This window comes from Enterococcus raffinosus, assembly GCF_019175485.1.
Lineage (GTDB): Bacteria > Bacillota > Bacilli > Lactobacillales > Enterococcaceae > Enterococcus_A > Enterococcus_A raffinosus.
In genome coordinates this window covers 2,364,215-2,594,900 of the sequence record NZ_CP072888.1, presented here as the reverse complement: position 1 = coordinate 2,594,900, position 230,686 = coordinate 2,364,215, and the positions used below count along the sequence as shown (strand labels likewise).

Here is a 230,686-nt window from a genome sequence, read left to right as displayed (position 1 = left end):
ACTATACTTGGAAAAGCAACAGCGTCGCAGTAGTGACAGATGGAACAGCTGTTTTGGGTTTAGGGGATATTGGACCAGAAGCGGCTTTGCCTGTAATGGAAGGAAAAGCGTTACTCTTCAAGGAATTTGCTGATATTGATGCGGTGCCGATTTGTCTGGATACGAAAGATCCACAGGAAATCATTCAAATTGTTAAAGCGATGGCACCGACATTTGGCGGAATCAATTTAGAAGATATCAGCGCTCCTCGTTGTGTGGAAATTGAACGTGCTTTGATTGACGCGCTAGACATTCCCGTCTTTCATGATGACCAGCATGGTACCGCTGTGGTAGTGACCGCAGCCTTGATTAATGCATTAAAGCTCGTTAAAAAAGACGCTAAGGATTTAAAGGTAGTGATTTCAGGAACAGGGGCGGCCGGTAGTGCGATCATTCATATGCTGGTTGATCTTGGTGTAAAACATATTATTGCCTTTAACAAGGATGGCGCCTTAAATGACCAAATGACCAATGCAACATTCGTTGAAAAAGAAATCTTAGAGCTGATTACGCAAAAAGATTTTACTGGCACGATGGCAGAAGCCTTTGTCGGTTCGGATGTCTTTATCGGTGTTTCCGCACCGAATCTAGTAACAAAAGAAATGGTTGCTTCGATGAATGATGGCAATATTGTCTTTCCTATGGCGAATCCTGAACCGGAAATTACGTATGCAGAAGCAATCGCTGGCGGTGCTTCTGTAGTGGGCACAGGACGCTCTGATTTTCCCAATCAAATCAATAATGTCTTAGCTTTTCCCGGCTTATTCCGTGGCACCTTTACTGCTGAAGCGAAAAGAATCACTCCACGTATGAAATTGGCTTGTGCTCATGCCATTGCTGATTCGATTCCGTATTCAGAATTAACGTCAGATTACATTATCCCATCTGCTTTTGATAAAAGTGTGGTGGATTTGATAACCATGAAGGTCGCGGAAGCTGCCAGAGAAGATGGTGTGACACGATAGTAAAATCCTTGCTCTATCAAGGGTGGAAAGAACTTTCTATCGACAATTTTCAATTGGTAGAGTAGTTTGGAAGCAATAAATCCAGCTATAGAAGGTGATCAAATGGAAATTGGCCAACGAATCAAAATAGAACGTCAAGCGGCTAAATGGACACAGGAGCAATTAGCCGATAAAATCCTAGTATCAAAACGGACCATCTCAAATTGGGAAACAGGTAGGACACTTCCTGATATAGAAAGTGTGCTGCATTTATCAAAAGTCTTTCAAGTTTCCTTGGCTGATCTATTAGTCGAAGATTCGGCTGTGGTAAATGAAATTCAACGAAAAGAAGAGCTTGCAAATATAGCGGGTCTTTACTATGTGGGGCCTGTGTTGACCGGAATCATTTTGATTCTGATGGTGTACCTGCCAGCAAAAATCGTTCATAGCGGCATACTATATTTTATCATAGCTGCTTCATTGACCAATTTGATAACGTTGTTTGCATTTAAATGGAAAATTGCCAGATTGAAAAACAAAGAGGACAAATTTTACAAAGAAATGAAACAAGTGAAAGTTGTGGGGATAGGGATGGTCGTGATTACCTGTATCTTTTTACTCGTATTATATTTTATATAGAAATGGGGACCACGAAATGAGTAAAGTATTCAAAATGAGCTTTTCCTCGATTTATCCAATGTATATCCAAAAGGTTGAGAAAAAAGGACGAAGCAAGGAAGAACTTGATCAGGTTATTTATTGGTTGACAGGCTATGATGAACAAGGATTACAGAAACAGATCGATAGCGGGGGTGATATGGAAACCTTTTTTGCGGAGGTTCCTCAACTGAATGAAAATGTTGGATTGATTAAAGGTGTAATTTGCGGCTATCGGGTGGAAGAGATTGAAGATCCATTAATGCAAAAAATCCGTTACCTTGATAAGCTGGTGGATGAACTGGCTAAGGGGAAAAAGATGGAGAAAATCTTACGTAAATAGAAGTGATAACGAGTCTAGTAGGCTCGTTTTTTTTATAACCTTCTTTATCTAATGTAGGGATGATAGAATAGAAAAACAAAAGTTAAAGTTAGGATGAAGGTAGAGTGGAAAGACAGATGTTTAAAACTACTAGTCGAATAGTTGTCATCGTATTTGGTTTCTTTATGTTCTTCATTTTTTATAGTAATTGGCAGATGGAGAAAGAATTTATTACAAGTGAAAAAGGGCGAACACTAGGAACTATCCATATTGAAAAAGGAGTACAGACGATCAACTTTCCAGAAAATAATTACGGTGTAGCATTTAAAGGTTCAAAACGAGAAGAAGGCGAACGAGTATATATTTATTTTCAAAAAAATAAACCTTATCGTATTTCAACCTCTAAAAATCATTATCAAACAAAAAAAGAATTATATGGCCCAATAGCTTCAGGAATCTTTTTGATTGGTTCGATGTTTTCTCCGAATGTTAAGTCATTAAGACAACAAAGTCGTATGAAAAATAGAGTTATAGGCTAAAAAAAACTGTCAAAACCTTGTTCTAACAGCATGATACGATACGTGTCGTAAAAAAAATTACTCGTGCTACATACAGTGGCTACCTTTTTCAACCATTTATCAGGATACTCGAAGTAGGAGGCGATACCAATTGAAAATCGGCGATAAGATTAAAGAGCAGCGATTAAAAAAAGAATGGACACAAGAGCAATTGGCTGAGCTCTTGAATGTTTCCCGTTCGGCAGTCTCCAGCTGGGAGGTTGGCAGAAATTATCCAGACTTAGATACGATTGTTGCAATTAGTGATTTGTTCGGTATCTCTCTTGATCAATTGCTGAGGGAGGACAAAGAAATGACAAAGAACGTTTCGAAAAAAATTAAAATGAACAAGATTTACAAAATTATCCTAGGGATTATTGCAGTACTAATGGTTGGTTATTTAGGCTACAATCAAAAGCTGCGCATGGATGAAAGCCGCTATCGAAGGAATCTCAGTGAAAATGGGTGGACGAACTCGTCAGAAAGTAACTATCGAATGGATCGTAATCAATATGAGTTAAAAGAAACAGATGTCTCATATTGGACTTATGTTATGCCTGTAGTGGTGCGGGGATTTCCTTTACGCGAGGACAAGATTAATGTAATTGCTCGAAAGAACAATATTGTTGTAGACGTGCAAGATGATAATTCTTACGAGACGGTTATTTCTGATTCATCAAATAATTTAACTGTGACAACGAAGATCGATAAAAATGGTCGGTTGTTAGAAAAAAATCCTAAATGGTCTCAAGCTAAAACGGATAAAGTTGAAACGTATCTTAAAGAGCATCAAAAGGACTATGAGACATTGATTGCTAAGACAATCGAGAAACGGAAGCAAATTATTCGTTAATTTTGAAAGACAGACAGCCCCCTCACAACTTTACTGTGAGGGGGCTACTGATTTGTCAATCATATAAGAATAATTAATTGGGTCGATTAGCAAAACAAAGAGGGACCCGTGAATTTATTTTTATAATTCGTTATAGTGGAGATAGGATGATTAATAAACGGCAAGAAGTAAATCAAGCTAAAAAAGGCATGCAGCAAAAATCAACTGAAAGGGAATTGGGTGAAGACATGTATGTAAAGAATGGTACCGGCAGATTAAAAAAAGTTCTTTTATCTAAACCTAAACATGTTAATAAAGCAGAGCAAATCAATGAAATTGCTAAAAAATGGGATTTAAAGCAAATCGATGAAACATTGATCCAACAAGAATTTCTCCGATTGCAAAAACTGTACGAGAAGCTTGGTATTGAGGTGACGGTTGTAGAGACAACAGGGGAGAAGCCTCATGCGATGTTTGCCCGGGATCTTGGCGGCTGTGTAAGAGAAGGCTATATATTGGGCAAGTTTAAGCACGCAATTCGAAAACAAGAAACCAGTTTCTTTCAAAAGTCTATGGAGACTGCTGGAGTCCCGATGATTGGACAAATCACTGGAGAGGGTACGTTTGAAGGTGGTGACTTTGCTTTTTTAAATGAAAAGACGATCGCTGTGGGCATAGCAGATCGGACAAATATGGGTGGGGTCATGCAAATTCGTGAATTATTAGAGCCACTAGGTTATTCCGTTCATGCCGTGCAAACGGAGCCCGCATACCTACATTTGGATATGTGCTTCAATTTGGTAACACCTGATATTGCTATCGGCTATAAAGAAGGGCTGCCAGCAGATTTTCTTGAACTGTTAGAAAAATTAGGGATAGAATTAATTTCTGGAGGAGAAGCAGAGATTTTCCACCACGGATACAATGTTCAAGCTATCGGTGACAAAAGAGTGGTCTCCTTAGCCCAAAATAAAGAATTAAATAAAGAAATGAGAAAAAGAGGGATCGAAGTATTTGAATTAGACATCACAGAGTCATTGAAATTAGGTGGTGGTATCCACTGCATGACCTTCCCCTTAAAACGAGAATAAGGAAACAGTGACAAGGTAATTTTTTTAAACTTATGGCAGTCCATCCCTACCGCAACTATGCTGGTGGGGATAGGCTGCCTTTTTGTTTATATAAAGAACGATTTAACAATAGTTGTGCCATTTTTTTGCAAGACAAATAAGCATCAAGCCGATGTCGTTTTTTCCATCGCCGATTGTAAAATTAAGCTAGACAACTAAAAAGTCACTTGTGCTACACTCAAAATAGTTCCGACCAAAGAATTATAAGGAGTGAGTACAAATGACCTATACCCATCTTACAACAGACGAACTGGTTTTGATAGAGTCTTATTTCAACATCGAGGAACCTGTCACCCTTGTCGCGCGACGATTAAATCGTTCAAGACAAACGATCTATAATGTTTATTCCTTTCTCAAACAAGGAAAGAATGCGCTCGATTATTACCGACAATACAAACAGAATAAATCCCGCTGTGGACGCCGTTCAACCGTTTTATCTGAGAAACAATCAAACTTTGTTCAAAAAATGGTGGCTCAAGGATGGACGCCTGATGTGATTGTTGGTCGCGGAGAGTTCCCTCTTGATTGCTCTGTTCGTACACTCTATAGAATGTTTAAAAACGGTGTTTTTGATGCCCAGTCCTTGCCCATGAAAGGAAAGCGTAAACCAAACGGTCATCGAGAAAGACGTGGAAAACAAGCTTTTCGCAGAACGATTCATGAACGAAACAGAATCTATCCACGCCTGTCCAAGGAATTTGGACACCTTGAAGGCGACACTATTGTGGGTGTTAAGCACAAGAGCGCTGTTATCACGTTAGTTGAATGTTTGTCAAAAGTAATCATCACTTTGAAACCTTCAGGCAGACGGGCAGAAGATATCGAAAACAGGTTAAATGATTGGTTCAAATCCCTACCTAAACATCTGTTTCAATCGCTGACGTTTGATTGTGGAAAAGAGTTTTCTAACTGGCAATCTATTAGTAATAAAAATGATATCGCCATCTTCTTTGCAGATCCAGGAACCCCTTCACAACGAGGGTTAAATGAGCACTCAAATGGCTTGCTACGAAGAGATGGCCTAACTAAAGCAATGGACTTCAGAGAAACAGATGAAGTCTTTATTCAATCGGTTGCTTCAAAGAGAAATCATATCCCAAGAAAATCATTAAACTATCGAACACCGCTGGAGGTATTCTTGAGCTGCATGAATGATGAGGTATTGTCTAGCTTAATTTGACAAATCAGACATTTAAAAAATTCCTCAGATCACTAACCGTGTATTATTTCCGCTTCTTTCGTTTCCTCGAATTCCTTTTCCCCTCTTTCGTCCGCTTCATCAATTCATCATTTTTTTCTCGTTTCTTTTGCTTCGCGCTTTTTGGTTTCTTATAGTTCATAGAAGGGGATTTTTCAGCTGAGAGAGCCATCGGCCTTGGCATCGAGGATTTCTTCTTGGCTGGTGGTTCCTTCACTGCTGCCTGGCTTGCTCCGTTAGCTTGGTCGTTGGTCGAGACTGCGGAACTTTCCGTATCTGGTGCACTATTCTCTTCTTTTTCCTGCTCTAACTGTGCCATTCGTGTGTCGGTTAAGACGATGCCTTCTGGTAAAAGCTGCTTCACGAATTCAAGTTTTTCCTGTTCTGACATCGTATTAACATCAACTTTTGTCAGCGCTGTCATTTCTGCTTTTGGTTGAGTCTCTGCTTCTATTTCCTTCAATACTTCGCCTTTTCTGATTTTAGGATAGCGGGTGCAGTTCATGATATCGGAGTTTTCCAGCTTTACAAACCGGCGAATCCCATCCTTTTCAAAGATCGTTAACGTAGACATTAGTTCCAAGACCGCATCGATCTTGATGGAAGAGGAATGTTTATCGGCATCCTGCAGACTCCATGTATGCAGCTTGCCAACAGCGTCTTCAAAGGTGGAGATGATTTTATATTGCTGCCCATCGGTCTCTTCTATCGGGGTTGTTTTACTAAAGATATATTTCTTGCAATCGCTCAGTCGGTTGTTGTAGCGATGGTATTCATTTCTATTTTTATATAAACGGCGAGTGACCTGTTCCCACTCTTTGCCGCTGCTGAAATAGCCACGGAACAAGGGACAAGCCTTCCGCAACATATCTGACGGCTCGGCCGAAAGAAAGATTTCTCGGACTAATTCACTGCAAAAATCTGAGAAATCACTGATGCACAAGCATTGGCGAATCAGCACGGCAATAAGGTATTGAATAACAGAATCCGCGTCCTGTGATTCATCATAAAATTTCACTATTCTCTTCTGAAGGTTCTCCCTGTGCATTTTGAAAAGTGCGATTTGGCTCAATGGTTTCGTTGGCATAAGTGTTCTCTCCTTTTGACTAAAAATATTGGTCAGTTTTCGATTGTTTCTTCTCTTCCATGATACACCTAAAACATGGCTAAAAATAACCAAAATTAATTTTATAAAAATTATAATTGGGTAAAGAAAAAGGAGATTTTTTGCGTATAGAAATGATAAAAGAACGATATTTAGGATATGTGTAACAGTGGATATTTTGCGTTTTACTTATCATTAAACTGGTTTGTGTTCGAGATGAAGGCTGTTTCCATATTTTTTTATAAAAAATTGATGTCAAACGGTTAGCGGATACTTTTCTGAAGTTTTGATAGATAAATAATTGACCAACAAGTAGCAATCCATTTATTAAAAGCTATTAGCTTTTGTGGTATACTACGTAGGAATCTATTTTTAAAGGAGGAGCCTCATGGCAGAGAAAGAAACATTTTATATTACTACGCCTATTTATTATCCAAGTGGCAAACTGCACATTGGGAATTCTTATACAACGATTGCCTGTGATGCGATTGCTCGCTACAAACGCATGATGGGCTTTGATGTGTTTTATTTGACTGGGGTCGATGAGCACGGACAAAAAATTGAAAAGAAAGCCGATGAACTTGGCGTAAATCCACAGGAATATGTGGACAAGATGGCGACGGACATCAAGAAATTATGGAAGACGTTGGATATCAGCTACGACAAATTTATTCGGACGACAGATGACTACCATCAAGCGGCGGTCAAAAAAATCTTTGATCAATTGTTGGAGCAAGGCGATATCTATCTTGGCGAATACGAGGGCTGGTATTCAGTATCTGATGAAGAGTATTTCACTGAAACTCAGCTGGAAGAAGTGTATCGCGACGAAGAAGGCAATGTAATTGGCGGGAAAGCGCCAAGCGGGCATGAAGTTGAATTGGTTCGCGAGGAATCTTATTTCTTCCGCATGAGCAAATACGCAGATCGTCTATTGGAATACTACGAAGAGCATCCTGAATTTATTCAACCGGAATCTCGTAAAAATGAAATGATCAATAACTTCATCAAGCCAGGTTTGGAAGATTTAGCGGTATCACGGACAACCTTCAAATGGGGAATCCCAGTCAACGCGAATCCTGAACACGTGGTTTATGTATGGATTGATGCCTTATCAAACTACATCACCGCCTTAGGTTATGGTTCTGATGATGACAGCCTATTCCAAAAATACTGGCCAGCAGATGTTCAAATGGTCGGTAAAGAAATCGTCCGTTTCCATACGATTTATTGGCCAATCATGCTGATGGCGTTAGAATTGCCATTACCAAAAAAAATCTATGGGCATGGCTGGTTGATGATGAAAGACGGAAAAATGTCTAAATCAAAAGGGAACGTCGTGTACCCTGAAATGTTAGTCGAACGTTATGGCTTGGATGCGGTTCGTTATTATCTATTAAGAGCGATCCCATTCGGTTCCGATGGCGTATTCACACCGGAGGATTTTGTTGCGCGAGTGAATTATGATCTAGCCAATGATTTAGGAAATCTGTTGAACCGGACAGTTGCCATGATCAACAAGTATTGTGATGGCGTTGTACCCGCGTATAAATCGCTAGTAACTGATTTTGACAGCGAGCTGTCAACGACAGCAGCGAATGTTGTTAGCCGTTACCGTGAATCAATGGACAAAATGGAGTTCAACAACGCGTTGGCAGAGGTTTGGACGTTGGTTTCTCGTGCGAATAAATACATCGATGAGACGGAGCCTTGGGTCTTAGCAAAAGACGAAGAACGCAAAGCAGAACTAGACAGTGTCATGGTTCACTTAGCGGAAAGTCTGCGAATCGTAGCTATTCTATTGCAGCCAATCATGACTCAAACACCAAAACGTATTTTTGAACAATTAGGCTTGAATGTGGACATGATGAATTTAGAAAACATTCATTTTGGCGAATTCCCAGAAAATACAAAGGTTACACCAAAAGGTAAACCAATCTTCCCTCGTTTAGACATGGAGGAAGAAGTGGCTTATATCAAAGAGAAAATGTCTGAAGGCAGCAAACCTGAAGAAGAAAAAATCAAATGGAATCCAGAAGAAACAGAGTTGGTTTCTGTGAAGGATAAAGAAATTAAATTTGATGTATTTGATAAAGTCGAGCTAAAAGTGGCAGAAGTCATGGAATGTAAAAAAGTCGAAGGCGCCGACAAGCTGTTACAGTTCCGTTTGGACGCAGGAGACAAACAAGACCGCCAAATTTTATCGGGAATTGCTGAATATTACGCAGATCCAGAGAGCTTGGTCGGCAAGAAACTGATCATTGTAGCCAATTTAAAACCACGTAAAATGCGTGGAGAAATCAGCCAAGGGATGATCCTTTCTGCTGAAGCCCCAGATGGTACCTTGAAAGTGGTAGAAGCACCCGCAGATATGCCGAATGGCGCGGTTGTTGGATAGAAAATAGAAGAAGGTCGAAACTCAGAAGGATGAGTTTCGACCTTTTTATGCGCTCAATTTTGTCAGAAATTTTCTAGTGAATAATGCAATCCAAAGGAAGCTGGTAAACACTCCTGCTAAGAAGGAAACGCCAAAAAGGTCTTCTCGTGTTAGTTGCCCTAACCAATAAGTTGGAAGAACCCCAAGGAACCAACGCCATGAATCAAAAATAAACCATGGAATTAGCAGCCCAATCATAGTTATTCCGGTGAGCTTGGAAATCGCCAAACCTTCTACTCGGTTCGCTGCAAAAGCGACAACCATCATAGCAACGGCGCAACTAAACAATGAAGCAATAAAGGAAATGGCAAAGAGTGAGAGAAAAGTAAGGGAGGAGAGAGTAAACACTATTCCTAAAAGAATACTGTTAATGAACCCCCAAAGAGCCGGTATCCCAATTCTCGCCATCAAATAATGCAGCCGACCAGAAGGAGTGACTTGATAATAGCCACTAATCCCCTCATCGCATTCTTCTAGCAGCAGGAAGGCACTGGATATAGTTAATAGCGTAGGTGCTAGTAGTAACATCAGCCCATCAGTTAGAGCATAATAGTTGTTAATGGCTATAGAGAACTGTTGAACTAGAAACTGATTCACTATTGGCAAGAAAAAGTGAAAGGTAGCTCCCACTAGAAAAGGAGCCGGAATCAATACCAGCATAATCGGGTCACGTAACATCACTCGAAAACCAATAAAAAAAACTTTAAGAGTGGCGCGCATAGCTATTCCTCCTTGAAGGATTGATCTTTGAGGTGACACGATGAACTACTAGTACAAATAAGACACCTGTCCAAATTGAGAGCCCAAAAATCTTGAAAAGAAACGGCTCATGGAACTTACCAAATAGGTACTGAATTAATTTTAAGACCATTGTTCCCGGTAAAAATTCCGCAAAAGGAAGAGCAATTCCGAACAATGAGGCTATTCCTGGAGTCAAAAGCAACAAGGCTGGTGGAACGCTAAGCATCAAATAACTGTTGACGGTTTTGGCGAAGGTAGCCAGTAGCAATCCCACCAATGTGAAAAAGCCGGAGGAAATAAACACAATTCCTGCTAAAGCAAAGGGATTGATCCAGGACATAGTGATTGCAGCAATGATTGTTGCAGAACAAGTAGAAACAAGTCCTAAAGAGAGCATCTTTCCTAATACATATTCATAGCCCTTTAAAGGAGAGATTGCCATATAACTGTGCAGGTCTTCTTCTTGTTCAAGCAGCCATATTCCACCAATAAAGAAGTACCCTAAGACAGCTGGATCACCGAGAATAATCAATGAGCCAGTCAAACTTCTCAGTACAGGATCATTGATTTGACTGAGTATAAGAACATAAAAAAGCGTAAGAATACCGTAGATAAAATAAAAACCATACCGCATTTGATACTGCATATCTTGTTTAGTAGTCAAAAGGAATCTCATTGCAGCCGCCTTCCTGTCAAAGAAATAAAAACATCCTCCAAACTTTGTTCGATGGAATGAACGCGGATCACTTTTTTTGCTTTGGACATTGCTTGAAAATGAGGGTCGGAATATAGCTCATTTACAGGTAGCGTCCGTTGTTCTTCATTATTTTGCTGATTAAGGAACGTATAACGGACCTTATTTTCCTGAACGGAGTGTCGAAAAGCTTTTGGTGAATCTAAGGCCCGAATTTCGCCATCAACGATGAAAGCAACGCGGTCGCAGAGTTCTTCAGCGTCGTGCATATTATGTGTGGTAAGGATGATCGTCTTTCCTGCTTCCTGTAGCTCTTTGATCATGTCTTTTAGGATTCGAGCATTTGACGGGTCTAAACCACTGGTCGGTTCATCTAAGAAGAGTAGATCAGGCTTGTGCAGCAAACAGCGAATAAATCCGAGACGCGTTTTCATTCCTTTGGAAAAACGTGCGACGGGCTTTCGAGCATCCTCCCATAAATTCATTCGACTTAGCAGCGGTTGAGGATCTAATGATTCTTGTTGATATAAAGAAGAAAAATAGGTTAGATTTTCTAAAGCAGTGAATTTACCATAAAAATTGGGGAACTCGAAGTCCACACCGATTTTGTTATAGTAATCTTCGGAAAGCCGCTTCAGTGAGCTATCCATGACAGTCACTTCCCCTCGATAATCAGTCAAGGTGCCGGTCAAAATTTTCTGCAAAGTACTTTTCCCAGCACCGGAAGGACCCAAAAATCCAAAAATTTCCCCTTTTTTGACATCGAAATTGATTTGCTTCAAGGTATCTTGATTATTCTTTGGATACTGATAAAAAAGATTTTTAACTCGGATCATAACTATTCCTCCACTAGTTCATTCACCAGACCGTTTATCATAACAGACAATACTTGCATTCGCAGCGCTTCTTTTTCCTCTTCTAACAGAACGATCACGCCATAAAGGGCTTGAAACGCCTTTGTAACAACCTCGATTGGTTGAGTGAAACGTACACCATAATTACTCAAAAGCTGTAATACTTCAGCATCTTCATTGGAATGATGTTCTATGACTTCTGGAGGGAGTTTTCGGAACAATATCGCCATAGTCTCGCTATCCGTTTTTTGAATCAAAGGGTATTGATTCATCAGTTCAAACAGAAACATCACTGTCTTTTTAACCAACTCTTTTGGCGATAAGGAGCGATTTTCTGATAGATAAGCATCTAATTGTCTCCACATGTCCTTTTGACAATTAACCAAAAGCTCGAAATAGAGTTCTTCTTTGCTGGGATAAAAGGTATAAAAAGAGCCTTTTGCGATTAGGGAAGCTTTGGCAATCTCTTCAATGGTTACTTTCTTAAGTCCATACTCACAAAAAAGTTTCTCAGCAACATGAAGCAATCTCTCGGTGATCGTTTGCTTTTCTTGAGAGCTAAATTTTGGCATACAGTTCTCCTATCTATTTATATGACTAAAAAAAATATATGGTCATATAAATATAGCTTGTCCTGTATCATCTGTCAATAAGTATTGGAGCAAGCAAGTTATTCTGTTGTAAAAATTCTTTGTGCTAAGCTTTTGATAGTAGAATAAAAATATGAAGATTAAGAAGAGGTGATTTTATGCCATTTATCGCAATTTTAATAGATACACTGACCCTAGGAGGCTATTTTCTACAATTGAACAATGGAGGTTCCATATTTTATTTGTTAGGGTTGATCTTTCAGGGAATAGTGACGGTTCTTCTACTTTTCATTACGATTGGTTATCACGGGAAAAAGCTGACGAGCTTTCGTCCAGCAGGATATCCCTATCTAACGATTCGTTATGCCGTCATTCTTCTTTCTTTTCTAATAAATGCTATCGTGCTGTTTCTATACGGATTAAATTATTTTGGTATCAATGATGTCGTTTTCTCTAATTTTTAGAAGAGCTATCCTTTGGCGATTGAATAAAGAAACTGCTGAGTGTCAAAATGGAGGGATACCGATAGCCATGGAGTTTCGAATGGTGGAGCTGCCACCGTTACAAGCAGCATTTTCTGGTGTAGATGCGAATGTTGATTTTTCCGAACAGGGTTGAGCTCAAATGGAAAATTTTATACCGATAAGATTATTAAATAATTGAAAAGAATTAGTTAGTATCCCCTTTGGCTATTTTTCATTCGTAAAAAAGTGTGTTATAGTAACTTAATACGAAAAATATTTTTATGCGACACTTTAACTCATTTTAATGAAATTTAATCAAACTGGCGTAACTATAGGGTTACAAGGATGTATTAGAAGGATTTGGGAATACATCGTTTAAACGAGAAATAGTTAATTTTTAGTAATAGTCAACACCCTCAACTTTAGAATAATAAATATTGATTAGTTAGATAGCCCGCTCTTGATTGAGCGGGCTATCGTTCATTTTAGAGGTCCTAACCCCTTACTACTTAAGTAATAAGGGGTTAGGACCTTTTTTGACCAATTAAATTATGGATTTGAAAAAATTTGGGAAAACTCTTCTTGCTAGAAAAGACAATCAAAAATTGGAAGAAAGCTTGATTTATAAGCCTTGCTTTCTTCTTCATTATTGATAGAAATCAATTCAGTGAAATTTTTTTACAGAAATTGATTTCAGCTATTAAAAATTTTTTATCTATAACGTTAAACAAAAATTATTCTTACATTGTATAGGGGAATAGGCTTTTTAAATTACACGAGTCCTCTCTTTAGTAGTGCGGTTTGTTATTATTGTGCTAATTTGATGAATATAAAGTTTATTGTTAGGATTTAGATAAGATGTATTTTGTTATATTTGGGCGATTTGGAATAATTATAATTAATTTTTAGCGATTTTTTTATAGTTTTTTAAATTTTTGGAGGGGGAGATGGAGAATATGCGAAAAGCAAGGTGGATGCCCAGTTTGATACTAGTAATCAGTTTACTTTTTAGTTTGATCCCAATAAATACGAGCAGTCGTGCTGAAAATGTAGAAGCCCATAGTGACATCGAGGTAGTAGATACAACTATTTTGGACGCAATGGGTGAATTGAACTCGCCGGACAATCGTATCAAAGAATTAGAAACAGTAACGATTGAACTTGCGTGGCAAATGATTAGTGTGGATCTGATTGAAGAAGGAGAAACGCGAGAATTGACATTACCGGAGGAACTGAGTTACATCGAGCAAAATGGGATTCTTTCGGACGGGATGGGAAGCTTTCAAGTCAGCAATGGCATCCTTCAATTTACCTTTGCTCAAAATTACCAAATGACTCCTGATGAAAGGTTGCCGGACTATCAATCTGTCAAACATTACCAAGGAAGTGTGACTATTCAAGCAGAAGTACCTAAGAAGGGAAATTCCGACGTAACCCTTGATTTTGGTAATCAGGTTATGGAATCACTATTTATTGAAACAGAAGTTGAGAATAAGAATGAAGCTCTTCGAGAGGCAGGGCGAGACTTAAATGCTTTAGGAACTTGGGTGCTCCGCAGTATGAAAGTAACGGATGGAAATGGTGAGAACTTTTCGGAGGAGAAGCCACCAACCAGAGACAATAATATCCAAGTCGATTTTGAGTGGCAGTTGGAAAATGAGGTAGAGATCCAATCAGGAGATTATTATACTTATCAGTTGCCAGATTATTTTGCTGTCCATCAGGTAATACAGAATGAACCTTTAAAAAATGAAACGTCAGGTGGTGAACCTTTAGGCAGCTTTGATTTGGACATCAACGGTTTATTAACAATCAAGTTTAATGACGAGGCCGCTGAAGTAAGTAATCGTAAGGGAACGATTCATCTTTCTACACAATTAGATGTGAAACAGCATATTGAAGAGATAGTTACTGAAGAGCAAATTAATGAGGATGGTAGTACCAGTGGTGAAGTGAAAATCAAGATTGCTAAAGCGGCGATTAAAAAAACCGGATCGATCGGTAATGACAACATCATCACATGGGAAATCAACATCAATGAAAACAGTCGAAAGCTAGCAAATGTCAAAGTGACGGATTATTTGCAAGCAAACCATAAATTTGTAAGTATTAAATGCGAGGTTCCTGATGAAGCAGGCGATTGGAAGGAGGTAGGATCAGAATTTTATCATTGTTTGCACTTTGAACCACCAAATGATCGTTCCTATTTTGAACTATCCTTTCCTAATTTAGATAAGCAAAAGCAGAAACTGACTCACCCGGTGAAATTCATTGTTCGCTCAAGAATCACAGATTCCGGCAGTGCGAATGCTTATCAGAATACCGCTGCGATCACAGGATCAAATTTCATTGAGAATGGTGTAGAAGCAACAGTTTCTTTGGTTGATATCCCCAGCTATAAATTCTTGATCGATTCCGAATTTGAAAATGGTATTTTTGATTGGCGTATGAAGGCGACGATCAAAAATGATGGTGGAGAAATCATTGATCAGATGTATAAAAATGATCATTGGTCAGAGGGGGCACTGCATTATTTTGATCCTTCAACGCTTGCAATTACAGATGAGAAAGGGCGTACGTTGCAGGAGGATCAATGGTCGTTCATCAGGGCGGAGGAAGTAACGAAGAAAGATAAAAATGATGCCGACCAAATCGTTCGATTCGGCATCAAATTTGCTAAAGCGGGAATCTATTATCTTAGCTACAAAACAAAGGCTTTTGAGATTCCCCCACCTTTAAACGAGGAATTCGTAAATTATCTTTGGGTCGAAGGGAAAAAATATAATGGGAGCAGCGGTATCGATGATGAGGATACGTTAGGAGTAACTAAATCTCATCAGGGAACCGATTATATGAAACGCGAATTAACTTGGTGGACCACCATCAACAAGAACAAAATCGTGATGAAAAATGCCAAAATTGAAGACAAATATAGCAGCGTTAACGGCAATAATAAATCCGCTTTACGCTTAAATGAGGACACGCTACACATTTATCCGTTAAAAAAGGAAGCTGCGAATGATAATGATATTGATGAATCTCGTGAACTTAGAAAAGGAAAAGATTTTATCTTAGAGTCTAAAGGTGAGAATTACAAAGACGGGTTCGTGATTAGGCTGATTGGAGACTATGCAAGTACCGATGAGACGCTGCAGATTCGCTACAACACGCATTTTATGATGGAATATCAAAGCCCCTCTGGGTCAAAGAAAAGTAATTACTTTGTGAATTCAGCAATCGTAACTTATCAATATGAAGGCGAAGAAAGACAAGGATACGATTCAGATGAAACGGAAGTATGGATCGATTCTCGGATGGGGCAGAATGGCTGGAAATACGGGACTTTTGTGGCAAAGGGGGAAGAATATAAAAATCAGGTCAGTCCCTTTGCAGGAGAGAAGCCAGCAGAGGATTCCGTTTATTGGACCGTTCCAATAAATTCTTGGGGAGTTAAATTAAACGCTGGAACAATCATTTGGGAAGATATTCATGAAGGACAATCGAATCCAGAGGTCAAAATCCACAAAGTGATTTATGACCGACCAGAGTATGGATTAACAGGATACGGTGATCAGCTTGAGGAAGATATCGATTACGAGATTATCTCAAATGGAACCAACTCTGAAAATTTTGGCATCAAACTTTTAAAAGAGATCACTGAACCTTTTGCTCTTTTCATTAAAGTGAAGGCTGATGAAGATACCTTCAAATACAAGAATAAAGCCGAGATGGATTTTGAGGGTGAAAAACTCGAAGTGGAAGCCTTTGTTGAAAAGAGCTACAAGACAGATTGGCTGACTAAAAATGGCAGTCAGGAAATGGAGGATTCAGAAGCCAAGCTGCAGGCAAACTATGAAATCATATTAAATAAAGACAGTCGAACAATCAATGACCCAATCATCACTGATACCATTACGATCAATGAGCAAACTTTTCAGCAGGAAAATGGCTCAGTAAAAGTGAAAGCTTATAAAGCAATCAAGAAGGGGAATCTGTACGTGAAAGGTGAGGGTGTTGATTTGAGTAAAGAAGGTCGTTCTGTACAACTTTCTAACGACATCGAAAAGGGTACACAAACACTGACGATCTCTTTAGGTGAATCTATATCAGAGCCTTATATCATCGAATATTCCACGAACATAGATCCGGCCCTCAAAAATGGTACACAGATATCAAATAAAGCATCGCTTTTTGGAAAGGGGCATCTAATCACTGAAACGGTGAAGCAAGTGGAAGTGAAGTCGACTCAAGGTTCAGGCACTTCTAGCGGAGTTGATGGGGCGTTAAGAATTAGAAAAATTGATGAAAAAGGAGAATTGATTGACGCTATTGCTGAATTTGCCCTTTTCCGTGTTGATAAAGATGGTAAATTACAGGAATTTCTGCCGAGTATTAAGGTGAAGAAGGACCGGATCGTCCAAATAGGAGAGGGCGAAAGTATTGACCTTGAAAAAATATCAAATCTCCGTTATGGAAAATATGCAATACAAGAAATAAAAGCCCCTGATGGGTACGAATTAGATGACACCGTTCATAAATTTATCATCGATGGTAATCTACCTGAGCACGAATATCTTCATGAACACAAGAACAATAAACTCAAACCATTTGAATTGGCAATCTTGAAGAAAAGTATGATGGACGAACGCGAATTGCAGGGGGGAGAATTCGCGTTAAGTGAGGCTGGAAATGAACAGACACTGGCAACAGCAACCACTGATAAAAGCGGGATCGGAAAGTTCCAAGATGCCGAAAAAAATCCGTATCCACTGCTATTAGGAAAAGACTACATCGTTAAGGAGACAAAAGCGCCAGACGGCTTTGTCAAATTGAAAGGAGCGTTTACAGTTTCGATCTCCAAGCAAGGAGATGTCACCGTGAGGTACGATGGCGATGAGCTAGATAAACAGGATATAAGCGTCAAAAAAGGTGAAGAAGGAGAGAATGCTCAAATTCAGTTTACAGCTAGAAATAATCCGCGCACCCCTTTGCCGAAGACTGGGGGAGCTGGTGGGGCATTGCTGATAACGCTAGGTCTTGTCGGTTTGCTGGTTGGATTATGGTATCACTTTTCGCTAAAAAAAGAGGAGGGATGGTCATGAAAAAGCTAGTTAGGCTGATAATGCTGCTTGTGGTTCTCCTTTCAACTGTCGTGGGAATAAGCGAGCGTGTCTCTGCAGCAGAGATAGACACGATAACCTTTACGTTACACAAACTCGTATTTCCAGAGAATGGAATGCCGGATGCTATTCAGAATGATGGCGACGAACGTTTGAAGGAGTACGATGGCTTAAATGGTGTAACTTTTGATGTGTATGATGTCACGGCAGATTTCTATCGTTTATTAGATGACTCTGAGGACAAAGACGTGAAAAAGGTTCAAGCGAAAATGCAGAACATGGATGTTTCCGATCGAAAATTCATCGCACGTCAAGTAACAGCGACGTTGGGAGATAAAGATGGTATAGCCACATTCATCTTGCCAAAGCTTTCTGAGGAGAGTGAGGCCGTGTATCTCTTTCGGGAAAGTGCGGCACCCAGCGACGTAAAAAGTAAAGGAGCAGATATGATCGTGGCATTACCTGTATTAGATGCTGCTGGAGAAATTCTTGAAGGACCAATCCATTTATACCCTAAAAATGAGATAACTCAGCCTCACTTTGAAAAAAAGATTCTTGACCAGCAAACGAGTTATCAGCTAGGCGATCCAATCCAGTACAGACTAACGACTCAACTGCCTTCTAATCTATCAATGTACAGCAAGTACCTCATCTCCGATCAAGCAGACGCAAGCCTATTATTAGAGGCTAAATCTATCAAAGTCCAAGTAGCGGATAAAGCTTACGAGGGGTATCAGTTAGAAAGCTCGGACCATGGCTTTAGCTTGGTTTTTGATCTAGCAAAATTGAAGGAGCATACTGGAAAAGCTGTATCCGTCTCCTACACTATGACTTTGCAGGACACAGCGAAGATTGATCATGAAATCATTAATCGTGCGGAGCTTGAGACAGATTTTGACAAGATCATTCGTGAAAGGCAGATAAAAACAGGCGGGAAAAAATTCATTAAGGTCGATGCACTAAAGAAAGACCAGACATTGGCAGGGGCAGTGTTTGTCGTTAAAAATGAGAAAGGGCAATATTTGCAGCGTGATGAAAAGGCGTACCGTTGGACAGACAAAAAGGAAGATGCTGGAGTAGTCAAATTGACCTCAAATAAAGAAGGCTTCTTCGAAATCAAAGGACTACGCTACGGCAGCTATTCATTAGAAGAAGTGAAGGCGCCTGCTGATTACCTTTTGAGTGAAAAGAATGTTCCTTTTGATATTTCGGCAAACAGTTATAGCTTCTCCAAAGGCATTCTGCAGGTGGTCAATCAAAAAACTTCTTCAACAAGTAAACAGCCAGACAAACCAGGTTCAGCTCAAACGAAGAAACAAGCGGCAGCTGGAGCGCTTGCGCAGTATCCCAAAATGAATGATAGGAAAAACGTCTGGTTTGTTCTCTTTGGCGGATGCCTAGTCGGAATTGTCCTAGTGACAGTAGTTTTACGTAAAACAAAAAGGAGTGAATGATCCAATGAAAATCAAAAAAAGTTTGATTCTGATGATCGGTTTATTAGCAGCGGTGTTAACTCAAGGTTTGTTTGGTTCGGCTAGGACAGCAGAGGCGAAAGAGCCGAGTGAACAAACAGTTGTGATCCATAATCTTAAATATGAGAAACTACCAAATGAGATTCAAAACACTGGGGATAAGATGAATGATTTCACTGGTGAACCACTAGAGGGCTCCATCTTCACCGCTTATGATGTGACGAACGTCTATTGGCAAGCATATGAAGCTGAGAGTGGCGATCATGCAGCGAAGGAAACGGCCGCAATCGAAGCAGCAAAAAAAGCAGATACATCCAGTATAACTGGAAAAGTATTTCCCAAGACAGGAGCTGATGGACTGGCAGAGCGGGCGCTATCAATAACATCGGGAACGGAAAATGCCATCTATTTGATCAAACAAACCACTATCCCAGCTGGGGTCGTTCCAGCCAAATCTGAACCATTCGTGATTGGTCTGCCTTCACGTGATGAGGCTGGAGTATTAAGAGAAAAGGTGCATGTTTATCCTAAAAATGAATTGCCGACAAACGATGTGAAATTTATCAAATACGGCATTGACTCTGCTGGAAAGAAAGAGGTTTTACAAGGCGCGAAATTCATTTTGAAGAAAAACGAAGGCAATTACTATAATTCCGCAACGAATCAGTTCGACATATCGGAAGCTGAAAAAGATACGGCCGAAGTCTTCACCTCCGATAAAGAAGGTATTGTGAAAGTGGAAGGACTGATACTGTCACCAGGAGTCTATGAGTTTCATGAAATCGAAAGTGATGTAGCGACCGCTGAAAAACAAAGTGAGAACTCAGAGAATAACTATAAATATCACTTTAAAATCAACCCAAAGGTTTCAGTCACAGTTTCAGATGAATGGAAAGTGGCTAAATACAACTACTATGATCAAAAGCTTCAACCGAAAGAACTTAATGAACCATTTGGAGGTAATCTAGCAGAAGCATATAACTTCAAGGTCCCGAATGTAGAAAAAGACGTGGATGATACAGAGGTGCGGAATGGTCAAGAGCTTACCTATACCATCTCGAAAAAGATTCCTGAAGATGTCGGAAATTATCAAACGTATAAACTGATTGATACCTTTGATAATCGATTAGAGCTTTGTTGCAGCAAGGAGAAAATCTTAAATAGCATTAAAGTCGATGGTGGTGAACCAACCGGCTTGTCTCCTCAATTTTCTATGACTCCGAATTCAAATGAATTCTCTATAACGTTCACGCCGGCAAATTTAGCGCAGCATGCGACGAAAACATTGTCTTTTGAAGCCACAATGAAGGTTAAAGCAGGAACAGATCTGAAAGAAATCGATAACGATGTTGTCTTCGAAAACTCATTCCGTGATTCAAAAGACAAACAACGTATACAAACCTATGGCAAACGTTTCGTCAAAGTGGATAGTGGTACAGATAAAAAGCTAAAGGATGCTGAGTTTGCGATAAAAAATAATGCCGGTGAATTTATGCAACTGACGAATGAAACTACTGGTGAATCCGTTGAATCAGTGACAGGTTGTGCCAAAAACTATGTTGTTAATTGGGTCGCTGATGAAAAAGTTGCCACAAAACTCATTTCGGACGAGAATGGAAACTTTGGTATTTACGGTCTTGGAACAAATGAAGCTGATTACTATACTCTGATTGAAACAAAAACTCCGGATGGCTATGTGAAGTTAAAAGATATGTCGTTTACAGCTGATGGGGCAGAAGATAATCAAATTTTACGTGTTGAAAACAAAGCCAAAGGGATCTTGCCAATGACTGGAGGCATGGGGCTCGCTGGTCTGATTGCCATCGGAATCATCGGGTTAGCAAGTGGAATCCTATACTTCAAAAAGCGTACGCAATTAGCTGAAAAGTAAAGAAATTGGTGGTTCGATGAAGAAAAAACGCAGATATTTGTTTATAGATATTCTGATGCTTATAATCATGCTTGGCGGGGCGGGGGCGTTACTGTACCCTTTAGTAGGCGATGCGTTGAATAATTTTTGGAATCAGCAGGTCATCAATTATTACCAGGAAAAATCGAATGCAGAAAATCGGGAAGCGATCCAGCAAGAAGAGAAGCGAATCAAAGAAGAAAACAAAAAAATTGCTAAGATGGGGGTACCAGGAAACGATCCTTTTACAAAAAAGAAACCAGAAAACACAACACTGGAAAAGGATTATTATCAAAAGCATACGATTGCCGTCATTCGTATTCCGAAAATCAACGTCACATTACCAGTGTTCGACCAGACCGACAATTTGTTTTTGAAACGAGGGGCTGCCTTACTGGAGGGCACCTCCTATCCTGATGGTGGGAAGGGTATCCATACAGTGATCACTTCTCATCGAGGATTAAAAGAAGCCCGATTATTTAGTGATCTACCAAAATTAAAGAAGGGCAATCACTTTTATTTGGAGTACAAGAATCAGACTTTTGCCTATAAGGTGGACAAAATCCAAACCATTGAACCGACAGAAGTCGAAACACTGAATATTGTTGAAGACAAAAACTACGCGACGTTAATGACCTGCACGCCTTATGGAGTTAACAGTCATCGTCTTTTAGTCCGAGGAACGCGGATTCCTTTTAGTGAAGGGATGAAAAAGACGCTTGCCAAAGCGGATCGAGTTCATCGAAATCGTTCTCTTGCCATTCTGATTTTCAGTCTGTTACTAATGATTGGGATAGGTAGCATTGTTTTCAAACGAATTAAATCCTTGAAGGGACGGAAAAGAAGCTAGTACTCCAAATGATAGCGTTAACATCGCTCTCAACATCTGCTAAAATAACTGGTAGATAAAAAATGGAGGGATAGCGCGTATGAAGTTTAAAAGAGTGTTAGTCTTTACAGTCAAGGAGTTCAATAAAAACAAAGAAAAGGACGGCTATCTGCCGCAAAATGGAACAGTTATCAATGCCTTCGTTGGTTCGAATGGACTGAACTGTCTTGCAGTTGGATATGTAGTCTAAACTAAAAACAGTCCATTAAGGGCTGTTTTTGTTTTGAACTTCAATAACGCGATTTCTGGTGGTAAACTAAGGGTGCAGGAAGAAATAGTTATAAAAAGTTGCGGATGAATCAAACACGTGTGTCAATGCTGTTGTTTGTTGTCGTTTTTCTTGAAAGCAGGTGATTGGTATGGATCGTTATATGCTGGAGCAAATTGGTTTTGGAGGCATCATAGTTACAGGACTTTTGCTGCTGATTGCGGTACTGCCAAAGTGGACGAAGGGGCTTTTTATCGCGAGGTTTCCTTGGGAGTTCAGGAAAGATAGAGAAGATCCGAGATTCGAGACAGAGCGAAGGATCGGAAAAATGTATAGTCAGTTCATTTTTAAGTATGTACCACCCTTTTTTATCGGTTTTCTGTTGATTTTGCTCCTGTCCTATCTTATTTTATAGAAAGAGATGAGAAAGAATGACGTCGTTACAGTTTTTGTCCCTTGGCTTTTGTGTGTTAGGTCTTTTTGGTAGTCTTTCGCTAGTAACGCCTCATTTGCTTTGGAATGATTTGACCTATTTCTTTCGGAAAGATCGGAAAGAATACCTCACGTTTTCCAATCGCTATCATAGAAAAATGTAACTTACCATAGAGTTAATTTCTCTCGTCCTTTTTTTAGTCAGCTGGGTCGTTAGAATGGCCGTCTCTTTATTTGTTGTATACTTTATCTATAGTGTTTGCTAGGTTTTGGCAGAGGCCCTAATCCAAATACATTGGCTTAGAAAAAGCAAAAAGGACTAGAAAAAAATCTAGTCCTTTTATCGTTAGAGATTACGCATGCAATACTTCGACAATTTTCTCATTAAAATCAGGAAGATCGTCGGGTGTTCGGCTAGTAACAAGTTTGTTATCGACTACCACCGGTTCATCCTTAACGATTGCCCCCGCATAGCCAACATCGGGACGTACTGTGTCATAGGCAGTCATTGTGCGGCCTTTTGTTAGTCCTGTTTGGATAAATAATTGAGGCCCATGGCAAATAGCGAATAATGGTTCATTCTTATCTAAGAAATACGTAACGAACGCGACAAAACGTGAATCACTCCGCAATTGATCGGGTGAAAATCCACCTGGAATCAATAAAGCATCGAAGTCTTCAGGCTTCACTTCATCGATTCCTTTATCACTTTTGAACTTGGTTCCTTTTTTACCAGTAATTTCTTGATCGGCTTCAAAGCTGATAATTGTCACTTCATTGCCGTCTTTTTCTAATGCTTCTTTTGGAGAGGATAGTTCAACATCCTCTACTAAATCTGTGACGATTGCTGCAATTTTCTTGGTCATTGACTGTCCATCCTTTCTTATTTTAACTACTCTTTAACCCTAAAGGATAATCAATGAGAATTCAATTAATCTGTTTGCAGCTTCGTGATTAGGGTCAAGCTGTCGGACTCAAATAGGAGGTTTTTAATGAAACTAATAGCCATGAATCAAGGATTAACAAAGCTTCCAGCTTTAACAACTTCTGCTAAAACCTATACAGAGATCAATCTTTTTAATAACCAATTTAAGGCTTTTCCAGCAGAAATTTTTCAGATGGAGAGGGTAGAAATATTCAATATTTCTGCCAATAAAATCACCGAGATTCCTGATGAAATTAGCAAGCTGTCTCAATTAAAAAACATCGATTTTGGACATAATAAGATAAAGGAAATACCTGAATCCTTTTTTGATCTTGTAAATTTAAAAGAGTATGTCTACTTACATAACAATAAATTGAAGCAATTGCCTGACCTATTCACGCAACTGCCAGCGATTGAATATCTAAATGTAAGTGGAAATGAGTTAGCTGAACTACCAGCAAGTATCGGTAGTTTAAATAACTTGATTGAACTGCGGGCGATGGAGAATGAATTACGAAATCTGCCACAATCAATCGGCGAACTCAAGCAGCTTCGTGAGCTTCACTTAAGAGATAATCAACTCACTAGCTTTGTTTTCCCAGCGAGTCATTGGGAGAAGCTGCGGGTTTTAGACCTAGAAAAAAATGCTCTCACTACGTTTAAAATAAATTTTTCTATTACAAAAAATCTTCAAAGAATCAATTTGCGTCACAATCAATTAACCTCGCTTCCGATGGAAATAGGGGAGGCCACTTCATTGATTGAACTTGATTTGCGCAGCAATCAATTACGTACATTGCCAAAATCATTGTTGGAATTAGAAAATTTACAAAGACTTGATTTACGCTGGAATCACGAACTAGTCATACCTAGCTGGATCGCTGATTTAGGGCGAAAAGGCTGCATTGTCTATTGCTAAGAGGTAGAAGGCGTCTGTTCACAAAATTTCTTGTGAAGAAAAGTTTTTTTGTAAAACTTGTTGACAGCGCTTTCTGGATTTGTTAAGCTAACTTTGAATTAAATAGACCAAATGATGGATAGTGATTGTTTAAATACAAGCTAAACCTGATGATGTGTACGATTTATTTGTCGTGCCCTCATTGGGTTTTTTTGTTGCTCAAAATTAGGAGGTGACTTTATAAAAAACAACAATCTTGGGTTTGACAACGATTACGAAGGTATCTATCATTTTAAGTGAACGAAGTCAGTGGAAATGATTTTAAGTAGCGAATGTCACAGAACGGAGGAGCATTGGATGCAGATTCAGAAGATTTTGAATAACAATGTAGTCATCACGACCGATCAAAAAAATAACGAGATCGTCGCGATGGGGCGTGGTCTAGCCTTTCAGAAAAAAATAGGGGATGAGATCACCGAGTCGGCGATCGACAAAACCTATCACCTTGCGAATAGTGATTTATTCAATAAGTTTCAGGAGTTACTAGTAGATGTTCCAATCACCTATGTAGAAATCGCCAATGACATCATTGATGAGGCGAAGGTCACATTGAAGAATCCGTTAAATGACTCGCTCTATATCTCCATCACGGATCATTTATATGCGGCAATCCAACGAGTCAAAGAAGGGGTTCGTGTTCGGAATTTATTATTGTGGGATGTCAAACGTTTATTTCCAGATGAGTTTTCCGTCGGTGTGAGTGCTGTGAAGAAGATCAAAGAGAAGTTCAACATTGATCTAGGAGAAGATGAGGCAGGAAACATTGCCTTGCATCTAGTAAATGCACAAACAGAAAGTGACAATGAAGACGCCTATATGATGGCGGAGTTGATGCAGGAGATTATACAAATAACCAGCTATTATTTTAAAGTTCAATTGGATGAAGAATCTGTCTACTTTTATCGTTTTACAACGCATTTACGTTTCTTTGCTTCTCGCATCATGAACAAGCGGCAGCTAACGGATGAAACAGACAACGAACTACTGTTGATCATTCAAAAGAAATATCAGAACGCGTATCAATGTGTAGAGAAAATCGCTGATTTTATTAGTAAAAAGTATGCTTATGAAATGTCAAATGATGAGAAATTGTATTTAACGATTCATATCGCTCGATTGGTTCAAAAGGTAAGTGAATAAATGTGGCGCCCAATGACTTCTCGTGTCATCCCGGGTTACCGAAGAGTGAAAGGGCATACATTTAAACGCTGTTAAAAAATGGATCAATGGATCAAAGAAATCAATGAATTTAGTGCAAACAAGGAGGAAAAATAGTGGGTAAATATCGGGAATTAGCAGAAAAAATTGTCGCAAATGTAGGCGGCAAAGAAAATATCAACAGCTTAACGCATTGTATCACACGTTTGCGTTTTAAATTAAAAGATGAAAGCAAAGCGAATGATGACGTGCTGAAAAACATGGATGGTGTCGTGACCATCATGCACAGTGCAGGACAATATCAAGTGGTTATCGGCAATCATGTCGGACAAGTTTATGAAGACGTGGTAGATATGACGGGGCTTGGCGGTGAAAGCAGCGCACCAGAAGAAGCTTCTGGGAATATTTTTAACCGATTAATCGATGTAATCAGTGGGATATTCCAACCTTTCCTAGGTGCTTTAAGTGCCGGTGGGATGATCAAGGGGTTAAACGCATTGCTTGTAGCAGCAGGTGTTTTAACAGCTGAGAGCGGGACCTATATTGTATTGAATGCCATTGGTGACGCTATCTTTATGTTCCTGCCGATTGCGGTAGCGGTAGCTGCGGCTAAGAAATTCGGTGTGAATCAGTATGTTGGGTTAGTCATCGGGGGAGCTCTATGTTATCCAGCTATCCAATTATCCACGCTGACTGCCGGCGGAGATGTCCAGCCGCTTTACACTTTATTCTCTGGCAGCATGTTCGAAAGCCCAGTATACATGACATTCATGGGCCTACCGTTCGTTGCCAATGATTATACGAGTAGTGTTATTCCTTCGATCTTAATTGTCTGGATGGCAAGTAAATTGCAACGTCCGTTACGTAAGATCATTCCAGAAGTTATTCAAAACTTTTTCGTGCCATTTTTCTTATTGCTAATCGCATTACCTATCGGTTTCCTAGTTATTGGTCCAGTTATTACCATCTTGACTAATATGTTAGCAACTGGTTTCGACGGATTGTTGAAATTCTCTCCTATCCTATTCGGTTTGATCGTAGGTTTCTTCTGGCAAGTATTAGTAATGTTCGGCCTGCATTGGAGTCTTATTCCAATCGCGATTCTGCAGCTGGGAACTATGGGCTACTCAACAGCTTTAACAGGGATGTTTGGTGCCAGCTTTGCTCAAACAGCAGCAGTAGCGGCAATGTATTTCCGTCTGAAGAATCCAAAAGAAAAAGCATTGGTTGTACCGGCAGTTATTTCTGGTATCTGTGGGGTAACAGAACCAGCAATCTATGGCTTGTCTCTTCCTAAGAAAAAACCGTTCATTTTCTCAATGGTTGGTGGTGCAATATCAGGGGCCTTCATGACAGCGATGGGTGTACGTTCATATGTAATGGGCGGTCTAGGTGTCTTCGGTATTCCAAGTTATATCAATCAACAAACAGGAGATTCATCAGGAGCGATCTATTCAGTTATTGCGATCGTGATTGCTTCAGTTATCGGATTTGCACTAACATTCTTCTTCTGGAAAGATGAAGAAGCAGTAGAAGTTGAAGAAGGACAAAAAGCGATGGAAGTTCGCAAAGAAATCGTCACTGCTCCAGTAACTGGCACAATGATGCCATTGTCAACAGCGAAAGATCAAGCCTTTGCACAAGGTGTTCTAGGAAAAGGGGTTGTGATCCATCCGACAGTCGGAGAAGTAGTTGCACCGTTTGATGGCACAGTCATGACGATGTTCCCAACAAAACACGCGATCGGCTTAGTTTCAGATAATGGGTTAGAGCTATTGATCCATATTGGTTTAGACACAGTACAATTAGATGGTAAATACTTCGAATCCCATGTGGAGCAAGGCGCAAAAGTCAAACGCGGCGACAAACTTGTGACTTTTGATATTCAAGCAATCGAAGCAGCAGGTTATAGTGTAGAAACCCCAGTGATCATCACGAATTCAGCAGATTATCTAGACATCATTGAATCCGACAAACAAGAAAATGTGTGTAATGATGATGAACTACTGACTGTTTTAGTTTAGTTTCTTAAAAGGAAAAAAGAAGTTCGGAGCAATTGCTCCGAACTTTAATTTGGTCGAAAAGACTCAGTAAACTGAATTAAGGATTCTGGTGATTCGGCCATGATAGCAGAACTGGTTTTTCGTTTATCGACTAGCTCACTGACCTCGATCAAGTGATTCAGATTCTTTTGGTAATCCTCTGCAAAAATGCAGCTGTAAAGAACGTCCAAAAGATAGCAGATCGAAGAATTGATCGTGAAGTTGCCGATCTTGGAATACAATCGCTCGCGGGTAGTCATACGTAAAACGGCCTGACTAAAGGAAGCCAAGGTATTTTCACCGATGCTTGTTAGAGCGATAATTGGAATATTTTGTTTTTGCAGGATTTTTGCAATCTGCATAATAAAACCATTTTCACCGGTATAAGAAATCAAAATGGCACATGTATCTTCTTGACTATTGAAGGCTTCGTAGGCATCTTCCCCCATGGTTTGACTCATAACGACATTCTTTTGAATACGGCGCATTTTTAAGGCAAAATCTTGAGAAATCAATAAATTCGCGTTACTACCAAAGATTTTTATTTGCTTTGCATTTAATAGAAGCTGCTTCGCCTTTTGCAGTTCGTCGTGATTCAACAGACTCAAGGTATCATCGATCGTCGTTCGTTCTAATGAAGCAATCTTGTTAGCGATCGTCATCAAGCCGTCATTTGTTTGAAAAGGGAAGTTGGCATCCACATCTTCAAAATAGGTTTGCAGATATGTTTGTTCAGCTAAAAATTCTTCCCGCAGCTCTAACCAGCCTTTATAGCCAAGCTTTTTAGCGACACGGATCAAAGTGGACGGATGCACATAATTTGCTTCTGCGATTTCTTTGATCGTCAACGGTTCAATGGCCGTTCCTTTGGCTAAAATGTATTCTACCAAGGCGCTTTCTGCGTTGGAAAAATCTGTTTGCTTCATTTTTTCTGACAATAGCATAGCGATTCCTCCTTTGATTTACATCCATTATAAATTATTTGTAAACATGAATGTACTCGAATGAGGAAAAAAGGAAAATAATTCCACCGATATTTACAAAATAAACCGTTTTCAACTGCTTATTTGTGAATTGGAATGGAATTACTTGTAAATGCATTGAATTAAAATTTTACGTAACAGATAATAAGGTTGTAAATAAAACAGAAGGAGTCGATTGAATGTCAGCAGGAGTAAAAATCGCCACAATTGGTGGAGGAAGCAGCTATACACCGGAATTAATGGAAGGATTTATCAAACGCTATGATGAGTTACCAGTTCGCGAGATCTGGTTAGTCGATATTGAGGCAGGTCGTGAAAAGGTTGAGATCGTAGGCGCAATGGCTCAACGGATGTGGGATGCTTCGCCATATGATGTAAAAGTTCATATCACGTTAGATCGTGAAGAAGCTTTGAAGGACGCAGACTTTGTTACTACTCAGTTTCGTGTGGGTCTATTGGAAGCGCGGATCAAAGACGAGCGTATTCCAGCGTATTACGGCATGCTAGGACAAGAAACCAATGGTGCTGGTGGGATGTTCAAGGCGTTCCGAACAGTGCCAATCATTTTAGACATCGTAGAAGATATGAAACGTTTATGTCCAGATGCATGGCTGATCAACTTTGCTAATCCAAGCGGGATGGTGACGGAAGCAGTCGTTCGTTATGGTAAATGGGACAAAGTGATCGGCTTATGTAATGTACCTGTCATGGCACAAATGATCGAACCAGAGATGTTAGGCAAACAACCAGATGAATTGATCTATAAATTCGCAGGCTTGAACCATTTCCACTGGCATAAAGTCACAGACAATCATGGCAAAGATGTCACTATGGAAATCATTAAGAAAATGTACGAAGGCGACGAAACAGGGATGCCGAAAAATATCCATGACATTCCATTCCCAAGAGAAATTTTGGAACAAATGCAAATGATCCCTTGCGGCTACCATCATTATTACTACCAAGAAGAAGAAACACTTGCACATGCCTTAGAAGAGTACAAAACGATCGGCACACGTGCGCAGCAAGTAAAACAAACAGAAACAGAATTGTTTGAATTATACAAAGATCCAAACTTGGATTACAAACCAGAACAATTAGGCCAACGTGGCGGCGCTTATTATTCTGATGCGGCTTGTGAATCAATCGCTTCTATTTATGCGAACAAGAATACGCAATTAGTTGTTTCTACTAAAAATGATGGTGCTGTACCAGATCTTCCAGCCGATTGTGTGGTTGAAGTTTCTGCTTATATCGGCGGACAAGGGGCTCGTAATGTCGCATTTGGCGAATTGCCAACAGCAGAACGTGGCTGGCTGCAAGTCATGAAAGCAATGGAATTATTGACCATCGAAGCAGCGGTAACGGGTGATTACAATACAGCGTTGCAAGCATTTACCATCAACCCAATGGTTCGCTCTGGGAAAACAGCGCAACGAATCATGGATGAATTATTTATTGCTCACAAAGATCACTTGCCAAACTTCAAGGAAACCATCGAACGTCTAGAAAAAGAAGGCATCGAAGTCCAAGATGAAGTGGCACGTGAATTAGATTTGGAAAAAGTATAGAACAAAGAAAGCAGGGAAATTATGGGATTTAGAAAAGACTTCTTATGGGGCGGCGCAACTGCTGCTAATCAATGTGAAGGCGGATATAACGAAGGCGGACGCGGCCTGGCAAATGTAGATTTAGCGCCAGTTGGCGAAGATCGCTTTGCGGTGATCGCAGGGAAAAAGAAAATGTTCGATTTTGATGATGAACATTTTTATCCAGCAAAAGAAGCCATCGACATGTACCATCATTGGAAAGAAGATATCGCGCTATTTGCAGAAATGGGCTTTAAAACCTATCGTCTATCCTTAGCATGGAGCCGGATCTTCCCTAAAGGTGACGAAAAAGAACCAAACGAAGAAGGCTTGAAATTCTACGAAGACATATTCAAAGAATGTAAAAAATTCGGGATCGAACCTTTAGTAACGATTACCCACTTTGACTGCCCGATGCACTTGGTTGAAAAATATGGCGCATGGCGCAGCCGTGAATTAGTCGGCTTCTACGAGAACTTATGTACCGTCATCTTCAACCGTTACAAAGGTTTAGTAAAATATTGGTTGACCTTCAACGAAATCAATATGATCTTGCACGCACCATTCATGGGCGCCGGTCTTTACTTTGAAAAAGGCGAAAACGAAGAACAAGTCAAATATCAAGCGGCACATCATGAATTGGTCGCATCTGCTATCGCCACCAAGATCGCACATGAAGTCGACCCAGAAAACCAAGTCGGCTGTATGCTAGCGGCAGGCTCTTATTATCCATACACACCAAAACCAGATGATGTCTGGGCAGGCCGTCAAGAAGAACGCCAAAACTATTTCTTCATCGATGTACAATCTCGTGGCGAATATCCAGCCTATGCCTTGAAGGAAATGGCACGTAAAGGGATTGATGTGAAAATGGAAGAAGGCGACGCAGAGCTGTTGAAGACTCATACCGTGGACTTCATCTCCTTCTCTTATTACTCTTCTCGTGTAGCGACGACAGATCCAGAATTATTGGAGCAAACGGCTGGAAATATCTTTGCTTCTGTGAAGAACCCGTATTTGGAATCCAGCGAATGGGGCTGGCAAATTGACCCATTAGGATTGCGTATTACAATGAATGATCTCTATGATCGCTACCAAAAACCATTGTTCATCGTTGAGAACGGACTAGGCGCGGTAGATACACCAGATGAAAACGGCTATGTAGAAGATGATTACCGCATCGACTACCTTGCGCAGCATATCCAAGCCATGAGAGACGCAGTGGATGAAGACGGCGTGGATCTATTAGGCTACACGACTTGGGGCTGTATCGATCTAGTATCTGCCGGAACAGGTGAAATGAAGAAACGTTACGGTTTCATTTATGTAGACCGTGACAATGAAGGCAATGGGACCTTGAAGCGCAGCAAGAAGAAATCATTTGATTGGTACAAAAAAGTTATCGAAACAAATGGTGAAGATTTAAGCAACGAATAAAAAATTATCGAAGTCTGCATTCGTGCAGGCTTCTTTTTTTTGCTGAAATTAGCTATAGAAATCTGAGCTGAAAAAAACAACAATAATTATCTTAGAATTGCAGAATGAAATGAAACAGCAATTATTTTCTATTTGGTAATTATTTTGTATTTATTGAAAGATTAATAGCTAAATAAGCGGATTTGAATAGAATAACTATATAAAAAATCGAATGGTTTATTCAAAATTTTGAAAATGAATACCAAAAATTTTAAAACTGTTTAAATGAAATGAACTCAATAACACTTTGAATGAAAGAAAACAAGAGGAAATCGCCGTTTTTTCGATTTTCGATAACTATAATAATTAAATGATTACAAAAAAATGAGTAATTATTTTCTGGTAGTATGTAAGTGCAAGAATAAGAGAGTATGGAGAATACTGTAAATTAATAATTGAAAATTAAGTGGAAAATCTCTAGATTGGCGAATACACATATTATTTTTGATAAAGAAAGTCTCATTGTAAATAGCAAAATTGGGTAGGAATCTTCTTATGTTTGAAGCGACTTTTAAAGGAGAAGGGTGATTCTTTAAAAAACAAACAATGATAATTCCATATTTTTGTTGTGATTGGTAGAGTACGAATGAAAAAAGGGGGATAAAAGAAATGAGGAAATCGAAATTTCTAGTATTGGTATTGCTGCTTTTTTCGATTGTCATAGAAATGGCGATGCCGCTTATTTCTGTTCAAGCGAAAACCAATGAAATAGAGCTTGTTGATGACGAATCTTTAAAGCTTTCATATACATACGAAGAGAAGAAAGAGACAACGAAGTGGCAATTAACGTTTGATCGTCAGAGTGAAAAGGGCTATCAACAACGCTTGAAATTCAAACTAACGGATGCTAAAGACAAGACGATCGATTATTCAACAGTGGATATGGATCATCTAATCGAAGAAGACGGCTGGCTGAAGGAAAAAAATTTTTCCGAGAGCATAAATGATCAGCTGTCTTGGGAATTATCTTCGTCAGTCAAAAAGCTGAATGTATACGTTCAGCTAGATCAGGAAAAGACGGCGACCGAGGATGGGAAAAAAGCCAGCAGCCTGCAGGAAAACATTTTGAAACGGGAAGAACCGTTCGTGCTGGAAACAAAAAGCACGACAGAAAGCCAAACCAAAACAACACAGTCGTCTGAAAAAACAGCGACCCAAGCAACCAAAACCACCTCAGAAGCTTTTATCGGTCCTCAAAAAGAAGGGGTAAACGCAGCACAAAGAGCAGCCACTGCGACGAACGGAATTTCTAGAATGTATGCCAATCACTATGATGCAAAAACGCCTACGTACTTAGATAATGGGGGCACTCATCCTGAAAATTCCTGGCAACCGACTGGTCAAACCAATGTTATTAACCATCAAGGTGGGCAGGAAGGACAAAACGGTTGGGATAATAATGCTGGCTGGGATGTCACTCAGGATAATCATACAAACTCCTATATTCATTATGGACAAGATTTAAATAATAGTAACGTCGCCTTGAGAAAACTGGCTCAGCAAACCGATAAGGAAGATGAGTTCAAGGTCAAACTGAATGTTCGAGGGAATACGACTTATAAACCAGGAGTGGATATTGTCTTTTTATTGGATAACTCTGGGTCAATGACGGATGGTCTTCCTGGGAAGCCAAATGGACGAAAAACCGATGCAATAGCAGCTATGACAAAAATTGTTGATGAATTGAAAAAGGTTTATGTACCTTCAGCGGAGAACATTCGAATCGGTGCTCATATCTTTTCGGACTATCAATATAGTGCTTGGGGCAACAAACCTGGTCAACAAAGAACATTCCCATTAACGAGTAATACAGCCGCTTGGAGTAACATGGTGACTGTATATTCAGGTGCAACTGCAACAGGAGCGACATTTACACAACGTGGACTAAAAGAAGCACAAGATATTTTTGATGATGCCGGAGACACAACTGGTCGTCAACAATTGCTATTTGTTTTAACTGATGGAGCACCAAACTATAGCTGGGATACTGATGATACTGGAACCCCCAATTTGGACATGTTCGTTGACTTACTGCATTTTAAAAATTTTAAAACCGGAACGAAAGGAAGTTACAAAGTTGGTACACCTTTAGGAACTAGTGGTTATAAGACAACGATCATTCCGGCTTATAACGGAGTAATCAATAGTCATATCACCACCACAAACTCAACGGCGATGGATATCAAAAATGCGGGGATTGAAATTCATACGATTGCTGTAGAATTAACTCTCAACGTCAATGAGCCAGAAAGTAAACGGGCAGAGCAACTGCGCGGATTATACAAAATGTCGACTAAGAAAGCCAATGCGACAAACGGTCCATTGAATGACGTAGCGTCAGATTTTCACTTCTATAATGTAGAAAACGCGGATGATTTAGTCGACACCTTTAAAGCTTGGTATGACACGGTTATTCGAACGGTTGATAGAGGAATTATCTCCGATCCATTGGGAGATATGGTCGAGCTTGTTGGTGATCCGACATGGCGACAAGTGGACTCCACAGGGAAGGCTATCGAAGCCGATGCTGAGCCGCAAATCTCGGTCTCTTCGGATCGGCGGAAAATCGAAGTCAATAATATTAATCTGACGGCGAATCAGGAAATAGAGGTCGAGTATACGGTTCGCCTGAAGACGTCCGATCCTACGTTTGCTTCTAGTACTTGGTACCCAGCGAATAAGACAACGACCTTGAAGCCTACACCAGAACGGACGGGAGACAGATTGGATTTTGGCGTTCCTTCTGTCCGATTAAAAACAGCTGATTTCGTTATTCCAGTCAAAAAGATCTGGTCTGATAAGCATCAAAATCAGGAGAACTATTGGGGGTTGAGACCAAACAAAGTAACTGCTACGCTTCAACGATTGGACGGGGCGACTTGGCAAGATGTGGAATCAATAGACTTGAAGTCAACTAATAACTGGGAAGGAAATTTTTCAGCGGTAGAAGGCGGCGAAGATAAAACCTATCGCGTGGTTGAAGGATCGCGAACCGCAGGCTATAAAGCTCCTGTCGTGAATCAGCAGAACTTCACCTCTGAGAATATTGCCAGCGGAGGCATCACGATCACCAATGAGCTTTTGCGTGGGAACCATCAGTTCTGGAAGTTCATGGAGGATGGCACAACCAAGTTTACAAGTGATCTGCCAAAGTTCAAGATAACACGCCGCGATGGAAAAGTATTAGCAGAGAATCTAACGCCAGACGCCACAGGAAAAGTTGCGATCAATGATTTTCCGATCGGCACTTATACTGTGGAAGAAACCTATGTGCCGGAAGGCTTCCAAAAGATGGCTGACTTTGAGATAGTCGTTACGGAAAATAATCCACCCACGTCCCTTGTATTTAAAGTGAATGGTCGTACTGACGATTATCATGCGATCAATCGATTGAAAGACTTTTCGGTAAAAGTGGAAAAGATTGACCCTAATGGTAACGCGTTGACTGGAGCAGTGTTCAAATTAACAGGGCCAAATGGATATGAGGAAACAATCAGCACCGGATCGACCTTTACTTTTACTGGTTTACGTCCGGGTATCTATTCTCTGAAAGAAGTTGATAATCCAGAAGGGTATCAGCGAATTCAAGAACCTATTGCGTTTGTCATCAATCAGGATGGAAGCTTCGATGTGAGCAGTCATCCGAATGTTAGTGATTCAAGCGGTGGGACTGGCTCCAATAATACGATCACTCTGAAAGTAACGAACAAAAAGGTGAAGCCGGGTACCTTACCGAGAACCGGTAATTCTGGGATCAAGGGATTTTTCTTAATCGCTGGAATGCTGGCGGTCACAGGAGGCACAGTAGGTGGGTTCTGCTTTTATAAAGTGAGAAAAGAACTCGCAAGAACAAGAGAGAAAATGAATGAGGAATAAAGGAAACAATAATTAAGTCAAATGATTGAGAGAGACAGCAAGTCTGAAAGCGGAAACCCTGCTTTCAGGCTGTTTTTTTGTAAATACAAAGGATAGTGGCTAGTCAACCATTGAAGATGTATAGTAATAAACTCATTCTGTCAATTTATTATTTCAAAAATGAGTAATAAATAAATTGAAAATATTTAAAAAAAAGGAATAAATAACGGTTTTAACAAGAGGATCTTTTTGTTTAAACTGCTTTTACAAATTTTAATAACGAAATATCTGGAATTTTTTTAAATAAAAGAGAAAAATAATTTCTGATATGATGTATTTATTAATAAAAGATGAAAAAACGGTGAGTAAAAGTTAGTGTAAAGACACACGAAACTAAAGCGCTATATATTTTTTCATCAGTAAAGGGTTAAAGGGGGAGATAAGATGAGGAAGGTAAATTTATTGCTGCTGCTAGTAGTAGTCTTGTCGCTTGTAGTGAAAGCAGCATTAGAAGTCATGCCTGTTTATGCTGAGGAACATGCGATTGAATTAATTGATAAGAAAAATTTAGACCTCCATTATATATATGAAGAGAAGGCAGAGGTGAATGCTTGGCAGCTCATTTTTAATCGCCAAAGTGAACGAGAAGAAGAACATCAGCTATTAAAGTTCAAAATCACTGATGAAAAGGACCATGTGATCGATTATCCAGAGTTTGAAAATATGGTCGAGAAAGATGGCTGGCTTGTTGAAAAGGATTTTTCTGTGAAGAGAGAAGATAAGCTATCTTTGCATTTATCGAAATCAATCAAGCGGCTAAATCTTTATGTACAGATGGATCAAAAAAGAAAAACATCAGATTCCAATGAAGTGAAGGAAGAAATTCAAGAGAATATTTTAGAGCGAAAAACACCTTATGTTCTAAATAGCAGTAAAAAAGAAACAACTTTCTCGACTACAGATGCTTCAGGAAAAGAGGAAGAGAAAGTAACTGTAAGTTCAGAGAAATTTATAGGCCCAAAAAAGGACATACAAAAAAATTCGTTGATCCAGACACAAGCAGCTAGAAATGTAAGCAGTCGAATGTACAGTCCTTTATATACGAATAAAGAAACAAAGTATAAAAACGATGCGGGAACTTATCCAGAATTTTCCTGGAAACCAACAGGTCAATCAAATGTGATCAACCATCAAGGAGGAAATTCAGGCCAAACTGGCTGGGATGGGGTGAACAGTTGGGATGTAGCGAATGACGACCATACACAGTCTTATATAAAATACGGAGATGATTCCTCCAATCCAAATATTCAATTACGAAAGTATGCGCAGCAAACCGATGAGCCAGATGAATTTAAGATAAAACTAAATGTCCGAGGGAATACGATCTACAAACCAGGGGTAGACATTGTTTTCTTATTAGATAATACAGGCTCGATGGCATCAAATAATAAGAAAACAAATAGCTTGAGTGCGTTAGAGAAAATTATTACAGAGTTGAAGAAAGAGGCTGATCCTACATCAAATGCGATTCGTGTTGGAGCGCATGTGTTTGCTAGTTATGATCCGGTAATTGAAGAACCACAATATGGCTGGAAAAGAGAAAATACACATTTCCAATTATCTAATGACCCAACAGATTGGGAGAAAATAAAGCCAGCTTATAAAAAAATTCTTGCTGAAGGCGGGACCTTTACACAACGTGGGCTACAAGAAGCAGCGGATATTATGAATGATCCATCAACAGATATAGGTGAGGAACGCTACAAATTATTATTTATGTTAACAGATGGTGCTCCAAACGCAAGCTGGGAACCATTGACAGCAGAATACAATAGTGCGATGTATTATGATCCAGTTTTGATTACCAGTTTTAACTCAGGGACATCTCCGAACTATTTACCAGGAAAAAGTTTAGGTGCAATTGGGATTAATACGAAGTTTGAAAGCAATCGCTATCTAACTGTTAACGGACAAATGATTCGAAGCCACTTAACGACAACCAACTCAACTGCCCAAATGTTAAAGGATCAAGGAATCGAAATGCACAGTATCGCTGTACAGATTACCTCACCGGGAAGTCCTGATCACTCGGCAGCAGAATTGCGAAAAGGATTGTATCGACTTTCTACCAAGAAGGCAACTGCTACAGGAGATGAGCCAGAAGATTATTTTTATTATCATGCGACAGATCCTACTGAGTTGACCGAACGGTTCAAGGATTGGTATCAAACAATCATTCGAACGGTGGATAAAGGGATCGTGACAGATCCATTAGGAGATATGGTCGAGCTAGTCACCGATAATGGAAAGGGACCGAAAGTAACGCAAGTAAGTAACGGTGCCCCTTTGATTGAGGATGGGGACAAACCCAATATCTCAATAGAAAATAGCAATCGTCAAATTAAAGTGGATAATATCAACTTAACACGTAATCAAGAGATTGAATTGGAATATACGGTTCGTCTAAAAGTCGACGATCCAACATTTGTATCTAATCAATGGTATCCAACCAATAACGAAACCATTTTGCGTCCAACACCAGAACGAACCAATGACCGGTTAGAATTTGGGCGGCCGTCTGTGAAATTTCAAAAAGCAGATTTTACCATTCCTGTAGAAAAAATATGGTCAGATACTCATAAAGGGAATGCGAACTATTGGAAACTGCGGTCTGATAAAGTTACCGTCACGCTACAAAAACAAAATGGATCGAATTGGCAGGATGTTGAATCCATCGATCTTGAGGCAGATAAGAATTGGAAGGGAAATTTTTCACCGGTTGAAGGTGGAGAAGCCAATACGTATCGAGTCATTGAACCAAACCGAACTGCTGGATATAAGCAGCCTTCCGTAAATCAAGCAAGTTTCACTTCTGAAACCATGATTTCAGGAGGAATAAAAATCACGAATGAACTTCTACGAGGGAATCATCAATTCTGGAAGTTCATGGAGGACGAATCGACGAAGTTTACGGATGATTTGCCGAAGTTTAGCGTGAAGCGAAGTGATGGAAAAATAGTAGTGGAGAATCTCTCACCAAACGGCGATGGAAAAGTTGCGCTGAACGATTTGCCGATTGGGGATTATATCGTTGAGGAAACATATGTACCAGTAGGCTTCCAGAAAATGGATGATTTACAGCTTGAGGTTCGCGAGAATAATCCGCCAACGTCACTGAACATCAAAGTAAATGGTCGTACAGATGATTATCACGCAATCAATCAACTGAAAGATTTTTCAGTAAAAGTAGAGAAAATTGATCCAATTGGGGACCCGCTTACTGGAGCGGTGTTCAAATTAACAGGGCCAAATGGGTATGAGGAAACAATCAGTACTGGATCAACCTTCAACTTTACTAGCTTACGCCCAGGAAGCTATACCCTAGAAGAAATTGATAATCCTGAAGGGTATCAACGAATTCAAGACCCTATTGTATTTGTCATCAATCAGGATGGTAGTTTTACCGTGAACAATCATCCTAACGTCAGTGATTCAAGCGGGGGTACTGAAGCTAGTAATACAATCAGTTTAAAAGTCACGAACCAAAAGGTAAAACCAGGTTCCTTGCCGAGAACGGGTAGCTCTGGGGTTAAGAGGTTCTTTATAGTCGCAGCGATGGTAACAATTACTGGTGTCACAGGAGGCAGTTTCTACTTTTATAGGATAAAAAAAGAGCTTGCGGAAACGAAAGAAAGAATGAACGGAAAATAGCGAGTATGAAGTAGCGACCGTATTTAAAATTGTCAACTTAGTCCATGAAGCAGCATGAAGTCGTATCGTTTACGATTTTGTGCTGTTTTTTTACACTACGTTTAAAAGTTATGAGCGAGTGACGGAAGCGTCCATTACAGATGGCCGGTGGGATTTATCGGCCATACTACGAGCCAAAAGTCGGGTCTTGTTGCCATTCATGATCTGTCTGCTGATGGGAACTATTTCCAATTAGTAGAAACAAAGGCACCAGTCGGATATATAAAATCTCAGGGGCAATGGCGATTGACGTTTGATGGAAATGGCTCTTTTGATTTGGCTAATTCGGTGGGATTGCAGGAGAATCAGATAATCTGTTACCTCCAGTATTTGAGCTGATCAATGAAGGGCAGTTTAGGGATTATTGTCGTCTGAAAAATAAACGCGCTCAAAGTCAATTACCCGAACCAGTCGGGGTTGGACGTCTATCAAAATTTTTCGTAAAAGCGATGACTTTCTGGTCATCAGGGTCAGTTCTTATCGGATTATATTACCTTAATCGCAGAATAAGATGACAAAAGAATGCACTTTTTCTAATGAAGTAAATGTTTATTGGGTTTCCTGCAAGCGAAATAACAGAAGAAACGGAAGAATTTCAGAAGAGAGAGCTCCTTTAGATAACTGTTGATCTTAAAAAATGAGCAAAACGTTATAAAATCATTAATCCGTACAGAAAACAATAATTGTTATCTGTTCCAAGATAATCAGGTGAACTGAAGATAGAATACTGAAAATCCGGTCATGTATAGGATAAGAATGGTTGTTAAACATGGACTTAAAGTATGAAAATTGCTTTAAGTCCTTTTTATTTCTTATCTTTTTTTTACTAATAACTTAAAAAATAAGAATTCAAATATTTTATTTAATATTTTCAAATTGAGTAACAATAATTTTTACACATTTTAAAGAAAAAGATTTAAATAACGATTTCTAATCGATAAATTAGATAATAATAGGGAAATAATGAGTTTTTAATAACTGATAAAAAATAAGTAATGAAAAAGCAAAAGGAAATAAGTTTGGTTATTATGAATATATAAAAGAAAATAGTAAAGAATTTGGGTCGTTACATTAAAAGAATAAAAAACAATAGACAAAATTGACTGTTTAAATTTAATCATTTTATTAAAAATTAAGTATATATGTTTTTAAAATATGACTACTTGATTTTTAGGTGCATCAATGTAAGAGTCAAAAACTACTTTATAAGAGATTGTGAGAGAGATAGCAAGTAACAAGCGACATCTTCAATGAGTATGTTATGCGGATAAGGGGATCCGCATTTCATAAATATGGTGAGTAACTGTTGGCAGAAAAATATTGAGAGAGTTGCATCTATGTGAAGAATTGGACGATCTCTTCATATAGAAGAAAAAGTTATTTGCTACGTTTTAAAAAGGGGAAGGACAAAGGGGATGAGGAAATGGATTTCAGAGAGGTTTTAGGAGCAAGTAGTTTAAGACGCTTACGTTTTGTTGAACTACTCTATGCAAGCCAGGTCGGTCTACCGAGTGACCAGCTGCTTGAAGAGCTAGAGTGTTCATTGCCTATCCTGTTGAAGGACGTCAAGATGATCAACGATGAGCAGGACGACTTTCACATTGAAAAATTCAAGGGACTGTATCAAATTCAAGTAAAGCCACACGTTAGTATCAATCGATTGTATGCGGATGTTCTTCAGCAATCACCAGAGTTTCAGATTATTGAAGAGCTGCTCTATGAGAAATGCTCAAGTATTAGTGACTTAGCCGATAAATTATATCTAAGTGCCTCAAATACGCAGCGTTATTTGAAGAAAATCGAATCGGCCTTTAAGAAGGCTGGGATCAAGCTGGATTATCGCCCTTTACGGATCGAAGGAAAGGAAAGCGTGATTCGTCATTTCTACTATCGTTACTTCTTAGAAAAGTCTGATCGGCTGGATTCTTTGTTTGCGGATCTAAAGGATTACCAGATCAAAGCAATTACCGATTTGGTGGATCAATTCATTCAAGTTAATCACTTAGAAAACCGCCATATCTTTAGGAAACGTCTAAGCTATAACATCTATATCAGTTTGTGGCGTATCAAAAATGGTCGTGCGTATCCAAAGGAAGAACTAGTCAGTCCGTTAAGCTTGCCGGATCAAGAGACACTAGATGCTTTTGAACGAATGGCATTAGAAGTTTTCCGTGTTCGTCTAACGGAGGAGGAGATCAAGGATTGTCTATGGCTTTCGTATGCGGACATGCTGATTTTCAGTGAAGATCAATGGAAATCAGCCATGAAGCAAAGTAGAAGTTACCGAGACCTTTATCAGAAGCACTATGAATTAGTCGAAGAATTCAATCGTCTATTGGGCCACTCGTTAGAAGAACTTGAGATGAGTGAGCTGACCATTGTTTTAGTGAACGACCAAAGGATGTACTCGCCTAAGGGACGCTACATTGATATCTTGTATCGACAACGGGGAATCTTTTTAGAAAAGATGATGGAGACCCACTATCAAGCGGTGAAAAAGGTATTGAAGATCGCGGAAACCTTCGTAAAACGAAACCGAATCTATCAAGAAAATGATTTTGCCTGGAACTATACCTATTTGCTTATAACGATGGTGCCTCAAAGCTTGAATCTATTGGCTAACGCGGATCATCCTCTGAAGATATTGCTGCTGTCTGAGCTTTCTCCAACAGAAGAAACCTTCTTGGCAGAGCAAATTGAAGAACGGGTCTACGGAAACTTTAAGATTCATTTTGTGGAGGAGCGTTCTCGAGATACACGGATCACTACCCATGAGTTGAAAAAGTATGATGCGTTAATCACTTCTAGCAGTGTAGAGGAAGTGCCTTACGATTACCCAACAGTGATCATTGATCCATTTTTGACCAGTCAAAATATCGTTCAATTACAGCAGTTAATCAGCGACCTTTCTGATTAACGACGAATAATTAAAGAATTCATTTCGGAAAAGGAGTTTCTATCCAAATGAATTCTTTTATTTAAAACAAATGAGTACTACAATTTGCAAAATAATTTAAAAAAAATGAATGGAATAACCATATTAACTGATAGAAACGTGAAAATAAGGCATAAAAAAGACGAATATAATAACTAAAAAACACCCAAAAACGAAAAAGCGCAAAAAAATAATATCGGGTACTATGGTGATGGATGAAGAAATAAGAAGAGAAAGTCGGAGGGGGGAGTAGCTGAAATGTGAATGTATTGGGAAATGCACACATATCAATGCTGATAGGTTATTTTGCTACTACATGTTCTATTTTGAAGGATGAAAATTCTTCATTACTTATCAGCAATTTACTCATTCCGTGACAGAAGGGGGGCTGGGAATGGGAAAAAGAATTTCCTTCATATTTTGTCTGCTTCTAGGAATTTGTTGTTTCGGTATGATGGGTTTTGCAGCAGATGGGCAAGAGGAGCAAGTGGAGTTATGGATCCACACATGGGGAGAAGATGGTAAAAAGGTAGAGGGAACCGACAAACTATTTTTTGATGTGTATGACTTGACTGCTTGGAGATATGAACACGGAGGGGATGAAAAGGAAGACAAAGAACACTTGTTGAACACGTATGCAACAAAAGAAGAGATGGAAAATTTTGTAAAAGAGGAACAATTAGAAAAATGGAATCAATCCGAGCTGGGTGTTGACGGCAGCGGAAATGTTTCATTCGATGTTCCACGATTTAGTAATGGAAAGGACGCGGCGTATCTGATTTTGGCAAGCGGGGAAACAGGAAATTATCATATGCTGCCGATCGTTTTATATTTACCGCAAAAGCATCCAGAGATAGACGAAGAAGCGAAACGTCTGCTGATCTATGGTAAATACCAAGATATCAGTACACCGCCACCCACCACCACGACATCAACGACTGAATCGAAGGAGGATACTCCCAGCGATAGTCCGAGGTCTTCCCCATTAAGCGGTTCAGACCGAACGGGGAAAAACTATCCTTCGACCAATGATTTGGTTCGGAATTTCACGGTATTGGGGTTATTACTAGTAGTTATTGGGCTTTTAGGTTTCAAAAAAATACAAAAGAAGAAATAGGGGGAAAAATAATGAAAGCAAGAGGGAAACTTGTTAGTTTATTAATGGCACTTGTTTGCTTACTGCCTTTAGGCGCGGGCTTACTTGGCTTCGGCGACAGTGCTTCAGCTGCTACGCCTCAAGATGTCAAAGTAACCTTACACAAGAAAAAAATGGATGATTTTCCAGTTGGAAAAGAAAACACAGGTGAAATTGATTCAGACTTTGATAAGTATGAAGGCTTAAAAGGCGTAGAATTTACACCATGGGATGTAACCGATACATTTTATGAAATGTTAAAGGCTGCAGGTGTAACTGGATCTGAAGATGAGGCAACTTATAAAGCAAAAGTTAAAGAAGTTATGGAGGGAGCCAAAAAAGAAGATTTTGATGGTCAAAATACAGAAGGTCAAGATAAGAAAAAACCAGTAAATGGAGTTGGACCAAAAACTACTGGAGACGATGGTACTGTTGACTTTACCTTACCTGATCGCAATACAGATGGGGTTTACAGAGTATATTGGTTTGAAGAAACAGAAAATCCAGACAATACACAATTTAGCCAACTAGTGCTTTTGGCTTTGCCAGTTATGAAACCAGGTACTAGTACTCCAAATCAGGACATCCACTTATATCCAAAAAACAAATTAGAGAATAAGCCTGTCAAAGAACTTTTGGATTCAGAGGAAAAACCAGAAGATCCAGCTTTAAAAGATCGTGTTTCGTATGACGTCGGTAAAGAAATCAAATACAAAGTAACTTATCAAATTCCTTTGCATATTGGAGACGTTATTACAAATGCTGATGGAACAAAACAAACTCGCTACAGTAAATTAGTTTTTAAAGATGAAGTGAGCCACTATGGCGTACGTTTCGATAGATTTGATTCCATTAAGGTTATCGGTGGATCCCCCGAAGATGTTAAAGGGGAAATTGATGCGGTAGCTAGTCCCGTTGCTGTAACTGAGAAGTTCAATCATGGAACTGATTATGCAGCAACAGGTAAATATGCTGGTTTCCAGATTGCATTTAAATTAGATGACGGAATGAACTCGTCTCAATCTCAAATAACTGCTGATTGGTTGAAAAAATATGCAGGTAAAAAAATAGAAATTGTTTATGTCGTAAAACTCACAAAGGATACTCCAGTTGACGAAGACATTAACAATGAATTCTTTGTAGGATTAGAACAATCAGGGAAAGATGACTATGAGGAACTAAAACCTGACGAAACGCCTCCTCCAATCACTACTGGTGGTAAGAAATTCTTGAAACACGACAATGCAGACGTTACCCAAACATTAAAAGGTGCGGAGTTCGTTATTACGAGAACATCTGGCGCCAATACTTATTATCTAAAAGGTGATTCTAATAACTACACTTGGGAAGAAGTAGTAGATGATGAATATGAGGGTGCATACAAAATCACATCCGGAGACGATGGAATTTTTGAAATCAAAGGACTTGCGTATGGCACTTATACACTAGTGGAAACTAAAGCACCTGATGGCTATAAGACGGGCGTTCCAATTAACTTTGAGGTAAATAAAGATTCTTATTCTGTAACAGAGGATTTACGTACAAAAGTACCTAACGTTTCAAGAGGCGGCTTCTTACCATCTACCGGGGGTATTGGTATCGTGATCTTCTTAGTAATTGGTGGATCATTGATGGCCTTCGCAGTTAATCGCTACCGTAAGCAACAACGCACAGCATAATCTGACGAACGATTCAAAAGTTCAAAAGTAGAAGAAAGATGAGGTAGATACTTTTTCCTCATCTTTTTTGTGCTTTTAAAGAGAAGTGATTACTATAGTAAGAAAAGAATAGCTCGCTGTTTAAATACATCAACTGATGATGGAAGAAACCATCTTATTCATAGTTGACTTTTTCTTGAACAAATAAGGAACTATTGTTGGATGAATCAATGGTTAAAAGTGAAATTACTCATTTTATTCCCATAATTCTCATATAGACCCCAGAAAAATCTATTTCTGGGGTCTTTTTTGTGTTCTTTTGATGATTAATTCAAAAGACGAATTTTTTTTGCGACATTCAAACTTTATTATTCTTTATTTCAAATTAAAAAATTGGATGGGATAACACTAAAAATCATAAAAAACAACAAAACAACTACAAAATATCCGATTTGAATAACAAAATATTGTAAAAAAACACAATAAGCGGAAGAAAATGATATCAGTTATCATATTGTTACGTGGAAGGGAGAGTGGGTGAAAAAAGGAATGAAGGGAGGAAAATATGAAATGAAAAAGAAGCACTTACTCATGTTAGTTGTTCTGTTGTTTTCTTTTATCACAGAAACGCTGCCATCATTCGTTACAGCACATGCTGAGACGACCAAAACAGAATTGATCGACGAAAAATTTTTGAATGTCTCCTACGACTATGAAACAAAAGAAGAATCGACTCGTTGGCGAATCACGTTTAGCAGGCAAAGCGAAGAAAGTGATAAAGAGCAACGCCTCAAATTGAAAGTAACCGATGAGAAAGGAAAGGTGATAACCTATCCAACTATTGATGACATGATCGAAAAAGATGAATGGTTAATTGAAAAAAACTATTCATCCTCAATGGAAGGGCAACTTGTTTTTGATCTGCCCAAATCAGTAAAAACACTCAATTTGGACGTTCAAATGGACGAGCAGACTCTTTCTGACAAGCAGGACACTAAGACGCAAGAAAATATTTTAGATGTCAAAGAGCCTTTTGTTCTAAAAGTGAACGATGCAAAAGAAGAAAAGGAAGAAATCGAAACTTCTGATAGTAAAGCTGCGGTCAAAACCAGCTCCGAAGATTTTATCGGACCGCCTGAACCAGAAGAAATCGTACCAGTGCCAGCGACAGCAGTCCCGAATAATGGTCTGCTTCGAATGGATCCACCGAAATATACCAACAAGGCACCTGTTTATACGAACAATAACGGCCTTTATCCTACATGCTACTGGACGCCAACTGGACAATCAAATGTGCGAAATCATCAAGGTGGCTATGAGAGAGAAAGTGGTTGGGATGGTCTAACGCAATGGAGTGTTACACCAGATAACTATACGAATTCTTATATCAAATATGGTGTTGAGAAATCAAAACCAAATATTTCACTACGTAAATATGCGAGTGAAACCTCTAAAGAAGATGAGTTCGATGTTCGCCTAAATGTTCGAGGAAGTACGATTGCTAAACCTGGGGTAGATGTTTGTTTTGTGTTGGATAATTCTTCTTCTATGATTCAATCAGAGGGGTATATTGGAGGAATATCAAGAAAGAAACTAGCTGTAGACTCGCTCCAAAAGTTGATTGATAAATTTAGGGCTGCTGAACCAGAGACGGATAGCCTTAGAATTGGGGGAGTGATTTATTCTTCTTCTGAAAACACTTCTTACTCTAATGCAACCGTAGCTATGTCTAGCAACGAATCCAATTGGCAAAATTTAGTAAATACTTATAACAGAATGACACCATATGGGAATACCTATACACAAAAAGCGTTAATGAATGCACAGACAATGCTAAATAATGCAAGTGGAACAAATCGACGAAAGGTGATATTTCTTTTAACTGACGGAGCACCTAACTTTAGCGCAAGACCTGTTTCAGCGGTTGCGGATTCTAATATTTATTATGATGGTTTACGAATTACAGAATACTCTTCAATAAATACAGGAGTTGATTTGCAGCCATATCAATATCCATATCCATCATATACTGTGAAAATTCCATCGGGTTACAGATTAACAGGAACTGGTCAACGAATATATAGTCACTTAACACCAGTCAATTCCACTGCGCAAAACATCAAGGATCAAGGAATGGAAATTAATTCGATCGCAATCAATATTAAAAAGAATCTCACTTATGAACAACATACAGATTCGGAATTAATCAGAGGATTGTATAAGATTGCTTCGAAGAAATCTAACGCTACTGGCGATACACAAAACGATTATCAATTCTATCATGCCAACACTACCGGCGATTTTGATATTTCCTTTGAGGATTGGTTTACATCAGTCATTCAAACAGTTGATAAAGGGGTCATCGAGGATCCAATCGGAGATATGTTTGAGCTAGTTGGAAAACCGACTGTTAAAGAAATCAAAAAGTCTGGTGTGCCAGCGATTGAAACGAGTAAGTTACCAAATGATCCGAAGGTCGTAAACAACAAGATCACGGTTGATAATATCAACTTATATGGAAATCAAGAGATTCAAATAGACTATAAACTTCGCTTGAAGACCGAACTAGATGAATACGAAGGCGGCAAGTGGTATCAGACAAATGGGAAGACGACGTTGCTACCGACACCGGAACAATCAGATGTGAAATTAGAATTTGGGGTACCTTCAGTCAAAGGAAAATCGAAAGAGTTCAAGGTTCCAGTTGAGAAGAAATGGTCAGATTCGTTTAAGAACACAGAGGATTATTGGGGACTTCGAGGAAACAGTGTCAAAGTTATTTTACAAAGAAAAAGTGGAAACTCATGGGTTGATGTTGAAACGAAGACGCTGAATGCAGCGAATAATTGGCGGGACGAGTTCACAGCGGAAGGCGGAAGCCATGTTTACAGGGTCGTTGAGGCTTCTCGAACAACAGGGTACGCGAAGCCGACTTCTAATGTGGATGAATTTACAGCCAAGACAGTACCGAGCAAAGGAGTTATTCTCACAAATAAATTGCTGACGGGGAAAGCAGTTATTTGTAAGTACAAGGAAGATGGGAAAACACCATTTACCAAAGATTTACCGAAGTTTACAGTAACACGCAAGTCAGATGGCAAAGTCTTAGCCGCTGATCTTGAGCCGGACGCGAATGGTCAAGTAACGATTACCGATATTCCGCTGGGTGACTTCATCGTGGAAGAGTCCTATGTACCTGATGGCTACAGCAAGATGGAAGACATAGAACTTAAAGCGGTGGAAAACAGTGCGGGAACAGGCTTGAACATTACATTGAACGGCAAATCATCGCCTTACAAAGTGACCAATAAGCTATCGAAGGACTTTGAGATTCCGGTGGAGAAACTCTGGTCGGATGAATTCAAAGGAACAGATAATTATTGGGGGCTGAGAACCAGCTATGTAAGGGTCACCTTGCAGAAACAAAGTGGCAGTACTTGGCAAGATGTGGAGACATTGACGCTGACACCGATCGACAATTGGAAAGGGGTATTCCAAGGCGTTGAAGGTGGCAATGCGACCTATCGAGTGGTGGAAGAATCACGGACGACAGGCTATGCCAAGCCAACCTACAATTATGGGACTAGCTTTACGGCGAAAACAATTCCGACAGGCGGCATTAAGTTGACCAATAAGCTGCTGACAGGAAAAGCCGTGATCTGCAAGTACGGCAATGATGGAAAGACACCATTTACGAAAGATAAACCGAAATTCTCTGTGACACGTAAGTCAGATGGCAAAGTCTTAGCGACCGATCTTGAACCAGATGCAAATGGTCAAGTGACGATCACGGATATTCCAATGGGTGACTTCATTGTAGAGGAAACCTATGTGCCAGCCGGGCATGAAAAAATGGCGGATATCGAACTAAGAGCGGTGGAAAATGCTGCTGGAACAGCTTTGACGATTACTTTGAATGGCAAGTCATCGCCATACAAAGTGACGAATAAATTGTCTGATTTCACATTGAAGATCAAAAAAGTAGATCAAGACGGCAATGAACTAAGAGGTGCCAGCTTTAGGTTGATCGGAACAAATTACGATGAAACCAAAGCAGGCGGACCAAACTTTGAATTTACCGGTTTGCGACCGGGTGAATACAGTCTATCTGAAACGGTCGTTCCGAATGGGTATCAAGGAATGAGCGGGACAGTCAGAGTCAGTATTTCGCAAACAGGGAATGTCACAATTCAGCCGAATTCAAGTGTCAGCGGATCAGGTGGGGTAGGAAATCCGAACCTTATTCAATTAACTGTCACCAATAGGAAGCGCGGACAAGGACCTTTGCCATCAACAGGTGGTTCAGGTACCGCAATGTTCTTCAAAGTAGCCATTGGCGTTATTTCAACAGCAGGTGGACTGCTAGGCAGCCTCTACTGGCTTCATACTAAGAGGAGGGGATCGTAATGAAAAAAATGATTCTTCTCTTGGGACTAATTCTGGGGATTTGTAACTTGGGGGTTACTGCTTTTGCAGAGGAAAGTCAGGTAGAAGTACAGATTAATACACGGGACGAAAAAGGCTTCGTGCATGAAGGCACTGAAAACATCGTATTAGATGTTTATGATCTGACTGAATGGCGGGTCAAACGGGCAAGTAATGAGAAGGTGGATAAGGAGTACATTTTAAACACGTATTCCACGAAAGAGAAGCTGGACAACTTTGTCAAAAGCGAGCAGATGAAAAAAATCACTGAATCCTCGCTTTTATTAGACGATACAGGCAGTGCGAAGATTACTCTGCCACGCTATCAAAATGAACAAAATGCAGCCTACCTGATTCTTTCTTCAGGGGAAACAGGGAAATATCACATGCTGCCAATCGTTGTCTATTTACCACAATTGCTGGAAGGCACAGAGATCGAATACACAAGTTTGCTCTTTAATTGCAAATATGATGAGATTCCGACGACGCCTACGACAACACCACCAACGACGACATCATCGTCTACTACTACGCCAACTAAATCGACAGAACCGCCGATAACAGATAGCTCAGAACCAAGGAAAGATTTACCAAAAACAATTGGAACACCAAGCGGAGGGGAGGGACCGAAAAGCTTTCCTTCTACTAATGAGTTGATACGTAATTATTGTTTTCTAGGGTTGTTGCTTATGTCTGTTGGTTTAATTGGGTTGAACAAAAACAAGGGGGAAAAAAATTATGAAAAATAAGAGAAAATGGGTTGCTTTATTGACCACGTTGCTCTGCATGATTCCACTATTAGCAGGGGTGCTAGGTGGAGGAGAAAGTGCGTTCGCAGCTGATTCTGCGAATGTAACGATTCACAAGAAAAAAATGGACGAGTTTCCGAATGCAAGCACTGAAAATACTGGGTTAGAAATGCCAGAATTCGATCGCTATGACGGTTTAGAAGGTGTTACTTTCAGAGCGTGGGATATTTCTGAAGATTTCTATGCAGACTTACGTTCGCGTTTGACTGGAAATGAAACAGATGATCAATACAATACAATTGCTAGACAAGTGATGGCTGATTTTAATTTAGCTACAGCAACAAATGCAACACAAGTTGGTGCGGATCAAACAACAGATGCAAATGGAGATACAACGTTTGCAAACTTACCAACAAAAAATGCTGATGGTACCTACAAAGTATACTTCTTTGAAGAAGAAGCTCAACCAGGAGTGGAAATCGGAGAATACAAATTAATCTTGATGTTACCACTTAAAGACGGCGGCAGAGAGCTTACAGATATTCACTTGTATCCGAAGAACAAAGTAGAAGGCGAAAATCCTGTGAAAGAATTAGTGGATGAAGATGGTAATCCATTACCACCACGCCCTGCAGGAGCTTACGACTTTGAAGTTGGACAACAAATCCACTACCGTGCGTCATTCCAAATTCCTAGCCAAATCGGTGATATTAAAACTGACGGTACACCACGTTACGAAAAATTGGATTTCCACGATGAAGTCGATCAAACAGGTGTGAAATTTGAAGGAATTGATCGAATCGTTGTGGATGGCAATACGGTCAATGCGAATGACTTTTTAGTTACACATGGTACTTATACGCCACTAAATGAGAATGCGCCTTGGGCTGACTATGCTGGCTTCAATCTTTCAATGAACTTGACTGGTGCAGCAGGTCCTGCAACAGCTGCTTTCTTAGGTCAATATGCTGGTCAAACAATTGAATTCTACTACACGGTGTCATTCACTGAAAATACACCAGTTGATTTAGACATCAACAACGAATTCACTGTAACAATGAGTCATGATGGCGGACAAGACGATGTGAAGACAAACGATCCAATTGATCCAATTATTACTGGTGGTAAGAAATTCTTCAAACACCAAGAAGGTGAATCAAATGGATTAGCAGGCGCAGAATTTGTTGTTATCAAACAAATCAATGGCGTGGATCATTACTTGACAGCTGGTCCAGATTCAATGACTTGGACAGCAGTTGGAGCAAACGAAGATTACGCTACTGCAACAAAATACATCTCCGATGCAAATGGTCAGTTTGAAGTAACAGGATTAGAATACGGCGACTATCAATTGCGAGAAATCAAAGCGCCGAACGGTTTCCAAAAATTAACAGACGATGTAGACTTCACTGTTGACAAAGGTTCTTATAACAATGCAACGGAACTACAAATTGCCAATACGTCTAAAGGCGGCACATTACCATCAACTGGTGGAATGGGTATCATTGCCTTTATCGTAATCGGTCTTGGTTTGATGGCAGCAGCAATCGTTCGCTACCGTCGCGTACAGTTTGAAGTTTAATTGAAATACGAAAATGAGCAAAAGGCTGAGGCCTTTTGCTCGTTTTTGTTTTGATAGCAGGTATGTTATGCACGCCTATCAAAGAGAATACAAAAAAATGATTGAAAATTACTCTTTAGGATGACCATGTTTTTTCCAAAATTTATCAAAGTCACTTCCTCTAATATCGCCACAAAGAATTTTCCGCTGTTTAATCCAGTCTTTATCGTAAATATAGATTGGATAGATAGCGGGTGCTCTATAAGTAAATTTTTCTCTAACCCCATACCTAACTTCAATATGAGAGAGAGAAAAAGTTTGCTTTCTAAAATTGCCAATTTTCCTTACAACCAATTTGTCATTTCTAACTTCTATTATAGTGAATTGCATCATAAGAGCGAATAAATAGAGACAAGAAATAGGCAGGACAGACAACCAAGAATCCATGTTTGTAAATCCTTCTTCTATGGCAACAGCCCATGCAGCAAATAGATAAATACTTAAAAATAAAAGGAAAGAAACATAACTCCAACTCCAAACGACAATTTTTTCCACGAAAGACTCCTATAAAATTTTTATTGACTATTTTTAGTTAATATATCAAAGATGCAAGCAAGAAAGAAAGGAAATTTTTAAGCGAGTTTCAACTAACTCAGCCAATTATAGAAAAGTATCTGTCAACAACAATTGAAAAAGCTGCTAAACATTATGGTGTTACAAAAAATCCGAGGTAGTTATGGTTATCAAGCAAATGGGACCTCCTAGTAGTGGAGGTAATTTCAATTTATATAAGAGAGGATAATTATAAAAGATCTCAAAAAATGATCATAGCTGCATTTCTGTTTTTATGTAAGTAGTGTGACATTATCCTTTTCGATATATTTCACACGTCCATATTGGTTGTTGTAAACATCTTTCGCCATATTTCCAGATCCTTTCTTAATTCGCATTATCGCCTTGAGCCGCAAAAGCGTACTAGGCTTATCATGTAAGGATAGAAAAACTTTTACCATCCCATTTAATACAAATAATATCGACATTTTTGATTTTAGGTTTTTTTCGCAACATTTCTTTTGAAAACAAAAACTGTAATGTTTTAATAGCAAAAGCATGAGTAACGATCAGGACGCTTGGATTATTCAAGTGAATAAAATGATCACCTGTATCTTTGAGAAAACTTTCCAATCTATCTGTAATCATATGAAACGGTTCAACCATTCCTGTTATGTCGGATTTATAAATAATCTCATGAACTTCTGGCAGACGGAAATTAAGTTCTGAAAAATCGTTTTGTATCTGTAATTCATTCATCATACTGGAAATAAACTTATTATTATTTTCTGCTTCCCAACTGCCCAAACACCACTCACGGAGCCTTTTATCCATAATAACTTGCAGTTCATTTTGCCCCTGTGCAGTTAATATGGTTTTTCCAGTCTCTAAAGCTCTGGATGTATCACTGGAAAATGCTGCCGAAAATTGGACATTTTTCAGTTGCAGTCCTAATTGTGTGGCCGTTTGGATTCCTCTTTCAGTTAATGGGGAATCCGCCCAACCTTGTGCTTTATGTAATTGATTAAGTAATGTTTCACCATGTCGAGTAACATAGAAAGTAACTGTTGAATTCATGTTTTATCCTCCAAAAAAATCCTATGTAATCGCTTCACCTTATCGGCAATAGTCGAACCAAGAAATTACTAGCAGTATAGCAGAACCACTTGTCCAAAACAACGCTGTAGGAGGAAGTGATGCTGACGAAAGAGGAGTTAAAAAAGAACTATAGGAAGTAAGCTCAAGAAAATTTTCCTACATTATAGAATAGCTATATAAAACAAATTTAGTGCGGTTGCAAGGAAACTTCATATGACAATCCCAAAAAAGCTTTTCCTTATGCGAGTAATACATAAAAAAGCGCAAAGCCCAAATTATTTTGTGCTTTACGCTCAACCATTATACGCAGTAAATACCCTGTCATCGTATAAGAAATTGATTTCTAAATAAGAGCTACTTATCCAACGAATGCAACACATAGGCCGGCACATCACTAGGTTTTACTTCTTCCCAGCCCATGACGCCTTTTTTATCATTCACATGTAAAACTAGATATGAATTTGGTTTTAATTCTTTATCCTTGGCGGAGTTAAAAGAGAGTGTTTTCTCATGATTATCTTTGGTATAACTTGGGAGATGATAACTGTATCGATACTGCTCCATTCCGCCACCGCTGCCAATATCCACGCGTTTGCCTTCCTGAACTATTTTTGTATAGTAATCCGTTGTCCCATAATTTTGATCGTACCAAAACCATGCACCGCCGCAGACTACGAATACGGGGATTAAAAAACCAATTATGCGTCTCACATCAATCATTCCTTTCAAAAGAAGGATACCTAATAGTGAAGGGTTAAAAATCAAACTAAAGTCCGAAATGAAACGAACATTTTTGTAAGGCTGAGCGAGATTTATTAAATGAAGGTAGTAGGGAGGATATTGATTGAAGATGGTTGTAAGAAGAAAAAAAAAGCTACTGAAAATCAGTAGTTGTCCTAAGAAGCGATGTTCAGTTTTTTGATGGCTTGCTCAATGGTAATGCCAATCGCAAATTCGTGGGGGATATTCTTATCGTAGACGAGGAATCGATTTAATTTGGTATTAAAGAGTACGCAAAGCTGTCGAATCTCTGGGGTAGTTTCTGTCATAGTAGCCGCCTCCTTTCTTTAACTATAGTATAGTCTCTGAATGTTGAGCAACGGTTAATTTAATGTAAAAAAAGGGTAGGGACTAGTTTATTCCTCTGTTCTCCCTACTAAGTAATCCAAAGAGACTTGATAAAGAATTGAAAGGTCAATCAATTCGAAAATAGTAGGTAACACTTCTCCTTCTTCATAATTTTCGTATTGTTCTAATGAAAGGTTTAGTTGGTTTGCGACGTGCTCTTTAGAGTAGTCTTTTTTTGTTCGCAGGAAGTTCAGCCTGCACCGCAACGTATCAAGTAGGATGGCTTCTTCAATAGACATAAAATACCTCGATTTCAAAAGGCAGCCAATCACTGGCCGCCTTCAACATTGATCACCACTAGTTTCCGCTAGATGGCTAGACAGGTTGATTTTAGCAAAAAAGGTCGTTGAGTCAACCGTGAACGGCTCAAATAGTTCGTGAATGAGAAAATATTATTTATAAAGAGAATTTTAAAATTGACGTGCTTGAGTTGATATTTAATCAAATAAAAATGCCTAACAATTTTTATTTTAAATTGTTAGGCATTTAATTATTCATTCATATCATAGGCTTCAATTGCAGCGGGCAACGCATTAATAACTTCATTTCCAACGGCAGGTAGGCCAACTAAAATAGCACTAATGACTTCCTCTTTTGTTGCTCCAGATTTTTTTGCCAACATAACATGAAAGGGAATGCCGCTTGTTTTCCCTGTCGCGGCGAGAACAGCTAGATAAGATAAATGATTGGTTTTATCATCCAAGGCACTAATATCACCCCAAGTTTGTACTAGCTGTCCAAAAGCTTGTTGATGTTCAGGCGCTTCTTTGGCAAATGTTTCAAATGAATTACTTAGCTTCATATAGGCAACCTCCACTTTTTGAGTAAGTATACCATGAAGAATTTCTTCTGTTAAAGAGTAAATAAAGCTAGCTAACGAATGTGGGGCTGTCAAATAGAAAGAGAACCTATGAAAGATTCTCTACATGAATGTCATTTTATTTTATTGGTACTAGCATTTCGCATCGTCCATCGTTGATTAAACTGTTTTTATACCTTTCTAAAATGGGTCTTGAAAAATCTATCGTATAAGAATCTCGACTTAATAAAGATGGAAAGGTGTTCCAAAAAGCTGAAACAGCGTTGCTAGTATGGTCGATTTGGAAAATTGCGTATTTTCCTGAATCCAATTCTCTTGAGTCCATGTTTGTTATGGCAGTATCCGACTCTACAGCAACATCATAACGACAATGTTCTGCAGAGACTCTATTTGGGTCATCTAATGCAATACCGTAGATAACTGTATTTCCTGAGAAGAGGTCTTTTTCTTTCAAAAGAGCCTTTATAGAGTCCATTAAAGCATAATTTTCGGGTCCATAAGCACCAACCCGACGTTTGTAAAATACTTTTTTTGATGGTAGTGATTCAACTGAATAATTCATATAGGTTCCTCCAAATATATTATTGGAAGATTGGCCAATCATTCCCTACATTCATTCTATAGTCATTTAAAATGTTTTTCATCAAAATTTTTAAAATTGATGAATAAGTCATACATTTAGGAGGGGAGGAGTATTTAAGTAGAAATGCTCTTGTAATTAGGGCAATTAAGAAGGTTTTCAAAGAAGATGATTAGTTTTGTCAGAAAGATTAATGGCGTGCAAAAATGAAGTTAAAGAAAATTTGATCGGTTATTGGGTGGGTATTAAGAGAACCACATAAAAACAAAGTAGCTACAGCTATCTTGTTTTCTGTGGTTCATACACTTATCTTTTTTGTTCATATTTAGCCCAGTAGCCTAAATCAGTGAAAGCAAAGGTTTTACTTTTTATTTTTCTTGAGATTGAAAAAGGTAAAAGAATCAGTCCAACGATAACAAAAGCTACCAAACCAATGCCGGCGAAGAATTGACTGATGGACAAGCCATTTTTAACTAACCAATCAATCCCGTAAACACTCATACTAAATAATACAGTGAAGGCAGTTGCATTTCCTGGAGCATAGATGGTTCGTTTTCCTTTTGTCCGATACTTCTTGTATATAGCAAGCCCATCTTTCGTGTGCATGAATGTTTCGCCAAGACCAAATAGAACCACAACTAAAACAGAGATAGCAGCTAGATCCTTCGCGAAGAATAATAGAAAGATAAAGTAAATTTCTGCACCTAAATTGGTGATCATATTTGTTAATCTATTTTGAGGATAAACCATAGGCGCATCCGAATGCTGTCCGATATTATTCATAAAGTAGAACCCACCAGGGTATGTGTTTTCTTCAAAAACGTGAAGCGGAACCATTATTGTCAGGAGTCCCATCAATCTTTGTGGAAGATCCCAATCATTCCAGTGAAGAAATAGGACGACTCCCATCCCTACGCCCAACATATAGAGAATCTGCAACCAAATACGGTCACACCATTTGGATAATAAACTTTCTTTATTCATTCTTCCCACCTCCAAAATAATTTGTATAAAAATTTCTGTAAGAATCATTATGAAGGATGAGGTGAATAATTAACAGCAACAAATATCGTTATTGTACATTTATACAGAAAGTGATCACTTATTCACATTTAATTGATGTTTGAGCCTCTTATTTTACTTTATCTAAATAATCTTGTGCTTCGTTTTTGTTTGATCAAAATACTTTAGTAAGTACAGATAATATATATGCTACTACAATTGGAGCTATTTCGTAGATTCTTCTATCGAAGTCTAAGAATCCCATCAATAATTAGGCTCATACTAATTAGGATATTGATAGTAAATCCTAGCTTATTGTTAGTATTTAGTCCATTGCCGAAGTTCACGTACTTGGGAACAAAAATTCTCTTATCAGAAGTGAAAAAAACACCATATTCTCGTTTGTTTTTTAGTAAATACGGAATTTTGGCTAGTGGCCAAACTAACAATAGAATACCTAGAATTAATTCAATCATTACAAGCCCTCCTAAATACGTATTTCAGAATTAATTCTATCTCTTTAATTTTGTATAGTAAAGGGAATAATTTTATTCCGCTAATGAAGATATCAAGTAAAAAAAGACTCATAATCATGAGTCTTTACGGGCTTTCTCTTTGTCTTTTAAGTTGTTCGTAATGGCGATTCCTGTGATCATTCCACAGCTGGCTATGGCGATCCACCAAATAGCTATGATAGGTAATAGTTGTCGTGCTTTCATTTTAATCACCCCTAATTTAAGTATGCAAGATCTGATACAGCCGAGCAAGTAAAATTGGTTTAAGAGTAAACGAATGTTTTATTAGCAGCGGAACAAAACTAGCGTACTGAAATTGCGAATATAGTAGATATAAAAGGAGAAAGAAGTGCCTCAAATAGAAATAAAATAAACAAGAATAATCAAGAGGGCATAGATGAGTAGGCCTAGTGGACTTCTAGGATTTATTGTTAAGCCGTAGCCTATAGGTCTAGATACAAATAATTTACTCTGTTCTTTTGGAGTTAGAATCAAAACAAGCAAAGCATTCATAATAAGAATCAAAGACATGATGATCCCAATGTAATTTATGTTTACGTTTGAGAGCACAGTATTTTTTAAAGTGTAGAGAAAGATGAGAATGATCGTAAATACTCCAAGTGAAGCACCTAAGACTTTATTCTTAGTCATTAAAAAATTACTATTTAACTATAAAAGTATCCAAAAATTCATATTAAAACAAGCTTTTAATACGAAAGCCAAATAAAGGAAAGTTCAGTAATCACGCCTATAAAAGAAGAAAGACAACTGATAGTAGGGATAATACAAGAGAAAATCTCCTTTTATTATCTTTCTTGATTAATAGCAAAATAATGATCAATACATGTCTTTATTCCTTCAAAATCTTTAGCCATAAATAATTTTGCAGGGACTTTGATGATTGGAAGGTTGTGTTCATTGTCAAAAGAGAAAAAAGGATTCGGCAGGACTAAATAATCCACCTGGTCTTTATCTCTAAGATAGTTGAAGGAAACATTATAATAGTGAGAGAAATATTCTTTCATATCAGAGTATTCCTCAAAGTTTACAGGTAGGGGCATCCTGCCATACCCTGCGCCCGAATTAACTGTAAAAACGAAACATAGCTTAATCATGAACTATCCTCCTCAATAATCTTAAGCATAAAAAGAGCTTTGGGTTGTCACTCATCTCAACAACCGAAGAAAATACCTGATCTGGGAAGACTTCTACTCAAGCTGGAAGCAAGTAATAATCTGATGACAAACTTCTTCCGGTGAGAGCCTAGTATTGTTGATTTTCAAATGGTGCACAGTTGGGAAAAGAGTCTCTAACTCGTGGTCGCGACTTTCTAATCGATTTCTTTTAGCTGATGTTAGCAGCTCTTTTCTTGAAAATTTAGTGTCTCGTTTGGAGGGCTTCATTTTTAGTCGCTCTTCGTGGACATTTCTCTTTAGTCGTTCTCTCAAGGTTGCAACTAATTCGATAAAGTAGATCTCCTGATTGGCAGCTAAAAAAATGTCAGCGATATCGTGCAAAAATTCAATGTCATAAGCCAGATCAAAATCAATCACCACAGTGAAGATAATCGTTTTAGTTGTATTGTTTTCCGTATTATTGACGAATGCCTTGAAGAGCTCTTTTCGTGTTTTATCAGAAAGCATGAAGGCGGATTTGCTGTAGCCTAGAAAGTTCGCGAAAAGATCCAATGTCTGATGGTTAAACAACAACTTTCCATCGATTCGGTTTTCCAGTTCTTTCCCAACGGTCATCTTGCCGACCGCTTGAGCGCCGAGCAATACGATTAAAGCCATCTTACTCACATCCATTCATTTTCTTACACTAATAAAAAGTCTTGAGCCTGAAAATTATCCTATCTCCAAAAAAAGCGTTTAATGATTTTTGTAATAAAGACCAAACACAAAAAGTACCATGCTAGGAAGCAAATAATCCAACAATCTATCAACAAGTCGTTCCATAGTAACAGTATGGTGAAGGATGAAAAGATCCAGGAATAGCCTAAAAATGAAAATCAACAATAAGACAAACGCAAGGATCAAAAAATACTTATAAAACTCTTTTTTCGTCTTTTTCAAAAGATCACCTCAAAAACCTTCTATTACTAATAGGAAAATACAAGAGAAATTCCTCTTGTATTAACCTTCTTGAATAGTAGCAAAATAATGATCAATACACGTCTTTATTCCCTCAAAATCTTTAGTCATAAATAATTTTGCAGGGACTTTGATAATTGGAAGGTTGTTTTTATTGTCAAAGGGAACAAACGGGTCAGGAATAACTAAATAATCCGCAGAATTGTTGTCGTCAAATTCATTAATCGAAACATCGTAATACTTGGAGAAATAATCTCTCAAATCATTATGGCCTCTAACAGCAGCTCCAGCAAAGATTGATCCGTAATTTATCCCAGTGCTGACAGTTAAGACAAAGCATAGTTTCTTCATGGTGAAACCTCCTAATAAGATATAAGAAATTCTATTTATTGATTAACAAGCTTATTGAGATGAATCCTTTAAGAAAAATGCTTAGCGCTAATTGAAAACTGCCAGTTTGATGCATTTTTGACAGCTTTAGTTGAACGAAACCCATAGAGTGAGTTAAAGCGATAATGCTCACTTTTTGATAGATGCTTGAATAAAGAGGGAAAGATAATTAGAAAGACAAAGGCTGGCAATGAACTAAAAATAAAAGGAAACATGGCTATACTTCTTGTTCTATTTTATCATCCACATTCCAGTTATTCCATATTAGGAGTACCCATGAATGATGGAAATAGTTCGAATCGGGATTTTCATGTGGAGACCATAAATAAGCTTTAGGAGGCATCATCAGATACATTGGTGCAAAAAAACTAGCAAACGGCTAGTCAGATGGTTTATTCTTATTTGCGTCTTGAATGCCATGTTTGACAGCTATTCGAATGACAAAGTATAAAAGTAGCAGCGCAGCTCCGTAGTAAAACAGACTAAATAATATGTCCGTGGGAATCCCTTCTTTTAGATTATTGTACCATAGAATACTGCTACAAATTTCAAGTGAACATTGCACTTGTTGTATCATAATTTATTCGATTCCATCAGTAAACGTATAATATAAAATGCAGGGAGTAATCTTGATTTTTAAGATTGCTCCCTGCTTGACTTACATTCAAAAGAGTCTGAGATTCCTCAATAGTACAGGCGAAAATGAAACTACTCCTCAAAATACTTCTGTGGTAAGGCCGCAATTTCTTCAAACCGATTAAGAAACTGTGCCGCATGATATCCATCACATACTGCATGATGGACCTGTAAGGATACCGGCAGAAAAAGTTTATTTTCACGAGGAATAAATTTTCCAGCGGTAACGATTGGCAAGAGGTAATTTCCGCCATTATTCACATTTAGATTAAAGCCAGTAAACGAAGTCCAAGGAATCATGGATAGGTTAATGACATTCTCAGGTATAGATTTTTGTGGAAATAGTTTTCCCGTATTGCTGAAGGCTGCTAAGTCAGCCAAGTAGCGTTGCTTAAAAGTTCCGAAATCGGGTGAATATTCTGTTGCTAATGTAGAAAATTGATGTGTTTCTTTGTCAAAAATTGTGTACAAGGGGGATAGCTTGTCCCAATACCCAAGCTGTCCCTGGCTATTGAAGCTCATTCTGAAATGGATTTCTTGATTGGCAATCGCAGTCATCAGGTAGATAAATCCTACATAAAAGGAATGCTCTTTCTTTTTTAGATAAACATGAAGTAGTGTGATATCTATTTCTTTTGTTAGGCTAAACGTAGTTTGCTGCGCCAAATAATGATGAAATACCTCAGCTCGATTCCATTTTTCTACATTGATGATGTTAAACATGTGATGAATCCCTCCTAATCATTATATTTAAATTGTTAGGAGGGGAAATCTTGTGCTTTTTTCATATGAAATCAGTCCTTTTTTAAGAGTACAATAAACGTCTGGTCTATTGGATCAGTCTGTTAAAAAGGATACAAAATGATAAACCAACAGCCATAAATGAACAGATCAACTAGTAAAGGCAAGAGAATCTTCTCTTCTGATTTTGATAGAAAAAAAGAATCAATCGCAAAAAACATAAGAAATAGAAAAATAATTATGCCGGCATTAGGACGAAGGAGCGCCAACGCGAGGAAGGTAGTTAGTAAACAAATCATATACGTGATATAAAAAGATTCATATTTTTTTGGTATGATTTTCAAGTTTGCGAACATAGCAATCAGCCTCCCTATAAATAAGTATAGCAACGAAAGGAAGCGCAAACAATCGAATTTCAAGTTTTCTCAAGAATGATAGAGAAACTGCCTGAATAAAGACGTTTTTCGTCAAGTTTTTCTATTTTCTTTATAAAACAAGCTGATTTTTTGAGCTTTCATTTTATCCATGTTACGGTGATCAATGTAGTAAACAGCAGGAAATCTATGATTAACACCGCTGTTTATCGTATTCGACCACTACCATACGTGATAAAATAGGAGGAATTAGACACATGGCAAAATATCAAGATTTACCAGCAGTCGAAACACGTCTCTATGTCAATGGCAAATGGGTGGAAGGCTCAGAAGGAACGAAACCAGTGACCAATCCTGCGACAGGAGAAACACTAGCAAACGTTCATGTCGGGGGCGAAAAAGAAGTCAAGGCAGCGATCAAAGCTGCGAATAAGGCTTTTCCAGAATGGTCGCGAAAATCAGCCTCTGAACGGGCAGAACTAATGAATAAAATGGCGGACTTAGTCGAAGAAGACACAGAACGCTTAGCAACAATTATGACGATGGAACAGGGCAAGCCTCTAACGCAAGCAAAAGGCGAGATTCAAACAAATGTTGAAAATCTGCGCTGGAATGCAGCAGAAGGTCAGCGTCTTTTAGGAGAGATTGTCCCTTCACCAGCAACAAACCAATGGCAGGTACGGAAGCAAGCTGTTGGAGTGGTGGGCGCCATCACGCCTTGGAATTTCCCGTCTAATATGATTATTCGGAAAATTTCTCCAGCGATTGCGGCAGGTTGTACCGTGATTTTGAAGCCATCGAAGGAAACACCGCTTTCTGCGTTAGCTTTGATGGAATTGTTTGATAAGGCGGGCTTTCCTGAAGGTGTAGTGAATATTGTCTTAGGAGATTCTTCAACAATCGGAACGATCTTGTCAGAATCTGACGATGTACAAAAAATCACCTTTACTGGTTCGACAGAAGTTGGTCAAAAATTAAACGAACAAGCAGCACCAACATTGAAAAATGTGTCCATGGAGCTTGGCGGACATGCGCCATACATTATTTTCCCAGATGCGGATATCGAACGAGCAGTGGATACCTTGATTCAAACGAAGTTCATTAATAATGGACAAGTCTGCACGTCGCCAAATCGGATTTTCATTCATAAGGACATTAAGGAAAAAGTAACGGATCGTATCGTGGAAGCAATCAAAGACGTCACAGTTGGAAATGGCTTGGATGATCCAACAACAGGACCGTTGATTAATCAATCGGGTGTCGAAAAAGTGATGGATCAGCTGAAGGACGCGACGGATAAAGGTGCGAAAATTTTAGCCGGCGGTCATAAGTTAGAGGATGGCGAATATGCCAACGGCAATTTCTTTGAACCGACTGTTTTAGACGGTGTGACGAAGGATATGGACATTTTCTATCAAGAAACCTTTGGTCCAGTGATTCCGTTGATCACCTTCGAGGATGAGGAAAAAGTCATTGAAGATGCAAATGATACAGCATTTGGATTGGCGTCTTATTTCTTCTCAACCAATATTCATACGGTGGAAAATGTAAGTAATAAATTGCAATACGGCATGGTAGGTGTCAATGATACCGAGATATCAAATTCTGCCACACCGTTTGGCGGAGTGAAGCATTCAGGCTTTGGCCGTGAAAATGGAACCTATGGCGTAGAAGAGTATGTTGAGGTGAAATTTGTCAATATTCGTACGGCAAAATAGCGGACAGCTGGCTCTACACAACTAAATAGAGAACGAAAACAGGATCACTTTTTTGATCCTGTTTTTTTCTTGTATAGAACAAAGAAAGTCAAGCTTGATCTGTATTTTCGAGTATCTTTTTTTTTGGAAATTTATTTAGATTTTGGATTTTTGTTCAGTGGGGTTTCCTTGTATTCTTTTAGTGAAAGAAGTTTTTTTAGCAGAAGGGAGGTCTCTTTATGGATTTTCGAGAGATTTTAGGAGCGAGTAAAAAACGGCGATTAGAATTATTAGAAATACTGTATTATCATCGAAAAGGCTATTCACAGAATCACTTGTTAAGTGAATTAAATTGCTCTTTACCTGTGTTGAAAAATGATATCAAAATCATCAATAGTAAAAACACATATTTTCAGATTGTAAAAAAAGAGGGATGGTATTCTCTTTCCCTTGATCGATCGGTCAGCTTAAGCAATTTGTATTCAGATATTTTACGTTTTATTCCAGAGTATCAAATCATTGAGGAACTTTTGTATGAAGAATGTAATAATATCACTGCATTATCTGAAAAACTACAGTTAAGTACATCGAACACACAACGCTGTATAAAGAAAATCGAAAAAACGTTGGAAAGTTCGAAGATGAAACTATGTTTTCGACCGTTAAGAATTGAAGGCAGTGAAAGTGAGATACGTCATTTTTATTTTCGGTTTTATATGGAGCGTCAAAGTACTATTGAAAACCTGCTGCCTAAGCTGACAGTACAGCAATATTTGACCATTGAAAAATATGTGGAAGAATTTGCGGTAGCCAATGACATTTGGCGGAAATATGTATTTGAAAAAAGGCTAAATTATAACTTCTATATTAGTTTGTGGCGAATAAAAAATAATCATGCGTATCCAAAGCACGAGTTAAGAAAATTAGGGTTGAAATTACCGCAAAAAGAATCATATAAGCAGTTAGAGAAAGTGGTATGGGAAATTGCTGGGATTCGACTGAGCCCCGATATATTGAGAGATTGTCTATGGCTTAGTTTCTCGGATGCCGTGGTTTTCAGCATCACTCATCGGGAATATGCATTGATCGATAATCCTCGGTATCAGTATTTGTATATGCTGCATTATGATTTAGTAAGAGAATTTGACGAACTGTTAGGCTGTCGCTTATCTAAAAAGGATAAAATCAATTTTACAACAGTTTTATGCAACGATGTCTATCTCTATGATACAGATAGTACCTTTCTTAATTTGCTGTGGGATAATCGTGTATTTTTTTTAAAAGAATCCGTCAGAATCTACAGTAATGGGATAAAAAAGATCCGGCAACTAGTAGAAGCTTTTGTCACAAGAAATGAGATTTATCAAGAAGAGGGATTTGTTCAAAATTATGTGTACCTACTATTGACTACAAAGGTTGAAAGTTTAAAATGGTTAGCAAAACAGGATCATCTGATAAAAATTTTATTGATTTCTGATCTGGCTCCGACGGAAGAAACCTTTCTCGCTCATCAGATTCAAGAGAGCATCTATGGAAATTTCATCATTAATCATTTTGAAAAATTGCCTGGGGGTACCGATCAATTAACTAATGAGATAAAGAAATATGATTGCTTGATTACTACACGGTTAATGACAGGCATTCCAGAAGAGTGTCCAGTTGTGGCGATTGAACCTTTTTTAACCTCGGACAACATTCAGGATATCCAGAAGTTAGTAACCTGTATTGCAGGAAAAAGAAATGAACCTTCTTTCTTATGACGCAAAATGTCAAATATTATTAAAAATTTATATTTATATGACTATTATTACTGATTATTCTCTAGTATACCCATCTCTCTATAGTAAAAAATAAATTTTTGGTTTTTTTCTGGAAGGTAGCTAAAACTCTATTCATTTTTATAACAGTCAAAAACTTTAATAAAGTTCAAATTATAAAATTGAATAACATATATATCTATAGAAACATTTTTTTAATGGGCTTTATACTTAATAAAAAAACGATGTTATTGCAGCTGTTTACAAAGCAGCTGTTTTCTTTTTGCTTTAAAATAATGTTGTAAGAAAAAGTGGAGGGGATGAAAGTGAATAGAAAAATTCAGATTGTGGCATTACTGCTGCTGCTATTATCATGTTTCTCTGGGATTTTCACAGAGGTGGTGAAGGCGAGCGAGCGAGAAGAGGAAATTATACTATATAAGCAAGACCATTTAGTGGTTTCCTATTTGTATCATATAGAAGAAGCCGAAAAGCAAAATATTTGGTACTTGAAGCTCAGTAGAATATCAGAAAAAGAAAACTATCATCAACGTTTTAAACTGAAAGTCATGGACGAAGATCAAAAAGTAATCAAGTATGGAACAATCGAAGGAATGGAGCAACAGGAGGATTGGCTGGTAGAAAAAGAATTTTCCACTTCTAATAAGAAGGAGCTGTCTTTTGAGCTGCCAAAAGAATTGAAGGATATCAGGTTAATCGTACAAATGGATGAAAAGAAATCAAAAGAAGAGGAGGAACAAGATGTCCAAGAGAACATTTTGCCAAATGATTTAGGCTGTCAGCTAAGTATTGAAAAAGAGAAGTCAAAAAAGATGAAGACAAAAGCCTCCAAAATCAACGAAAGGAATCAAGAAAAACAAAAGGAAAACAACAAACTGGCTGGTCCATCTTTAAAATCCAGTAATACACCTGCTTTGAGAGCCGGGGAAGGTGGATTAGCTTATAGCCTGCATAAGTATACGAACAAAGAACCTGAATATTCGGGTTCAACCAATCCTGATGGTATTTATCCGACGCCTTCTTGGAAACCTTTAGGGCAAGAAAATGTTTTGAATCATCAAGGCGGTGTCGAGACGGTTGCTGGTTGGGATGGGAATACTAGCTGGGACACCTCTAACCAAAATTTGAGAAATTCTTATATTCATTATGGGTACAATGCGGATGTAGCCGATAGAGCTAGTCTATCGATCCGTAAGATGGCAATGGCTACCGAAAAAGAAGATGAGTTTAATGTTCGGCTAAATGTTCGAGGACAGACGAATTATGAACCGGGTATTGATATTGTGCTTGTATTAGATAATTCGGCATCATTAAGGTTAGGTCCGAAAGAGATCGCTTTAAATATGGTAAAAAAATTGATTGATCAGCTTGCCCAACTAAAGAATGAGGGAAAAGCGAATATCAGGATTGGCTCTCACACCTTTTCGAGCTACGAAACGTCTAATCAAGTCGCACATTCGACTTTTCAAATCTCTGAGAATCCTGAAGATTGGAAAAAGATATACGGCAGCGAGGGATATGGTAAATGGCCGTGGGGACAAACTCATACGCAACGAGGCCTAGCAGAAGGATACGATTTGTTTGAAAAAGCAAAAGAAACCGATGAAGGAGCCGGAAAAACATACAATCGAAAGAAAATGATGCTAGTTTTTACCGATGGCGCACCTAACCAAAGCTGGACACCTATAACCACTATGTACGATTCTGACATGTTTTATGACAAAGTTCGAATTTTAAGAAATGATGATAAGAATAGCACTGCTAACTATAAAGTCGGAAGTTCATTAGGATCGACAGGTACCAGTGTCAAGTTCTCTAGAGGGATAAATTATGGCGGTTACACGATCAATAGTCATTTAACGACAACCAACTCAACAGCAAAGGATATCAAAGAACAAGGAGTTGAGATTCATACGATTGCCGTTGATATTACGAAAGTTAGTGCAGAGGGACACTCTGAGTCTGAGTTGATTGAAGGGCTGTTTCGAATGGCAAGTAGAAAAGCTAACGCTTCAGGCTCCGTGAGCAATAGAAATAATTACTTCTTCCAATATGGCAGTATCAGTGATTTAGAACAGTATATCAATGAATGGTATAGCGAGATATCCTACAGTATTTACAAAGGAAAGCTTGATGATCCATTAGGAGATATGGTAGATCTGGTTCCGAATTCGGTAAAGATTTCTAGAGCAGCGGGTGATCCATTCACACTTCCTCAAGTAGTCATGAAAGAAAATAATCGTCGGCTTACTGTTGATAATATCAATCTCTATAAAGGCCAGGAAATACAGATTGATTATAAGGTTAAGTTAAGAACCAATGATTCGGCTTTTGAGGAGGGGAAATGGTATCAAACGAACGGTAAAACGACCCTAGAGCCAACACCTGAACAAAGTCCTGACGTATTGGATTTTGCTGTTCCTTCTGTTCGGCTTCCAAGGGAAGAAGAAGTTGATATACCAGTCGAAAAGAAATGGGAAGATACCCGCAACAATGAAGAAGATTTTTGGGGATTACGGCCAGATAAAATTGTTGCGAGTTTACAGAAAAAAATAGGTGCAGAAGAGGTTCTGCAAACAGATGTCACGAAAAATACAAACTGGAAAGCAACCTTAACTACTGTGCTTGAAGAAGGCGAAGAATTCCAAGTTGTCGAAAAAGATCGAGTAAAAGGGTATGCGAAGGCTGTCTCTGCTCCAGCAAACTTTACTAAAGCTAGTCTAGGTTCTAACACGGTCACAATCACCAACAAACTACTGACCACAGATTATACCTTCAAAAAGGTTTCTCATGATGGTAAAACGCCATTTACTGGTACTGACAAGCCCAAATTTAAGGTGACACGGCAGGCAAAAAATGGACTCTCTGAACGGATCGTTTATACAGATATTGAACCAAAAACAGATGGATCAGTCACGATTGAGAAGCTTCCAATTGGCAGCTATACAGTAGAAGAAACAACTGTACCTATAGGGCATAACAAACTGTCCAATTTCACTATTGAGGTTGCAGAAAATAGTGCGGGAACAGCAGTTTTTGCGACTGTTGCTGGACAGGGGAGTCAGCTGGTCGTATCGAACAAGTTGAGAGATTTTACTTTAGAGGTATTCAAGGTTGATTCCGAAGACGACCCGCTGAATGGAGCCAGTTTTAAATTAACCGGACCGAACGGATACGATCGAACGCTTTTCAGCGGATCAACCTTTAATTTTACAGGATTGAAGCCAGGAAACTATGCATTGATTGAAATCACTGTTCCTGACGGGTATACAGGATTAAAGGGAGAATTCAAATTTAGAATAGAAAATGATGGGAGTATCACCTATGAAACAAACAATCCGTTAGTACGTGAGCGTTCATCTTTAGCAAACAATAAAATTGAACTGATTATTGAAAATAAACTCATAATCAGCACCGGTGCATTACCAAGCACAGGGAGTATAGGTGGAGCGCATACTAAAACAGCTTTTGTCTTCATTGGCATAGGAGTTTTATTAAGTTTCGGTTCATTGTATTTTAACTGGAAAAAAACGAATATTTAATGAAAATCATTTAAAAAATAACGTATCTATCTTTTTTTATAAATATAGATACGTTATTTATCTTAAAATATCATTTTGTTTAAAAAGTATTTCTAGTAACTACCTAGTTATTGTTTAAAGTTAAAAAATCAAATGGAACAAAAAAAATTTAACTATTAGTTTCTAAAAAAATTTATTTTAAATTTAAAAAGTGAATTAAATAACTAGAGTTTCGGTAACGGATGTCTTTATGGGAAGGCGAACGAAGGTTTTGATAACGCATTTTTATTTTTTATAGGCAGAAGCAAGGATAGTTTATATCAGTTACCATTATTATACAGTAGACAACGGATAAACCGGAGCAACAATCAGGTATACGTGTTTTGTTGCTTGGCTTTTTCTTTTGCCGTTTATGAAGGTAAGAAGGAGGGGACGCAGGCTATTTTATTTGATCAACTAAAATAAATGTTGGTATTCAATGCGTATGAGGCGAAAGGGGTTTTGTTTCATACGGGTATAGCGCACATAATGTGGCTATTTCATGATCAAAATTGTTAGTGGGGATAAGCATAGGAGTGAATGAAGAGGGTGAGAAGATGGATTTTAGAGAAATTTTAGGGGTGAGCAATCTGCGACATCTGCGGTTGATTGAACTGCTTTACGCATGTCGTACCGGATTATCAAGTGACCAATTATTAGAGGAGTTAGAATGTTCACTATCCGTTTTACTAAAGGATGTAAAACTGATCAATAGTCAACAGGATGCCTTTAGAGTTCAGAAATATAAAGGACTTTATCAGCTGAAGATCAAGTCGCATATCAGTATTAATCGTCTCTATGCGGACACGATCCAGCATTCACCGGAGTTTCAAATCATCGAAGAGCTGCTGTATGAAGAGTGCGAAAATATAATCGATCTATCGAAAAAGCTTTATTTGAGTCCCTCAAAGACTCAGCGAAATTTAAAAAAAATCGAGGGTGTTCTGTCGGAAACCGGTATTACTTTGCAGTATCGTCCGTTGCGTTTAGAGGGTAACGAGAGTGTCATTCGTCATATGTACTATCGCTATTTCATTGAGAAGTCGGATCGGCTTGGTTCTTTGTATCGAGAGTTAAAGGAGTTCCAAATAAAGGCGATCACGGAACTGGTGAATCAATTCATCCAATTGAATAAGTTGGAGGACAACTATATTTCCCGCAAACGCTTGGGGTATAACATGTACATTAGTTTATGGCGGATCAAAAACGGTCATTATTATCCGAAGTCGAAGCTCAACAGTGATTTGATGCTGCCGGAGAAGCAGCTGCTGGATGCCTTTAAGCGAATGGCGATGGAAGTTTTTCGAGTGAAGCTGTCTTCTGATAAGATTAAAGATTGCCTTTGGTTGTCTTATGGCGATGTAGTTGTGGCTAGTAAAAGTCAATTACAAAGCGCGTTAAGGAAAGAAGATGGGTACGCGGATTTCTATTATCGTCATTTAGAATTGGTGGAGGAGTTTGATAGTCTTTTGAATTTCTCTTTGGGGAATGATAAAAAGCAGGACTTGGCGATTGTTTTGATGAATGAGCATCAGATCTATGAACCCGAGGGACAGTATATCGACATTTTGTTCCGTCAACGAAAGATCTTTTTGGAAAAATTATCAGAGACACATGACCAAGCGGTTAAAAAGGTGAAGCGAATCGTTGATCAATTTGTTAATCGTTACCAAATCTATCAAGAAGAAGATTTCGTTTGGAATTATGTCTATCTCTTGATTACTATGGTTCCTCAAAGCCTGTCACTGTTAGCCAGCTGTGATCGACCATTGAAGCTGCTCTTGTTATCAGAGCTTTCTCCAACGGAAGAATTCTTTTTAGGCAGCCAAATTGAGAATCAAATTTATGGAAACTTTGAGGTTCACTATGTAGAGAAAAAGCTAAGCAATGTAAATATCCACCGTTCAGAGTTGGAAAAATATGATGCGCTGATCACTTCAAGCAGCGTGGAAGAAGTACCGGAGGAGTACCCAACTGTTGTGATTGATCCGTTTCTAACGAATCAAGATGTCCATCAGTTGCAACAGCTCGTTAGTAAGTTAGCCGGTTGAAAGGGACCGATTCCAACCCATAAAAGGGGCGGTAAAAATAGCCGCAAATCCCCTAAAGCAGAAGAGCAGTAAGAGACCTTTCGGTTTTCTTACTGCTCTTTGCTCACTTTATAACAAAAAAACGTTAAGGGAATATCTCCCTTAACGTACTTAGCGCTTTATTCTCGTTGATGGTACTGTAGTCCGAAAGGGTTTCTTGAAGCGCTTAGGTAATACGAGTGAGATCAATTCAAAGGGGGTAGCCAAAACGGTCCAAGCAACTTGACGGGCACTTGGGTGGAAGTAATATACCTGCATTAATACAAAGTGAAGCAATAACAATCCTGGTAATAATTCCAGTCCGATTTGCCAATGGGCATTCCACTGAGTGAAATAACGTAGAAGGCTTAATCCCAATGGGTACAAATAGAATAGCGACGTTACGAGATTCACACGCCAGCTTTTCGTCAATAAACGAAGATTAAGTATGAAGAATAGTGCTGAAAGTACCACTCCAATTGGTGGAAACAAGCTGACTAATAGTGAATAGAGCGCACCGAAAAGTAACAATCCTGGTCCTTTGATCAATGCGGCAATGAGGATCAGTAGTCCGATTAGCAATAATTGCTGCTTGATAGTCGCGATACATAAAATGGCAAATAAAGCGAGTGTTGCCCAGTGCCAGAAGCTGCTTAATGGCTCTTTATCAGGATAACGCTGCTTTAAATAGCGTGCAGTATTAGGAAATTCTCGTTGGAAATTAGGCATATAATCACCTCTTTCTAGAATAGTAGAGAGACGACTTGAAATATTCATCAATCCTTAACACCTAGTATAGAGAGAAAAACATTTTAGAACATCAGACTTTTGACGGATTTTCTAAAGAAGATTTTCTGACTAATGAAAATTTCTCTTGACCTGAAATGCGTCCTAGCGATTATGGTAGTCTTATATACATAAAGAAAGCGAAGGAGATGATGAAATGACTATTAAAATGATCGCAGTAGATATGGATGGAACGTTTTTAAATGAGGAGAAAACGTACAATCGTGAAAGATTTAAAATCATTTTTCAGCAGTTAAAGGAAAAGAAAATCAAGTTTGTGGTTGCCAGTGGCAATCAATACGATCAGCTAAAGAGCTTTTTCCCAGAGCTTCACAGAGAAATGTCCTTTGTTTCTGAAAATGGTGCGAATATTATCGTTGAAGGACAAGATTATTACAATGCGTCCTTACCAATTGAAAAGGTTCTGGCTGCCTTAAAAGGAATCAGCGCACTAGGACCATCAGCATTTGTCATATGTGGAAAAAAGAGCGCTTATGTTTCAAAGGAGATGCCAGAAGAGGTTTTCAATAGTGTTCGATTTTATTATCCTAGTATCAAAAAACTTGAGAAGCTAGCGGATATTACGAAAGAAAATGACGAGATCTTTAAGTTCGCCCTGACATTTTCACCCACGGAGGTTGAAGTGAAGCTGTCCTCTTTAACAGAACTATTGAACGGGGAGATGGTTCCTGTCTCGAGTGGACATGGGGATATTGATTTGATTATTCCAGGAGTTCACAAGGCACGTGGCTTAGCTCAGCTAGGCGAGAAATGTGGAATCGCTCCTGCTGAGATCGCGGCTTTTGGTGATAGCGGCAATGATATTGAAATGTTGAAGTATGCAGGAATGAGCTTTGCGATGGCGAATGCACAGGAGAAAGTAAAGCAAGCTGCTCAAACGATTATTGGTTCGAACAATCAAGAAAGTGTTTTAGAACAAATAGAATTATTACTGAAGGCTTAGGTTAACGAGAAAACATTAAGGCAGTAGATGCTTTAATGTTTTTTTGAGCATCTTAGTTTTTCGTGTGTTCGCGATCATTGTGTTAAAATAAGTTGAATTTAGCTGAGCTTGGAGGAGAACCCTTCAGGCGATATAATTAAAAGAAGAATTTTGATGTAGGAGGACTATGAATGATTTTTGATTCTCATACGCATTTGAATGCGGAACAATTTGAAAAAGAAATTCCCGAAACGGTCGAACGAGCGCGTGAACTTGGCGTGACAGAGATGGCGGTCGTTGGTTTTGATACGCCAACCATTGAAAAAAGTTTAGAACTAAACCAACAATACGAGGGGATTTATTCCATCATCGGCTGGCATCCTACAGAGGCTGGCAGCTATACGAAAGTGATCGAAGAAGACCTAATCAAAAAATTAACTTTGCCAAAAGTGGTGGCTTTAGGCGAAATCGGGCTGGATTATCATTGGATGGAAGATCCAAAAGAAGTTCAGGATAGTGTCTTTCGTCGTCAAATCGCGATTGCCAAGGAAATGAACTTACCCATCAGCATCCATACGCGTGAAGCAATGGAAGATACGTATAAGATTTTAAAAGAGGAAGACATTCGTGATATCGGCGGCATTATGCACAGCTTCAGCGGCAGCGGAGAATGGGCGAAGTATTTCTTAGATCTAGGGATGCATGTGTCCTTTTCTGGGGTGGTGACCTTCAAGAAAGCCTTGGATGTTCAAGAAGCCGCAACCATCGTTCCAATGGATAAACTGCTAGTAGAAACAGACGCGCCTTATTTAGCGCCGATGCCGTATCGTGGGAAGCGCAATGAACCGGGCTATACTCGCTATGTCGTCGAAAAAATTGCGGAATTGCGGAATTTACCAATGGAAGAAATCGCGCAGCAAACAACAGAGAATGCGCATCGTCTATTCAGGATCAATGCCCATGACTAAAGAGAAAATTGAAGAAATCATTGTTGTTGAGGGTAAAGACGATACGAAACGGTTGAAAGAGGTTTTTGATGTTGATACGATCGAAACACGAGGATCAGCCATCAACGAATCGATCCTAGAGCAGATCGAACATGCGCAAGAAACACGGGGCGTGATCGTGTTTACTGATCCAGATTTTTCTGGGGAGAAGATTCGCAAGACGATCATGGAGGCGATTCCTGATGCCCAGCATGCTTTTCTATCAAGACGAATGGCGGCACCGCAAAAACGTGGCAGCAGCCTAGGGGTTGAACATGCCAGCGATGAGGCGATCATAGAAGCCCTGCACAAAGTGGTGATGCCAGCCGAAGATGATGAGCCAAAAATAGCTAGACAAACGCTGCTGGATTATGGTTTAATAGCGGGAGCTCAAGCCCGTGAACGGCGCGAACGTTTGGGCGATGAATTGAAAATCGGCTATACGAATGCCAAACAATTAGAAAAACGCTTAACGATGTTTCGCATCAACGAAGCACAATTGCATGAGGCAATGAGGAAAGTAGAGGAAACTTTGTGAACAAAGATATAGCAACACCTTCCCGAACGCGAGAAATCCTGCAAAAACACGGATTCTCCTTTAAGAAGAGTCTCGGTCAGAATTTCTTGACTGAACCAAATATTTTACAAAAAATCGTCGCTACCGCTGAAATCGACAAACAAACGAACGTTATCGAAGTTGGACCGGGAATTGGCGCATTGACAGAACACTTAGCTCGAGCAGCACATCAGGTCTTGGCCTTTGAGATTGACGATCGATTAATCCCTGTCTTAGCGGATACTTTGAGTCCCTATGACAATATCAAAGTTGTTCATAACGACATTTTGAAGGTTGACTTAAAGAAGGAAACAGCCTTTTTCGATCAAGAAGGTCCAATCAAAGTGGTAGCGAATCTGCCTTATTACATCACGACACCGATCATGATGCACATTTTGGAATCGGAACTTGCGGTAGATGAAATGGTTGTGATGATGCAGCGAGAAGTCGCTGACCGCATTTCAGCAAAACCGGGAACAAAAGCCTATGGTTCTTTATCCATTGCGGTGCAATATTATATGGACGCATCCACTGCTTTTATCGTACCGAAGACGGTATTTATTCCGCAGCCCAATGTGGATTCTGCGATTTTGCGACTGGTTCGACGGGAAACACCAGCGGTAGAGGTCACCAATGAGACGGAATTTTTCAAACTAACGAAAGCTGCTTTCATTTTACGACGCAAAACTTTATGGAACAATTTATTAAATAGTTACGGGAAGGACGATGCGACAAAAGCTTGGCTAGAAACTAGCTTGCAGCAGGCCGAGATTGACCCTAAGCGTCGTGGTGAAACCTTATCACTAGAAGAATTTGCGCGTTTATCGAATGCGTTAGAGGCAAACAAATAAAAATAAAAAAGAGCTTCGGCTCTTTTTGTTTTTTCATTAAATCCCAACGAAATTTGTCATTTAAAAGCCAACTCCCCTATAATAGGAAGGAACATAAATTTTTTATTGGAGGACACAATGAAGAAATTCCTAATTGGATTACTGATAATCGCTGTACTAGGGACTGGCGGATATTATGCCTATACGACCTTTTTCAGCAAAGAAGAGACACCCAAACAAGAGACACGGAAAACAACCATAAAAAAAGTCAAGGAACCAGAAAAATCAGGGGAGACGATCAAAGCTAGTGACTATAGTGATTCCGATAATTGGTTAGCGAAGCCAAGCGAAATTACTAGTCAGGCAGATGTGTTCATGTTGTATCCTACTGCTTATGCACAAAAGGATAAGAATTCATCCCCTGTAGCAAAAATTGATGATGCCACCATGCGAGCAGGTGCTCAGGTGTTCTTAGCAACCCAAGGTTCAGCTTTTGATACTAGTGGTAACATCTATGCGCCGTATTATCGTCAATTAGACGCTAACTGGCTGTATTCAAAATCGAAAGCGGAACAGAATGAATACGTGGATGGTGTGCCAAAAGCCGATGTTTATGCGGCCTTTGATTACTATATCAAACATGAAAACAATAACCGTCCCTTTATCCTAGTGGGTCATTCTCAAGGCGCTCGTATGATTAAAGCCATCATGTATGATTACTTCAAAAACAACCCTGGTGTTAGTGATCGGATGATTGCGGCCTATGTATTGGGTCAATCAGTCACGCAGCAGGAAATGAATGACAATCCGCAGGTGAAGTTTGCGACCGGACCAGACGATACGGGTGTAGTTGTTTCTTACAATACAGTTTCTCCAGATTTCACAGGGGAACTGCCAACTTGGGATGAAGGGGCCCTAGCCATCAATCCGATCAACTGGAGAACGGATGGTACTCCTGCGACAGCGGCAGAAAACCTAGGATCCTATGTCCGAAATGACAATGGTGACTACACGAAGGTGATGAACCTTGCTGACGCGACAGTGGATGGAACAAGAGGCTTGGTGGTGTCTTCAACGGTTGACAAAGCTAAGTATGAAATGCCAGAAAGTACACGTAAACTGTACCCAGCAGGCTCATATCTAAACAATGACATTAGCTTCTATTACTACAATCTGCAACAAAATGCGGAGAATCGTGAAGCACAATATTTTGCGACGCATCCTCAGCAAACGACCGATACAGCTCAAACCGATCAACCAGTGACTGATCAAAATCAACAAACCGTACAATAGATTTGCATACTGCCTATCAAAAGCGATAGGCAGTTTTTGATAGGCAAAACGAGCACCTCCTCCTAGTGATAGATCACTAGAGGGGGTGCTTATTTGTCTATGAGATTAATCCAAACTTTTATCCAAGATCGATCGTAGGACCGTTTCTCTTAGTTCAATCGTATTCACATTGTTCTCAATTTCGTAACCTTGAACGAGTAAATCACACAAATAAAGCTGAGAAATTTTACCCGCCAATGAGGCGCCGTCTAAAAATTCTTCGATCGCCGTTTGTAAAACGATATCAGCCAATTGAGCAATGGGTGAGAGCTGATAATTCGTAATAGCGATAATTTTCGCTTGATTTTTTTTAGCAATGCTCAATGAATCATGCGTGTCTTTCGTTCTGCCCGACAATGAAAAGCCGATAACCAGATCCTCTTCTGTTAATAAAGAGGCAATCTGTGATTGAAAGTGGGGATCGACCACCGAATGAGATTGCACCCCGACCCGCAGCAGCATCGCCTCTAAGTCATTTCCGCTATTCCCGCTAGAGCCCACACCAAAAATATAAATTTGTTTGGCTGCAGTGATTAATTGAACGGCTTGCTTGATTTTCTCATTATCTAAGCGTTGGTTTGTTGCTTTTAATGCGGTATTGATCGTCTTGATGCGCTTTGCAAATAGATCAGATTCCTGCGTATCCTCCTGCTGTTTGCTGAAGTCCTCTTTAGCGATGGCGATTTTCAGATCAGAAAAACCGGAAAAGCCGATCTTCTGACAGAAACGAATAATCGTTCCATCGCCAACCTTGGTCGCCTCTCGGATATCACTCATCGTGCTGTGCACAATTTTTTCACCGCTGGACAAAATATAGTCGGCAATTTTTTTTTCTGATTTAGTCAGTGTTGGGTAATTTTCCTGAATCGTATACGTAATGGTCATTGGTTCTCCTTTAATCTTTCCGTTGTCAAAATAAATTATACGTCAAATCAACTTTTTTTTCATTTGCTATTTACATTTTTGAAAGCGCATGCTATATTTTTGGAGTAATAATCCAAATAAATTTAAAAACGGAGTGAAAATGGAGCGTGAAAAAAAAAGAATTTTTAGATGTGATTAAAGGTGGCTTGATTGTTTCCTGCCAAGCGTTACCAGGAGAGCCCTTGTATACCGAAGAAGGTGGCGTGATGCCGTTAATAGCGCTGGCGGCAAAGGAAGCCGGAGCTGTCGGAATTCGAGCAAATACTGTGAGAGACATCCTTCAAATCAAAGAAAAAGTAGACCTGCCCATCATTGGCATTATTAAACAAACGTATTCGGGGTCGGATGTATTTATTACGCCAACGATGAAAGAGGTGGATGCTTTAGTCGCAACTGGAGTAGAAGTCATTGCTTTAGATTGTACCTTGCGACAACGGCCAGATAATCAGACGATCAATCAATTCATCAAACAAATTAAAGAAAAGTATCCTGAGCAGTTGCTGATGGCGGACATTGCTACTTATGAAGAAGGACTTAATGCTTGGCAAGCTGGCATGGATTTTGTAGGGACAACACTTAGAGGCTATACAGAGGCGGAAGCATTATCAAATGAAGCGTTAGTGAAGTCACTAGTTGAGGAAGGAATATCAGTAATCGCTGAAGGTCAAATCCATACCCCAGAGGAGGCGAAAAAAATTCAAGCATTGGGGGCAGACGGAATCGTTGTTGGCGGTGCGATTACTCGGCCGAAAGAGATTGCTGCTCGTTTTATCCAAGCTTTAACGAATTAAAGAGAAGTGATGCTATAGGAAATAACTATACGTGTAGTCAAACATAAGGAGGAGAATAAAATATGTTTAAAAAGTTTTCACAGTTAGGACGGGCGTTTATGCTGCCGATCGCCATCTTGCCGGCAGCTGGTTTGCTGTTGGGATTAGGCGGTGCGTTGACAAATGAGAGTGCGGTAGCAGCTTATCCATTTTTAAATCAGCCGTGGCTGCAAGCCATTCTTAGTGTAATGAGTTTTGCTGGAAATGCGGTTTTTGCCAATTTAGCTTTGATTTTTGCGATTGGGATTGCTGTTGGACTAGCGAAAGGAGATAAAGGGACAGCCGGATTAGCTGGTGGCGTAGCGTTTTTAGTTTATACAGCGACAATCAGCGGATTATTGGAATTATTTTCAGCCAAGGATGCCAGCATTGATACCGGAGTAGTGGGTTCTATTGTTATTGGTGGAACGGTCGCCTTTCTTCATAATCGCTATCGAAAAATTGAATTGCCGCAATTTTTAGGATTCTTTGGCGGTTCACGCTTTATCCCGATTATTTCTTCCTTTAGCGCAATCGCGATCGGCTGTATCTTCTATCTGATTTGGCCGCCGATTCAAAATGGATTGGTTGTTGTAGGACATCAAGTGGCACAGATGGGAAGCATCGGTTCCTTCTTCTATGGGTTCTTATTACGTTTAACGGGTGCAGTAGGACTGCATCATACAATTTATCCGATGTTTTGGTATACCTCTTTAGGGGGTGTTGAAACAGTTGCCGGACAATCAATTTCTGGCGCGCAAAATATTTTCTTTGCACAATTAGCAGATTCTAGTCACACTGGATTATTTACTTATGGCACTCGTTTCTTCGCGGGACGTTTCGCCACAATGATGTTTGGTCTGCCAGCTGCTTGTTATGCCATGTATCGTGCCATTCCTAAAGAGAATCGCAAGAAAAATGGCGGCCTGTATTTCAGTGGTGCGTTGACCTCATTTTTAACTGGGATTACTGAACCAATTGAGTATATGTTCTTATTCGTGGCACCTTGGCTGTATGTGATTCATGCCTTTTTAGATGGTTTATCTTTCTATTTTGCTGACATCTTAAATATTCGCATCGGAAATTCATTCTCTGGCGGCTTGATCGACTTCTTGTTGTTCGGTGTACTGCAAGGAAATGATAAAACGAACTGGATAAAGGTGATTCCGTTTGGGATCGCATGGGCATTGATTTATTTCTTTGTTTTCAGTTTCTGTATTAAGAAATTCCGTGTGGCCATTCCAGGAATGGAAAATGAGGATGAAATACTAGAGGTGGCAGATGATTCTGGTTCTCAAAGTTTACAAGAGGAAGCGTTGCAGATTATTGACGCATTAGGTGGAGATGAAAACATTGAAACCGTTACTGCATGTGCGACACGTCTCCGTGTGGCTGTTAAGCAGGGAGAAAGTGTTCAAAAGGCAGTCTTTAAGCGGCTTGGAGCAACCGCAGTTTTTGAAGTTCAAGGTGGGATTCAGGCTGTTTTTGGCGGGAAAGCGGACCTGTATAGCCAAGAGATCAACCAACTATTAGGCCGCGATGATTAGTGTGCAGAATTGGAGGGTAATATATGTTTGATTTATTCAAAAAGAAAAAGACGGAAGCTTTTTTCGCACCAGTGGATGGTCAGTTTGTTCCATTAGCAGAAGTTTCTGATCCGGTGTTCGCTCAAAAGATGATGGGAGAAGGCTTTGGTATTCAGCCAACAGCATCAGAGATTTACGCACCGATTAAAGGAACGGTGACGACCATTTTTCAGACGAAGCATGCGATCGGATTAAAAAGTACCCTAGGTAGTGAGGTTTTAATCCATATCGGTCTTGATACTGTGGAACTAGCAGGTGAGCCTTTTGATGTTCATGTCAAAGAAGGTCAAACGGTTGATGAAAAGACGTTACTAGTTACAGTAGACTTTGAGAAGGTTCGTTCTGCTGGAAAAGAAGAGGTTGTCCTAACTCTGCTTACAAATGGCGGAGAAAGCTTTGATTCGTTGGAAAAAAAGAAAGTAAATCACAGTGAGCAGTTAAAAAGTATTGGCTAAAATGAAAAGTTGCTCGATTCTAAGATGTACCCTTAGAGTCGAGCGCTTTTTACGTTCTTCTTTTCATTATTAAGAAGCTGATGATAATGAATAGTGTTCCACAAAAGAACAACACAAGTTTTGAAGCCGTGTCTTTTTCACTCAAAGTAAAGAGATAAAAAATTTTTAGATATTTGTCACCTGTAAACAGGCTGGCGACATAATAGCCTAAAGGTAGAATCAAGCTTGCGATCGGCTGATTAGAAAAAGAAAAACCTACAGCGTATAATCCCCCCATAAACAGAGCGTTTGCCAAACCACTGAATAAAAAGCGATCAAATTCGATTGTTGCATTGCTATATTCAAAGATAGCTAAGCATCCACAGGTTAACAGTAGTAAAACTAGGATGATTTGGATGAAGCGTAGAACGAGTATGGTTACATACGCAAACCGTTTCGTCTTGATCAATAAAGTTGTTTCCTCCGAGATATCTGGCAGATAAAGGGGAAGAAATAAGATCAATCCAATCAGCGGAGAAAAACGTTCATAGATTGCAGCGCTTTGTACAAACGAGGCATTGGCTACACCAAAGAATGTTGGAAAAAGCAAGGTCAGCAGCAGTGCAGCAATCACCGCAGGATAAAAGTGAAATCGCCAGAAGGTTGTTGAAACTTTAGCGAGGATTTCCATGACTTACCCTCCCTTTGCGTTTGAGGTCAAAAACGATACAACTGAGAAAGAAACAAACGTTTCCCAGTAAGAACCAAAACGCTCGATTGATCACCAGTTCAGAAAAAATAGTTTCAAATAGTTCGCGTGAGCCTAACGTGTTGAATCGGGGCATGAGACTTAGTCCGAAAACACCTACCAATTGTCTGCCGCCGCTTAAGATAGATAACAGCCAAAAACCTAACTGGAAGAGAACACTCACTAGTCCGTTCAATACAGTAGTGATCAAAAAACTGATTCCTACTACTGCGACGATGGTTGGAACCGTCCATCCAATGATGTATTGATAGAAAAGTAGCAAATCTCCCGTCTGATGATAGTTTTGTGCGACATAGATAGATTGAACCGCTGGCAGCAAACTAAACACAAGAACGGGGAGAAGAATTAGCAGAGTCGTTGCTACAAATCGAGACCCCTGCAGCCTGAAAGAAGAGACTTTTTTCGTCTGAATCACTAATTGGCTGTGGGCTCTTTTATCTCTTAATACCACTGTCGCTGCGACAAAAACTGGAACTAGAGATAAGATAATTCCTAAATAATCACAAATTACACGAGCAAATGCACCAGAAACGCGGTCTTTTGTCAACGTCGTTTTGAATGCCTCGTTTGCCTCTTCATAGGTCATATTTTTCATCGATTGATGTAAATAAGCATCTGACGAAAAGTCTGAGCCTTCTCCAATTAATTTTTCAACTTTGATCATGTCCTTTTCAAAGTTTTGATAGGTGTAATCTTTCGCTAGAGGAAATGCTTCTGCTAGTGTAATCGGATCGGTCATATAAGCCGTCTCATCTCCTGCTTGTTTTGTTTGTTCTAATTGCGCCTGATTTAGTTCTTGAATAGAAAGGCCCGTTGCTTGCTCTAGTATTTCTTTGATTTTTGCCTGATCGGATTTTGTCAATTTCACCACTTTTAAAAAGCCGAAAGGATAGGTATTATAGCTTTCGTTGTTATACTGCTGCAGCAGCAGATACAATGTTTGCTGCTGAATGTCTTTTTTGTTGGTAGTTTGGGTTGTTCCATAATCACTTTGACCGGGCTCCGGCTGCTTCAATGAAACAAAATCAGATCCTAATTGAGTGAATAAAAAGAAACCAATAAATAAGACAACGAGCCAATAGGTGAGGCTTTTTAAGGTTAGTCCGAGTTCTTTCTTCAGCAGCATCCTACTCACCACCTTTCGATGATAGCAAGTAGAGGTAAGCATCTTCTAATGTAGGACGCTCCTCAATAACTAGCGGATGGCGCATGATCTGGGCATCGGACTTTCCGATAAAACGGAGATGTGAGGTGCTGCTTTCCTGCTGCAGGCTGATGATTTGAACTTGTTTTTTAGCAGTATTCAACTCTGTCCGCGGTATTTGAACACTAAAGATTTTTCCTTGCGCATTTAGTAGTAATTCCTCAATTGAATCTGAAAAAATGATGCGCCCTTGTTCCAAAATCGCGACATTTTCTGCCGCCGCTTCGATATCGCCTGCGATATGGGTTGATAACAAAACGATTTTATTCTCACTTACTTCCGCTAGTAGGTTTCGAAATCTGAGCCGTTCCTCTGGGTCCAAGCCGGCGGTTGGCTCATCTACCACTAATATTTTCGGATCGTTCAATAGTGCTTGTGCGATTCCTAATCGTCGCTTCATACCGCCAGACATCGCTTTCACCTTTACATTTTTGTGGATCGTTAAATTCACTTGCTCCAATAATGCATTGATGCGTGTTCTACGAGTTCGTTTGTCTAGTTCACAAAGCACGGCCAGATAATCCATTGCTTGATAAGCAGTCATATTCCCGTACATAGAAAATTCCTGCGGCAAAAACCCAATGATGGAGCGAATTTTTTTCTGATCATGGATATTGACGCCATTCATTAGAATGTCGCCTTCATTTGTCGGCAATAAAGTGACCAGTGTTTTCAAGGAGCCACTGATAAAGTTCAATAACAAAAATTGTCGAAAGAGAATGCAGGCATTTTCTTTCGACAATTTTTTCTTTTAGATAGTGATTCGTTGTCCAGATATCTTTATAATTAGAAGTATCTAGGGGGCGATTTCATGCTTAAACAAATGGTTCAAACCAAACTTAGTCCATATAGTGATCTTTATGATTTACTCATCCCAGCCGATCATATTTTGCGTCGGTTCAATGAGTTAGTTGACTTTTCTTTTGTTTACGAGGAACTAGAAAATAAATATTGTTTAAACGATGGTCGCAATGCCTATGATCCGATTAAGTTATTCAAATATTTGATGTTAAAAGCGATGTTTCCCGCGTCTGATGTGGATCTCGTTGCTCGCAGTAAAACAGACATGGCCTACAAATATTTTCTTGGCTTAGCTCCAGAAGACGAGGTCATTGATCCAAGTCTACTGACGAAATTCAGACGACAACGCTTGAACGATTCAAATTTACTAGATCTCTTATTGAACAAAACCGTTCAGCTCGCGATCGAAAAAGAGATTATCAAAAGCAAAGGAATTATCGTAGATGCCACACATACCGCTTCTAGATTTAATAAAAAATCCGCAATAGAGCTCTTACGTTCTTATTCAAAAAAGGTGCGCAAAGCGATTTATACAGTAAAACCTGAAGCGAAACAGATCATGCCTGAAAAAAATCAAAAAAACGAGTACCAAGCAGAAAAAGACTATGTAAAGACGCTCTTAAAAGCAATTGAGGAACATCCAGAATGGTCCGTCATACCTGCAGTCGCGGAGTCAGTCAATCAGTTAAAAGAAACGGTTGAAGATTGCCAAGAATATGAAGTCTATTCTCACGATACGTCCGCAAAGGTTGGACATAAAACCGCAGAAACAGAATTTTTCGGCTATAAAACCCATCTGGCTATCACCGAAGAACGAATTATCGCAGCCGCAAGTGTGACTGGTGGGGATGTTGGAGACGGCCCATATTTAAAAGAATTAGTTGAAAAATCACGTGCGAACGGAATTGATGTGAAGGAAGTTATCGGTGATACAGCGTATTCAGGAAAAGCCAACTTACTTTTTACAGCAGAAGAAAAAATTAAACTTTATTCAAAACTTCATCCAGTGATTTCAAATGGCACACGAGATCCCGAACAGGAGTGGGAATATAATAAGGACGCTGGAATGTACGTCTGTCCCAATGGACAATTGGCCTTTCGAAAAGCTGTTCAAGGAAAGAAAAATCAAGGAGAAAACCAACGATTGACCTTCTATTTTGATGTAAAAAAGTGCCAAGCTTGTCCATTGAATGAGGACTGTTATAAAGAAGGGGCAAAAAGTAAAACGTACAGTGTGACGATTCAATCCCAAGCACATAGCGACCAACAGACATTTCAGGAAACGGAAGCGTTCCAAAAACGTTACCGTATGCGTTATATGATTGAAGGAAAGAATAGTGAAATCAAAAACAGACATGGCTACAATGTTTCTTGGTCTAAAGACATTGAGGGCATGATGCTTCAAGGAGCCAGTACGCTCTTTGTCACTAATTTAAAACGAATCGTTAAGCTGATTGATGAAAAAGCGGAAGAAAAATAATAAAGAACGCCCGATGATCAACTTTGTAGGCTGATCATCGGGCTTTTTCCGTTCATTAATCTGAGTTTTTGTAGAAACTAGGGTACTTTATCAGTGGCTCCGTTTTCAACAGTGTCGTTTTTCCAGCGCCGTTTCGTCCTAGTAACCCAAACATACCCGTTGAAATAGACAGGTTAATGTCGTAGAGAACTTGTCTTTTCCCGTAATATTGATTTAAATGATTGATTTCGATGTGCATGATTGATCCCTCCTAAACTAAATGTTGCTTCCTTAATTGAAGAATACTCATTAAATCTCTATAAATTCTCTACAAATGCGGATTTTTCATTTTTTAGGTCAAAAACGGCAGAGATAATAGCACCACCTTCAATACTATTAGCGATTTTCAGATTGCCGCCATGTTTTCGTGTTAGTGCCTCGGCAATCGTCAAACCCAAACCAAAGTGACTGTTCTTATTTTGGGAATAGTATGGTTCAGTGGCAGTTACTAATTCCTTTTTAGAAAAGCCTGGTCCATCATCTTTTACATAGATGATTAACAGCTTATCCTGTAAAGTAATTGTTACGGTGACGGTAGTTTTCCCGAAACGGTAGGCATTATTCAACAGATTTTCTAGCACTTCGTTGATCAAGTCGAGATCATAAGTGGCAGTAATCTTGGGATAGTCATTCATGATAACTAATTGTTTCTCCGTCCAATGGTGCCCGATGTCTTCTAAATGCTCTTCAATCAGCTTCAACGGCTGCATGGTTTTATGAAGAGATCGGTCTTCTAATTTTTGCAATTGCTGCATGGTTTCAGAAAAAGAAGTTAGTCGAGTGATATTGTTTTTTATTTTCGTAGCGGATTTTTCAAACACTTCTGGAGTCAAACGTTCTTGTTCATAAAAAGCTTCAATCAGCTCTAGATTATTTTGAATAGTCGCTAAGGGTGTGCGGAGATCATGAGAAAAGGCTGCATTGACTTTTTTCTGATCCTGATAAAGGTCATGGAGTTTCTGTTGATTGGTTTGCAAGGTTAGCCGCAAGTGATCTAGCCCAAGAGACGTCTTTTCAAATTCGTCATAGGTACTGTAATAGACTGGTTGATGATAATTTCCTTGGTCGATTTGTTCGATGCTTTTTTCTAGAATTGTAATGGGCTGTAGAATTCGTTTATTATAGAAGAGTTTTGTCGAAAAATAGACACCTAGAAAGCCGTAAGCAAAAATAGCGTATCGACGAATGAACTCGATCAATCGTATGGTTGGCAGGAGTTCTTTTTCAATGGGGAAAGAAGGAGTCCATGTCAAAAAAGCCCAAAAATGTGTATCTCCAGAGTCCGACATCAGGATCAACCGTTCCCAGCTAACACATAAAGAGATGGTAATCAATGTTGCGAGGGCAACGGCTATTGTCCCGAAAAAGAGATAAAGAAGCAGACTTTGATTAAGGCTGCTTTTCTTAGCCAATAACCGAGCAATCCCTTCATCTAACCAATCCATTTATATCCTACCCCCCAAACGGTTTGAATCATTTCATCCTCTGAATACACAGCAAGCTTCTTGCGAATTCGCCGAACATGCTCTGTGATAATTGAAGCGTCCCCCAATTTGTCCCAATTCCAAAGCTTTTGATAGATTTCTTCTTTGGAGAAAGCTCTGCCGGGGTGCTTAGAAAGGAGCGCGACGATAGCGAACTCTATCTTAGTAAGATAGATCTCTTGTTTTTGAAACTGTACAGTCTTCTGGTCATAATCAATCATCAAGTCACCAAAGTAGGCTATTTTTCGAGTGAATTGTTTTCGATTCTCACGTCTAAGATGCGCTTCAATTCGCAAAGCTAGTTCCTTTAAACTTACTGGCTTAACTAGATAGTCATCGCCGCCGATTGTCAGACCTTGGATTCGGCTTTCCTCATCCTCCTTGGCGGAAAGAAATACGATTGGGCAAGCAATTTGTTCTCGGATCATTGTACATAATTCAAAGCCGTCCATTTCAGGCATATTTACGTCTAATATAATAATATCTGGTTGATGCTGTAATTGCTTCAAGCCTTCCAAGCCATTGTCTGCAGTATAAACGAGATAGTTCATTAGCTGAAAATAGTCTTTGAATGTTTCTAGCAGATCCTGCTCATCATCAATGATCAATATTTTTTTCATCGTTAACCTCCATACGGTGTTGTATTGATAGATTCATCGTATCATAATACATTGTCAGAAGGTATGGGGTTATTGAAGTGGTAAAGCTAGTTTTTACTCAAAAAGGGTTTGACAAATGGAAACCTGACCGCTATTCTAAACTTAGATGAATATTAAAACACTATGAGAAAGAAAGTAGAAATAATGATTTCCCCCAGAGAGTCTCGGTAGCTGAAAAGAGATGGAAAGGACTTGTTTTGAACATGGCTTTTGAGTGGACCTTCTGACTAATTAGGAAGGTACGGAATGCCCCGTTAAGCAGCAGAAGTCTCCCAATGAATGGGGTACTTAATGAGACAGCGGTTCGCGAGGACGCTGTATGATAAGGTGGTAACGTATATCAATTATGCCCTTAGACAGCTATTCGGCTGTCTAAGGGCTTTTTTATTATTTTATAAAAGGAGAGGATTTTATGAGCAGTATTCCATTTCGGTTTGATCAAGTGGGGAGTCTATTACGGCCAGCGAGATTAAAAAAAGCACGTGAGGATTTTAAGCAGGGCGCAATCACGAAGGAAGCCTTGACAAAGGTAGAAGATGAAGAAATTATCAAAGTGATCCAGAAGCAAAAAGAAATCGGCTTGCAGGCCGTGACTGACGGTGAATTTCGTCGTCGCTGGTGGCATCTAGATTTTATTGCTGGTTTAAATGGTATTACCGTTTATGATTTTGAAACGACCGCTTTTGGCATTACTACTGAGGCGCAAGGAACATTTGTCAACGGACCACTTTCCTTTGATTCTCAACATCCCTTTTTAGATCATTTCAAATTTACGAAAAAGCAGGCTGGAGAGACGATCGCTAAACAAACGAATACCGGACCCAATATGATCTATTTGGATTCCTTTATTTTATCAAAGCAATACCATGAAGCACCGGTCTATAGTGACAAGAAAGAGTTTGTTCAAGATTTGATTGCAACATATCAGGCAGCGATTCAGGCTTTCTATGATGCGGGCTGTCGTTATTTGCAATTGGACGATACTAGCTGGGGTGGACTGTTCGATGAACGTTTCCGCGGATTGATCGCTAAAAACGGCTTTGATCCCGATGAATTGATTCAAGAGTTTGGGGACATTACTGAAGCGGTTCTAGCGAAGAAGCCTGCAGATTTAGCAGTTACCTTCCACTTCTGTAAAGGAAATTTCCAGTCCTATTGGTTATACAATGGTTCCTATGATAAAATCGCAAAACGCTTATTATCCATTAAAGCCTTTAATGGGTTCTTCTTAGAGTTTGACGATGAGCGTTCTGGCAGCTTTGAGCCGTTGGAAAATATCCAAGATCAGCGAATCGTTCTAGGATTAATCACCACCAAAACGCCGGAGCTAGAAGACAAGGAAGCGATCAAAGCTCGAATTCAAGAGGCGACACAGTTTGTTCCATTAGAGCAGCTATGTCTAAGTCCGCAATGTGGTTTTTCTTCGACCCATGAAGGTAATAAAGTAACGGAAGAAGATCAATGGGCCAAGTTACGCTTAGTCATTGAGACAGCAAAAGAAGTTTGGACGGATTAATTCAAAAGTAGAGTGACTGGCAACAACTTATAAACGAATAGCATAAAAAAGCAGCGTCTTGTATCTAGCTCTAGGGACAATCCTAGAAGATACAGAACGTTGCTTTTTAAATGGTTTGTAAATAATTCCACAAGCATCAATCTCGAAAAAACAAAGGGCATCTCCTATAGTAGTAAAGAATCAAAGAAACAGGAGGAAGCATAATGGATTATCGTGTTTTACTTTACTATAACTATACAAAAATTGAAGACCCAGAAGTTTTTGCTAAAGAGCATTTTGCTTTTTGTCGTGATTTAGGAATTAAAGGAAGAATTTTAGTCGCTCCAGAAGGCATTAATGGAACCTTGTCTGGTACAAAAGAAGCGACAGACCAGTATATGGAAAAAATGTTGAAGGATGATCGTTTTAAGGACACCTACTTCAAGATCGATGAAAGTGAAGGCCATGCCTTTAAAAAACTATTTGTTCGGCCAAGATCAGAGCTAGTAGCACTTCACTTGGAGGAGGATGTGAATCCACGGCAATTAACGGGAAATTATTTGGAGCCGCAAGCATTTCGTGAGGCCTTATTAGATGAAGAGACAGTCGTCATTGATGCCCGCAACGACTATGAATATGATTTAGGTCATTTCCGCGGAGCGATTCGTCCAGAGATTCATAATTTCCGGGAACTGCCTGAATGGATTCGTGAGAATAAAGAGCAATTTATGGATAAAAAAATTGTGACTTATTGTACCGGCGGCATTCGTTGTGAGAAATTCTCTGGCTGGCTATTGCGTGAAGGCTTTGAAGACGTAGCACAACTCCATGGCGGGATCGCAGCGTATGGTAAAGATGAGGCAACGCGTGGCGAGTTGTGGGACGGAAAAATGTACGTGTTTGATGAACGCATCAGCGTAGAGATCAATCAGGTAGATAAGCAGGTCATTGGTAAAGAGTGGTTTGACGGTACTCCGTGCGAACGTTACATCAATTGCAGCAACCCAGAATGCAATCGTCAAATATTGGTTTCTGAAGAAAATGAAGAAAAATACTTAGGCGCTTGTTCAATTGCTTGTGCAAAACACCCAAATAATCGCTATGTAAAAACTCATCATTTAACGGTTGAAGAAAGAGATGCACGCCTAGCTTTGACTAATCAATAGTGAAACTTTTCAAAAAAATTCCATCCTAACTGTCTTGACACTTCCGGTGTTATAAACTAAACTAAAGAACGAACTAAGTGTCTTGACATATCAAGGAGGATAAAATGAAAAATAATTCTGTTAAACACCTTACGATCTCTGCCTTATTAATCGGATTGGGCATTTTGATCCCAATGGTTATGCCTAAAATCGTAATCGGACCGGCATCATTTACTTTAGCGAGTCATGTTCCTGTATTTATTGCGATGTTTTTCTCGCCGGTAGTAGCACTTGCTGTTGTTTTAGGAACAACATTTGGTTTCTTTATTTCTACCACACCGATTATTGCTTTGCGGGCGTTCTCTCATTTAATTTTTGCATTGATTGGGGCAAGCTACCTGCAAAAGCACCCAGAGCTTGTATTAAAGAATGGGAAATTCACTTTAGCGAATGGACGTTTTCAAATATTTAACTTAGTGATCGGCGTCATTCATGCGGCTGCTGAAATGCTTGTTGTTTCAGTCTTTTACTTTATGGGGAATATGCCAGATACCTTTTATTCCCAAGGCTATTTATATACCGTCTTCATTCTGATGGGAATTGGTGGATTAATCCACAGTCTCGTTGATTTCAATATCGCATACTTTGTTGCTGGCGCGTTGTATAAGCAATTCAATTTGCCTATATTTGAGAAGGCTGTTAAGCAAGAAAAGAAATTGCATAAGGTTACTGCCTAAACCGTGAGAGTAAATCACGGTTTTTCTTTATTTAAATCTTAAAAAAGTGAAATAGTCCAAAATGTTCATAATTTTATTTAGTATCATCTAAAAAAAGACCTTTTATTTGCTTAAATTTAAGTTATATTCTATTCATAATGATTATTGTGTAGAAATTGAGGGCGAGTAAATGGTTCGAGTATTAGTTTTGACTAAAAATATTTTAGCGGAAGAAATTATAACCAATAAATTGCAACATTTAAATTACGAGGTATTTTGTTCCACCAGCATTCTAAATGAGATCCAAATGAATGGACGTATGCCGGATTTGGTTAACCATTTTCCGATTATTATCATTGGTGAGACGATCTCAAGCTACGAAATGGAATTTATGCTGCCGAAGCTGAAAGGTCGAGGTCAGAGTATTTTACGCGAAGTGGATCATTACTTGAATGAGGATGAGCGCGCGTTGTTAAATGAACAAGGCTTAAGTGGAATTGTTCAAAATAGCGATTCAGTTGAAGTTTTGCGAGAACAGCTGGCTGAAGTCGCTACACAGTATCAAGGAAGATCGTTTGAACCTGTTGCTGTGGAAGAATGCGCACCTGAGGGAGAAGATAAAGGTCTCTCAGCGATAACATTGATCAATTTGTCTTCCCTTGAATTACAGGTATTAGAAAAATTACGAAGTCATCCAGGTGAAATCGTTTCACGTGATGAGCTATGCATGACGCTTTGGGGCAATGTTTCTCAGTCGCGTTTGGCGCAGCTATCTTCATTAGTAAAAAATATCAAATTGAAATTGGAAACTCTAGAGGTAGACCAAGAAGTCATTCAAACCATTTGGGGTAAAGGCTATCGTGTTCGCAAGGATGCCGCTGTTCAAAATAAATAAACAGTTGAGAAAAATGGTGGGCTACCCGTCAATAGGACAATGAAATAATGAATGATTTTTAGAACTACTCTTCGCTTCTTGAAGAGTAGTTTTTAAATTTTCTAAGAAACAACTACCGTGCTGCCGCTTGGTTGGTCATGCGTTTCAAACACAAAACAAAGGGCGTTTTATGTTTGAAACGCACGAATGATTAGGCTGCTTCGTAATACAGATTGTGATACTCCATCGGTGTCAACACATGTAATTTTCGTTGATAGCGCCCATTGTTGTAATAGTCCATATAATTCGCAATCATCGTGACTAGTTCTGTACGACTCGTAAATTTCTTGCCGTAATATTTTTCTCGTTTGATCATTCCCCAAAACCCTTCCATCGGACCATTATCGATACATTTTCCAACACGAGACATGCTTTGCGTCATTTCAGCTTCAATGATTCTGTTATAAAAATTCTGATGCGTATATTGGAATCCACGATCGCTATGAAAGAGCGGGTGAGCATCAGGTTCTGTTTCGATTGCTTGATCGAAGGTATCAAAGGCAATATTCAGGTCATTGGTATCACTAATGACGTAAGAAACAATCCGACGATCATAGAGGTCTAAAATCGCGCTTAAATAAACCTTGTGGATTTCTGGTCCCTCATAATATTTGAATTCCGTTACATCCGTTAGCCATTTTTGATTCGGCGCTTCGGCAGTAAACTTACGATCTAAAATGTTTTCGGCGGTGTGGTAGGGATGATTCGCTCCTTTTGTAATACTGTTGGCAGAGTGTTTGATGGTCGACTGAATCCCTTCATGTCGGCAGATACGCAACACGCGTTTGTCATTGACATGAATATCGTGTTCTCGAAGCAAGTCATTATTAATCCCGCGATACCCTTTTTCAGGATGTTCATTATGAATGATCCGTATAACTTTCGCCAATTCCATGTTTTCTAGCGTCCGTTCACTATAGGGATGTTCGATCCACCGCAAATAAGCCGAACGAGTGACACTCATGATTTTACACATGGGTAAGATGGCATAGGCTTTTTCTTCGTGAAGTTCTTTGATTGCTTCGTAAGCAACTACTTTTCTGACTTGTCCTAGCGATCCCTTCTTTCTAATTCCTTTACTTTTTTTAACAGGTCGATCTCCATCTGTTGGTATTTTACTTGTTCTTCGAGTTGAGCGATTCTGATTTGCGCGTCTTCCTCTGGGGTGCGACTTTCTTGTTTGGCTTTTCGTTGTCCACGACGATCTTCTAAACCGGCCTTGCCTTTTTTTTCGTAACGCTTTACCCAATTGTAGAGATTGGCATATTTCACTTGGTATTTGACTGCGGTCCTGCTGTAATCATAGTCATTTGCGATACAATACAGGACCATTTCTACACGTTCTTCCAAACTGAATTTTTTTGTTTGTCTCACGTTGCTTCCACCACTTTCTGATTTGAAGTCTCCATGAGTATTATATCTCTTAATCCAGTCTCGAAGTTGAGTTGTACTTCTTAATTCGTATCTTTTAGCTACTCTCAATAGGCTGTCTGAGCCATTCAGATAATCAAGAACGGCTTCAAGTTTTAGTTCCTTTGAATATCCCTTATTCTTTCTTGTGGCAATCAACCCAGCAGGACCTTCGTTTTCATAAATTGCGCACCATCGTTTCAACGTAGTGGAACTAATTCCAGCTTCTTTAGCGGTTCGAGCTGATCCTCGTTCTCCATTCAAATACTGTTTAACAAACTGTACTCGTTTTTCCACAGTAAGTTTCATCTGTCTTTTTCCCATAATAAATACCCCTAACTAGGACTTAATTATTTCTTTGTCCTAGTTAGGGGTAGCATATCAAAAGCATGAACGCTTTTTCTCTTTTTTTTTGCGGAAAAATCTGAAACGATGCTTTCTTTTCACAAGCTATGATAAAATATATCGTAAGTATTGAGACTTATAAAAATTGAACTTCGTACGGGGAATAGGAATAAAAGGATCATTTTCTACCCTGCTACAAGTAGACGAGGAGCGCAATAAAGTGAAAAAAAAAAGTTTAATGAGTTTGATGCTCTTATCAGCAGTACTCCTTTTAACTGCTTGTGGAACTTCTGCTAAGGATTCTTCAGCGAATATTACCGCATCAAAAACGAGTGAATCAACAGAGCAGTCAAAACAAACGAATGAATCGATAAATGAGAAAATAACAGTGAAAGAAAAAGTCGAGAACACTATGAAGACAATGACTCTAGAAGAAAAAGTAGGCCAATTATTTATGGCACGGGTGCCAGAACAGAATCAGATAATGGATATCCAAAACTACCACTTGGGCGGATACCTGCTATTTGACAGAGACATGGCTGGAAAGGGACAAGCTGATGTAAAACAAACAATTGCAAGCTATCAAGAAGCTAGTAAGACACCAATGTTCATTGGCTCTGATGAAGAAGGCGGAACAGTCAGTCGACTGAGTAGAAATCAAATTGTTTCGCCAGCCTTTGAAAGTCCGCAGGCGTTGTACCAAAAAGATGGTTGGGATGGGGTTACTAAGGAGATTGACCGCAAAGCACAAGTATTTGGCGAATTAGGGATTCAGTTAGGTATGTTCCCCGATGCAGATGTCTCGACAGATCCTCAGTCTTTCATCTATGATCGGACAATTGGAATGGATGCCAAAGGAACCAGTCACTATGTGAAACTAAGTGTAGAGGAAATGAAGAAGCAAAAACTTGGTTCCATCTTGAAGCATTTCCCTGGTTATGGCAACAATCGTGACTCCCACGTAGAAATCGTGACAGACAATCGTTCAATGGAGGATTTACGGAAGAATGATTTCTTACCTTTTGAAGCGGGAATTAAGGCATGGGCTGACAGCATCATGGTTTCTCACAATATTGTCCAGGCGATTGACGGCAATCGCCCAGCATCCATCTCAAAACCTGTTCATGACGTGATTCGCAATGAATTAGGCTTCAAAGGTGTGATCATGACAGATGATATGGATATGGCAGGCTTAGCAGATTTTATTTCTCAAGAGGAAGCGGGATTACAAGCTTTGCAAGCAGGAAATGACATGATTTTATCTTCAAGCTATAGCACTCAGATTCCGTATATTCTAGAGGCAATCAAAAAAGGTGAGTATAGTGAACAGCAGCTGGATCAATCGGTTGAACGTCTATTAACGTGGAAGGTCGAACTAGGATTGATTAAGTAAAGGAGGAATTACAATGTGTGCTTCCATGCGTTTAAAAATTGAACGAATCGCCAAATAAATTACCGTTTGACGAACTTCTTGTTTGTTCAAACGACAAATAAAGGAGCAATGATGGAAAATCAATCATGGAGAAAAAAGTATTTAACGATTTTATCTGGACAGACGGTGTCCTTGATCGGAAGTTCCGCGGTTCAGTTTGCGCTGATTTGGTGGCTGACGAATGAGTCTAAATCAGCGATTATGTTATCCTTGGCTGGATTATCAGCTTATTTGCCGCAAATGTTTTTAGGACCTTTTGTTGGTGTATGGCTGGATCGGCTGAAAAGAAAGTATGTCGTAATTGCGGCAGATTTATTTATGGGTTTAGTGGCATTGGGATTATCCATCTGGTTTCTGTTGGGAAATCCCGGTTACCTCGTAGTGATTGCGGCACTTTTTTTACGTTCATTAGCGAATGTGTTTCATACCCCTTCTATTCAAGCGATCGTTCCTTTACTAGTGCCAGAAGAAGAGCTGGTTAAGGCCAATAGCTGGAATCAATTTCTACAGTCAGGCGCTTTCATGCTGGGTCCAGTATTGGGTGCGGTAATGTTTGCTGCGATGCCTTTATGGATGATTCTACTAACGGACTTAATCGGAGCGTTGGCTGCTTGTTTAACATTATGGATGGTCGAAGTGCCGGATATTCCACGGAGCGAGGAAACGTCCCAGCATTATTTACAGGAACTAAAAGAAGGTTTCAGGGTATTTAAGGAAGATCCGCCGATGTTGGTGATTATGCTCTTTTCTTTCTTCATCATGATTTTTTATCTACCACTAGGAATTTTATTTCCATTGATGACGAATGTACATTTTGAATTGTCTGCTTGGTTTGCCAGTGTGGTAGAATTTTCTTATGCGGTAGGTATGATGGCCAGTGCCTTCTTGATTGGAATGAAAAAGGAGTGGCGGGAGAAATTACTAGCTGCTCAGCTAGCGAATGTCGGTTTGGGCATTACTTTTATCGGTAGTGGCTTAGCCCCAGCGAATTTAGTTGGTTACTGGCTATTTGTCTTCTTCTGCATTTTAATGGGAGGGGTGGGAAACTTATATAACATCCCGTTTACATCCTATTTACAGGAGACTGTTCCTCCAGAAAAACTAGGCCGAGTCTTCTCCTTATTCGGTAGTGTAATGTCAGCGGCAATGCCGATCGGCCTTTTACTAGCAGGTCCTTTATCTGAAAAATTGGGTATTGCTAGATGGTTTTTGATTTCAGGAATTCTGACAGTGATCTTTAGCTTATTGTGCTTGATGTTTTATGCCCGAGCGGAAGCAAAAAGGAATCAATAGGCGGATTAATTTAATAGGCCCCTATATAGGACACTGAAATGTAAAGTGACTTATATAGGGGATTTTTTGTACGTAAGAAAACCTTCCTTCACATTGGTGACAAAGGTTGAACGTTGCCAAGGGATTTCAGAAATGTATGAAGAGAAATACTATTCATTATTTATAGCGAATAACTAAGTCTCTATATGAGCTGAAGTTATTCGTTATTTTTTATAGTTTAATGTTGGCTTAAATATTATCAATTTCTCTAGATTTAGGTTAATACTTTTAATTTACTTCAGTAAAGATGATTCAACTATTTACCTTCTAAGAAATTTTTAGGTTTCTAAATGAGCCAATTTCATAATTATTTGTCCTTGCTACAGCAATCTTTTCAAAACATACAAAAAAGGAACCTCCCAATCAGGTACAATTAGGTTGTCCTAGCAGACACGTACTCAGAAAGGAGGGATTCCTCGTGTCTATTATACAACAACCTACATTATTTGATCTAGAAATTTTGGAACAATTGGACATTGAACAAGAATATTTTGAACTTTTCTCCCCATTGGATTTTTCACCGCTGCTTGGATTCTTTCAAAAGGAAAAATCTGTTGGCGCTCCAATCACAGTCAATTATGAAGCCGCGATTCGCGCATTGGTTATTTCCTATCTTGAAGCGATTCCTGATGTGAAATCCTTAGTCAATCGAATCAAGTCTGATCTGCGCTTCAAATTGAGTCTAGGCTTTTTGTACTCTGACCGTGCGCCATCTGAAGCGACTTTCTCTCGCATTCTTCATACGTTAGCCCGACATCGGGACGTACTCGTGGAGTTGAATACTGTTTTACTAAAAAGAATCGATCAAGAATACGGTGTATTTACTGAAGATATTGCCATTGATGCCACCGCAGTCGAGTCCCATTCAAAACCGCGGTCAATTAAAAAAACAATCATTTCGAGTGTAGATACCCAACGATCCATGACGACAGAGAGAATCGTTCAAGAGCTGCCGATTGATCCGCAATGGGGCATCAAAGTGAACAGTAAAGGGAAACATGTTTTTTTGTATGGATACAAAGCGCATTTGGCAGTGAGTACGAAAAGCCAGTATATTTTTTATCCGCTAGGCTGACCTCGGCTCATGTGGCAGATGTGAGTGTCGCGATCCCTTTGATGCGAGACATGAAACGATTGAGTTTCACCAATAGACATGTTCTTTTAGATAAAGGCTACGATGCCAAAGCAATCTATGAAGAGGCGCATGCGCTGGGTTTTGAACCGATTATTCCGCTTAAACGAACGGCCAAAAATGCCGGCGAATGGACGAAAGATTTTGCGCCCACTTGTTTTATTGAAGAAGGATATAAATACGATAGCTTTGATTTTCGTTATGGCGCGTTAAAATTTACGAACCCAAAAGAGCGCTGTAACACCTGTCCGCTTCAAAAGGAAGGGATATGTCAAAAGGTCATTAAAATCAAACAACACATAGATCCTCGCAAATTTAACCATCCCGCTCGAGGAACCAGAGTTTGGAAGAAACTGTACAACAAGCGAGGTGCTGTTGAACGCGTCAACGGCAACCTTAAAGAAACGATGAAACTCAATGATACGACGCATTATAAAGCCGAACTCGTTGAAACAGAGCTTTTGCTTATTCAACTTGGATACAACACTAAACGTTATGCCGTCCAACGGTTAACGAGTCAAAAATCAAGAAAGGCAACAGCCGTCTGATTTCAAAAAATGAGGAATTTGAAATTGGACGAGTGTTTGTCTTTTTGGAAACATGAATTGTGAAATTGGCTTAAATATCAAAGAATTATTTTTTTTAAGAGTATCCAGTCTTGTTTTACTTGATTGGTATACATATAAAAAGAAGTTTTGCATATCTTACCCTATGGTTTTAACAATACAACTATCAACTTGCTAAAAAAATATATTTTATCGACTTTTGACTTATTAAGTATTCGAAAAACATAGCAAGTTTTATAGTAGATTTATCAGATTTTATAGTAGATTGCTCTCTCGGATTAATAAGCATAACGAGTTTTATAGTAGATTTATCAAGTTAAGCACTAGATTGTTCAATCTTAAAAAAATAGAATGAAATTGGTATATCTGTAATATTAAAAACTTAGTCGAAACAGGAAATTACACTCACGATCTGCAAGAGAATAGGTGTCTTTTTTTCCCACTATTAAACTTTTAGTTTTTAATAAATTTCCCGTAGAGCAGATATTAAAAAAAGCCCTTAAGAAAAAGCTTTTAAAGAAACTGAATGCTTAATAATTTTAAGTGTGAAAATAATTCACGCCAAATATCTACTGAATTGAAAGAAATGTAAACTTGGAGTGGAATATCTATTCACGAAAGATCGTTAGTATATTTTTTTGTGGAAATACTTTCTTATTCATAAATGTCTGTGAGTAGAAGAAGTGATGGTTCCAAAGAAGATTGTTAACCATTGAAAAATTACTTTTGACAACCTAACATGTTTATCGTTATTCTTCGTTATTTTTATCTCGTTGCTCAACTAATGCACGAGCAGCAGCAAGAATAACGTGCTTTTCTGATTCTGAAAGAGCTATTCCATCATAGGTCATAGTAATCGTATCATCCCTAATATCGAATTCTTTTGGGAGTTCGTCATCGTTTATATTTGGATTGTTTGTTCGGCCTAAAAGATAATCCGTTGAGACGTGGAAATAATCAGCAACCAATTGTAGTTTATCAGCGGTCGGGCTGCTCTTTTTCCATTTATAAAAAAGATTTTCTCCTAATCCCAATTCCATGGCAATTTGCTTCGGTGTTTTTCCCCGTTTCTGAGCTAATTTTTTAATTCTATCAAAAATCGTCATATTTCTCCTCCTAATAGATTACGAAATATAATTGTAAAATGAGATACTTTTAGGTTTGACATTAGTATCGAATTGGATTATATTTATATCGTAAGCTAATTTAATAAGCTAATGAGCATCAGAAAAAGACCTATAATAATAAACAATTCGACGTCGGCAAACTAAGAAATGTTGATTTAGTAAAGGGATTTCTATGCTTATTTAATTACGAATAAATATTATCCCATTGAATACAAACTGTCAATGAGAATTAGCTAATTTTATTAGCTTACAAAACTAAAGAGAAAGGGCAGTTTTCTAATGTCACAACAATTAATCGAAGACATCAAAATACAACTAACGTTAAAAAACAAGAGCCGTAGGTGGTTAGCAAAAAAATTAGGAATTTCTGCTGTGTATGTGAAAGATATATTGGACGGGACAAAGCCAGGAAGACCTCAAGTCGAAAAGATGCAAGTTCTTTTAGCTGAGCTACAAGCAGGAAAATATGATCGGGAGGATAGCTGATGTCAGAACATACGATCAATTACAATAAGTTACAGTACTTGGCACTAATGCGTTATGGACATCAAATTGGCTGTGGTTGGTACTCGATTTTGGTGAATGCTGAAAAGGAACTTTTTGCATTAGGTTATTCAATATCTGGAGCAGAAAAAAAGGATGGTATTCTTTCGATTTCTCTCGATACAGATATGAAAGAGCTATCCTCTGAGGTGCAAAATATTTTGTACGAGAGTGAACTGACTAGTGAGATGACCTGTGAATGGTGTGGCGGGTATACAGTTTCACAAACAGTGATTGATAAGGATATCTGTACGATTTGTGAAGAATGTCAAGAAGAATGTGAGAGCTTAAAAGGGATTGAGAAGCGATTGTTGCAACAAAGAATTAATAACCTTGAGAAGACGATTATTTTTCAAAATAGGCTTTTGGAGAACCAACAAAATCAACTAGCACTTTATAAAGTGGGGCTTGACCATTATAAAAAAGCTAATGAAAAATTGGCAAACGGTGCCAAAAGACCAAAGATTCGAGTGATTACTTCAGATCAACAAGAAAATAGTTAGACATATTAATAGAACAGAAGGAGAGATTATGAAAATGGGAAAGCATAGTAAAAGAAGTAAAGCAGTTAGATATGAAAAAAGTACTAAGAAAAAAATTGGCTACGTCGTTTTATTCAGTACGGTACTTTTAAGTAGCGGGTTCTTAATAGGAGACCAGAGTATTCATGCATCGGAAACAGATGGTAAATGGGAGCCACGATCAATTGAACAGATTAAAAAAGATGTTGCAGGAAAAAGTGAATATACCATCGTTTGGGGCGATACACTAAGTGGAATTTCTCAAGCAACGAACTTAACGATGGAAAAATTGGCTTCGCTGAATGGCATTGGTGATTACAACTTGATCTATGCTGGCAATAAAATGATTTTTGAAGGAAATACCGTGACTGTTCAAGATGCCAACGGTGCAATTAAAGATAGACAAACGATTCAAGAATCAGACAAGGTTGTTCCTAACCAACCAGTAGGTGATTCAGTAGCGCGAACGCAACAAACTTCGCCAACAGAACAGACTCCAACTGTAGACAGTTCAGCAGACGCAAGTGGTGAAGGATCTGGACAGCTCGTCTCTCCAACGACACCGGAATATCCAACAGATCCAACAACACCATCTCAGCCTGAACAACCAACAACACCCGTTCAACCAGAGATGCCGACACAGCCTGAAACACCGACACAACCCGAAGTACCAACAGAACCAGAACAACCTGTGGAACCACAAGTCAAATACACTGTTTGGTTTACTGCCTATGAAGGGGACGATGCCTCTAAAAACATCGTACGTGGAAATCAATTATTTGATTCTGAGGCAGAAGCCACAGCATTTATTGAGAACTATGCTGATCAATTGTTGATGCAAGGGATCGCAGGCTCATATGGCGTAATGTCCTGGGAAGTGTAAGTACTAGTTTTTCATTATCATCAAACCTTTAAACGGAAAAAATATTTGAGCACTTATTCGGAACGTGTAGGTGCTCTTTATCGAATAAATAAAGGTATTATTCAAATAATGGACTAATTTTAGAATAGATAAAACATGTATTATAAAATTATGATAGTACAGTTAGGTTACCTAAATGGACCATATGAACAAGAGCACTTGAGGAGAAAATCTATATTAGTTTCTAGTCGATGGTGAAGTTTAATAAATAGCTATAAAGGATTACACCTGACTTTATACTCATTTTGGATAAAGCATATTACCGATAGAAGTTTTGATGGATTCCTTAATGAAAGTTAAATGTGTAAATAAACAGAAGACTTGTCAATGGTTAAAAAAATAAAGCCATTTTCACTGTTGTGAGAACCAACCATACAGCATTATAGAAGTAGATGCAATTTTGATTAAAGTAGAACAAATTAATAAATTGATTAGAAAAAAATAATGGTTTAATCTTTCTTAGTGGTATACTTAGGTTACCAAAATATACCAAATGAGGTGTGCTATGAAAGATGAAGAATTTGAAGAATTAGTATCTAATGGGAATCCATCAGTAGCTGTTATATCGCCATGTAAGTTAAAAGGCGATATAAAAAATGTTCTGCAAATTGACTTGGGAAATGAAAAGTATAATAAGAGATACTTGCAAGTGGCCGAGGAACTAGCAAGAAGGATATTTGCTAAAGGATTTTCTGAAGAAAAAGAAATAGAATTCGAAAAGTTAAGTCGCATTGAACAGGAGGCTGTTAAAATGATTCGGAATGACAGTACTCTGGATAACGAACACTTAAAAGGTGATTTTGTCATATCCAACTTTCTTGAAATAGAAAGAATAAAACAGAAACGAAGTGTCCCTCCACAAAAGAGATTGCAACTGAATGATGAAAAACTTCGACAATTTTTTCAACTTAAAGCTCAAAATGTATCGATTAGAGAAATATCAAGAACTATGGGGATTTCTAGAGGGACAATCTACAAGGTTTTACAAAAAAATTATGTTGATGAAAGAGATGTTAATCGCGTAATAGAGGCTGAAAAAGAAGTGATCAAAAATCAAGAAAATTAAATTGACACTAGCGTAATAAGGCTATTAATTTGACTCATTGAATCTAGAAAGAAGTTAAGGAAACAAGATCTAATGATCGCGAAAGCATATTATTAATGAGCAGAACGGGAGAAAGAATGCGCTAAAATTTCAGAAATAGAGCTAGCCTCATATCGAGGCATGGATGAGATTGATATAATTTACAAAGAAGGTCTATCCTTTTCAATATGATAAGGATAGACCTTTTTTGAGTAACTAATAAAACTAGCATTATAAATTAATTTAGACAACTATATCTTTTTAACTTTTCGAAAACTGTGCTTGATACAATTTTTTGTAATAGCCGTCTTTTTGTAACAGCTCTTGGTGATTTCCGATCTCGACGATTTGTCCATGGTCAAGAACGAGTATTTGATCCGCATTTTGAATCGTGGATAAACGATGGGCGATCACGAAGCTAGTATGATTTTTCATCATCGCAAGAAAGGCGTTTTGAATTTTTTGTTCGGTCAAGGTATCGACGGAACTGGTGGCTTCATCAAGGATCAGCATCGAAGGACGACTGATCATGGTTCGTGCGATTGTCAATAATTGTCGTTGCCCGTCGGAAAGCTTGATTCCTGCTTCGCCGACGATCGTATCTAGTTTATCAGGCAAGCGCATCACGAAATCGTACATATACGCATCCTTCAAGGCAGCGAAGATTTCTTCATCTGTGGCTGATTTACGTCCATAACGCAGGTTTGCTCGTAGGCTGCTGTCCATCAACCAGGTCTCCTGCAGAACCATTCCGAATTGCTGGCGCAGGCTGTCTCTAGTCAAGTGACGAATGTCAGTGCCGTCGATGGTGATAGTCCCGTGATCCACTTCATAAAAGCGCATCAAAAGATTAACCAATGTTGATTTACCCGCGCCTGTTTTTCCAACGATAGCGATCGTTTCTCCCGGTTGAACGGTTAAGTTAAAGTTCTCGATTAAACGCTGGTCCTTTTGATAAGCAAAGTCCACGTGATCAAAAACAACTTTTCCCTTTGCATCCGTTAATGTGAGGGCATCTGGATCGTCCGCTTGTTCAATAGGTTCCTTCAACAATTCAAAGGAACGGTCAAGTCCGGCGATGGCCGTTTGTATCTGGATCGTAATTCCAGATAGTTCGATGAACGGTTTTGTGAACTGACTGGAATAGATTGTGAAGCTCGAAATGATCCCGATCGTCACACCGCTGCCGGTTTTTAAGGCCAGTAATCCACCAACAAGTCCAACCATCAAGTATGCCAAATGATCAACGAAGCGTGAAGAAGGGTTGGTCAGAGAAGAGGCGAATTGGGCCTTTTGTCCTCGAACATAAAGCTCTTGGTTCAACGCTTCAAAGTTGGTTTGGTTTTGATTTTCTCGTTGGAACGCTTTGACAATTTTTTGATTGCCGACCATCTCAGTGATGAAGCCTGAGATCGATCCAACTAATTTCTGCTGACTAGTAAAGTATTGCTGAGAGGTACGTGCCACAATATACGTAATTAAAAAGATGATGGGTGTGGCTATTAAAACAACTAAAGTCAGCATTGGACTGAGATACAGCATGAAAACCAATGCGACCAAAACGACCGTCATCCCAGAAAATACCTGATTGAACACAGCGGAGATAGCCGTGGAAATATTGTCCATGTCATTGGTAAAACGACTAACGATATCTCCTTGCGAACTTTGATCATAATAGCTCAATGGCAATTTATTTAAATGAGTAAAAGTCTCTTCCCGCAGCTTGGCGACAGAATCAAAGGCTACGGTATTTCCTAAACGCTGAATGAAATACTGACTGACGACAGTGACTAAAAAGATGCCGACAAACAATTGAAGAATTTGGAACAGCCGCGTGAAGTCTACAGCCCCTTGATTGACCATCTGATCAACGGCGACACCTATATAGTAAGTCATTAACACCGAAGTGATCCCGCTAGCAATCCCTAAAGTGATCGCTGCGATGAGTTCCTTTGGATAAGCCGCAAGATAGGGGATGAATAATTTTAGTGAACGGAAAAAATTCTTTTTCTTAATCATTGCACAGCCCCGCCTTCCTCTTGAGATTTGACCAGCTCTTGATAAAGCTTGGACTCCTTGAGTAGTGTGTTATGGGCACCTTGTGCGACGATTTTTCCGTTGTCCATCAGTAAAATCGTTTCCGCCTCTTGGATCGAACGCAGGCGTTGAGAAATAATGATAACGCCACAAGCTAGATCCCGTTTCAACGCTTGGCGCAAATCCAAATCGGTTTGATAATCCAAGGCAGATAAAGAATCATCTAAAATAAGCAGCTTCGGTTTGCGAATCAAGGCACGAGCAATAGTCAGACGCTGGCGTTGACCACCAGAAAAGTTTTTCCCGTTTTCTAAGATCGGGGTGTCTAAGCCTTTAGGCAAGGTTTCTACAAATTCACTAGCCTGGGCAGTAGACAGGGCCTGCCAACATTCTTCATCTGTTGCATCGGGTTTGCCCCATTGCAGGTTTTCTCGAATGGTGCCACTGAATAAGACGGCTGTTTGCGGCACAAGTGCGATTTCAGAACGCAAGCGATCCAATTGCCAGTCTTTGACATTGCTTCCAGCAAAGTTGACACGGCCCCTTGTCGCATCGTAAAAGCGCGGGATCAAACTGATCAGGGTTGACTTCCCGCTGCCAGTCGCTCCTGTGATTCCAAGAAAATTATTTTCTTCCATAGTAAAGGAGATATCTTGTAGAGCGAGTCCAGATTTTTCCGTGTAACGAAAATCTACATTCTGGAAATCAATTAACGGCGCTTGCTCGTCGGCTTGCTGCGTTGTTCCATCGTCAGCTAAAGTCGTATCTGTCGCAAACACTTCATTGATCCGATTTGCTGAGGCTGCTGCACGAGTGAAAAGTACGACTAGATTTGAAACAACGATTAAAGCCAGAAGCATTTGATTCATATAATTGATCAAAGCCAAAACCTGTCCCTGCTCTAAATGACCAATATTTACCTTGAAGCCGCCGAAGTAAAGAAGAGCCACCACACCAGCATTCATGATCAAGGTCGTGCTAGGTGAGAGCAGTGCGGAAATATTCGCAACTTTTTGATTTAAATGAGAGATTTCTTCTGTTTCTTCATTAAAATGGTTGGTCTCAGTTTTTGTTCGGGCAAAGGCACGGATGACCCGAACCCCGCTCAAATTTTGAGTGACCAATTGGTTCAATTGATCCAGTTTTTGTTGGATGTTTTTATACAAAGGCACAGAATAATGAATGATCAAAAAAAGGATCAGGCAGAAAATAGGCAATAGGATCAAGAAAATAAGCCCCATTTGCCAATCAATATAAAAAGCCATAATGACCGAGCCGATACTAAGGAAAGGCGCACGGACCACAAGACGAATCAGCATCGCTAGCGCACCCTGCATTTGATTGATGTCATTCGTCATTCGAGTAATCAAAGTATCCGTGCCGAAGCGATTCAATTCATTATGGGAAAAGCTGTTGATTTTTTCCATCAATCGATTCCGTAAGACCGTTCCGAATCCCTGTGAAGCGATCGATGCGTAATACTGACAAATCAAGGCACAGAGTAGTCCAACAATCGATAAGCCTAGCATGGCGACCGCCATTTCGATCACTTTGCCTTGATCATGGCGAGCGATTCCTTCATCGACTAAACGTGCCATAAATAAAGGCAGGATCAGTTCGAAAATGGCCTCTAAAAATTTGAAAAAAGGGCCAAGGATAATCTGTTTACGATAATCTTTGGCGTAACGTAAAAGCTGAAACATAGAAGTTCCTCCAATATATAAAGTAGATAATGAGCAAAATAGGATCGTTTCTATTGTAACTTACTTGTCAATTAAGTCCGAAACATATACTTAAAAAGCTGAAAATTTTTCAGTTTCACAAAAAAGACAAAGAAAAAGAGTAACAGAAAAATTCTGCCATTCTTTCGAAGCTAATTATTATCAGCCAGTTCCTTTTTTTTAGAGAGCTCGCTGATCATCTCTTGAATCCAATGCTTACTTTGGTCTGTTAAAAAAGGATCGATTACAACAACTGGGTACTCTTCCGGCAATCCCTCAGAGGAACCGGTCGTAATTAAGCAATCATACTTGTTCAATTCTTCTACGAAATTAGGTGTTCCACCAGCGAGTTGCTCAAAATGAGCGATCGTGTAGTTGCCATAAATACTTTCAGAAATTTGTTTAGCTAAAAAACTCTCTTCAGTAGGTGATAAATCAGATAGAAGTAAAACGCTTACCGGAGAATCCATACTAGCCAACCATTCGAGACTATACACTTCTGTCGTAATTAGTAGATACATATAGTTTTGAATATAGTCACTCTCTTGATACATGTGGTATTTCTTTACGAAACGTTCAACCATTTTCCTTACCTTGTGAACCCCGCGGCTGTATACCTTGGATACTTCCTGTAGGAAAACTAAACGGTTGCGCCATAGTACACCAAGGTATTTCCCATTAGGGTTGCATAGATAGAAATCGTTGTTCAGTACGGTAGCTAAATCTAAGCGATTCAATTTTGTCAGTCTATTTCCTAACATCTGATTGAATTCTTCCACTAATGCATAATGTTGTACAAACAATCTTCGATACCTCGGGTTGGTTGCTAGAGCTATTTCTCGATGATACAGACTAAAGACAATGGCATCAGAAAAGGTTAACCAGAGGGTATCTCGGGTCATTTCAGGTGTGAGCTCCAAGTCGACGCCTTCTCTAACCGCCTGCTTCAATTTTTTATAGGAAAGTCCCATAGGCAGGATGATTCCACCTGTTCTTAATTCATCTTTTGGAAAAATATGGCCGCTTTTTATCCGCCAGAAGCTAATATACATGTTATAGATCAACCGTTTTTGATACACGTATTTTTCGTGAATGTTGTTCACCTTAACAAAGTCCTGGACATATTTCTCGATAATATGGTAGTGATTCGATGGCAATTTAGGAAGGGTACTTTCAAAAGCACTCTGACGTTCACTGTAAAATCGATAATAGAAGTTCCGAATCTCGCCTTCATTTCCCTCAACACGTAGTGGGCGATAAGAAAGTTCCATCCCTGCATCTGCCAAGGTTTGTTCGATTTTTTTTAAATAGCGTTGTGTATTGGAGGTGCTTAAGTATAACTTTTTTGATAACGCAGTGATGTTTTCGCATTCTTCATATAGGAGTTCTTCGATGATTTGAAATTCAGGACAGGAGCTTAAAAAATCTGCATACAAATTACCTAAACTGATTGCCTTATCGAGAACGACTAGATAGATTCCTTTTGTTTTAATAATTTGAAAACTTGGGTTGAAGCTATTAATTAAATCAATGTCATTCAATAAAATGGGCAAAGAACAATTCAGCTTACTGAGTAATTGATCACTGGACCATCCATCTCTGCGATAATACAATAATTCCAATAGTAATAAGCGTCGCATGTTGCTGGTTCCTAAAATTGTGCGAAAATCCATCATCATTCCTCCTTCGATCGCTTTTATTTGGAAATAACTGACCTACGAGTATATAACTTGCGACAACGTAAAATACCAATTAACAAAAAATAATAAATCTATAATTCCCAATTGCTGTGGAAATTCAAAATGTTTTCGTTAAAAAAACACAGATAATGTGATAATGCGTATGGAAATAAAAACTTTTCCTTATAAAAATGATATAAGCTTCTAGTCTTAAAAACAAGCCTAAACGGTAATATTTCAAAAATGTGTTTTACTCATAGAATAGGAAACCCGTTTTTTGTCGTCCTTTGTTGTTTTTTTGTCGCCTTCTGTCATTCCCTCTACTGGATCATTTTCATATAGTTAGCTTAAGAGAAGGAGGCAGGAGAAAATGAAAGAAAAAATCGTATTGATTACAGGCGCTAGTAGCGGAATAGGGTATCAAACAGCAAAGTTACTTGCTGAAAATGGGTACAAGGTCTATGGGGCTGCGCGAAGAACAGAACAAATCTCTTCATTAAAAGCTTTAGGTGTAGAAAGTATTTACTTGGATATCACGAAAGAGGAGTCGATTACAAAGGCTGTTCAGCAAATTATAGACAAAGAAGAAAGGATCGATATTCTGATCAATAACGCTGGCTATGGTTCTTTAGGTGCTGTGGAAGATATTGCGATTATGGAAGCGAGACAACAATTTGAAGTGAATCTATTTGGTTTAGCGAGATTAACGCAGTTAATTTTGCCACATATGCGTGCTCGGGGCTTTGGTCGAATCATCAATATTTCATCCATGGGAGGCCGATTTACAACGTACTTCGGGGCATGGTATCATGCAACCAAATATGCACTTGAAGCATTCAGTGATGCTCTAAGAATGGAAGTAAGAGATTTTGGCATAGAAGTTTCCTTGATTGAGCCTGGAGTCATAAAAACCGATTGGGGAATCATTGCTTCGGATCATTTGGCGGCATCAGCTGAAGGCGGAGCTTATGAGGAAATAGCTGGTGAAAAGGCCAGAGGGATCAAGCAGCAGTATCTGTCTAATTGGGGCTCGAATCCTCTACTAGTTGCTAAAACAATTCTTAGGTCCGTGAATCAGCGGGTTCCTAAACCACGGTATTTAATCGGATTTGCTGCAAAGCCACTTGTTTTTCTTAAGCTGGTTTTGCCAGTACGCCTATTTGATAGGATAATTAAAAATATTAGTTAAGGATTGAAGGGAGTGCCTCTGTTGAAATTAATGGTTTCTGAACAGTTTCAGATGTTTATTCGCAGTCTAGGGTTGCCGATTGAAGCGTTGTTAAAAAGAGCCAACATCCCAAATGTACTTTGGAAGGGACACTTAGAGCTGTCATCAGCTGATTATCTGCGTCTATTTCAGGAGTTAGACAAAGAGACGACAGACCAGCAGCTTTTGGAGTTCAGCCAAATCGAGCATCTTCATTCTTTCATCCCGCCATTTTTTGCAGCACTGTCTTCGAGAAATGGAAAGGAGGCGCTTGAGCGTTTTGCAACGTATAAACAGCTAGTGGGCCCAGTGAAAGTAGCGCTTGATCCAACTTCTGATAGACTTAATATTCATTTCTCTTTTTTGAGTGGTCAGGGTGAGCTTCCGCGCTTTGCAATTTTGAACGAGCAGCTATTGCTGATCAGCTTATTACGATCAGGCACGAAGGACGCAACGATCAAGCCTCTTAGAATTGAAAGTCCATTTAGTTATGGGAAGGAGCTCAAGGCATATATCGGAATAGAGCCTCGTTGGAGTGAAAGGAATTGTTTGGTCTTTTCACGACAGGATCTAGAAAAAGCCTTTTATACTCAAAACAATCCAATGCTAGAATATTTGGAGCCAGAATTGAAGCGGAGATTGCAGTCCTTTTCAATCGCTGAGACTTTTACAGAGCTGCTTCAAAAGGAGCTTTTCACAGTCATCCCCAGCGGGCAATGCAGCTTAAAAACAGTCAGTCGTTCCTTTGGCATGAGTCCTCGAAATCTCCAAAGAAAATTAGCGGAAGAAGACACCACATTTAATGAACAAGTCCAATTAACAAAAAAAGGATTAGCTGAACGCTACTTAAGTGAAACAACTTTACCCACGATTGATGTCGCTTATTTACTGGGCTACACAGAATCCAGCTCCTTTGCCAGAGCCTTCAAAAATTGGACAGGAAAGACCATTTCTGACGTGCGAAAGGCGTAATGGGTGAATGGCCTACCCCTGAAGCTGGTAATTTCTTGCTATCCATGGAATAATTAGGATCATCTATCAGCTTTGTTAGGGAGGAAAAGAATGGAACAAATTTTTACAATCGTTGTGCTCTTATTTTTTTGTTATTCATTTATTGGCTGGCTATGGGAAACCATCTATTGTTCGATCAAGGCCAAGCATTTTGTTTACCGCGGTTTTTTGTTAGGACCGATTACACCGATTTATGGTTTTGGGGTGGTGGGCGTGCTTTATTTGATTGAGCCCTACCAACAGAATATCGTCCTGCTGTTTTTCTTAGCATTGTTCTTGGTAACCGCCTTAGAATATCTGACGAGCTTCTTGTTGGAAAAGATCTTTCATTTAACCTTATGGGATTATAAGGAAGTACCATTAAACATCAATGGCAGAGTGGCCGTACCAGTATCCATTTTTTGGGGTCTTGCCTGTGTGTTTATCGTCCGCGTTTTGAATCCTTATTTAATGAACATAGTCATCGGTTGGCAACAGCGCTTTGGAATGTTTTTGCCGCTGATTCTATTAATGGTGACTAGTTTTGATTTAGGATTTACCTTAGCGAACTTGGCTTCATTACGCCAAGCACTAAACAAGATGAGTACTACAATCCAAGAGAAGAAGGAGCAGCTGCAAACCGATCTTGGAGAGTTGAAGGTCGCGGCGGAAGAACGTCGTCAGGGCTGGTTAACAGAGATCAAAGAGCAGCCAGAGTGGCGTAAACAGCTGCCGAAGCTGAATTTTCAAGAGCGTCGCTTTTTAAACAGCTTCCCAAATATGAAATCGAAAGAGTTAAAGAGCCCATTAATGGAGATTCGGGAGTTATCTAAAGAGTTGCGGAAAAAATAATATTACAAAAATATGACAAAAATTAGTCCTTTCAATGCTTGAAAGGACTCTCTTTTTTTATAGTTTTCGATAGAAATAAAACAAATGTTACTAAAATACGCTTCATTTTGTAATGAAATGTAATATGGATGAAACAAAAAGTCCCTTTTTTTTTCGTATAATGACGAAGGGTAAATAGAAAGGTGGACTTTTAAAGTGAGAAAGCAAACGTTTGGGTTCGTTGCCACACTATTGTTGGGTGCTAACGTACTTTTACCAGTCTTTGCACATGCAGAGTCACTAAATGAGTTAGATAAGAAAGAATCCGCAATTTCGCGTCAAAGCGACAAAATCAGCGGTGAGTTGCAGATCGCGTTGAACGATGTCAATGAAAAGTATCAAGAGGTTAACGACATTCGAACAAAGATCAGCGAAAACGAAGCGACTTTGGAAAAGACCAAAGCGGAAATAACAGAAACAGAACAAAAGATCGAGCAACGCAAAGAGGCGATCGCTGAGCGGATGAAGAATGCGCAGGTCAGCGGCATGACAGATCGTTCAATTAACGCGTTACTGGAATCAAAAGACCTTGGAGAATTTTTGAATCGCGCATTTGCGATGTCTGTCATCCAAAACGCAGAGAAGACGAAAGTTGCCAGCTTAGGTGAAGCCAAGGATAAATTAACAGAATTAAAAGCAACACAAGAAAAAACACAAGCCCAATTAAAAAAAGATAGTCAAAGCCTTGAAGCTGAAACGACAAAGCTAGATAGTAAAATGGCGAACTTGAAACAAGAGTTAGCAGAGAACAAAACTAGCTTAGAAAAGATCAGCCAAGACAAAGAAGTAGAAAAAGCACGTCAGGCTGCGGAAAAAGCTCAAAAAGAGCAAGCAGAAAAAGAAGCGAAGGAAGCCGAAGCGGCCAAAGCTGCTGAAGCAGAGAAAGCTTCAAAAGCTGCAGCCCAAGCGCAGCAAAAGGCACAAGCAGAAGCTTCGTCACAATCTTCTGCACAAGCCTCAAAACCGGCTGCATCTGCTTCAAGTTCACAACAATCAACGACTCAAACAAGTGAACAGCCTAAACAAGAACCTGCGAAACCCGCAGAGCCTACCACACCGACAACGTCTGGACGTACGATGCAAATGGAATCTACTGGATACTCATGTGCAGAATCCGTTAACACGTACTTTACAGCGATGGGGATCGACTTACGTCAAAACTCTCAAGTTGTCGCTGTTGATCCAAGTGTGATTCCGCTAGGATCAATGGTAGAGGTATCTGGTTATGGCATTGCCATCGCTGGAGATACAGGCGGCGCAATCAAAGGCAACATTATCGATTGCCATTTCCCAACGGTTGAACAATGTATCCAATGGGGACGCCGTTCAGTAACCGTAACAGTAATCAGTTAAGAAGTTAAAGAACCGTTTGAAATCAAAAGATTTCAAACGGTTCTTTTTGACAGTTTTTCTTTCTGCTTTAGCAGATTAGAAAAATGTTATGCGCACGAAAACAAGACTCATTTTTCACGATTTTCGAAAAATGATTTCATCTGATATGAGCTAGCTGCGAGTTCCACTTTTCGCAGCTAGCTTAAAGCTGAGCCCCCTAGTTCCTTCCTATTTATTCGGCAAAGACCCCATCAGAGCATAGAAATATTCAGGATTTCCTGTATGTAAATAGTCATACCAAGCGTCTAATGTATCTGGTTGAAAGACATCCAGATGTGCAAGGATCTGCTTTGCCCACTGTAAACCTCCAGTAGAGCTTGCTGTAATAAGATTATTGCAAGTTACTGCTGGTTCATCAATATAAAACTCTTGCCCTTTATAGGTTGGAGCGACCATTTCTAAAAATCCAGGCCCATTACTAGTATGTGTGCGATCATTCAAAAGTCCAGCGTTCGCTAGTGCCGCAGTAGCACCGCAGATAGCGCCCACTGTACCGCCAGCAGCAAGTAGTGCACTGGCTTTTTCAATAATGGCATGATGCTTTGAGTCATTCCAAGTATCTGCACCTGGCAATAACAACACGCTTTTTTCATCCAATCTAATATCATCAATCAAGCAATCTGGAAGGATCGTCATTCCGCCCATTGTTTGAACCGCTTCTTTGGAATGACTCACAGTTTTGAGTGCTAGTGGAGCAGCGTCTTTTTTGAAAAATCGCCCAGAGTTCAATTCTGAGGTAACAGGCCCCAACTCCCAGTCAGCTAAAGTATCCAGAACATATACGTAAATTGTAATCATAAAATTCCTCCATAAGATTTATTTGATTCTTTACTCACAGTATACCTAGCAATTGTTGACAACAGTATGTCAACAATCTACACTGACAAAAAGAAATAGTTTAAGGAGGTAAAAAAATGAAGGTGGAGCGGCTGGTTAGCATCATCTTACTTTTGCTTGATAAAAAAAGGATCAGCGCACAGGCGTTAGCGGAGAAGTTTGAAGTATCGACGCGTACGATCTATCGTGACATTGATTCGATCAATATGGCGGGTATTCCAGTTCATGCAATTCCAGGAGTAGGCGGCGGCCTTGAAATTATGCAGCAATACAAGATGGATAAGAAAGTCTTTTCGAGCTCGGATCTCTCAGCCATTTTAATGGGGCTCACAAGCCTATCGAATATGGTAAGAGGAGACGAACTGGTGAATGCTCTTGCAAAAGTACAGAGCTTTGTACCGGCTGATCGAGCGTCTGATATTGAAACAAAATCCAATCAATTATACGTAGATTTAAGTCCATGGATGGGGCATAAGAGTATCCATACCCATTTAGATAAATTAAAAAAGGCTATCGAGGAGAATCGAATCCTGTCGTTTGACTATGCAGATCGCCATGGAAACAACACGACACGAACCGCTGAGCCGTATCAACTACTATTAAAGGACAGTCATTGGTATTTTCAGGGATATTGCCTTAAAAGAAATGATTTTCGCTTGTTCAAATTATCGCGTATAACCAACCTGCAAATAAAAGACATCGTATTCTCACCTCGCGAGTTTCAAAAACCACAGCTAGAGTTTGACGCTATTCTGGAGACGATGCAAACAAAAATCACTCTTCGGGTTCATCAGTCGATTTTAGATAGAGTGAGAGATTTTTGTGCCGACGAGGATTTTATACCTGAGGAGGGGGAGTATTATCTGGTCTATTTTCCCTTCATAGAAAATGATTATTACTATTCTATTCTCTTAAGCTTTGGGAGTAAGTGTGAATGTTTGGAGCCGCTGAACATACGCAAAGAAATGAAACGCAGAATTCAGGAGTTCGCTGTTTTATATGAGAGCTAAAAAGAAACTCCCAAGTCTAACGCATCAGATACTTAAGGACAACTATTCAAACTTTTCGAGATAACAATGAATCAAATAATTTTTTATTTAGTTGAAGAATATATTATTCGTTTAGACAAAATAAAGCAGAAAAATAAAGAAATTTATAAAATAAAGCGCATTTTTTCGCGACAATCATCTTTTACATTGTCAAAGAAATTATTGAGTAAACAGAATGATGGAATATTACAACTGTTATAAAATTTTTTATATCATTTTGCGTAAAATGCGTATATGCCTTACAATCATTACTCATTAGTATATATACCTTATTTATAATAAGTATCGTTTTTAGTTATGAAAAGCACGCTTTTTTGAAGTTTAAATGTCTTTTTTCAACACTTTGATGCGTAGGATATTTAACACTGAACCAAAAATGTTGTATCGTAATATGTGTAGAATAACTCTTGTTACTTAAAATGAAAAAGCAGAAAGGTGTATGTGAAATGATTAAATTATATGTCTCAGCTAGTTGTACTTCTTGTAGGAAGGCAAAAGCTTGGTTAAAGCAAAATGGATTGAGGTTTGAAGAACGGAATATCATGTCTGACCCTCTTACAACAGATGAAATCAAAGAAATTCTTTCACTAACGGAAACGGGTACCGATGAAATTATTTCCACACGATCGAAGGTTTATGAAAAACTAGATATTGATTTTGATGAGCTATCATTAAGTGAGCTTGTCGATATCATTGAGGAGCACCCAAGTCTATTGAGACGTCCACTGATTTTTGATGAGACCAAATTCCAAGTAGGCTTCAACGAAGATGAGATCCACCAATTTATCCCACGAGAAGTTCGTCGAGTAACGTCAAAAAAAATGGCTAGAGTCCTGCTTTATTTAGATTTACAAAAAGAAAGTCTTGCATAAAGACATCATTATAGATAAATCCCCCGCCCGTTCTTTTGTTAGGGAAGAACCGACGGGGGATTATTTTTTAAGTTTGACGTATCAAATAATCAAAGGCTCCGAGAGCAGCAGTCGCACCTGATCCCATAGAGATAATGATTTGCTTATAGGCGCTGTCAGTACAATCGCCTGCAGCGAAGATTCCATCTACGTTGGTAGCACCATGCTTATCTACTAAAATCTCACCGCGGTCACTCAACTCAACAGTACCAGATAGCCATTCGGTATTTGGCATAAGTCCGATCAAAATGAAGACACCTTCAACATTCAAGGTATGTTCTTCGTTCGTTAAACGATCCGTGTAAGTCAATGCTTCAACATGGGAAGACCCTGTGATTTCTTTTGTCGCTGCGTTCGTAATGACTGTGACGTTAGAAAGGGAGTATAGCTTGTCTTGCAGGACTTGGTCAGCTTTCAATTCTGGTAAGAATTCCAAAACATAGATATGTTTGGCTAATCCAGCCAAATCAATCGCTGCTTCGATTCCAGAGTTTCCGCCGCCGATCACTACGACTTCCTTATCCTTAAATAGAGGGCCGTCACAATGCGGACAATAAGCGATACCTTTATTCTTGAATTCTTTTTCACCAGGAACGTTGATCGCACGCCAACGAGCGCCGGTTGAAAGGATCGCGGTCTTCGCTTTTAGCTGTGCGCCGTTTTCCAATTCAACTTCGATCAAGTCGTTTTTCTGGATGGACTTGGCACGTTGCCCCTTCATGATATCCACGTCATATTGCTTCACGTGATCTTCCACTTGCCGCATCAATTGCGGACCTTCCACGTAAGGAGTACCAATCACATTCTCAATGCCTAATGTTTCTAACACTTGACCACCAAAGGTTTCAACGACCATGCCTGTCTTGATTCCTTTGCGTGCGGCGTAAATCGCGGAGCTCGCACCTGCTGGACCGCCGCCGATGACAAGCACATCAAAGGTTTCCTTGTCGGCGAATTCATCGGCACTCATTGGTCCGCTGACTTTTTCGATGATTTGCTCGATGGTCATCCGACCACTGTCAAAAGTCTCTCCGTTCAACAAGACAGTTGGCACAGCCATAATCTCTTTTTCATCGACTTCGTGTTGGTACATGCTGCCTTCGATCATAGTGTGGGCAATTTTCGGATTTAATACAGCCATAATGTTCAAGGCTTGGACCACATCAGGACAATTATGACAGGTGAGGCTGACATAGGTTTCAAAGTTCAACGTACGATCTATCGATTTGATTTGCTGTGCGACGTTGTCATCAATCTTCGGTGCACGACCGCCAACCTGCAGCAAAGCAAGAATGAAGGAAGTGAACTCATGTCCCATTGGTAGGCCGGCAAAAATGATGCCGCTGGCTTCTGCATCTTTTCGATTGATTTCAAAGCTAGGTGTGCGGGTTAAACTTTTTCCTTCAATAATAATCTTTGCATCCATTTCTGCCACTTCGGTCAGAAACTCTTGCACTTTTTTTGAGTCGTCTGATTCATCTAAACTCGCAGAAAAGACAATCTCTGATTCCAACAAAGCTAGGTATTGTTGGAGCTGTTCTTTCGTTTCGTTATCTAACATAAAGGCTCCTTTACTTTCATGAAATATCGTCATTCTTCATAGTACAGACCCTTCTGACAATCGCGCCGAGGCAAGATTAGCAGAAGGGCCACTAAAAATTTAAATTTTGCCGACTAAGTCAAAGCTTGGTTTTAACGTTTCGCCGTCTTCTTTCCATTTCGCAGGACATACTTCACCTGGATGGGTGCGCACGTATTGCGCAGCACGAATCTTATCGATTAAGCTGCTTGCATCACGGCCGATCCCATCTGCATTGATTTCCATCGCTTGCACGATGCCATCTGGATCGATGATGAAGGTACCGCGTTGAGCCAATCCTGCTTCTTCATCTAAAACATCAAAGATGCGAGAGATATGATGAGACGGATCACCGATCATCGTGTAATTGATTTTGCCGATAGCATCTGACGTGTCATGCCATGCTTTGTGAGTGAAATGAGTATCGGTTGAACAAGAGTATACTTCGACTCCTAGTTCTTGTAATTTTTCATATTGGTCTTGTAAATCCTCTAATTCTGTCGGACAAACGAAGGTAAAATCTGCTGGATAAAAACAAACAACGGACCACTTTCCTTTTAAGGCTTCATCAGAAATCTCGACAAATTTTCCTTGACGATAGGCTTGTGCTTGAAACGCTTCAACTTCTTTTCCAATTAATGACATGAATGTACCCTCCTGAGTAATAGTGAGAAAATTTTCTCTTAATTGATAAAAGGAATTTTGAAAAAGCTAAGTCTTTCTCCCTCTTATTTTAAATAATTATAAACAGAATACGATTCTATTGTAAATGCTTTTTTGGTAGTTTTTTAAAACTATTTATCCAAAAAAGAGAAAAAAATTTTCAATAATGAATTTGATTATCGGTTTTTTCTTTTCCAAATCAAAGGAAGCTTTAGAAAAAAGCGATTGCATTGCCCCTCAAGAGTCGGCATAATTAAGAAAAAGGAAAAGCGGGTGAGAAAATGAAGCGGGTACTTTATTTTTTTTCGTTGGTCATTTTCGGACTTTTTTGCGGCGTGACTGCTTATGGAGAAAATATCTATGTAGAAGATCACGCAGATGTCTTAAGTGCTGAAACAAAAGAAGAAATCAATCAATACAATCAGAAATACAAGAAACTCGAGCTGAGGCCGCAATTCGCGGTCGTTACCCTGAGCGAATTACCAGACGGAAAATCCATCGAGTCTTATGCGAATGAGAAATTCAACGAATTAGGAGTAGGTGATGAGGAACATGATTCTGGTGTTTTGTATGTCATCGCTGTAAAAGATCGAAAACAGCGGATCGAAGTCGGCTATGGACTGGAGGAAACGATTCCTGACGCATTGGCGATGGACCTCATGAACGAGGAAGCCAAGGAGAAATTCCGCGAGGAGAACTATGACGCAGGCGTCTCGATCGTGGCGGCGAATATCAACGATGTTTTAGAAGGAAACAAGACGGTCAAGGATTTCTCACCAGGGATATTTGCCGGATTATCACTTTGGGAGATCATTACGGAACGGATAGGTCCAGTACTTATTGGCTTAGGTATCCTCTACGCTTTCATCTCGACACCGTTGAATAAGCTATTTATCTATCGGAAGGCTCGCAAAGCCTTTGCGGTGGAACTGAAGGATCGATTAAAGGATGCAGATCCCAAATATCAACGCTATTCCACAAGAAAAATAATCCATAGTAAAGAACCGCCGGTTGAAGAAGCGAGAAAGGCTATTAAAAAGCGATACGGCAAACTAAAGCGCAAACGTCCGCTGTATTATGATTTTACCTATGCCTTTGGAACGCTCACTTTATGGAAACTTCTATGGAGTAAAAAGAAAGAGATGCAGAAATACTCCGTGTATTATCATCATCGAGACATGTGGACGAGCAGCAGCTCCAGCAGCAGCGATTCAGGTGGCAGTGATTCTTGGGGCGGCGGCAGCTCTGGTGGTGGTGGAGCAAGTTCTGACTGGTAATGCGATGGACCAATTGTGGTGAAAGATGTAAGGCAGCTTTAAAAATAGATAATAAATAGGTATGGAATGTTCAGTTAACGTTCCATACCTATTTATTTTTGGTCAAAAATGTAAGGAAATGAAGGAATGACACCTAGAAAATAATTACGATAATAAAGGAATAAAACCTTATTTTTGAAATTTTTTTCACAAATTGGGTGAAACAAGAGGAAAATTTTTTCTCTTAAAATCTATTTAAAAAAAAGGGTTCTTTATTTTCAAATAACGCTGTTTTTCATTGGTGCTATGCGTTATTCTAAGTTTCTGGTAGTAAAAAAAATGATGACTTACAGAACAAAATTTAACGTAATTGATAGCGGAAACATGAAAGAAAAATACTCTTGATTGATATTTTCTTTAAGACGCGAAAAATCTTCAAAATAAAGCACTTTTCAAAGCCTATACTATACTTATAAGTCTGCTATTTTATAGAAAACTCTAAAAAGCTGGATCAATTCAATTAAGTGCGCCGCTTAAAGTTTTTAAATAATTAAAAGGAGATAAAAAAATACTGAATTCAATAATTTGAAATGAAGACAGTTTAGTTAAATAGCTAAAGATCAGAAGGATTATATCGGTTATTTCCATAATATTTTTATTTTATAAAGAAAATGGTTTTATTTTTAATAATATCAAATTAATGTAAAATTATTATCGTGATTTTCATCATTTTGAACTCTGTAATTTTTGGAATAAAATTAAATTGTGAATTCCATTGTTTTTTTTTGTAATAGAAAGTATACTAAATTCAGCGGAAAATTTGATTTTTTTTCTGCTGAATTGTGACTTTGGTAACATAAATACTTAGTAAGGGAGGTATGTAGATGAAGAAAATTGTAAGTGGGTTAATTGCACTCATCGCGGTGGTTTTGTTTGTTGGGCCAAGCGCTCATGCGGATGGTGCCATCACTGCTGATGAACAACGGATTCTGACGGAATTAGACCAAGGTGTAACTGTTAGTGGAAAGACGTTCACTGTTAGAGCGAACGAACGTACGCATGCAGAAAATTATTTGAAACAAAATGATCTTTCTGCAGATCAAGTGAACACAGTTGTAGCGCAAATTCAAAAAGTACGCTCAATCATTGCTTCTTCAGGTGTGGATGCTTCAAATATCACTTCTGTTGAACAGTTGATTAAAGCGCTACCTTTGAGTACCCGAAACCAATTGAAGGACGTCATCTCTGTAGCAGCTTCTGCTTTAGGTTTGACCGTCAATTTCTATCCTGGTGGCTACACAATCACTGGAACGAATCTAGGTTCAAGTTCATCTGGGACGACTACTACTGGAAAACCAGCAAGTAGTACAGTCTACTCATCAGGTGGTGCAGTGAAACAGACAGGTATCACACATCTGTCTAGTGCAATTTCTTTCGCAAGCTTACTACTTGTTGCAGCAGGTGCATTTGTAGTAGGACGTAAGAAACTTGCGTAGTACTTCTAGGCTGAAGAGGGTTGGAGCGATGTTGATCGCTCCGATCATCTTTCTGGTTATCGGCTATTCTCTGATGTACGTCATAGGAAGACCTGTAATCCAATTTGTCACTTCTTCTATCCAATTATTTTTATTAACAGATACTCCCGAGTTTGAGGCGACGGAACAGACATTTAAGGCTGTGGACAATAAAAAGATTCCTACCAATGAAAAGAATGAACTTCCATCAAGTAAGGTCAATTACCCAGTGGGGGGACAGCTTTTCGGCAAAGTGAAGATAGATAAAGTACAACTGGATGTTCCTCTATATTTCGGAGATACCGAAGAAATTTTAAGGCAAGGCGCGGGTCAATTCATGGGCTCGGTATACCCTGGGGAACTGGGGACGTCACTGATCGGCGGACACAATGTCGATGATTTCGGCAAGTTAGGCGCTGCTCAAGTAGGCGATACGATCGAGGTTCAGACGACCTACGGCAATTACACCTATCGCATCACGCGACTAGATGTTAGAAACAAGACAGACAAAGAAATCGACGAGATGATCTATCAACGAAACGATCGACGCATCATTCTCTACACCTGTTACCCCTTAGATAGCTTGGGGCTGACAGACGAACGGCTTTTTGCCATCGGAGAATATGTTTCAGGACCGATTATTAATGGAAATGAGTAGGAGGAAAGACAAAGTATGAAACAAGCGACACGAAACGTTCCACGATGGATCTTAGCATTTATCGGGTCTTTACTCCTCTTTGCTGCATTGACGTTGATCTGTATTCGTATGACGCTGTTCAATCAGAACTTTATGATTAAGCAGGTTCGTGAAACAGGATACATCGAGACGATTCGTAAGGACATGACAGAAAGCATCCAAGACTTAGGTCGGGGAAGTAATATCCCGCCAGAAATCTTAGCCGATGTCGTTCCAGAAAAAACAGTTGCTACGAACGTAGAGAACTATATTCGCAGTATCTACCAAGAGGTTCCCTTTGAGCTTCAGGGGGAAGATGAGATCAAGAACAATATCTTGAAGAACGTCAATCAATACGCGCAAGAAAAAAATATCGCGGTGGATGAGACGGTTCAAAGTAATTTGAACAACTTAGCAAATAGCGCGACGAAAAATTACGCGAACTTTATCGAGATTCCATATTTACTAAGCTATGGCAAGAAAGTAATGGCCTTTCAATCGGCTCTGACGATGATTTTGATTATCGTGGGCGTGGCCTTCATCTTAGTATTCTTTGGCTTGCTATTGATGGTTAAGATGAAGCATCAGAAGGTGCGCTGGGGCAGTGTGACTTTTCTCGGAGCTGGGCTGATGATGGTGGTCTTACCAACGATTATTTACTTTAGCGGAGTCATTGAACGACTAGGGATCACATCAGAAGGATTGTATACCTTTGTGACCAGCTATATCAAAGCGTTTAATTTAAGTTTTATTTTTGTCGGATTAGCGTTGACTGTTTTAGCGCTGCTCCTGGTGTTGCTTAGTGAGAGAATGCGCGCCAAAAAAATACATAACGTTCGTTAGTGAAGGGAAAAAAGATGGAAGAAACAATCAGCTTAGAAGAATTATTTCAAGTATTAAAAAAGAAAGCCTTACTGATTCTGATGACAACCATTGCCGGCATCGGTCTTGCGGCAGTCGTTACCTTTTTCTTGATTACGCCTAAGTACGATTCAGCCGCACAGCTGATCGTGCAAAACAATCAATCAGAAGGAACCAATACGAATCTGCAGAATGATATCAATGGCAATGTATTACTGATCAATACATATAAGGACATGATCAAAGGGGATATCGTTATCGACGCGGTTCAAAAGGAGCTGCAAAGTGAATACCAGTACAGCTATAGCAACGCGGAATTAAAAGACATGATCGAAGTGGAGCAGGCGCAGAACTCGCAAATGTTCCAAATTGTCGCGACCTCACCGGAACCACGTAAAGCGGCAACGATCGCCAATGTTACAGCGACTACCTTCCAAGAAAAAGCGGAAGATGTATTAGCGGTCAACAAAGTAACGATCACCTCCAAAGGGGTCGTGCCGTCTAAGGCCGTTTTTCCAAACAATAAGCTGAACCTGTTGATCGGCGCAGTCGTAGGTCTAATGCTCGGTGTCGGCCTTGCATTCCTTACAGAGCTGCTAGATAAGACCGTAAAAGATGAACGCTTTATCATTGAAGCACTAGAGTTGCCAATCCTTGGTCAGGTATCTGAGATAAGCAAAAAAGAATTGTTTGAAAATCGCGGAGCCGCACCGACTCCACAACAAAACCAAAACGACAAACGAGGGACACGAACAGTGCCGACTCGTAATCGAAAACGTGTGTAAGGGGAACAGTTAGATGGCGAAAAAGAAACAAGCAATCACACCAGTGGATTTGATCACGGCGATCAATCCCTTCTCAACCGCAGCTGAGCAATACCGTAAGATTCGGACCAATATCGAGTTTTCTTCAGCAGATAAGAAAATCAAATCCCTTGTTGTAACATCCTCGGGCCCTTCAGAAGGAAAGACAACAACAGCCTCTAATTTGGCAGTTGTGTTCGCCAATGCAGGCAGCCGAGTGGTGTTAGTCGATGCCGATTTGAGAAAACCAAATATCGCATTGAGCTTTAAGGTGCCTAATGTGAACGGTCTAAGCAACTATCTAACAGAAGGCAATGCGGCTCATGCCAGCTTCTTGACAGAAACTGACGTGGAGAACGTCTATCTGACACAAGGCAATACACAAATTGGCAGCAGACTGATCGAAACAAAAATCGAGAATCTATACCTGATGCCAAGTGGACCTACACCGCCCAATCCATCTGAGTTATTAAGCTCAAAACGGATGCAGGAGCTGGTGGATACATTAACGGAGTCCTTTGATCTAGTCATCTTTGACATGCCGCCTGTAGTGACAGTGACAGATGCGCAAATCATGTCCTCTTACGTTGACGGAACGATCTTAGTCGTTCGTGAACGCAAGACCAATAAACAAGCCATTCTTGAAGCAAAGAAATTATTGGATATGGTCAAAGCCAAAATTATCGGAGTCGTCTATAACGGTAAGAAGCAAGGGGAAGACTCTTATTACTATTATGGAACGGAAGGGAAGTAAGGGATCACGAAATGATTGATCTACACAGTCATATCTTGCCAGGTGTGGATGATGGCGCACAGACATTAGAGGACAGTCTTGAAATGGCTCGAAAGGCGATCAGTCAAGGCATCACTCATCTAATGTGTACACCGCATCATAACAACGGAAAGTATAACAATCCAGCAGATAAAATCATTCGAGAGGTCGCGAACCTGCAAGGAGAACTCGATAAGCGCGGACTAGACTTAACGCTGCTTGAAGGACAGGAAGTCAGATTGACCGAATTCCTCTTAACGGCAATTCAGCGAGATGAAATCTTGTTTACCGATTTGGATAATACCTATCTTTTGATTGAATTTCCGACAAATGAGGTGCCCATCTATGCGGAGCAGGTCTTCTACCAGCTACTTAATAGAGGACAGGTTCCTGTCATTGTTCACCCAGAAAGAAACGCAGTCTTTCGAGAAGAACCGAATCGATTGGTTTCTTTTCTTGAAATGGGCACACTAACTCAACTGACCGCACCAAGTATCGTGGGAATCTTCGGTAGCGATATTCAACAGACGGCCAGACAAATGCTAGAGCATAACATGCTGTATATGGTCGCTTCCGATGCACACAATTTGCGGCATCGTACCTTTTTAATGAAGGAAGCATACAAAGAAATCGAGAAAATCGGTGGAAAAGAAATGGTCGAAGCCATGCAGCAAATGGCGAAAGACCTAGTAAATGGGGATCCGGTCACTCGACCGAAGTATCAGGCAATAAAATGAATCATGTGTCAAAGACTTTATCAATAGTTTGTGGGGGGATTAACTATGAAAAGCGAGAAGACTTTTGGGGATGTGGATGGTTTGGATAATAAAAACTTTCCTAATCAGGGACACTCCAAGTTGGTTTGGCTAGATAAGGAAAAAATAGACAATCAAAAAGGCTATGATTTCTTCAAAAGAATCATCGACCTTGTTTTAGGCTGCCTAGGGCTCGTTTTTATCTCCCCTATCCTATTGTGGGTTGCCTATAAAATACATAAAGAAGACCCAAATGCGTCAGTCATATTCAAGCAACAACGCGTTGGACGAAACGGAAAGCTATTCACTATGTATAAGTTCCGTTCGATGTGTTCAAACGCCGAAGAACAACTAGAAGAGCTGCTTGATAAAAACGAATTAAGAGGCGCTATGTTCAAAATCAAGGAAGATCCAAGAATTACAGAGTTCGGTAAGTTTATTCGTCGAACGAGCTTAGATGAATTACCACAATTACTCAATGTCATCAAAGGTGATATGAGTCTGATTGGCCCAAGACCGCCATTGCAGAGAGAAGTTGCTGAATATACACAGTATGATATGCAGCGATTATTAGTAAAACCAGGTTGTTCTGGATTATGGCAAGTAAGCGGGCGAAATGATGTTCATTTTGAAGAAATGGTCGAGTTTGATATTGACTATATACAAAAACGAGGTATTCGATATGATATTTCGTTGATTATTAAAACTGTAAAAATAATGATTAAGCCGGATGGGGCGTATTGATTAGGGAAGAGTGTAGTAATGAAAGTATGTTTAGTTGGTTCAAGCGGTGGGCACTTAACCCATTTATATCTGTTACGAAAGTTCTGGGAGAAGGAGGATCGCTTTTGGGTCACATTTCAAAAAGAAGATGCTGTAAGTATTTTAAAAGAAGAGCAGATGTATCCTTGTTATTATCCAACGAATAGAAATTTAAAAAATTTGCTTAAGAATACTTTTCTCGCAATAAAAATTCTAAAGAAGGAAAGACCAGATTTAATTATTTCTTCAGGTGCAGCTATAGCAGTTCCTTTTTTTTATATAGGAAAATTATTTGGAGCAAAAACAGTTTATATTGAAGTTTTTGATAGAATAGATAAGCCAACTTTGACAGGAAAGTTAGTATATCCTATAACAGATAAGTTTATTGTTCAATGGGAAGAAATGAAAAAAGTTTATCCTAAAGCAATAAATTTAGGAGGGATTTTTTAATGATTTTTGTAACTGTTGGAACCCATGAGCAACAATTTAATAGATTAATTGAAGAAGTAGATAGCTTAATTAAAAAAGAGGTAATTAAAGATAAGGTTATAATGCAAACTGGATACTGTACGTATACTCCTCACTTCTGTGAATACAAAAAATATTTTTCTTATAGTGAAATGGAAAGATATTTTAGGGATGCAGATAAGGTAGTATGTCACGGTGGTCCTTCAACTTTTATGAGTGTCATTAACCAAGGGAAAATTCCAATTGTTGTTCCTAGACTTTTGGAATATGAAGAACATGTAAATAATCATCAATTAGAGTTTGCTCGAAAGGTTAGAGAAAGAGGCTATCCGATTCTTCTAGTGGAAAATATTTTAGAATTAAAAAAATACTTGTTTGAAATTGATATTAATATTAAAAAGAACATCAATGAATACAAGGTAACAAGCAATAATGTAAAATTTGTAACAGATTTCATTGATCTTCTTAAAAACTAGGGGGAAAGATAATATGAACTCCAAATTCAAATATGACTATTTCAGAGTACGGGGTTTTTTTCCTAAAGGTAGTAAAGCTAAGATTGATATTTTTACAAAAAGTAGACTTATGTATATGTACATCGCAAGAGCAGCAGAAGGAAAAAAAGTAAGAAATAGACTCTTCAAACTGATTCTAAAAGTATATGGGCGAAAATTTGGACTTGAGTTTCAGACTGATAACATAGGTGTTGGATTTTCTATGGGTCATGCATTTTGTATTACGATAAATGATTATGCTCAGATTGGCAATAATTGTTCAATAGCGAAGGGAGCAACAATTGGACAAACTGCTAGTGATTTTGGTGAAGACAATATTAAAGCTCCTATTATTGGAAATGAAGTTTGGATTGGAGTAAATGCCACAATAGTTGGAGATGTCAAGATAGGTAACAATGTATTAATAGCTCCAAATGCCTATGTAAATTTTGATGTACCTAGCAATAGTGTTGTTATTGGAAATCCTGGGGAAATACACAAGAAAGAAAATGCGACTGATTTATATATTATAAATAAGATAAAACCTGGAGTTGAAGAACTTTGATACCAAAAAGAATACATTATTGTTGGTTCGGAAATAAGCCAATACCCGATTCTGTAAAGAAATGTATTATGTCATGGAAAATAAATTGCCCTGAGTATGAAATTATTCGATGGGATGAATCTAATTATGATATAAATAAAATTACTTTTATCAAAGAAGCATATCAAGCAAAGAAATACGCATTTGTCTCTGATTATGCACGTTTAGATATTATTTATAATAATGGAGGATTTTACCTAGATACAGATGTTGAACTTATTAAAAGTCTTGATAGATTTTGTGAGGATAAGTGTTTTATGGGATGCGAATTACCTGGAAAAGTTGCTACGGGGCTAGGCTTTGGAGCTACAAAGGGGAGTACTATACTAAAAAGAAATATGGATATTTACGAAAAATCTTCATTCTACGAGAATGGACATCAAAATAGCATTACCTGTGTAGAATACACCAGTAATTTGCTCTTAGAATATGGACTTAAAAAATCCAGAGATATTCAATATTTAGATTCGGGGAATATTACTATCTATCCTACTGAATTTTTTTGTCCTTATAATATGATAACTAAAAAAACAACGATTACTAATAATACTTATTCTATTCACCACTATGATGCTACTTGGTATAGTGAAAATATTCTACTTAAAAAGTGGAAAAAAATGATTTTACCAATGAAAGTTTATCTTAAAAGAATCGTAAATTCTCTTTTTGGAGAAGGTATATACGAAAAAATAAGAAATAGTTTAAAGAGGGATTTATGAAAAAATATGGGATTTTAACATTTCAAAATACAATAAATTACGGTGCAGAACTTCAAATATATGCTCTTTATAATACTTTAAATAGTATGGGATTAAATATACGAATTATTCAATATTATAACGATAATATTGAAAAAAATGAATTTCCGAAATTATTAGATAACTTATCAATGAAGAAACTTCTTTACTATATAGTTAGGTCCTTTACTACTAGAAATAAAAAAAAATCTTTCCGTAAATTTGAAGATGATTATCTTTTGTATTCATCTAATTCATACTGTAAAGACAACTTTTCAAGTCTTTCTGAGGAGTTCGATGCAATTATTGTAGGAAGTGATCAAATTTGGAATACTAATTTGACGGATGGGGATTTAAACTATTTTTTACCGTTAAAAAATGTAGAGAAATACTCATATGCTGCTAGCTTTGGAGTAGGTAATTATCAACATTTGAATAATGTTGATGAAATAGGTAATTTACTTTCTGATTTTAAAGTTATTACATGTCGAGAGTTAGCGGGGAAAGAAATAGTTGAAACAATTAGTCCTAAGTTTGCCTCAGTAGTTTTAGACCCGACTTTTCTGTTAAGCAAGGAAGAGTGGGAAAAGTTTGGAAATATTAGCAATATTAGCAATATTGAGCATGAGAAATATATTTTATTGTACTTTGTAAAGGACAAAGAGATTTTAAACTTCTCACAAAAGTATGCAGCGGAAAACAATCTAAAAGTAAAATATATCAGTATGAGACCTTTTTCAAAGAGAGGTATTGAAACTATAAATGATGCTTCACCTAGAGATTTTATTAATCTTATAAGCAATGCAGAAGCTGTAATAGCTGGAAGTTACCATGGATTTATTCTTTCTTTAAATTTAAATAAGCCAGTACTTGTTTCTCTAGAGTTAGATCCTAAAAATAAGAATTCACGAATGGAAACTATTTTTGAAATATTTGGAATGGACAAAGAAAAGCTCATAATAAATTCTAATAACTATGATAAAGACTTCTTCAAAGATTATGAAAAGATTAATGAGCATATTGAGGATTGGAGATTGAAGTCAATAGATATATTAAAAGAGGTGCTAGATTATGAATAATAGTGAAACTTTGAAGCTGAAATTCAGAAGAGTTTTACCAACTCCTGTTTTCAGTATTTTATCATACATATATAAAGTAGTAGAAAGTATAAACTATAATGTACAAGATAATTCATTATTACTTAAAGCATTGAGTAAAAAAAATCTTTCAAAAAGAAATTATTATGAAGTTTTATTGAATACACATATTTTAGAGAAGGGGTTAAGCAATAAGGAATTCAGAAGTGGATTTGGGAGAGAAAAAATAAAACGTTTATCTTATGAATTAAATATATGTAGAAATGATAGTGGACAACAGAATTTTCCTTATCAGTCAGCTATATCTGTTTTAGCGGAGTATTTAAAGAAACACAATAATGAAAAAGAAGTAAGATCATTCTTTGAAAATATTTTTTCTAGGAAAGTTATGAATGATATTGATTTTTATAGTAATAAGAATGAACCTATATCTGGTGTTAATTTAATTAAAAGAAAGGAACTGGAAATGAAAGTGGGTTCTTTTGAGAGTATAGCTAAAAGTAGATTTTCACTTAGAGAATATGATTTAAAAAAATCGATTAATCCAAATGATCTTAAATGGGCAGTTGATATTGCAAAATTAGCGCCTTCTTCTTGTAATAGACAACCAATAAAAGCCTATTGTGTTCTTTCTGAAATAAAGATATTGAAAATTATGGATAGGCACCATGGAATACAAACAAAACCACAAGGACTCTTCATTATTACAGCGGAGATGTCAGCGTATCCGAATGCAAAGACGCGAAGTCTTCCATATGTAGACGGTGGTCTTTTCATGATGGCGCTAAGTTACGCTTTACAAGAAAAATTTTTAGGAAACGTTATTTTAAATGGATGCCTCAGCAGAAAAGATGAATTAGAAATAAAAAAAATAATTGACATAGAGGAAACCGAAAGAATAATTGGATTTATGTCTTTTGGTCAAATGGACGAATCAATGTTGGTATGTAAATCTAGTAGAATTCCTTTAGAAGAAACTTTAAAATTCGTAGACTAAGATATTGTGAGGATAAAATGTTTAAATTAAATAATTATAGAGGCTTATCAGTTGTTGATACATTACCAATACTTTTATTGTTTTATTCATTATTCGAAGTTTTATCTAGTAGTAAATATGACGACTATATAAATTTCGGTTTTGCTAAATTACTACTTATGGTTACGATTTTTTGTACAACCATTATTCTTTTTATACCTAAAAAATTTCCAGCTAAAATTTTTTTCAGTATAGTATTAGTTATGTGTCTAATTTTAGTATCATCCTTGATTAGCCAAACAATGATTCTTGTTTTAAATAGTTCTCTCATAATTGCTACAGTGTATAATGAAAAGTATATTAATACTTTTAGTAAATTTATTTTTGGGGGATTACTATTGGGAATGATACTAGTTCTAGTAGGATTCTTATTTGGTATTTTACCAGATGTAACTACCTTCGAACATGGAACTATCCGACACTCTTTAGGCTACAAAATCCCTCCTAACATGTCAAATTTTTATTTAGGACTTTTGGCGAATTTCATTTACATAAATAAAGAAAAACCTAAGCATATTTGGAATCTCTTGTTACTCATTCCTTCATTTGAAATATCGAAATATACAGATGGGCGTGCTTCATTTTATTGCACATTATTGTTAGTTTTCTTTACATTAGTTTCCGATATTGTTCAGAAAAAGCTTTTTGATATTTCTAAAATACTATATTATCTTACGTCTATAGCCGGCATTACGATTATAGTATTAAGTGTCTATGATGCTGTTTTCTTTTTTTCTAATCCAATATTACAACAAATTGATTATTTTTTTACAGGAAGACTTAAATGGTTTGCCATTGCATGGAGAGAGTATCCAATAAATTTATTTGGAAATAATGTATCCTACAATATAAATGGCCCAGAAAATGGAATTATCCTAGATAATGTTTTTTTAACAATCTTATTGAGACATGGAATATTAATCTTCTTGATGTGTGTAATCATAATCGGTAAGCTTCTTAAACATTTGAAAAATAATAAAGAAGTGGTAGTTCTCAGTATATGGTTTGTCATCTTTATAAACTCAGCTGTTTCTGCATCATGGATGCCAATTTGGAAATCAATTGTTTTACTCCAGATAGCACAAATGATTGCTGAAAAATGTAAACCTCAAAAAGAATTGGACAATAACTTCCGTTCTTATCAGCTTCGAGCATGGGAAAAAGAAAAGTTGGACTAAACTAAGTAATATACTTAGCTGAAAAAGTGAGTATATTACTTTTTCTATTATTTTTTAACTTCGAATAGAAATAATCTTGAAAAGTCATTTGGTTTGACGACTCTTTAAACAATTTTTTAAAATACAAGATTTTATTACTAAAAATCTTATATTTTATTAGAGGGGAAATATATGAAAAAAATAATAGAGAATTTTTTTTATCAAACTTTATTTCAAATTGTAAAGATAATTGTTCCAGTTTTAACGATTCCCATAGTGTCAAGAGTATTAGGGCCATCAGGTATCGGATTATATAATTATAGCTATTCTATTGCTAATTACTTTGCTCTTGCGGCAGGCCTTGGTATTACAATTTATGGTAATCGAGCAGTATCATTATCATGGAATAGGAATGAGGATGTATCTAAAACATTTTGGGAGATATTAACTCTCAAGACAGTAGTTTCTTTTATAATCATGATTTGCTATTTGATATTTATCGTATTGGCTATAAATGTCGAAGACAGAACAGTTTATATAATACAATCTCTAATCATTTTAGCAGTTACTTTCGATGTATCTTGGTTTTTTATGGGAATAGAAAATTTTAAAAAAACAAGTATTGTTAACACGATAACCCAGTTACTAACTTTCTTTTGTATCCTTATTTTTATTAATAACTCGCATGATATATTGAAATACACCTTTATTCAATCTATGGGGTTGATGTTATCACAACTATTTGTTTGGATATATATTAAGAAATATATTAAGTTTATTAAAGTCACTTTTAAAGATGCTTTTTCACATTTCAAAGGAGCAGTAGCATATTTTATCCCACAAGTAGCTGTCTTTTTATATACAAATTTGAACAAAACTATTGTAGGGGTATTTTTAGGTACAACAGCAGTAGGATATTATACTAATTCATTGCAATTGAACACAGTGTTTATAACAATCATCACAACTTTAGATTTAGTTTTACTACCTCATATGAGTAGTCTATTTGCTCGAGAAAACGTAAAAAAAATCATTAAATTGATGGAAAGGACAATCCATTTACAGTTGTTTTTCTCAATTGCAATTTTTTTTGGCATGCTAATTGTTTATGACAAACTTGTCCCATGGTTTTTTGGTTATGATTTCATTTTTATAAATAAGTTAATTCCATTTTTTTCCATTCTTATAATTATTTGCCCTCTAGGATTAGCAATCTCAAGACAATATTTAATTCCCATTGGAAAAGTGGGACAGTTTAATAGATCAGTAATTATTGGAGCGGGTGTTAATATTTTTTTTAATGCGCTATTATTACCTATGTTAGGGATTTATGGAGTGGTTTTTGCTAATATACTTGCTGAGCTTTTTGTTACAGGTGTAAGAACCAGAGCATTTTTAAAAGAGACGAATTTCAATTTTGATTTCAGAAAAATTATGATATATGTTTTTGCAGGACTTTGTATGTTCATAGTAGCACGTCTTTTTACTAAAAATATGGATGCAACGGTATCAACTAATATCATTCAGATTCTTATTTCTATACCTATATATTTCATAATTACTACGATAGCTAAAGCAAATCCTGTACTGGATTATTTGAAAAAGGGTGATTAGATGCTTCGAATATTACTAAATTCGAATATAGTGAATCAAGAATTTTTTCCAGATATATTTAGAAAAAAATTAATGCAAATTTATTGTGATTCAATTGAAAAAGATTGTCATATAAAACAAATAAAATTTATCGGCGGTAAACAATTGAGGATTGGAAAAAAAACATTTGTCAATCGATTTTGCAACTTTTTTTTACACCCTAAGAATCCATGTAGTTACATCTATTTGGGAGATGAGGTTGCGATTGGTCCTGATGTAAGTTTCATCACTGTAACGCATAATTTTGGAGATGCTTCTAGGAGACAAGGGACTACTATATGCAAACCAATTATAGTAGAAAATGGGTGTTGGATTGGAGCTAGTAGTATTATTTTACCAGGAGTAACTATTAAATCAGGTTCTATAGTTGGCGCAGGAAGTGTTGTTACAAGAGATGTCGATACGAATACTTTAGTAGCGGGAAACCCTGCCCGTGTCATACGGAAGTTATAGAAAATACAGAGATTAGTATGAAAAATAATTTTTTCGTATTTTCTATTAAATATTAATTGTTGAATCCTTCTGTTTTTATTATTGAAAAAGATAGATGATATTGGTCATCGATATTTGTATAGATTTATGTCTGCTAAATATCCTATAATATAATTTGTATGAGTGTGTTCAGATATGCTACATACTATTTAATTAAGGTGAAGATGACTATACTGTTTATTGAATTTAAAGTTATAACTGGTTGATATATAAAATATCTGTGAATCATTGATTCTTTAATACAGTATGTACTACTTTATCACAAATAGAACCATAAGTTGACAGTCACTTTGTTTTTTAATGAAAGCGAGTTGATCTTATGTCTAAACAAAAAAGATCCACCAGTCGCTCTAAAAAAATCCTCCTCTCACTACTAGGAATTTTCCTAGCTCTCCTGCTTGTCATAGTCGGCATCGGAGCGAAGATGTACTATGACGTGCGGTCCACAGCGAATGATGCGTATGAGTCTGTAGATCGGGATGATGCATCGAATAAGCGGCAAGTGAGCTTATCGGATCAGGAGCCGTTTAGTATTTTACTGTTGGGTGTTGATACCGGAGCGCTAGGGCGGACGGAGCAGGGACGCTCGGATACGATGATGGTGGCGACGGTGAATCCGTCATCGGATGAGGTGTTGCTGGTGAGTTTGCCTCGGGATACTTATGCGGAGATCGTTGGTCATGGGACGCAGGATAAGATTAATCATGCGTATGCTTTTGGCGGCGCGGCGATGTCGATGGATACGGTGGCAGAGCTGCTGGATATTCCCATTGATCATTACATAACTATCAACATGCAAGGGATCGAGACGCTAGTCGATGCGGTTGGTGGGATTGAGGTTAACAATCCGTTTGAATTTACATATGAGAAGAAGACATTTCCTAAGGGGCAGCAGGAACTAGATGGTGAAGAGGCGCTGAAGTATTCTCGGATGCGCTATGATGATCCAGAGGGTGATTATGGTCGGCAGGGACGGCAGCGGCAAATTATTACCGGTATTGCGAAGAAAGTATTGAGTACGAAGGGGCTAACGAATTATTCCTCGATTTTGAAAACGATGGGCCAGAATGTAAAGACGGATCTGACCTTCACGGATATGCGAACCTTGATGGGAGATTACCGCGCTGCATTTGGCAATATCCAATCGGATCAACTGAAGGGGGAGGGCTTCATGCAAGATGGCGTTTCTTATCAGCGGATTGATCCAGGAGAGCTGAAGCGTGTTCAAGAGGAATTAAAGGCGCAATTGAAATAGGTGTGATGAAAACCAGAGCGGTTGTCTCTGGTTTTTTCTTTAAGCTTTTCTTGTGGCGGCGCCTTTTTAATGAATCGTTTAAGTTGTTTCGCTATAATTATTTGCTATAAGGTTGTCTGAGGAGGGGATTCGATGAAGAAAATCATTGCAGGTATCATATCTTTTATGCTGAGTTATGGGATGGTCTATTATTTGGTCATGCCGACTTTGCAGAATTATCCTCGCCTGGATTCGATGGCGCAGCGGTTTGAGTATACGGATGAGGCGTTATGGCTGTTTATCTTCTTGAGCTTATGGCTCTTTTATTGGCAATGGGAGCAGAGGAAGCTATGGAATATTTATTTGTATTTGTTTTATAGCGGCTACATCCTATTATTGTTCATCATGCTGTTCACGAAAGCGAAGGCGTATCATTCCTTTAATTTGAATCCCTTTGAGTTGTACTTGAACAATGGGCAGCAGATTATCGAGTTGATATTGAATACTGGATACTTTATCCCTCTTGGCTGCTTGTATGGATTACGGGCAAAGCCGGTTGAGGCGGCAGTGATCGCCTTGATCACGATTCTTGGGATCGAGACGATCCAATATGTGTTCTACATTGGCACGTTTGATATTTGGGATATTTTTACAAACTTTGCGGGATGTCTCATCGGCTACTTCCTTTGCCTGCAAATAAAAAAGAGAATCGCGTAACTGAGTAAATGCAGATCAGTCATCCTAAGCTGGATGAGGATCTGCATTTTTTTATGTTTCTTGTGCATAGAAAAGAGCTATTTTGATCTTTTGGCGAGTTGATTATTCACTCAATCAATAGTTTATAAATGATTGATAGAAAAAACAGCAAAAAGAGAGCGCTTGCTTTATCAGTTAATAAGAGAACTATTTTAATAATTAAAAAGTTAACCAATCGGAAAATCTGATTAATTCTATCGACTTTTATTAAAACGACTCTGATTGTTTGGTATTTGATAATACATAAATAATTTGATGTTTCTTACATTTATATTCTTCTCATTTTCTGTTTATTAGGACCTTGAAATATTATTTATAAATCGGATTGTTTTTACGCAGATAGAAAAGTATACTAATATCATCAAAAATATTATTTTTATCATATAGAAATGCATAATTAGCAAAGGGGAAATGTTGGTGGGAAAAATTATTCGTACATTTATTGATTTCGTCATCATTGAGCTGAAGATTCAAGGAAAAGAAGCGACTCTTTCTGATGAAAAAAGTATCTTGATAGGTCGATCGAATAGGGAGTGGTCTGTGTGTCTTGCGAATTTCTTTGCAAGTTTACAGTGGATTCTGCATTCCTTCGTCATAGGAGGTAGATGCTTTGCATAGTTCATCGAAGTTAAAGAGACTCAGTATTACGGTGATTGTGCCGCTTATTTTTTTGATGGGCGGGTATTCGTTGATCTATCTCGTGGGCAAGCCAGTCATCCAATTTGTGACGTCTTCTATCCAGCTTTTTCTATTAACGGATACGCCGACGTTTGAGTCGGCGGAGCAGTCCTTTGAGCCAATTGATAATAAGAATGTCGTTGTAAATAGTAAAAAGGAATTGCCCTCGACGAAGGTCGCGTATCCGGTGGGCGGTCAAATCTTTGGAAAAGTAAAGATAGCCAGCGTCCGCTTGTGTGTCCCTTTATATTTCGGGGATAGTGAAGAGATTTTACGGAAGGGTGCGGGACAATTCATGGGCTCGGTCTATCCTGGGGAGATCGGCACTTCGCTGATCGGCGGGCATAATGTCGATGATTTTGGCAAGCTCGGAACGGTTCCAGTGGGTGATCGAATCGAGATTCAGACCACTTATGGAAATTATACGTATCGTGTCACTCAGATAGAAGTGAAGGGTAAAAAGGACCCAGTGATTGATCGTATGATCTATCAGCGGAATGAGCGACGACTCATTCTCTATACGTGCTACCCGATCGATAGTTTAGGCTTAACCGATCAACGATTGTTTGTCAGTGGAAAATATGAGTCTGGCCCAAGGATCAATGAAAATGAGTAGGAGGTGAGCTTGGAATGAATCAAATGACACGGAACATCCCCCGTTGGATTTTAGCTTTTATTGGCTCACTGCTTCTCTTTGCCGCAGGTGCGCTGCTTTGCGTTCGTCTGACCTTGTTCAATCAAAACTTTATGATCCAGCAAATGCATCAAGCAAAATACATTGAAACGATTCGCAAAGACGTGACGGAGAGCATTCAGGATGTGGGGCGGGGCAGCAATATCCCGCCAGAGGTCTTAAGCGATGTGGTTACAGAAGAGTTAGTGACGATCAATGTGGAGAACTATATTCGCGGCATTTATCAAAACATCCCCTTTCAGCTTCAGGGGGAGGATCAGATCAAAGAGAATATCTTGAAGAACGTGGATCAATACGCGCAAGAGAAGAATATCTCGATTGATGAGTCGACCGAAAAGAATTTAACCAATTTAGCGGAAACGGCGGCTAAAAATTTTTCGGCGTATATTGAGATCCCTTATTTAATGAGCTATGGACAGAAGGTCATGGCCTTTGAATCCTCATTGAATGTCATTATGTTTGTTGTGGGGGCGGCCTTTTTACTAATATTTGCGGGGCTGCAATTGATGATCAAGATGACGCATCAGAGGGTTCGCTGGAGCAGCATTACCTTTTTTGGCGCAGGCTTGATGCTTGAGACATTGCCGACGATTATCTATTTCAGTGGGGGGATCCAGCGGCTAGGGATTACCTCAGAGGGACTCTATCGTTTCGTTACCTCCTATGTGACGAGCTTTGATTTGAGTTTCGTATTTGTTGGATTGGCAGTGATCGGAGTCGCGATCATTTTAGTCATTATCAGTGAAAGAATGCGTGATAAAAGACTATTTACTATTCACTAGCAGGAGGGAAAGATGGAAGAGACAAGCAGCTTAGAAGGAATGCTTCAGATTTTGAAACGAAAACTCGCGTGGATTGTCCTGACGATGATTGCAGGGCTAGGGCTCGCAGCCGGTGTGACCTTTTTCTTGATTGCACCGAAATACGATTCAGCGGCCCAGCTAATTGTGCAAAGTGATCAAGAAGAAGGCGGCAGTGGGAATCTACAAAATGATATCAACGGAAATGTTCTGTTGATTAACACCTACAAAGATATGATCAGGAGCGATATTGTCATTGATGCGGTTCAAAAGAAGCTGCAGGATGATTATCAATCTCTTTACAGTAATAGCGAATTAAAAAGTATTTTGGAAGTAGAACAGGCACAGAACTCGCAAATGTTCCAGATTATCGCGACTTCTCCTGAACCACGAAAAGCGGCGTTAATCACGAACACAACAGCAAAAACTTTTCAGGAAAAAGCAGAGGAAGTACTAGCCGTTAATAAGGTGACGATCACTTCAGAAGCAGCGGTCTCTTCTAAGTCGGTCTTCCCTAATCATACATTGAACTTATTAATCGGGACTGTGTTAGGCATGATGATTGGTATGGGTCTGGCCATTTTGATCGAATGGCTGGATAAAACAGTGAAGGACGAACGCTACATCGTAGAGGCTTTGGGCCTGCCTGTTCTAGGGCAAGTTTCTGAGGTTCATCCTAAGGAACGGGTTAGAAGGCATAGAATTATCGTGACAGCTCAGGAGGATCGTGCAGTTACCTGGGGCACGGGCACTCAACCACCTCAGCGAAAGCGCAGACGAGTCTAAAAAATTGAATCGGAGAAATGAAAAGAATAGCTGGATCTAAGTTTTAAGATTCAGTGATTTGACAGTGGACCATCGTTTTTTATTTCTTTTCGTACTATGTAGGATGTTGGAGGAATTTGGGATGAAAAGTGAGAAGACCTTTTGGCACATGAGTAATTTGAACAGCGGCATCTATGTGGATCAAGAACACACGCAAGGAATCTGGCTAGATAAAGAAAAGATCGAAGAGCAAACCGCTTATGAGCTTGTTAAAAGAATCCTTGATTTACTTTTAGCTAGCAGCGGTCTGATTCTTATTTCCCCGGTCATGCTGTAGATCGCCTATAAAATACATAAGGACGAACCAGCTTGTCCAGTGATCTTCGCACAAAAACGTGTAGGAAGGAATGGCAAACTATTCACGATGTATAAGTTCCGTTCGATGTGTGTCGATGCAGATGAACAGTTAACGGGACTCCTAAAGAAAAATTAGCTCAAAGGAGCGATGTTTAAAATTAAGGAAGATCCAAGGATAACGGAATTCGGCAAATTCATTCGTCGTACAAGCTTAGATGAGCTTCCCCAGCTGATCAATGTCATCAAAGGAGACATGAGTCTCATAGGGCCGCGACCGCCCTTGCAAAGAGAAGTCGCTGAATACACGCAGGTTGATCTGCAACGTTTACTGGTGAAGCCGGGCTGTTCGGGACTGTGGCAAGTTAGTGGCCGCAATGAAGTCGACTTCGATGAGATGGTGAAATTTGATCTCATGTATATACAGACTCGAAGCATCAGACAGGATCTTTCGTTGATTCTTAAAACGATAAAGGTCATGCTGAAACCGGATGGGGCGTATTAGCTGCAGTTTGTAGTCAAGCTCTATCAGGGTCCATAAAATAATTAAAAACTTTTTTAAGCTTAGATATAGCACGAGAAGATAAGGAGCTCGATCCTCATTTTTCGTGCTATTTTTTGTTCTTTCAAGATTGAGCCAACTCTTTTATAGTGATCATGGGATGACTATAGGAAATTTATTGTCTGTTTCCTTAGTAAGATGATTAAAATCAGCGGATACAAATTGCATAATAAAGGACTGGAGAGAAAATCTTCAGCTTTTTTTATTATAAAAGCGATTTATAATTAATTTTAATAACTTATCCTCGGAAATATATTTATAATTATTTTTATTTTGATTTTTATATATGAAATTGTTTGAAATTTTAATCAAATAATAGTAATATTAAATTATAAAAGCTATATTATAGTTATCATTTTTCTTCTAATTTGAATTATATTGCTTTTTTGATAAGAGTGTTTTTTCGAATGATTCAATAGTTAAAAAAGGAGGTGTGGATGTTAGAAAAATTGTATGTATATAGAAGTCGCTATCATCAGTTTTAGTGTAGAAATGAGATAAAAAATAGTTTGTTTGCGACTATTTTTTGAAAAGAAATGCAGATTTCGAATGATAGCGAAACGACTAGAGTTCATCCATTAAAGTTTAACGTGGTTGTATTTGATTTTTGTACTATGACTTTTTTGAGGAAACTTTGCAAAATCGAAAATAAATTACTTATGAAAAGGGGAAAGAAGATGAGAAAAAGAGTTCATCGAATTGTGACATTATTATTTATTGTATTTTCAATAATCGCAGGAGGGGCACCAATAGTCGCCGCCAATGATGCTATCAGACCCGATATAAATGGGAGTGGAACTTTAACGATCCACAAACACTGGGCAGAAGACAATAGCCAAATCGGTAGTGAAGGAAATGGGAAAGAACAGACAGTAAATAATTCACCAGTTGAAGGTGTTGTTTTCAATATTTATGAATTAACACCTATTGCTGGTAACGAAGAACTAACTCCTCCATCAGAAAAAGATGGGGCTGTTTATGAAGTTAACAGTGCCAGAACAGAACTGACAATAACATTTAAAGGAAACACATATAAATATACAATGGGGACAAAACAAACAGGAACGACTGATTCAACAGGTGTATATAAATTTGAAGGTTTAGAAGGGTTTTATTATGTGGAAGAAGATTTGGCGATGTCCAATCCAACTGTTAATGGAGAAACAGTAAAAATAGCAACTCCTGCGAAACCGTTTATTGTTTCTGTTCCAATGACCAATCCTAATGGTGATGGCTGGTTCAAAGATATACATGTTTATCCAAAAAATCAGGGAATGACACCCGAAAAAACTGTGAATAATGGAAGTGGAAATTCTGTAAATATTGGAGATAAATTAGATTTTGGGATTAAAGTTGCGATTCCTAGTGATATTGGTGATTCAGAATATAAAGTTTTTAACATCAACGATAAGCTTGATGAAGCCCTGACTTACTTAACGAATAGTACTAAAGTTTACGCTTATAAGTTTGTTAATAATATCTGGGAAAAGGTTGAGGTTACTACAGGGGTTAATGCCGTTTTTACTGCCGGAACCAATACGGTTTCTGTCGAGTTTACAGAAGCTGGAAGAGCTGAATTGGCTCGCTTGATGACTCAGACCGGCGGAAATTATACTCACGTTGGAATTGAATTTAGTGCAAATGTCAATGAGAACGTACTATCTAAGCCTAATTATACTGTTAAGAACCAGGGGGAGATTGAATGGAACAATACTCCTGGAGATGAAACAGAAAAAACACCTACCACTGAAACAGAAACAAATACTGGTGATGTAGAAATTGATAAGGAAGATCAATCAGGGGCTGATTTGAAAGATGCTGAATTTCAAATTGCTGCAACTAAAGAAGATGCGGAAAATGGAAATAAGTACATCAAAGTCAAAGTAGACAGTAATGACAAAATCACAGACATAGTTTATCCAGGTGATGCTGATTATAATACTGCTTTGAACTGGATCATTCGTCCACATGCTGATGCTGGAGAACTTGGGGTAGATAATGATACGAGTACGTTTTATGCTAATAAATTTCAGGCCCTGCAGACACATACTGGAACCGATGATAAGAAAGAAGCATTGAAATATTATGTAGTAGAAACGAAAACACCTGAAGGCTATAACCTGTTAGATGCTCCAGTTGAGGTTAATTTTGAAGAAGAAAACTCGGAACATATCGTAACAAAGAAAATAGTTAACTCTCATGGATTCAAATTACCGAACACTGGTAGTTTGGGCATGATTGTTTTGACCATCGTTGGAATTATTTTGATCGGCTTAGCGATCTTGATGTTCTTGCCAAAAAAACGTCGTTCATAAAAACAAGTGTTGTGGGGAAGGAATCTTCCCCACACTCTTTTGAAAATAGGAATATTTTTTGTGCAATAAGACTTTCATCTTAAAGAAAAGCAACTTACTAAATATAATAAGTTGTTTTTCTCTGAAATGAAGTTGGGAGGAAAAAGATGGCAAAAAAAATCTTGAGTATCCTGTTGTTAGTCGCAGGATTATTGGCCTTAGGTTATCCCTCCATAAGTAAATACCTTTCAGACAGAAATAGTTCATATACAACGGATACTTATGAGAAAAAGATTCAGGCGATGGACAAAGACCGGCTGAAGAAATTACGGCAGGAAGCAGAAGAATATAATGAAAATTTGACTGGCTCACCGGTACATGACCCCTTTGTCCCAGGTTCTGGGATCGTGATGCCCAAAAATTACTACCACGTGCTAAATGTTGACGGTGTGATGGCAAGTGTGGAGATTCCAAAGATCAATGTTAAGCTGCCGGTCTATCATGGAACGAGCGAAGACGTTTTGAAAAAGGCTCCTGGTCACTTGGAAGGTTCAACACTTCCGATTGGTGGTAAAGGACGTCATGCGGTCATTACGGGGCATACAGGTTTAGCAAATGCAAAGGTTTTTACTGATTTAGTGGAATTAAAAGCGGACGATAAATTTTATATAAAAGTATTAGGAAAAACGTTAGCATACAAAATCGATCAAATCCAAGTAATCGAACCAAACCATACTGAAGCTTTGAAGACGGTGTCTGGGAAGGATTACGTCACTTTATTAACCTGTACGCCATATGGGGTTAATAGTCATCGGTTATTGGTTCGGGGAGTTCGAGTCAAGTATGATTCAAAACAACAAAAGGATACAGAACAAAATGGTCTGACAAGTGAGCAAAAAATACTGATTCTTGCGGCAGTCATTACGTCAGTTGTCATGCTGATTGTGATTATCGTGGTGAGTTTATATAGAAGAAAAAAGGGATAATTGCAGTGAAAAAAAGTCTCTTGGTGAGAATAATAGAAAGGGATGGGTAAGGCAATGAACAAAAGTAGATTCAAAAAAGTAATGGTGCTTTTTGCAATCATTTTAGTAATCATTCAAATTATCTCACCTGCTGTATTTGCTGAACAACAATCAATAGAAGCTACACAAAATAATACAAGCGAACAGATAAGTGATCAAACGATTGAATCAGTTAGCCAATCTACAGAGATTTCAAGGACAGAGGGGAAATCGAGTGTTTCATCATCTGAAGAAAAGCAGACGATGTCATCAGAACAAGAAATACAATCAAAACGATATAAACAAACGGAACCGCGCAGCTCCAACGATATCTCTGATGAAGTTTCTGTTAATGATTGGTGGATATTTGAAAATTCGGTTGATGATCCTCTTTCAGCTACGAAGGCTGCTTCCGCCAAAGTAGATTATAATTTTCAATTTATCTGGTCCTTGAAAAAAATGGAGGGACAATATTTAACAGCGGGAGAATATTTCTGTATAGATATGCCTGAGAATATAGGGATTGCTTCAGAAGGTATCGAAGCGTGGGGATTTTGGTCAATCGGGACTACCGAAACTCATAAGACTGACTTGAAGGCTACTATCAATGGAGTGGAATATACGATCGGGCAATGGTGGACAGATTGGCGTGATGATGGTTCCCCTCGAGGAAAATATTACATGAAAGTAGCTTTTAATGATGAAGTTACCGGGAAAGAAATCAATCAAATTACAGGAATTCAGTTCAATATTCCTGAGAAGTCATTAAAAAATATGACCTTAAAAGGCGGTATCCAAGAGGTTACCTTTGGAAATAAAATACAACGAATCAAATTTGAACAAGCTAAAGAGGAATACTCTGAAGGCGATGATTATAAATACAATGCTCAAAAAGGAAGCAACACATTGACCTTTGATATAGGAATCGGTCGAATGACTTTAAATGAATTGTCTGGCGACGTTGTTGATTATGATGCTAATCAAAAGACAGGATTTTATCTTGATGGGGATTATCATGGATATCGTTGGGGGGAGAACCTTACTGAATTAGATGACATTTATTTAGAGGATACTCTAGATCCTGGTGTCGTTGTTTCTAGCATCAGTCTTTCTGCCCTTGTTCAGTCACCAATTGGTCTATCTGAGGAGAATCTTGAAATGCAGACCGGAGGATTAATTAACAGAGATGTGGCTACATTTGAATCGTATCTATTTGCCGACTATGGTAATGGACCAGTCTATCGAACAGCGGGATCGAACCAAGAAATAAAATTCCCTAAACAAGAAAACTCTTATAAAGTTTTAGTTCAAAAGGATGACGAAACATTGGCAGCATTCCGTGAACGAGTAAAAGCACATCCTCAACAATATGGCATCTATACAGAAGGCACTGGGAAGACGGCTAGGCGAACTATCTGTATTAATATTGGAGATATTCATAAAGAAAATGGTGTTCAAAAAAAATATAGTGATCTAACGGATCAGAAATATGCCGTTCCAGAGCGAACTATTACGAGAAAAGCTGGAAGTGTTTTAGGAGCGGAAGAAGTCAAAATTACGCAATTTGCGGTAGAGGCTGCAAGTAACAGTATCAAACATGGGTTTTATCCAGAATCTTATCGGGAAATACTGGAGGATTATTATACTTTAGCCTATGGTGATGGAAACGTGATTAATGGACAAGTGTCTTCATTTAATATTTCTATGAAACTCAATTATCCGATTGATGAGACGCTGGGAGAGACTAAGACAAATACGGCACTGGCTTACTATTCGAATGCGAAACAACAAGAAAATCCTAATTTTAATCCACCGAATCAACTGACAGGTGAAGGAAATATGACCAACCCTTACGGAAAGATCGCAATCAATACTGATACAATCGCGTTGATTAAGTATGATGGCGCTACACTGGAGGAGATGAACAACGTTGAATTTGAGCTTCAGAAGAAGAGTGGTCTTAATTGGAATACGTTATCAACGCATGAAACTAAACAGTTTACTACTAGTGAAGGCGAGAAAGTTCAAGGAGTCATTCAAGTTTCCGGTCTAGATAATGGAACCTATCGTTTTGTTGAAAAAAATGGCGAAAACAATATCTATCCAGAGGGCTATGATCAGACAAAGTCAAGCGATTGGAATACTTCGGAAAATAGAATCGTATCCAAGGAAATAGTAGTGGATGGTCAGACAACGAACGATCCCGTAGTGATAGAAAATATTCCAATCGCTTCTGCCCCATATGCTATCGAGCATTATTTCTTGAAAGATGGAAAATCAGCGAGTAGTACGAATCAGGAAGATTTTGAGCTGAACTTCGTTGAAAATGAAACAGGCGAAATACGTAAGCCGATTGGATCGATCTTTACAGGAAAGCCTCGAAATAACCTAACAGGCTATTCCTATAAAAAGATTACGGAACTTGAGAAAGATAGTGGAACGATAACTGCTATCACTGATCCGAATTTAAGTTACAAAGAAAATGGTCAATTAGTACTACGTTTTTACTATGTACCAGATGACGATTCGATTCCTTTTACGATTACAAAACTAGATATGGCTGATAAACCGATGCCTTCTTATGATGCACAAGGAAATGCTTTGGAGCATGAGGTATCCTTTTATATTTATGAGTTCGATTGGGGGAATTCAGAAGGAAAAAGTCCAACTGATGCTGGTGTGGAACCCGAAAAAGGAACCTCTAATGATTATTGGAAATTGGTCGAAACAGATAACCAAGGGAACGCTTTACAGCAACCAATTAAGACAGATTCACAAGGACGAATCCGAGCTAAAATTGATTTAACAGATAATGGCGTGATAGGAAATGCAAAAACATTTGCAGTTGTAGAGGCTGAAAATACGTATCCTAATTACGAAGCACCTAGCGTAGAAGATGCTTGGTGGTTTATTTGGACCGGAACTGGTGCTGATAACAGTTCGCCAAAAGGAACCTTCTCATGGTGCAATAATATGGGGGCAAATAACCCAGGCTGTATTAATGATACGCAAGAAGATAAGAGTCAAAGAGTTTCTCTTAAGAACAAAACATCTAAAGGAAACATGAAAGTCTACAAGGCAGATCAGGATAAAAATATGATGTCCTCTGATGCTAAGAAACAAGTAAAATTCGAATTTTATGAGTACATCGATGATGGGAATTGGACAGAGGGTAGGAAGCCTGAGGATGGGCATTTAGACGATCCGACGATTTGGAAATCATTGGGAACTGTTCAAACGGATGCTGATGGGAAAATCATTGATCATGATCTTACTGCAGTGAAAACTTATGCGTTAAAAGAAATCAGTTCCTATCCGAGTTTTGCCGTGCCGACCGGCTATTGGATTTTATGGACGTCTAGTACTTCAGAGGGGATTGTGAATCATCAGGTGTCTTATGTTCAAGGATCAAATGACGATTCAGGAATAGTGCAACCTGATGCAGAAGAAAATTCGATCGGATCTGCAATTTTATTGAACAAAGAGATCAAGCAAGAGTTTTCTTTTATTAAGGAAAATGAGCAAGGAGACCCTTTAGGTGAAGTAGAATTTGACCTTTATGCGGGTAAAGAAAATGAAGTGCTGGAGATCGGTACCAATGATGATCCAAACGCAGCTAATACTTATTGGAATATGAGCGAGCCATTCAAAAGTGCGATAAGTAACGCTGCTGGTACCAATAAAGGAAAAGTAAGCTTTGATTTAGCTGCTGGGACTTATTTATTAGTAGAAACTAAAGCAGCGTCTGGTTATCAGTTACCTGCAGGACAGTGGATTTTAACGATTGATCCATTGCATGCAGATCCTGATCAACGAATTAAGATACAGGCTCGTGGAGATCCGCTGCCGCCAGCTTTTTATGAAAAGGATGGTGTCTACCATTTGCCAAATATGAGGAAATACAAACTACCTTCCTCTGGATCGTTCGGAATGATTTTTTCTGTCATACTTGGTGTAATCTTGATCGGTTTTGCTATTTTAGTTAGGGAAAGCAGACCAGAGAAAAACTAAGCTCCGAACAAAAAAATTGTTCTATGCACGTATTCATGTTAACTTACAATTAGTAAGTGAGGTGCATGAAGATGGAATACCTATATCAAGAGGGAAACCCAAATGGAAGAAAATTTATTTTGCTTCATGGAACAGGTGGGGATGAAACGTCTTTGCTGGAGTTGGCAAAATTTTTAGACGGGGATAGTACAGTCTTGTCCTTACGAGGAAAGATTAAAGAAGACGGGATGAATCGTTTCTTTAAACGCAACGGCTTGAATCAATTTGATTTTGAGAGTTTAGAAAAAGAAACGGATCATCTATTGGATGAAATCAAAGCAATCAGTCAGGAAAAAGGAATCCCGCTGGAAGAATGGACCTTAGTTGGGTATTCAAATGGGGCGAACATTGCGGCGCATTTGCTGCTGGAGCGAGAAACAAGCCTGTCCAGAGGAATCTTTTTCCATCCAATGTCCTTGGAGCTGCATACCCAATCATTTCGTTTAGAAAATAAAAAAATTTGGGTTTCCTATGGCGGTGCGAAGGATCCGATCGTCAGTGAGGCCTCCTTTGCGGAACTAGTCGCGGCCTTTCGCGATCGAGGTGCGGCAGTCACGGTAGTCGATACGCCTTATGGTCATCAGGTCTCGATGGACGAGGTTCAGAACGCGCGGGAATGGCTGAAAGAGTAGTGACACCATTTTTGGATATGGTAAAATGAGTCGAAGGGGTGGCGCGATGACAGACTCATTTGAATACAAAGGCTTGACCTTGACACCAACAGACTTGGCATTCAATGATGACGAATTACAAAAATTATTGACCTTTGAAGGGGCGATCACTCATGAACGCCTGAAGGGCTTTAATTTTCATTATTATTTGATGCCGGAATATGACTTGAACGGTCTTTTGGCGAAACTGGGCGATGCCGAACGCAAAGCAAAACGCATCTACTACATCACAGGACAGCTAGTTTCCAGTGATTTGAAGGATATGACCGTAGACGGGTATTATATGCCGACAAACTGGGGCTTTATGCATGTAGAGAGTCATAAATAGGAGTCGAAAGAGAAATCTTTCGGCTCTTATTTTTGATTTACTTTAATAATCTGCTTGTTTAAATACTTTTTCAGAAATTGAGTAAGAAGCAATTGTTTTTTCTCACGATGATATGGTTAGTAATATTTCTAAATGTTTTTTAGTAGAGCATTCTTCAATTAGAAACAGACTCTTTTGGTTTTCTATGGTTGGAAATATTTTTCTTTCTATTAGAATAGAAAAATAATTTTATATCTTGTTCATAAATGTGTTTGTAGTTAGTTCGTCTTATGTTTAATCACCTGTATTGACTACAGTATGGATAGATATTATAGATAAGATAAAAGAATAAAAAAATATGAAGAAACTTTTTCAATTTGTGATTTTCTAAGTTAGATAGAATATAAGATTTTCGTTTCGTTAAATATGTCTAGTATTTATTCTTATAATCGCTCTGTTCTGTGATAGAATGCTTACGGACTTAATGACAGCTAGGAGATAAGTTTATGTATACAAAAGAAGTTTTCAATAATAAGATGAACAGCTGGATCAACATTGATGCGGAAAATGAAGAAGAGTTGAAGAATCTTTATCGGGATTATGGGATCGATAGTGAGTTCGTGGATTATTCCTTGGACCGGAATGAACGGGCGCATCTGGATTATGACAAAGAAATGGATGTGCTGCTGCTGATTTTTAATGCGCCGAATCGACGCAAAATTGATAATCACTATGAGACAGTCCCCATGACTTTTATCGTGGTCAAGCAAACGTTAATCACTGTAACCAGTCAGGAAAGTAAATACTTATTCTTTGAGATAAAGAATTATTTAGAGAAGAATCCGAACAGTACGTTGTTTGAGCTGCTATTCGGCAGTCTCTTCATTATTTCTGATCAGTATTTTCCTTTTGTCGAGGGGATGGATCATGATCGTAAACGAATCAGCAACTTGTTAAAGGAGAAGACGACGAAGCAGAATTTGCTGCTGTTGTCCGATTTAGAGACTGGGATCGTGTATTTCGTAACGGCATCTCGGCAAAATGTGCTCTTAGTACAGCAAATCAAAAGTCATGGCATCTATCGGCGGTTGAGTGATCAGGAAAAGGAAAGTTTGGATGATGTGCTGATCGAAGCACAGCAATTAGTGGAAATGACAAAGCTATCCTCTCAAATTTTACAGCAATTATCTGGTACCTATAACAATGTGCTGAATAATAACTTGAATGATACGATGCGTGTGCTGACGGTCTTATCCGTCCTATTGACGATTCCTACGATCGTTTCCGGCTTTTTCGGCATGAACATGCCGCTGCCGTTGGAGCATAACGCTTCAGGCTGGATCATTACTATCTTAGTGAGTCTGGTGCTTTGGTTTGGCTTATTATACTTATTACGGAAGTTAATGAAATAGTGAGAATTCTTCGAAATGATCATGATTAGACTGCTGTAATTTGTTGTAAGATAGGATACACTGATAATGAGGTGGGTGATCACTATGCGAAACATAAAACCAGTTTCTGATTTGCGTAATTATAATAAGCTATTAGAGCAAGTAACGACAGATGAGCCTGTTTTTCTGACTAAAAATGGTCATGAAAAATATGTGGTAGTGACTATTGAGGAGTATGATCGCTTGAAAGCCAGTTTAGAAATCGTTGTGAAACTAAAAAAAGCTGAAGGTAGCGGAATGATCTCTCTTTCTGAAGCAAAGAAAAGGTTTGGTGTATGAGTTACACTGCTTGATTGACCAATGATGTAATTGTAGACATTGAGAATTTCCAAGAAAAAGGAAAAGATGCAAAAAACAGCTCTTTCATTCGTGAAGAGTAGTGCCGAATTGAAGCAAGTCGTGCCAAAGCTGGCATGGCTTTTTTCATGTCTTCAAATGCGGCGGCTTTCACCAAATTTTTTTATCAGACAAAAAATTTTGGTTTTGGGCATACAAGAGGGGAAGAAGATGCTACCTTAGTAAAGTGATTAGTGCAAAGTAAATGTCGAGTACTGATGGTTACTTTGCTTTTTTTCTGTAAAAACAAGGGGGAATATACTGTATCTCCTATGAAATAAGGAGTTTTTGCACTAGAGTAAGTGCAATCATTTCATATTGTTACAAGAAGCACAAATCACTATAGTAAAGCATGTAAGGAGAGAGCATGATGCAACAGATAACGAAAAGACAAATTCAAGTCTTGCTGCAATTTCTTGAAAACACAGAACCAGTGACGACCAAGGAGTTAGCGAATCAGCAAAATGTAAGCGTGCGCACGATCAAATACGATCTGGATGATATTCGTCTGTGGCTGCAGGAGCGAAAGCATGATCTGACGAGCAAACGAAGTCAAGGTGTGTGGCTGGAGCTGAGCGATTCTGAACGAATCAAATTGAAAAGCGAACTGATGGAGGTTGATCGGCTGGAACTATTTGCGGATCAGACATTGCGTTTGGATCGGTTGAGTATTCATTTAATGCTCACGAATCAGGCGATTACTTCCTTTGAATTGGCGGAGCGCTTAATGGTCAGCAAGGACACCATCCTTAATGACTTAGAGGCTCTGGAGCAACAGCTGAACGAGCAGGGAATCACGCTTGAACGGCTGCCGCGAAAAGGCTTTTTGATCTCAGGCCCGGAGCATCAGGTTCGTCTGCTGATCGAAGAGGTCTTGCAAAAAGAGCTGACGGATTACGACATTTACAAAATCATGGAGCTGCTTTTGCAAAGTGAGAAGCAGGAGGGGTATGAGCTTTACTCAGCCAAAGGGACGGCTTTTCAGGAGGTCTTCAATCAAGTGTTGGCCGATATGCGGCAGTTGTTGAAGCAAATCGACACCGCTGAGCTGAACTACGCGGAGCTATTGAACATGCTGATCCGAGTCGCGATCGCGACTGTTCGTTTGCAAAATGAATACACTATTGGCCGCTACCAGTTGCTGAATGATCCGAAAGAACAGCAGGAACTCTCTTACTTATTGATGCAGCAGGTTTTTTCCCATTATCAGCTGCCGTTGTTTGAAGACGAGTATCGCTACATTTATAGTGATACCTTCGAAAATGATCTGCAGCAGGATGTGATGACCTTGACGGAGAATTTGATCCAAAAGGTAAGCAAAAAGATCAACTACTCCTTTTCGAATGATCCGCAGCTGTTGACCAATCTTTATGCTCATTTATCGATGCGCTTATCCCGCAAACAAAAATTCGTGAATGAGTACAATCCCTTCAAGGATGATATCAAAGCGAAATATCCAGAGCTGTTTGACGCGATCGAAACAGTGGTACGGCGAGAGATTCAAGGAAAAAGCGTACTGATTAATGATTCCTTTATCGCCTACATCGCTTTGCACTTTCTCGTTTCCTATGAGAAAGCGGCGGATTCGCGAAGTGTTCGTGCGGTCTATGTTTGTTCTACAGGATTAGGCGTCACGAGCTTGATCAAGCAGAAAATCTCAGAGGAGCTTTCTAATATCGAGATCGCGGCTTTTGCTTCGGTGCTGAATGCTCAGGAGATCATCAAACAGAAGGAACCGGAATTAGTCATCAGTATCTTTCCCATCGAGGGAATGGATTGTGAATTTATCAAGGTTCACCCGCTGCCGACTAAACAGGATTTAGAAAAGATCCAGCAGGCAGTCAAAAAGACCTTGAGTCAGTCGCCGCAAAAAGGCTCGAAGAAAATAAGATTAGAGCCGGTGGGCAATCGAACATCGCTAGAGGATTTTAGCAAGGAGCTGATCTTACAGGCTTATACCATTTACGAAAAGCTGCTGTGTCTATTCCAAGAGCAGCTGAATCAAGAATATCGCGAAGCTTTCCTATTACATGTCTTTTTGATGGTTCATCGAATCATCTTTGATCAGCAATACATGATGGAAGGGAACAAATCGGATGGAGCAGATGAAACAGCTTCTTCATATAACCAAGAAATAGAGCAATTGTTTACAGAGCATAATTTAGCAATCAATCAATCCGAGATCAACGCATTATTTGCTTACATCAAAGGATAGTCAAAAGGAGGAAGAGAATGACCGTGACTGGCGAAGCGTTACAAATCATTTCAACCAGCGAACATCAAAGAGAACTAGAAGAATTAATCGATTGGCTCAGCGGAGAACTTGCGGAGGCGAAAATCGAACCGACAGAACTGCAATGGACGATCCTAATCAATCATTTAAACGAAATGCTGAAGCGTTCGAAAGAACAAGAGGCGATTCCAGAGGTTGATCCAGAAATGTTCAGCGAAGTCTCGCAAGAAGCGTTGCGGCTAGCTGATGGTGTCGTCCAAAAAATCAGCAACTTATCACAAGACGAGATGTATGTCTTATCGATCCATTTTGAAACAGCCAAACAAAATTAATTTAGGGGGAAAAATAAATGATCACAGTAGTAATTGCAGACCGTATGGGTAAAGGACAAAATGTCGCAAAAGGCGTAGAAGCAGCAGGCGGAAGAGCAGTAGTCGTACCAGGTATGGGCGCGGATATGCGCTTAGGTGATGTGATGCAGCAGGAAAAAGCAGATATGGGGATTTCATTTTGCGGCAGCGGCGGAGCAGGTGCGTTAACGGCGGCGACAAAATACGGCTATCCAGAACGTCACGGCATGCGCTCAATCGAAGAAGGGATAACAGCGATTAATGACGGAAAAACAGTGTTAGGCTTTGGCTTCATGGATCAGGAAGAATTAGGCAAACGTCTAGTAGAAGCATTTGAAAAGAAACACAATTAGGGAGATGAGCAAATGAGTATCCAAGATTGTCAACAAGTCATTGTGACTGTCGAAGGCAAAGGCGATTCCAAGCAGCATGCGTTTGCTAGTGCGCTGGGAAACATTCAGAAAAAAATGATGCAGGAGTCGGAAGTGATTTTACGCATTGAGCCAGTAGAGGTGGAAGTGATCAAGGCAACAGAAAAAACGTACAAAGAACGATTCCTCTTCTTCTTCTTTCCACGAAAAAGAACCAGCTATCATGTGGAGTTGGAAGTAACGGTCAACGTGACGACGCTTCAAGTGAATGACGTCGCCTTTACACAGGAAGTGACGGATGATCCTGACGGTATTCAAATTCCCGTTATTTCCAAAAAGATATAAGGAGAAACGGTTAGTCTACGAACAAGAAGGAGGAAATAAATAGTGGAGTTTACAATTATATTAGTTAAATCGATCATCATTGGCGGATTGCTCGGATTTTCTGCCTCGATGGGGGCGGCACGAATGTTTCATGCCCCAAGTACGCAAGGGTTGGGTGCCTTTCGTACGCTGGGTGAGATGAATGCCTGTATGGGTGACCCGGCTTCGCACTTTTCATTTGGATTAGGATTTTTCTTCAATGCTTGGGCTTCAACGGTTGGCGCTGGAGCGTTTACCCAGGATGTGACACATCGGATCATTCCGAACTGGGCAGCATCGGTCTTATTAGCGAAAAATAAAAATGTTTCTGAAACAATGCATGATCCTAGAAAAATGGGCTTTGTGGGCGCTGTTGTGGGCGCGATTGTTGTGGCATTCTTGAATTCAACCGCTGCCGCAATTCCAGAAGCATTGCAGGTAACAGCAGTAGCCGTATTGGTTCCCGCAGCAACAACATTGATTAACATCGTCATGCCAGTTATTTTCTGGTTAGCAGCATTGGATGCCGGCAAACGTACTGGCTTCTGGGGAACATTATTTGGCGGCATCGCGCAATTAATCATGGGAAATGCGGTACCTGGTGTGGTACTTGGGATCTTGATTGGTAAAGGGGTCGATGAGATCGGCTGGTCAAAAGTAACCAAGATGATGATGGGTGCAATTATCTTACTGTTTGTTCTAAGCGGCTTCTTCCGTGGCTTCGATCTTCAAGTATTGGAAAGCTTCAAGCTGCAGGCGCCGAACTGGTTAGAAAATATCCACAAGCTGCTTGGATTAAGCTAATTTAGTCATCGGTAAAAATAAGATGCCAGATTGCGAGTTTTACTCTATGTTTCGGCATGGTTAGCGGCATCATATGCGAAACGACAAAAGATCATTTTCAAGTTTTTTGAAAAATGATTTCTTAATTAGGAGGGAATTTAATGGATAACACAGAAGAATTGGAAAAGGAACAAGTTGCGCTTTCTGAAGAAAAGAAGGCGAAGAGCTTCTGGTATGCTGACTGGGCATTTCCTATTACGGTAGGAATTATGGCTGCGGCGGTTTTTGCGGGAACACATATGTACGTGACTCATGGGGTGGGTGCGTTTAATGAAGTTTCGATCGTAGCGATGTTGAAGGCAGGCTTAGATGGTGGTTCTTATGGAGCGGCTGCGGCGTTTGGGGCTAGCTTCTTGTTTGCTCGTATCTTAGAGGGCTCGCTTGTGGGGATTCTTGATTTGGGTGGATCGATTCTAACGGGGATCGGTATCGGTATTCCGGCGATTTTCTTAAGCATGGGCATTCGCGCACCCATTGATAACTTTGCTTTGTCGCTGATTACAGGAGCTGTTCTAGGCTTACTTGTCGGCGGTGTGATCATCTTGATTCGTAAATTTACAATCAATCAAGCGAATTCAACGTTTGGCGCAGATGTAATGATGGGTGCCGGAAACTCTTCTGGCCGCTTCTTAGGCCCATTGATTATCTTGAGCGCATGTGGCGCTTCTATTCCAATCGGGATTGGTGCAACATTGGGAGCGTTAGGCTTCTATGCCTGGAAAAAACCGATTGCTGGTGGAGCAATCCTTGGAGCAATGGTACTTGGGACGATCTTCCCAGTAGCACTTCAGTAGAAAGAAGGCCATAGGATGTTTGATTTATTAATCAAAAATGGAAAACGAGTGAACGGTGAAAAGGTGGAAGTGGCGATAAAGGATGGCGCTATCTTAGCAGTAGAAGCTGAGATCGAGTCCCCTTCAAAGGAAGTGCTGGATTTAGAAGGAAAGCATTACTTATCGGCAGGTTGGGTCGATGACCATGTGCACTGCTATGAAAAAATGACCCTGTATTATGATTATCCAGATGAAATTGGGGTCACTAAAGGTGTGACTACCGTGATTGATGCGGGGACAACCGGTGCGGAAAATATCGGCGATTTTTATGAGCTGACGAAAAAAGTGAAGACCAATGTTTACGCCTTGGTCAATATTTCAAAATGGGGAATCGTTGAACAGGATGAACTGGCGGATTTATCGAAGGTTCAAGCGACTCTTGTTCGTGATCGGTTAGCCGAGCTGCCGAAGTTTATCGTGGGAATCAAAGCACGGATGAGTAAAACAGTCGTTGGTGAAAATGGCATCACACCATTGGAATTAGCAAAAGATATCCAGCGTGAGAATCAAAACCTTCCATTAATGATTCATATCGGCTCGGCACCGCCAGAGCTGCGGGAAGTATTGGAGCTATTAGATGCGGGAGATGTGCTGACGCATTGCTTTAATGGCAAGCCCAATGGCATCTTGGACAAAGAAACCGATCAGATCAAGGATTTCGCGAAGGCTGCTTATGAAAAAGGCATTGTTTTTGATATTGGTCATGGGACGGACAGCTTCAATTTCCATGTCGCTGAAATCGCGTTAAAGGAAGGGATCAAGGCAACGTCCATCAGTACAGATATCTATCATCGCAACCGCGAGAATGGGCCTGTTTATGATTTGGCGACAACGATGGAAAAGCTGCGCGTTGTTGGATACTCTTGGGAAGAGATTCTGGACAAGGTAACTGCGGTTCCGGCTAAATACTTCCATTTAGAGAGAAAAGGACAATTGAAGGCTGGTTATGACGCGGATCTGACGATTTTTGATTTGGCAGAGGGCGAGAAAATTTTAACGGATTCAAACGGGTTCACCCGAACAGCCACTGAGCTGATCAAACCAGTGAAAACGATTATTGGAGGCACCATTTATGACAATTAGTTACGACAAATTTGGCTTGATGGAAGTCATCAACGCTTCTGGGAAAATGACGATTCTCGGGGTATCAAAGGTGTCAGAAAATGTGCAAGCGGCACAACGTTTCGGCGGCGAGCATTTTTTTGAGATGAGTGAGCTGTTCATTCAGACCGGGGCCTATATTGCGAAGCTGCTAGAAGTAGAGGATGCACAAATTGTTTCCTCTGCATCCGCCGGCATTGCACAGTCTGTCGCTGCGGTCATTGGACAAGGCAGTATGTATCATGCCTATCATCCTTATACTGACCGTATTCAGAAGCGAGAAATTGTTTTGCCGAAGGGACACAATGTTGATTACGGAACGCCAGTTGAAGTAATGGTTAGTCAAGGTGGCGGACAAGTGGTGGAGGCAGGCTATGCTAATGGCTGCTCGCCAGAGCAAATGGAAATGATGATTACCGATCAAACTGCGGCACTGCTCTACATCAAAAGTCACCATACGGTACAAAAAAGCATGCTGACAGTAGCAGAAGCTGCGGCTGTCGCAAAAAAATATCAGCTGCCCCTGATCGTTGATGCGGCAGCGGAAGAAGATCTTTATCAGTACAGCAAAGCGGGCGCTGATTTAATCATTTATTCAGGCGCGAAAGCCATCGAAGGTCCTAGCAGCGGTCTAGTCATTGGTAAGAAGCAATACATCGAATGGCTTCGCCTTCAGGGCAAAGGAATTGGACGTGCGATGAAGATTGGTAAAGAAAATGTCATGGGGTTGACCCAAGCGTTAGAGGATCGTTTAGCCAATGGGAGTGAGACGGGTGAGTCGATGAAGCAGCGTCTTGCACCATTCATTGATCAGCTTGATCAAATCGAGAGCTTAGAGGCTAAAAGTGTCCAGGACGGTGCTGGAAGAGCGATCTATCGCGCCAGTGTAAAAGTGCAAAATAAATCCGCTTTCGAAGTAATCGAAGCGTTAAAAGCAGAAGATCCTGCCATCTATACGAGAGAATATCAAGCGAACAACGGCATTATCGAGTTCGATATTCGTGCGGTAAATGAAGCAGAGATGGATAAAATCGTTCGACGATTAAGAGAAATCATGGAGAAGGAGTCTGAATAAATGTCATTAACCCCAAACTATTATAAAGAGCGAGTATGTCTGAATGTTTTAGCGAACTCAGTTGAAAATGCGCGTGATTGCTATACAGCAGCAGAAGGCCATGTTGTTCTAGGTGTGCTATCAAAAAATTATGAGAGTGACGAAGCGGCTATCGAAGATATGAAAAACTATCAGGCAGCGACAGAAAATGCGTTGTCTGTAGGCCTTGGTGCTGGCGATCCGAATCAGAGTCAAATGGTTTCGCGTATATCTGGTGAGCTTCAGCCCCAGCATGTAAACCAAGTCTTCACAGGTGTTGGGACTTCTCGTGCATTGCTTGGACAACAAGATACAGTGATTAACGGCTTAGTGTCACCCTGCGGCAAGGTTGGCTATGTCAATATCGCAACCGGACCGTTGAGCTCGCAAACCACTGAAGCAATCGTTCCAATCGAAACAGCGATCGCCTTGTTGAAGGATATGGGCGGCAGCTCTGTAAAATACTTCCCGATGAAGGGCTTATCCTGCAAGGAAGAATATCAAGCAGTGGCAAAAGCCTGCGCCGAAAATGATTTTTACTTAGAGCCAACGGGTGGCATCGATTTGGAGAATTTCCAAGAGATCGTCAAAATCGCTCTTGATGCCGGGGTTGAAAAGGTGATCCCTCATGTGTACAGCTCGATCATTGATTCCGCAACAGGGGATACGAGACCTGAGGATGTACGCACTTTACTAGATATCGTAAAAGAACTTTTATAGTTTCTATATAGAAGGGCATGGCAAAAAGCTATGCTCTTTTTTGATGTGTAAAGTGAAAAACTCCAACCGACAATTCATTGACAGCGCTTTAAAAATGATGTAAGTTAAAAGACAATATAGAGTAACAGATATTTTTTTAGCTACGTTCGTGAATAAACGCACAAAATAAATGGAGTAGGAGGAAACGAAATGATCGAAACTTTTGTATTTTCAAGTGAGAGTATTTTTTTACGAGAAGAAAATCAAGCAAATGTTCAACCGCTGCTGGACTATTTAAAAAGTCGGAAGCAGCAAATCGGAATGGTCTTCTATGATCAAGCGACGATGAACAATGTCTTGCTGGAGCATCATTTAGCGGATTATTTGGACTTTTCTATCAATGGTGAAGTTGCCGGAACGGTTCCTCAGGGGTTAGTGGACTTTCTGAAGGTTGAATTGAGTCATCAAAAGGTCAATTTCATCTCGAATTCTCTGGAACAATTGCAAGAAGCCGAAGCGTTAGGCTTCAAACCAATCTATATCGCTGAAGACTGCGATAAAGAAGATACGCCTTGTAGAGCCTTTAGAGATTTTAACCAGCTGCATATTGGCGTGATTGAAAACCGCTTCGAAAAATTAATGTAAACGACTAAATTGAATCGTAAAGCAGAAGCCCTTGGCAGTTTTTAAAAGAAAATTGTCGAGGGCTTTTTGTATGTTATTTCGTAACGGATATTTAGGTCGAAAAACAAGGGATAATATAATACAACTTTTTAAAATGAGAAATGCTCAGTATAATTTAATAATAAACGTAAGATTTTTGGGTTTTATTTAATGAAGGTTGTGGTTGTTAGATTTCTAAAGAAAACGCTTAAAACTTTGTGTTGACAATCTTTTCGCAACTGGTATAATCAAAAAATAAAATATTTTTCGAAAATTCTGAATAAAAGAACAGCGTTCGAATATTTGTTAAATTAGAACGATCAGTTATTTTTTAACCTTAATTTAAAAATTAGAAGGCAGGGAGTTAATTATTTTATGGAGAAAGAACTGCTGCGGGTCGAGGACCTTACAGTCAAATTTCGCACCTATAACGGAGAGGTAACTGCCGTAAATAATTTAGAGCTTCTATTAAATGAAAATGAAACATTAGGGATCGTTGGAGAAAGCGGCAGCGGGAAAAGTGTGACGTCATTAAGTATCATGGGATTATTAGAGGAATCCACCAGTTCAGTTAGCGGAAGAGCGCTGTTCAAAGGAACGGATCTGATCGCCATGAAGGAAAAGGAGAAGCAGGAGTATCGCGGCAATCATTTAGCGATGATCTTCCAAGAACCGATGACTTCTTTGAATCCGCTTCATAAATGCGGCAATCAAATCATTGAATCTATGTTGATTCATACGGACATCTCAAAAGCGGAGGCGAAAGAAAAGGCGATCGAACTGCTGAAGCTCGTGGGAATACCTGCACCAGAGCAGCGCTTTAACGAATATCCACATCAAATGTCTGGTGGGATGCGTCAACGGGTCATGATTGCAATGGCTTTAGCTTGTGATCCGCAGCTATTGATCGCGGATGAACCGACGACCGCATTGGACGTGACGATTCAGGCACAGATTCTAGAAGTTCTAAAGGAATTGAGAGATCGCCTCAAGATGGGGATCATCCTCATTACACATGATTTAGGCGTGGTGTCCGAAGTCTGCGACCGCGTGATCGTTATGTACACGGGGAAGGTTGTTGAGCAAGGATTAATTCGTGAAATATTAGACAAACCTAAGCATCCTTATACGGAGGGTTTGATTGCAGCGATACCGAATATCCAGGATGAAAAAGGAAAATTAAGCAGCATCGAGGGAATGGTCCCACAGCTGGACAACATGCCGAAAGGCTGCAGCTTCCATCCTCGCTGTCCTTACGCGATGGCTATTTGTAAAGAAAAACGACCAGCATTAACAACGGATGAGAATGGTCGAAAGGTTCGCTGCTTTAAGTATTCGATGGAAGAAGAGACCGAGGTGACGACGTAAATGATGACGCAAGAACCGATTATTAGGATGGAAAATGTCAAACAATATTTTGAGATTCGCGACAGTAAAGGGAAAAAGGGCACGCTGAAGGCAGTTGATGATGTGTCCTTAACCGTCAACAAAGGCGAGACTTTTGGAATTGTAGGCGAGAGCGGCTGCGGCAAGAGTACCTTGGGAAAGACTATGCTAAACCTTGGTGCTATAACGGACGGAACGATCATTATCGATGGGCAAGATGTCAGCGCCTTTAAGAACCGAAAAGAAAAAGTGGCCTTTGGGTCAAAGGTTCAGCTCGTTTTTCAGGACCCGTCAGCCTGTTTGAATCCGCGAAATAAGATCAAAGATATCTTGGCGGAGCCTTTTCAAATACACCATAAAAAAGACATGACCAAAGCAGAGATCGAAGCGGAAATTGATCGCTTGCTGACAATGGTCGGGTTAGCACCAGATTATAAGCAGCGCTATCCTCATGAGATGTCCGGTGGTCAGAAGCAGCGGATCGGAATTGCTCGAGCGCTAGCTCTAAAACCTGATATCATCATTTGCGACGAACCTGTTTCAGCCTTAGACGTATCGATCCAGGCACAGGTGATCAATCTGTTGGTGGAGCTGCAGAAGCAGATGAACCTCACTTATTTCTTCATTTCTCATGATTTAGGGGTGGTTTATCACCTATGTGATCGAATCGCGGTGATGTATTTAGGGAATGTCGTGGAATTAGCAGATCGTGATGCTCTATATAAAGACACCCTGCATCCATATACTAAAGCTTTAATTTCAGCAGCACCAACGATCGACAAGGAAAAGACGGAACGGATCGTCTTGACTGGCGATGTGCCGAGTCCGGCAAATCCGCCTAAGGGCTGCAAATTCCATACACGCTGTCCATTTGCAATGGAAAAGTGCAAGACGGTAGTTCCGGAGCTGCAGGAAGTGAAGGACCAGCATTTTGTCGCCTGTCATTTACACAGTAAAGAGGGTTAACATTCCGCGTTTCAACAAGATTCGCGGGGGAGACTGCGGCATAAAAATCAGACTTAATTTTTCTTCTGAAAAATTAAATACATTTAGCAAAAATAAGGAGGAGTACTAGGGTATGAAAAAAAGAAAGATGTTGTGGAGCGTCATTTGTTTAGTGATGTTAACACTTGCCGGTTGTGGTGGCGGTGGCGGCAGCACTGACGGGTCAAACGATGGTGGCGGCAGCGGGGATGGCGACAAGACATTGGTAGTCGGGATGGCATCTGATTTGAAGACTTTGGATCCTCATCATGGCTATGAGGTATACGGCAATATGGTGTATTACGCGATGTATGATTATTTATATCGAACTTATGAATCCTCTACACCAGAGCCTTCATTAGCAGAATCACATGAATTAGATGAATCTCAAAAGGTTCACACGTTCAAAATCAAAGAAGGAGTGAAATTCTCAAGCGGGAATGAGTTGACGTCAAAAGACGTGAAGTTCAGTGTCATGCGGACAAAAAATCTAAAAAGTAATACGACTCATCATACGGAAAATGTTGAAAGTATCGAAACACCGGATGACTATACCGTGAAGTTTACATTGAAGGAGCCAGATGCAGCCTTCTTAGTGAAGCTTGCGAACAATTCCTTTGCAATTTTGGATTCAGAAGTAGTGAAAGAACATGGTGGTACCGATGCAGAGGATGCCTCTTCTAAGGATACGGCTGAAAAATGGTTGAATTCAAACTCAGCGGGATCAGGAGCCTATGTCTTAGACAAATGGAAACAAAATGAAGAACTTAGTTTGGTCAAGAATGATGACTACTGGGGTGAAGTGAAGAACGATAAAGTCATCTGTAAGGAAATTCCAGATGTGAATACGCAGATTCAAATGTTGAAACAAGGGGATATTGATATTGCCTTGGGAATCGGTGTAGATAACGTTTCTCAACTGAAGGATCAAGAAGGCGTGAAAATTAAGAATTATGTTGGTTCGACAACAACCTTCTTATTGATGAACCAAGATGAGGAAATCGGCGGACCAATGGCGAATCCAAAAGTCCAGGAAGCGGTTCGTAAGGCCATCAATTATAAAGAATTACTCGAAATTTCAGGCGATCAAGCCGTTCTTCCACTAAATATCGTACCGAAAGGCTTTGTGGGCGCATTAGAGAAGGAAAAGGATTATCAAGACTTAGACGAAGCGAAGAAATTAATGGAAGAAGCTGGTTACAAAGATGGCTTTGACATTAAGTTCACTGTCGCAACCTTCGATACAGAAGGAATGTCATGGACGACTTTAGGTCAAAAAATCAAAGATGACCTGGAAAAAATCGGGATCAATGCGAAGATCGAAACATCTGAGATCGGTGTGGTTATCGATTCTTATCGTGAAGGAAAAGAAGCTTTCTTAATGATGCATTGGCATCCAGATTACATGGATATCAACAACCAATTAGCCTTCTTACCAGGTGATACAGTTGGCGAACGGGCGAAATGGATGGATACTTCGAATGCGAAGATGGAAGAATTGAAAAAAACGATTCAAACAGAATCAGATGAAGAAAAACGTTCGGCAGCATCTGAAGAATTACAAAAATTATTGGCAGATGACATGCCTTATGCTTTCTTAGTTCAGCATCCAAAAGTATTGGCTTACCGAGACAGCTTGAAGGGTGTCAACTACTACGAAGTACAAAAAATCAATTTCCAAGATGTCAGTATCAACTAACCAAAGAGCAAGGGGCAAAAGTATATGAGGAATATGGCTAGGTTTTTATTACGGCGCTTAGTATTTGTTTGCTTTTTGATCATTGGGGTGACGTTTTTAGTATTCATGATCTCACACCTCGTTCCCAGTGATCCAATTGCATCCAATATGAGTCCAAACGCGATGAGCGATCCTGTGGCGGTGGCGGCGTACAAAGCACGCTGGGGATTGGACAAACCGTTAATGGAGCAATACTTTATCTATCTGAGCAACTTGTTGCGGGGAGATCTTGGGACTTCGATTCGCACCGGTAATCCTGTTATCAGTGATTTAAAACAGTTTTTCCCTGCGACTTTGGAACTATCCATCATGGCGATGCTGATCGCGGTGTTATTCGGGATCACGTTTGGGATCATCTCTGCGGTTTATCGCAACAAGCCGTTTGATTATCTAGTTCGTACTATCTCAATCAGCGGGGTCTCGATCCCGAACTTCTGGTTTGCATTAGTCATGTTGCTGCTGTTTTACTCTAAGTGGCAGCTGTTTCCAGGCGGTGGACGAGTCAGCTCTCGAATATCGGCGCCAACAGGCGGGACAGGGCTTTATGTCTTAGATGCACTAATAAGTGGCAATTGGGCATTACTTAACGATGCCCTCTCCCATTTGATTCTGCCGGCGATTGTACTGGGATTCTTTACCATGGGACTCATCTCACGGCAGACCCGCTCAAACTTGCTGGAGGTTTCTTCATTGGACTATATTCGAACAGCAAAGGCGAAGGGCTTGTCTCAGCGTCAGATCGTGTTACGTCATGCGTTGGGAAATGCCTTGATTCCTGTCATTACTGTTATGGGAATGGGCTTTAGTAACCTGTTAGGCGGGATGGTCTTTGTAGAAAAGATCTTTTCGTGGCCGGGAATCGGGCAATATGCGTATCTTTCAGCAACGACACTGGATTTTCCAGCAATCTGCGGCGTTTCACTATTGATCGCTATGGTCAACGTCCTGCTGAATCTCTTGATCGACATCCTTTATGGAGTCATTGATCCGAGAGTGAGGTACAGCTGATGAAACGATTGTTAAGACAGAAGAACTTCTTATTTAAATTAGGATTGGTCATTTGTGTGTTGTGGGTGATTGTGGCGATCCTTGCACCAATAATCGTTCCGAAAAACCCATTAGCTCAAGATATGGCGGGACGCTTCTTATCTCCAGGATCGTCTGGGCATTTACTAGGAACAGATGAATTGGGACGAGATGTATTTTCTCGTGTGTTGATGGGGAGCCGGGTTTCGATTACTGCGGGACTAGTAACTGTTTGTATCACAATTGTCATTGGCACCATCTATGGTGGGATTGCCGGATATGTCGGTGGTATCATCGATGATGTCATGATGCGTTTCGCAGAGCTGATCGCCGCCTTTCCACCATTGATTTTGGCGATGGTCATTGCCGCGGCGTTGGGGCCAAGTATCTTCAATTCAGTGTTGGCGATGACGATTATTTGGTGGCCCAACTATGCGCGACTAATGCGAAGTCTCGTGATTACTTTGAAGGAAAATGAATATATCGTCGCCTCCAAAGTGTTAGGAGCAAGTCATTTGCGCATCTTGGTGAAGGAAATCGTACCGAATGCGTTGGGGTCACTCTTGGTTATGGCGACACTGGATATCGGGAACGCGATCGTAACATTCTCAGGACTAAGCTTCTTGGGGTTAGGGACACAACCACCAACGCCTGAATGGGGCTCAATGGTCTCTGACGGTGTCAATAATATGAACTATTGGTGGATCTCCACCTTCCCGGGTGTGGCGATCTTCTCTATGTCGATCGGCGCTAACTTTGTGGGTGATGGTCTACGAGATTACATCGATCCAAAAATCAAAAATAAATAGATCAACAACGTCTGACTTAGGAAAATTGCTAAGTCAGATTTTTTTTGCTCCAAATCAAGAAATAGTAAATGGGTGTCGCAAAATCAATAGGAATGAAAGCTTGCAATGTCAATAAAATGAATACATACAGAAAAAGCAAACACTTTTTTCAAAGTTTTGTAAAAATGAATTTAACAGTTGTTTTGAATCAGGAGGAATCATTGATAATTATAAATTATATATTCTTTTTCGAAAGAAATTATTTTAATAATGAAATGTGATAAACTTATTATTGAAAAAGCCACACAGTGATATGAAAGAGAGAAGGTGAAGACTTTGGGTAGACATACGGATCCAAATGAAAAATCTAAAGGAAAATACGTGGTGATCGGTTTAGCGGCACTTCTATTAGCAGGCGGCACCTATTTTGGTGTGACGCGCGTGTTTAATGATTCGCCAGAAAAACCAAAGGAGACGGTCACTGCTAAGGATACGCCATCCTCGTCAAAAAAAGCTTCCGCAACAAGCAGCACGAAGAAGGCAGCTAAGAAAAAAACAGAGAAGAGTTCTGAGAAAAAAACTAAAAAGACAACGGAATCCTCTAAAAAGAAAAAAACAAAGACCTCTAGCACGAGTAAAAAGCAGGATAGTTCTGAGAAAAAAGCAGCAACAACTAAAAAGAAGGAAACGGTTAAACTAGATGCCTCATCATTAACTCAGAGTGCCGGAAAGGTGTACTATGGTGTTTATTATTTCAAGGACAAGCAGGAAGTTTCCAGCAAGAATTCTGAAGCAACCAGCGCTGCTAATATCATTGAATTGTTTATCATGGATTATGCCTTGGCACAGAAGGACGGCGGCAATCAGGTGATTCAGGACAAAAAGCTGACCGAATGGCTTACCCCCATGATCCAAGAGAATGACATCAATGCCACCAATGTATTGATTGACCATTACGGGATGGATAAGCTCAATGAATATTTCAATGCACAAGGATATGCAGAGACAAAACTTAATCGCCGAATGGTGGATATCAATGTTCGTATCACAGATGATGACAATTACACATCCTTGAATGATTGCATGAAATTATTGAAAAAAATCTACGACAATCGATCGAAAGAGCCGCAAAAAACAATGCTGGAAATATTAGAGGGACAAGTGATTCGTACGAAGATCCCGCAAAAGCTTCCAGAAAGTACAACAGTTGCCAATATCACTGGCGAACAACAAAATGTCGAAAATGATATTGGGTTGGTCTTAACGAAGGACAATCCCTTTGCGATCGCTGTATTAACTAGAGAAGTTTCGGATATTGTAAAAACACGAACAGCCATCGCTGACTTTAGTCTAGCGGCAACAAAAATAAAATAGCTAAAAAAGAGTTTGTCGAAGAAAAAAACGGCAAGCTCTTTTTTAGCAAGAGCGGAAGATGTACCAAAGGAATGATTGTGATGTTTTTTGCTATTTGTATGCTAAAATAAACCTAAGAAAAAAAAGAGTGATTATTTTTTAAAAGGGCTTAAGAATGGGAAAAGGAGCGGGTTCAAAATGAAAATTTGTCCAAGATGCGGGGAAGAAAATAGTGATCGTTCATTATTTTGTGAACATTGCGGGTACGAATTTGCCAAAACAGATTCATTGCCAAAAAGAAGCCAAGGCGCCAATCTACAAGAAACGAAGCCAACGACAACCGCAGTGTCGAACAATGGAAAATCGGGTATCCCTAAGTGGGCGTTCATCATTGCTGGGGTGGCATTGCTAGCAGTTGTTGTAGGTGTCGGTTTTGCGATGGCCAGTCGTTCCAACAACGAGGCGACACTCCCGTCAACCACGACTACCTCTAGCACTACTGATACCAGTAAATATGATGAAATTATTGCGGAAGCCAAGGAATTGACGATTAACGGTGATTATAAAAAATCCAATCTCAAGCTGAGTCGAATCCCTGCCAGTGATCTAGGCAAGAGCGAATTTTCAGCGATTGCAGCTGAAGTAGATGAGTTAACGGAGAAAAATGAAGAAGGACTTAAGCAAGAAGAGGACAAGGAAGCCGTTCAGAAGGCTCAGGAAAAAGACCGGCCAGCAGTGAGAACCTCAGGAAGTTCAAGCGACTTTACCGGGGACTATGCGAAATGGGCGAATACCTATTACTTTTATTATTCCCAAACTAGCCAACGGCAAACGGCATTAACGATCGGTGCGAATGGCAGTGTGACACAGAAAAATGTAAATGGGACTCAGTATTTTGGAAAGGCGACGATCACCAGTGCCAGTGGGGATGTCCTAAGCTATGAAACCAATGAACAGTACCCATCAGAGATGCCAGATACGAAGCTGATCAATCCAAATGTGCAAATCACAGTGACTTGGGACGGCGGTGGAACGCAGATTTATTATGGCTATGTTTCTTATTCTTCACGTTTAGCCTTGACGGATGGTGTTTCGAAGAATGATGGGGTCAATGAGGTTTGGATCTCTTAAGATTGTAAAAGAAAGAAGATGAAACCTTTTGGGAAGACATTCCAGTCCGAAAAACTCAGGAACAGCCAAATACGTTTTGATAGGGATGCTATTTCTTATACTTGCGGGTTCTTCCTATTTAGTAATGAATACTTTTTTTGCTCAACAGCAGGAAAGGACACCGAGTGTAAAGAAACAGGCTTCTGTGAAGACGCCCCCTCCAATTTCAAAAGCTGAAACAAGTATAGAGGTCGCCACAAGCAATAGCAGTGTACAGCAATCAAGTGAGTCAGAGCTGCAGACTGCTGTCACGGCGTTGAAGGAGAATGCCGATCAGGTTTACTATGGCGTTCATTATTTCAATCAGAGCAAGGACATTACTAGTAATAATTCTGCGCCAACGACTGCAGCCAGCGTAATCAAGGTGTTCATTATGGAGTATGCCCTCACACAGGCAGAGCCGAGCGAAGTCATTCAAGGCAAGCCATTGAATGATTGGCTCATTCCCATGATTCAACAAAGTGATAACGAAGCAGCCAATGTATTGATGGATCACTTCGGTATGGAGGAATTGAATGCTTTTTTTCAGGCAAAGGGATACATGGATACACGTTTGGAAAGAAGAATGCTAGATGATGAAGCTCGTAGTCAGGGAAAAGAAAACTATACCTCCTTGAATGATTGTCTCGCCTTCTTGAAACAGCTCTATCAGCAGCGAGAGACGTACCCTCAATCAACAATGTTCACCATTATGAAGGGACAGACGCTGCGTACGAAGATTCCCAGTAAGCTTCCTGTCGGTAGTATGGTAGCGAATAAAACTGGGGAGCTGGATGATACAGAAAATGACATCGGTTTGGTGTTATCAGAAAAGAATCCTTTCGCGATCGTTGTGTTAACAAAGAATTTCAAGAGTGTAGATGGGATCAGAACCGCCATAGGGGAGTTTGCACTAGCGGCAACAGAAACAGATCAATAGAGAAAAAGAAAATCGGTTTTGCTTTAGATGACTAAGGCAAAACCGATTTTTTTATTTGATTGTGAAAAATCATTGATGAATAAAAAACTTAAAGCGAAAGAATAAGCGCACCAATCAGTAAAAGGCATAGTGATTATTTGGCTTTAAAAAAACACCTTTCAATCAAATTTATAAAAACGGTTTCAAAAAAATATTGACAACAGAGAAGGTCGGCTATATATTTAACTTGCAAATAGAACCATTGGCACTTTTTTAGAACCGAAGGACTTTAAAAAAGTGTCAGTTGTTTTTGCAAAGAACAATTCGGAGTTGCTAGGCTGAAGCTAGGTCTGTTGAAATCAATAAAGGTCATGTTGATCTTAGTTGCTATCGGGGTTCTTTTTGGAGCGTTTAATATATTTTAGCCAATTGCAGAGAAGGGAGACGGAAAATGAAGACAGCAATCTTTTATGGGATCAAGGATTTGAAAATCGAGGAATGCGAGTTGCCGGAAGTATCAGAAAACAAGATTTTGATAAAAATCGAGGCTTGCGCACTTTGTACATGGGAACAACGGGTATATACGGGGATAAAAAAAGTCGAGTATCCTTTTATCGGCGGGCATGAGATTGCTGCGGAAATTGTGGATTTAGGGAGCAACATCGATCAGACGAAATGGCAGGTTGGCGACAAAGTAGTGTTTGGCACCAATTTGGCCTGCGGGGATTGTGATTTTTGTAAAAGCGGAGAGGAACAGAATTGTTTGGATTTCAATCACAGCAAGCAACTAGAAGGTCTACCTCATAAAGGAATGGGAGGATTATCCGAATATATGTTGGTGGAACCCAAGCATCTTTTTCATTATTACGGAGTAACCCCTGAAGAGGCCGCCTTAACAGAGCCCTTATCATGTGTCGTTCATAGCTGTGAGACGGCGAATATCCAGTACGGGGATTTAGTAGTAGTCATCGGCTGCGGCATCATGGGACTTTTACATGTTTCGTTGGCTGTGAAGAGTGGGGCTAGAGTGGTCGCGTGTGATCTGAATTCGAAACGGCTGAATTTGGCGAAAAAGATTGGTGCGCATTATACTGTTGATTCTTCAACAGAAGTATTAGCGACGAAAATCAAGGAAATTAGTCGGGGACTAGGGGCGAATGTAGTTTTTGATACAACACCGATTCATAGCGTTGTGGAAGAGGCGATAGATTTGGTCTCAAATACTGGGAAAGTGATCCTGTATTCGTCATTCTATCCGGATGAGCCAGTCAGCTTTAGCCCAGACAGGCTGCATAAAGGCGGCTACGCAATTGCAGGTACCGCCAATTCAAATAGCCGTGATTTTGTTCGAGCGTCAAGAATGATCAGCGAACGCATCATTGATATGCGCCCGTTTATTAGTGAAATTGTGCCTTTTGAAGAAGTGGTGGCGGGCTTTGAATCCGCGATTGAAGGTGATAAATACCGAGTGGTGGTCAGATTTTAAGCTTTGCAGCATTAGTCTGGTAGGTAGTTGTATAAAAAATCAGTTATAATCAATAGTGAAAATCCACTTGATTGAGAAGAGAATACAATTGCCTGTCTGTTTTGATAGAAGTCTTTACGAGATCTCCCTATCCAAGACAAGACGAGGAGAGGGAGGATGAATGAAATGGAAGAGTTTATTCCAAAGTATAAAAAAATCAGCGATGATATTCAAAATTTAGCCAAGGTACTGAGCGGACAAGGGAAACCGCTCCCCAGTGAACGCAAGCTTTCTGAGACCTTTGATGTAAGCAGAACGACGGTAAAGCGTGCGCTGGAATCACTGGAAAGACAAGGCATCGTTACCTATATTGAAGGAAAAGGCTTTATTATCCCTGACCGAGATGTAAAGATTGTTTCAAGTATGCATATTTCTGGTTTTTATGAGGACATCGTTTCACGAAAAAAGAAGATCAGCTCTAAAGTTTTGAAGAAGAACGTGATTCAAGCGGATCAAAAATTGAGCGAAGAGCTTAAAATAGCAGAAAATGATTACGTTTTCTATCTTTTGCGGCTGCGGAGTGTAGATGGTACGGTGTATTCGTTATCGGAGAGCTTTATCCCGCTTGCACGTTGTCCAGAGATTGGATCCTTTGATCTGACTGATAAGTCTCTTTGGAAGGTGTTGAACCAATTCGGCATTTATCCAGAGATTATCAGTCAACGAGTAAGTGCACGAATGGCCAATTACACAGAAATTGAATACTTGAATATTTCAAATCCCGCGGTAGTCATGGTTGTCAACAACATGGCCTATTGGGAGGATAAACCCATTGAACTTTCATATGTCTATACGGATGTTTTCTCAACAAATCTTGAATATCGTTTTAGTAAATAAAACGAGGAGGAAGATTCATGTTAGTCACATTAAGTGAACTTTTAAAGGATGCGAAGGAAAAAAAGTATGCGGTAGGGGCGTTCAATGTACCGAATCTGGAAGCGATTCGTGCCGTGATTCAAGCCGCTGAGGAGCTAGGATCACCAGTGATCCTGCAGCATGCGGAGGTCCACGAGAACCTCATTTCATTAGAAGAAATCGGCCCAATCATGCTGCAATATGCCAAAGCGGCAAGTGTTCCAGTTGCAGTACATTTAGACCACGGGGCTTCTTTTGAGATGTGTGTTAAGGCGATTCGATTGGGCTTCACTTCGGTGATGTACGATGCCTCAAGCAAAGAATATGCAGTTAATTTAGCCGAGTCCAAAGAAATCGTAAAAATTGCTCATGCGGCAGGAGTAAGTGTCGAAGCCGAGTTGGGGCATATCTTCACCTCAGCAATCGGCGGCGGAGAAGGACGAGGCTCTGATTCCAGTGAAGATTATGAGGATTTGGATGATGTTTACACAGATCCAGCATTGGCTAAATCCTTTGTGGAAGAGACAGGAGTCGACTGCTTGGCAATTGGCTTCGGAACGGTTCATGGCGTTTACTTGAAAGAACCGAAGCTGGATCTGAATCGAATCCTTCAGATCAGAGAAAAAATTGATGTACCTTTTGTGATGCACGGGGGATCTGGTGTATCAGAGGAAAACTATCGAACAGCTATAAAGAACGGTATTTGCAAAATCAACTATTATACCTATATGAATAAAGCAGCAGGTAAAAAGGTGCAGGAAGAACTGAAGGATTTTTCAAGTGACTCTGTTTTCTTTGATGAACTGTCTTTAGCTGCAACGGCGGCGATGAAGGAAAACGTAAAAGCAGCTATGGAAATTTTTATGAATCCTTGATGTGTATACACGCTATATCTATTTGATGGAGGGAAGAGGATGGAGAAGATTGCAGCGTCGATCATGTGCGGAAATCAGCTAGCGTTGGGACAGGAATTACAGGAGTTGCATGCAGCGGGAATTGACTGGCTTCATTGTGATGTGATGGATGGCGTCTATGTCAATAACTTAGCGATGGCGCCTTATGTGTTAGAGCCGATCATTCAGACAGGAAATTTTACCACAGATATTCATTTAGCTTGTGTTGACCCTGAAAAATATGTGGAACTGTTTGCCCCTTTAAGACCAGATTATTTGACCTTTCACCTAGAAGCCGCAGAAGAGCCAGAAGCAGTCATAGACAAAATCCATGCTAAGGGACTGAAAGCGGGGATAGCCATTAATCCTGAAACCCCGATTGAGCGTCTCTTTCCATACGTTTCTTCCGTGGAATTAATTCTCATGATGACGGTCAATCCTGGCTTTGCTGGTCAAGCCTTTCAGTGGCACGTGTTGGAAAAGCTCGAAGGCTTAAACCACTACCTTGAAAAGCAAGCAGTGAGGCCGATGATTGAAGTCGACGGCAATATTCATTCGGAAACAGCAGCTGCTATCAGTAAATTTGGCGCGTCGGTTTACGTTGTTGGAACCTCTGCTCTGTTTAACACAAAGCCCGGCACTTACAGAGAAAAGGTGGAAAAATTAAAGCATAGCTTAACTACATTTGAATAAACGTGAAGCAACTTGCCTAGCATTTTTAAGGCAAGTTTTTTCATGTGCCCTTGGGAATGTAAGACCACTGTCTATACAGATTTTTTCTGTCATGGTACCCTTTTATTAGTGCTGCGAAGGCGTTAAGCATAAGTGGTAAGCGAAATGGAGTGAAAGAAATGCGCAAGCAAGAATTTCTAGAAAAAATTAACGGTGGGCTGATCGTTTCCTGTCAGGCGTTACCGGGAGAGCCTTTATATACGGAAGCTGGCGGCATTATGCCCTTATTAGCATTGGCAGCAAAGGAAGGCGGCGCGGTGGCGATTCGTGCCAATTCTGTGCGGGATATCCAAGAGATCAAGGCAGTGGTCGATTTGCCGATTATTGGCTTAATCAAGAAGCAATATCCGCCAGAAGAACCCTTCATTACTGCCAGTATGCAAGAGGTGGATGCGTTAGTTACAACAGGAGTAGAGGTTATCGCTTTGGATTGTACCTTGCGGAAGCGTCATGATGGGTTAACGATCAATCAATTTATTCAACAGATCAAGGAAAAATATCCTGAGCAGCTATTGATGGCTGACATTGCAACGGTTGAAGAAGGAATAAATGCTGCTCGTGCTGGAGCTGATTTTATCGGAACCACGTTAAGCGGCTATACAGCGGAAACAGCCGATCATAAAGGGCAGGGACCAGATTTTGAATTGATTGAACGGTTAGTAGAAGCAAATCTGTCTGTGATCGCTGAAGGGCAAATTCATACTCCTGAGCAAGCCAAAAAAATACAAGAAATGGGAGTCAGCGGCATCGTGGTTGGTGGGGCGATTACACGGCCGAAGGAGATTACGGAAAGGTTTGTAAATAGATTGAAATAAATAGTAGTTATCGGTCAATAGTCGAGAAGTGCAGCAATGCAGTTTTCGACTTTTTTTTTACTGATTTTTTTGAAAGGATTGTAACTCGACTTGTTTTAATATACTATGAATATATCAACATATATATTCATAGTATATTAGAGGTGAAATAATGAAGAAAAACAAGGGGTTTTCTGAAGAAGAGAAGCTGATTCTAAGGAAGAAATTATGTGCTGCCTGTGAGAGAAGCTGGACCAAGTTTGGGTATCGAAAAACGACAATCGGAGAATTAACAAAGGAAACAGGAATTGCGACGGGTTCTTTTTATCTTCTGTTTGAAAATAAGGAGGAGTTGTTTCTTGAAACCTTTCTTTTGGTTCAAGAGCGATTGAGAAAGGATTGGATGAGGATATTGAAGGAGCAGCCCGACAAAGCTGGCTTCAATCATGCGATGCTAACGTTGTATCGAGAGTATCAGGCCTCTCCATTTCTATATGATTTTTCGAATCCGGACTTTTTGGCCTTGCTAAATCGTTTGAGCGAAGAGGAGCGGGAAGAATTTACAAATAGTTCTTTGTCATTCTTTGAGTTCGTTCTGACCTCCACCAATTTGAGGTTGGCGGTTCCTGAAAAGAAGGCCTTTGGTGTACTTAGCAGTTTGCTCTATACAGTCACCTTGACCAATACGGTCTATGACCAAGAAGAAGTTTTTACTTTCATGCTTGAAACAATCAGTGACCAATTGTTCATTGAAGAATAAGAAGGAGGAAGAAGGATGTTTGATAGCTCAGCGAAATATTTCGAAAAGATGGCGGAGGACATGGGCGTGTCCATCAAGATTCCCAGACCATCGAAAAAAAGTCTTCAAGCCAGTGTAAAAAGTAACACAGTGGTAGGTGCAGGATTGATGGCAGGCGGTGTTCTGTTATCTAGTAAATCTATGTTTGCCTTAGGGATCGTCGGACTTGCAGGGGCGACGGCGCTCCATTATCAATTGAAGGATTAGACGGGGATTGAACGTTAGGACAGCTTTATGTTCTAACGTTCTTTTTTTAAAAACCGCAACATTGATGAAAAAAAGAATTTGCTTCTCACTTATACTAATTATTTGACCAAGTTTGTGAGAGGTGATCATTGATGAATCTATTAGCTGAAGAGCAACAAGAATGGGAAGTAATTCGCACAGAAATTGAGCGTAAGGAAACTAGCCTTGAACAGGAAATCCTTCATTTTACCGAGGAGACAAAGCAATTTCACCAATATCTAGTTGATTATAAAGGGGAGATAGACCCGCATGAAATGTTTATTAATTCCCGACTCCTGAATCAACAGCAGCTGGCAGAGTCAGTGAGTGGGAAACAATTGATACGACTAGAAAAGCAAAAGCAGAATCCTTACTTTACTCGTGTGGATTTTATTTATGAGGGAGAAGAAACAGCGGAGAAAATCTATGTGGGTCCTTTTTCTTTTTCGACTAAGAAGCAGGGCTTGTTGATCTATGATTGGCGGGCACCGATCGCCAGTATTTTTTATGAGTATGATTTGGGTGAGGCGAAGTTTCAAACACCGGCGGGAATCGCATCAGGAGAAATTCAAAGGAAGCGTCAAATCAAGTTCAAGGATGGAATGATTGATTATGTCGTGGAGTCCGACACGACGGTTTTCGATGAGGTGCTTCAAAATGAGTTGCGGCAGCAAAAAGGCGGACAAATGTCTACGATTATTAGTACGATCCAAAAAGAACAAAATGAAGTGATCCGTGACAGTCGTTCAAAGGACATGATCATTCAGGGAGTCGCGGGTTCCGGTAAAACCTCAATCGCTCTACATCGCATTGCTTTTTTATTGTATCGTTTTCGCGATCGCATTACGTCAGAGCAGGTGATGATTCTTTCGCCGAATCGCACATTTAGTCAATTTATCGCTCAAGTGCTGCCTGAACTTGGAGAAGAACCGGTGACCGAATGGACGATCGATGAATTCGGTCAAAAACTTTCTGGAGCGGCCAAAGTTCCATCGCGTTTTCAAGAAATCGAGCGCTTATATCTCAATCAGCGACAATCATTGATTGAACGAATCCGCTATCTTTCAACCAAGCGCTGTGTAGCAGATTTAAAAAAATTTCTCAAAGAAAGTGAAAAGTTCACACCAGCAACAATAACGATTGGCGACTATGATTATGGTGAAGAGTATATTCTGCAGCGCTACAAGGCCTACGGCAAAAAGCCAATTTTTGAGCGTTTGCAGCTTATTGCAGAAGATATTTTAGAAAATTTACGCAGTCGGCCCTTTCAACCAAAAAAGAAACCGACTAAAAAGCAGCTGTTCAATCGTTTGAAGAAAATGCTTCCTATTACAAACTGTACCAAATTGTACGCCAATTTTTTAGCAGAACAAGGGTACTCGATGAAAAAAGATCTAAGCTATTCTGACCTTTTCCCGATCCTTTATATCCGCCTATTCATGGAAGGGTTCGATGAGTTTTCGAAGATTCGGTATGTGATCATTGATGAGATGCAGGATTATACACCTATTCAATTTGAGGTATTCAAAAAAATGTTCACTTGTCCGATTTTGTTCATCGGTGATTTTACCCAGACTTTGACAGATATTAATGAAATGAGCTTAGCAGAGGTACAGCGCTATTATCCAAAAGCCCAAACAATCTATCTAACTAAAAGCTATCGTTCTACCTATGAAATTATCACCTGTGCCAAAAAGTTCATCAATGATCATCAGATTGAACCTGTTTTACGTCATGGGATGACTCCAGAAAAACGGGTGGTTCATTCTCAAACAGAAGAAATTTCAGGTATACTAGAGATAGTTGAACAACTAAAAAAGAATGGCTTGTCAACCATCGCAGTGATTACCAAAACGCTTGATAGAGCAAAGGAATGGCTCGTGCGATTAGAAAATTACGGAATGGACTGTGAATTATTGACAGATGATGCTGTACAATTACAAGGAAAGCTTTCCATTTGTCCTTTGGTTCAATCAAAAGGTTTAGAGTTTGATGCGGTAATTATCGTTGATGCGGATGAAGAGAATTATCCTGATCAATTAGGCCGCCAGCAGTTGTTTGTTGCAGCGACACGAGCGATGCATGCCCTTTATTTTCTTCAAAGGAAGTGAGTCTATGAATAATTCTCAGCTGGTTGCAAGTATTGCAGAATATATTGAGGATCATCTGCAGGAAAAAGTAACACTTGAAGAGCTGGCGAAGCAGCTACACTATTCAAAATTTTATTTGCTTCATGAGTTCAAAGAAGCAACTCGCCAATCACTTTATAACTATGTTAAACGTCGCCGACTTAACGAGGCGGCAAAGTTGTTGCTTTATTCGGATCAGCGAATCATCGAGGTGGCCTTCCATTCAGGGTATCAAAGCCAACAAGCCTTTACAAAAGCCTTCGAGGAGCTATTTAAGTTGAGTCCTAAGCAATATCGACTGCAGAACAAGAAATTCTTTATTGAGGAACCCTATAATGTTTCGAAGGCACTGGTTTGGGCAAAGGATAACGATATAAAGATTCGTTCAGGACAGCGAGGAGATCAAGAAAAAATTCTAAGTTTTGCTCAATTGATGCGAGGGGGGCTCCCTTATTTGGAAGAAACCGAATACCAACGTTCGATTCAACGGCTTATCGAGAAAGAAAACTGTTATCTTGCTTGGTCAAAAGATCAAATCATAGGCTTACTTTTGTTTGATGATACGGCACAAGAAGTGGAGAACCTTGCAGTATTTCCTTCTTGTTGGGACTTGAACATCGAGCAAAAATTGATAAATAGACTGCTCAAGGACAAACAACTAGGGATGCTTTATACAACAACCTTCAGAGCTGCTGATAAATTGGATATTGGACACCGCCAACGGTTGATAAAGGTAGGATTTATTCCTATTGAAGAAATTATTGAAATCAATTACCCGACTGAAAAACTACTTTTTCATGAGAGGCAATAGAATAATAGATAAAAACAGTTCATTAAATTGAACTGTTTTTTGTTTTTTATTTATGCAGTTAGTACTTGTTTAAGACAATCTATACACAATTTTTACAAACCTTAATTATTTATCCGCTTTCATTTAATCAAATTTCTAAAAAAATAATTTATTGATAAAGAAATGAATGAAAACTAAAGAGTAAAACTCTTGAAAAAACAAGTTTTTTTTAAAAGGCACGTAAAATTCAGCATTTTTTTTTCAAAAAAAGGAGAAAAAGCAAAAAATCTAATTGTCTTTGTTATTTATTGATAGTTATTTCAAATAACTAATGAAAACAATAACAAAGTTCAATAACTGATGTTATGCTATTTTTTCTTTTTTTTTGAAATTGTTCTTTTATTATATTTCGCTTATATTACTGTTATTGGTAATTATACAACTACTTTGGAGTCGATAGTAATGAGAAAATGGAGAATACCCATTATTTTCCTTTTATTCTTCGTGAATTTTGGAAATAGTCAATTTGTTCGGGCTGAAACAATTGATAGTGAAGTTATAGCCGAAAAAACAGTGGTGCAAAGTTCATCAGAACTTGAGAATTCAACTGAGAATAATTCCTCTCTAAATGATAAAGAAACACAAGAAACTACTTCAACAGAAGGAGATCTTTTAGACCGTGAGGATAATATTGATGAGAATGAGAGAGCTGATGTGGAAGAAGAGACTGCACACACTCGCTCTGCTGTGAATCAAACTTACGATGGACAATGGATGATTGTTAACACTTTAAGTGAATTGCAAACCGCATTGAAAGATAAGGAACCCTACATAAAATTAGCAAGTTCTCAGGAGGATTTTGTTATCGGAAGTGCCAATGTTCCGATCACTGCAGACGTAACCATTGATGGAAATAATCGTCAAATTTCCTATACAGGAGGTCGAGCCTTCAATTCATCTACAGCGAATTTAACGATTACCTTACAAAATATGACCTTTGGATCTCCCGATTATACTCTTTCGGCAAGCGGGTTGTACGGGATCATGCAAAGTGACTCCGCAACGCAATTACATATAGAAAATGTAAATTATTATTCTAGCACAACGGCCCAACCATTTTATCTCAGACATCTGAACAGCAAAATCTATTTCCATGGAACGAATCGATTTATGCAGCAGAAGGCAGATGGTTCGGTGGCGACTGGACAAGAATTTGCGGAATGCAACAACTTTGAATTTGTTGCAGGAAGCCACACGACTATTGTCCAAAATACAAATGACGCGCTGGGTAGCCTGTGGATGCCCTCAAATCCCAGCAGTATAACGGTTGGTGAAGAGGCAGAGGCTGACATTACATCTAATCATAATTTTATTTATTGTGATGGAACGAACAATAGCGTGATTACATTAGGTAAAAATTCGAAATTTTCAGTGAAAGGGACCAATGCTGATAAAGGGTATTTTTACTATTTTGATAAGCCGGCTTTTATCACAGTGGGCGAGGGAGCAGAATTTTCAGTAGCTTATCCACACTTTATGAAATTAGCTGCTGGCAGCGCGATTAAGTTTCTTCCAGACTCTATCGGAAATTTTGATATTAGTCAGGATGAAAGCGTGTTTGATCGTGGGGTTGGAACGAATTCTACATTTGAAATTGATAATGCGAAACAGATCCGTTTCAAGGCAAAAGCCGGAACGACTTACAACCCGATCGGTTTTTCAAGTTCCTCAAGTATTTTCTCCTTTTCTGCTTTTGGTGAAGATACAGATCGTTATGATGTTGTGACTGACGAAGCGATCTTGCCGCAAAAACTGACTCCGCAATGTGATAATGGGACATGGAATGTCACAACAAACACGATTTCACGCTCTGTCGGACCAAGAACTCCTGATTTTACAGCAGAAGAAAAGACAACGTTGAAAAACGCAGAAAGTATAACTTTAAATCGATTAAATCAACCGGTTGAACTATTGAAGGTCGATCAAGAGATAGCAACACATGAGGCGACTTTTAAGTTGTCAGACTATCAATTACATGGAAATGACAATCTGATAAAAGAAGTAGACTTCAAGTTATATTCAAAAGAAACAGAGTCTCCTGAAACTGAGAACGAGGGTTTTGTTGACTATCAAACGGCTAATTTGGATAGCACTGTTACGTTTTCTGATTTGAAGGATCGAACAGAATACTGGCTATATGTCCGTATTGTTTGTGACCCTGATAGTCAATCGAGTCAGTGGTTGAAAATTCCTTTTAAAACAGAACAAGAAATGATCAATGTTAGTTTTCCTGTAGAAGTAGCATTCTATTCAGAAAAATCTGAGGGGCAACAAAAGATTCGTGAAGCCAAGGAGTACCAGATTGAGAACCATAGTTCTTTTCCCGTCACTGTCCAAGCGACAGATTTTCAAGAACTATCTAATCCGACAGGCATTAACCTATTGCCCAAGGCAGATGCAACGAACAAAAAGGACCTTCTGTTGAACTTAACAGAAGGAAATCAATCAATTGGGGTACTAACAAAATCATTGAAGGATGCCCCTTTAAATTTTGAGGAATTAGCTGGATATTCTTCTACAAAGCTAGGATTTTCAGGCATCTATTATGGTGATGAAAAAACAAAACATCAGGTTCAATACCGTTTAACAATGACGGCAGAGAGAAAGGATTAATGCATTTATATGATTGAAGAAAAACAACAAGAAAAAAAAGAGAAATGGTTACTGATTTTATTGCTATTATTACTGATTTTCGGCGGTATCGGTGCCTATTTCTTTACTAGACAAGAAGAAAAACCCGTTTCGATAGTAAGTGGAGAATTTTTACCAGAAGGTAAAGATGCCGAAAAGATCAGTGACAGTGAGTTGAAGAAAATGGCACAAGAGAAAGTTGATCGCAGCAAGTTCAATATGATTATTGTGCCAGAGGCAACTTTTGAAACAAGTGATAAAGCCGGAGAGCTGACCATTCAAAATCCAGCTCATAATGCGTATCCTGTTAATGTTGAAATTTCTCGAAATGATACTGGTGAAGTGATTTATACTTCAGGTGCGATTCAACCTGGCTATGAGGTGAAAGAAGTAAAATTAGAAAAGAAATTATCAAAGGGAGATTACCCGGCTACGGCGAAGTTCTCTTTATATGATGATGAAACAAAAGAGAAAAAGGGAGAGGTTGCAGCGAAAATTACAATTCATGTCAAAAACTAATAATAAAAAAAGAGGAGAAGATTACAGATGAAAAAGATTTTGTGCGGATTATTATTAATGGGATTTTTAAGTGGCGGAGCAGCGAGTGTCTTTGCGGCGGAGGTTAATGGAACTGATTCGGCCTCAATCACTGTAGATGGGTCTTTAGGACAAGATAATACGGATGAAAACGCGCCAAATATTGATGAAGGATCGAACGATTGGATTAACGTAACAGTAGATACGGCAAATATTTTCTATACAACAAAGGAGTCACAGCACAAAACTATTACGTCTCCTGATTACACAATCACTAATAACTCTGGACGTGCAGTTAAAGTATCGGTATTAGACTTCACTGTAGATTCAGGGAACCTAGACAATGTTGATGCGTTAAAAATTAGTGGAAAAGATTATGCTGATGCGGAACAATCTGTTGATTTAAAATCCTTCGTTGCTGGTGATTTTTTAACATTAGCCAATAATCAAGGCAAAGTGAATGTAGATTCTGATACGGTCGATAGTTACGCTAAAACAACTTCATATAACTATTCTGGAACAACAAAAGATGAATACTATAAAGCAAAAGCCGAAAAAACGAATCATACCTTGACACTAGCTTTTGAAGCTCTAGGCAAAGATGGCACCTCAGTAGCTCCTTAATTTAAGGAAGCAATTTCATGAAAAGTACAATTTATATTGAAGGAATCTTGGGTTCGCAGGATTCATCAACGGAGCAAGTAATTCCTGTTACTGAACCACAAAAGAATATAACCAAACAAATTACGAATGTTCAAGTCACCACTAGCTATCCTAAAACAGGGGAGCTGCAAAGCAAGTATTTATTATTTTCTGGAGTTTGTTTATTGCTACTCCTACTACTAGTGAAGAAAAGGAAGACAACCGATTGAGGTGTCTTCCTTTTTCGTTAGATGAAAACAAGGTGAATGGTAGTCCTTTAAAAATGGTATACAAATTTTTAAAGAACGATCATTCGAATATTAAATACATTTTTAATTATTCGTTTATTCTATCAATAAAAAGAACAATAAATTAAAAAAAAGAATTTAAAAAAACGTTCTTTTATTTATCGATTTAATAAAATAAATATAATTATCATACGAAAAAAATAGCGTTGCTAAAGCGTTTGTTTTATGTTATCTTCAAATAAATATCCGTTTCTTATTTTTATTTTTGTTATTTTAAACAAAACGGTGACTATAGGTAATAGTCGGAAAAAGGTGTTTTACTTTTTTGAAATAACATTCTATATTTTTAAAGAGTTGAGCGGTATCAAAAGATTTGAAGAAACTTCATAATGAAGCGTTCATTCATTGAGGGGGAAAAGGAGAAAAAATGAAAAGAAAGCAATTGACGTGTGCAGCACTTGCAGGATTGTTGGTACCTGCATTATTAGCTGCGCCAACAGCACTGGCGACAGAAGAACAGCAAACAACGACAGCGACAAGTGAGGTGGCAAAGCCTGCTGAGGAAGCTGTAAAGCCTCAACCGAGCGTTCCTACTCCGTCAAAAGAGAAACCGACTGTTCCAAGTACGCCTGCTAAGAAACCAAGTACTTCGACTGGAAGCAGCAGTCAGACGACAGGCGGAAAAGAAACGAAGCCGACGACTGAAAGCGGCACAGTAAAACCTGCGGAAAAACCGAAAACAGAGGTACCCGCAAGTAAAGAGTCGGAGAAATCTACTGAAACAACGACTACTAGCACAGATAAAGTTGACGTAAAGCCTTTGGATGTTGAAGAATTTCCTTCAAATGAACCAACGGATACACACCCGGCGATCAATTTTCTACCAACTCAGTCAATTAGAAAAGGCAGCAAATTCAATCCAATGGAAGGGGTCAGCGCGACCGATAAAAAGGATGGTGATTTAACGGCTAAGATCACCTGTGAAGGAACGGTTGATACAAGTAAAGTTGGCGAATATTTATTGAAATATTCCGTAACAAACTCACAGGGAAATACCACAAATCAATGGGCGATTATTCGAGTAGTTGAAGACAATATTGGGATGTATGCAATTGAGATCGCTGATTTTAGTTTGCCAAAAGGCAGTGACTACATCCAAGCGATTCGTGAGCGAATTGTTATCAGAAAACCGGATGGTACAACAGTGCCTACCGCAGCAGCGAATATTGCGGTAGCGGGAAATCACTCAACAGAGAAACCGGGAACTTTAGCAGTTCAGATTTCTGTGGTTTCTGAATACAACACAGTGACTAAAAAAACAGTAAACATCACCGTTCTTGACACGAAGGATACAATTCGTTTAGATGCGCAATCAACGTTGACGCTTGAACTAGGACAAGACTTTGATCCTTACAGCTTTGCGCAAGCATATGTATTGAATGCTTCAGGTAAAGAAGAGAAACTTGCAAAAGCAAGTGCGACTGGCGGAGTTGGTGTTTGGGCAGATTCAAATGTAGACACGACGAAAACAGGGGACTACAAAGTGACGTATACTGCATTGGCTTCAACGGGTGCAACTGTTACGAAAACGATGGATGTAAAGGTAACTGAAAAAGCTGAAAAGCGTACACCAAAAATTTTAGTAGACAATAAAGTTATGTACGTTGGCGATAAATTAGATGAAGATATGATCCTAGCTTGGGCGAAAACAGAAAATCCTGATGATACGATCGATGGATTTAAAGTGACTAATGGAGAGATTAAGGTAAAACTTGCGGATAATACATTAGTAGAAACTGGGGAACATGCGATTGAGTTCTACGCGTCTACCCCAGAAGGTGAAACAAGTACAAAAGCGATCACTTTGACGGTGAAAAATCGTCCAAACGCAGAGCCAGTCAATCCAACTGGAGACACGAAAAATGTAGCTGGCACTGGAAACAAAGTGACCAATATGGCTAATAAAAAGGCAACGCCAGTTCGTACGACGACACAAAGTAGCAAACAATTACCGAAAACAGGCGAAGAATCAACTAGTCTGACTGTGACCGTGATTGGTAGCTTCATGGTGCTCGCAGCATTTGCACTTAAACGTTTGAAAAAAGTAAACTAAAGCAAAAATGCTTCCTTCAATCCATTTGAAGGAAGTATTTTTATACTATTTTTGATTCCTGCGACCATGTTTAATAATCCATTCTTGTGCTTTACTCGAAGGTGTTTTGCGCCATTCGTTAATCAGCTGATCGGCTTTTTCAGGAGCATCTTTGTAGAGGTCATTCAAATTATTGCCGACACTTTTTTGAACAAATTTCTCAGGATCGTCCTTCAAATTCGTCAAAATTTCGGAATAGCGCGCAAACTCGTCAATCGCGACGTAGAGCTTTTCCGACCAAGGCAAGCGGATTCGAACGCCTTCACAAGCTAAGCGGCGTACATGAACATTGTCTTCTTTGCTCCATAAGATCAATTCATCCATGATTTCCTTAGGATGCTCCTTTAGCAGTGGACGAATCGCATATTCTCCTGTAAAGCGCTTCGTTAATTCTTTTAAAAAGGCCAACGAAACTTTCCAATCTTCATTGCCGTGACGCTCAACATAGCGGCCGATGGGCCAGAGCCACCAGCCAAAGCTAAACATTCCTGTCGCTTGTTCCAGTTCAGGACCGAGGATTTGCTGGAAGACGTGGATTCTTTCTTCGTACTCTCCCTTTAAATTCTTTTCCAGAGCGTCAACGATGAAATCAAACCGAGCAAATAATTCTTTGTCCTCCAGGTTACCAATGAGCTCAGATGTAAAATTTTCTCTGTTAAAGTCTGGCTGTGCCCTAGACAGCTTTTCTGATAAATCTAAAAATGTATTGATCATTATAATGATCTTTATGCTTCAAATGTATCCGCCTCCATTCCTTTCTTTTGATCATACCATAAAAATCAGTCTTTTCTTAAATAGTCAATATCTTCCAAGCGATCGAGGAAAAGACTTGATACAATAAGGAAAACAAGGAGGCGAGACGTTGAATCAAAAAATTATCTGCTACGATGCAGACTTAAATGTAGAAGCGTATTCTTTTACAGGCGTGTCGCAAAACTTTCCCAATCACTTTCATGATTATTACGTAGTAGGGTTGATTGAAGAGGGGGAACGGAGGCTAGTGGTCAATGGTAAGGAGTATGTCTTAGTTCCTGGAGACCTCATTACCTTCAATCCTTATGATAATCATAGCTGTGAGGGAGTCGATGGTGAACGCCTAACCTATCTTTGCATCAATATTAAGAAGGAGCCCTTTCAGCCCTTCACAGGCAGCGAACTGCCTAAATTTCTTACGCCAATGCAAGAACAAACCAGTATGGCCGAAGACTATCGACGCTTGCATGATGCCATCATGAAGCAAGGAGAGAAAGAAGAGAGGGAGACACTGTTTCTTTTGTTTCTTGAAGAATTGCTGCGGTATACTCAAAAAACTCCTGTCACAACAACAGAGGAACAGGAGACGATTGCACAGGTGTGCGGCTATTTGGAAACTCATTATGATCAGAAAATCACTTTGGGCCAGCTTTGCGAGGTCGTCCATTTGAATAAGCATTCGCTGGTTCGTCAATTTACCAAAGAAAAAGGAATCACCCCTTATCGCTATCTTGAAACGTTTCGAATCGTTAAGGCAAAGGAGCTATTGGAGCAAGGCTGCAGTCTAACAGAGACCGCTGATCGGACAGGCTTTTATGATCAGAGTCACTTTACAAATTATTTCAGCCGCTTCATTGGCTTGACTCCGAACCAATATCGAACAATTTTTGAAAAAAGAAATGAGGAATAACATGTCAATGGATGAACTGAAATGCGTGATGGTAGTGGACGAATCCATGCCGTTAGGAATTATTGCAAATAGTACGGCTGTAATGGGTGTAACGATCGGAAAACTGTTTCCTGAGGTAGTGGGTCAAGATGTCATTGACCAAAGCGGTTATCAGCACCAGGGCATTATTGAATTCCCGATTCCGATTTTAAAAGGGAATAGGGAATTTTTACGAACGATGCGAGAACGACTCTATGAACCAAGTTTTGAAAAAGTAACGGTCGTCGATTTTTTTGATGTCGCACAGGGATGTAAAACCTATGAGGAATATATTGAAAAGATGAAGGATGTCCCAGAAGCAGCGATTGACTATTTCGGTCTGACATTATTCGGTAATAAGAAACAAGTCAATAAGTTGACCGGCAGTTTGCCGCTTCTGCGCTGACAGCTCGTGCTCAAACGAAAACATTAGTTCATTTTCATGCTTTTTTCAGTAAATCGTGCTATTTTAGACAAGAAATATGTTTTAAAAGAGAACGCCTGATGAAAAAGGCTGCTCGAATACGAACTAAGGGCGTGGAATAAATTAATGAGTATTGAAATCGTATCAAAAATTCTTTCGATTATCCTATTGAATTTGGTATTAAGCGGAGATAATGCGGTGGTGATTGCTTTAGCTACTCGCAAGCTTCCAGCCAGTTCACAGAATAAAGCAATCGTGATTGGAACAGCAGGAGCGGTTGTTCTGCGAATTCTATTAATGCTGATCGCGGTTGAATTATTGACGGTTCCATATGTAAAAATCGTTGGAGCCGTCTTGCTGTTTTACATCGCGTATGACTTATTGAAATCAAATGGCGAGGAGGCAGCTGTGAAGAGTGAGATGACGCTCTTATCTGCAGTTCGCACGATTATTATTGCGGATCTGGTCATGAGTCTGGACAATGTTTTGGCGATTGCTGGTGTAGCCGATGGGCATTTCGGTTTAGCCGTGTTAGGCTTGATTATCAGTATACCGATTGTGATTTTTGGCAGCCAGATTATTTTGAGACTGATGAATCGTTTCCCTTGGTTGATCTGGATCGGAGCGTTATTGATCGCTTATACAGCCGGTACAATGCTGGTGGAAGACAATTTTATCCACCATTTGTTAAGAGGTCTGAGCAATGGGCATTTGATATCATTTGTTTCCTGTGCCTTATTAGCAGGGATGTATTTCCTATTTAACCGAAAAAAATCTTAATACGAATAACGAAAACTGTCGTAAACCACTTACGGCAGTTTTTTTGACTGATATAGACAAACCAAATAACTGAGTGGAATTGGTCAAATTCGAGGATAATACACAGATGTTATCAGCAAGAAAATGGATAAGAGTATAGCGATTTGTGACGATGACCGTTTGATGAGCGGGCAAGTTATAAAGCTCGTGGATCAGATCCTTTGAGGTGACACAATTAACATACTACAGTTTTTTTAATTGTTTATAGATACTGACAATGAGAAAGCAGAGTGAGAACGATTCTCTTTTGGAAGTATTGCGGGAAAAAATTCCCTTCGTTATACTTAGGGAGTGATTGTAAGTGTTTACACAAACTTTGTGGATGCGTTAGATGAGCATCTATCGAAAATTTGAAGCAATACATCTGGAGGTGGAAGAAATGTTTAAGCGATGACTTTGAGTACCGCAAAACTTAGAGGTTCTAAGCGCGTCAATTAAATATTTTTCCTCCTCGGATCGATTAAGCTAAAAAATTATCCAGGAGCAGCCTTCTTTGGTGTGCTCTTTTTCTGTTGGAGGAAAAACTGAATTGCGGAGTATCAGGTGATTTAGAAGAAATCTAAAGAGAAAATCCTCAAAATGGGAAGGAATGGATAACATGGAATTAAGAACGAGCTTACCAGAGATTTTTGATGAATTTGGAGAAGCAAGAAGACAGGGATTTTTAACAGTTAAAGAAATTAAAGAGCAGGGCAAGCCGGTTGTGGGGGTCTATTGTACTTTCATGCCGGAGGAATTGGTGCTTGCAGGCGGAGCGATCCAGATTAGTCTGTGTTCGACTTCAGATGAGACAATTCCCGATGCGGAAGAAGATTTGCCACGGAATTTGTGTCCTTTGATCAAATCGAGTTACGGGTTCGGTAAAACCGACAAGTGCCCGTATTTCTATTTTTCTGATTTAGTTGTTGGTGAGACGACCTGCGATGGTAAGAAAAAAATGTATGAGTATATGGAGGAGTTCAAGGATACTTATTTGATGCAATTGCCTCATATGCGTGATACCGAAGAGAGTAAAAAATTATGGTACAGCGAGTTGGTTCGCTTTAAAGAAAAGCTGGAGGATTTCTTAGATGTTGAAATCACGGATGAGAAGATTAGTGAAGCAATCGTCTTGAAAAACCGTGAGCGTCAGGCGAAGCAAGATTTCTATCGTTTAGGGCAATTGAATCCGCCAGCAATCACTGGACAAGAAATTTTCCAAGTGATGTATGGATCACAATACAAGTTTGATAAAGAAGAAGTAATTCAAATGTTGGAAGAGACGACCGCTAAAGTAAAAGAAAAGTATGAGGCCGGCGAACGTTTGGATGCCAAACCGCGCATTTTAATAACCGGTTCACCAATGGGGGGCGTTACGGAAAAAGTCATTCGGGCGATTGAAGAAAATGGCGGGTTAGTAGTGGCGTACGAGAATTGTACGGTAGCGAAGGCTGTTGAACGCTTAGTTGATGAGACAGAAGAGGATGTTTACCAAGCATTGACAGATAAATATATCAATATCGGCTGTGCCTGTATGTCGAATAATCAGCCGCGAAAAGAGCTGCTGAGTCAAATGATCGATGATTATCAGGTTGATGGGGTAATCGATATGGTCTTGCAAAACTGTATTCCATTTTCTGTGGAATCCTTGAAAATCAAACGTTTCTTGAATGAGGAGAAACAAATCCCTTACATGTATTTAGAGACAGATTATTCAACTTCAGATATCGAACAAATCAACACACGCGTGACCGCATTTATCGAAATGTTAGAGGAAGAGACTGTATGTACACAATAGGATTAGATTCTGGTTCTACGACAACAAAAGGCGTACTTTTTTCCGGTGAGGAATTGATCGATAAATATTTAATCCCTACTGCTGGAAATCCCAAAAAAGCGATGTCGGAGGTTGTTGATTATTTTAAACGAAACGATGAACTGAGTGATGTGAAGCTTGTGACAACGGGGTACGGCAGAAAACTTCTGCCAGCGGATCTAGTCGTTACGGAGATTACCTGTCATGGTAAAGGTGCCGAATTTTTACGTCCTGGAGTGAGACAGGTCATTGATATAGGCGGACAAGATTGCAAGACGATTCAGCTAAATGGGAAAGGAAACGTGACGGAATTCAGTATGAATGATCGTTGTGCGGCTGGTACTGGACGTTTCGTAGAGGTTATGATGCGGACACTAGGTGAAGATATTTGCGACTTGGATCAATTTGTTCAAGAGGCGCAGCCAGTCACCATCAACAGTATGTGCACAGTCTTCGCTGAATCAGAAGTCATTAGTTTGATCTCAAAAGGAGAGAATCGGGAGGATATCGCACTAGGTGTTCTTCATTCTATTGCTCAGCGGATCAGCAGTCAGTATTCTAAACTAAGACCCGCGCGCGGGGAAGAGGTCCTTTTCACTGGCGGTCTGTCAAAAAGTGCGGCCTTTGCAAAAGTGTTGGAGCGTTATGTGGCAGGACCAGTAAAATGTGATGAGCTGTCGCAATATGCCGGCGCCATCGGAGCAGCTCAAATTGGGATAAAAAAATTAAAATAAGTAAAAAGATGATGCGGCAATTAAGTCCGCATCATCTTTTTTTGTGAGCGAGTTGTCTAAAGGCAATACTGAGTGCAGGGAGATATAGGAAAAAGAGTGATAGACGCTGCCAAAAACCGCGTGTAGACGACAAGAGACTGCCAATGATCGGTAAGTAGTATGCCGCAAATAGGAACAATGCTAAGAGTGAACCAAGTAAACAAACAGCATAAAAAAGTGAAACGACTTTCTGACGCTTCAGACTAGCTTGATAAGCCAATAGTAGCGGAACGAACATCATCGCTACCATGGCTATTCCAGAGAAGGCTGCATGTAGAAAGTAAGCAGGATTAAAGAAACTAGCGGTATCACTGATTTTTATTAAACCTGTCAAGAGACAGTCGCCAAAACCATAGAGTGCGATCGCACCCGCTACAATTTGTGCTAAACCCTTTGATTCAGATTGAAAAAAGTCATAGACCCCTATACTTGATAAGATGAACAAGCTGCCTGTGATGATCGAACCATTGTTGAAATATGTTTGGACAGGACTAGTGGATTCACCCAACTGGCTAATAATCATTGTCATTTGGTCAAAACCAGGATAGGACCGACCTAGATAATAAGGCAATGAAAAATCCCCAATGACCGCAAGAATCAAAAATAACGGGGAGAATTTCTTAAGAATACGCATTTGGCACTCCTTACAAAAAGTTTTCTCCATGATACTTTATTTCTTCTTAAAATACGAGAAATAAGGGAATAAAGCTATTTTTCTCACTTTTTTTCTAAAGATGAAAAAAAGTGAGATTGAATTGACTGGCTAGTCAAGGAAGTATATGCTCTATTTATAGTATTGAATGTTGAATAGGGGAACGTTTGGAAGAGGAGGGAGAACGATGGATAATCAAATCGTATCATTGAGTAAAGTAGAGAAAAAATTTGGGAAATTCCAAGCCTTGAAGGATGTCACCTTTGATGTAAAAAAAGGTGAGGTATTAGGATTTATTGGACCAAATGGTTCGGGAAAATCAACGACCATTCGAATTCTATTGGGAATGTTGAAGAAGTCTGGTGGTGAAGCAACGATTTTTGGAAAGGATGTCTGGAAGGAGGATACGGAGATTCACAAGGGGATTGCCTATGTACCTGGCGATGTTTACCTATGGCCGAATCTAACTGGTGGTGAAATCATTGACCTGCTTCTACGGTTAAACGGACAGAAACGTACGCAGAAAACAGAAGAGCTGATTGAGAAGTTCCAGTTGGACCCGAAGAAAAAAGCGCGAACCTACTCAAAAGGAAATCGTCAGAAAATAGCATTGATAGCCGCACTTTCACAGGAAGCGGAATTGTATATCTTTGATGAACCAACTTCTGGCTTAGATCCTCTGAATGAGAAATCCTTTCAGGAGGAGGTGTTGAAGCTGAAAGAAGCAGGAAAAAGCATCTTGCTTTCCAGTCATATTTTATCGGAAGTAGAAAAGATGTGTGATCGAATCGCCATCATTCGCGAAGGTGAGATTATTGAGACCGGTGATTTAGCTTCGATGCGGCATCTAACCAGAATAGAAATCACCGTTGAAACCAAATCTACTTTAGATGGGATTGACCAGTTAACAGGGGTCCATAAAGTTGTTTTTTCTGAAGAAAACCATCACCAAGCGGTGTTGTCTGTGGATCGTGAACAAATGACGCAAATCATGATTTTTTTGGCAGATAAGCAAATTGTTAACTTAACGTCTACGCCTCCAACATTAGAAGACTTATTTATGCGCTATTACGAAAAACAAGGAGTTGATTCGTATGGGGCATAGCGGAACTAAGACCAGCTATTTATTAAAGGCCAATTTGAAGCAAAATCGCATCAAGCATGTTATCTGGCTCGTGCTCTTAGTGGGATTATTTGCAGCGGCAGCGATGGAGTTCCACGTGCTGTTTGGGACCCAAGAAGATATCAATGCGATTGTTGAAACCTTGAAAACACCTGCAATGGTTTCACTTTTTGGTGAATTTTCAGCAGAGAAGTCATATACGACCGCAACTGTTTTCGCTCATGAAATGTTGGTATTCCTAGCGATGTTCATGGTTTTTATGAATATTTCCTTAGCCATCTCAAACACGCGAACAGAGGAAGATTCTGGCTTATTAGAAATGGTTCGATCACGAACAGTTGGACGCTTGGCGCCTATTTATGCAACGATCCTTGAAATACTTTTGATCAATGGATCGATGGGCTCTTTATATGTTATCAGCTTGTTTGTTGCTGATTTAAATGGCGCGACGATACAAGGAAATTTCTTAATGGGTATCGGCCTTGCTAGTTGTGGAATGATGTTTGGTTTTATCAGCTTATTAATGGCACAACTGGCAAATAATTCTCGCAGTGCGAGCTTTATGAGTTATGGATTGTATGGCTTCTTCTATATTATCCGGATGATTACGGATGTGACAGATCCTAGATGGACGTGGCTATCACCTGTTGGCTGGATTCAAAAGACAGCAATTTATACTCATGATCATTGGCTGCCAATCGCTTTGATGATAGGCTTAGGTCTTATTTGTTTATTGATTGCTGTCAAGATTGTAGAAAGGCGAGACATAGGTAGTGGTATTTTAGCGGCTCGAAATGGAAAGCCTAAAGCAGGGAAACTGTTGTCTTCTCCATTAGGCCTGGTTCTTACGATAGAACGCAATAGTATTATCGGTTGGGTATTTGGCGGGGTTATATTAGGTGCGGCCTATGGTTCGGTTTTTAGTACGATCGGAGATATCATAGGGAGTAATCCGACCTATCGGAAAATACTTGGTGTGACTCAAATCAATGCAGCCAATCGAGAGTTGATCTTAAACTATTTAAATATGTTGGCACTGTTTTTTGTAGCGATCGCTGCTATCAGCGGGATATTGATTATTTTCCGTTTGAAATCAGACGATAAAAAAGGCTATTTAGAAATTTTGCACTCAAAAAGTATTTCTAAGACTCGTCTGGCACTGAGCTATTTCGGCGTGGGAACCTTTGTGAGTATTCTCGTTTTTACAGGGACTTTAGCCGGAGCGTTCTTTATTGGAAATGGGATGATGGATGATCCCCTCGCGATTAAATACTTTTGGCAAGTGCTGTTAGGTTTTTTACCTGCGACATTATTCTTTGTGGGAATCGCTATATTCTTCACAGGAGCTTTTCCGAAATTAACCAATATTCTCTGGCTTTACTTGGCTGCTAGTGTTTTGGTCAAAATGTTAGGTCCGTTATTAAATCTTTCTGATGATGTAGCGAATATCTCACCTTTTGGCTGGGTGGGAAAAGTTCCGACAGAAAACGCTGATAATACAGTAGTGATTTTTTTAACCGCTGCTTTTCTAGTTTTAACGGTTCTGGGCATCTTGGGCTATAATAAGCGAGATTTGGGGTGATTCGGATGAAGAAAATAGCAAAAGATCCGCAGAAGGAAAAAAGCATTCTAGCTTCCAGTGCCAAACTATTCGGGCAGTATGGCTACCGTGAAACCAAGACTGATGAAATCGCTGAAGAAGCGGGTGTATCAAAAGGATTATTGTTTCATTATTATGGAAATAAAGGCGGTTTATATCAAGAAACGTATCGTTATGCTTCCGAATTTTTATATCAACAAATCGATTATTCGGACTGGACGAAGGCTTCGGATTTACTAGAGATGGTAGTGGACGCTACCAAATATAAGATTGAATTGCAGCTAAAATATCCAATGGAGTTCGATTTTATAATGAAGGCTTATGCGGAAATGCCCTTGTTGCCTGAACCATTACGAAAAGCTATGACTGAACGATTTAATACGGATATTAATCGAAGTTTGACGCTGACCGATGAGGTAATCAGCAAGCTTCCCTTGCGAGAAGAGGTTCAGGAACAAGATGTCTTGGAGATTATCTATGCAGTATTGACGAATGAGACGACAAAGATCCAACAGGAGCTAGTGCAACATCCTGAGTGGAAAACGATTGAAGATTTTCTGCCGTTAATTGATCGTTTAAAGCGCAAGCTAGAGATTCTTGAGTATGGCTTTGTAAAACAATAAAAATCTGCGTCCTAATATGGGACGCAGATTTTTTAGAAATCACTTAAGATTGTCATTAAGAATAGACCTTCTTCTGCTAAAGCACCAAAGAAAAGAATCAAGCTATCGACAAATAATACACTCATATTGGTACCGAACATCACAGCTAGACGTTCCAATTTATCATCAATCTTCTTCTCTTTGAAATAAACGAGAAAAAGATAAAAATTTGCTAGAACAAGTATTATGGTTGAGAAAATGATGGCGATCTTCATAAGTGTACCCCTTCACTTGATTAAACGTAATCGTTTTTACACTATTCATTATACTCCCACAAAATGATTATGACAGGGGGGAGCGAAAAAAAGTAATGGTTTTCACAAAAACTTTTTAAATTAGTCTAAAGGTATGATGTGATTTCTTTTTTATGATAAAAAGGAACTGACAGCCTATCTTTGCTCCGCTATACTAAATTTAAGAGTTTTAGGAAGGGAGCTAAATCAATGGATTTTGCTGGATCCGATTTTGAGTATTATGAACGTACGATTAAAATAATGTATCAAAACTATTATTGGAAGCGTCTGGTTATTTGCGGAGTCGCTCTTATCATTCTTTTAGCATACAGTGGAATTTTTCAGGATAATTTATTTCTAAATGTTGTGTTGATGCTACTTATTGCTGGATTAGGCGTATATCTTTTTTTGGAAAAGCAGAAATTTCCAGAAATTTATCAGGCTTTTCTTGCAGAAAATCAGCCGGAAGTGCAGATTCATAAGATTCAAGAGGAAGAGTACAGCTACAATGTAATAGATGACGATGAAAAGGTTCGGATCAACAAAAAGGGAGTACGCAATTTGCCCTCTAATAATAAGCAATACACAATGATGGTCGGCTTTTCAAAAGCTTTCTTCTCACGAGAACCGTTGCAAATCGTCTATTATGACATGTTGGATCTCACCTATGAAGAGAGTTTCCGCTTGAAGCGCAATGGTTATAACTCGATGCCGCGATTTTTGAGACGCTTTACTTTAAGCAATTTAAAAGCCAGTGCTGGCAATGCTGTCAGCTTTATCCTAGGAAATATTTTCCTTTTATTCATTCTATTTCGATTACTACGTTACTTGTGGACCTTCTTAAGAATGTTCTTCTAAAATCACTTGAGAGAAATTTCTCAAGTGATTTTTTTCTTCTCTAGTTCATTTTAGAAAACTCATTTTTTTTTAAATGAGCTTTATTTAGAGTATTTTTTCTTCGAATCCACGTACTTTTTCAATGTCTTGACGTATCTTATTTTGAAAACTTATTTTAGGATAGGAAGGATGCGGAATTATGTTAGTACAACCATTAAATCAAAGACAAATTTTTGGAATGAAGAGAGAGTCCTTACAAAAGAAAGTAGAACTTTTCTATCAAGAAACGCAGGATGCCGCTGCGATAATAGAGTATGCTATTGCGGTAATGATAAGAAATTCGTTAGTGGTCGGAGATTTTTCTCTCCTTTTTACTGAGTTGATTCGTGAAATCTATCTTCATACGGAGCCAACAGATATGTTGAGACGTTTTTGTCCTCTTTTTGAACATTACTTTGATCAAAGTGAATGGAAACAGGTTAAGCATCGATTATTTGGAAATTCTAAGATGTATCACAAGTTAAATGAAATCTTAGGTTTTTATAAAAATTACCTGCAAGAAAAGACTACACCTCTTGAGTCGCTAGACGGGCAGCAATATAAAATCATTTCAGTTTTTGAGGATGCCAATAGTAAATTACACACTTGGAATTTAGGGGATGCCGATCCAAAGATAGCAACAGAAAAAGCAGATGCTTTATTAAATTTGCTGACGATGTTGACGATTTTTCGAAAAGCTGGAGTGAGAAGATTTGTGAAAGTTGAAAAATCTGATATTGTGAATTGCACACGCAGAGCTCTTATTGCGAAGAATAATGAGCAGGAGGAGCTTGAATCCGTAGAACTGACGAATCAGGAAATCATCGATAAACTGGAGGCATTTTTCCCTGAAAATAGGGAAGCACTAGGAAAAAATGATCCCACGTTGGGAGCTGTCAATGAGGAAAAAGAAGGAAATATTCAAGAAATCTCTGAAGCAGACCATAAGACAGAGTTAAGACAGTTTCAAGAGGGCGAAGGACCATCTGAAGGAAGGAGTGATCACAGGACAATTGCCGTCATTGATGAACCTAAATCAAGCACTGCGAAAAAGACATCATTAGCACTTACGGCCCATGAGCGAGATAAAACAGTTTATACAAAACCAAAAAGTAAAAAGCAAAAGGACCTAGAACGTAAAGAAAAGATGCTGAAAGATACACCGTATGGACGAAAAAAGAAACCAAATTCACGAAAGAAAAGGAATCGTAAATAATTCTTATCGCCTTGAAAAAGAAGGTTTCTTTCAAATGTCTATTTTTAAGATTTTTCTTTCTCCGTACATGGTAAACTGTTTTTGAAACCGTTTTATCAATAAGGAGGAGAAGCATTGATTAAAATAATAATTGTTGGACCAAAAGGGAAGATGGGGCGATTGATCACGCAAATAGCCGCAGAAGATGAAAGATTTACACTGGTTGCTGGAGTTGGTCCTAAAGGGCGCGATTATATTGGACAAGATTTAGGTCAAGTGGCGATGATCGGTAATGAGCTTGGTGTGGAAGTTGTGGACGACTTGGCCAGAGTGATTGAATCCTGTGAAGTCATCATTGATTTTTCTTCGAAGGAAATGGGATTAGAGACCTTGCGCTTAGCAAAAAAATATAAAAAAGCGTTGGTCTGTGGGACGACAGGCTTTAGTCCAAAGGAAAAGGAAGCATTCCATCAAGCGGGAGAAGTGATACCGATTCTTTATGCCGCAAATACGTCCAAACTGGTGAATGTCATGAATCGACTGCTGCAATTAACCGCCGCGGCAATCGGTGACGAAACAGATATTGAAATTGTAGAGATGCATGATCGCTGGAAAAAAGATGCCCCAAGCGGTACAGCAAAGGAAATGGGGGAGCTGATTGCTCATGAATTGGGGGAAGAGCTCTCTGAGTTAGCGATTTATGGTCGGGAAGGTGCCGGCGAACGAAAAAAAGGCTCGATTGGGTATCATTCTGTACGTATGGGAGATACACCGAGCAGTCATACGGTTTTCTTTGGCGGCTTCGGAGAGCGATTGGAAATCAGCCACCATTCCACTGATTGGCGTGGTTTTGCTAAAGGGGCATGTGACTGCGCCGTCTTTTTAGCGAATCAAAAAAAAGGGTATTATACTGTTGCAGATGTCTTGAAATTATAGAAAAATATTTTAGTTATTTTTGAAGAATTATAAAAGCTGATTTAAAAGCAGCTTTCTTTGAGATGCCCAAGAGAAAAAGTTATTTTAAAATTATCTGAGATTTAATTGATTGACTTCTCATTTTGTAAATGCTAAATTGAGTGCAATCATTTAAGGAGGTCAGGACATATGGCAAACAACATTTCGAAACGTAATCTTCAAGCAGTTGAATCAGCATGTTGTTGTATGGTGCAAAAAAGCAGCATACGAATTTGTCATGTCTATTAACTGTTCTGAACTCGTTTGAAAATGAAGGAAACTTCTAAATTTTGACGAATCTAAGAGGTGCAGCTTTAATAGCTTGCACCTCTTTTTTTGTACGCAAAATTCGAGATAGGGGGAAGCAAAATGTGTTGTTGCTTGGCAGATGAACGCAGAAAACAAACTTACAGGAGGAATTAATATGCATTTATCAACCAAATTGATCCACGGAGGAATCAGCGAAGATCCATTGACAGGAGCGGTCAGTGTACCAATTTATCAGACCTCAACGTATCGACAAAAAAAATTAGGGCAACCGGGAGATTTTGAGTACTCCCGTTCAGGCAATCCTACTCGTTTCGCATTAGAAGAGTTAATTGCTGAATTAGAAGGTGGCGTAAAGGGCTTTGCTTTTGGGTCAGGTTTAGCTGCCATTCATGCGACATTGTCTATCTTTCAACCTGGAGATCACTTAATCCTAGGTGATGATGTTTACGGAGGAACTTTCCGCTTATTGGAGAAGGTCTTTAAGCCGTTAGGGCTGAGTTATACCATGGTGGATAGTCGTGAGCTTTCACATCTTGAAGCGGCATTTACCGAGAAAACGAAGGCTCTCTATTTGGAAACACCAAGCAATCCCTTATTGAAAATTGTTGATTTGAAGAAAAGTACCGATTGGGCAAAATCCCATAATTTACTAACAATCGTGGATAATACTTTCGCGACCCCTTATTTGCAACAACCATTAGCTTTAGGCGCAGACATTGTCTTGCATAGTGGGACTAAATACTTGGGCGGACATAGTGATCTGGTTGCCGGACTAGCAACCACAAACGATGAGATACTTGCTGAAAAAATTGGATTCTATCAAAACTCTATAGGTGGAGTATTAGGCCCGCAAGATAGCTGGTTACTGCAACGGGGAATCAAAACTCTTGGGGTAAGGATGGAAGCACATCAAAGAAATGCGGGAACCATCGCAGAATACTTAGCAAACCATCCGGATGTAGCGACTGTTTACTATCCTGGACTTGTTAGTCATGGTGGCCATAAAGTTGCTGCGAAGCAAATGCGAGGATTTGGTGGTATGGTGGCCTTCGAGCTAGTGGATGAAAGTAAATCAGCAGAATTTGTTGAGTCATTAAAAGTGATCACTCTAGCGGAAAGTTTAGGTGGTGTTGAAAGCCTAATTGAGGTTCCAGCTGTTATGACCCATGCATCGATTCCAAAGGAGAAACGGGAAGCAGCGGGAATCAAAGATGGATTGATCCGCTTCTCCGTCGGCATTGAAGATATCTCCGATTTACAAAATGATTTAGCACAGGCTTTTACTAATATAACCACAGAAAAGGCCAAAAAATAACTAGAAGGGAATTGAGAAAAAATGAAAAAATCAATTATAGCAGTTGCTAGTTTACTCGTCGTGGGGGTTCTATTTTTAGCTGGATGCCAGTCTAAGGATAGCGGCGAAGCAAGTTCAAAAAATGTCCTGAGAGTAGGGACGGAAGGAACCTATTCACCGTTCTCTTTTCGTGATGACAATGATAAGCTGACTGGTTATGATGTCGATGTCGCAAAGGCGGTTGCTAAAAAGATCGATTATAAAATCAAGTTTGTTGAAGCACCATGGGATTCCATGCTGGCAGCCTTTGATGCGAAAAAGACAGACGTGGTCTTTAATCAAGTAGCGATCACTCCTGAACGTAAGGAAAAATACTTGTTCAGTACGCCTTATTCTGTTTCTCATCCAGCGTTAATCGTCAATAAAGATAACAATGAGATTAAGGATTTTGCTGATTTGAAAGGAAAGACATCGGCTCAGTCATTAACTAGCAATTATGCGCAAATGGCGGAAGACCTTGGCGCAGAAATTTCAAGCGTCGATGGCTTCAGTAAAGCAGTTGAATTAGTAGTGGATAATCGAGCAGATGCGACGCTGAATGATGACGTGACCTATTATGATTATTTAAATCAAAAACCAGATGCGCCAATCAAGATCGTGAAAACTTCAGATGAAGCGACAGAAGTAGCTGCGATGTTCCATAAAGGCGATGAAGAGTTAGCGAAGAAAGTGGATAAAGCAATCAAAGAACTAGAAGCAGATGGGACATTGACTAAACTATCAGAAAAATATTTCAAGAAAGATATTTCTAAGTAATGGAAAGGACTAAGTAGAATGGAACGAACAATTGATATTATTCAAAGCTCTGCGTTGCCGCTATTTTGGGCATTGCTAAAGATGACGATTCCGTTAACGCTGATTTCATTTGCTTTTGGGATGGTCTTGGCACTGATTACAGCCTTAGCCCGGATTTCAAAAAATCGCTTCTTAAATGGCATTTTCTTTCTCTATGTTTGGATCTTCCGCGGAACTCCGCTGCTGGTCCAATTATTCATTGTCTTTTTTGGACTTCCTTCAGTAGGAGTCCAAATGGATGCATGGACAGCTGCGATTTTAACTTTTTCACTAAATACTGGCGCGTATGCTTCTGAAAACATTCGTTCCGCTTTACTGGCCATTCCTCAAGGGCAATACGAATCTGCAGCATCATTAGGGATGAGTCGTTGGCAAATTTTACATCGAATCATTGCTCCCCAGGCGTTTAAGATTGCATTGCCGCCGTTATCGAACAATTTTGTGAGTCTTGTTAAAGATACTTCTTTAGCGGCTAGTATCACTATTGTTGAAATCTTCATGACAGCACAGCGGATCGCTGCTCGGACTTATGAGCCTTTATTGCTTTACAGTATGGTGGCTTTGTATTATTTAATTTTTTGTACCTTCTTGAATTATTTACAATCTGTACTTGAAAAACGGATGGTCTATTAAGGAGGAAAAAGATGTTAACAATCGAAAAACTAAATAAAAGTTTTGATAACAATCAAGTCTTGAAAGACATTGATTTGTCCTTTCAGCCAGGGGAAACTACGGTTATCCTAGGTCCCTCAGGCTCAGGAAAAAGTACACTGCTGCGTTCAATTGATTTATTAGAGACGCCCGATAGCGGCAGCATAAAAATTGATCAGGATAATCTGACTTTCCCACAAAATCTGTCTTTTCGACAATTAAAAGAATACCGTGGACATTTTAGTATTGTTTTTCAGGCATACAATCTTTTTCCTCATTTGACGGTAATTCAAAACGTCATGGAGGGGCCTACTCAAGTAAAGAAGGTTTCGAAGGATCAAGCAAGAAAACAAGCAGAACAGCTGCTGACTAAAGTTGGTCTGCTGGATAAAGCGGCGGAACACCCAAAACAATTATCTGGTGGACAGATGCAGCGGGTAGCGATTGCGCGAGCATTAGCGATGGAGCCAGAATTTATGCTTTACGATGAACCGACCAGTGCTTTAGATCCTGAGTTGGCACAAGAAGTTTTACAGGTTATTAAAGATTTAGCAGAATCAGGCAATGGACAAATTGTTGTGACGCATCATTTGGAATTCGCCCGCAAAGTGGCTGATCGGATTGTCTTTTTAGAAGAAGGAGCAGTTACTTTCGATGGCAGCAGTCAGGCATTCTTTGAAAGTGATCATCCACGAATTCAGCGTTATTTGCAACAGTTTTTATAATATGAAAGAGGCAGTGCCAACTTTGGGCACTGCCTTTTTATGTGAATTTAGCAATTGTTTAATTGTGTCTTTGTTTTAGGTTCTTGGACTTTAACTATAATCAACTTAGTAATCTCCATTAATAGAACTGCTGAAGTAGCTAAGGCGAGGGCTAAACCAATTTCCTTCAAAGCGAAGGCAGTTGGAATAGCGAAGACTTCACGCAAGCCCGGCAATAATGTCAGACTGAATAGTCCGGCACAGACAAGAATAGCAAGTAGAACCATTTTATTGGAGAACAAACCAACTTGTAAGGAAGTTTGTGTGTTTGAACGTGCCGCAAAGGTTTGCAGTGTCCGACTTAAGATCAGGGTAGAGAAGGCCATCGCGACACCCATTTCTGCAGACTGCTGATTTCCAATCCATTGGGCAGCAATGACAGCTAAAGCGATTAGGATTCCTCTGTAAGTGACTGAGACTAATGTTTTACCGGTAAAGATCCCACTGTTTGGATCACGAGGCTGTCGTTTCATTATCGTTGGTTCTGCTTTTTCCATACCTAAGGCGATTGCCGGCAGTGAGTCGTTGACTAGGTTAATAAAGAGCAGCTGTAAGGCTGTAAATGGATTTGCCCAACCGATCGCTAGTGCAAAGATGATGGCGATGATCGCACCTAAATTACCAGCAAATAGATAAGCGACAGCTTTCTTGATATTGTCAAAAACGTTTCGTCCAACTTCGACTGCCTTGATGATTGAGGCGAAGTTGTCGTCAGTTAGGACCATCGCTGAGGCATCTTTAGCTACATCGGTTCCCGTACCCATGGCAATACCAATATCTGCTTGCTTTAGAGCAGGGGCGTCATTGACACCGTCACCAGTCATAGCAGAAATTTTCCCTTTGTCCTGCCAAGCACGAACAATTCTGATTTTATTCTCTGGTGAAACACGCGCATAAACCGTTATTTGTTCCAATTGATCAGCTAGCTCTTGCTCACTTAACTGATCTAATTCAGCACCAGTCAGTGCAAGGTCTCCTGGTTGGAAGATTCCAATCTCTTTTGCGATTGCAACAGCGGTTGTTTTGTGATCGCCTGTAATCATCACGGTTTGAATTCCCGCAGAGTTCGCATCTGCCACCGCTTGGAAAACTTCTTCCCGTGGCGGGTCGATCATTGCTAGTAAACCGACTAAGACAAGATTTTCTTCGTCATTTAGCGTTAATGAATCAGATGCTACTTCTTTATAAGCAAAGGCTAAAACACGTAATGCACGTTCAGAAAAGGCTTCATTTTGCTTCTGGAAACGGCTTTTTAAGTCAGCTGTAAAATCGACGACTTGACCATCGAGTAAAACTTTCGAGCTGCGTTCAAAAACGATATCTGGTCCACCTTTAGTTACCATGATCTTTTGCTGATCGATCGTGTGGAGTGTGGACATTAATTTCCGATCAGAATCGAAGGGCAGCTCGGCTTCACGGGGATATTTTTTTCGTAATTCCCGATAGGATTGATTTTGCTGCTCACTGTAATCTATTAAAGCAATCTCTGTAGGATCGCCTAATTTGGTGCCATCTTCGCTAATCGTTGCATCATTGGCTAACACACTGATTTCAATCAAGCGTTGTTCGTCTGCTTCCCACTGCTTCGGATCTTTTGAAAATTCACCACTTTGTCCATCGGCTAAGAAATGGTCCACAACTGTCATTTTGTTTTGTGTAAGTGTTCCTGTTTTATCTGTACAAATAATACTGGTTGAGCCTAATGTTTCTACTGCTGGCAGCTTGCGGATAATCGCATGCTGTTTCGCCATTTTCTTCGTTCCTAAGGAAAGTACAATGGTAACAATCGATTGTAACGCTTCAGGAATGGCAGCTACAGCAACAGCTACAGCAAACATAAAGGCGTTGACGATATCTTGTGTCATATCGGTTGAACCATCTAAGAAAACTTGCAGGAGCTGAACCCCAAGGATTACTAACGATAGAACTAGAATAGCAATACTTAATTTCTTGCTGAAACGATCCAGTCCACGCTGAAGAGGGGTCTTTTGTTCTGTAGTCGATTCTAATAAACCAGCGACTTGACCGATCTCAGTTTCACTACCAGTCGAAGTTACTAAAAATTTTCCGCGTCCGTAGGTGACAATCGTTCCGCTAAAAACCATGTTGATTCGATCACCGATGGGGACTTGATTACTTAACGTAGTGATTTCTTTTTCCGCTGGTGTGGATTCCCCAGTCAGCATTCCTTCATCAACCTTTAGCGAACCCGCTTCAAGTAAACGACCGTCGGCTGGTACATAATCGCCTGCTTCTAAGATGACGATATCACCAGTCACGATTTCTTTAGCGGGAATACTTTGCTCTTGCCCCCCTCGGAGAACACTGGCATCTGGAGCAGAAAGTTTTTTTAAGGCGTCCAATGAACCTTCAGCCTTTTTCGTTTGAATGACGCTTACGATTGAGTTTAGCAGCAAGACCGCAAAGATGACAATTGACTCTACATGAGCGCCCATGATCATCTGTACCACAGCAACGATCAACAGAACGATTACCATTGCGTCTTTAAAGGTTTCTAAAAATAAAGTCAGCGAAGATTTTTTCTTTGCCTCTTTTAACTGATTCGGACCATTTTCTTGTAGCCGCTGTTGGGCTTCTGCTTGACTTAAACCTTCTGGTGCAGTCTTCAAGTCCGTCATTAATTTGTCTGTTTCTTGTTGATACGCGTGTTTTGTCAATTTATATCCTCCAATAATTTTTGTTTCACTTCACTCGGCACGCCATTGCTGTCATTTTCCTAACTACGCGAAAGCGTAAAGAAAAACTGACAAAAAAAGAGACCCAAGGCAAGTGTTTAAACTTGTCTTAGGTCTCACCATTTCATACGATACCAGAAAACCATTACTGGTTAACTTACTGTTGATATCACAACAACGACGTTGCCGGTTACTCCCCTAAGGAGTTATTAATATGTTTAAATCTTAACGGAAATAATTTTTGATTGCAAGAAAAATGCTGGTCCTAGTCAACTTAATCATCTATTAAGTCAGAAAACCCTTTATTAGTCTGGATTTAATAAAGTTATTTAATTTTTCTTAAGGGACTATTTTCCAGCAATAATGGTTTTGATTGTACTTTCGTCTAAGCCCTTTAATACTTGGATCAGCATTTCTCTAGCAGCATCAAAATCCGCTATGCTGAACATTGTTTGATGGGTATGGATATAGCGGCCGCAAACACCAATCACTGTACTTGGAATCCCTTCGTTTGCAGTATGAGCGGCTCCTGCGTCCGTTCCACCTTTAGAAACAAAGTATTGGTAGGGGATATTGTGTGTTTCGGCGGTGTCTAATAAATATTCCCGCAATCGAGGAAGTAAGATCATACCAGGATCTTGGATCCGCAAGAGGGTCCCTTCACCTAAATGACCAAACGTTCCGTTAGTGGTGACTAAATCGTCCGCAGCCGAACAATCTACCGCGAAGAATAAATCTGGCTGGAATTTAGTTACCGCTGGCTTTGCGCCACGTAAACCAACTTCTTCTTGAACATTTGCCCCAGCGATCAAGGTGTAATCCAATGATTCCTTTTGCAAGGCTTCCAACGCTTCTAATATGACTGTACAACCATAGCGGTTATCCCAAGCCTTGCTGATTATATTTTTGCCGTTTGCTGTTTTCACCGTTTCTGTTTGAGGAACGATGGTGTCTCCAGGTAAAACACCAAAAGCTAACGCTTCATCCTTTGATTCAAAGCCCGCATCGAAAAGGATATCTTCAACTTTAATTTGTCCTTGTCCGTTTGTTCCACGCAATAAATGTGGCGGCACAGAAGAGGAGATGCATGGATAATTGCCTTTACTGGTTTTTAAGGTAAAACGCTGGGCCGAAACGACGTAGGGATTCCAACCACCTAAAGGGACTACCTTGAATAGTCCGCGGGGTGTAATCTCTGTGAGCATAAAGCCGACTTCATCCATATGGGCCGCCACCATGACACGTGGTTTACTGTCGTCGGACTGACGCAAGCCGAAAATTCCGCCTAAGCCATCTTGCTGTACTTCATCGACTAGTGGCGTAATCGCATCACGCATGTAGCTGCGGATGTCTTCTTCAAAACCGCTAGTTCCTTGAAGCTCGGTTAATTCTTTAATTCGTTGAAATGTCTTGTCTTCCATTGGAGAGCCTCCTCAATTGTTAAAATCCGTTCTTATTATAAGTCTTTGGCACATGAAAATAAATTAATTCAAAATCAAGAAATTGTCGATTTGTTGCTTTTTCGTTGTTAGCAAAGTTTTTTTCGATAATTTTAGCTAACGCGACTTTCGAGAATTCCTCTTCAAAATACTCTTGAAAGAAATCCCGACTAATCTCTTCCTTCTTCGTATAGACAAAACGTTTTGTTTGATAAGGAATCTTCCATTCAGTCAGAAAAGTCTTATACCGTTCATTTAATAATAGTTCCTTCTGCTGCCCTTCATAAGGTGAGAAGAGGTGATCTTCGTCTTTTACTACACGCAAGATCAGACACCAATCCTTGCTGGCTTGGCAAACAGCCAATAAATCTTGTTTTGTTTCCAAAGCAGGGTTCATTGCTGAAAAGACCACATTATAGCGTTGCTTATGTTGAGATAAAAAGGTTTCTTGTGCTTGGTTGATCAGTTGGACATTGCCGTTAGCTTTTTTTGCTGCGATTGATAGCATTTTTTGAGAGATATCCAGTAAATGATACTCCTTTACCTCTCTTTGAATCGTCGCTAGATAGCGTCCTGTTCCACCAGCAAGATCTAAAAAGGTTTCGCAGGGAATGATTTTTTCTTCTAGTAAAAAGTCCCGTAAATCTTCAGCAATCGGGAACAGCGATTCTTGCTGAATAGCTTCATAATCTTCTGCGAAATTATCCCAAAATGCTGCCAATTCATCCAAATAATTCGACATAGCTCCCATCCTTCTTCATACATTTCCTAAGTATACACCTCTCAAATAGGAATTTAAAAGGCAGGAACCCTATTAAATAAAGTCAACAAACTGAAGCCCTAGATGAAAGCACAACTAAATTCATCCAGAGCTTCTTGATTTATTCATTGATCGATTGTTGTTCCCGTTTAGCAATCATTGGCAGGATCATTCCCAGTAAAATCAGGACAATCGGTGTGACAATGTTAGAGATTAACTGGAATATCCAAGATTGCGGATCTACTGCATAATCAACCTTCGGCAGCATGCCTAAGATGCAGGCGAGGATAGTAAAGGCAAAGCACCAGAAACCTACGATGAAACCAAGTTTTGGATTCTTAATAAATTTGTATTCTGAATGGAATTTTTTGTATTGAGCATTCAGCATCATGTAAGCGAAGAAGACCCAAATATAGCGCATCGGCATTACGATGGAATTCAGGTTCGTCAGCCATTGAACCAAGATGCTCATACTCTTGATCCCAAAAATCGGCAAAATGATAATGATACTCACAAGGATTCCAGTCAGTAAATAGCCATTCACTAGGGTGCCTTTTTGATTTTTCTTCCGCAGCCACTGAGGAACATACTCAGGATCTGCATCTGAAAGCAAAATTTTCAGCGGCGCATCAATTGAGAAGGCTAGAGCGGAGGATTGAACGGCTGTTTGCGCCAATCCATAGATGATCATTAAGAGATTGCCCACGCCTAAGTGGCGACCTAAGATTTGAAACGCGCTGTAGGCACCATTGGCCATCAGATCATCTGGAATATTGTTGCTGTCAAATAGCATCCCCATAGCGACTGAGCCGAGTACGGCGCTCAAGCCGATCATGGTTGCCATAAAGATCATGGCCTTCGGAAAGTTCTTGGTAGGTCGATCAATCGAATTTACGTAAGGAGAAATTTTTTCTGCGCCGCCTACTGCAAAGACCAGCATGGAGATCGTGGCGAAATAGTTTAGGTTGAAATCGGGAATATATGTTTTTACATCACCCATATCTGGTGTAGCCATCTTGAAGGAAGGATCTATCGTTGGGACAGCCACGGCTAAAATGATGAACAGAATCGACATAATCAGCATCCCTGAACCTGCAACGCTTCCGATAACTTTCAGCGTCGTCAGTCCTTTAGTAGAAAGAAATAAGAAAATCAAGAAAATAATAAATGAGATAATAGCAACCGTTTGGACACTCATATCCGTAGCGACGCGACCGTTTCCTTTAAAGACCCAACCAAGGGCAATTAAAACAGATTGTGGTTTTTGCGCTAAGTAGGTAATATGAACCACCCAATATGTCCATGCAGCGTAATAGGCAATTTTTCTTTTTCCAGTGGTTTCCTTGACCCAGGAACTAACCCCGCCAGAACTTGTTTTGAAGGTAGAGCCTAACTGTCCAACAATCAACGCGTAAGGAATAAAGTAGAGGAGCATGATCAGAATCCATGAAACGACTACGGAGATTCCCTGCTGCGCATAGTTGTTGACCACATTGCCAAATCCCCAAACCATACTAAAAGCAATCATTGAGACCGTGAACCAGCGAATCTTTTTATCAGACATTTGTTTTTCTTCCCTTCTTTTTTGGTGCGATTATTCACAAACACAAAAGATAACGCTTACATTCCTTCTTATAAGTATAGAGAAGAAATAGAAAGAAATAATTTACTTTACAGATTTCTAATGTACTTTTTTTTAATTATCATTTTCGTTTCATTTTTGTCTTTTTGCTTTAGTCAGAGTCATGCTAAAATAACCCTTACTACGATAAAAGGGAAGCTAGGAGAAAATTCGTGAAGATTGAGCAAAGTGAAAGAACGACGTTGACGCCTTTTTTAGAAGAGTTATTTGATCAGCAGCACAAAAGACGGTTTACAGATAAGGTCCCAGAAGCTGATGAGAAAATCCTCGCATTTGGTGCATGGATCGATGGGCAATTAGCCGGCGGAATCGTTGGCAAACGGCAATATGATACACTGCATATTTCGTTGCTTGGCGTAGACGAGGCGTATCAACAATTAGGTGTGGGTTCGAAGTTGATACGGGTGATGGAGGAGCAAGCACGGCGAGAAAAGGTAACGACCATTACGTTGACGACGAAAGCATATCAGGCATTAGATTTTTACTTGAAGCTGGGCTACGAAATATTTGGCAAATTGGACGATGTACCTATGATTGGGACTACAAAATATTATTTAGCCAAAAGAATAAGCAGATAAGGAGCGGTCAAACGGCTCCTTTATCTGCTTATTAAGCGAGAGATCCTTTAAAAATAATAATATTGGACGACCATGATCCCGATCAAAACCAAGATACCCGGTAAATAATTGGAGACGCGAATTTTAGTAAGCTTCATGACATTCAAGCCAATCGCTAAGATCATCAAGCCGCCGATAGCGCTGATCTCGTTCATCAAACTATCTAGCAGCTCCTTTGGCAAATAGCGGACGATCACACTCGCGAAGATTGTAATGGCTCCTTGATAGATCAACACTGGAAAGGCAGAGAAAAGAACCCCAATTCCTAAAGAGGCTGTCAGCATAATCGACATGAAACCATCCATTACAGCTTTTGTGAACAATGTCTGATGACTTCCCGTAACCCCGCTTTCGATAGCCCCAATGATCCCCATTGATCCAATCACGTAGATTAAAGTAGCCGTGACGAAGCCTTCCGCGAAATTACTATTTCCTCGTGCGAAGCGATTTTCTAAAAATAAACCGAGACGAGTCATGGAGTCTTCAATCTTCAAAAATTCTCCAATCATCCCACCCAGACAGATACTGATAATGATGACAATAAAAGAGCTGGCCTGTAGCGACATTTGAATTGCCAAAGCAACGACCCCTAGGGAAATCCCCTTTGTTACGGTATCCTTTGTCTGTTCTGTGATATTTCTCAGAACGATACCAGAAAAGCTTCCCGCCATAATCGCGAGACAGTTCACCAATGACCCCAACAACAACATAACACTCACCCGTTTCTATGATTTCGATGAAAGAATAATGACACGTTATTTAGAAATCATCTTACCACGAGTAGATATCTTTTTGAATAGGAATAGAAATAGACTGGCTGACAGATTCAATAAGGAACCTGAAAACCAGTCTGTAAGCAAAGCAACATGCAGCTACGCTTCTTTTTCTCGTTCGCGTTTAGCTAAGCCAGGCATAATGAAGCCTAAACCAATCAATACGGCAATACCGACGATGTTAATAATCAATTCGTGCCAGAATAAGCTGGAACCGTAAGGCGCATCCTGCGGCAGAACACCGAACAAAGTAGCGATAACGGTGACAACCAAACACCAACCGCCAACAAATACGGCCATGCGATCATTTTTGATAAAGACATAATCTGATTGGAACTTGCGGCTGTCTAAACGAATTCTAATGAAGGCGTAGAAAATCCAACAAGTAACACCTGGCGAAATGATCCCGTTGAGGTTCAATAGCCAATTGAAAATATCGTTCATCTCAGGTAGAAAAACGCCTAATAGCAAGATAAAGGCACTCAAGGCAGTTGTTAAGATATAGCCATTGATAGGTAAGCCGTCATCATTTAGCTTCGTCAGCTTCTTCGGCATGAATTGTTTGCCGGTATCTGAGATCAGCATGCGAGTCATTGCATCTAACAGAACAGCTAAAAGCGCGCACATATAAATAATTTGAGTAACAGCAAAAACATACATCAAGGTATTTCCTAGATGGAAAAATTCTCCCAAACGTTGGAATGCGTAGTAAGAGCCGTTCATCTTTAAATTATTTGGCAAATGATGGGCGTTGAAAAAGACGCCTAAAGAGAAGGAACCAAAGACTGTTAAGAAAATCGTCATAACCGTCAACATAATCATTGCTTTAGGGAAATCCTTTTGCGGCTTGCGCATCCGTGTGACGAAAGGGGCGACCAGCTCTGCACCATTAATCGCATAGATCAGTAACCCGATCGTTGTCAAATAATGAAGGTCAAATTTCGGAATGACCGCTCCAAGGTTCATTGGCTGTGTTTCAATGTGACCATTTGGCATAAATAATGAAGCAAAGGTCATAAAAACAAACAGAATAGCCATGATGAACATAGCACCACCGCCTAAGGTGCTTAGTACCTCTAAAGATTTCTTAAAATGACGCTGCAGGAAAATAAAAGCTAAAAAGACACAGAAGGTCAATAAAGCAAACATGGAGTTGGACATTTTATCTTCCATTGAATCATTTCCGTTGACGAGCCAACCAAAGCCCACCACTACAGCATTAGCGGTATCAACGACGTAAGGAATTGATGCGGCCCAATAGGTCCAAGCCGTAAAATAACCTAACCGATCCCCGCTAGTTCCTCGTACCCAAGAGGTTAAACCGCCACCCTCATGATTAAAAACCGATCCTAGCTGCCCAACCATTAAAGAATAAGGAATCACATATAATAGCAGTAAAATAATCCATGAAGTAATAACCCCTAACCCTTGATTGGCAAAGTTGTAAATAATATCATCAAATCCGATGACTGTAACAAATGACATCATGGCAAGCACAGGCCATGAGATAAAGCTTTTCTTTTCCTCAATCATGTAAGTTGCTCCTATTTCGTATAAATGTATTCATTTTTCATAAATCGTGAAAAATGCTCTTATCATCGTTTCGCATACGATTCCACTCCATACTAAAGTCTGGAGTGGAACTCGCAAAATGAGTCAGATTCTCAACACGTAGATCATTCTGCTAAATAGTCTGCATACTGCTCACCTAAAAGTAAAAAGAGAAATGGCATACACACATAGCTGACTGTGAAAAGCAGAACGGACATCCTTGTATAAATTATCTCAAAGGAGCAGCTGATGATGGAGGCTTATTTCGATAGGTCACGAAAATCCCCCTTCTATTCATAAAATACGATTTATCATCCCACAAAAAATAAAATAGTGCCACTAAAAACCGTTTCTAGGAGAGAGTGTACCATAACTGATCGGGGAAAATGAGCATTATTGTGACAAAACAAGTCGGAATAGTTGCTCTTTCTATCATTTCTCCCACTTTTTGGCTATACTAGAATCACGAGAAACGATTAGACATCGAGGAGGTACTTTATATGAACGAATTATTTGCCGAAGAAGCAACTGAAAAAATGGAAGAAAAAAATCCAATGCTGTTAAAACTATTGAATCAACGGACAATTTTGATTTACGGAGAGATTACTCAAGAATTGGCGAAGACAGTGACAGAACAACTACTGTATTTATCTGCCATCAATGATGAGCCGATTACAATGTTCATCAACAGCCAAGGTGGTCATGTAGAATCTGGAGATACGATTCATGACGTGATCCGCTTTATCAAACCAAAAGTAAAAATGATCGGAACCGGCTGGGTTGCCAGTGCAGGGATCACCATTTATTTGGCGGCGGACAAGAAAAACCGCTATAGCTTACCCAATACCCGTTACATGATTCATCAGCCTGCTGGTGGTGTTCAGGGGCAGTCGACTGAAATTCAAATCGAAGCTAAAGAAATTTTACGTATGCGTAAACGTGTCAATAAACTGATCGCCAAAGCAACGGGTCAAACATTGGAACAGATCGAAAAGGATACTGATCGTAATTTCTGGCTTTCAGCCGAAGAAGCAAAAGACTACGGCATCGTCGGGAAAATCGTCGAATCCGATACAGCGATTAAATAAGATAAATGGAGATGGACGTCTGTTCATCTCTTTTTTTAATTATTTAAGAAATAATCTGACTTTTTTGAAGAAAAATGGATAGACAAGGAAAAGTGAATCTGCTAAGGTTAGAAGAAAAATAAAATTTGATGTGAAAATTTTAAGGAGGGGAAAATTTGGGTGCAAAATTAAAAGAGCTGTTGGGTTTACCTTCTTTGCGTGATGCTCAATTAATGAGTGGGTCAAATTGTTTAAATCAGACAGTCACATCTTTGTCTTTCTTGGATATTTCGGATATGAATGACTGTGCGGATCTACTTGAAACCAATGAATACCATTCAGGAGAGTTGATGCTGACATCTTTTTTTGACATCAAAGACGACATAGCAAAACAGTGTGAGACAATTTGTCGGTTACATAAAATGGGCGAGCTGGGAATTATTCTTTATTATGTAGGAATCGTTGTTCCGAGGCTCTCGCCGGAAGTAATAAAAACAGCGGAGGAACTGGATTTTGTGATTATCCAGATGCCAAAAAATCAAAATCAGATTCGCTACAGTGAAGTCATCGTAGAAGTGATGGCTCGAATTTTAAAAGAGCGTCCAACAGAAAATATCGTAAATGAGGTTTTGGAGAAAATTTCCTTATTACCGGAGCATTTGCGTACAGTAGAGGTGACATTGAAGCTGCTTTCCGATCTTCTGCGGACCAATATTATTTTGACAAACCCTGACAATGAAGTCATTAATCAAATCAAATGGCCGCGGAATTCCTCTGTTGATTTAGAGCGGCTGCTGCGTCGTGTTGTGGTGGATGATGGTCAGCAGGTTCAGAAAAATGATTTCGCCATCTTTTATAAAGAGCTGTACCACAAAGAAAATGGGATGCTGCGCTTTTATCTTTTGAAGGAGCATGACCTCCTGACAGAAGCAGAATGTGCGCAATCAGTGGAGCTGCTGCAGGTGGCAATGAACCTCTGGGGCAAAAAGCACGGAGAAGTCAGTGAATATGCGTTAGTACAGGCCATTTTAAATGATGAAAGTGAGAAGATGTATCGCTTAGCCAATCATTTGAAGATTGACGTTAAGGGTATTGGTTTGATGTGGCTGTTGCAATTGAATGATCTTAGGGAAGAAAAAAAATTAAAAGAAGATATTCTGACCTATGCGTCGAAATATTATAAGACCTGTGTGGCACAATTGATGGATGATCAATTAATTGTTTTATTGGGAAACTACTGCCACAATGATTCTGAGCTTGAGCTAGGAGAAGCTTATCTGCAAACCAGTCCCTATCAGGAAATGATCGATAGCATCGTCTTATGTCCGCGGCTGCGGAATACTACGGATGTACGAATGACGTATCAATTGGTCAATAGGGTGGCTTTGCAGCTTCCACGGCTGTTTCACGGAAAGAAGAGTTTTTCTATCAGCGAAATTCGGCAAGTCGCCCACGCCAGCCAGCTGATTCAAGCTGGCGAGGCAGAAGTGGAAGAGACACTCAGTGTGCTGGCTCCGATCATGGATAATAAAGAACAGCTTATGACGTTGTGCAGCTTTTTATTGGATGCTGGGGCGGATTTTCAAGTTTGCAGTGAACAATTATTTATCCATAAAAATACAGTGAAATATCGAATCAAAAAAATCAGTGAGGCGCTAGGCTACAATGTCATGCGTTTTTCCGAAAGTTATGAATGCTACGTGGCCTGTTTGACCTATCGGTTAATCAGTCTATAGCTGAATCACAAAAAGGCGGATCGAGTTTGATCCGCCTTTTTGTTATAGCAATGCTAATAACGCGTCAACGTCTTCTTCCTTCGTTGCCCAGCTTGTCGCAAAGCGAATGACGGTATGAGTGTCATCGTATTGCTCCCAGAAACTAAAGGCAACCTCTTTTTTTAGTTCCTCCATTTGACTATTCTCTAAAATGACGAATTGTTGATTGGTGGGCGAGTCTAAATAGAAGCGATACTTTTTATCATGCAGACCATTTTTTAACTTCATCGCCATAGCGATAGCATGTTCACTAATCTCAAAATATAACTGGTCTGTGAATAACGTATCGAATTGAAGTCCCAAGAGACGTCCTTTCGCCAGAAGCGCTCCTTGCTGTTTCATGTGAGCGATAAAATATTCTGGCAAATTATTTTTTGTGAAGACGATCGCCTCTCCTAAAAAGGCCCCTACCTTAGTACCGCCAATATAAAAGACATCGCAGTATTCCGCAATCAATGGCAGAGTCAAATCAGATTCAGGACTAGCCAGACCATAGCCCAAGCGCGCGCCGTCCATAAAAAGAGGAATCTTGTATTCACGACATACTTCAGAAATAGCTTTCAATTCCTCTTTGGAGTAAAGGGTGCCGTATTCTGTTGGATGAGACAAATAGACCATTCCTGGAAAAACCATGAACGCTCGATTGTCATCTGTCCAAAATTGCTCAAGATATGCCCGGATTTGCCGAGCGGAAATTTTACCATCTGTTTGAGGGAGACTTAAGACTTTATGTCCGGAGAACTCAATGGCACCAGTCTCATGGGTAGTGATATGACCTGTCTCAGGTGCGATGACCCCTTCGATCTTCTTTAATAAAGAAGCGATCACTAGTGCATTGGTCATCGTACCGCCAGCGATGAAGAAAACATCTGCTTCAGGACAAAGGCAGGCTTGGCGAATTTTTTCGACTGCCGAAGCAGAGTACTTGTCACGACCATAGCCGCTTAGCTTCTCCTCATTTGTTTCAAGCATGCGTTGAAGAACCTTTTCATGCGCGCCTTCTAAATAGTCACTTTCAAAATTTAACATAGGCAACCCCTTTCCATTCGTTTGCTGTCTATTCATTGTAGCAGAATTGATGGAAACAAGAACAGCCTAAAAAAGACTGTGAACGAAGATTCGTCCACAGTCTCACAATTAAATCTCGATCGTTTCTCCAACGCGCATAACTTTTCCGACATTTTTCGGCAACAGCTGTACAAAGGCTTCCGGGTCCTGTTTGATGACTGGGAAGGTATTGTAATGAATCGGTACGACTTGTTTTGCCCGTAAGCGTTTCGCAGCACTAGCGGCTTCGTGAGGTCCCATCGTAAAATTATCTCCGATTGGCAGAAAGGCGATGTCGATGTCAAAGGCTTCACCAAATAAAGCCATGTCTCCAAAGTTTGAGGTATCGCCTGCATGATAGATGGTCTTTCCTTCTGCTTGCAAAATAAAACCGGCGGGCTCTCCCATATATAGTGTTTGTCCGTCCACCTCATAGCCTGAGCTATGTTGAGCGTGGACCATTTTTACTCGTCCAAAGGGAAAATCATATTTCCCGCCGATATTCATGCCGTGAGTCTTTTTCACTCCATTTTTTTCAGCGAAGTTGCAGATTTCTACGATACTGATAATCGTCGCGTCATTACGTTTAGCGATCGGGATCATATCACCGATATGATCGCTGTGTCCGTGAGTCACTAAAATCCAATCAGTCTCAACATCCTCAGCAGTTAAATCAGTCAAAGAATTTCCTGTTATAAATGGATCGAACAATAGCTTTTGACCGTCTTTCATAACAATTGATAGCACTGAGTGACCATGATAAGTAAGTTTCATAGTATCTCCTCTTTTCAATAAACGATATTTTTTGTTGGAACCTTATTTACTATTGCATATCTTCATTATAACGAAGACCTACGAGAATAAGTAAGCTTTTGCTTTGCAATCAAATCGTTTAAACTGGAAGAAAAGAAGAATCCTATGGAGGGAAGAACATGCAGCTTACAATTGATCCAAAAGTAAAAGAAGCAGGTGTCTCATTGGCGTATAGTGTGATTGAGTTTAAGAATGAAGCCCACAATGAAGGGATCTGGCAGGAAATACTGAATCCGTTGATTCAAAAGATCGAAGAAGAAGACACCCTAGACAGTATTAAAGAAAACCCTCAAATTCTTGCGACAAAAAAAGTGTACCGTGTCTTGGGAAAAGATCCCGCGCGTTTTCGCCCCTCTTCTGACAGCTTATGGCGGCGAATTGTTCAGCAAAAGGGCTTGTATCAGATCAATGCTCTTGTTGATTTGAATAACTATTTTTCATTAAAATGGAAGCTACCCTTTGGTGCCTACGATCTTGAAAAAGTAACAGATTCGATCCACTTGACGGTGGGAGCCCCCGATGCTCGCTATGCTGGAATCGGCAATAAATCCGTCAATATCGAAAATCTTTTAGTATTAGAAGATGGGGATGGGCCGTTCGGTAGTCCAACATCTGATTCAACACGAGGAATGATCACCGAAGAAACAACGCAGGCGTTATTAGTGGGTTATCAATTCAAAGAGGATACCGCTGTTAATCAAGCTGAGCTAAAGAGTGTCTTAGAAACCTATTTAACGGACTGCCGTATTCTTGAACAGGGAGTCATATAAAAAACGAGACAGACAGCCTGTCTCGTTTTATTCCCAGTTTTTACAAACATCTACCCACTGTTTAAAATGCGTGTATTTTTCTAATTCTGGTATAGTCAATTCGATGGCGTTGTTGGAATCCCCACAGGCAGGATATACGCTTTCGAAGCGTTTTAGCGATTCATCTAAATAAACCTCGATCCCGGGGTTGATTCCAAAGGGACAGACTCCGCCAACTGGATGTCCGATAATTGCCTCTACTTCATCGGCTTTCAGCATTAACGCTCGTTCACCAAAGGCGGCTTTGTATTTGGCGTTGTCAATCTTTGCGTCACCGGCAGCGACGATCAAGAGACTTTTGTCGGCTTTTTTCAATTTAAAGGACAGGGTTTTAGCGATACGCTCTGGCGCGCAATTTAGTGCTTGTGCAGCCAATTCAACAGTGGCGCTAGATACGGGAAATTCTTGAATACGCTCAGCGATTCCATAGTGTGAAAAATATTCTTTTACGGCTTCTACAGACATTTAGTTTCCTCCTTAAGACTACGAACCAAACAAGGATTTCATAATGAAAGGTGTTTGATGTTCTTGTGATCGATCTGTTCTCTAAGAAGCCAATTTTCCAGACAGGCTGCTTAGAGAGCAGTCTTGTTTGATTAATTATTAATGATACACGCTTTGTGGAACGCAGTAAATGATCGTTTGTTAGAATAGAGATAGAGATTTCGGCGGGAGGATGAATGGATGAAGGAAGATAAGAAAAAGCTACTAGCAAAAATTGCTTATATGTATTATGAACAAGAGCTGACACAAGCACAAATTGCAAAAGAATTAGCGATCTATCGAACAACGGTCAGTCGAATGCTCAGTCAGGCTAAGAAGGAAGGGATCGTGGAGATCAAGATCAACCATTTTGATGCAAGCTTGTTTGAACTGGAGGAGAAATTCAAGCAGACCTTTGGATTGACAGCTGTCGAGCTTATTCCAACTGAAAATGATGCCAATGAAGAGACAAAAGAAGAACAGCTGGCTGAGGCTGCTAGCGCATGGATCCGCCGGCAATTAACAGACGAGATGGTTATCGGGTTGTCTTGGGGAGCGAGTGTCGGCAGAGCGATAAATAAAATTGACGCCAAGCAGCTATCGAACGTTTCTGTCGTTCCTGTTGTCGGTGGGCCGAGCCATATCAATTCACGGTACCATGTCAATACGCTGGTTTATGAGTTGGCTCGAAAACTGAATGGAACCAGCTTGTTCGTCAATGCTACTGTGATCCAAGAAACCAAGGAGCTGGCGGAGGGAATCTTTCATTCGAAGTATTTCCACGATTTGAAGGAGTATTGGAAACGGTTGGATTTTGTTATTGTTGGAATTGGTGGTCCTTTGAGCTATCATAAGAGTCAATGGCGAGACTTATTGTCAGCGGCAGACTATGAAGAATTAAAGTTGCGGGAAGCAGTAGGAGATTGCTGCTGTCGTTTCTATGATGCCTACGGCAAGCGATTGAATGGTGCATTGAATCAGCGGACAATCGGTCTGACTTTAGAGGAGTTAGCCAACGTTCCTCAATCTGTAGGAATTGCGCGAGGGATTTCGAAGGCTCGTTCGATTGCCCCTTTGCTGGAAAAAGGCTATCTTAAAACCTTGATCACGGATCAGGAGACAGCACAGGAAATTTTACGTGTGCATCAACGAAAGTAGCTCTTTTTTCAGACGTGCACATTTGTGCAATTGCTAAAAATTTTCCTTAGCGAAAGGCTTGATGAAAAGCTTTTCGCTTTTTTTGTTGGATGAGGGCAGAAAAAGGTTCTTGAAGATGCTATGCTTGATTTATAAAATAAGCAAGGGAGTTTTAATCATGGAATTTATGCTAGACACAGCTAATATTGCTGATATTAAAAAATTTGCTGATATGTTGCCCATCGCAGGCGTCACTTCAAATCCGTCAATCGTAAAGAAGGAAGGAAAAATTGATTTCTTCCAACATATGAAAGATATTCGTGGGATTATTGGAGACCATCGTTCGTTGCACGTACAAGTCGTTGCAACAGACTATGAGGGCATCATCAAAGACGCTGAAACAATCTTAGCGAATATCGATCAAAAAGTATTTATCAAAATCCCTGTGAATGAACCAGGATTAAAAGCCATTAAAGAATTGAAACGTCGCGGGATTAACGTTACCGCTACGGCTATCTATACAAAATTTCAGGCTTATTTAGCCATTGCAGCAGGTGCTGATTATATTGCGCCGTATTTTAACCGAATGGAAAATCTGAATATCGATCCTCGGGCAGCCATTTTTGAAATGGCAGAGGAGATTGCTCGTACAAATAGCGAGACAAAAATTTTGGCAGCCAGCTTTAAAAACGTTGGACAAGTCAATGCCGCTTTAGAAAATGGCAGTCAAGCAGCCACAATGGGTGTAGATATCATTCAACAAGCTTTGGCTATGCCATCCATCGCACAAGCTGTAACAGATTTTACTGGGGATTGGGAAGCTATCTTCGGTGAAGGAACAACAATCGCTGATTTATAAAAGAAGATAAATCAACATTGAGGCTGCAGACAGGGTTCTGCAGTCTTTTTGTCGCATATCAGGAAGAGCTAGATACAGCAAGAGCATTCGACACACGTTTTTATTCAGATTTATGTAATAATTCATTTAAATCATTCCTACCATTAGTGAGTATGATGTTAAAAATGAGGTGAAGGAAATGCAGGGACGTCAAAAAGAATGGGCTCGATGGAAATATTTCGTTATGGCGCGTTCCCAAAAAGAATATCTGGCGCTGCGGCAGCTTTTTTCTGGGAATCAATGGTCAGAAGAAAAAAACAAACAGTTTTATCAACACCTAAATACCGTACAAAATCTGCCGATTAATTTAAAGGCCCAGCGAAATGCTTACGAGCATGTCTGGGGCTATTTCAAAAGGGTAGCATCCCCAGAAGAAAGACAGCGTTTTTTTACTTTTTTGGATCAAATGACTGAAACGGATGATCAGGCGTTGCTTTATTTAAAAAAATTGGCAGAAAAATACCAAATTGATTATCTGCTAGCGTCTCACTTTTTTGATTAAAGCAAATCATTTCCGAATTTTCGTTCAAGCTTCTATAATGGTTCGATATGGAGGGATGCACGAATGGAAACACGCGCAGTTGTAATAGAAGAATACGGTCATGCGGACCAATTGAAAGAAAGTCAAATCACTTTGCCTGAATTAGGCGAACATCAAGTACTAGTTAAAGTTAAGGCGACATCCGTCAATCCGATTGATTGGAAATTACGTGAAGGCTATCTGGCTCAAATGATGCCTTGGGATTTTCCGATTACTTTAGGTTGGGATGTTGCGGGTGAAATCGTTGAAGTTGGTTCAGAGGTTAAGGATTGGCACATAGGACAAGAAGTTTTTGCTCGCCCAGAAACAACTCGTTTTGGTACATATGCGGATTACACAATTGTAGATGATCATTTATTAGCGAAGAAGCCTGATTCAATCTCTTTTGAAGAAGCAGCGGCGGTGCCGTTGGCTGGATTAACTGCTTATCAAGCATTATTTACACATGGAAAATTAAAAGCGGGTGAAAAGGTTCTGATTCACGCTGGAGCCGGCGGTGTAGGAATCTATGCAATTCAATTAGCCAAAAATGCTGGAGCAACGGTTATTACCACAGCAAGTAAGAAAAACCATGAATTACTTAAGGAGCTAGGCGCCGATCAAGTGATTGATTACCATACGACTGATTTTTCAGAAGTCTTGGAAGACATCGACTTGGTTTTTGATACAATGGGCGGAGATGTTCAAAAAGACAGCTTTAAGGTGTTGAATTCGGATGGTCGTTTAATTTCGATCGTTGGTGCACCGGATGAAGAATTAGCTAAAAATGTTGCTGTGGCTGAAAGTATCTGGCTTCAACCGGATGGTAAGCAATTGCAAGAAATTGCGGATTTGATGACAGAGGGCAAAGTGAAGAGTATCGTTGGCCATACGTATCCTCTTACAGCCGAAGGAGTGACGGAAGCACATGAATTAAGTGCGACTCATCATGCCAAAGGAAAAATTGTTTTAGTAAATGAGTAATCATAAGGGTGTTGTGACAATTTTTGTCACAACGCCTTTTTCTTTTAATAAACAGTGATTTGACAGGGGAATCTTTTCTCGGTATCGTTAGGATAAAATGAAAGCGTTCTAATGACAGGAGGAATAGTATGAGTGAGATTACAAACAGTATTGCCTTTCTAAAACAGCAACAATGGGTTGATTTAAGTCACAATATTTATGGCGGGATTCCTTATTTTCAATCGTTTCAGCCAATGCGGGAAAAAACGTTGGTTACAGTAAAGGAAGATGGCTTTTTTGCGAAGGAGTATCAACTGGTTACTCAATACGGAACTCATATTGATGCACCCGTGCATTTTGTTGAGGAACGTGTGTCGGTGGATCAGCTGCCGATCAAAGATTTTATGCTGCCGCTCATTGTGATTAACAAAGAAAAAGAAGTTGCAAAAAACTCCGATTATATTCTATCTGTTGAAGACATTAAGCAGTTCGAAGAGGAATATGGAGAGATTCCAGCAGATAGCTTTGTCGCATTTGCCAGCGGCTGGTCGAAACGTTGGCAAGATCCAGAAACGTTCTACAATGTCGATCAAGATGGGCAAGCACATACGCCAGGTTGGTCATTAGAAGCACTGAAATTTTTACACGAAGAACGAAATGTGACCGCGATTGGTCATGAAACATTAGATACGGATGCTGCTATTGATTGCACGAAAAATGCTGGGCTGATCGGTGAGCTGTATTGGCTGCAGCAGGATAAATTTCAAGTCGAAGTATTGAATCGACTGACTGAACTTCCAGCTGTCGGTGGCGCGATCATCATCGGAGTTCCAAAAGTCAAAGATGCACCAGGCTTTAATGTCCGTGTTATTGCCGTTATACCAACAGAGTAAGAAAAAACAAGGTTTCGGTTAAAAGACGAAACCTTGTTTTTTTAGAAATTCAAGAGTATCTGAACGTCGTGGAGAGTCAAAATGCTGACGAACCTTTTCCGACCAATTCGTTTCTTGTGTGTTGCTGTTGCGCTGGTGATAATATGCTGCCGTCTCCTCATTGTAGCGATTGATCTTGTCAGCATTCAATACCTGATAGGTATTTTCGCCAAGGACTGCATCGAGTGGTAGCCGCGGTTTTACCTCATTTTTTTCAGCTGGGTAGCCAACGAACATCCCAAAAACAGGATAGGTTAATTCGGGCAGTTCCAATAATTCCTTCATTTGGAATAAATTGTTTCGAATGCCGCCAACGTAGCAGATTCCTAGACCGGATGATTCAGCGTAAACGGCCATTGATTGGGCAGCTAAAGTAGCATCAACGACTGAAACCACCAAAGATTCCATCGTCCGAAGGTATTCTGTGGAATCATTGTTCAACGCTAATACCTGTGCATGCTTATTTAAATCGGCAACAAAAATAAAAAGCTCTCCTTTGTCGCCATTATCGACGGGGAACTTAGCAATTTGTTCGATGGCCTTTCTTTTTTCTGCATCCGTGATTTCAATTATCGAGAAGGCTTGCAGAAAATTGGAGCTGCTGGCGCTTTGTGCGGCTAAGGCCAATTCTTTCTTTAACTCTTGAGATAGCGGTTCTTGAGTAAAGGAACGAACCGATGAGTGTTGAAGCATTGTTTCAAAAAGTTCCATGTTAAAACCTCCTAGGGCGAGAAGACCTTCTCGTCATTTTCCATGAAAGAGCATGGCTGAATCTATCATAGAAAAAATGTGTCGAGAAGTAAAGAATGAACCGTTAGCTGGAAAGGTGAGGAATCGTTTTGAGTTTCTTCGTATCAGTACAAATAAACTGCGAAAAGTCGGACTGGCAGCTAGCTCAAAAGTAAAAATTTGAGAAATCTTCGTACGTCTACGATGCCACTAATCGTGCTAAAAGCACGAAGTGGAACTCGCAGCTAGTTCATATGTAAAGCCCGATTTTTTCTGACGTAAAAAATCGAAGGATTTTCATACGCCTACCATCCAACTAGATATCCTCTTGAATAATGCTTATGACATATCATTTGATTTCGATTCAAGCAAACTGCGAAAAGTTGGACTGGCAGCTAGCTCACAAGTAAGGATTGAATTTTTCTAACGTAAAAATTCAAGAAATCTTCGTACGCATACGATGCCACTAATCGTGCTAAAGGCACGAAGTGGAACTCGCAGCTAGTTCATATGTAAAGCCCGATTTTTTCTGACGTAAAAAATCGAAGGATTTTCATACGCTTACCATCCAACTAGATATCCTCTTGAATAATGCTTATGACATATCATTTGATTTCGATTCAAGCAAACTGCGAAAAGTAGGACTGGCAAAACACGAACGTTTGGGTAAAAAAAACCGATTTAATTCATAAAATTCTAATCGTTTTGCCATCACTGTGCTATAATGAGAAACAATTATCTGAAGGGAGTTATGCAAATGCGTGGCGTAGTAACGGTTATCGGAAAAGACAAGGTTGGCATCGTCGCTGGTGTCAGTCAAAAATTAGCAGAACAAAAAATTAATATTCTTGATGTTTCTCAAACAATTATGGGGGACTATTTCACAATGATGATGTTAGTAGACCTAACCAATGCTACCGTAGATTTTGAAGGAGCTCGTGAACAACTTCATGAGTTAGGTCAATCATTGGGTGTGAAGATCAGTATTCAAAATCAAGAAATTTTTGACACGATGCATAAATTATAAGGAGGGCTCTTTGTGGAAACCAATCAAATACTGGAAACGATTCGAATGATCGAAGAAGAAAATCTAGATATTCGGACGATTACCATGGGGATATCATTATTGGATTGTATTGATAGCGACAGTGATCGCGCCTGTGAAAAAATCTATCAAAAAATTACGACGAAAGCAAAGGACCTTGTAAAAGTCGGCGAATCGATTGAAGCAGAATATGGGATTCCCATTATCAACAAACGTATTTCGGTTACGCCTATCGGTATTATTGCCGCTGCGACGCCAGATACAGATTACGTGAAATTTGCTAAAACATTAGATAAAGCAGCAAAAGCTGTTGGTGTAAACTTCTTAGGTGGTTTCTCCGCTTTAGTTGAAAAAGGCTATCAGCATGGAGATAAAATTTTGATTGATTCGATTCCTCAAGCGTTAGCAGAGACAGATTTTGTCTGCGCTTCGGTTAATATCGGTTCAACAAGAGCTGGGATCAATATGGACGCTGTTGCACATACTGGTCGTATTGTTAAAGAAACGGCCGAGGCTTCTGATTTAGGCTGTGCGAAGCTAGTTATTTTTGCCAATGCGGTGGAAGACAATCCTTTCATGGCTGGAGCTTTCCACGGGGTTGGAGAAGCTGATTGTGTCATTAATGTTGGTGTCAGCGGTCCAGGAGTAGTGAAACGCGCATTGGAAAAAGTGAAGGGCGAATCCTTCGACGTTGTCGCTGAAGTAGTGAAGCAAACGGCATTCAAAATCACTCGGATGGGGCAAATGGTTGGTAAGATCGCCTCAGAACGGTTAGAAGTTCCATTTGGTATTGTTGACTTATCTTTAGCACCAACACCTGCTGTAGGAGATTCGGTTGCCCATGTACTAGAAGAGATGGGACTAGAAACTGTCGGAACACATGGCACGACGGCAGCTTTGGCATTGCTGAATGACGCAGTGAAAAAAGGCGGGGTCATGGCATGCAATCACGTTGGCGGATTGTCTGGCGCATTTATTCCAGTATCTGAGGATGCAGGAATGATTGATGCTGTGAATAATGGGTCACTGTCGATTGAAAAGCTAGAGGCGATGACCGCGATTTGTTCTGTTGGATTAGACATGATTGCCATCCCTGGATCTACGCCGGCTAGCAGCATCGCAGCGATGATCGCCGATGAAGCAGCGATTGGTGTCATTAACCATAAAACGACCGCCGTCCGAATTATTCCGGCCAAAGGCAAAGAAATTGGTGAAATGGTAGAATTTGGCGGACTGTTAGGGAGAGCGCCTGTTATGGCTGTCAATGCTGCCGCTTCTGAGGACTTTATTGCCCGTGGTGGACGTATTCCCGCACCTATTCATTCATTTAAAAACTAAACATGTAATAAAACGAATTTTATTAAAAACGTTGCATAGAAAAAGTGCAGCGTTTTTTTGTATCAATTTTTTTATAGCAGGCATGAAAACGTTTTGTGTTAGAATGTAATGGATAAAAAAGCAGGAGCAGGTAGATGAAAAATAAGACGTATTTAAAGGCAAGCTTACGTGAAATCATTTATTCCAAAGGACGATTTATCGCGATTGTTCTAATTATTTTACTAGGGACATTACTATATGTGGGAATCAAGGCGACGGGGCCAATCCTGAATCATTCGGCTAGTCAATTTGTGGATAAGCAAGAACTCTCCAATCTTCAGATTGTTTCTACAGGTGGGCTAACCAAGAGGGATGAGGAAGCAGCAGCAGAGATTCCAGATGCAGAGGTGGAGAGTGGCTATCAGCTTTTTTACGCGGATAGCAAAAAGAATCAGGTAGTTAAGCTTTATTCCTACAATAAAAAGAGTCAGCAAAACCAGTTGATCGTAAAATCAGGTCATCTGCCTAAAAAAGAAAACGAAATTGTTTTAGATGAGAAAGCCAAGGAAGAGGGCTACCGTCTGAATCAGACCTATAAAATTGATCAGCCGGATCAATTAAAACGAAAAACGTTTAAAATTGTCGGCTTTGTTCAGTCTCCAATGTATATAAGCACAGAAGAACGAGGCCTATCGAATGTAGGCAAGGGAAATGTTGATTTTTTTGCTTACTTACCGGAAAGCAATTTCTCTAGTGAAATAAAATCAGTTATCTATGTGCGTTTTAAGAATGTACAGGGGAAAGAAACCTATGGGTCAGCCTATGAACAAACAATGGATAAAAACATTGCGGCAAGCGAAAAACTCTTCAAGGATCGACCAGAAGAACGAGCCGCCGAAATTAGAAAAGAGGCTCAAGCTGAATTACTTCCAAAGAAAAATGAAGTGGCTGACGGCTTGGCAAAATTGGCTGAGGGTCAAAAGGAAATCGATCAAGCGAAAGATCAATTAGAACAACAGCAGGCCATGATAGGAACGGAAAGTCCTCAGTTGGCACAGGCGCAAACCGCACTCGAAAACCAGCAAAAAGAGCTGGACAACAACCGCGAACAATTACTTTCTGCACAGAAAAAAATTCGTGAGAATGAACAAGCGATCCACGATTTGAAAACCCCCAGCTATACTTTTGACCAACGGGCAGAGAATCCTGGGTTTCAAGAGTATGGTGACCTTTCGGAGCGAATTGCGGCGATTGCAAATGTTTTTCCGGTCTTCTTCTTTTTTATCGCCGCTTTGATCACTTTTACAACAATGACGCGGATGGTAGAGGAAAATCGTCGAGAAATCGGTACGTTGAAGGCACTTGGGTATTCCCGCTTTGAAATAGCCATCAAATATATTATTTACGCCTTATCGGCTGCGATTATCGGTATTGTTCTAGGTTCGGTGATCGGCACACATACCTTGCCTCGACTTGTTTTTGAGCTTTCAAGTGATCGTTATAATTTTCCAGGTGTGGAGGCCTTTTATTTATCAAGACCGATTGTCCAGGCGACCATTGCTTTTCTGTTTGCTAGTTTAGGTGCAGCGCTGCTTGTACTTATGCGGGAACTCCATGAAAAACCAGCGGAATTATTACAACCAAAGGCACCGAAACCAGGCAAACGAATTTTTCTAGAACGAATCACGCCAATTTGGTCTCGGATGAGCTTTAATTCAAAGGTGAGCTATCGAAATCTGTTTCGTTACAAATCACGCATGATCATGGCAGTGATCGGCATCGCTGGGTGTGCGGCCTTGATGGTTGCAGGCGTCGGCCTAAAGGACTCCTTGAGTTCGGTTGGGGATAAGCAATTTGGTCCAATCATTGATTACGATGCAATCGTGACACTAAAGGATCAGCCAGATCGGGCTGCGGTTGAGAAAATTTTCACGGACAAGGAAAAAATCACCAGTCACTTGGGAATGATGAATCAAACGGTGGAATTAAAGCAGAAAGGACAGGCCAATCAAAAATTGACCATGATGGTGCCAGAGTCTCGTAAAGCGTTTGATCAATATCTTCATTTAAAACAGCAAGAAAAGAAATTTACTTTACCAGAGGAAGGCGCAGTAATCACACAAAAAATAGCCGAGTTATTTGACCTGAAAAAAGGGGATAGTCTGACAGTCTATGATGAGGATCAGCAGCCTTTCAAGATTCGAATCGCGAACATCAGCGACAATTATCTAGGGAATTTCTTGTACCTTTCAAAAGACTATTACCAAAAAGTTCGTGGAACAAGCTTTGCTGTGAACAGTTATCTATTAAAGAGTAAAAAAATGTCCAAATCAGAAGAAGAGGACCTGTCAAAGACACTGCTGAATTCAGAACAGGTGACCAATACTTCTTTCATTTCTACTCAGATTGAAACACAAGAACACTCTATGGATAATTTGGATGGAATCGTTTGGATCTTTGTGGTTTTGTCAGGGTTATTGGCTTTCATCGTATTGTATAACTTGACGAACATTAATGTATCGGAACGTTTACGAGAACTGTCTACGATCAAAGTATTAGGGTTTTATGATCGAGAAGTAACGTCGTATATATTTCGGGAGAACTTTGTTTTCACCATATTGGGAATCCTATTTGGGTATGGTTTAGGGATTATCTTAACGAAGTTTATTTTAGATCAGGCATCGATGGAAACGATCACTTTTCCACTGGTCATCCGTGCAGGTGCCTATCTTTTAGCAGGTGGATTAACGATTCTTTTTTCAGTGATCGTAATGGTTGCTACTCATTTTCGCTTACAGCATATCAATATGATTGACGCACTGAAGTCGAATGAATAAATCCAGAAGAAAAGCGTTGACAAAAATTTGACGCAAGTCTATGCTTTAATCAATAGTTGAATGCAATGAGAAGGACAAAATTTGTTTCCACGCTCACTCTAAGAGAAAGAAGTCATGGCTGGAAGCTTCTGATTGAGCGAAACAAATTACTCCCTTTGAGTGACCGAAAACGGTCCGGCGGATACCCGTTATGTATCTTACGAGCCAAAAAGTGGAAACTTTTTGGGAACTTGGGTGGTAACACGTTTATTCACGTCCCTATTTATAGGGGCGTTTTTTTATTGAAAACCCTTCAGCCCTTTTGTTAAAATTAAAAGGAAAAGGCGGCAATCAGTATTATTTATTGAAAATGCGGATCGGAGTTGAGTTGAATGTCAAAGGAAGTCGAGATTGTTTTACCAGATGGAAGTAAACAAAAGGTGGCAAAAGGCACCACATTGTTCGAGATAAAAAATCAATTGATGGAAGAAGCGGTCGTTGGCAGTATTGACGGCGAGCTTGTTGACTTATCAACTCCAGTCAGTGAAAACGCGGAGCTGGCTTTTTATGATTGTGCTTCAAACGAGGGGACAACGGCCATTTGTCAATTGGTCAGTCTTTTACTACAGGAAGCGATAAAAGCGTGCTATCCAGAGGCGCTCTTTGCAAAAGCTCATCGAGAAGAACAGACGATTTGGGTCGATCTGCGAGTGAAACAACCGCTAAGCGCACTAATCTTGAAGGATCTCGAGCACCATATCAAGAAGCAAATAAAAACAAATAGAACTATTAAAAGTGCGAGAATGACTGTTTCAGAAGCGAAGGAAGTTTTTAAGGACAATGAACTAAAGCTCTCAGCATTAGAAGAATTGGATGCTGAACAAGTGGTCTTTGTCTATTCCTTTGGCAACGTGACGGAATATTTTCTGGAACCGACTGCTTTAGACTTGCCGATGGCTAAATATTTTTCTCTTTTAAAAGTTTCGGGTGCTTATTGGCAAGGAAATCCAGAGAACGAGATGCTTCAGCGTGTTACGGGCGTTGTTTTTTCTGAAAAAGCACAGCTTTTAGCTCACTTAGAATACTTAGAAGAATCTGAAAAACGCAGCCACCAAAAGTTGGGAAAAGAACTCGATCTATTTATGTTCTCAGAAGAAGCGCCAGGGATGCCTTTCTATTTAGAAAATGGCTTAACTATTCGCAATGAATTACAGAAATTTTTGCGGGAGCTGCAGGCGAAGTATGATTATAAAGAGGTTAAGACACCGTTGATCCTGAATCAGCGATTATGGGAGCGTTCAGGACATTGGGATCATTATAAAAACAATATGTATTTCACAAAAGTCGCAGATGAGGATTATGCCTTGAAGCCGATGAATTGTCCGGGACATTGCTTAATCTATAAGGATCGCAAACGATCTTATCGCGATTTACCGATGCGCATGGCTGAATTTGGTCAAGTTCACCGTCACGAATTCAGTGGAGCTTTAAACGGGTTGCTGCGGGTTCGGACCTTCTGTCAAGATGATGCGCACATCTTTGTTCGAAGAAATCAAATCGAGCAAGAAATTGCCTTGGCATTAAAAATCATAGATGAAGTATACAAAATTTTTGGTTTTGAATATGGAGTAGAGTTATCAACGCGTCCCGATGATTTCATGGGCGAGATCGAATTATGGGATGAAGCTGAAGCTTCTCTAGGAAAAGTACTAACTGACCTTGGCTATAAGTACAATATAAATGAGGGAGACGGTACATTTTATGGACCGAAAATCGATATCCATATCAAGGATGCTTTGAATCGAAGCCATCAATGTGCGACAGTCCAATTGGATTTTCAAATGCCGGAAAAATTTGATTTGACTTATGTAGATGAGAACAATCAGGAGGCGCAGCCTGTAATGATTCATCGAGCGGTCTTTGGCTCATTGGATCGTTTCTTAGGAATTTTAATTGAACACTATGCTGGCGCCTTTCCGTTTTGGTTGGCACCAAAACAAGTAGCCCTAATCAGTGTCGCACAGACTCATGAATCAGGAGTAGAGGAATTGTTCCAAGAGTTTCATGCCGCTGGGATTCGCGTGGAGAAGGATCTGAGAAATGAGAAGTTAGGTAAAAAAATCCGCGAAGCTGAATTACGAAAAATTCCTTATATTTTAGTCATTGGGGATAAGGAGTTAACGGAGGATACTTTCGCCGTTCGTAAGCATGGTAGTAACACGGTTAAGCAAATGTCGAAGGCAGCATTTTTAAGTCTGCTTAAGCAGCAGCTGCAGGAGAAAAATCATCAGTATTACTAATAAATACAAGTAACAAGTGCCTAAAAGTCTAGTTTTGTCAACTTTTGGACCCCTTTGAATTAATTTTGAGAAAACGCTGAAGTTCGCTTCAGCGTTTTTTGATGCCTTCTAGGAGCCAACGTGTTTTAAAATGAAAATCCCTCAGCAATTCGTCCGCTCCCCATTGATTGGCCAACATGTCTGTTAATGAGTCAATCACTAGTTTCATGGAAAAATATAAGAAACTAATTTGTTCTTCCGGTGACGGCATGTCAAAGTGATTTTTTTGCAGCAAGTCTTCCCATGCTTCAACTCCATGGTCGGCTTCTGGGCGATAGGAAAATAGATAGCTGTTTTGTGCTAAAAGGACTAATTGACGATAGCGCGTAGTATGTGTATCTAGGTCAACATACAGCAGCAGAAAGGCTTCAATTCCTTGGAAAAAATCTCCCTCTTGACGTGTCATATAGTCGATGATCTCTCCATGGATTTGCCCAGCATAATGGTGAATCAAGTAATCATAAGCATCATTTAAGTCTTCAAAATATTTATAAAAAATCCCTCGTGACATCTGCAGTGCAGTCACAATTTCGCTGACTTTTACTTGGCTAACGGGTTTTTCGTAGAAAATGGTCAATAGCAAATCACGAATTTCCGCTTGTCGTGTTTCCGGTAAGTTTAGAAAAGTTTTTTTCGGCATGGGCTACCTCCCTGACATATCTTAGGTACTTTTTTCTATAGTATAGCATATGAGCAAAATCGGTGACATTTTGTCACCGGAAGAGTATTCTGTTGTCAGAAAGGGTGAATGATATGTTTTTAGCGTGGAAAGAAATTCGCTATGCGAAATTAAGATATGGCTTGATTGTTGGGATCATGATTCTAGTGGGCTATGTGGTGTTCATGTTGTCAGGATTGGCCAACGGTTTAGCAGATGGAAATCGAACAGCCATAGATGATTGGGGGGCATCCTCTATCATATTATCAGAGGACAGCAATAAAATTGCTAATGCTTCTCAGTTACAAAAAACAGATACTAAACGAGTAACAGCGAAAGAAAAAGCAGGAATCGGGATTTATTCTACAGCTGTAGAAAAGAAGAGCGGTGGGGAAAAGACCAACGTTTCAATCTTTGGTACAGCAAGTAACGCATTTGTCGTACCAAAAGTTATAAAGGGCCGACTATATAAAGCCAATGATGAAGCGATCGTATCAGAAAATCTTTTGTCTGAAGGATACAAATTAAATCAAAAGATAAAAGTAAATGATCAAACTCTGAAAATCGTTGGCGTGACAAAAGAAACAACCTATACACTTGCACCAGTAATTTATTTGAATCAAGCAGCATTCAAAACATTGAAATATGGATCTCAGCCAACAGGAAATGAGCCTATTAGTTTGATAGCGACAAAGGGCAAGACATCTATTGAGAATCCATCGGGACAAACAAAATTAGACAAAATGACACCTGAGACGTTTATTGAAAATATCCCAGGATATACCCCAGAAAAATTGACATTAAATACGATGATCTATTTCCTATTTGTTGTCGTGACAGCGATCATTGGTATATTTATGTATGTAATCACGTTGCAAAAAACGGCCATCTTTGGCGTAATGAAGGCTCAAGGAGTGGCGACAAGTTACTTGGTTCGTTCGATCTTAGCGCAGGCCTTTTTAGTTGGTGTGATCGGAGTAGCGATCGCGGTAGGATTAAGTGTTTTGACGAGTTTGGCTTTGCCAAGTGCAATGCCGTTTGCGGTTCACTGGACAGAATGGATACTTTATAGCTTAATTTTGGTAGTTGTTGCGATGATCGGTGGATTGTTCTCAATGCGCACGGTTACCAAGGTTGATCCAGTAACGGCGATTGGAGGGGAATAAGATGAGTGATGTTTTAATGATGGAAAAAATCGTGAAAAAATTTGGACAAGGTCATACAGAAGTGACAGCGTTAAAGAAGGTAGATTTCAATGTGGCACAAGGCGAGTTTGTTAGTGTCATCGGTCCCTCAGGTTCAGGGAAAAGTACCTTTTTAACAATCGCGGGAGGCCTTCAAACACCAACAGAAGGAAAGATTACGATTAATGGCGCAGACTTTAGTCAAATGAATGAAAAGCAACGATCCAAAGCCCGTTTTAAGGAAATTGGTTTTATTTTACAAAGCTCGAATCTAATTCCTTTTTTAAAGGTGAAGGAGCAATTTCAATTAGTAGAAAAAATTGAAAAGGAAAAAAATGCAGCTAAAATCGAAGAACTGTTAAAATCCTTGGATATTTGGGAGCTACGTGAACAATATCCGAAAGCTTTATCTGGGGGCGAACGTCAGCGAGTAGCTATTGCTCGTTCGCTATTCAATGATCCGCAATTAATTTTAGCGGATGAGCCAACTGCCAGTCTAGATTCAGACCACGCTTATGATGTTGTAAAACTATTAGCAAAAGAAACCCACGAACGCAACAAGGCAATTGTGATGGTTACTCATGATGAACGAATGACGCAATGGAGCGATAATGTGTATCAAATGAAAGACGGTGAACTTTTACTAAAACAATAGTTGCCATTTTCCCTGTTTCCTGTGTATGATAGTCAGGTTGACAGTTTTCATTTTAATCATGGACAGAAGTAAAAGATACAAGTTTTAGAAAGCAGGGAATTTATGGATATCTATTTAAAAAAAGCCGCTCTTCATATCGTGGATCGGGAATCTGGCGATCCGATATATAGCCAAAGTGAATTGGACTTGGCAACCGAATATATTCGAGACTACTTAACCAAAAAAATTCAAAAATTATCTTCAGCGCAAACCAAAACAGGCACCTTAGCAGAGGATTCAACCTTTGCTTTGTTAAGCCAACAAGCAGAGCATGATTTCTTACCTGCTAGCGAAAAAATCGTGAATCGTTGGTATGAAGCCTATAAAGAAAGTGAAGAGGCACCTAGCGCCGATGTCTTTGTCGTATTATTTGAAGAAGACACACAATTATATTTAGCCTTTTTGAAGGTGAATTATCATGAGGGCTATACACATCTAGTTGATTCAGACGAGGCAGGTCTAAAGAACGAGTTGATCCTTCATCGTGCATTGCTTTCAAGCAAATCGCAAAAAGCAGATGAGGGAATCGTCGTACATTTAAGTAATTTAAGCTATGAAATGATCGAAAAAAAATATCCTTTTTCTGGTGAAAAGCGCTTGTACTTCTCCACGCAAGTAATCGAAAGTCGTCCAGCGCCATCGTTAGAAGAAAACGTTCGTGTGATCAAAAAAGCTGCCGAAAAAATTGGTGCAAAATTTGAAAATCAAAAGCATGATGTGATCGCTGATGTGAAAGAAGCTGTCTACGATATCGTAGAGGAAAGCGGACAAATTGATGCCAAGGTTGTAGCTCAGAAGGTCTTTAAGGATAATGTTTCAGCACAAATGGCGTTTCAAGAAGAGGTTGTTGAAAAGGGGTACGTAGATCAAGCCCCGCTATTAAAAGACGTTCGAGAAATCACAGAGAAGAAGTACGGCAAACAAAAGTTGAAGCTGTCTAACGGAATTGAGTTGATTGTTCCATTGGATGTTTATCGTAATCCCGAACTAATCGAGTTTGTTAATAATCCTGACGGAACAATTTCTGTAACGATCAAGAATGTTGATGAAGTCATCAACCGCCTGTAAAATGGCGGTTGTTTTTTATGAGCAAGAAAATCGAAAATTGAGCTGGTTCAAAGAATCAGCTAAAATAGAGAAAATGAGTGGAGGGACAAGATGGACGCATATCAAGAGTTTTTTCGTATTGGACAATATACCGACAACGAGGCGATGACAGGCTGTACCGTCATTCTTTGTGAGGATGGTGTTACAGGCGGTGTTTCGGTTCGCGGCGGTTCACCGAACACACGGGATACCGATGCACTGAAATCAGAGAATAATCGGAAGTTTGTTCACGGGGTGACGCTGTCTGGGGGCAGCGCTTTTGGCTTAGCAGCAAATGCTGGCGTCGTAGATTTTTTAGAGGAAAAGCATATCGGAAGGGATATGGAAATTACTTTTGTTCCTAATGTGGTAGGAGCAAGTCTTTTTGATTTACGGATTGGCCGTTCTGATGTTCGACCAAACTACCAAGCTGGACGCAGCGCCTGCGAGGCCGCATTTAAAAAACAACCTTTTCAAGCGGGAAATTATGGTGCTGGAACAGGCTGTACGGTGGGGACGATCAATGGGTCTCAAAATGCGATGAAAGGCGGTATCGGTCTTCATACAATGCAACATGGCAATTTGTGGGTAACTGCCGTAATCGCTGTTAACGCTGTAGGAGATGTTTTTGATGAGCAAGTAGGAAAAATTATTGCTGGCGCTCGAAAAGTGGGAGAGACAAGAATCGGTTTTTCAGAAGAACTCTTTCTTGAACATTATCAGAATGAAGCTGCTCTGTTTGATGGCAATACAGTGATTGGTTGTGTGATGACGAATGCGACGTTCCCAAAAGCAAAAATGAACAAGCTAGCTGACATCAGTCACAATGGAATTGCGCGAGCAATACGTCCGTCCCACACAACTTATGATGGAGATACTCTTTTTGTGTTAGGTGCAAATCAAATCGAAGCCAGCTTTGAAGCTGTATCTATCCTTGCAGTCGAAGCGGTTCGTCAGGCGATTGTAAAAGGTACCAAGGCTTCAGATACGTATCAGGAGTATTTAAGCTATAAAGACCTATAGAAAAAGTCATTGCCGAACGGCAATGACTTTTTTTAGATATTTAAAAAAGACTAGCCAAGTTTCAGCTAGTCAATGGGGAAGAATGGCTTATTGTACGCGAGGTTCAGATTCTAAGTTGTCTCCGATTTTATCGGCTTGATTACTCATTGCGTTTTTCGCACGATTCGTTTGTTTTGATGCAAATTTCCCAGTTGTTTGTGCAGCGCTAGTTACTTTATCTTGAACCGTTTCGCTGTCTTCTTCATATTCTTCACGTGTTTTGATATCTACAACGTTCACGTTTACTTCAATGACATCAAGATGAGTCATTTTATCTACTTGTTCAGAAATCAATTTTTTCATTTCATCATAAATGTTTTCGATGTCTTTGCCGTATTCAACAACTACATCCATATCAACGGCTACTTGCTTTTTACCGACTTCAGTGCTGATACCAGAAGTTACATCATCACTGTTAACTAATTTGTCTTTGATGTTAGAGAAGAAACCGCCGTCTACGGTTAATAAACCATCGACGTGTTCTAAAGCAATACCGATGATTTTTTGAATGACCTTATCTTCGTAAGTTAATTCACCTTTAACTTCTTTTTTTGGTTCTGTTGGTTTGATTGTTGTGTTTTCCATAATTTTTCTCCTCCTGAGTGTGTTAGTGTATAAACTTTTTCAAAAAGAAAAAGTTATTCCAAAGCTGATTCATTCCTATTTCTTTAAATAGTCATCTAAAATATGATTGTTTTTTAGGTAAATGCCGAGAGCAACACCGATAACTGTAATCAAAATTAGTAAAATCGTTTTAAAAAAGCCGATGGTAAAGAATAGTACAGCTAAGATAAAACCGAGAATACCGAAGATTGCAGGTAGCTTGTCTCGTGTTAAAAATTCTTGCATCGCTATTCCTCCTATTCTACTCGTGGCTCTGTTCGTGTCACCGTTGTTTCTGTTGGTGTTGGCTCAAGTGCTTGAAGTTTTACCTTAATAGAAACTTTTTCATCAGCCCCCACTAATTGCTTGATTTTTGTTTCCACGTTTTTAGCCCAACGATCTGTTTGACCGACTAAACCAGATGTTTTTTTCAACTGACCGCGAACATTCACTTTAATTTTATTTTTCGTCGCTGCTACATTTACTTTGGGATTATCCATAAAGT

The 230,686-nt window shown here is 39.6% G+C and carries 208 protein-coding genes, 2 pseudogenes and 1 other annotated feature (2 of these 211 cut by a window edge); of the genes and pseudogenes, 154 read left to right on the top strand and 56 right to left on the bottom strand.

Features of this window, described 5'->3' with window-relative positions; genetic code table 11:
* From J9537_RS12600 to J9537_RS12570, 7 genes are all read left to right on the top strand, one after another.
* A protein-coding gene (locus J9537_RS12600) for an NAD(P)-dependent malic enzyme (RefSeq protein WP_196805505.1) crosses the window boundary here: on the top strand, positions 1-1,004 show its 3' portion. Its footprint begins 172 nt before the window's first position; the window shows 1,004 of its 1,176 coding nt (coding positions 173-1,176); the start codon falls outside the window, past its left edge; its stop codon occupies positions 1,002-1,004.
* Positions 1,005-1,106: 102 nt separating this feature from the next.
* Positions 1,107-1,622, top strand: coding sequence for a helix-turn-helix domain-containing protein (locus J9537_RS12595; RefSeq protein WP_010745399.1), 516 nt, complete (start codon positions 1,107-1,109; stop codon positions 1,620-1,622).
* A gap of 16 nt (positions 1,623-1,638) precedes the next feature.
* Complete coding sequence (locus J9537_RS12590) at positions 1,639-1,983, top strand: DUF2200 domain-containing protein (RefSeq protein WP_010745400.1); 345 nt, start codon at positions 1,639-1,641, stop codon at positions 1,981-1,983.
* 104 nt (positions 1,984-2,087) lie between these two features.
* On the top strand, positions 2,088-2,501 hold the full coding sequence (locus J9537_RS12585; protein ID WP_141741207.1) for a hypothetical protein: 414 nt from the start codon (positions 2,088-2,090) through the stop codon (positions 2,499-2,501).
* Positions 2,502-2,631: 130 nt separating this feature from the next.
* On the top strand, positions 2,632-3,372 hold the full coding sequence (locus J9537_RS12580; protein WP_010745402.1) for a helix-turn-helix domain-containing protein: 741 nt from the start codon (positions 2,632-2,634) through the stop codon (positions 3,370-3,372).
* A gap of 146 nt (positions 3,373-3,518) precedes the next feature.
* Positions 3,519-4,442, top strand: a complete 924-nt coding sequence (locus tag J9537_RS12575) for a dimethylarginine dimethylaminohydrolase family protein (protein WP_010745403.1) — start codon at positions 3,519-3,521, stop codon at positions 4,440-4,442.
* Between the two features lie 259 nt (positions 4,443-4,701).
* A complete protein-coding gene (locus J9537_RS12570) occupies positions 4,702-5,661 on the top strand; it encodes an IS30 family transposase (protein ID WP_010744740.1) in 960 nt (319 codons plus the stop codon).
* A gap of 43 nt (positions 5,662-5,704) precedes the next feature.
* On the opposite strand, the gene J9537_RS12565 is transcribed toward J9537_RS12570, so the two are convergent.
* Positions 5,705-6,766, bottom strand: coding sequence for a hypothetical protein (locus tag J9537_RS12565; RefSeq protein WP_010745404.1), 1,062 nt, complete (start codon positions 6,764-6,766; stop codon positions 5,705-5,707).
* A gap of 406 nt (positions 6,767-7,172) precedes the next feature.
* On the opposite strand from J9537_RS12565, the gene metG reads away from it, so the two are divergent.
* The gene (gene metG / locus J9537_RS12560) at positions 7,173-9,182 is read left to right on the top strand and encodes a methionine--tRNA ligase (protein WP_010745405.1); all 2,010 of its coding nucleotides are present in this window, start codon (positions 7,173-7,175) and stop codon (positions 9,180-9,182) included.
* 45 nt (positions 9,183-9,227) lie between these two features.
* On the opposite strand, the gene J9537_RS12555 is transcribed toward metG, so the two are convergent.
* The 4 genes from J9537_RS12555 to J9537_RS12540 are packed head-to-tail and all read right to left on the bottom strand — an operon-like array spanning position 9,228 to position 12,082.
* Positions 9,228-9,941, bottom strand: coding sequence for a hypothetical protein (locus tag J9537_RS12555; protein WP_010745406.1), 714 nt, complete (start codon positions 9,939-9,941; stop codon positions 9,228-9,230).
* A complete protein-coding gene (locus tag J9537_RS12550) occupies positions 9,925-10,638 on the bottom strand; it encodes a hypothetical protein (RefSeq protein WP_010745407.1) in 714 nt (237 codons plus the stop codon). The genes J9537_RS12555 and J9537_RS12550 overlap by 17 nt, the downstream gene beginning before the upstream one ends.
* Entirely contained in the window at positions 10,635-11,492 is an 858-nt protein-coding gene (locus J9537_RS12545) for an ABC transporter ATP-binding protein (protein ID WP_010745408.1), read from the bottom strand. Before J9537_RS12545 ends, J9537_RS12550 begins: the two co-directional genes overlap by 4 nt.
* Before the next feature lie 2 nt (positions 11,493-11,494).
* The gene (locus J9537_RS12540; protein WP_010745409.1) at positions 11,495-12,082 is read right to left on the bottom strand and encodes a TetR/AcrR family transcriptional regulator; all 588 of its coding nucleotides are present in this window, start codon (positions 12,080-12,082) and stop codon (positions 11,495-11,497) included.
* A 176-nt stretch (positions 12,083-12,258) separates the two neighbouring features.
* Here J9537_RS12540 and J9537_RS12535 point away from each other — a divergent pair, with 176 nt between their 5' ends.
* The 7 genes from J9537_RS12535 (at position 12,259) to J9537_RS12505 (ending at position 22,577) form a co-directional block, all read left to right on the top strand.
* Positions 12,259-12,564, top strand: coding sequence for a hypothetical protein (locus J9537_RS12535; protein WP_010745410.1), 306 nt, complete (start codon positions 12,259-12,261; stop codon positions 12,562-12,564).
* Between the two features lie 956 nt (positions 12,565-13,520).
* A complete protein-coding gene (locus J9537_RS12530) occupies positions 13,521-17,666 on the top strand; it encodes a collagen binding domain-containing protein (RefSeq protein WP_245001256.1) in 4,146 nt (1,381 codons plus the stop codon).
* Complete coding sequence (locus J9537_RS12525; protein ID WP_010745412.1) at positions 17,663-19,138, top strand: SpaH/EbpB family LPXTG-anchored major pilin; 1,476 nt, start codon at positions 17,663-17,665, stop codon at positions 19,136-19,138. The genes J9537_RS12530 and J9537_RS12525 overlap by 4 nt, the downstream gene beginning before the upstream one ends.
* A gap of 4 nt (positions 19,139-19,142) precedes the next feature.
* Positions 19,143-21,047, top strand: coding sequence for a SpaH/EbpB family LPXTG-anchored major pilin (locus tag J9537_RS12520; RefSeq protein ID WP_010745413.1), 1,905 nt, complete (start codon positions 19,143-19,145; stop codon positions 21,045-21,047).
* A 16-nt stretch (positions 21,048-21,063) separates the two neighbouring features.
* A complete protein-coding gene (locus J9537_RS12515; protein WP_010745414.1) occupies positions 21,064-21,915 on the top strand; it encodes a class C sortase in 852 nt (283 codons plus the stop codon).
* Between the two features lie 79 nt (positions 21,916-21,994).
* Complete coding sequence (locus tag J9537_RS12510; protein WP_010745415.1) at positions 21,995-22,144, top strand: hypothetical protein; 150 nt, start codon at positions 21,995-21,997, stop codon at positions 22,142-22,144.
* Between the two features lie 169 nt (positions 22,145-22,313).
* A complete protein-coding gene (locus J9537_RS12505) occupies positions 22,314-22,577 on the top strand; it encodes a hypothetical protein (RefSeq protein WP_010745416.1) in 264 nt (87 codons plus the stop codon).
* 370 nt (positions 22,578-22,947) lie between these two features.
* Here J9537_RS12505 and J9537_RS12500 read toward each other — a convergent pair whose 3' ends face one another.
* The gene (locus tag J9537_RS12500) at positions 22,948-23,460 is read right to left on the bottom strand and encodes a type 1 glutamine amidotransferase domain-containing protein (RefSeq protein WP_010745417.1); all 513 of its coding nucleotides are present in this window, start codon (positions 23,458-23,460) and stop codon (positions 22,948-22,950) included.
* Positions 23,461-23,586: 126 nt separating this feature from the next.
* Here J9537_RS12500 and J9537_RS12495 point away from each other — a divergent pair, with 126 nt between their 5' ends.
* From J9537_RS12495 to J9537_RS12485, 3 genes are all read left to right on the top strand, one after another.
* Entirely contained in the window at positions 23,587-24,438 is an 852-nt protein-coding gene (locus J9537_RS12495) for a leucine-rich repeat domain-containing protein (RefSeq protein WP_010745418.1), read from the top strand.
* Positions 24,439-24,774: 336 nt separating this feature from the next.
* Complete coding sequence (licT, locus tag J9537_RS12490; protein ID WP_028020487.1) at positions 24,775-25,617, top strand: BglG family transcription antiterminator LicT; 843 nt, start codon at positions 24,775-24,777, stop codon at positions 25,615-25,617.
* Positions 25,618-25,751: 134 nt separating this feature from the next.
* Positions 25,752-27,659, top strand: coding sequence for a beta-glucoside-specific PTS transporter subunit IIABC (locus tag J9537_RS12485; RefSeq protein WP_010745420.1), 1,908 nt, complete (start codon positions 25,752-25,754; stop codon positions 27,657-27,659).
* Positions 27,660-27,703: 44 nt separating this feature from the next.
* Here J9537_RS12485 and J9537_RS12480 read toward each other — a convergent pair whose 3' ends face one another.
* Complete coding sequence (locus tag J9537_RS12480; protein WP_010745421.1) at positions 27,704-28,621, bottom strand: MurR/RpiR family transcriptional regulator; 918 nt, start codon at positions 28,619-28,621, stop codon at positions 27,704-27,706.
* Positions 28,622-28,839: 218 nt separating this feature from the next.
* On the opposite strand from J9537_RS12480, the gene J9537_RS12475 reads away from it, so the two are divergent.
* The 11 genes from J9537_RS12475 to J9537_RS12425 all read left to right on the top strand — a co-directional run bounded on the left by J9537_RS12475 (position 28,840) and on the right by J9537_RS12425 (position 51,814).
* A complete protein-coding gene (locus J9537_RS12475) occupies positions 28,840-30,231 on the top strand; it encodes a 6-phospho-beta-glucosidase (RefSeq protein WP_010745422.1) in 1,392 nt (463 codons plus the stop codon).
* A 21-nt stretch (positions 30,232-30,252) separates the two neighbouring features.
* Positions 30,253-31,686 (top strand): 6-phospho-beta-glucosidase, encoded by a 1,434-nt coding sequence (locus tag J9537_RS12470; RefSeq protein WP_010745423.1) that lies wholly within the window; start codon positions 30,253-30,255, stop codon positions 31,684-31,686.
* A gap of 648 nt (positions 31,687-32,334) precedes the next feature.
* Positions 32,335-35,601 carry a vWA domain-containing protein gene (locus J9537_RS12465; RefSeq protein WP_218256181.1) on the top strand — a complete coding sequence of 1,089 codons (3,267 nt, stop codon included), beginning with the start codon at positions 32,335-32,337 and terminating at the stop codon, positions 35,599-35,601.
* Positions 35,602-36,024: 423 nt separating this feature from the next.
* On the top strand, positions 36,025-39,291 hold the full coding sequence (locus tag J9537_RS12460) for a vWA domain-containing protein (RefSeq protein WP_010745425.1): 3,267 nt from the start codon (positions 36,025-36,027) through the stop codon (positions 39,289-39,291).
* 147 nt (positions 39,292-39,438) lie between these two features.
* Complete coding sequence (locus J9537_RS12455) at positions 39,439-39,669, top strand: prealbumin-like fold domain-containing protein (RefSeq protein ID WP_028020486.1); 231 nt, start codon at positions 39,439-39,441, stop codon at positions 39,667-39,669.
* Positions 39,670-40,753: 1,084 nt separating this feature from the next.
* Complete coding sequence (locus tag J9537_RS12450) at positions 40,754-42,247, top strand: AcpB/EbpR/MafR family transcriptional regulator (RefSeq protein WP_028020485.1); 1,494 nt, start codon at positions 40,754-40,756, stop codon at positions 42,245-42,247.
* A gap of 412 nt (positions 42,248-42,659) precedes the next feature.
* Positions 42,660-43,382 (top strand): pilin N-terminal domain-containing protein, encoded by a 723-nt coding sequence (locus tag J9537_RS12445; RefSeq protein WP_010745427.1) that lies wholly within the window; start codon positions 42,660-42,662, stop codon positions 43,380-43,382.
* An 11-nt stretch (positions 43,383-43,393) separates the two neighbouring features.
* Positions 43,394-45,079 (top strand): SpaH/EbpB family LPXTG-anchored major pilin, encoded by a 1,686-nt coding sequence (locus tag J9537_RS12440; RefSeq protein WP_010745428.1) that lies wholly within the window; start codon positions 43,394-43,396, stop codon positions 45,077-45,079.
* Positions 45,080-45,628: 549 nt separating this feature from the next.
* The gene (locus tag J9537_RS12435; RefSeq protein ID WP_010745429.1) at positions 45,629-49,465 is read left to right on the top strand and encodes a SpaA isopeptide-forming pilin-related protein; all 3,837 of its coding nucleotides are present in this window, start codon (positions 45,629-45,631) and stop codon (positions 49,463-49,465) included.
* On the top strand, positions 49,465-50,232 hold the full coding sequence (locus J9537_RS12430) for a hypothetical protein (RefSeq protein ID WP_010745430.1): 768 nt from the start codon (positions 49,465-49,467) through the stop codon (positions 50,230-50,232). Before J9537_RS12435 ends, J9537_RS12430 begins: the two co-directional genes overlap by 1 nt.
* The gene (locus J9537_RS12425) at positions 50,222-51,814 is read left to right on the top strand and encodes a SpaH/EbpB family LPXTG-anchored major pilin (protein ID WP_010745431.1); all 1,593 of its coding nucleotides are present in this window, start codon (positions 50,222-50,224) and stop codon (positions 51,812-51,814) included. The genes J9537_RS12430 and J9537_RS12425 overlap by 11 nt, the downstream gene beginning before the upstream one ends.
* Before the next feature lie 108 nt (positions 51,815-51,922).
* Here J9537_RS12425 and J9537_RS12420 read toward each other — a convergent pair whose 3' ends face one another.
* The 15 genes from J9537_RS12420 to J9537_RS12355 form a co-directional block, all read right to left on the bottom strand.
* On the bottom strand, positions 51,923-52,348 hold the full coding sequence (locus J9537_RS12420; protein WP_010745432.1) for a hypothetical protein: 426 nt from the start codon (positions 52,346-52,348) through the stop codon (positions 51,923-51,925).
* A gap of 429 nt (positions 52,349-52,777) precedes the next feature.
* Positions 52,778-53,422 (bottom strand): histidine phosphatase family protein, encoded by a 645-nt coding sequence (locus J9537_RS12415; protein ID WP_010745433.1) that lies wholly within the window; start codon positions 53,420-53,422, stop codon positions 52,778-52,780.
* Positions 53,423-53,797: 375 nt separating this feature from the next.
* The gene (locus J9537_RS12410; protein ID WP_081630590.1) at positions 53,798-54,163 is read right to left on the bottom strand and encodes a YxeA family protein; all 366 of its coding nucleotides are present in this window, start codon (positions 54,161-54,163) and stop codon (positions 53,798-53,800) included.
* Positions 54,164-54,339: 176 nt separating this feature from the next.
* On the bottom strand, positions 54,340-54,492 hold the full coding sequence (locus tag J9537_RS12405) for a hypothetical protein (protein ID WP_010745435.1): 153 nt from the start codon (positions 54,490-54,492) through the stop codon (positions 54,340-54,342).
* An 87-nt stretch (positions 54,493-54,579) separates the two neighbouring features.
* Complete coding sequence (locus J9537_RS12400) at positions 54,580-54,810, bottom strand: helix-turn-helix domain-containing protein (RefSeq protein WP_010745436.1); 231 nt, start codon at positions 54,808-54,810, stop codon at positions 54,580-54,582.
* A 251-nt stretch (positions 54,811-55,061) separates the two neighbouring features.
* Positions 55,062-55,373: a carboxymuconolactone decarboxylase family protein gene (locus J9537_RS12395; RefSeq protein WP_010745437.1), complete on the bottom strand. Its 312-nt coding sequence runs from the start codon at positions 55,371-55,373 to the stop codon at positions 55,062-55,064.
* A gap of 136 nt (positions 55,374-55,509) precedes the next feature.
* A complete protein-coding gene (locus J9537_RS12390) occupies positions 55,510-55,953 on the bottom strand; it encodes a GyrI-like domain-containing protein (RefSeq protein ID WP_010745438.1) in 444 nt (147 codons plus the stop codon).
* Between the two features lie 324 nt (positions 55,954-56,277).
* Positions 56,278-56,955, bottom strand: a complete 678-nt coding sequence (locus tag J9537_RS12385; protein ID WP_010745439.1) for an HXXEE domain-containing protein — start codon at positions 56,953-56,955, stop codon at positions 56,278-56,280.
* A 260-nt stretch (positions 56,956-57,215) separates the two neighbouring features.
* Positions 57,216-57,449 (bottom strand): hypothetical protein, encoded by a 234-nt coding sequence (locus J9537_RS12380; RefSeq protein WP_010745440.1) that lies wholly within the window; start codon positions 57,447-57,449, stop codon positions 57,216-57,218.
* A gap of 114 nt (positions 57,450-57,563) precedes the next feature.
* Positions 57,564-57,692, bottom strand: coding sequence for a hypothetical protein (locus tag J9537_RS20805; protein ID WP_255212360.1), 129 nt, complete (start codon positions 57,690-57,692; stop codon positions 57,564-57,566).
* A gap of 602 nt (positions 57,693-58,294) precedes the next feature.
* Positions 58,295-58,603: a hypothetical protein gene (locus J9537_RS12375; protein WP_010745442.1), complete on the bottom strand. Its 309-nt coding sequence runs from the start codon at positions 58,601-58,603 to the stop codon at positions 58,295-58,297.
* 93 nt (positions 58,604-58,696) lie between these two features.
* On the bottom strand, positions 58,697-59,281 hold the full coding sequence (locus J9537_RS12370; RefSeq protein WP_010745443.1) for a DEAD/DEAH box helicase family protein: 585 nt from the start codon (positions 59,279-59,281) through the stop codon (positions 58,697-58,699).
* Positions 59,282-59,623: 342 nt separating this feature from the next.
* A complete protein-coding gene (locus J9537_RS12365) occupies positions 59,624-59,932 on the bottom strand; it encodes a hypothetical protein (protein WP_010745444.1) in 309 nt (102 codons plus the stop codon).
* A gap of 747 nt (positions 59,933-60,679) precedes the next feature.
* Positions 60,680-61,330 carry a type A chloramphenicol O-acetyltransferase gene (catA, locus tag J9537_RS12360; RefSeq protein WP_218256180.1) on the bottom strand — a complete coding sequence of 217 codons (651 nt, stop codon included), beginning with the start codon at positions 61,328-61,330 and terminating at the stop codon, positions 60,680-60,682.
* Between the two features lie 122 nt (positions 61,331-61,452).
* A complete protein-coding gene (locus tag J9537_RS12355) occupies positions 61,453-61,704 on the bottom strand; it encodes a hypothetical protein (RefSeq protein WP_010745446.1) in 252 nt (83 codons plus the stop codon).
* 275 nt (positions 61,705-61,979) lie between these two features.
* Here J9537_RS12355 and J9537_RS12350 point away from each other — a divergent pair, with 275 nt between their 5' ends.
* From J9537_RS12350 to J9537_RS12335, 4 genes are all read left to right on the top strand, one after another.
* Complete coding sequence (locus J9537_RS12350) at positions 61,980-63,440, top strand: NAD-dependent succinate-semialdehyde dehydrogenase (RefSeq protein ID WP_010745447.1); 1,461 nt, start codon at positions 61,980-61,982, stop codon at positions 63,438-63,440.
* A 218-nt stretch (positions 63,441-63,658) separates the two neighbouring features.
* Positions 63,659-65,179 carry an AcpB/EbpR/MafR family transcriptional regulator gene (locus tag J9537_RS12345; protein WP_010745448.1) on the top strand — a complete coding sequence of 507 codons (1,521 nt, stop codon included), beginning with the start codon at positions 63,659-63,661 and terminating at the stop codon, positions 65,177-65,179.
* Between the two features lie 323 nt (positions 65,180-65,502).
* On the top strand, positions 65,503-68,739 hold the full coding sequence (locus tag J9537_RS12340) for a vWA domain-containing protein (RefSeq protein WP_010745449.1): 3,237 nt from the start codon (positions 65,503-65,505) through the stop codon (positions 68,737-68,739).
* A 575-nt stretch (positions 68,740-69,314) separates the two neighbouring features.
* Complete coding sequence (locus J9537_RS12335) at positions 69,315-70,808, top strand: AcpB/EbpR/MafR family transcriptional regulator (RefSeq protein ID WP_010745450.1); 1,494 nt, start codon at positions 69,315-69,317, stop codon at positions 70,806-70,808.
* 150 nt (positions 70,809-70,958) lie between these two features.
* Here J9537_RS12335 and J9537_RS12330 read toward each other — a convergent pair whose 3' ends face one another.
* Positions 70,959-71,555 (bottom strand): hypothetical protein, encoded by a 597-nt coding sequence (locus J9537_RS12330; protein WP_010745451.1) that lies wholly within the window; start codon positions 71,553-71,555, stop codon positions 70,959-70,961.
* A 214-nt stretch (positions 71,556-71,769) separates the two neighbouring features.
* On the opposite strand from J9537_RS12330, the gene J9537_RS12325 reads away from it, so the two are divergent.
* The 5 genes from J9537_RS12325 to J9537_RS12305 all read left to right on the top strand — a co-directional run bounded on the left by J9537_RS12325 (position 71,770) and on the right by J9537_RS12305 (position 76,220).
* Complete coding sequence (locus J9537_RS12325; RefSeq protein WP_010745452.1) at positions 71,770-72,576, top strand: Cof-type HAD-IIB family hydrolase; 807 nt, start codon at positions 71,770-71,772, stop codon at positions 72,574-72,576.
* A gap of 170 nt (positions 72,577-72,746) precedes the next feature.
* Positions 72,747-73,523: a TatD family hydrolase gene (locus J9537_RS12320; protein ID WP_010745453.1), complete on the top strand. Its 777-nt coding sequence runs from the start codon at positions 72,747-72,749 to the stop codon at positions 73,521-73,523.
* A complete protein-coding gene (rnmV, locus tag J9537_RS12315; RefSeq protein WP_010745454.1) occupies positions 73,516-74,079 on the top strand; it encodes a ribonuclease M5 in 564 nt (187 codons plus the stop codon). The genes J9537_RS12320 and rnmV overlap by 8 nt, the downstream gene beginning before the upstream one ends.
* A complete protein-coding gene (gene rsmA, locus J9537_RS12310) occupies positions 74,076-74,948 on the top strand; it encodes a 16S rRNA (adenine(1518)-N(6)/adenine(1519)-N(6))-dimethyltransferase RsmA (protein ID WP_010745455.1) in 873 nt (290 codons plus the stop codon). The genes rnmV and rsmA overlap by 4 nt, the downstream gene beginning before the upstream one ends.
* A gap of 117 nt (positions 74,949-75,065) precedes the next feature.
* On the top strand, positions 75,066-76,220 hold the full coding sequence (locus J9537_RS12305; protein ID WP_010745456.1) for a DUF3089 domain-containing protein: 1,155 nt from the start codon (positions 75,066-75,068) through the stop codon (positions 76,218-76,220).
* 105 nt (positions 76,221-76,325) lie between these two features.
* Here the strand turns inward: J9537_RS12305 and J9537_RS12300 are convergent, their stop codons facing one another.
* On the bottom strand, positions 76,326-77,144 hold the full coding sequence (locus J9537_RS12300) for a MurR/RpiR family transcriptional regulator (protein WP_010745457.1): 819 nt from the start codon (positions 77,142-77,144) through the stop codon (positions 76,326-76,328).
* Positions 77,145-77,290: 146 nt separating this feature from the next.
* Between J9537_RS12300 and J9537_RS12295 the strand changes: the two genes are divergently transcribed.
* From J9537_RS12295 to J9537_RS12285, 3 genes are all read left to right on the top strand, one after another.
* A complete protein-coding gene (locus tag J9537_RS12295) occupies positions 77,291-77,974 on the top strand; it encodes an N-acetylmannosamine-6-phosphate 2-epimerase (RefSeq protein ID WP_010745458.1) in 684 nt (227 codons plus the stop codon).
* A gap of 62 nt (positions 77,975-78,036) precedes the next feature.
* Positions 78,037-79,539 carry a PTS transporter subunit EIIC gene (locus J9537_RS12290; RefSeq protein WP_010745459.1) on the top strand — a complete coding sequence of 501 codons (1,503 nt, stop codon included), beginning with the start codon at positions 78,037-78,039 and terminating at the stop codon, positions 79,537-79,539.
* Between the two features lie 23 nt (positions 79,540-79,562).
* Positions 79,563-80,033, top strand: coding sequence for a PTS sugar transporter subunit IIA (locus J9537_RS12285; protein WP_010745460.1), 471 nt, complete (start codon positions 79,563-79,565; stop codon positions 80,031-80,033).
* A 49-nt stretch (positions 80,034-80,082) separates the two neighbouring features.
* On the opposite strand, the gene J9537_RS12280 is transcribed toward J9537_RS12285, so the two are convergent.
* The 3 genes from J9537_RS12280 to J9537_RS12270 are packed head-to-tail and all read right to left on the bottom strand — an operon-like array spanning position 80,083 to position 82,727.
* Positions 80,083-80,703 carry a hypothetical protein gene (locus J9537_RS12280; protein WP_010745461.1) on the bottom strand — a complete coding sequence of 207 codons (621 nt, stop codon included), beginning with the start codon at positions 80,701-80,703 and terminating at the stop codon, positions 80,083-80,085.
* Positions 80,687-81,907, bottom strand: a complete 1,221-nt coding sequence (locus J9537_RS12275) for an ABC transporter permease (RefSeq protein WP_010745462.1) — start codon at positions 81,905-81,907, stop codon at positions 80,687-80,689. Before J9537_RS12275 ends, J9537_RS12280 begins: the two co-directional genes overlap by 17 nt.
* A 1-nt stretch (position 81,908) precedes the next feature.
* Entirely contained in the window at positions 81,909-82,727 is an 819-nt protein-coding gene (locus J9537_RS12270; protein WP_231371759.1) for an ATP-binding cassette domain-containing protein, read from the bottom strand.
* Positions 82,728-82,796: 69 nt separating this feature from the next.
* Here J9537_RS12270 and J9537_RS12265 point away from each other — a divergent pair, with 69 nt between their 5' ends.
* Positions 82,797-84,266, top strand: coding sequence for an IS1182 family transposase (locus J9537_RS12265; protein WP_218255920.1), 1,470 nt, complete (start codon positions 82,797-82,799; stop codon positions 84,264-84,266).
* Positions 84,267-84,321: 55 nt separating this feature from the next.
* Here J9537_RS12265 and J9537_RS12260 read toward each other — a convergent pair whose 3' ends face one another.
* From J9537_RS12260 to J9537_RS12250, 3 genes are read right to left on the bottom strand one after another with little or no spacing between them, the layout of a single operon-like run.
* Positions 84,322-84,504: a P-loop NTPase family protein gene (locus tag J9537_RS12260; RefSeq protein WP_010745464.1), complete on the bottom strand. Its 183-nt coding sequence runs from the start codon at positions 84,502-84,504 to the stop codon at positions 84,322-84,324.
* Between the two features lie 58 nt (positions 84,505-84,562).
* Positions 84,563-85,750: a sensor histidine kinase gene (locus J9537_RS12255; RefSeq protein ID WP_010745465.1), complete on the bottom strand. Its 1,188-nt coding sequence runs from the start codon at positions 85,748-85,750 to the stop codon at positions 84,563-84,565.
* Positions 85,738-86,409: a response regulator transcription factor gene (locus J9537_RS12250; RefSeq protein ID WP_010745466.1), complete on the bottom strand. Its 672-nt coding sequence runs from the start codon at positions 86,407-86,409 to the stop codon at positions 85,738-85,740. Before J9537_RS12250 ends, J9537_RS12255 begins: the two co-directional genes overlap by 13 nt.
* 153 nt (positions 86,410-86,562) lie before the next feature.
* Positions 86,563-86,805: a binding site (T-box leader), on the top strand.
* Positions 86,806-86,860: 55 nt separating this feature from the next.
* Here J9537_RS12250 and J9537_RS12245 point away from each other — a divergent pair.
* From J9537_RS12245 to J9537_RS12230, 4 genes are all read left to right on the top strand, one after another.
* A complete protein-coding gene (locus J9537_RS12245) occupies positions 86,861-87,964 on the top strand; it encodes a 5-methyltetrahydropteroyltriglutamate--homocysteine S-methyltransferase (protein ID WP_218256179.1) in 1,104 nt (367 codons plus the stop codon).
* Positions 87,965-88,167: 203 nt separating this feature from the next.
* Positions 88,168-89,109 (top strand): oxygen-dependent tRNA uridine(34) hydroxylase TrhO, encoded by a 942-nt coding sequence (gene trhO, locus J9537_RS12240; protein WP_010745468.1) that lies wholly within the window; start codon positions 88,168-88,170, stop codon positions 89,107-89,109.
* A gap of 104 nt (positions 89,110-89,213) precedes the next feature.
* Positions 89,214-89,825, top strand: a complete 612-nt coding sequence (locus J9537_RS12235) for a hypothetical protein (RefSeq protein ID WP_010745469.1) — start codon at positions 89,214-89,216, stop codon at positions 89,823-89,825.
* A gap of 169 nt (positions 89,826-89,994) precedes the next feature.
* Positions 89,995-90,699 (top strand): winged helix-turn-helix domain-containing protein, encoded by a 705-nt coding sequence (locus J9537_RS12230; protein ID WP_010745470.1) that lies wholly within the window; start codon positions 89,995-89,997, stop codon positions 90,697-90,699.
* A gap of 190 nt (positions 90,700-90,889) precedes the next feature.
* Here the strand turns inward: J9537_RS12230 and J9537_RS12225 are convergent, their stop codons facing one another.
* Together J9537_RS12225 and J9537_RS12220 are read right to left on the bottom strand one after the other, a co-directional pair.
* Positions 90,890-91,810 carry an IS3 family transposase gene (locus tag J9537_RS12225; RefSeq protein WP_315968035.1) on the bottom strand — a complete coding sequence of 307 codons (921 nt, stop codon included), beginning with the start codon at positions 91,808-91,810 and terminating at the stop codon, positions 90,890-90,892.
* The gene (locus J9537_RS12220) at positions 91,789-92,472 is read right to left on the bottom strand and encodes a helix-turn-helix domain-containing protein (protein ID WP_060789657.1); all 684 of its coding nucleotides are present in this window, start codon (positions 92,470-92,472) and stop codon (positions 91,789-91,791) included. The genes J9537_RS12225 and J9537_RS12220 overlap by 22 nt, the downstream gene beginning before the upstream one ends.
* 241 nt (positions 92,473-92,713) lie before the next feature.
* Between J9537_RS12220 and J9537_RS12215 the strand changes: the two genes are divergently transcribed.
* From J9537_RS12215 to J9537_RS20625, 4 genes are all read left to right on the top strand, one after another.
* Positions 92,714-93,886, top strand: a complete 1,173-nt coding sequence (locus J9537_RS12215; RefSeq protein ID WP_010745473.1) for a glycoside hydrolase family 3 protein — start codon at positions 92,714-92,716, stop codon at positions 93,884-93,886.
* A gap of 108 nt (positions 93,887-93,994) precedes the next feature.
* Complete coding sequence (locus J9537_RS12210) at positions 93,995-95,218, top strand: MFS transporter (RefSeq protein WP_028020729.1); 1,224 nt, start codon at positions 93,995-93,997, stop codon at positions 95,216-95,218.
* A gap of 457 nt (positions 95,219-95,675) precedes the next feature.
* The gene (locus J9537_RS20630; RefSeq protein WP_010745475.1) at positions 95,676-96,332 is read left to right on the top strand and encodes a transposase; all 657 of its coding nucleotides are present in this window, start codon (positions 95,676-95,678) and stop codon (positions 96,330-96,332) included.
* Between the two features lie 11 nt (positions 96,333-96,343).
* Positions 96,344-96,937 (top strand): transposase, encoded by a 594-nt coding sequence (locus tag J9537_RS20625; protein ID WP_010745476.1) that lies wholly within the window; start codon positions 96,344-96,346, stop codon positions 96,935-96,937.
* Positions 96,938-97,704: 767 nt separating this feature from the next.
* Here the strand turns inward: J9537_RS20625 and J9537_RS12200 are convergent.
* Positions 97,705-98,061, bottom strand: coding sequence for a helix-turn-helix domain-containing protein (locus J9537_RS12200; RefSeq protein ID WP_010745477.1), 357 nt, complete (start codon positions 98,059-98,061; stop codon positions 97,705-97,707).
* A gap of 300 nt (positions 98,062-98,361) precedes the next feature.
* Between J9537_RS12200 and J9537_RS12195 the strand changes: the two genes are divergently transcribed.
* From J9537_RS12195 to J9537_RS12180, 4 genes are all read left to right on the top strand, one after another.
* Positions 98,362-98,568: a hypothetical protein gene (locus tag J9537_RS12195; protein WP_010745478.1), complete on the top strand. Its 207-nt coding sequence runs from the start codon at positions 98,362-98,364 to the stop codon at positions 98,566-98,568.
* The gene (locus J9537_RS12190) at positions 98,568-99,128 is read left to right on the top strand and encodes a hypothetical protein (RefSeq protein ID WP_010745479.1); all 561 of its coding nucleotides are present in this window, start codon (positions 98,568-98,570) and stop codon (positions 99,126-99,128) included. Before J9537_RS12195 ends, J9537_RS12190 begins: the two co-directional genes overlap by 1 nt.
* A gap of 28 nt (positions 99,129-99,156) precedes the next feature.
* Positions 99,157-100,029, top strand: a complete 873-nt coding sequence (locus tag J9537_RS20800; RefSeq protein WP_010745480.1) for a LysM peptidoglycan-binding domain-containing protein — start codon at positions 99,157-99,159, stop codon at positions 100,027-100,029.
* A gap of 544 nt (positions 100,030-100,573) precedes the next feature.
* Positions 100,574-101,134 carry a helix-turn-helix domain-containing protein gene (locus J9537_RS12180; protein ID WP_010745481.1) on the top strand — a complete coding sequence of 187 codons (561 nt, stop codon included), beginning with the start codon at positions 100,574-100,576 and terminating at the stop codon, positions 101,132-101,134.
* A 279-nt stretch (positions 101,135-101,413) separates the two neighbouring features.
* Here J9537_RS12180 and J9537_RS12175 read toward each other — a convergent pair whose 3' ends face one another.
* From J9537_RS12175 to J9537_RS12165, 3 genes are all read right to left on the bottom strand, one after another.
* Positions 101,414-103,171 (bottom strand): ABC transporter ATP-binding protein, encoded by a 1,758-nt coding sequence (locus J9537_RS12175; protein WP_010745482.1) that lies wholly within the window; start codon positions 103,169-103,171, stop codon positions 101,414-101,416.
* Entirely contained in the window at positions 103,168-104,892 is a 1,725-nt protein-coding gene (locus J9537_RS12170) for an ABC transporter ATP-binding protein (RefSeq protein WP_010745483.1), read from the bottom strand. Before J9537_RS12170 ends, J9537_RS12175 begins: the two co-directional genes overlap by 4 nt.
* 170 nt (positions 104,893-105,062) lie before the next feature.
* Complete coding sequence (locus J9537_RS12165) at positions 105,063-106,583, bottom strand: AcpB/EbpR/MafR family transcriptional regulator (RefSeq protein WP_010745484.1); 1,521 nt, start codon at positions 106,581-106,583, stop codon at positions 105,063-105,065.
* A gap of 376 nt (positions 106,584-106,959) precedes the next feature.
* On the opposite strand from J9537_RS12165, the gene J9537_RS12160 reads away from it, so the two are divergent.
* The 4 genes from J9537_RS12160 (at position 106,960) to J9537_RS12145 (ending at position 111,030) form a co-directional block, all read left to right on the top strand.
* The gene (locus J9537_RS12160) at positions 106,960-107,778 is read left to right on the top strand and encodes an oxidoreductase (RefSeq protein ID WP_010745485.1); all 819 of its coding nucleotides are present in this window, start codon (positions 106,960-106,962) and stop codon (positions 107,776-107,778) included.
* Between the two features lie 30 nt (positions 107,779-107,808).
* Positions 107,809-108,768: an AraC family transcriptional regulator gene (locus J9537_RS12155; RefSeq protein ID WP_071875956.1), complete on the top strand. Its 960-nt coding sequence runs from the start codon at positions 107,809-107,811 to the stop codon at positions 108,766-108,768.
* Positions 108,769-108,858: 90 nt separating this feature from the next.
* Positions 108,859-109,638 (top strand): putative ABC transporter permease, encoded by a 780-nt coding sequence (locus J9537_RS12150; RefSeq protein ID WP_010745487.1) that lies wholly within the window; start codon positions 108,859-108,861, stop codon positions 109,636-109,638.
* A 195-nt stretch (positions 109,639-109,833) separates the two neighbouring features.
* Positions 109,834-111,030: a 3D domain-containing protein gene (locus J9537_RS12145; RefSeq protein ID WP_010745488.1), complete on the top strand. Its 1,197-nt coding sequence runs from the start codon at positions 109,834-109,836 to the stop codon at positions 111,028-111,030.
* Between the two features lie 207 nt (positions 111,031-111,237).
* Here the strand turns inward: J9537_RS12145 and J9537_RS12140 are convergent, their stop codons facing one another.
* Positions 111,238-111,867, bottom strand: a complete 630-nt coding sequence (locus tag J9537_RS12140; protein WP_010745489.1) for a type 1 glutamine amidotransferase family protein — start codon at positions 111,865-111,867, stop codon at positions 111,238-111,240.
* A gap of 116 nt (positions 111,868-111,983) precedes the next feature.
* Between J9537_RS12140 and J9537_RS12135 the strand changes: the two genes are divergently transcribed.
* Together J9537_RS12135 and spx are read left to right on the top strand one after the other, a co-directional pair.
* Positions 111,984-112,916 carry a helix-turn-helix transcriptional regulator gene (locus J9537_RS12135; protein ID WP_218256178.1) on the top strand — a complete coding sequence of 311 codons (933 nt, stop codon included), beginning with the start codon at positions 111,984-111,986 and terminating at the stop codon, positions 112,914-112,916.
* 485 nt (positions 112,917-113,401) lie between these two features.
* Positions 113,402-113,827: a transcriptional regulator Spx gene (gene spx / locus J9537_RS12130; protein WP_010745492.1), complete on the top strand. Its 426-nt coding sequence runs from the start codon at positions 113,402-113,404 to the stop codon at positions 113,825-113,827.
* Positions 113,828-113,894: 67 nt separating this feature from the next.
* Here spx and ahpF read toward each other — a convergent pair whose 3' ends face one another.
* Together ahpF and ahpC are read right to left on the bottom strand one after the other, a co-directional pair.
* The gene (gene ahpF, locus J9537_RS12125) at positions 113,895-115,427 is read right to left on the bottom strand and encodes an alkyl hydroperoxide reductase subunit F (RefSeq protein WP_010745493.1); all 1,533 of its coding nucleotides are present in this window, start codon (positions 115,425-115,427) and stop codon (positions 113,895-113,897) included.
* Between the two features lie 99 nt (positions 115,428-115,526).
* Complete coding sequence (gene ahpC / locus J9537_RS12120) at positions 115,527-116,090, bottom strand: alkyl hydroperoxide reductase subunit C (protein ID WP_010745494.1); 564 nt, start codon at positions 116,088-116,090, stop codon at positions 115,527-115,529.
* Between the two features lie 299 nt (positions 116,091-116,389).
* Here ahpC and J9537_RS12115 point away from each other — a divergent pair, with 299 nt between their 5' ends.
* The 62 genes and pseudogenes from J9537_RS12115 to J9537_RS11810 all read left to right on the top strand — a co-directional run bounded on the left by J9537_RS12115 (position 116,390) and on the right by J9537_RS11810 (position 180,066).
* Positions 116,390-117,385, top strand: a complete 996-nt coding sequence (locus tag J9537_RS12115) for a TPM domain-containing protein (protein ID WP_010745495.1) — start codon at positions 116,390-116,392, stop codon at positions 117,383-117,385.
* An 863-nt stretch (positions 117,386-118,248) separates the two neighbouring features.
* Positions 118,249-118,860, top strand: coding sequence for a hypothetical protein (locus J9537_RS12110; protein ID WP_010745496.1), 612 nt, complete (start codon positions 118,249-118,251; stop codon positions 118,858-118,860).
* A 28-nt stretch (positions 118,861-118,888) separates the two neighbouring features.
* Positions 118,889-119,536, top strand: coding sequence for a class D sortase (locus tag J9537_RS12105; RefSeq protein ID WP_028020521.1), 648 nt, complete (start codon positions 118,889-118,891; stop codon positions 119,534-119,536).
* A gap of 15 nt (positions 119,537-119,551) precedes the next feature.
* On the top strand, positions 119,552-120,397 hold the full coding sequence (locus J9537_RS12100; RefSeq protein ID WP_010745498.1) for a hypothetical protein: 846 nt from the start codon (positions 119,552-119,554) through the stop codon (positions 120,395-120,397).
* Positions 120,398-120,411: 14 nt separating this feature from the next.
* Positions 120,412-121,200 (top strand): YveK family protein, encoded by a 789-nt coding sequence (locus J9537_RS12095; protein ID WP_010745499.1) that lies wholly within the window; start codon positions 120,412-120,414, stop codon positions 121,198-121,200.
* 13 nt (positions 121,201-121,213) lie between these two features.
* Positions 121,214-121,972, top strand: a complete 759-nt coding sequence (locus J9537_RS12090) for a CpsD/CapB family tyrosine-protein kinase (RefSeq protein WP_010745500.1) — start codon at positions 121,214-121,216, stop codon at positions 121,970-121,972.
* Between the two features lie 11 nt (positions 121,973-121,983).
* Positions 121,984-122,727: a tyrosine-protein phosphatase gene (locus tag J9537_RS12085; RefSeq protein WP_010745501.1), complete on the top strand. Its 744-nt coding sequence runs from the start codon at positions 121,984-121,986 to the stop codon at positions 122,725-122,727.
* A gap of 45 nt (positions 122,728-122,772) precedes the next feature.
* Entirely contained in the window at positions 122,773-123,489 is a 717-nt protein-coding gene (locus J9537_RS12080) for a sugar transferase (protein WP_010745502.1), read from the top strand.
* Between the two features lie 18 nt (positions 123,490-123,507).
* A complete protein-coding gene (gene pssD / locus J9537_RS12075; protein ID WP_010745503.1) occupies positions 123,508-123,957 on the top strand; it encodes a PssD/Cps14F family polysaccharide biosynthesis glycosyltransferase in 450 nt (149 codons plus the stop codon).
* Entirely contained in the window at positions 123,957-124,451 is a 495-nt protein-coding gene (locus J9537_RS12070) for a glycosyltransferase (RefSeq protein ID WP_010745504.1), read from the top strand. Before pssD ends, J9537_RS12070 begins: the two co-directional genes overlap by 1 nt.
* 13 nt (positions 124,452-124,464) lie before the next feature.
* A complete protein-coding gene (locus J9537_RS12065) occupies positions 124,465-125,034 on the top strand; it encodes a serine acetyltransferase (RefSeq protein ID WP_010745505.1) in 570 nt (189 codons plus the stop codon).
* Positions 125,031-125,792 (top strand): glycosyltransferase family 32 protein, encoded by a 762-nt coding sequence (locus tag J9537_RS12060; protein ID WP_010745506.1) that lies wholly within the window; start codon positions 125,031-125,033, stop codon positions 125,790-125,792. Before J9537_RS12065 ends, J9537_RS12060 begins: the two co-directional genes overlap by 4 nt.
* Positions 125,789-126,889 carry a polysaccharide pyruvyl transferase family protein gene (locus J9537_RS12055; RefSeq protein WP_010745507.1) on the top strand — a complete coding sequence of 367 codons (1,101 nt, stop codon included), beginning with the start codon at positions 125,789-125,791 and terminating at the stop codon, positions 126,887-126,889. Before J9537_RS12060 ends, J9537_RS12055 begins: the two co-directional genes overlap by 4 nt.
* A complete protein-coding gene (locus tag J9537_RS12050; protein WP_010745508.1) occupies positions 126,882-127,904 on the top strand; it encodes a nitroreductase family protein in 1,023 nt (340 codons plus the stop codon). The genes J9537_RS12055 and J9537_RS12050 overlap by 8 nt, the downstream gene beginning before the upstream one ends.
* Before the next feature lie 17 nt (positions 127,905-127,921).
* Positions 127,922-129,121: a hypothetical protein gene (locus J9537_RS12045; RefSeq protein WP_010745509.1), complete on the top strand. Its 1,200-nt coding sequence runs from the start codon at positions 127,922-127,924 to the stop codon at positions 129,119-129,121.
* A 171-nt stretch (positions 129,122-129,292) separates the two neighbouring features.
* Positions 129,293-130,714, top strand: coding sequence for an oligosaccharide flippase family protein (locus tag J9537_RS12040; protein ID WP_010745510.1), 1,422 nt, complete (start codon positions 129,293-129,295; stop codon positions 130,712-130,714).
* Positions 130,715-131,206 carry a DapH/DapD/GlmU-related protein gene (locus J9537_RS20795; protein WP_010745511.1) on the top strand — a complete coding sequence of 164 codons (492 nt, stop codon included), beginning with the start codon at positions 130,715-130,717 and terminating at the stop codon, positions 131,204-131,206.
* Between the two features lie 358 nt (positions 131,207-131,564).
* Positions 131,565-132,500: an LCP family glycopolymer transferase gene (locus J9537_RS12030; RefSeq protein ID WP_028020519.1), complete on the top strand. Its 936-nt coding sequence runs from the start codon at positions 131,565-131,567 to the stop codon at positions 132,498-132,500.
* A 132-nt stretch (positions 132,501-132,632) separates the two neighbouring features.
* Positions 132,633-133,196 (top strand): VanZ family protein, encoded by a 564-nt coding sequence (locus J9537_RS12025; RefSeq protein WP_010745513.1) that lies wholly within the window; start codon positions 132,633-132,635, stop codon positions 133,194-133,196.
* A gap of 649 nt (positions 133,197-133,845) precedes the next feature.
* Positions 133,846-134,529: a class D sortase gene (locus J9537_RS12020; RefSeq protein WP_010745514.1), complete on the top strand. Its 684-nt coding sequence runs from the start codon at positions 133,846-133,848 to the stop codon at positions 134,527-134,529.
* 14 nt (positions 134,530-134,543) lie between these two features.
* Positions 134,544-135,389, top strand: coding sequence for a hypothetical protein (locus J9537_RS12015; RefSeq protein ID WP_010745515.1), 846 nt, complete (start codon positions 134,544-134,546; stop codon positions 135,387-135,389).
* 12 nt (positions 135,390-135,401) lie between these two features.
* Positions 135,402-136,193, top strand: a complete 792-nt coding sequence (locus J9537_RS12010) for a YveK family protein (RefSeq protein ID WP_028020516.1) — start codon at positions 135,402-135,404, stop codon at positions 136,191-136,193.
* A 121-nt stretch (positions 136,194-136,314) separates the two neighbouring features.
* Positions 136,315-137,031, top strand: a pseudogene (locus tag J9537_RS12005) (sugar transferase).
* Positions 137,032-137,765: 734 nt separating this feature from the next.
* A complete protein-coding gene (locus J9537_RS12000) occupies positions 137,766-139,403 on the top strand; it encodes a SpaH/EbpB family LPXTG-anchored major pilin (protein WP_010745519.1) in 1,638 nt (545 codons plus the stop codon).
* Positions 139,404-139,549: 146 nt separating this feature from the next.
* Entirely contained in the window at positions 139,550-140,368 is an 819-nt protein-coding gene (locus tag J9537_RS11995; protein ID WP_010745520.1) for a class C sortase, read from the top strand.
* Between the two features lie 54 nt (positions 140,369-140,422).
* A complete protein-coding gene (locus J9537_RS11990; RefSeq protein WP_010745521.1) occupies positions 140,423-144,397 on the top strand; it encodes a prealbumin-like fold domain-containing protein in 3,975 nt (1,324 codons plus the stop codon).
* A gap of 71 nt (positions 144,398-144,468) precedes the next feature.
* Positions 144,469-145,068 (top strand): alpha/beta hydrolase, encoded by a 600-nt coding sequence (locus J9537_RS11985; RefSeq protein ID WP_010745522.1) that lies wholly within the window; start codon positions 144,469-144,471, stop codon positions 145,066-145,068.
* A 46-nt stretch (positions 145,069-145,114) separates the two neighbouring features.
* Positions 145,115-145,435, top strand: coding sequence for a hypothetical protein (locus J9537_RS11980; RefSeq protein WP_240145422.1), 321 nt, complete (start codon positions 145,115-145,117; stop codon positions 145,433-145,435).
* Between the two features lie 485 nt (positions 145,436-145,920).
* Positions 145,921-146,826: a magnesium transporter CorA family protein gene (locus J9537_RS11975; protein ID WP_218256177.1), complete on the top strand. Its 906-nt coding sequence runs from the start codon at positions 145,921-145,923 to the stop codon at positions 146,824-146,826.
* Between the two features lie 84 nt (positions 146,827-146,910).
* The gene (locus J9537_RS11970; protein WP_010745525.1) at positions 146,911-147,144 is read left to right on the top strand and encodes a type II toxin-antitoxin system Phd/YefM family antitoxin; all 234 of its coding nucleotides are present in this window, start codon (positions 146,911-146,913) and stop codon (positions 147,142-147,144) included.
* A 427-nt stretch (positions 147,145-147,571) separates the two neighbouring features.
* Positions 147,572-149,416 carry a BglG family transcription antiterminator gene (locus tag J9537_RS11965; protein ID WP_060789090.1) on the top strand — a complete coding sequence of 615 codons (1,845 nt, stop codon included), beginning with the start codon at positions 147,572-147,574 and terminating at the stop codon, positions 149,414-149,416.
* 17 nt (positions 149,417-149,433) lie between these two features.
* Positions 149,434-149,766, top strand: a complete 333-nt coding sequence (locus tag J9537_RS11960) for a PRD domain-containing protein (protein WP_010745527.1) — start codon at positions 149,434-149,436, stop codon at positions 149,764-149,766.
* Between the two features lie 17 nt (positions 149,767-149,783).
* The gene (locus J9537_RS11955; protein ID WP_010745528.1) at positions 149,784-150,137 is read left to right on the top strand and encodes a glycine-rich SFCGS family protein; all 354 of its coding nucleotides are present in this window, start codon (positions 149,784-149,786) and stop codon (positions 150,135-150,137) included.
* Between the two features lie 12 nt (positions 150,138-150,149).
* Positions 150,150-150,500, top strand: a complete 351-nt coding sequence (locus J9537_RS11950; RefSeq protein ID WP_010745529.1) for a DUF4312 family protein — start codon at positions 150,150-150,152, stop codon at positions 150,498-150,500.
* 42 nt (positions 150,501-150,542) lie between these two features.
* Positions 150,543-151,322: a DUF4311 domain-containing protein gene (locus J9537_RS11945; protein ID WP_028020513.1), complete on the top strand. Its 780-nt coding sequence runs from the start codon at positions 150,543-150,545 to the stop codon at positions 151,320-151,322.
* Positions 151,323-151,462: 140 nt separating this feature from the next.
* Complete coding sequence (locus J9537_RS11940; RefSeq protein ID WP_010745531.1) at positions 151,463-152,155, top strand: DUF4310 family protein; 693 nt, start codon at positions 151,463-151,465, stop codon at positions 152,153-152,155.
* Between the two features lie 15 nt (positions 152,156-152,170).
* Positions 152,171-153,277, top strand: coding sequence for an amidohydrolase/deacetylase family metallohydrolase (locus J9537_RS11935; protein ID WP_010745532.1), 1,107 nt, complete (start codon positions 152,171-152,173; stop codon positions 153,275-153,277).
* The gene (locus J9537_RS11930; RefSeq protein ID WP_010745533.1) at positions 153,267-154,370 is read left to right on the top strand and encodes a DgaE family pyridoxal phosphate-dependent ammonia lyase; all 1,104 of its coding nucleotides are present in this window, start codon (positions 153,267-153,269) and stop codon (positions 154,368-154,370) included. Before J9537_RS11935 ends, J9537_RS11930 begins: the two co-directional genes overlap by 11 nt.
* Positions 154,371-155,108, top strand: coding sequence for a 2-dehydro-3-deoxy-phosphogluconate aldolase (gene dagF / locus J9537_RS11925; RefSeq protein WP_010745534.1), 738 nt, complete (start codon positions 154,371-154,373; stop codon positions 155,106-155,108).
* A gap of 189 nt (positions 155,109-155,297) precedes the next feature.
* Positions 155,298-155,732, top strand: coding sequence for a hypothetical protein (locus J9537_RS11920; RefSeq protein WP_010745535.1), 435 nt, complete (start codon positions 155,298-155,300; stop codon positions 155,730-155,732).
* Positions 155,733-156,125: 393 nt separating this feature from the next.
* Positions 156,126-157,118, top strand: a complete 993-nt coding sequence (locus J9537_RS11915; protein ID WP_010745536.1) for an ABC transporter ATP-binding protein — start codon at positions 156,126-156,128, stop codon at positions 157,116-157,118.
* Positions 157,119-158,102 (top strand): ABC transporter ATP-binding protein, encoded by a 984-nt coding sequence (locus J9537_RS11910; protein WP_010745537.1) that lies wholly within the window; start codon positions 157,119-157,121, stop codon positions 158,100-158,102.
* 112 nt (positions 158,103-158,214) lie between these two features.
* Complete coding sequence (locus tag J9537_RS11905; protein WP_010745538.1) at positions 158,215-159,819, top strand: ABC transporter substrate-binding protein; 1,605 nt, start codon at positions 158,215-158,217, stop codon at positions 159,817-159,819.
* 33 nt (positions 159,820-159,852) lie between these two features.
* The gene (locus J9537_RS11900) at positions 159,853-160,866 is read left to right on the top strand and encodes an ABC transporter permease (protein ID WP_231371761.1); all 1,014 of its coding nucleotides are present in this window, start codon (positions 159,853-159,855) and stop codon (positions 160,864-160,866) included.
* Positions 160,866-161,693: an ABC transporter permease gene (locus J9537_RS11895; protein ID WP_010745540.1), complete on the top strand. Its 828-nt coding sequence runs from the start codon at positions 160,866-160,868 to the stop codon at positions 161,691-161,693. Before J9537_RS11900 ends, J9537_RS11895 begins: the two co-directional genes overlap by 1 nt.
* 306 nt (positions 161,694-161,999) lie before the next feature.
* Positions 162,000-163,046 carry a serine hydrolase gene (locus J9537_RS11890; RefSeq protein ID WP_231371762.1) on the top strand — a complete coding sequence of 349 codons (1,047 nt, stop codon included), beginning with the start codon at positions 162,000-162,002 and terminating at the stop codon, positions 163,044-163,046.
* A gap of 177 nt (positions 163,047-163,223) precedes the next feature.
* Positions 163,224-164,156 carry a zinc ribbon domain-containing protein gene (locus tag J9537_RS11885; RefSeq protein ID WP_010745542.1) on the top strand — a complete coding sequence of 311 codons (933 nt, stop codon included), beginning with the start codon at positions 163,224-163,226 and terminating at the stop codon, positions 164,154-164,156.
* A 28-nt stretch (positions 164,157-164,184) separates the two neighbouring features.
* Positions 164,185-165,114: a serine hydrolase gene (locus tag J9537_RS11880; protein WP_010745543.1), complete on the top strand. Its 930-nt coding sequence runs from the start codon at positions 164,185-164,187 to the stop codon at positions 165,112-165,114.
* Positions 165,115-165,544: 430 nt separating this feature from the next.
* The gene (locus tag J9537_RS11875) at positions 165,545-166,579 is read left to right on the top strand and encodes a zinc-dependent alcohol dehydrogenase (protein ID WP_010745544.1); all 1,035 of its coding nucleotides are present in this window, start codon (positions 165,545-165,547) and stop codon (positions 166,577-166,579) included.
* A gap of 156 nt (positions 166,580-166,735) precedes the next feature.
* On the top strand, positions 166,736-167,455 hold the full coding sequence (locus J9537_RS11870) for a GntR family transcriptional regulator (RefSeq protein WP_231371763.1): 720 nt from the start codon (positions 166,736-166,738) through the stop codon (positions 167,453-167,455).
* Positions 167,456-167,472: 17 nt separating this feature from the next.
* The gene (locus J9537_RS11865) at positions 167,473-168,348 is read left to right on the top strand and encodes a class II fructose-bisphosphate aldolase (RefSeq protein ID WP_010745546.1); all 876 of its coding nucleotides are present in this window, start codon (positions 167,473-167,475) and stop codon (positions 168,346-168,348) included.
* A 39-nt stretch (positions 168,349-168,387) separates the two neighbouring features.
* Positions 168,388-169,059 (top strand): ribulose-phosphate 3-epimerase, encoded by a 672-nt coding sequence (locus J9537_RS11860; protein WP_010745547.1) that lies wholly within the window; start codon positions 168,388-168,390, stop codon positions 169,057-169,059.
* Positions 169,060-169,217: 158 nt separating this feature from the next.
* Positions 169,218-169,913, top strand: coding sequence for an N-acetylmannosamine-6-phosphate 2-epimerase (locus J9537_RS11855; RefSeq protein WP_010745548.1), 696 nt, complete (start codon positions 169,218-169,220; stop codon positions 169,911-169,913).
* A 151-nt stretch (positions 169,914-170,064) separates the two neighbouring features.
* On the top strand, positions 170,065-170,652 hold the full coding sequence (locus J9537_RS11850; RefSeq protein ID WP_010745549.1) for a TetR/AcrR family transcriptional regulator: 588 nt from the start codon (positions 170,065-170,067) through the stop codon (positions 170,650-170,652).
* A gap of 15 nt (positions 170,653-170,667) precedes the next feature.
* Positions 170,668-170,898, top strand: a complete 231-nt coding sequence (locus tag J9537_RS11845) for a hypothetical protein (RefSeq protein WP_010745550.1) — start codon at positions 170,668-170,670, stop codon at positions 170,896-170,898.
* 131 nt (positions 170,899-171,029) lie between these two features.
* A complete protein-coding gene (locus tag J9537_RS11840; RefSeq protein WP_010745551.1) occupies positions 171,030-173,027 on the top strand; it encodes a HelD family protein in 1,998 nt (665 codons plus the stop codon).
* Positions 173,028-173,031: 4 nt separating this feature from the next.
* Positions 173,032-173,856: a helix-turn-helix transcriptional regulator gene (locus J9537_RS11835; protein ID WP_010745552.1), complete on the top strand. Its 825-nt coding sequence runs from the start codon at positions 173,032-173,034 to the stop codon at positions 173,854-173,856.
* Positions 173,857-174,297: 441 nt separating this feature from the next.
* Entirely contained in the window at positions 174,298-176,508 is a 2,211-nt protein-coding gene (locus J9537_RS11830; RefSeq protein ID WP_010745553.1) for a pectate lyase-like adhesive domain-containing protein, read from the top strand.
* Positions 176,509-176,517: 9 nt separating this feature from the next.
* Positions 176,518-177,045 carry a hypothetical protein gene (locus J9537_RS11825; RefSeq protein WP_010745554.1) on the top strand — a complete coding sequence of 176 codons (528 nt, stop codon included), beginning with the start codon at positions 176,518-176,520 and terminating at the stop codon, positions 177,043-177,045.
* A gap of 27 nt (positions 177,046-177,072) precedes the next feature.
* Entirely contained in the window at positions 177,073-177,687 is a 615-nt protein-coding gene (locus tag J9537_RS11820; RefSeq protein WP_010745555.1) for a hypothetical protein, read from the top strand.
* Positions 177,688-177,704: 17 nt separating this feature from the next.
* Positions 177,705-177,935: an LPXTG cell wall anchor domain-containing protein gene (locus J9537_RS11815; protein ID WP_010745556.1), complete on the top strand. Its 231-nt coding sequence runs from the start codon at positions 177,705-177,707 to the stop codon at positions 177,933-177,935.
* 445 nt (positions 177,936-178,380) lie between these two features.
* Entirely contained in the window at positions 178,381-180,066 is a 1,686-nt protein-coding gene (locus tag J9537_RS11810) for an immunoglobulin-like domain-containing protein (protein ID WP_218256176.1), read from the top strand.
* 45 nt (positions 180,067-180,111) lie between these two features.
* On the opposite strand, the pseudogene J9537_RS11805 reads toward J9537_RS11810, so the two are convergent.
* A pseudogene (locus tag J9537_RS11805) lies at positions 180,112-180,841 on the bottom strand (DNA alkylation repair protein).
* Between the two features lie 126 nt (positions 180,842-180,967).
* Between J9537_RS11805 and J9537_RS11800 the strand changes: the two are divergent.
* The 5 genes from J9537_RS11800 to J9537_RS11780 all read left to right on the top strand — a co-directional run bounded on the left by J9537_RS11800 (position 180,968) and on the right by J9537_RS11780 (position 185,558).
* Entirely contained in the window at positions 180,968-181,768 is an 801-nt protein-coding gene (locus J9537_RS11800) for a helix-turn-helix domain-containing protein (RefSeq protein ID WP_010745559.1), read from the top strand.
* Between the two features lies 1 nt (position 181,769).
* The gene (locus J9537_RS11795; protein WP_010745560.1) at positions 181,770-182,192 is read left to right on the top strand and encodes a DUF2000 domain-containing protein; all 423 of its coding nucleotides are present in this window, start codon (positions 181,770-181,772) and stop codon (positions 182,190-182,192) included.
* A 144-nt stretch (positions 182,193-182,336) separates the two neighbouring features.
* Positions 182,337-182,990, top strand: a complete 654-nt coding sequence (locus J9537_RS11790; protein WP_028020522.1) for a TerC family protein — start codon at positions 182,337-182,339, stop codon at positions 182,988-182,990.
* A gap of 637 nt (positions 182,991-183,627) precedes the next feature.
* Positions 183,628-184,806 (top strand): double-cubane-cluster-containing anaerobic reductase, encoded by a 1,179-nt coding sequence (locus J9537_RS11785; RefSeq protein ID WP_010745562.1) that lies wholly within the window; start codon positions 183,628-183,630, stop codon positions 184,804-184,806.
* On the top strand, positions 184,794-185,558 hold the full coding sequence (locus J9537_RS11780; protein ID WP_010745563.1) for an acyl-CoA dehydratase activase: 765 nt from the start codon (positions 184,794-184,796) through the stop codon (positions 185,556-185,558). The genes J9537_RS11785 and J9537_RS11780 overlap by 13 nt, the downstream gene beginning before the upstream one ends.
* 31 nt (positions 185,559-185,589) lie before the next feature.
* Here the strand turns inward: J9537_RS11780 and J9537_RS11775 are convergent, their stop codons facing one another.
* Positions 185,590-186,231, bottom strand: coding sequence for a DUF998 domain-containing protein (locus J9537_RS11775; protein ID WP_010745564.1), 642 nt, complete (start codon positions 186,229-186,231; stop codon positions 185,590-185,592).
* A gap of 205 nt (positions 186,232-186,436) precedes the next feature.
* Between J9537_RS11775 and J9537_RS11770 the strand changes: the two genes are divergently transcribed.
* The 3 genes from J9537_RS11770 to J9537_RS11760 are packed head-to-tail and all read left to right on the top strand — an operon-like array spanning position 186,437 to position 189,595.
* Complete coding sequence (locus J9537_RS11770; protein ID WP_010745565.1) at positions 186,437-187,354, top strand: ABC transporter ATP-binding protein; 918 nt, start codon at positions 186,437-186,439, stop codon at positions 187,352-187,354.
* A complete protein-coding gene (locus J9537_RS11765; RefSeq protein WP_010745566.1) occupies positions 187,344-188,954 on the top strand; it encodes an ABC transporter permease in 1,611 nt (536 codons plus the stop codon). The genes J9537_RS11770 and J9537_RS11765 overlap by 11 nt, the downstream gene beginning before the upstream one ends.
* A 5-nt stretch (positions 188,955-188,959) precedes the next feature.
* Positions 188,960-189,595, top strand: a complete 636-nt coding sequence (locus tag J9537_RS11760) for a TetR/AcrR family transcriptional regulator (RefSeq protein WP_028020524.1) — start codon at positions 188,960-188,962, stop codon at positions 189,593-189,595.
* A 32-nt stretch (positions 189,596-189,627) separates the two neighbouring features.
* Here J9537_RS11760 and J9537_RS11755 read toward each other — a convergent pair whose 3' ends face one another.
* Complete coding sequence (locus tag J9537_RS11755) at positions 189,628-189,849, bottom strand: hypothetical protein (protein WP_010745568.1); 222 nt, start codon at positions 189,847-189,849, stop codon at positions 189,628-189,630.
* Between the two features lie 228 nt (positions 189,850-190,077).
* Here J9537_RS11755 and J9537_RS11750 point away from each other — a divergent pair, with 228 nt between their 5' ends.
* The 7 genes from J9537_RS11750 to J9537_RS11720 all read left to right on the top strand — a co-directional run bounded on the left by J9537_RS11750 (position 190,078) and on the right by J9537_RS11720 (position 196,687).
* Positions 190,078-190,725: a hypothetical protein gene (locus J9537_RS11750; RefSeq protein WP_010745569.1), complete on the top strand. Its 648-nt coding sequence runs from the start codon at positions 190,078-190,080 to the stop codon at positions 190,723-190,725.
* A 178-nt stretch (positions 190,726-190,903) separates the two neighbouring features.
* Positions 190,904-191,959, top strand: a complete 1,056-nt coding sequence (locus J9537_RS11745) for a hypothetical protein (RefSeq protein ID WP_010745570.1) — start codon at positions 190,904-190,906, stop codon at positions 191,957-191,959.
* 114 nt (positions 191,960-192,073) lie between these two features.
* Positions 192,074-192,874, top strand: a complete 801-nt coding sequence (gene dapB / locus J9537_RS11740) for a 4-hydroxy-tetrahydrodipicolinate reductase (protein ID WP_010745571.1) — start codon at positions 192,074-192,076, stop codon at positions 192,872-192,874.
* Between the two features lie 442 nt (positions 192,875-193,316).
* Positions 193,317-194,477 carry a cystathionine gamma-synthase gene (locus tag J9537_RS11735; protein ID WP_010745572.1) on the top strand — a complete coding sequence of 387 codons (1,161 nt, stop codon included), beginning with the start codon at positions 193,317-193,319 and terminating at the stop codon, positions 194,475-194,477.
* Positions 194,478-194,498: 21 nt separating this feature from the next.
* Positions 194,499-195,272: an amino acid ABC transporter substrate-binding protein gene (locus tag J9537_RS11730; protein WP_010745573.1), complete on the top strand. Its 774-nt coding sequence runs from the start codon at positions 194,499-194,501 to the stop codon at positions 195,270-195,272.
* Between the two features lie 18 nt (positions 195,273-195,290).
* On the top strand, positions 195,291-195,944 hold the full coding sequence (locus J9537_RS11725; protein ID WP_010745574.1) for an amino acid ABC transporter permease: 654 nt from the start codon (positions 195,291-195,293) through the stop codon (positions 195,942-195,944).
* Positions 195,945-195,955: 11 nt separating this feature from the next.
* Positions 195,956-196,687, top strand: coding sequence for an amino acid ABC transporter ATP-binding protein (locus J9537_RS11720; RefSeq protein WP_010745575.1), 732 nt, complete (start codon positions 195,956-195,958; stop codon positions 196,685-196,687).
* Between the two features lie 47 nt (positions 196,688-196,734).
* Here J9537_RS11720 and J9537_RS11715 read toward each other — a convergent pair whose 3' ends face one another.
* The 4 genes from J9537_RS11715 to J9537_RS11700 all read right to left on the bottom strand — a co-directional run bounded on the left by J9537_RS11715 (position 196,735) and on the right by J9537_RS11700 (position 203,185).
* Positions 196,735-199,404, bottom strand: a complete 2,670-nt coding sequence (locus tag J9537_RS11715; protein WP_010745576.1) for a cation-translocating P-type ATPase — start codon at positions 199,402-199,404, stop codon at positions 196,735-196,737.
* 365 nt (positions 199,405-199,769) lie between these two features.
* A complete protein-coding gene (pepA, locus tag J9537_RS11710) occupies positions 199,770-200,843 on the bottom strand; it encodes a glutamyl aminopeptidase (RefSeq protein WP_010745577.1) in 1,074 nt (357 codons plus the stop codon).
* A gap of 19 nt (positions 200,844-200,862) precedes the next feature.
* Positions 200,863-201,603 (bottom strand): methyltransferase domain-containing protein, encoded by a 741-nt coding sequence (locus J9537_RS11705; RefSeq protein ID WP_010745578.1) that lies wholly within the window; start codon positions 201,601-201,603, stop codon positions 200,863-200,865.
* Positions 201,604-201,742: 139 nt separating this feature from the next.
* Entirely contained in the window at positions 201,743-203,185 is a 1,443-nt protein-coding gene (locus J9537_RS11700) for an amino acid permease (protein ID WP_010745579.1), read from the bottom strand.
* Between the two features lie 230 nt (positions 203,186-203,415).
* On the opposite strand from J9537_RS11700, the gene J9537_RS11695 reads away from it, so the two are divergent.
* A complete protein-coding gene (locus J9537_RS11695) occupies positions 203,416-203,841 on the top strand; it encodes a GNAT family N-acetyltransferase (RefSeq protein WP_010745580.1) in 426 nt (141 codons plus the stop codon).
* Between the two features lie 47 nt (positions 203,842-203,888).
* Here the strand turns inward: J9537_RS11695 and J9537_RS11690 are convergent, their stop codons facing one another.
* Complete coding sequence (locus tag J9537_RS11690) at positions 203,889-204,590, bottom strand: DUF554 domain-containing protein (protein ID WP_028020526.1); 702 nt, start codon at positions 204,588-204,590, stop codon at positions 203,889-203,891.
* Positions 204,591-204,752: 162 nt separating this feature from the next.
* On the bottom strand, positions 204,753-206,186 hold the full coding sequence (locus tag J9537_RS11685; protein WP_010745582.1) for an APC family permease: 1,434 nt from the start codon (positions 206,184-206,186) through the stop codon (positions 204,753-204,755).
* Positions 206,187-206,704: 518 nt separating this feature from the next.
* Between J9537_RS11685 and J9537_RS11680 the strand changes: the two genes are divergently transcribed.
* Complete coding sequence (locus J9537_RS11680) at positions 206,705-207,292, top strand: ATP-dependent Clp protease proteolytic subunit (RefSeq protein ID WP_010745583.1); 588 nt, start codon at positions 206,705-206,707, stop codon at positions 207,290-207,292.
* A gap of 155 nt (positions 207,293-207,447) precedes the next feature.
* Positions 207,448-209,007 (top strand): PucR family transcriptional regulator, encoded by a 1,560-nt coding sequence (locus J9537_RS11675; protein WP_010745584.1) that lies wholly within the window; start codon positions 207,448-207,450, stop codon positions 209,005-209,007.
* Between the two features lie 42 nt (positions 209,008-209,049).
* Here J9537_RS11675 and J9537_RS11670 read toward each other — a convergent pair whose 3' ends face one another.
* Positions 209,050-210,075, bottom strand: a complete 1,026-nt coding sequence (locus J9537_RS11670) for a threonine aldolase family protein (RefSeq protein WP_010745585.1) — start codon at positions 210,073-210,075, stop codon at positions 209,050-209,052.
* A 108-nt stretch (positions 210,076-210,183) separates the two neighbouring features.
* A complete protein-coding gene (locus tag J9537_RS11665) occupies positions 210,184-210,867 on the bottom strand; it encodes a metal-dependent hydrolase (RefSeq protein WP_010745586.1) in 684 nt (227 codons plus the stop codon).
* Between the two features lie 158 nt (positions 210,868-211,025).
* Here J9537_RS11665 and J9537_RS11660 point away from each other — a divergent pair, with 158 nt between their 5' ends.
* On the top strand, positions 211,026-211,676 hold the full coding sequence (locus J9537_RS11660; RefSeq protein ID WP_010745587.1) for a B3/B4 domain-containing protein: 651 nt from the start codon (positions 211,026-211,028) through the stop codon (positions 211,674-211,676).
* Between the two features lie 27 nt (positions 211,677-211,703).
* Here J9537_RS11660 and J9537_RS11655 read toward each other — a convergent pair whose 3' ends face one another.
* Complete coding sequence (locus J9537_RS11655; protein WP_010745588.1) at positions 211,704-212,180, bottom strand: YbaK/EbsC family protein; 477 nt, start codon at positions 212,178-212,180, stop codon at positions 211,704-211,706.
* A 219-nt stretch (positions 212,181-212,399) separates the two neighbouring features.
* Here J9537_RS11655 and J9537_RS11650 point away from each other — a divergent pair, with 219 nt between their 5' ends.
* From J9537_RS11650 to J9537_RS11630, 5 genes are all read left to right on the top strand, one after another.
* Positions 212,400-213,356, top strand: a complete 957-nt coding sequence (locus J9537_RS11650; protein ID WP_010745589.1) for a sugar-binding transcriptional regulator — start codon at positions 212,400-212,402, stop codon at positions 213,354-213,356.
* A 157-nt stretch (positions 213,357-213,513) separates the two neighbouring features.
* A complete protein-coding gene (locus tag J9537_RS11645) occupies positions 213,514-214,194 on the top strand; it encodes a fructose-6-phosphate aldolase (protein WP_010745590.1) in 681 nt (226 codons plus the stop codon).
* A 178-nt stretch (positions 214,195-214,372) separates the two neighbouring features.
* Positions 214,373-214,735, top strand: a complete 363-nt coding sequence (locus J9537_RS11640) for a DUF1722 domain-containing protein (protein ID WP_010745591.1) — start codon at positions 214,373-214,375, stop codon at positions 214,733-214,735.
* Between the two features lie 63 nt (positions 214,736-214,798).
* On the top strand, positions 214,799-215,737 hold the full coding sequence (locus tag J9537_RS11635) for an NADP-dependent oxidoreductase (RefSeq protein WP_010745592.1): 939 nt from the start codon (positions 214,799-214,801) through the stop codon (positions 215,735-215,737).
* Positions 215,738-215,865: 128 nt separating this feature from the next.
* The gene (locus J9537_RS11630; RefSeq protein ID WP_010745593.1) at positions 215,866-216,609 is read left to right on the top strand and encodes a cyclase family protein; all 744 of its coding nucleotides are present in this window, start codon (positions 215,866-215,868) and stop codon (positions 216,607-216,609) included.
* Positions 216,610-216,627: 18 nt separating this feature from the next.
* On the opposite strand, the gene J9537_RS11625 is transcribed toward J9537_RS11630, so the two are convergent.
* Entirely contained in the window at positions 216,628-217,359 is a 732-nt protein-coding gene (locus tag J9537_RS11625; RefSeq protein ID WP_010745594.1) for an NADPH-dependent oxidoreductase, read from the bottom strand.
* 775 nt (positions 217,360-218,134) lie between these two features.
* On the opposite strand from J9537_RS11625, the gene J9537_RS11620 reads away from it, so the two are divergent.
* The 4 genes from J9537_RS11620 (at position 218,135) to thrS (ending at position 224,855) form a co-directional block, all read left to right on the top strand.
* Positions 218,135-218,404 carry an ACT domain-containing protein gene (locus J9537_RS11620; protein WP_010745595.1) on the top strand — a complete coding sequence of 90 codons (270 nt, stop codon included), beginning with the start codon at positions 218,135-218,137 and terminating at the stop codon, positions 218,402-218,404.
* Between the two features lie 12 nt (positions 218,405-218,416).
* Positions 218,417-219,760: a PFL family protein gene (locus J9537_RS11615; protein ID WP_010745596.1), complete on the top strand. Its 1,344-nt coding sequence runs from the start codon at positions 218,417-218,419 to the stop codon at positions 219,758-219,760.
* A 134-nt stretch (positions 219,761-219,894) separates the two neighbouring features.
* Positions 219,895-222,576, top strand: coding sequence for an ABC transporter permease (locus J9537_RS11610; RefSeq protein ID WP_010745597.1), 2,682 nt, complete (start codon positions 219,895-219,897; stop codon positions 222,574-222,576).
* Between the two features lie 371 nt (positions 222,577-222,947).
* Positions 222,948-224,855: a threonine--tRNA ligase gene (thrS, locus tag J9537_RS11605; RefSeq protein ID WP_010745598.1), complete on the top strand. Its 1,908-nt coding sequence runs from the start codon at positions 222,948-222,950 to the stop codon at positions 224,853-224,855.
* A gap of 88 nt (positions 224,856-224,943) precedes the next feature.
* On the opposite strand, the gene J9537_RS11600 is transcribed toward thrS, so the two are convergent.
* Entirely contained in the window at positions 224,944-225,534 is a 591-nt protein-coding gene (locus J9537_RS11600; RefSeq protein WP_010745599.1) for a TetR/AcrR family transcriptional regulator, read from the bottom strand.
* Positions 225,535-225,647: 113 nt separating this feature from the next.
* On the opposite strand from J9537_RS11600, the gene J9537_RS11595 reads away from it, so the two are divergent.
* From J9537_RS11595 to J9537_RS11580, 4 genes are all read left to right on the top strand, one after another.
* On the top strand, positions 225,648-226,718 hold the full coding sequence (locus J9537_RS11595) for an ABC transporter permease (protein WP_010745600.1): 1,071 nt from the start codon (positions 225,648-225,650) through the stop codon (positions 226,716-226,718).
* A 1-nt stretch (position 226,719) separates the two neighbouring features.
* A complete protein-coding gene (locus tag J9537_RS11590) occupies positions 226,720-227,391 on the top strand; it encodes an ABC transporter ATP-binding protein (RefSeq protein WP_010745601.1) in 672 nt (223 codons plus the stop codon).
* Positions 227,392-227,493: 102 nt separating this feature from the next.
* Complete coding sequence (locus J9537_RS11585) at positions 227,494-228,498, top strand: nucleoid-associated protein (RefSeq protein WP_010745602.1); 1,005 nt, start codon at positions 227,494-227,496, stop codon at positions 228,496-228,498.
* Between the two features lie 90 nt (positions 228,499-228,588).
* Positions 228,589-229,539, top strand: coding sequence for a P1 family peptidase (locus J9537_RS11580; RefSeq protein ID WP_010745603.1), 951 nt, complete (start codon positions 228,589-228,591; stop codon positions 229,537-229,539).
* Positions 229,540-229,626: 87 nt separating this feature from the next.
* Here J9537_RS11580 and J9537_RS11575 read toward each other — a convergent pair whose 3' ends face one another.
* The 3 genes from J9537_RS11575 to amaP all read right to left on the bottom strand — a co-directional run.
* Positions 229,627-230,163, bottom strand: a complete 537-nt coding sequence (locus tag J9537_RS11575; protein WP_010745604.1) for an Asp23/Gls24 family envelope stress response protein — start codon at positions 230,161-230,163, stop codon at positions 229,627-229,629.
* 75 nt (positions 230,164-230,238) lie between these two features.
* Complete coding sequence (locus J9537_RS11570) at positions 230,239-230,427, bottom strand: DUF2273 domain-containing protein (protein ID WP_010745605.1); 189 nt, start codon at positions 230,425-230,427, stop codon at positions 230,239-230,241.
* A gap of 11 nt (positions 230,428-230,438) precedes the next feature.
* On the bottom strand, positions 230,439-230,686 hold the 3' end of the coding sequence (amaP, locus tag J9537_RS11565) for an alkaline shock response membrane anchor protein AmaP (RefSeq protein ID WP_010745606.1). The gene runs 328 nt beyond the window's last position; 248 of the gene's 576 nt are visible here — the last part of the coding sequence; its start codon lies beyond the right edge, outside the window — the gene reads right to left on this strand; its stop codon occupies positions 230,439-230,441.

Coding starts and splice junctions, on each gene's coding strand:
- J9537_RS12285 (WP_010745460.1), top strand. CDS start 79,563: ATGTTTGATTTATTCAAAAAGAAAAAGACGGAAGCTTTTTTCGCACCA.
- J9537_RS12480 (WP_010745421.1), bottom strand. CDS start 28,621: ATGCTATTGTCAGAAAAAATGAAGCAAACAGATTTTTCCAACGCAGAA.
- J9537_RS11685 (WP_010745582.1), bottom strand. CDS start 206,186: ATGATTGAGGAAAAGAAAAGCTTTATCTCATGGCCTGTGCTTGCCATG.
- J9537_RS11875 (WP_010745544.1), top strand. CDS start 165,545: ATGAAGACAGCAATCTTTTATGGGATCAAGGATTTGAAAATCGAGGAA.
- J9537_RS11690 (WP_028020526.1), bottom strand. CDS start 204,590: ATGTTGTTGTTGGGGTCATTGGTGAACTGTCTCGCGATTATGGCGGGA.
- J9537_RS12115 (WP_010745495.1), top strand. CDS start 116,390: ATGAAGCGGGTACTTTATTTTTTTTCGTTGGTCATTTTCGGACTTTTT.
- J9537_RS11910 (WP_010745537.1), top strand. CDS start 157,119: ATGATGACGCAAGAACCGATTATTAGGATGGAAAATGTCAAACAATAT.
- J9537_RS12535 (WP_010745410.1), top strand. CDS start 12,259: ATGCCATTTATCGCAATTTTAATAGATACACTGACCCTAGGAGGCTAT.
- J9537_RS11985 (WP_010745522.1), top strand. CDS start 144,469: ATGGAATACCTATATCAAGAGGGAAACCCAAATGGAAGAAAATTTATT.
- J9537_RS11570 (WP_010745605.1), bottom strand. CDS start 230,427: ATGCAAGAATTTTTAACACGAGACAAGCTACCTGCAATCTTCGGTATT.
- J9537_RS11980 (WP_240145422.1), top strand. CDS start 145,115: ATGACAGACTCATTTGAATACAAAGGCTTGACCTTGACACCAACAGAC.
- J9537_RS11785 (WP_010745562.1), top strand. CDS start 183,628: ATGGAATTAAGAACGAGCTTACCAGAGATTTTTGATGAATTTGGAGAA.
- J9537_RS12055 (WP_010745507.1), top strand. CDS start 125,789: ATGAAAAAATATGGGATTTTAACATTTCAAAATACAATAAATTACGGT.
- J9537_RS12440 (WP_010745428.1), top strand. CDS start 43,394: ATGAAAGCAAGAGGGAAACTTGTTAGTTTATTAATGGCACTTGTTTGC.
- J9537_RS11975 (WP_218256177.1), top strand. CDS start 145,921: ATGTATACAAAAGAAGTTTTCAATAATAAGATGAACAGCTGGATCAAC.
- J9537_RS12430 (WP_010745430.1), top strand. CDS start 49,465: ATGAAAAAAATGATTCTTCTCTTGGGACTAATTCTGGGGATTTGTAAC.
- J9537_RS11865 (WP_010745546.1), top strand. CDS start 167,473: ATGTTAGTCACATTAAGTGAACTTTTAAAGGATGCGAAGGAAAAAAAG.
- J9537_RS12040 (WP_010745510.1), top strand. CDS start 129,293: ATGAAAAAAATAATAGAGAATTTTTTTTATCAAACTTTATTTCAAATT.
- J9537_RS12275 (WP_010745462.1), bottom strand. CDS start 81,907: ATGCTGCTGAAGAAAGAACTCGGACTAACCTTAAAAAGCCTCACCTAT.
- J9537_RS12475 (WP_010745422.1), top strand. CDS start 28,840: ATGTCAGCAGGAGTAAAAATCGCCACAATTGGTGGAGGAAGCAGCTAT.
- spx (WP_010745492.1), top strand. CDS start 113,402: ATGATTAAATTATATGTCTCAGCTAGTTGTACTTCTTGTAGGAAGGCA.
- rnmV (WP_010745454.1), top strand. CDS start 73,516: ATGACTAAAGAGAAAATTGAAGAAATCATTGTTGTTGAGGGTAAAGAC.
- J9537_RS12190 (WP_010745479.1), top strand. CDS start 98,568: ATGTCAGAACATACGATCAATTACAATAAGTTACAGTACTTGGCACTA.
- dagF (WP_010745534.1), top strand. CDS start 154,371: ATGTCATTAACCCCAAACTATTATAAAGAGCGAGTATGTCTGAATGTT.
- J9537_RS11765 (WP_010745566.1), top strand. CDS start 187,344: ATGGGGCATAGCGGAACTAAGACCAGCTATTTATTAAAGGCCAATTTG.
- J9537_RS20800 (WP_010745480.1), top strand. CDS start 99,157: ATGAAAATGGGAAAGCATAGTAAAAGAAGTAAAGCAGTTAGATATGAA.
- J9537_RS11835 (WP_010745552.1), top strand. CDS start 173,032: ATGAATAATTCTCAGCTGGTTGCAAGTATTGCAGAATATATTGAGGAT.
- J9537_RS12230 (WP_010745470.1), top strand. CDS start 89,995: ATGGTTCGAGTATTAGTTTTGACTAAAAATATTTTAGCGGAAGAAATT.
- J9537_RS12100 (WP_010745498.1), top strand. CDS start 119,552: ATGAAACAAGCGACACGAAACGTTCCACGATGGATCTTAGCATTTATC.
- J9537_RS11935 (WP_010745532.1), top strand. CDS start 152,171: ATGTTTGATTTATTAATCAAAAATGGAAAACGAGTGAACGGTGAAAAG.
- J9537_RS12410 (WP_081630590.1), bottom strand. CDS start 54,163: ATGATTGATGTGAGACGCATAATTGGTTTTTTAATCCCCGTATTCGTA.
- J9537_RS12235 (WP_010745469.1), top strand. CDS start 89,214: ATGAAAAATAATTCTGTTAAACACCTTACGATCTCTGCCTTATTAATC.
- J9537_RS11655 (WP_010745588.1), bottom strand. CDS start 212,180: ATGTCTGTAGAAGCCGTAAAAGAATATTTTTCACACTATGGAATCGCT.
- J9537_RS12395 (WP_010745437.1), bottom strand. CDS start 55,373: ATGAAGCTAAGTAATTCATTTGAAACATTTGCCAAAGAAGCGCCTGAA.
- J9537_RS12350 (WP_010745447.1), top strand. CDS start 61,980: ATGGCAAAATATCAAGATTTACCAGCAGTCGAAACACGTCTCTATGTC.
- J9537_RS11595 (WP_010745600.1), top strand. CDS start 225,648: ATGTTTTTAGCGTGGAAAGAAATTCGCTATGCGAAATTAAGATATGGC.
- J9537_RS11895 (WP_010745540.1), top strand. CDS start 160,866: ATGAAACGATTGTTAAGACAGAAGAACTTCTTATTTAAATTAGGATTG.
- J9537_RS12000 (WP_010745519.1), top strand. CDS start 137,766: ATGAGAAAAAGAGTTCATCGAATTGTGACATTATTATTTATTGTATTT.
- ahpC (WP_010745494.1), bottom strand. CDS start 116,090: ATGTCATTAATTGGAAAAGAAGTTGAAGCGTTTCAAGCACAAGCCTAT.
- J9537_RS12030 (WP_028020519.1), top strand. CDS start 131,565: ATGTCTAAACAAAAAAGATCCACCAGTCGCTCTAAAAAAATCCTCCTC.
- J9537_RS12015 (WP_010745515.1), top strand. CDS start 134,544: ATGAATCAAATGACACGGAACATCCCCCGTTGGATTTTAGCTTTTATT.
- J9537_RS11795 (WP_010745560.1), top strand. CDS start 181,770: ATGTCAATGGATGAACTGAAATGCGTGATGGTAGTGGACGAATCCATG.
- J9537_RS12510 (WP_010745415.1), top strand. CDS start 21,995: ATGAAGTTTAAAAGAGTGTTAGTCTTTACAGTCAAGGAGTTCAATAAA.
- J9537_RS12400 (WP_010745436.1), bottom strand. CDS start 54,810: ATGTCTATTGAAGAAGCCATCCTACTTGATACGTTGCGGTGCAGGCTG.
- J9537_RS11860 (WP_010745547.1), top strand. CDS start 168,388: ATGGAGAAGATTGCAGCGTCGATCATGTGCGGAAATCAGCTAGCGTTG.
- J9537_RS12365 (WP_010745444.1), bottom strand. CDS start 59,932: ATGAAGAAACTATGCTTTGTCTTAACTGTCAGCACTGGGATAAATTAC.
- J9537_RS11670 (WP_010745585.1), bottom strand. CDS start 210,075: ATGTTAAATTTTGAAAGTGACTATTTAGAAGGCGCGCATGAAAAGGTT.
- J9537_RS11760 (WP_028020524.1), top strand. CDS start 188,960: ATGAAGAAAATAGCAAAAGATCCGCAGAAGGAAAAAAGCATTCTAGCT.
- J9537_RS12070 (WP_010745504.1), top strand. CDS start 123,957: ATGATTTTTGTAACTGTTGGAACCCATGAGCAACAATTTAATAGATTA.
- J9537_RS11590 (WP_010745601.1), top strand. CDS start 226,720: ATGAGTGATGTTTTAATGATGGAAAAAATCGTGAAAAAATTTGGACAA.
- J9537_RS11625 (WP_010745594.1), bottom strand. CDS start 217,359: ATGGAACTTTTTGAAACAATGCTTCAACACTCATCGGTTCGTTCCTTT.
- metG (WP_010745405.1), top strand. CDS start 7,173: ATGGCAGAGAAAGAAACATTTTATATTACTACGCCTATTTATTATCCA.
- J9537_RS12370 (WP_010745443.1), bottom strand. CDS start 59,281: ATGGCTTTAATCGTATTGCTCGGCGCTCAAGCGGTCGGCAAGATGACC.
- J9537_RS12245 (WP_218256179.1), top strand. CDS start 86,861: ATGAGCAGTATTCCATTTCGGTTTGATCAAGTGGGGAGTCTATTACGG.
- J9537_RS12165 (WP_010745484.1), bottom strand. CDS start 106,583: ATGGATTTTCGCACAATTTTAGGAACCAGCAACATGCGACGCTTATTA.
- J9537_RS12380 (WP_010745440.1), bottom strand. CDS start 57,449: ATGATTGAATTAATTCTAGGTATTCTATTGTTAGTTTGGCCACTAGCC.
- J9537_RS12495 (WP_010745418.1), top strand. CDS start 23,587: ATGAAACTAATAGCCATGAATCAAGGATTAACAAAGCTTCCAGCTTTA.
- J9537_RS11620 (WP_010745595.1), top strand. CDS start 218,135: ATGCGTGGCGTAGTAACGGTTATCGGAAAAGACAAGGTTGGCATCGTC.
- J9537_RS12540 (WP_010745409.1), bottom strand. CDS start 12,082: ATGCCAAAATTTAGCTCTCAAGAAAAGCAAACGATCACCGAGAGATTG.
- J9537_RS11700 (WP_010745579.1), bottom strand. CDS start 203,185: ATGTCTGATAAAAAGATTCGCTGGTTCACGGTCTCAATGATTGCTTTT.
- J9537_RS11630 (WP_010745593.1), top strand. CDS start 215,866: ATGAGTGAGATTACAAACAGTATTGCCTTTCTAAAACAGCAACAATGG.
- J9537_RS12300 (WP_010745457.1), bottom strand. CDS start 77,144: ATGACCATTACGTATACGATTCAGGAAAATTACCCAACACTGACTAAA.
- J9537_RS12595 (WP_010745399.1), top strand. CDS start 1,107: ATGGAAATTGGCCAACGAATCAAAATAGAACGTCAAGCGGCTAAATGG.
- J9537_RS11950 (WP_010745529.1), top strand. CDS start 150,150: ATGAGTATCCAAGATTGTCAACAAGTCATTGTGACTGTCGAAGGCAAA.
- J9537_RS11900 (WP_231371761.1), top strand. CDS start 159,853: ATGGCTAGGTTTTTATTACGGCGCTTAGTATTTGTTTGCTTTTTGATC.
- J9537_RS11940 (WP_010745531.1), top strand. CDS start 151,463: ATGGATAACACAGAAGAATTGGAAAAGGAACAAGTTGCGCTTTCTGAA.
- J9537_RS12025 (WP_010745513.1), top strand. CDS start 132,633: ATGAAGAAAATCATTGCAGGTATCATATCTTTTATGCTGAGTTATGGG.
- J9537_RS12520 (WP_010745413.1), top strand. CDS start 19,143: ATGAAAATCAAAAAAAGTTTGATTCTGATGATCGGTTTATTAGCAGCG.
- trhO (WP_010745468.1), top strand. CDS start 88,168: ATGGATTATCGTGTTTTACTTTACTATAACTATACAAAAATTGAAGAC.
- J9537_RS12555 (WP_010745406.1), bottom strand. CDS start 9,941: ATGCGCGCCACTCTTAAAGTTTTTTTTATTGGTTTTCGAGTGATGTTA.
- J9537_RS11920 (WP_010745535.1), top strand. CDS start 155,298: ATGATCGAAACTTTTGTATTTTCAAGTGAGAGTATTTTTTTACGAGAA.
- J9537_RS12525 (WP_010745412.1), top strand. CDS start 17,663: ATGAAAAAGCTAGTTAGGCTGATAATGCTGCTTGTGGTTCTCCTTTCA.
- J9537_RS11960 (WP_010745527.1), top strand. CDS start 149,434: ATGACCGTGACTGGCGAAGCGTTACAAATCATTTCAACCAGCGAACAT.
- pssD (WP_010745503.1), top strand. CDS start 123,508: ATGAAAGTATGTTTAGTTGGTTCAAGCGGTGGGCACTTAACCCATTTA.
- J9537_RS12140 (WP_010745489.1), bottom strand. CDS start 111,867: ATGATTACAATTTACGTATATGTTCTGGATACTTTAGCTGACTGGGAG.
- J9537_RS11905 (WP_010745538.1), top strand. CDS start 158,215: ATGAAAAAAAGAAAGATGTTGTGGAGCGTCATTTGTTTAGTGATGTTA.
- J9537_RS12010 (WP_028020516.1), top strand. CDS start 135,402: ATGGAAGAGACAAGCAGCTTAGAAGGAATGCTTCAGATTTTGAAACGA.
- J9537_RS12255 (WP_010745465.1), bottom strand. CDS start 85,750: ATGGATTGGTTAGATGAAGGGATTGCTCGGTTATTGGCTAAGAAAAGC.
- J9537_RS11575 (WP_010745604.1), bottom strand. CDS start 230,163: ATGGAAAACACAACAATCAAACCAACAGAACCAAAAAAAGAAGTTAAA.
- J9537_RS11810 (WP_218256176.1), top strand. CDS start 178,381: ATGAAAAGAAAGCAATTGACGTGTGCAGCACTTGCAGGATTGTTGGTA.
- J9537_RS12305 (WP_010745456.1), top strand. CDS start 75,066: ATGAAGAAATTCCTAATTGGATTACTGATAATCGCTGTACTAGGGACT.
- J9537_RS12590 (WP_010745400.1), top strand. CDS start 1,639: ATGAGTAAAGTATTCAAAATGAGCTTTTCCTCGATTTATCCAATGTAT.
- J9537_RS12330 (WP_010745451.1), bottom strand. CDS start 71,555: ATGCCTAATTTCCAACGAGAATTTCCTAATACTGCACGCTATTTAAAG.
- J9537_RS11640 (WP_010745591.1), top strand. CDS start 214,373: ATGCAGGGACGTCAAAAAGAATGGGCTCGATGGAAATATTTCGTTATG.
- J9537_RS12450 (WP_028020485.1), top strand. CDS start 40,754: ATGGATTTCAGAGAGGTTTTAGGAGCAAGTAGTTTAAGACGCTTACGT.
- J9537_RS11745 (WP_010745570.1), top strand. CDS start 190,904: ATGTTAGTACAACCATTAAATCAAAGACAAATTTTTGGAATGAAGAGA.
- J9537_RS12180 (WP_010745481.1), top strand. CDS start 100,574: ATGAAAGATGAAGAATTTGAAGAATTAGTATCTAATGGGAATCCATCA.
- J9537_RS12175 (WP_010745482.1), bottom strand. CDS start 103,171: ATGATTAAGAAAAAGAATTTTTTCCGTTCACTAAAATTATTCATCCCC.
- catA (WP_218256180.1), bottom strand. CDS start 61,330: ATGTTTAACATCATCAATGTAGAAAAATGGAATCGAGCTGAGGTATTT.
- J9537_RS11965 (WP_060789090.1), top strand. CDS start 147,572: ATGCAACAGATAACGAAAAGACAAATTCAAGTCTTGCTGCAATTTCTT.
- J9537_RS11770 (WP_010745565.1), top strand. CDS start 186,437: ATGGATAATCAAATCGTATCATTGAGTAAAGTAGAGAAAAAATTTGGG.
- J9537_RS12050 (WP_010745508.1), top strand. CDS start 126,882: ATGAATAATAGTGAAACTTTGAAGCTGAAATTCAGAAGAGTTTTACCA.
- J9537_RS12195 (WP_010745478.1), top strand. CDS start 98,362: ATGTCACAACAATTAATCGAAGACATCAAAATACAACTAACGTTAAAA.
- J9537_RS20795 (WP_010745511.1), top strand. CDS start 130,715: ATGCTTCGAATATTACTAAATTCGAATATAGTGAATCAAGAATTTTTT.
- J9537_RS11845 (WP_010745550.1), top strand. CDS start 170,668: ATGTTTGATAGCTCAGCGAAATATTTCGAAAAGATGGCGGAGGACATG.
- J9537_RS12515 (WP_010745414.1), top strand. CDS start 21,064: ATGAAGAAAAAACGCAGATATTTGTTTATAGATATTCTGATGCTTATA.
- J9537_RS12200 (WP_010745477.1), bottom strand. CDS start 98,061: ATGACGATTTTTGATAGAATTAAAAAATTAGCTCAGAAACGGGGAAAA.
- J9537_RS12505 (WP_010745416.1), top strand. CDS start 22,314: ATGGATCGTTATATGCTGGAGCAAATTGGTTTTGGAGGCATCATAGTT.
- J9537_RS12565 (WP_010745404.1), bottom strand. CDS start 6,766: ATGCCAACGAAACCATTGAGCCAAATCGCACTTTTCAAAATGCACAGG.
- J9537_RS11780 (WP_010745563.1), top strand. CDS start 184,794: ATGTACACAATAGGATTAGATTCTGGTTCTACGACAACAAAAGGCGTA.
- J9537_RS12425 (WP_010745431.1), top strand. CDS start 50,222: ATGAAAAATAAGAGAAAATGGGTTGCTTTATTGACCACGTTGCTCTGC.
- J9537_RS12545 (WP_010745408.1), bottom strand. CDS start 11,492: ATGATCCGAGTTAAAAATCTTTTTTATCAGTATCCAAAGAATAATCAA.
- J9537_RS12160 (WP_010745485.1), top strand. CDS start 106,960: ATGAAAGAAAAAATCGTATTGATTACAGGCGCTAGTAGCGGAATAGGG.
- J9537_RS12550 (WP_010745407.1), bottom strand. CDS start 10,638: ATGAGATTCCTTTTGACTACTAAACAAGATATGCAGTATCAAATGCGG.
- J9537_RS11725 (WP_010745574.1), top strand. CDS start 195,291: ATGGAACGAACAATTGATATTATTCAAAGCTCTGCGTTGCCGCTATTT.
- J9537_RS11635 (WP_010745592.1), top strand. CDS start 214,799: ATGGAAACACGCGCAGTTGTAATAGAAGAATACGGTCATGCGGACCAA.
- J9537_RS12210 (WP_028020729.1), top strand. CDS start 93,995: ATGATGGAAAATCAATCATGGAGAAAAAAGTATTTAACGATTTTATCT.
- J9537_RS12460 (WP_010745425.1), top strand. CDS start 36,025: ATGAGGAAGGTAAATTTATTGCTGCTGCTAGTAGTAGTCTTGTCGCTT.
- J9537_RS11815 (WP_010745556.1), top strand. CDS start 177,705: ATGAAAAGTACAATTTATATTGAAGGAATCTTGGGTTCGCAGGATTCA.
- J9537_RS12325 (WP_010745452.1), top strand. CDS start 71,770: ATGACTATTAAAATGATCGCAGTAGATATGGATGGAACGTTTTTAAAT.
- J9537_RS12095 (WP_010745499.1), top strand. CDS start 120,412: ATGGAAGAAACAATCAGCTTAGAAGAATTATTTCAAGTATTAAAAAAG.
- J9537_RS12335 (WP_010745450.1), top strand. CDS start 69,315: ATGGATTTTAGAGAAATTTTAGGGGTGAGCAATCTGCGACATCTGCGG.
- pepA (WP_010745577.1), bottom strand. CDS start 200,843: ATGGAAGACAAGACATTTCAACGAATTAAAGAATTAACCGAGCTTCAA.
- J9537_RS12080 (WP_010745502.1), top strand. CDS start 122,773: ATGAAAAGCGAGAAGACTTTTGGGGATGTGGATGGTTTGGATAATAAA.
- J9537_RS11680 (WP_010745583.1), top strand. CDS start 206,705: ATGAACGAATTATTTGCCGAAGAAGCAACTGAAAAAATGGAAGAAAAA.
- J9537_RS12375 (WP_010745442.1), bottom strand. CDS start 58,603: ATGATTAAGCTATGTTTCGTTTTTACAGTTAATTCGGGCGCAGGGTAT.
- J9537_RS11790 (WP_028020522.1), top strand. CDS start 182,337: ATGAGTATTGAAATCGTATCAAAAATTCTTTCGATTATCCTATTGAAT.
- J9537_RS12045 (WP_010745509.1), top strand. CDS start 127,922: ATGTTTAAATTAAATAATTATAGAGGCTTATCAGTTGTTGATACATTA.
- J9537_RS12290 (WP_010745459.1), top strand. CDS start 78,037: ATGTTTAAAAAGTTTTCACAGTTAGGACGGGCGTTTATGCTGCCGATC.
- J9537_RS11775 (WP_010745564.1), bottom strand. CDS start 186,231: ATGCGTATTCTTAAGAAATTCTCCCCGTTATTTTTGATTCTTGCGGTC.
- J9537_RS12570 (WP_010744740.1), top strand. CDS start 4,702: ATGACCTATACCCATCTTACAACAGACGAACTGGTTTTGATAGAGTCT.
- J9537_RS11955 (WP_010745528.1), top strand. CDS start 149,784: ATGATCACAGTAGTAATTGCAGACCGTATGGGTAAAGGACAAAATGTC.
- J9537_RS12260 (WP_010745464.1), bottom strand. CDS start 84,504: ATGCACATCGAAATCAATCATTTAAATCAATATTACGGGAAAAGACAA.
- J9537_RS11850 (WP_010745549.1), top strand. CDS start 170,065: ATGAAGAAAAACAAGGGGTTTTCTGAAGAAGAGAAGCTGATTCTAAGG.
- J9537_RS11610 (WP_010745597.1), top strand. CDS start 219,895: ATGAAAAATAAGACGTATTTAAAGGCAAGCTTACGTGAAATCATTTAT.
- J9537_RS11650 (WP_010745589.1), top strand. CDS start 212,400: ATGAAGGAAGATAAGAAAAAGCTACTAGCAAAAATTGCTTATATGTAT.
- J9537_RS11840 (WP_010745551.1), top strand. CDS start 171,030: ATGAATCTATTAGCTGAAGAGCAACAAGAATGGGAAGTAATTCGCACA.
- J9537_RS11970 (WP_010745525.1), top strand. CDS start 146,911: ATGCGAAACATAAAACCAGTTTCTGATTTGCGTAATTATAATAAGCTA.
- ahpF (WP_010745493.1), bottom strand. CDS start 115,427: ATGTTAGATAACGAAACGAAAGAACAGCTCCAACAATACCTAGCTTTG.
- J9537_RS12465 (WP_218256181.1), top strand. CDS start 32,335: ATGAGGAAATCGAAATTTCTAGTATTGGTATTGCTGCTTTTTTCGATT.
- J9537_RS11750 (WP_010745569.1), top strand. CDS start 190,078: ATGGATTTTGCTGGATCCGATTTTGAGTATTATGAACGTACGATTAAA.
- J9537_RS12220 (WP_060789657.1), bottom strand. CDS start 92,472: ATGGGAAAAAGACAGATGAAACTTACTGTGGAAAAACGAGTACAGTTT.
- J9537_RS11855 (WP_010745548.1), top strand. CDS start 169,218: ATGCGCAAGCAAGAATTTCTAGAAAAAATTAACGGTGGGCTGATCGTT.
- J9537_RS11580 (WP_010745603.1), top strand. CDS start 228,589: ATGGACGCATATCAAGAGTTTTTTCGTATTGGACAATATACCGACAAC.
- J9537_RS12435 (WP_010745429.1), top strand. CDS start 45,629: ATGAAAAAGAAGCACTTACTCATGTTAGTTGTTCTGTTGTTTTCTTTT.
- J9537_RS12320 (WP_010745453.1), top strand. CDS start 72,747: ATGATTTTTGATTCTCATACGCATTTGAATGCGGAACAATTTGAAAAA.
- J9537_RS11645 (WP_010745590.1), top strand. CDS start 213,514: ATGGAATTTATGCTAGACACAGCTAATATTGCTGATATTAAAAAATTT.
- J9537_RS12280 (WP_010745461.1), bottom strand. CDS start 80,703: ATGGAAATCCTCGCTAAAGTTTCAACAACCTTCTGGCGATTTCACTTT.
- J9537_RS12150 (WP_010745487.1), top strand. CDS start 108,859: ATGGAACAAATTTTTACAATCGTTGTGCTCTTATTTTTTTGTTATTCA.
- J9537_RS11585 (WP_010745602.1), top strand. CDS start 227,494: ATGGATATCTATTTAAAAAAAGCCGCTCTTCATATCGTGGATCGGGAA.
- J9537_RS11665 (WP_010745586.1), bottom strand. CDS start 210,867: ATGAAACTTACTTATCATGGTCACTCAGTGCTATCAATTGTTATGAAA.
- J9537_RS11930 (WP_010745533.1), top strand. CDS start 153,267: ATGACAATTAGTTACGACAAATTTGGCTTGATGGAAGTCATCAACGCT.
- J9537_RS11730 (WP_010745573.1), top strand. CDS start 194,499: ATGAAAAAATCAATTATAGCAGTTGCTAGTTTACTCGTCGTGGGGGTT.
- J9537_RS11990 (WP_010745521.1), top strand. CDS start 140,423: ATGAACAAAAGTAGATTCAAAAAAGTAATGGTGCTTTTTGCAATCATT.
- J9537_RS11820 (WP_010745555.1), top strand. CDS start 177,073: ATGAAAAAGATTTTGTGCGGATTATTATTAATGGGATTTTTAAGTGGC.
- J9537_RS11660 (WP_010745587.1), top strand. CDS start 211,026: ATGCAGCTTACAATTGATCCAAAAGTAAAAGAAGCAGGTGTCTCATTG.
- licT (WP_028020487.1), top strand. CDS start 24,775: ATGCAGATTCAGAAGATTTTGAATAACAATGTAGTCATCACGACCGAT.
- J9537_RS11735 (WP_010745572.1), top strand. CDS start 193,317: ATGCATTTATCAACCAAATTGATCCACGGAGGAATCAGCGAAGATCCA.
- J9537_RS12405 (WP_010745435.1), bottom strand. CDS start 54,492: ATGACAGAAACTACCCCAGAGATTCGACAGCTTTGCGTACTCTTTAAT.
- J9537_RS12355 (WP_010745446.1), bottom strand. CDS start 61,704: ATGTTCGCAAACTTGAAAATCATACCAAAAAAATATGAATCTTTTTAT.
- J9537_RS12470 (WP_010745423.1), top strand. CDS start 30,253: ATGGGATTTAGAAAAGACTTCTTATGGGGCGGCGCAACTGCTGCTAAT.
- J9537_RS12250 (WP_010745466.1), bottom strand. CDS start 86,409: ATGAAAAAAATATTGATCATTGATGATGAGCAGGATCTGCTAGAAACA.
- J9537_RS12415 (WP_010745433.1), bottom strand. CDS start 53,422: ATGAATTCAACAGTTACTTTCTATGTTACTCGACATGGTGAAACATTA.
- J9537_RS12445 (WP_010745427.1), top strand. CDS start 42,660: ATGGGAAAAAGAATTTCCTTCATATTTTGTCTGCTTCTAGGAATTTGT.
- J9537_RS12390 (WP_010745438.1), bottom strand. CDS start 55,953: ATGAATTATTCAGTTGAATCACTACCATCAAAAAAAGTATTTTACAAA.
- J9537_RS12530 (WP_245001256.1), top strand. CDS start 13,521: ATGCGAAAAGCAAGGTGGATGCCCAGTTTGATACTAGTAATCAGTTTA.
- J9537_RS11995 (WP_010745520.1), top strand. CDS start 139,550: ATGGCAAAAAAAATCTTGAGTATCCTGTTGTTAGTCGCAGGATTATTG.
- J9537_RS11830 (WP_010745553.1), top strand. CDS start 174,298: ATGAGAAAATGGAGAATACCCATTATTTTCCTTTTATTCTTCGTGAAT.
- J9537_RS12265 (WP_218255920.1), top strand. CDS start 82,797: ATGCTTAAACAAATGGTTCAAACCAAACTTAGTCCATATAGTGATCTT.
- J9537_RS12155 (WP_071875956.1), top strand. CDS start 107,809: ATGGTTTCTGAACAGTTTCAGATGTTTATTCGCAGTCTAGGGTTGCCG.
- thrS (WP_010745598.1), top strand. CDS start 222,948: ATGTCAAAGGAAGTCGAGATTGTTTTACCAGATGGAAGTAAACAAAAG.
- J9537_RS12065 (WP_010745505.1), top strand. CDS start 124,465: ATGAACTCCAAATTCAAATATGACTATTTCAGAGTACGGGGTTTTTTT.
- J9537_RS20805 (WP_255212360.1), bottom strand. CDS start 57,692: ATGAAAGCACGACAACTATTACCTATCATAGCTATTTGGTGGATCGCC.
- J9537_RS12345 (WP_010745448.1), top strand. CDS start 63,659: ATGGATTTTCGAGAGATTTTAGGAGCGAGTAAAAAACGGCGATTAGAA.
- J9537_RS12090 (WP_010745500.1), top strand. CDS start 121,214: ATGGCGAAAAAGAAACAAGCAATCACACCAGTGGATTTGATCACGGCG.
- J9537_RS11720 (WP_010745575.1), top strand. CDS start 195,956: ATGTTAACAATCGAAAAACTAAATAAAAGTTTTGATAACAATCAAGTC.
- J9537_RS12500 (WP_010745417.1), bottom strand. CDS start 23,460: ATGACCAAGAAAATTGCAGCAATCGTCACAGATTTAGTAGAGGATGTT.
- J9537_RS12085 (WP_010745501.1), top strand. CDS start 121,984: ATGATTGATCTACACAGTCATATCTTGCCAGGTGTGGATGATGGCGCA.
- J9537_RS12105 (WP_028020521.1), top strand. CDS start 118,889: ATGTTGATCGCTCCGATCATCTTTCTGGTTATCGGCTATTCTCTGATG.
- J9537_RS12385 (WP_010745439.1), bottom strand. CDS start 56,955: ATGAATAAAGAAAGTTTATTATCCAAATGGTGTGACCGTATTTGGTTG.
- J9537_RS12575 (WP_010745403.1), top strand. CDS start 3,519: ATGATTAATAAACGGCAAGAAGTAAATCAAGCTAAAAAAGGCATGCAG.
- J9537_RS11755 (WP_010745568.1), bottom strand. CDS start 189,849: ATGAAGATCGCCATCATTTTCTCAACCATAATACTTGTTCTAGCAAAT.
- J9537_RS12110 (WP_010745496.1), top strand. CDS start 118,249: ATGAAGAAAATTGTAAGTGGGTTAATTGCACTCATCGCGGTGGTTTTG.
- J9537_RS11600 (WP_010745599.1), bottom strand. CDS start 225,534: ATGCCGAAAAAAACTTTTCTAAACTTACCGGAAACACGACAAGCGGAA.
- J9537_RS11825 (WP_010745554.1), top strand. CDS start 176,518: ATGATTGAAGAAAAACAACAAGAAAAAAAAGAGAAATGGTTACTGATT.
- J9537_RS11705 (WP_010745578.1), bottom strand. CDS start 201,603: ATGTCGAATTATTTGGATGAATTGGCAGCATTTTGGGATAATTTCGCA.
- J9537_RS11870 (WP_231371763.1), top strand. CDS start 166,736: ATGAATGAAATGGAAGAGTTTATTCCAAAGTATAAAAAAATCAGCGAT.
- J9537_RS11885 (WP_010745542.1), top strand. CDS start 163,224: ATGAAAATTTGTCCAAGATGCGGGGAAGAAAATAGTGATCGTTCATTA.
- J9537_RS12170 (WP_010745483.1), bottom strand. CDS start 104,892: ATGTTTCAGCTTTTACGTTACGCCAAAGATTATCGTAAACAGATTATC.
- J9537_RS11915 (WP_010745536.1), top strand. CDS start 156,126: ATGGAGAAAGAACTGCTGCGGGTCGAGGACCTTACAGTCAAATTTCGC.
- J9537_RS12135 (WP_218256178.1), top strand. CDS start 111,984: ATGAAGGTGGAGCGGCTGGTTAGCATCATCTTACTTTTGCTTGATAAA.